General features: G+C 72.4%; 208 protein-coding genes, 1 pseudogene and 1 riboswitch (2 of these 210 only partly in view). Of the genes and pseudogenes, 127 read left to right on the forward strand and 82 right to left on the reverse strand.

What is annotated here, in order from left to right; all coding sequences use genetic code 11:
• Both ACZ3ZD_RS00825 and ACZ3ZD_RS00830 read right to left on the reverse strand, forming a co-directional pair.
• Positions 1 to 191: the beginning of a DUF2771 domain-containing protein gene (locus ACZ3ZD_RS00825; RefSeq protein ID WP_467392084.1), read on the reverse strand. 283 nt of this gene lie to the left of the window's left edge; the window shows 191 of its 474 coding nt (coding positions 1-191); it begins with the start codon at positions 189 to 191; its stop codon lies beyond the left edge, outside the window.
• 90 nt (positions 192 to 281) lie between these two features.
• Positions 282 to 1682: an MFS transporter gene (locus tag ACZ3ZD_RS00830; protein WP_467392086.1), complete on the reverse strand. Its 1401-nt coding sequence runs from the start codon at positions 1680 to 1682 to the stop codon at positions 282 to 284.
• 268 nt (positions 1683 to 1950) lie between these two features.
• On the opposite strand from ACZ3ZD_RS00830, the gene ACZ3ZD_RS00835 reads away from it, so the two are divergent.
• Positions 1951 to 2877: a DUF3027 domain-containing protein gene (locus tag ACZ3ZD_RS00835; protein ID WP_467392088.1), complete on the forward strand. Its 927-nt coding sequence runs from the start codon at positions 1951 to 1953 to the stop codon at positions 2875 to 2877.
• A gap of 10 nt (positions 2878 to 2887) precedes the next feature.
• Here the strand turns inward: ACZ3ZD_RS00835 and ACZ3ZD_RS00840 are convergent.
• Positions 2888 to 3293, reverse strand: a pseudogene (locus tag ACZ3ZD_RS00840) (ATP-binding protein); the annotation flags it as partial.
• A gap of 117 nt (positions 3294 to 3410) precedes the next feature.
• Between ACZ3ZD_RS00840 and ACZ3ZD_RS00845 the strand changes: the two are divergent.
• Both ACZ3ZD_RS00845 and ACZ3ZD_RS00850 read left to right on the forward strand, forming a co-directional pair.
• Positions 3411 to 4256 carry a helix-turn-helix domain-containing protein gene (locus tag ACZ3ZD_RS00845; RefSeq protein WP_467392090.1) on the forward strand — a complete coding sequence of 282 codons (846 nt, stop codon included), beginning with the start codon at positions 3411 to 3413 and terminating at the stop codon, positions 4254 to 4256.
• A complete protein-coding gene (locus ACZ3ZD_RS00850; RefSeq protein ID WP_467392092.1) occupies positions 4253 to 4555 on the forward strand; it encodes a DUF397 domain-containing protein in 303 nt (100 codons plus the stop codon). Before ACZ3ZD_RS00845 ends, ACZ3ZD_RS00850 begins: the two co-directional genes overlap by 4 nt.
• On the opposite strand, the gene ACZ3ZD_RS00855 is transcribed toward ACZ3ZD_RS00850, so the two are convergent.
• Positions 4552 to 6177 carry an alkaline phosphatase D family protein gene (locus ACZ3ZD_RS00855; protein WP_467392094.1) on the reverse strand — a complete coding sequence of 542 codons (1626 nt, stop codon included), beginning with the start codon at positions 6175 to 6177 and terminating at the stop codon, positions 4552 to 4554. The two genes, ACZ3ZD_RS00850 and ACZ3ZD_RS00855, sit on opposite strands and share 4 nt — an antisense overlap.
• A 141-nt stretch (positions 6178 to 6318) precedes the next feature.
• Here ACZ3ZD_RS00855 and ppk2 point away from each other — a divergent pair, with 141 nt between their 5' ends.
• Both ppk2 and ACZ3ZD_RS00865 read left to right on the forward strand, forming a co-directional pair.
• A complete protein-coding gene (gene ppk2 / locus ACZ3ZD_RS00860) occupies positions 6319 to 7338 on the forward strand; it encodes a polyphosphate kinase 2 (RefSeq protein ID WP_467392096.1) in 1020 nt (339 codons plus the stop codon).
• 15 nt (positions 7339 to 7353) lie between these two features.
• Positions 7354 to 8316, forward strand: coding sequence for a YihY/virulence factor BrkB family protein (locus tag ACZ3ZD_RS00865; RefSeq protein WP_467392098.1), 963 nt, complete (start codon positions 7354 to 7356; stop codon positions 8314 to 8316).
• Between the two features lie 43 nt (positions 8317 to 8359).
• On the opposite strand, the gene ACZ3ZD_RS00870 is transcribed toward ACZ3ZD_RS00865, so the two are convergent.
• Positions 8360 to 8851, reverse strand: a complete 492-nt coding sequence (locus tag ACZ3ZD_RS00870; RefSeq protein WP_467392100.1) for a hemerythrin domain-containing protein — start codon at positions 8849 to 8851, stop codon at positions 8360 to 8362.
• 135 nt (positions 8852 to 8986) lie between these two features.
• On the opposite strand from ACZ3ZD_RS00870, the gene ACZ3ZD_RS00875 reads away from it, so the two are divergent.
• The 4 genes from ACZ3ZD_RS00875 to ACZ3ZD_RS00890 all read left to right on the forward strand — a co-directional run bounded on the left by ACZ3ZD_RS00875 (position 8987) and on the right by ACZ3ZD_RS00890 (position 14937).
• Positions 8987 to 12148, forward strand: coding sequence for a sacsin N-terminal ATP-binding-like domain-containing protein (locus tag ACZ3ZD_RS00875; protein ID WP_467392102.1), 3162 nt, complete (start codon positions 8987 to 8989; stop codon positions 12146 to 12148).
• A 109-nt stretch (positions 12149 to 12257) separates the two neighbouring features.
• Positions 12258 to 13040 carry a calcium-binding protein gene (locus tag ACZ3ZD_RS00880; protein ID WP_467392104.1) on the forward strand — a complete coding sequence of 261 codons (783 nt, stop codon included), beginning with the start codon at positions 12258 to 12260 and terminating at the stop codon, positions 13038 to 13040.
• A gap of 28 nt (positions 13041 to 13068) precedes the next feature.
• The gene (locus ACZ3ZD_RS00885) at positions 13069 to 13956 is read left to right on the forward strand and encodes a hypothetical protein (RefSeq protein WP_467392106.1); all 888 of its coding nucleotides are present in this window, start codon (positions 13069 to 13071) and stop codon (positions 13954 to 13956) included.
• A 198-nt stretch (positions 13957 to 14154) separates the two neighbouring features.
• Positions 14155 to 14937 carry a hypothetical protein gene (locus tag ACZ3ZD_RS00890; protein WP_467392108.1) on the forward strand — a complete coding sequence of 261 codons (783 nt, stop codon included), beginning with the start codon at positions 14155 to 14157 and terminating at the stop codon, positions 14935 to 14937.
• 110 nt (positions 14938 to 15047) lie between these two features.
• Here the strand turns inward: ACZ3ZD_RS00890 and ACZ3ZD_RS00895 are convergent, their stop codons facing one another.
• Positions 15048 to 17444, reverse strand: a complete 2397-nt coding sequence (locus ACZ3ZD_RS00895) for an HAD-IC family P-type ATPase (protein ID WP_467392110.1) — start codon at positions 17442 to 17444, stop codon at positions 15048 to 15050.
• A 58-nt stretch (positions 17445 to 17502) separates the two neighbouring features.
• The gene (locus ACZ3ZD_RS00900; protein WP_467392112.1) at positions 17503 to 17760 is read right to left on the reverse strand and encodes a DUF2530 domain-containing protein; all 258 of its coding nucleotides are present in this window, start codon (positions 17758 to 17760) and stop codon (positions 17503 to 17505) included.
• Between the two features lie 151 nt (positions 17761 to 17911).
• Between ACZ3ZD_RS00900 and ACZ3ZD_RS00905 the strand changes: the two genes are divergently transcribed.
• Entirely contained in the window at positions 17912 to 19363 is a 1452-nt protein-coding gene (locus tag ACZ3ZD_RS00905) for an NCS2 family permease (RefSeq protein ID WP_467392114.1), read from the forward strand.
• A gap of 19 nt (positions 19364 to 19382) precedes the next feature.
• On the opposite strand, the gene ACZ3ZD_RS00910 is transcribed toward ACZ3ZD_RS00905, so the two are convergent.
• On the reverse strand, positions 19383 to 19565 hold the full coding sequence (locus ACZ3ZD_RS00910; RefSeq protein WP_467392116.1) for a ribbon-helix-helix protein, CopG family: 183 nt from the start codon (positions 19563 to 19565) through the stop codon (positions 19383 to 19385).
• 165 nt (positions 19566 to 19730) lie between these two features.
• On the opposite strand from ACZ3ZD_RS00910, the gene ACZ3ZD_RS00915 reads away from it, so the two are divergent.
• Both ACZ3ZD_RS00915 and ACZ3ZD_RS00920 read left to right on the forward strand, forming a co-directional pair.
• The gene (locus ACZ3ZD_RS00915) at positions 19731 to 20168 is read left to right on the forward strand and encodes a MarR family winged helix-turn-helix transcriptional regulator (RefSeq protein ID WP_467392118.1); all 438 of its coding nucleotides are present in this window, start codon (positions 19731 to 19733) and stop codon (positions 20166 to 20168) included.
• A 99-nt stretch (positions 20169 to 20267) separates the two neighbouring features.
• Positions 20268 to 21539, forward strand: coding sequence for an MFS transporter (locus ACZ3ZD_RS00920; protein WP_467392120.1), 1272 nt, complete (start codon positions 20268 to 20270; stop codon positions 21537 to 21539).
• Positions 21540 to 21717: 178 nt separating this feature from the next.
• Here ACZ3ZD_RS00920 and ACZ3ZD_RS00925 read toward each other — a convergent pair whose 3' ends face one another.
• Positions 21718 to 22254, reverse strand: a complete 537-nt coding sequence (locus ACZ3ZD_RS00925) for a GNAT family N-acetyltransferase (RefSeq protein ID WP_467392122.1) — start codon at positions 22252 to 22254, stop codon at positions 21718 to 21720.
• A gap of 38 nt (positions 22255 to 22292) precedes the next feature.
• Here ACZ3ZD_RS00925 and thpR point away from each other — a divergent pair, with 38 nt between their 5' ends.
• Positions 22293 to 22865, forward strand: coding sequence for an RNA 2',3'-cyclic phosphodiesterase (gene thpR / locus ACZ3ZD_RS00930; protein ID WP_467392124.1), 573 nt, complete (start codon positions 22293 to 22295; stop codon positions 22863 to 22865).
• Positions 22866 to 23179: 314 nt separating this feature from the next.
• On the opposite strand, the gene ACZ3ZD_RS00935 is transcribed toward thpR, so the two are convergent.
• From ACZ3ZD_RS00935 to ACZ3ZD_RS00945, 3 genes are all read right to left on the reverse strand, one after another.
• Entirely contained in the window at positions 23180 to 24172 is a 993-nt protein-coding gene (locus ACZ3ZD_RS00935; protein WP_467392126.1) for an aldo/keto reductase, read from the reverse strand.
• A gap of 57 nt (positions 24173 to 24229) precedes the next feature.
• Positions 24230 to 24814, reverse strand: coding sequence for a Uma2 family endonuclease (locus tag ACZ3ZD_RS00940; RefSeq protein ID WP_467392128.1), 585 nt, complete (start codon positions 24812 to 24814; stop codon positions 24230 to 24232).
• Between the two features lie 88 nt (positions 24815 to 24902).
• Positions 24903 to 25586 (reverse strand): GDSL-type esterase/lipase family protein, encoded by a 684-nt coding sequence (locus tag ACZ3ZD_RS00945; protein ID WP_467392130.1) that lies wholly within the window; start codon positions 25584 to 25586, stop codon positions 24903 to 24905.
• Positions 25587 to 25731: 145 nt separating this feature from the next.
• On the opposite strand from ACZ3ZD_RS00945, the gene ACZ3ZD_RS00950 reads away from it, so the two are divergent.
• Positions 25732 to 26730 carry a WD40 repeat domain-containing protein gene (locus ACZ3ZD_RS00950; RefSeq protein ID WP_467392132.1) on the forward strand — a complete coding sequence of 333 codons (999 nt, stop codon included), beginning with the start codon at positions 25732 to 25734 and terminating at the stop codon, positions 26728 to 26730.
• Between the two features lie 172 nt (positions 26731 to 26902).
• On the forward strand, positions 26903 to 28450 hold the full coding sequence (locus ACZ3ZD_RS00955) for an alpha/beta hydrolase (RefSeq protein ID WP_467392134.1): 1548 nt from the start codon (positions 26903 to 26905) through the stop codon (positions 28448 to 28450).
• Positions 28451 to 28520: 70 nt separating this feature from the next.
• Here the strand turns inward: ACZ3ZD_RS00955 and serC are convergent, their stop codons facing one another.
• Positions 28521 to 29639, reverse strand: coding sequence for a phosphoserine transaminase (serC, locus tag ACZ3ZD_RS00960; RefSeq protein WP_467392135.1), 1119 nt, complete (start codon positions 29637 to 29639; stop codon positions 28521 to 28523).
• A 198-nt stretch (positions 29640 to 29837) separates the two neighbouring features.
• Between serC and ACZ3ZD_RS00965 the strand changes: the two genes are divergently transcribed.
• The 15 genes from ACZ3ZD_RS00965 (at position 29838) to ACZ3ZD_RS01035 (ending at position 50463) form a co-directional block, all read left to right on the forward strand.
• Positions 29838 to 32843 carry an FAD-binding and (Fe-S)-binding domain-containing protein gene (locus ACZ3ZD_RS00965; RefSeq protein ID WP_467392137.1) on the forward strand — a complete coding sequence of 1002 codons (3006 nt, stop codon included), beginning with the start codon at positions 29838 to 29840 and terminating at the stop codon, positions 32841 to 32843.
• Positions 32840 to 33595: a metallophosphoesterase family protein gene (locus ACZ3ZD_RS00970; RefSeq protein ID WP_467392139.1), complete on the forward strand. Its 756-nt coding sequence runs from the start codon at positions 32840 to 32842 to the stop codon at positions 33593 to 33595. The genes ACZ3ZD_RS00965 and ACZ3ZD_RS00970 overlap by 4 nt, the downstream gene beginning before the upstream one ends.
• Positions 33596 to 33806: 211 nt before the next feature.
• Positions 33807 to 33938, forward strand: a complete 132-nt coding sequence (locus ACZ3ZD_RS00975; protein ID WP_467392141.1) for a hypothetical protein — start codon at positions 33807 to 33809, stop codon at positions 33936 to 33938.
• Positions 33939 to 34029: 91 nt separating this feature from the next.
• Positions 34030 to 35991: an ABC transporter ATP-binding protein gene (locus ACZ3ZD_RS00980; RefSeq protein WP_467392143.1), complete on the forward strand. Its 1962-nt coding sequence runs from the start codon at positions 34030 to 34032 to the stop codon at positions 35989 to 35991.
• A 125-nt stretch (positions 35992 to 36116) separates the two neighbouring features.
• Positions 36117 to 37064: an EamA family transporter gene (locus ACZ3ZD_RS00985; protein WP_467392145.1), complete on the forward strand. Its 948-nt coding sequence runs from the start codon at positions 36117 to 36119 to the stop codon at positions 37062 to 37064.
• A 318-nt stretch (positions 37065 to 37382) separates the two neighbouring features.
• A complete protein-coding gene (locus tag ACZ3ZD_RS00990; protein WP_467392147.1) occupies positions 37383 to 39095 on the forward strand; it encodes an NAD-dependent malic enzyme in 1713 nt (570 codons plus the stop codon).
• A 61-nt stretch (positions 39096 to 39156) separates the two neighbouring features.
• Positions 39157 to 39951 carry a TIGR03084 family metal-binding protein gene (locus tag ACZ3ZD_RS00995; RefSeq protein ID WP_467392149.1) on the forward strand — a complete coding sequence of 265 codons (795 nt, stop codon included), beginning with the start codon at positions 39157 to 39159 and terminating at the stop codon, positions 39949 to 39951.
• Positions 39948 to 41624 carry an acyclic terpene utilization AtuA family protein gene (locus ACZ3ZD_RS01000; RefSeq protein WP_467392151.1) on the forward strand — a complete coding sequence of 559 codons (1677 nt, stop codon included), beginning with the start codon at positions 39948 to 39950 and terminating at the stop codon, positions 41622 to 41624. Before ACZ3ZD_RS00995 ends, ACZ3ZD_RS01000 begins: the two co-directional genes overlap by 4 nt.
• Positions 41621 to 43219, forward strand: coding sequence for an acyl-CoA carboxylase subunit beta (locus ACZ3ZD_RS01005; RefSeq protein ID WP_467392153.1), 1599 nt, complete (start codon positions 41621 to 41623; stop codon positions 43217 to 43219). The genes ACZ3ZD_RS01000 and ACZ3ZD_RS01005 overlap by 4 nt, the downstream gene beginning before the upstream one ends.
• An 8-nt stretch (positions 43220 to 43227) precedes the next feature.
• Positions 43228 to 45093 carry an acetyl/propionyl/methylcrotonyl-CoA carboxylase subunit alpha gene (locus ACZ3ZD_RS01010; RefSeq protein ID WP_467392155.1) on the forward strand — a complete coding sequence of 622 codons (1866 nt, stop codon included), beginning with the start codon at positions 43228 to 43230 and terminating at the stop codon, positions 45091 to 45093.
• 7 nt (positions 45094 to 45100) lie between these two features.
• Complete coding sequence (locus tag ACZ3ZD_RS01015) at positions 45101 to 46261, forward strand: acyl-CoA dehydrogenase family protein (protein ID WP_467392157.1); 1161 nt, start codon at positions 45101 to 45103, stop codon at positions 46259 to 46261.
• A gap of 22 nt (positions 46262 to 46283) precedes the next feature.
• Entirely contained in the window at positions 46284 to 47852 is a 1569-nt protein-coding gene (locus tag ACZ3ZD_RS01020; protein WP_467392159.1) for a 4-coumarate--CoA ligase family protein, read from the forward strand.
• Complete coding sequence (locus tag ACZ3ZD_RS01025; RefSeq protein WP_467392161.1) at positions 47849 to 48595, forward strand: enoyl-CoA hydratase family protein; 747 nt, start codon at positions 47849 to 47851, stop codon at positions 48593 to 48595. Before ACZ3ZD_RS01020 ends, ACZ3ZD_RS01025 begins: the two co-directional genes overlap by 4 nt.
• Entirely contained in the window at positions 48583 to 49188 is a 606-nt protein-coding gene (locus tag ACZ3ZD_RS01030) for a TetR/AcrR family transcriptional regulator (protein WP_467392163.1), read from the forward strand. Before ACZ3ZD_RS01025 ends, ACZ3ZD_RS01030 begins: the two co-directional genes overlap by 13 nt.
• 246 nt (positions 49189 to 49434) lie before the next feature.
• A complete protein-coding gene (locus tag ACZ3ZD_RS01035; RefSeq protein ID WP_467392165.1) occupies positions 49435 to 50463 on the forward strand; it encodes an isopenicillin N synthase family dioxygenase in 1029 nt (342 codons plus the stop codon).
• A gap of 83 nt (positions 50464 to 50546) precedes the next feature.
• Here ACZ3ZD_RS01035 and ACZ3ZD_RS01040 read toward each other — a convergent pair whose 3' ends face one another.
• Positions 50547 to 51647: a citrate synthase 2 gene (locus tag ACZ3ZD_RS01040; RefSeq protein ID WP_467392167.1), complete on the reverse strand. Its 1101-nt coding sequence runs from the start codon at positions 51645 to 51647 to the stop codon at positions 50547 to 50549.
• Between the two features lie 176 nt (positions 51648 to 51823).
• Between ACZ3ZD_RS01040 and pdxH the strand changes: the two genes are divergently transcribed.
• A complete protein-coding gene (gene pdxH, locus ACZ3ZD_RS01045) occupies positions 51824 to 52510 on the forward strand; it encodes a pyridoxamine 5'-phosphate oxidase (RefSeq protein ID WP_467392169.1) in 687 nt (228 codons plus the stop codon).
• A 366-nt stretch (positions 52511 to 52876) separates the two neighbouring features.
• Positions 52877 to 54268, forward strand: a complete 1392-nt coding sequence (locus ACZ3ZD_RS01050; RefSeq protein WP_467392171.1) for a PAS domain-containing protein — start codon at positions 52877 to 52879, stop codon at positions 54266 to 54268.
• Between the two features lie 21 nt (positions 54269 to 54289).
• Here the strand turns inward: ACZ3ZD_RS01050 and ACZ3ZD_RS01055 are convergent, their stop codons facing one another.
• Complete coding sequence (locus ACZ3ZD_RS01055; protein ID WP_467392173.1) at positions 54290 to 55045, reverse strand: SIS domain-containing protein; 756 nt, start codon at positions 55043 to 55045, stop codon at positions 54290 to 54292.
• A gap of 248 nt (positions 55046 to 55293) precedes the next feature.
• Between ACZ3ZD_RS01055 and ACZ3ZD_RS01060 the strand changes: the two genes are divergently transcribed.
• Both ACZ3ZD_RS01060 and ACZ3ZD_RS01065 read left to right on the forward strand, forming a co-directional pair.
• On the forward strand, positions 55294 to 55986 hold the full coding sequence (locus ACZ3ZD_RS01060; protein ID WP_467392175.1) for a metal-dependent transcriptional regulator: 693 nt from the start codon (positions 55294 to 55296) through the stop codon (positions 55984 to 55986).
• 276 nt (positions 55987 to 56262) lie between these two features.
• Positions 56263 to 57141: an alpha/beta fold hydrolase gene (locus ACZ3ZD_RS01065; RefSeq protein ID WP_467392177.1), complete on the forward strand. Its 879-nt coding sequence runs from the start codon at positions 56263 to 56265 to the stop codon at positions 57139 to 57141.
• 87 nt (positions 57142 to 57228) lie between these two features.
• On the opposite strand, the gene ACZ3ZD_RS01070 is transcribed toward ACZ3ZD_RS01065, so the two are convergent.
• Positions 57229 to 57894: a bifunctional DNA primase/polymerase gene (locus ACZ3ZD_RS01070; RefSeq protein ID WP_467392178.1), complete on the reverse strand. Its 666-nt coding sequence runs from the start codon at positions 57892 to 57894 to the stop codon at positions 57229 to 57231.
• A gap of 294 nt (positions 57895 to 58188) precedes the next feature.
• On the opposite strand from ACZ3ZD_RS01070, the gene ACZ3ZD_RS01075 reads away from it, so the two are divergent.
• Entirely contained in the window at positions 58189 to 59574 is a 1386-nt protein-coding gene (locus tag ACZ3ZD_RS01075) for a tetratricopeptide repeat protein (RefSeq protein ID WP_467392180.1), read from the forward strand.
• A 131-nt stretch (positions 59575 to 59705) separates the two neighbouring features.
• Complete coding sequence (locus ACZ3ZD_RS01080; RefSeq protein WP_467392182.1) at positions 59706 to 61400, forward strand: hypothetical protein; 1695 nt, start codon at positions 59706 to 59708, stop codon at positions 61398 to 61400.
• Positions 61401 to 61437: 37 nt separating this feature from the next.
• Here the strand turns inward: ACZ3ZD_RS01080 and ACZ3ZD_RS01085 are convergent, their stop codons facing one another.
• A complete protein-coding gene (locus ACZ3ZD_RS01085; RefSeq protein WP_467392184.1) occupies positions 61438 to 62775 on the reverse strand; it encodes an ABC transporter substrate-binding protein in 1338 nt (445 codons plus the stop codon).
• A 117-nt stretch (positions 62776 to 62892) separates the two neighbouring features.
• On the opposite strand from ACZ3ZD_RS01085, the gene ACZ3ZD_RS01090 reads away from it, so the two are divergent.
• Together ACZ3ZD_RS01090 and purU are read left to right on the forward strand one after the other, a co-directional pair.
• Entirely contained in the window at positions 62893 to 63393 is a 501-nt protein-coding gene (locus ACZ3ZD_RS01090) for an SCO4402 family protein (RefSeq protein WP_467392186.1), read from the forward strand.
• A 46-nt stretch (positions 63394 to 63439) separates the two neighbouring features.
• Complete coding sequence (gene purU, locus ACZ3ZD_RS01095) at positions 63440 to 64324, forward strand: formyltetrahydrofolate deformylase (protein WP_467392188.1); 885 nt, start codon at positions 63440 to 63442, stop codon at positions 64322 to 64324.
• 45 nt (positions 64325 to 64369) lie between these two features.
• On the opposite strand, the gene ACZ3ZD_RS01100 is transcribed toward purU, so the two are convergent.
• The gene (locus ACZ3ZD_RS01100) at positions 64370 to 64753 is read right to left on the reverse strand and encodes an STAS domain-containing protein (protein WP_467392190.1); all 384 of its coding nucleotides are present in this window, start codon (positions 64751 to 64753) and stop codon (positions 64370 to 64372) included.
• A 333-nt stretch (positions 64754 to 65086) separates the two neighbouring features.
• Between ACZ3ZD_RS01100 and ACZ3ZD_RS01105 the strand changes: the two genes are divergently transcribed.
• Together ACZ3ZD_RS01105 and ACZ3ZD_RS01110 are read left to right on the forward strand one after the other, a co-directional pair.
• Entirely contained in the window at positions 65087 to 65644 is a 558-nt protein-coding gene (locus ACZ3ZD_RS01105) for an RNA polymerase sigma factor (protein WP_467392192.1), read from the forward strand.
• Positions 65641 to 67029 carry a zf-HC2 domain-containing protein gene (locus ACZ3ZD_RS01110; RefSeq protein WP_467392194.1) on the forward strand — a complete coding sequence of 463 codons (1389 nt, stop codon included), beginning with the start codon at positions 65641 to 65643 and terminating at the stop codon, positions 67027 to 67029. The genes ACZ3ZD_RS01105 and ACZ3ZD_RS01110 overlap by 4 nt, the downstream gene beginning before the upstream one ends.
• Before the next feature lie 19 nt (positions 67030 to 67048).
• Here ACZ3ZD_RS01110 and ACZ3ZD_RS01115 read toward each other — a convergent pair whose 3' ends face one another.
• Positions 67049 to 68557 (reverse strand): class I adenylate-forming enzyme family protein, encoded by a 1509-nt coding sequence (locus tag ACZ3ZD_RS01115; RefSeq protein ID WP_467392196.1) that lies wholly within the window; start codon positions 68555 to 68557, stop codon positions 67049 to 67051.
• Between the two features lie 86 nt (positions 68558 to 68643).
• Here ACZ3ZD_RS01115 and ACZ3ZD_RS01120 point away from each other — a divergent pair, with 86 nt between their 5' ends.
• The 4 genes from ACZ3ZD_RS01120 to ACZ3ZD_RS01135 all read left to right on the forward strand — a co-directional run bounded on the left by ACZ3ZD_RS01120 (position 68644) and on the right by ACZ3ZD_RS01135 (position 73076).
• A complete protein-coding gene (locus tag ACZ3ZD_RS01120; protein WP_467392198.1) occupies positions 68644 to 69840 on the forward strand; it encodes an amidohydrolase family protein in 1197 nt (398 codons plus the stop codon).
• Positions 69840 to 70973 (forward strand): acyl-CoA dehydrogenase family protein, encoded by a 1134-nt coding sequence (locus ACZ3ZD_RS01125; RefSeq protein WP_467392200.1) that lies wholly within the window; start codon positions 69840 to 69842, stop codon positions 70971 to 70973. Before ACZ3ZD_RS01120 ends, ACZ3ZD_RS01125 begins: the two co-directional genes overlap by 1 nt.
• Positions 70974 to 70975: 2 nt before the next feature.
• Complete coding sequence (locus ACZ3ZD_RS01130) at positions 70976 to 72076, forward strand: acyl-CoA dehydrogenase family protein (RefSeq protein ID WP_467393245.1); 1101 nt, start codon at positions 70976 to 70978, stop codon at positions 72074 to 72076.
• 526 nt (positions 72077 to 72602) lie between these two features.
• Complete coding sequence (locus ACZ3ZD_RS01135) at positions 72603 to 73076, forward strand: ATP-binding protein (protein ID WP_467393247.1); 474 nt, start codon at positions 72603 to 72605, stop codon at positions 73074 to 73076.
• Positions 73077 to 73344: 268 nt separating this feature from the next.
• Here ACZ3ZD_RS01135 and ACZ3ZD_RS01140 read toward each other — a convergent pair whose 3' ends face one another.
• On the reverse strand, positions 73345 to 74271 hold the full coding sequence (locus tag ACZ3ZD_RS01140) for a cyclase family protein (RefSeq protein WP_467392202.1): 927 nt from the start codon (positions 74269 to 74271) through the stop codon (positions 73345 to 73347).
• Between the two features lie 102 nt (positions 74272 to 74373).
• Between ACZ3ZD_RS01140 and ACZ3ZD_RS01145 the strand changes: the two genes are divergently transcribed.
• From ACZ3ZD_RS01145 to ACZ3ZD_RS01160, 4 genes are all read left to right on the forward strand, one after another.
• Positions 74374 to 75288 carry an SDR family NAD(P)-dependent oxidoreductase gene (locus ACZ3ZD_RS01145; protein WP_467392204.1) on the forward strand — a complete coding sequence of 305 codons (915 nt, stop codon included), beginning with the start codon at positions 74374 to 74376 and terminating at the stop codon, positions 75286 to 75288.
• A 24-nt stretch (positions 75289 to 75312) separates the two neighbouring features.
• Complete coding sequence (locus tag ACZ3ZD_RS01150; RefSeq protein ID WP_467392206.1) at positions 75313 to 76461, forward strand: acyl-CoA dehydrogenase family protein; 1149 nt, start codon at positions 75313 to 75315, stop codon at positions 76459 to 76461.
• On the forward strand, positions 76461 to 77510 hold the full coding sequence (locus ACZ3ZD_RS01155) for a Zn-dependent alcohol dehydrogenase (protein WP_467392208.1): 1050 nt from the start codon (positions 76461 to 76463) through the stop codon (positions 77508 to 77510). Before ACZ3ZD_RS01150 ends, ACZ3ZD_RS01155 begins: the two co-directional genes overlap by 1 nt.
• 118 nt (positions 77511 to 77628) lie before the next feature.
• Positions 77629 to 78918 carry an MFS transporter gene (locus ACZ3ZD_RS01160; RefSeq protein ID WP_467392210.1) on the forward strand — a complete coding sequence of 430 codons (1290 nt, stop codon included), beginning with the start codon at positions 77629 to 77631 and terminating at the stop codon, positions 78916 to 78918.
• Here the strand turns inward: ACZ3ZD_RS01160 and ACZ3ZD_RS01165 are convergent.
• The gene (locus ACZ3ZD_RS01165; RefSeq protein WP_467392212.1) at positions 78823 to 79842 is read right to left on the reverse strand and encodes a GlxA family transcriptional regulator; all 1020 of its coding nucleotides are present in this window, start codon (positions 79840 to 79842) and stop codon (positions 78823 to 78825) included. The genes ACZ3ZD_RS01160 and ACZ3ZD_RS01165 overlap by 96 nt on opposite strands.
• A gap of 85 nt (positions 79843 to 79927) precedes the next feature.
• Between ACZ3ZD_RS01165 and ACZ3ZD_RS01170 the strand changes: the two genes are divergently transcribed.
• Together ACZ3ZD_RS01170 and ACZ3ZD_RS01175 are read left to right on the forward strand one after the other, a co-directional pair.
• Positions 79928 to 81232 carry an MFS transporter gene (locus tag ACZ3ZD_RS01170; RefSeq protein WP_467392214.1) on the forward strand — a complete coding sequence of 435 codons (1305 nt, stop codon included), beginning with the start codon at positions 79928 to 79930 and terminating at the stop codon, positions 81230 to 81232.
• Positions 81220 to 81774, forward strand: coding sequence for a GNAT family N-acetyltransferase (locus ACZ3ZD_RS01175; RefSeq protein ID WP_467392216.1), 555 nt, complete (start codon positions 81220 to 81222; stop codon positions 81772 to 81774). Before ACZ3ZD_RS01170 ends, ACZ3ZD_RS01175 begins: the two co-directional genes overlap by 13 nt.
• Here the strand turns inward: ACZ3ZD_RS01175 and ACZ3ZD_RS01180 are convergent.
• The 4 genes from ACZ3ZD_RS01180 to ACZ3ZD_RS01195 all read right to left on the reverse strand — a co-directional run bounded on the left by ACZ3ZD_RS01180 (position 81752) and on the right by ACZ3ZD_RS01195 (position 86706).
• Positions 81752 to 82357 (reverse strand): flavin reductase family protein, encoded by a 606-nt coding sequence (locus tag ACZ3ZD_RS01180; protein ID WP_467393249.1) that lies wholly within the window; start codon positions 82355 to 82357, stop codon positions 81752 to 81754. The genes ACZ3ZD_RS01175 and ACZ3ZD_RS01180 overlap by 23 nt on opposite strands.
• Before the next feature lie 50 nt (positions 82358 to 82407).
• Positions 82408 to 83196 (reverse strand): enoyl-CoA hydratase/isomerase family protein, encoded by a 789-nt coding sequence (locus tag ACZ3ZD_RS01185; RefSeq protein WP_467392218.1) that lies wholly within the window; start codon positions 83194 to 83196, stop codon positions 82408 to 82410.
• On the reverse strand, positions 83193 to 85412 hold the full coding sequence (locus ACZ3ZD_RS01190; RefSeq protein WP_467392220.1) for an acetate--CoA ligase family protein: 2220 nt from the start codon (positions 85410 to 85412) through the stop codon (positions 83193 to 83195). Before ACZ3ZD_RS01190 ends, ACZ3ZD_RS01185 begins: the two co-directional genes overlap by 4 nt.
• 106 nt (positions 85413 to 85518) lie before the next feature.
• Entirely contained in the window at positions 85519 to 86706 is a 1188-nt protein-coding gene (locus ACZ3ZD_RS01195; protein ID WP_467392222.1) for a flavin-containing monooxygenase, read from the reverse strand.
• A 185-nt stretch (positions 86707 to 86891) separates the two neighbouring features.
• On the opposite strand from ACZ3ZD_RS01195, the gene ACZ3ZD_RS01200 reads away from it, so the two are divergent.
• Together ACZ3ZD_RS01200 and ACZ3ZD_RS01205 are read left to right on the forward strand one after the other, a co-directional pair.
• Positions 86892 to 87341, forward strand: a complete 450-nt coding sequence (locus ACZ3ZD_RS01200) for a DoxX family protein (protein WP_467392224.1) — start codon at positions 86892 to 86894, stop codon at positions 87339 to 87341.
• The gene (locus ACZ3ZD_RS01205; RefSeq protein ID WP_467392226.1) at positions 87341 to 87781 is read left to right on the forward strand and encodes a Zn-ribbon domain-containing OB-fold protein; all 441 of its coding nucleotides are present in this window, start codon (positions 87341 to 87343) and stop codon (positions 87779 to 87781) included. Before ACZ3ZD_RS01200 ends, ACZ3ZD_RS01205 begins: the two co-directional genes overlap by 1 nt.
• Before the next feature lie 10 nt (positions 87782 to 87791).
• Here the strand turns inward: ACZ3ZD_RS01205 and ACZ3ZD_RS01210 are convergent, their stop codons facing one another.
• Together ACZ3ZD_RS01210 and ACZ3ZD_RS01215 are read right to left on the reverse strand one after the other, a co-directional pair.
• Positions 87792 to 88460 (reverse strand): pyridoxine/pyridoxamine 5'-phosphate oxidase, encoded by a 669-nt coding sequence (locus ACZ3ZD_RS01210; RefSeq protein ID WP_467392228.1) that lies wholly within the window; start codon positions 88458 to 88460, stop codon positions 87792 to 87794.
• Positions 88461 to 88488: 28 nt separating this feature from the next.
• Positions 88489 to 89661: a thiolase C-terminal domain-containing protein gene (locus ACZ3ZD_RS01215; RefSeq protein WP_467392230.1), complete on the reverse strand. Its 1173-nt coding sequence runs from the start codon at positions 89659 to 89661 to the stop codon at positions 88489 to 88491.
• A 74-nt stretch (positions 89662 to 89735) separates the two neighbouring features.
• On the opposite strand from ACZ3ZD_RS01215, the gene ACZ3ZD_RS01220 reads away from it, so the two are divergent.
• The gene (locus tag ACZ3ZD_RS01220) at positions 89736 to 90920 is read left to right on the forward strand and encodes an acyl-CoA dehydrogenase family protein (protein WP_467392232.1); all 1185 of its coding nucleotides are present in this window, start codon (positions 89736 to 89738) and stop codon (positions 90918 to 90920) included.
• Positions 90920 to 91435 (forward strand): nitroreductase family deazaflavin-dependent oxidoreductase, encoded by a 516-nt coding sequence (locus tag ACZ3ZD_RS01225; RefSeq protein WP_467392234.1) that lies wholly within the window; start codon positions 90920 to 90922, stop codon positions 91433 to 91435. The genes ACZ3ZD_RS01220 and ACZ3ZD_RS01225 overlap by 1 nt, the downstream gene beginning before the upstream one ends.
• A 134-nt stretch (positions 91436 to 91569) precedes the next feature.
• Here ACZ3ZD_RS01225 and ACZ3ZD_RS01230 read toward each other — a convergent pair whose 3' ends face one another.
• Positions 91570 to 92187, reverse strand: a complete 618-nt coding sequence (locus tag ACZ3ZD_RS01230; protein ID WP_467392236.1) for a LysE family translocator — start codon at positions 92185 to 92187, stop codon at positions 91570 to 91572.
• 82 nt (positions 92188 to 92269) lie between these two features.
• On the opposite strand from ACZ3ZD_RS01230, the gene ACZ3ZD_RS01235 reads away from it, so the two are divergent.
• Positions 92270 to 92722: an Lrp/AsnC family transcriptional regulator gene (locus tag ACZ3ZD_RS01235; protein ID WP_030341781.1), complete on the forward strand. Its 453-nt coding sequence runs from the start codon at positions 92270 to 92272 to the stop codon at positions 92720 to 92722.
• A gap of 74 nt (positions 92723 to 92796) precedes the next feature.
• On the opposite strand, the gene ACZ3ZD_RS01240 is transcribed toward ACZ3ZD_RS01235, so the two are convergent.
• A complete protein-coding gene (locus ACZ3ZD_RS01240; protein WP_467393251.1) occupies positions 92797 to 93432 on the reverse strand; it encodes a TetR family transcriptional regulator in 636 nt (211 codons plus the stop codon).
• 134 nt (positions 93433 to 93566) lie between these two features.
• On the opposite strand from ACZ3ZD_RS01240, the gene kbpA reads away from it, so the two are divergent.
• From kbpA to ACZ3ZD_RS01255, 3 genes are all read left to right on the forward strand, one after another.
• Positions 93567 to 94301, forward strand: a complete 735-nt coding sequence (gene kbpA, locus ACZ3ZD_RS01245; protein WP_467392239.1) for an AfsK-binding protein KbpA — start codon at positions 93567 to 93569, stop codon at positions 94299 to 94301.
• A gap of 214 nt (positions 94302 to 94515) precedes the next feature.
• Positions 94516 to 96870, forward strand: a complete 2355-nt coding sequence (gene afsK / locus ACZ3ZD_RS01250) for a protein serine/threonine kinase AfsK (RefSeq protein ID WP_467392240.1) — start codon at positions 94516 to 94518, stop codon at positions 96868 to 96870.
• Positions 96871 to 96903: 33 nt separating this feature from the next.
• Positions 96904 to 97434 (forward strand): hypothetical protein, encoded by a 531-nt coding sequence (locus ACZ3ZD_RS01255; protein ID WP_467392242.1) that lies wholly within the window; start codon positions 96904 to 96906, stop codon positions 97432 to 97434.
• Between the two features lie 15 nt (positions 97435 to 97449).
• Here the strand turns inward: ACZ3ZD_RS01255 and ACZ3ZD_RS01260 are convergent, their stop codons facing one another.
• Genes ACZ3ZD_RS01260 through ACZ3ZD_RS01270 form a run of 3 tightly spaced genes read right to left on the reverse strand, consistent with a single transcriptional unit; the run spans position 97450 to position 99788 of the window.
• Entirely contained in the window at positions 97450 to 98223 is a 774-nt protein-coding gene (locus ACZ3ZD_RS01260; protein ID WP_467392244.1) for an enoyl-CoA hydratase/isomerase family protein, read from the reverse strand.
• Positions 98220 to 98627, reverse strand: a complete 408-nt coding sequence (locus tag ACZ3ZD_RS01265; RefSeq protein WP_467392245.1) for a Zn-ribbon domain-containing OB-fold protein — start codon at positions 98625 to 98627, stop codon at positions 98220 to 98222. Before ACZ3ZD_RS01265 ends, ACZ3ZD_RS01260 begins: the two co-directional genes overlap by 4 nt.
• Before the next feature lie 6 nt (positions 98628 to 98633).
• The gene (locus ACZ3ZD_RS01270) at positions 98634 to 99788 is read right to left on the reverse strand and encodes a lipid-transfer protein (RefSeq protein WP_467392247.1); all 1155 of its coding nucleotides are present in this window, start codon (positions 99786 to 99788) and stop codon (positions 98634 to 98636) included.
• A gap of 81 nt (positions 99789 to 99869) precedes the next feature.
• On the opposite strand from ACZ3ZD_RS01270, the gene ACZ3ZD_RS01275 reads away from it, so the two are divergent.
• Positions 99870 to 101459, forward strand: coding sequence for a FadD3 family acyl-CoA ligase (locus tag ACZ3ZD_RS01275; RefSeq protein ID WP_467392249.1), 1590 nt, complete (start codon positions 99870 to 99872; stop codon positions 101457 to 101459).
• Between the two features lie 28 nt (positions 101460 to 101487).
• Here the strand turns inward: ACZ3ZD_RS01275 and ACZ3ZD_RS01280 are convergent, their stop codons facing one another.
• A complete protein-coding gene (locus tag ACZ3ZD_RS01280; RefSeq protein ID WP_467392251.1) occupies positions 101488 to 102360 on the reverse strand; it encodes a helix-turn-helix transcriptional regulator in 873 nt (290 codons plus the stop codon).
• 195 nt (positions 102361 to 102555) lie between these two features.
• On the opposite strand from ACZ3ZD_RS01280, the gene ACZ3ZD_RS01285 reads away from it, so the two are divergent.
• Positions 102556 to 103953: an MFS transporter gene (locus ACZ3ZD_RS01285; RefSeq protein ID WP_467392253.1), complete on the forward strand. Its 1398-nt coding sequence runs from the start codon at positions 102556 to 102558 to the stop codon at positions 103951 to 103953.
• Positions 103954 to 104043: 90 nt separating this feature from the next.
• Here ACZ3ZD_RS01285 and afsS read toward each other — a convergent pair whose 3' ends face one another.
• Both afsS and afsR read right to left on the reverse strand, forming a co-directional pair.
• On the reverse strand, positions 104044 to 104235 hold the full coding sequence (gene afsS / locus ACZ3ZD_RS01290) for a regulatory protein AfsS (protein ID WP_467392255.1): 192 nt from the start codon (positions 104233 to 104235) through the stop codon (positions 104044 to 104046).
• A 195-nt stretch (positions 104236 to 104430) separates the two neighbouring features.
• Positions 104431 to 107373 (reverse strand): SARP-family global regulator AfsR, encoded by a 2943-nt coding sequence (gene afsR / locus ACZ3ZD_RS01295; RefSeq protein WP_467393253.1) that lies wholly within the window; start codon positions 107371 to 107373, stop codon positions 104431 to 104433.
• Between the two features lie 614 nt (positions 107374 to 107987).
• Between afsR and ACZ3ZD_RS01300 the strand changes: the two genes are divergently transcribed.
• The 6 genes from ACZ3ZD_RS01300 to ACZ3ZD_RS01325 all read left to right on the forward strand — a co-directional run bounded on the left by ACZ3ZD_RS01300 (position 107988) and on the right by ACZ3ZD_RS01325 (position 115326).
• Positions 107988 to 109214, forward strand: a complete 1227-nt coding sequence (locus tag ACZ3ZD_RS01300; protein WP_467392257.1) for an amidohydrolase family protein — start codon at positions 107988 to 107990, stop codon at positions 109212 to 109214.
• 5 nt (positions 109215 to 109219) lie between these two features.
• Entirely contained in the window at positions 109220 to 110134 is a 915-nt protein-coding gene (locus ACZ3ZD_RS01305; protein WP_467393255.1) for a TIGR03619 family F420-dependent LLM class oxidoreductase, read from the forward strand.
• A gap of 10 nt (positions 110135 to 110144) precedes the next feature.
• On the forward strand, positions 110145 to 110915 hold the full coding sequence (locus ACZ3ZD_RS01310) for an SDR family NAD(P)-dependent oxidoreductase (protein WP_467392259.1): 771 nt from the start codon (positions 110145 to 110147) through the stop codon (positions 110913 to 110915).
• Between the two features lie 99 nt (positions 110916 to 111014).
• Positions 111015 to 112133 (forward strand): LLM class flavin-dependent oxidoreductase, encoded by a 1119-nt coding sequence (locus ACZ3ZD_RS01315; RefSeq protein ID WP_467392261.1) that lies wholly within the window; start codon positions 111015 to 111017, stop codon positions 112131 to 112133.
• A 14-nt stretch (positions 112134 to 112147) separates the two neighbouring features.
• A complete protein-coding gene (locus ACZ3ZD_RS01320; protein WP_467392263.1) occupies positions 112148 to 113878 on the forward strand; it encodes an N-acyl-D-amino-acid deacylase family protein in 1731 nt (576 codons plus the stop codon).
• Positions 113875 to 115326 (forward strand): aldehyde dehydrogenase family protein, encoded by a 1452-nt coding sequence (locus tag ACZ3ZD_RS01325; RefSeq protein ID WP_467392264.1) that lies wholly within the window; start codon positions 113875 to 113877, stop codon positions 115324 to 115326. Before ACZ3ZD_RS01320 ends, ACZ3ZD_RS01325 begins: the two co-directional genes overlap by 4 nt.
• 4 nt (positions 115327 to 115330) lie before the next feature.
• Here ACZ3ZD_RS01325 and ACZ3ZD_RS01330 read toward each other — a convergent pair whose 3' ends face one another.
• Positions 115331 to 115726, reverse strand: a complete 396-nt coding sequence (locus ACZ3ZD_RS01330; RefSeq protein WP_467392266.1) for a nitroreductase/quinone reductase family protein — start codon at positions 115724 to 115726, stop codon at positions 115331 to 115333.
• Between the two features lie 25 nt (positions 115727 to 115751).
• Positions 115752 to 117221 (reverse strand): CehA/McbA family metallohydrolase, encoded by a 1470-nt coding sequence (locus ACZ3ZD_RS01335; RefSeq protein WP_467393257.1) that lies wholly within the window; start codon positions 117219 to 117221, stop codon positions 115752 to 115754.
• Between the two features lie 51 nt (positions 117222 to 117272).
• Between ACZ3ZD_RS01335 and ACZ3ZD_RS01340 the strand changes: the two genes are divergently transcribed.
• From ACZ3ZD_RS01340 to ACZ3ZD_RS01350, 3 genes are all read left to right on the forward strand, one after another.
• On the forward strand, positions 117273 to 118139 hold the full coding sequence (locus tag ACZ3ZD_RS01340) for a TIGR03619 family F420-dependent LLM class oxidoreductase (RefSeq protein ID WP_467392268.1): 867 nt from the start codon (positions 117273 to 117275) through the stop codon (positions 118137 to 118139).
• Positions 118140 to 118163: 24 nt separating this feature from the next.
• On the forward strand, positions 118164 to 120749 hold the full coding sequence (locus ACZ3ZD_RS01345) for a bifunctional FO biosynthesis protein CofGH (RefSeq protein ID WP_467392270.1): 2586 nt from the start codon (positions 118164 to 118166) through the stop codon (positions 120747 to 120749).
• Positions 120750 to 120843: 94 nt separating this feature from the next.
• A complete protein-coding gene (locus tag ACZ3ZD_RS01350; RefSeq protein ID WP_467392272.1) occupies positions 120844 to 121407 on the forward strand; it encodes a hypothetical protein in 564 nt (187 codons plus the stop codon).
• Here the strand turns inward: ACZ3ZD_RS01350 and ACZ3ZD_RS01355 are convergent.
• Entirely contained in the window at positions 121404 to 121931 is a 528-nt protein-coding gene (locus ACZ3ZD_RS01355; protein WP_467392274.1) for a DUF2165 domain-containing protein, read from the reverse strand. The two genes, ACZ3ZD_RS01350 and ACZ3ZD_RS01355, sit on opposite strands and share 4 nt — an antisense overlap.
• Before the next feature lie 140 nt (positions 121932 to 122071).
• Here ACZ3ZD_RS01355 and ACZ3ZD_RS01360 point away from each other — a divergent pair, with 140 nt between their 5' ends.
• Complete coding sequence (locus ACZ3ZD_RS01360; protein ID WP_467392276.1) at positions 122072 to 123187, forward strand: ADP-ribosylglycohydrolase family protein; 1116 nt, start codon at positions 122072 to 122074, stop codon at positions 123185 to 123187.
• Positions 123188 to 123195: 8 nt separating this feature from the next.
• Here ACZ3ZD_RS01360 and ACZ3ZD_RS01365 read toward each other — a convergent pair whose 3' ends face one another.
• Together ACZ3ZD_RS01365 and ACZ3ZD_RS01370 are read right to left on the reverse strand one after the other, a co-directional pair.
• Positions 123196 to 124758, reverse strand: a complete 1563-nt coding sequence (locus tag ACZ3ZD_RS01365; protein ID WP_467392278.1) for a sodium:solute symporter family protein — start codon at positions 124756 to 124758, stop codon at positions 123196 to 123198.
• A gap of 128 nt (positions 124759 to 124886) precedes the next feature.
• Positions 124887 to 125675 (reverse strand): SDR family oxidoreductase, encoded by a 789-nt coding sequence (locus ACZ3ZD_RS01370; protein WP_467392280.1) that lies wholly within the window; start codon positions 125673 to 125675, stop codon positions 124887 to 124889.
• Positions 125676 to 125764: 89 nt separating this feature from the next.
• Here ACZ3ZD_RS01370 and ACZ3ZD_RS01375 point away from each other — a divergent pair, with 89 nt between their 5' ends.
• On the forward strand, positions 125765 to 126604 hold the full coding sequence (locus ACZ3ZD_RS01375; protein ID WP_467392282.1) for a hypothetical protein: 840 nt from the start codon (positions 125765 to 125767) through the stop codon (positions 126602 to 126604).
• Between the two features lie 10 nt (positions 126605 to 126614).
• Here the strand turns inward: ACZ3ZD_RS01375 and ACZ3ZD_RS01380 are convergent, their stop codons facing one another.
• The gene (locus tag ACZ3ZD_RS01380) at positions 126615 to 128450 is read right to left on the reverse strand and encodes an MFS transporter (protein WP_467392284.1); all 1836 of its coding nucleotides are present in this window, start codon (positions 128448 to 128450) and stop codon (positions 126615 to 126617) included.
• Positions 128451 to 128662: 212 nt separating this feature from the next.
• Positions 128663 to 131089 carry a D-alanyl-D-alanine carboxypeptidase gene (locus ACZ3ZD_RS01385; RefSeq protein WP_467392286.1) on the reverse strand — a complete coding sequence of 809 codons (2427 nt, stop codon included), beginning with the start codon at positions 131087 to 131089 and terminating at the stop codon, positions 128663 to 128665.
• Positions 131090 to 131284: 195 nt separating this feature from the next.
• Between ACZ3ZD_RS01385 and ACZ3ZD_RS01390 the strand changes: the two genes are divergently transcribed.
• The 3 genes from ACZ3ZD_RS01390 (at position 131285) to ACZ3ZD_RS01400 (ending at position 133501) form a co-directional block, all read left to right on the forward strand.
• The gene (locus ACZ3ZD_RS01390) at positions 131285 to 132040 is read left to right on the forward strand and encodes a GOLPH3/VPS74 family protein (protein WP_467392288.1); all 756 of its coding nucleotides are present in this window, start codon (positions 131285 to 131287) and stop codon (positions 132038 to 132040) included.
• A 222-nt stretch (positions 132041 to 132262) separates the two neighbouring features.
• Positions 132263 to 133120, forward strand: a complete 858-nt coding sequence (locus ACZ3ZD_RS01395; RefSeq protein ID WP_467392290.1) for a helix-turn-helix domain-containing protein — start codon at positions 132263 to 132265, stop codon at positions 133118 to 133120.
• Between the two features lie 189 nt (positions 133121 to 133309).
• A complete protein-coding gene (locus tag ACZ3ZD_RS01400) occupies positions 133310 to 133501 on the forward strand; it encodes a DUF397 domain-containing protein (RefSeq protein WP_467392292.1) in 192 nt (63 codons plus the stop codon).
• Between the two features lie 134 nt (positions 133502 to 133635).
• On the opposite strand, the gene ACZ3ZD_RS01405 is transcribed toward ACZ3ZD_RS01400, so the two are convergent.
• Positions 133636 to 134136 carry a glutathione peroxidase gene (locus ACZ3ZD_RS01405; RefSeq protein ID WP_467392294.1) on the reverse strand — a complete coding sequence of 167 codons (501 nt, stop codon included), beginning with the start codon at positions 134134 to 134136 and terminating at the stop codon, positions 133636 to 133638.
• Positions 134123 to 135133: a helix-turn-helix domain-containing protein gene (locus tag ACZ3ZD_RS01410; protein ID WP_467392296.1), complete on the reverse strand. Its 1011-nt coding sequence runs from the start codon at positions 135131 to 135133 to the stop codon at positions 134123 to 134125. Before ACZ3ZD_RS01410 ends, ACZ3ZD_RS01405 begins: the two co-directional genes overlap by 14 nt.
• Positions 135134 to 135210: 77 nt before the next feature.
• Between ACZ3ZD_RS01410 and ACZ3ZD_RS01415 the strand changes: the two genes are divergently transcribed.
• Positions 135211 to 136413 (forward strand): MFS transporter, encoded by a 1203-nt coding sequence (locus tag ACZ3ZD_RS01415; protein WP_467392297.1) that lies wholly within the window; start codon positions 135211 to 135213, stop codon positions 136411 to 136413.
• Here the strand turns inward: ACZ3ZD_RS01415 and ACZ3ZD_RS01420 are convergent.
• The 3 genes from ACZ3ZD_RS01420 to ACZ3ZD_RS01430 form a co-directional block, all read right to left on the reverse strand.
• Complete coding sequence (locus ACZ3ZD_RS01420; RefSeq protein WP_467392299.1) at positions 136346 to 137185, reverse strand: slipin family protein; 840 nt, start codon at positions 137183 to 137185, stop codon at positions 136346 to 136348. The genes ACZ3ZD_RS01415 and ACZ3ZD_RS01420 overlap by 68 nt on opposite strands.
• 127 nt (positions 137186 to 137312) lie before the next feature.
• A complete protein-coding gene (locus ACZ3ZD_RS01425; RefSeq protein ID WP_467392300.1) occupies positions 137313 to 137693 on the reverse strand; it encodes a VOC family protein in 381 nt (126 codons plus the stop codon).
• A gap of 410 nt (positions 137694 to 138103) precedes the next feature.
• Positions 138104 to 138883, reverse strand: a complete 780-nt coding sequence (locus ACZ3ZD_RS01430; protein WP_467392302.1) for an NAD(P)H-dependent oxidoreductase — start codon at positions 138881 to 138883, stop codon at positions 138104 to 138106.
• Positions 138884 to 139022: 139 nt separating this feature from the next.
• Here ACZ3ZD_RS01430 and ACZ3ZD_RS01435 point away from each other — a divergent pair, with 139 nt between their 5' ends.
• Positions 139023 to 139874, forward strand: a complete 852-nt coding sequence (locus tag ACZ3ZD_RS01435) for a helix-turn-helix transcriptional regulator (RefSeq protein ID WP_467392304.1) — start codon at positions 139023 to 139025, stop codon at positions 139872 to 139874.
• 291 nt (positions 139875 to 140165) lie between these two features.
• Here the strand turns inward: ACZ3ZD_RS01435 and ACZ3ZD_RS01440 are convergent, their stop codons facing one another.
• The 5 genes from ACZ3ZD_RS01440 to ACZ3ZD_RS01460 form a co-directional block, all read right to left on the reverse strand.
• Positions 140166 to 141359: a PP2C family protein-serine/threonine phosphatase gene (locus tag ACZ3ZD_RS01440; protein WP_467392306.1), complete on the reverse strand. Its 1194-nt coding sequence runs from the start codon at positions 141357 to 141359 to the stop codon at positions 140166 to 140168.
• A gap of 125 nt (positions 141360 to 141484) precedes the next feature.
• Positions 141485 to 141997: a DUF5994 family protein gene (locus tag ACZ3ZD_RS01445; RefSeq protein ID WP_467392308.1), complete on the reverse strand. Its 513-nt coding sequence runs from the start codon at positions 141995 to 141997 to the stop codon at positions 141485 to 141487.
• 260 nt (positions 141998 to 142257) lie between these two features.
• A complete protein-coding gene (locus tag ACZ3ZD_RS01450) occupies positions 142258 to 143244 on the reverse strand; it encodes an STAS domain-containing protein (RefSeq protein WP_467392310.1) in 987 nt (328 codons plus the stop codon).
• Between the two features lie 499 nt (positions 143245 to 143743).
• Complete coding sequence (locus tag ACZ3ZD_RS01455) at positions 143744 to 144259, reverse strand: hypothetical protein (RefSeq protein WP_467392312.1); 516 nt, start codon at positions 144257 to 144259, stop codon at positions 143744 to 143746.
• Between the two features lie 64 nt (positions 144260 to 144323).
• Positions 144324 to 145817, reverse strand: coding sequence for a 5'-methylthioadenosine/S-adenosylhomocysteine nucleosidase family protein (locus tag ACZ3ZD_RS01460; RefSeq protein WP_467392314.1), 1494 nt, complete (start codon positions 145815 to 145817; stop codon positions 144324 to 144326).
• A 175-nt stretch (positions 145818 to 145992) separates the two neighbouring features.
• On the opposite strand from ACZ3ZD_RS01460, the gene ACZ3ZD_RS01465 reads away from it, so the two are divergent.
• Positions 145993 to 146526 (forward strand): hypothetical protein, encoded by a 534-nt coding sequence (locus ACZ3ZD_RS01465; protein WP_467392316.1) that lies wholly within the window; start codon positions 145993 to 145995, stop codon positions 146524 to 146526.
• Positions 146527 to 146594: 68 nt separating this feature from the next.
• Here the strand turns inward: ACZ3ZD_RS01465 and ACZ3ZD_RS01470 are convergent, their stop codons facing one another.
• The 7 genes from ACZ3ZD_RS01470 to ACZ3ZD_RS01500 all read right to left on the reverse strand — a co-directional run bounded on the left by ACZ3ZD_RS01470 (position 146595) and on the right by ACZ3ZD_RS01500 (position 150177).
• Positions 146595 to 147398 (reverse strand): phosphotransferase family protein, encoded by an 804-nt coding sequence (locus tag ACZ3ZD_RS01470; RefSeq protein ID WP_467393259.1) that lies wholly within the window; start codon positions 147396 to 147398, stop codon positions 146595 to 146597.
• Positions 147399 to 147519: 121 nt separating this feature from the next.
• Positions 147520 to 147732 (reverse strand): hypothetical protein, encoded by a 213-nt coding sequence (locus ACZ3ZD_RS01475; RefSeq protein WP_467392318.1) that lies wholly within the window; start codon positions 147730 to 147732, stop codon positions 147520 to 147522.
• On the reverse strand, positions 147729 to 148889 hold the full coding sequence (locus ACZ3ZD_RS01480) for a radical SAM protein (RefSeq protein WP_467392320.1): 1161 nt from the start codon (positions 148887 to 148889) through the stop codon (positions 147729 to 147731). Before ACZ3ZD_RS01480 ends, ACZ3ZD_RS01475 begins: the two co-directional genes overlap by 4 nt.
• A gap of 103 nt (positions 148890 to 148992) precedes the next feature.
• Positions 148993 to 149142 (reverse strand): hypothetical protein, encoded by a 150-nt coding sequence (locus ACZ3ZD_RS01485; RefSeq protein ID WP_467392322.1) that lies wholly within the window; start codon positions 149140 to 149142, stop codon positions 148993 to 148995.
• Positions 149130 to 149366 carry a DUF7848 domain-containing protein gene (locus ACZ3ZD_RS01490; protein ID WP_467392324.1) on the reverse strand — a complete coding sequence of 79 codons (237 nt, stop codon included), beginning with the start codon at positions 149364 to 149366 and terminating at the stop codon, positions 149130 to 149132. Before ACZ3ZD_RS01490 ends, ACZ3ZD_RS01485 begins: the two co-directional genes overlap by 13 nt.
• A complete protein-coding gene (locus tag ACZ3ZD_RS01495; protein WP_467392326.1) occupies positions 149363 to 149761 on the reverse strand; it encodes a hypothetical protein in 399 nt (132 codons plus the stop codon). The genes ACZ3ZD_RS01490 and ACZ3ZD_RS01495 overlap by 4 nt, the downstream gene beginning before the upstream one ends.
• Positions 149761 to 150177: a hypothetical protein gene (locus ACZ3ZD_RS01500; protein WP_467392328.1), complete on the reverse strand. Its 417-nt coding sequence runs from the start codon at positions 150175 to 150177 to the stop codon at positions 149761 to 149763. Before ACZ3ZD_RS01500 ends, ACZ3ZD_RS01495 begins: the two co-directional genes overlap by 1 nt.
• Positions 150178 to 150296: 119 nt before the next feature.
• Here ACZ3ZD_RS01500 and ACZ3ZD_RS01505 point away from each other — a divergent pair, with 119 nt between their 5' ends.
• From ACZ3ZD_RS01505 to ACZ3ZD_RS01515, 3 genes are read left to right on the forward strand one after another with little or no spacing between them, the layout of a single operon-like run.
• Positions 150297 to 151340 (forward strand): helix-turn-helix domain-containing protein, encoded by a 1044-nt coding sequence (locus tag ACZ3ZD_RS01505; RefSeq protein WP_467392330.1) that lies wholly within the window; start codon positions 150297 to 150299, stop codon positions 151338 to 151340.
• Positions 151337 to 152026, forward strand: a complete 690-nt coding sequence (locus ACZ3ZD_RS01510) for a YdcF family protein (protein ID WP_467392332.1) — start codon at positions 151337 to 151339, stop codon at positions 152024 to 152026. Before ACZ3ZD_RS01505 ends, ACZ3ZD_RS01510 begins: the two co-directional genes overlap by 4 nt.
• 28 nt (positions 152027 to 152054) lie before the next feature.
• Entirely contained in the window at positions 152055 to 152783 is a 729-nt protein-coding gene (locus ACZ3ZD_RS01515) for a WbqC family protein (protein WP_467392334.1), read from the forward strand.
• Positions 152784 to 153008: 225 nt separating this feature from the next.
• On the opposite strand, the gene ACZ3ZD_RS01520 is transcribed toward ACZ3ZD_RS01515, so the two are convergent.
• Entirely contained in the window at positions 153009 to 153446 is a 438-nt protein-coding gene (locus ACZ3ZD_RS01520; RefSeq protein WP_003974483.1) for a hypothetical protein, read from the reverse strand.
• A 544-nt stretch (positions 153447 to 153990) separates the two neighbouring features.
• Here ACZ3ZD_RS01520 and hemL point away from each other — a divergent pair.
• The 8 genes from hemL (at position 153991) to ACZ3ZD_RS01560 (ending at position 162234) form a co-directional block, all read left to right on the forward strand.
• On the forward strand, positions 153991 to 155319 hold the full coding sequence (hemL, locus tag ACZ3ZD_RS01525) for a glutamate-1-semialdehyde 2,1-aminomutase (RefSeq protein WP_467392336.1): 1329 nt from the start codon (positions 153991 to 153993) through the stop codon (positions 155317 to 155319).
• Positions 155320 to 155402: 83 nt separating this feature from the next.
• Entirely contained in the window at positions 155403 to 156062 is a 660-nt protein-coding gene (locus ACZ3ZD_RS01530) for a histidine phosphatase family protein (protein ID WP_467393261.1), read from the forward strand.
• A gap of 163 nt (positions 156063 to 156225) precedes the next feature.
• Positions 156226 to 157518, forward strand: coding sequence for a polysaccharide deacetylase family protein (locus tag ACZ3ZD_RS01535; protein WP_467392338.1), 1293 nt, complete (start codon positions 156226 to 156228; stop codon positions 157516 to 157518).
• 108 nt (positions 157519 to 157626) lie between these two features.
• Positions 157627 to 158217 carry a TlpA family protein disulfide reductase gene (locus tag ACZ3ZD_RS01540; RefSeq protein WP_467392340.1) on the forward strand — a complete coding sequence of 197 codons (591 nt, stop codon included), beginning with the start codon at positions 157627 to 157629 and terminating at the stop codon, positions 158215 to 158217.
• Position 158218: 1 nt separating this feature from the next.
• Positions 158219 to 158998: a cytochrome c biogenesis CcdA family protein gene (locus ACZ3ZD_RS01545; RefSeq protein ID WP_467392342.1), complete on the forward strand. Its 780-nt coding sequence runs from the start codon at positions 158219 to 158221 to the stop codon at positions 158996 to 158998.
• Positions 158999 to 159001: 3 nt separating this feature from the next.
• Entirely contained in the window at positions 159002 to 160708 is a 1707-nt protein-coding gene (gene resB / locus ACZ3ZD_RS01550; RefSeq protein ID WP_467392344.1) for a cytochrome c biogenesis protein ResB, read from the forward strand.
• Positions 160705 to 161787 carry a c-type cytochrome biogenesis protein CcsB gene (gene ccsB, locus ACZ3ZD_RS01555; protein ID WP_467392346.1) on the forward strand — a complete coding sequence of 361 codons (1083 nt, stop codon included), beginning with the start codon at positions 160705 to 160707 and terminating at the stop codon, positions 161785 to 161787. Before resB ends, ccsB begins: the two co-directional genes overlap by 4 nt.
• A 42-nt stretch (positions 161788 to 161829) precedes the next feature.
• Positions 161830 to 162234 carry an SRPBCC domain-containing protein gene (locus tag ACZ3ZD_RS01560; RefSeq protein WP_467392348.1) on the forward strand — a complete coding sequence of 135 codons (405 nt, stop codon included), beginning with the start codon at positions 161830 to 161832 and terminating at the stop codon, positions 162232 to 162234.
• Here ACZ3ZD_RS01560 and ACZ3ZD_RS01565 read toward each other — a convergent pair.
• Positions 162231 to 163637 carry a condensation domain-containing protein gene (locus ACZ3ZD_RS01565; protein WP_467392350.1) on the reverse strand — a complete coding sequence of 469 codons (1407 nt, stop codon included), beginning with the start codon at positions 163635 to 163637 and terminating at the stop codon, positions 162231 to 162233. The genes ACZ3ZD_RS01560 and ACZ3ZD_RS01565 overlap by 4 nt on opposite strands.
• A 169-nt stretch (positions 163638 to 163806) precedes the next feature.
• Complete coding sequence (locus ACZ3ZD_RS01570) at positions 163807 to 164031, reverse strand: hypothetical protein (protein ID WP_467392352.1); 225 nt, start codon at positions 164029 to 164031, stop codon at positions 163807 to 163809.
• A gap of 76 nt (positions 164032 to 164107) precedes the next feature.
• Between ACZ3ZD_RS01570 and ACZ3ZD_RS01575 the strand changes: the two genes are divergently transcribed.
• The 9 genes from ACZ3ZD_RS01575 to ACZ3ZD_RS01615 all read left to right on the forward strand — a co-directional run bounded on the left by ACZ3ZD_RS01575 (position 164108) and on the right by ACZ3ZD_RS01615 (position 171292).
• The gene (locus ACZ3ZD_RS01575) at positions 164108 to 165559 is read left to right on the forward strand and encodes a menaquinone biosynthesis decarboxylase (RefSeq protein ID WP_467392354.1); all 1452 of its coding nucleotides are present in this window, start codon (positions 164108 to 164110) and stop codon (positions 165557 to 165559) included.
• A complete protein-coding gene (gene mqnP / locus ACZ3ZD_RS01580) occupies positions 165556 to 166458 on the forward strand; it encodes a menaquinone biosynthesis prenyltransferase MqnP (protein WP_467392356.1) in 903 nt (300 codons plus the stop codon). Before ACZ3ZD_RS01575 ends, mqnP begins: the two co-directional genes overlap by 4 nt.
• Positions 166459 to 166552: 94 nt before the next feature.
• On the forward strand, positions 166553 to 167203 hold the full coding sequence (locus ACZ3ZD_RS01585; RefSeq protein ID WP_467392358.1) for a UbiX family flavin prenyltransferase: 651 nt from the start codon (positions 166553 to 166555) through the stop codon (positions 167201 to 167203).
• A 75-nt stretch (positions 167204 to 167278) separates the two neighbouring features.
• On the forward strand, positions 167279 to 167734 hold the full coding sequence (locus ACZ3ZD_RS01590; RefSeq protein ID WP_103812702.1) for an Lrp/AsnC family transcriptional regulator: 456 nt from the start codon (positions 167279 to 167281) through the stop codon (positions 167732 to 167734).
• Between the two features lie 38 nt (positions 167735 to 167772).
• Positions 167773 to 168936, forward strand: coding sequence for an aminofutalosine synthase MqnE (mqnE, locus tag ACZ3ZD_RS01595; protein ID WP_467392360.1), 1164 nt, complete (start codon positions 167773 to 167775; stop codon positions 168934 to 168936).
• A gap of 96 nt (positions 168937 to 169032) precedes the next feature.
• A complete protein-coding gene (locus ACZ3ZD_RS01600; RefSeq protein ID WP_467392362.1) occupies positions 169033 to 169689 on the forward strand; it encodes a UdgX family uracil-DNA binding protein in 657 nt (218 codons plus the stop codon).
• A gap of 16 nt (positions 169690 to 169705) precedes the next feature.
• Complete coding sequence (locus tag ACZ3ZD_RS01605; RefSeq protein ID WP_467392364.1) at positions 169706 to 170230, forward strand: GNAT family N-acetyltransferase; 525 nt, start codon at positions 169706 to 169708, stop codon at positions 170228 to 170230.
• Between the two features lie 80 nt (positions 170231 to 170310).
• Complete coding sequence (locus ACZ3ZD_RS01610) at positions 170311 to 170619, forward strand: DUF4229 domain-containing protein (RefSeq protein ID WP_467392365.1); 309 nt, start codon at positions 170311 to 170313, stop codon at positions 170617 to 170619.
• Between the two features lie 31 nt (positions 170620 to 170650).
• Positions 170651 to 171292 carry a TetR/AcrR family transcriptional regulator gene (locus ACZ3ZD_RS01615; protein ID WP_467392367.1) on the forward strand — a complete coding sequence of 214 codons (642 nt, stop codon included), beginning with the start codon at positions 170651 to 170653 and terminating at the stop codon, positions 171290 to 171292.
• Positions 171293 to 171390: 98 nt separating this feature from the next.
• On the opposite strand, the gene ACZ3ZD_RS01620 is transcribed toward ACZ3ZD_RS01615, so the two are convergent.
• Positions 171391 to 172257: a MaoC/PaaZ C-terminal domain-containing protein gene (locus ACZ3ZD_RS01620; RefSeq protein WP_467392369.1), complete on the reverse strand. Its 867-nt coding sequence runs from the start codon at positions 172255 to 172257 to the stop codon at positions 171391 to 171393.
• 286 nt (positions 172258 to 172543) lie between these two features.
• Here ACZ3ZD_RS01620 and ACZ3ZD_RS01625 point away from each other — a divergent pair, with 286 nt between their 5' ends.
• The gene (locus tag ACZ3ZD_RS01625) at positions 172544 to 174484 is read left to right on the forward strand and encodes an AMP-dependent synthetase/ligase (RefSeq protein ID WP_467392371.1); all 1941 of its coding nucleotides are present in this window, start codon (positions 172544 to 172546) and stop codon (positions 174482 to 174484) included.
• Positions 174485 to 174553: 69 nt separating this feature from the next.
• On the opposite strand, the gene ACZ3ZD_RS01630 is transcribed toward ACZ3ZD_RS01625, so the two are convergent.
• Positions 174554 to 175183, reverse strand: a complete 630-nt coding sequence (locus ACZ3ZD_RS01630; RefSeq protein ID WP_467392373.1) for a class I SAM-dependent methyltransferase — start codon at positions 175181 to 175183, stop codon at positions 174554 to 174556.
• Positions 175184 to 175268: 85 nt separating this feature from the next.
• On the opposite strand from ACZ3ZD_RS01630, the gene ACZ3ZD_RS01635 reads away from it, so the two are divergent.
• Entirely contained in the window at positions 175269 to 176918 is a 1650-nt protein-coding gene (locus ACZ3ZD_RS01635; protein WP_467392375.1) for a serine/threonine-protein kinase, read from the forward strand.
• Between the two features lie 98 nt (positions 176919 to 177016).
• Here ACZ3ZD_RS01635 and ACZ3ZD_RS01640 read toward each other — a convergent pair whose 3' ends face one another.
• The gene (locus ACZ3ZD_RS01640) at positions 177017 to 177220 is read right to left on the reverse strand and encodes a cold-shock protein (protein ID WP_004984723.1); all 204 of its coding nucleotides are present in this window, start codon (positions 177218 to 177220) and stop codon (positions 177017 to 177019) included.
• Between the two features lie 286 nt (positions 177221 to 177506).
• Between ACZ3ZD_RS01640 and ACZ3ZD_RS01645 the strand changes: the two genes are divergently transcribed.
• The 5 genes from ACZ3ZD_RS01645 (at position 177507) to ACZ3ZD_RS01665 (ending at position 182021) form a co-directional block, all read left to right on the forward strand.
• Positions 177507 to 178355: a menaquinone biosynthetic enzyme MqnA/MqnD family protein gene (locus ACZ3ZD_RS01645; RefSeq protein WP_467392377.1), complete on the forward strand. Its 849-nt coding sequence runs from the start codon at positions 177507 to 177509 to the stop codon at positions 178353 to 178355.
• Between the two features lie 53 nt (positions 178356 to 178408).
• Positions 178409 to 179254 (forward strand): prepilin peptidase, encoded by an 846-nt coding sequence (locus ACZ3ZD_RS01650; RefSeq protein ID WP_467393263.1) that lies wholly within the window; start codon positions 178409 to 178411, stop codon positions 179252 to 179254.
• Positions 179255 to 179324: 70 nt separating this feature from the next.
• Entirely contained in the window at positions 179325 to 180524 is a 1200-nt protein-coding gene (mqnC, locus tag ACZ3ZD_RS01655; protein ID WP_467392379.1) for a cyclic dehypoxanthinyl futalosine synthase, read from the forward strand.
• A 34-nt stretch (positions 180525 to 180558) separates the two neighbouring features.
• The gene (locus ACZ3ZD_RS01660; RefSeq protein WP_467392381.1) at positions 180559 to 181164 is read left to right on the forward strand and encodes an imidazolonepropionase-like domain-containing protein; all 606 of its coding nucleotides are present in this window, start codon (positions 180559 to 180561) and stop codon (positions 181162 to 181164) included.
• A gap of 161 nt (positions 181165 to 181325) precedes the next feature.
• Entirely contained in the window at positions 181326 to 182021 is a 696-nt protein-coding gene (locus ACZ3ZD_RS01665) for a demethylmenaquinone methyltransferase (RefSeq protein ID WP_467392383.1), read from the forward strand.
• Here ACZ3ZD_RS01665 and ACZ3ZD_RS01670 read toward each other — a convergent pair.
• Positions 182008 to 182325, reverse strand: a complete 318-nt coding sequence (locus tag ACZ3ZD_RS01670; protein WP_467393265.1) for a PASTA domain-containing protein — start codon at positions 182323 to 182325, stop codon at positions 182008 to 182010. The two genes, ACZ3ZD_RS01665 and ACZ3ZD_RS01670, sit on opposite strands and share 14 nt — an antisense overlap.
• 301 nt (positions 182326 to 182626) lie before the next feature.
• On the opposite strand from ACZ3ZD_RS01670, the gene ACZ3ZD_RS01675 reads away from it, so the two are divergent.
• Positions 182627 to 183919: a geranylgeranyl reductase family protein gene (locus ACZ3ZD_RS01675; RefSeq protein WP_467392385.1), complete on the forward strand. Its 1293-nt coding sequence runs from the start codon at positions 182627 to 182629 to the stop codon at positions 183917 to 183919.
• Positions 183920 to 183986: 67 nt separating this feature from the next.
• Here ACZ3ZD_RS01675 and def read toward each other — a convergent pair whose 3' ends face one another.
• A complete protein-coding gene (gene def, locus ACZ3ZD_RS01680) occupies positions 183987 to 184610 on the reverse strand; it encodes a peptide deformylase (RefSeq protein ID WP_467392387.1) in 624 nt (207 codons plus the stop codon).
• A gap of 127 nt (positions 184611 to 184737) precedes the next feature.
• Positions 184738 to 185556 carry a C40 family peptidase gene (locus ACZ3ZD_RS01685; protein ID WP_467392389.1) on the reverse strand — a complete coding sequence of 273 codons (819 nt, stop codon included), beginning with the start codon at positions 185554 to 185556 and terminating at the stop codon, positions 184738 to 184740.
• Positions 185557 to 186300: 744 nt separating this feature from the next.
• Between ACZ3ZD_RS01685 and ACZ3ZD_RS01690 the strand changes: the two genes are divergently transcribed.
• From ACZ3ZD_RS01690 to recQ, 15 genes are all read left to right on the forward strand, one after another.
• Positions 186301 to 186660 carry an NADH-quinone oxidoreductase subunit A gene (locus ACZ3ZD_RS01690; RefSeq protein ID WP_003992243.1) on the forward strand — a complete coding sequence of 120 codons (360 nt, stop codon included), beginning with the start codon at positions 186301 to 186303 and terminating at the stop codon, positions 186658 to 186660.
• 15 nt (positions 186661 to 186675) lie between these two features.
• Positions 186676 to 187230, forward strand: coding sequence for a NuoB/complex I 20 kDa subunit family protein (locus ACZ3ZD_RS01695; protein ID WP_007383964.1), 555 nt, complete (start codon positions 186676 to 186678; stop codon positions 187228 to 187230).
• Entirely contained in the window at positions 187227 to 188000 is a 774-nt protein-coding gene (locus tag ACZ3ZD_RS01700; protein ID WP_467392392.1) for an NADH-quinone oxidoreductase subunit C, read from the forward strand. Before ACZ3ZD_RS01695 ends, ACZ3ZD_RS01700 begins: the two co-directional genes overlap by 4 nt.
• On the forward strand, positions 187997 to 189319 hold the full coding sequence (locus ACZ3ZD_RS01705; RefSeq protein ID WP_467392394.1) for an NADH-quinone oxidoreductase subunit D: 1323 nt from the start codon (positions 187997 to 187999) through the stop codon (positions 189317 to 189319). Before ACZ3ZD_RS01700 ends, ACZ3ZD_RS01705 begins: the two co-directional genes overlap by 4 nt.
• Positions 189316 to 190182 carry an NADH-quinone oxidoreductase subunit NuoE gene (gene nuoE, locus ACZ3ZD_RS01710; RefSeq protein ID WP_467392396.1) on the forward strand — a complete coding sequence of 289 codons (867 nt, stop codon included), beginning with the start codon at positions 189316 to 189318 and terminating at the stop codon, positions 190180 to 190182. Before ACZ3ZD_RS01705 ends, nuoE begins: the two co-directional genes overlap by 4 nt.
• Positions 190179 to 191528, forward strand: coding sequence for an NADH-quinone oxidoreductase subunit NuoF (gene nuoF, locus ACZ3ZD_RS01715; protein WP_467392398.1), 1350 nt, complete (start codon positions 190179 to 190181; stop codon positions 191526 to 191528). Before nuoE ends, nuoF begins: the two co-directional genes overlap by 4 nt.
• Positions 191525 to 194029, forward strand: coding sequence for an NADH-quinone oxidoreductase subunit G (locus ACZ3ZD_RS01720; RefSeq protein ID WP_467392400.1), 2505 nt, complete (start codon positions 191525 to 191527; stop codon positions 194027 to 194029). Before nuoF ends, ACZ3ZD_RS01720 begins: the two co-directional genes overlap by 4 nt.
• A complete protein-coding gene (gene nuoH, locus ACZ3ZD_RS01725; RefSeq protein ID WP_467392402.1) occupies positions 194026 to 195390 on the forward strand; it encodes an NADH-quinone oxidoreductase subunit NuoH in 1365 nt (454 codons plus the stop codon). Before ACZ3ZD_RS01720 ends, nuoH begins: the two co-directional genes overlap by 4 nt.
• Positions 195383 to 196033, forward strand: coding sequence for an NADH-quinone oxidoreductase subunit NuoI (nuoI, locus tag ACZ3ZD_RS01730; RefSeq protein ID WP_467392404.1), 651 nt, complete (start codon positions 195383 to 195385; stop codon positions 196031 to 196033). The genes nuoH and nuoI overlap by 8 nt, the downstream gene beginning before the upstream one ends.
• On the forward strand, positions 196030 to 196875 hold the full coding sequence (locus ACZ3ZD_RS01735; RefSeq protein ID WP_467392406.1) for an NADH-quinone oxidoreductase subunit J: 846 nt from the start codon (positions 196030 to 196032) through the stop codon (positions 196873 to 196875). Before nuoI ends, ACZ3ZD_RS01735 begins: the two co-directional genes overlap by 4 nt.
• Positions 196872 to 197171 carry an NADH-quinone oxidoreductase subunit NuoK gene (nuoK, locus tag ACZ3ZD_RS01740; protein WP_365041201.1) on the forward strand — a complete coding sequence of 100 codons (300 nt, stop codon included), beginning with the start codon at positions 196872 to 196874 and terminating at the stop codon, positions 197169 to 197171. Before ACZ3ZD_RS01735 ends, nuoK begins: the two co-directional genes overlap by 4 nt.
• Positions 197172 to 197186: 15 nt before the next feature.
• Positions 197187 to 199133: an NADH-quinone oxidoreductase subunit L gene (gene nuoL, locus ACZ3ZD_RS01745; RefSeq protein ID WP_467392408.1), complete on the forward strand. Its 1947-nt coding sequence runs from the start codon at positions 197187 to 197189 to the stop codon at positions 199131 to 199133.
• A gap of 5 nt (positions 199134 to 199138) precedes the next feature.
• Complete coding sequence (locus tag ACZ3ZD_RS01750; protein ID WP_467392410.1) at positions 199139 to 200710, forward strand: NADH-quinone oxidoreductase subunit M; 1572 nt, start codon at positions 199139 to 199141, stop codon at positions 200708 to 200710.
• Positions 200707 to 202356, forward strand: a complete 1650-nt coding sequence (nuoN, locus tag ACZ3ZD_RS01755) for an NADH-quinone oxidoreductase subunit NuoN (protein ID WP_467392412.1) — start codon at positions 200707 to 200709, stop codon at positions 202354 to 202356. The genes ACZ3ZD_RS01750 and nuoN overlap by 4 nt, the downstream gene beginning before the upstream one ends.
• A 213-nt stretch (positions 202357 to 202569) precedes the next feature.
• A complete protein-coding gene (gene recQ, locus ACZ3ZD_RS01760) occupies positions 202570 to 204561 on the forward strand; it encodes a DNA helicase RecQ (protein WP_467392414.1) in 1992 nt (663 codons plus the stop codon).
• A gap of 28 nt (positions 204562 to 204589) precedes the next feature.
• Here the strand turns inward: recQ and ACZ3ZD_RS01765 are convergent, their stop codons facing one another.
• The 8 genes from ACZ3ZD_RS01765 to fahA all read right to left on the reverse strand — a co-directional run bounded on the left by ACZ3ZD_RS01765 (position 204590) and on the right by fahA (position 214053).
• The gene (locus tag ACZ3ZD_RS01765) at positions 204590 to 207361 is read right to left on the reverse strand and encodes a fumarate reductase/succinate dehydrogenase flavoprotein subunit (protein WP_467392416.1); all 2772 of its coding nucleotides are present in this window, start codon (positions 207359 to 207361) and stop codon (positions 204590 to 204592) included.
• An 11-nt stretch (positions 207362 to 207372) separates the two neighbouring features.
• Positions 207373 to 208161, reverse strand: a complete 789-nt coding sequence (locus ACZ3ZD_RS01770; RefSeq protein ID WP_467392418.1) for an ABC transporter ATP-binding protein — start codon at positions 208159 to 208161, stop codon at positions 207373 to 207375.
• A complete protein-coding gene (locus tag ACZ3ZD_RS01775) occupies positions 208145 to 209059 on the reverse strand; it encodes an ABC transporter permease (protein WP_467392420.1) in 915 nt (304 codons plus the stop codon). Before ACZ3ZD_RS01775 ends, ACZ3ZD_RS01770 begins: the two co-directional genes overlap by 17 nt.
• A complete protein-coding gene (locus ACZ3ZD_RS01780; RefSeq protein ID WP_467392422.1) occupies positions 209056 to 210399 on the reverse strand; it encodes an ABC transporter substrate-binding protein in 1344 nt (447 codons plus the stop codon). Before ACZ3ZD_RS01780 ends, ACZ3ZD_RS01775 begins: the two co-directional genes overlap by 4 nt.
• Positions 210400 to 210413: 14 nt before the next feature.
• On the reverse strand, positions 210414 to 210641 hold the full coding sequence (locus ACZ3ZD_RS01785; protein ID WP_010986276.1) for a 4Fe-4S dicluster domain-containing protein: 228 nt from the start codon (positions 210639 to 210641) through the stop codon (positions 210414 to 210416).
• Between the two features lie 32 nt (positions 210642 to 210673).
• A complete protein-coding gene (locus tag ACZ3ZD_RS01790; protein ID WP_467392424.1) occupies positions 210674 to 211462 on the reverse strand; it encodes a GntR family transcriptional regulator in 789 nt (262 codons plus the stop codon).
• Between the two features lie 133 nt (positions 211463 to 211595).
• Positions 211596 to 212534, reverse strand: coding sequence for a M56 family metallopeptidase (locus tag ACZ3ZD_RS01795; RefSeq protein ID WP_467392426.1), 939 nt, complete (start codon positions 212532 to 212534; stop codon positions 211596 to 211598).
• Between the two features lie 301 nt (positions 212535 to 212835).
• Complete coding sequence (gene fahA / locus ACZ3ZD_RS01800) at positions 212836 to 214053, reverse strand: fumarylacetoacetase (protein ID WP_467392428.1); 1218 nt, start codon at positions 214051 to 214053, stop codon at positions 212836 to 212838.
• A 350-nt stretch (positions 214054 to 214403) separates the two neighbouring features.
• Between fahA and ACZ3ZD_RS01805 the strand changes: the two genes are divergently transcribed.
• Positions 214404 to 215216 carry an HAD family hydrolase gene (locus ACZ3ZD_RS01805; protein ID WP_467392430.1) on the forward strand — a complete coding sequence of 271 codons (813 nt, stop codon included), beginning with the start codon at positions 214404 to 214406 and terminating at the stop codon, positions 215214 to 215216.
• 158 nt (positions 215217 to 215374) lie between these two features.
• On the opposite strand, the gene ACZ3ZD_RS01810 is transcribed toward ACZ3ZD_RS01805, so the two are convergent.
• Complete coding sequence (locus ACZ3ZD_RS01810) at positions 215375 to 215863, reverse strand: transglycosylase SLT domain-containing protein (protein ID WP_467392432.1); 489 nt, start codon at positions 215861 to 215863, stop codon at positions 215375 to 215377.
• A 5-nt stretch (positions 215864 to 215868) separates the two neighbouring features.
• Positions 215869 to 216048, reverse strand: a riboswitch (cyclic di-AMP (ydaO/yuaA leader).
• A gap of 522 nt (positions 216049 to 216570) precedes the next feature.
• Between ACZ3ZD_RS01810 and ACZ3ZD_RS01815 the strand changes: the two genes are divergently transcribed.
• From ACZ3ZD_RS01815 to ACZ3ZD_RS01830, 4 genes are all read left to right on the forward strand, one after another.
• Positions 216571 to 217581 carry a polyprenyl synthetase family protein gene (locus ACZ3ZD_RS01815; protein WP_467392434.1) on the forward strand — a complete coding sequence of 337 codons (1011 nt, stop codon included), beginning with the start codon at positions 216571 to 216573 and terminating at the stop codon, positions 217579 to 217581.
• Positions 217582 to 217834: 253 nt separating this feature from the next.
• Complete coding sequence (locus tag ACZ3ZD_RS01820) at positions 217835 to 219046, forward strand: LolA family protein (RefSeq protein WP_467392436.1); 1212 nt, start codon at positions 217835 to 217837, stop codon at positions 219044 to 219046.
• A 70-nt stretch (positions 219047 to 219116) separates the two neighbouring features.
• On the forward strand, positions 219117 to 220055 hold the full coding sequence (locus ACZ3ZD_RS01825) for an ABC transporter ATP-binding protein (protein WP_467392438.1): 939 nt from the start codon (positions 219117 to 219119) through the stop codon (positions 220053 to 220055).
• Positions 220042 to 220926 (forward strand): ABC transporter permease, encoded by an 885-nt coding sequence (locus ACZ3ZD_RS01830; protein WP_467392440.1) that lies wholly within the window; start codon positions 220042 to 220044, stop codon positions 220924 to 220926. The genes ACZ3ZD_RS01825 and ACZ3ZD_RS01830 overlap by 14 nt, the downstream gene beginning before the upstream one ends.
• A gap of 3 nt (positions 220927 to 220929) precedes the next feature.
• On the opposite strand, the gene ACZ3ZD_RS01835 is transcribed toward ACZ3ZD_RS01830, so the two are convergent.
• Entirely contained in the window at positions 220930 to 221517 is a 588-nt protein-coding gene (locus ACZ3ZD_RS01835; RefSeq protein WP_467392442.1) for a flavodoxin family protein, read from the reverse strand.
• 201 nt (positions 221518 to 221718) lie between these two features.
• Between ACZ3ZD_RS01835 and ACZ3ZD_RS01840 the strand changes: the two genes are divergently transcribed.
• Positions 221719 to 222801, forward strand: coding sequence for a hypothetical protein (locus tag ACZ3ZD_RS01840; RefSeq protein WP_467392444.1), 1083 nt, complete (start codon positions 221719 to 221721; stop codon positions 222799 to 222801).
• Positions 222802 to 222826: 25 nt separating this feature from the next.
• On the opposite strand, the gene ACZ3ZD_RS01845 is transcribed toward ACZ3ZD_RS01840, so the two are convergent.
• The 3 genes from ACZ3ZD_RS01845 to ACZ3ZD_RS01855 all read right to left on the reverse strand — a co-directional run bounded on the left by ACZ3ZD_RS01845 (position 222827) and on the right by ACZ3ZD_RS01855 (position 225308).
• Positions 222827 to 223294 carry a VOC family protein gene (locus ACZ3ZD_RS01845; protein ID WP_467392446.1) on the reverse strand — a complete coding sequence of 156 codons (468 nt, stop codon included), beginning with the start codon at positions 223292 to 223294 and terminating at the stop codon, positions 222827 to 222829.
• Between the two features lie 84 nt (positions 223295 to 223378).
• On the reverse strand, positions 223379 to 224335 hold the full coding sequence (gene rarD / locus ACZ3ZD_RS01850) for an EamA family transporter RarD (protein ID WP_467392448.1): 957 nt from the start codon (positions 224333 to 224335) through the stop codon (positions 223379 to 223381).
• 118 nt (positions 224336 to 224453) lie between these two features.
• Entirely contained in the window at positions 224454 to 225308 is an 855-nt protein-coding gene (locus ACZ3ZD_RS01855) for an SDR family oxidoreductase (protein ID WP_467392450.1), read from the reverse strand.
• A 90-nt stretch (positions 225309 to 225398) separates the two neighbouring features.
• Between ACZ3ZD_RS01855 and ACZ3ZD_RS01860 the strand changes: the two genes are divergently transcribed.
• Positions 225399 to 225866 carry a winged helix-turn-helix transcriptional regulator gene (locus ACZ3ZD_RS01860; RefSeq protein WP_467392452.1) on the forward strand — a complete coding sequence of 156 codons (468 nt, stop codon included), beginning with the start codon at positions 225399 to 225401 and terminating at the stop codon, positions 225864 to 225866.
• 23 nt (positions 225867 to 225889) lie between these two features.
• Here ACZ3ZD_RS01860 and ACZ3ZD_RS01865 read toward each other — a convergent pair whose 3' ends face one another.
• Positions 225890 to 226291, reverse strand: partial view of a 2-oxoacid:ferredoxin oxidoreductase subunit beta gene (locus ACZ3ZD_RS01865; RefSeq protein WP_467392454.1) — the 3' end only. 660 nt of this gene lie beyond the right edge of the window; 402 of the gene's 1062 nt are visible here — the last part of the coding sequence; its start codon lies beyond the right edge, outside the window; the stop codon is at positions 225890 to 225892.

The raw sequence follows: 226291 nt of genomic DNA on the forward strand, positions 1-226291 counted from the left end.
GTGAGCGACGCGGCGTCCAGCGCCTTGCCGTCGTTGTAGCAGAGGGCCTCGGCGTTGACCGAGTCCCGGCCGACGGTGATCGTCGCGACGGGCGTCGGCTTGTCGCAGGCAGACAGGACGAGCAGTCCGGCGGAAACGGCGCCGGCGACGGCGACGGCGCGGCGGCGTCGCACAGATTGCAGCGTGGTCATGGCCGAAGGCTATCGGGCCCCCGTGGCCGTCCGCCCACGTGGGGTGCGGCGTGCCCGGTTCGTTACGCCGGTCGACGGCCCTGGCCGGCCTCAGGCGGGCTGCGGCCGGGCCCGGCCGCCGTGCCGGGCGGAGGCGAGCAGCCCCCTCAGCGTGCCCAGCCAGCCGAGGGCCACGAACGCGGCGCCCACCAGCAGCCCGACCGTCCCGTTCAGCGGCATCACGATGCCGACCGCGCCGCCGAACACCCACGCCATCTGGAGCAGCGTCTCGGAGCGGGCGAACGCCGAGGTGCGCACCAGCTCCGGCACGTCCCGCTGGATCAGCGCGTCCAGCGCCAACTTGGCCAGCGCCTGCGCGAACCCGGCGACCGCGGCCAGACAGGCCACCAGGAACGCCCCGAAGAACACGGCGGCGACGACCGCGACCCCCAGCACGACGGCGACGACGGTCACGATGATGACCTCCGGGGCGCGGGAGCGCAGCCAGGCACCCACCGCCGTGCCCAGCGCGTTGCCCGCGCCCGCCGCGACCCCCACTATCCCCAGCGACACCGCCGCGCTCTCCCCGGTCAGCGGGTGCTCGCGCAGCAGGAAGGCGAGGAAGAAGATCAGGAAGCCGGACAGGCAGCGCAGGGCCGCGTTGGCGCCCAGCGCGTGCGTGACGGCCGGCCCGACCGTGCGCAGCCCGGGCCGCTTCACCTGCCCCCGGCACGGCCCGCGCAGATGCTGCTCGTCCGCCGCGAGCAGCGCGACGTCCTCGCCCTTCGCCGAGTCCACCCCGGGCGGCAGGGAGAACGACAGGAACGTACCGGCAGCGAAGATCACGAAGGCGCCGTACAGCGGCCACGGGTCGCCGAGCGCGTGCAGGGCCGCCCCGACCGGCGCGGCGGCACCGGTGGCCAGCAGCCCGGCGAGGGTGACCCTGGAGTTCGCCTTCACCAGCGAGAACCCCGGCGGCAGCAGCCGCGGTACGACGGCACTGCGCACCACGCCGTACGCCTTCGACGCCACCAGCACGCCCAGCGCGGCCGGATACAGCTCCAGGCTGCCGCTCGCCACCGCCCCGGAGATCACCAGCGCCAGCAGCGCCCGCGCCAGCATCGCCCCGGCCATCGCGGCCCGCCGCCCGTGCGGCAGCCGGTCCAGCAGCGGCCCGATGACGGGCGCGAGGACGGTGAAGGGGGCCATGGTGATGGCGAGGTACAGGGCGACCCGCCCGCGCGCCTCGTCCGTTGGCACCGAGAAGAACACCGTGGACGCCAGCGCCACGGTGACCATGACGTCCCCGGCGCCGTTCACCGCGTGCAGCTCGATCAGCTTGCCCAGGCCCGACTCGCCCGCGCCGTGCGCGTGCGTCGCCTTGCGGATGCCCCGCGCCGCACCGGTGACCGGGAGGTGCAGGGCACGGCCGACCGCGCGGACGGCGCCGCCCACCCGGCCCGCACCGCCGCCCCGACCACTCGCCCTGTCCGCGGCTGCCACGACGTTCATAGTGCCCCGAGATGCCGCCGGATAGTGCGGACACGGCGCGCGAGGCGGCGTACGGCCCCGGTACGGCCCAGGCGGGAGGGCGGGTGGGAAATTCCACGAATCCCGTCCGGTGTAGCGTGCCTATCTCAGCCATAACGCAGAATGGATGGCAGAGGTGCGCCCAGGCGCGCGGATGCAGACGTCGATGCGGTCCCCAGGTCCGCTCCGTCGGCGAAACCGCCTAAGGCAGCCGCACTCGACGAGACGGCGTAGGAGAGAAGCGATACCTGTGAGCGCAGCGACCACGCGAAGCCGCACCCCCGACCGCCTGTGCGCCGAGGCCGTCGACCTCGCCCGCGCCGCCGCCGAGGAGGCCGCCGCTCCCGGCGTGGTCGGCGAGCACGCCGGCCTGGTGTCCGAGGGCGACCGCGTGGTCACGCACTTCTTCGAGTGCGGGGAACCGGGCTACCGGGGCTGGCGCTGGGCCGTCACGGTCGCCCGCGCCTCCCGCGCCAAGATCGTCACCCTGGACGAGGTCGTCCTGCTGCCCGGCCCCGACGCCCTGCTCGCCCCCGAGTGGGTCCCCTGGAGCGAGCGCCTGCGCCCCGGCGACCTCGGCCCCGGCGACCTGCTCCCCACCGACCAGGACGACCTGCGCCTGGAACCCGGCTACACGGGCGAGGAGGAGCCGCCGCCGAGCGCGCTGGTCTCCGAGGGGATGCGCGAACTGGCGGAGGCCGAGGACGCCGACGTCACTCCCGGCACACCCGCCGTCCAGCCCACGATCCCCTCACGCGGCTCCATCGCCTCCGTCGCCGAGGAACTGGGCATGCGCCGCGCGCGCGTCCTGTCCCGCTACGGCCTGCACACCGCCGCCGACCGCTGGGAGGAGGCGTTCGGCCCGAAGACCCCGATGGCCCAGGCCGCCCCCGCCTCCTGCGTCAGCTGCGGCTTCCTCAGCCCCATCGGCGGCTCCCTCGGCCAGGCCTTCGGCGTCTGCGCCAACGAGTTCTCTCCGGCCGACGGCCGCGTGGTCTCGCTGGCCTACGGCTGCGGCGGCCACTCGGAGGCGGCGGTCATGCCCAAGCCCCCGCAGCCCGCCCCGCCGGTCATCGACGAGACCCGGGTCGACCCGTTCCCGCTCCGCCCGGCCCGCGACTCCGGCTCCGTCCCCGACACCGGCGACGACGAGACGGCGGAACTCGGCCACTCCTGACCCCGCACGCGCACCTCGGCCCACACCGTCTTGCGCGGCGACCGTCCGGGCGCCGTACCCCAGCGTTCCGCCAGCGCGTCCACGAGGAGCAGCCCCCGCCCGCCCTCGGCGTCCGGCGCGGGCTCCACGGCCCGCGGGAGGCGGTCACCTCGCGTGTCGGTCACCTCGACACGCAGCGTGTCCCCGACGGCGTAGATCGTCAGCCGGAAGTCCCGCCCGGCCACGCGGCCGTGCGTGGCGGCGTTCGCGGCCAGCTCGGCCACGATCAGCTCCGCCGGTTCCAGGGGGAGGCCCCACCGGCGGAGTTGCTCCCTCGCGAGCAGCCGGGCCAGCCGGGCGCCCCTGGGGGTCGAGGACAGGCGGACCGTGAAGTGCGGGACGGGGGTGGAGATGTGGGTGGAGATTTCCTGGTTCACATCACTCAGAGTGGCGGGGACTGCTACCTGTGAACAGTGACGGACGGGTTGCGTAGGGTCACTGTCCGTCGCTTGTCCTGTGGTGTCTGGACCTGTCGACAAGGGGGTGGTCCCGGGGTGAGTGAGGAAGAGGAGCCGGGGTGGGAGGTCGAACCCGATGACGAGTGGGGCGTAGCGGTCATCGCGACGGTCGGCCGCCAGTTGCGGCTGCGCCGCGAGGCGCTGGGCATGCGGGCGGCGGACTTCGCCCGGACGGTCGGCTACAGCGAGGACATGGTCTACAAGATCGAGTCCGGCAAGCGGATCCCGCGACCGGAGTACCTCGACAAGGCGGACAAGCTTCTGGACGCGGGTGGGTTGCTCGCCGCGATGAAGGAGGACGTGGAGAAGGTCCGCTATCCGAAGAAGGTTCGGGCGTTGGCGGAGCTGGAGGGCAAGGCGGTTGAGCTACAGCTCTACGATCCCCTGAACATCCACGGGCTCTTGCAGACGCCGGAGTACGCGCGGGCGTTGCTGCAGATGCGTCGGCCTTCTTACACCGACGACGTGGTGGAGCGAGGCGTTGCGGGCCGAGTCGCGCGGAAGTCCGTGTTCGACCGAGACCCCGCGCCGGAAATCAGCTTCATCCAGGATGAGTGGTCGCTGCGCCGCCCCCTCGGGGGTAGGAAGGTGCTGCGTCAACAACTGGAACACCTCTTGCAGCTCGGTCAGTTGCGCAACGTCGAGATCCAGGTGATGCCGATGGACCGTGAGGAGCACGCCGGAGTGGCGGGTGGGATCGAGGTGCTGAAGTTCGCTGACGGTTCGGCAGTCGGCAGGTCTCCTGCGGTGGCCAACGGCCGCCGGGTGGAGGACCCGAAGCACCTCCGTATCCTTGAGCTGCGCTATGGCATCATCCGGGCCCAGGCGCTCACTCCGCGCGAGTCGACGTCCTTTATCGAGCAACTGCTGGGGGCAACATGATCCGCTGGTTCAAGAGCAGCTACAGCAGCAGCAGCGAGGCCGACTCCTGCGTCGAAGTGGGCCTGGACTGGTACAAGAGCAGCTACAGCAGTGGCCCCGACGGTGACTCCTGCCTCGAAGTGGGCCTGGACTGGTACAAGAGCAGTTACAGCAGCAGCAGCGAAGGCGACTCCTGCGTCGAGGTCGCCCCCACCCCCGCCACCATCCACATCCGCGACTCCAAGCAGACCGGCGGAGCCACTCTCACCGTCGCCCCTTCCACCTGGACGGAGTTCGTCTCGTACGCCGCCCGGCGCTAGCCGGTGAGGCTCGTCTCGTGGACCGTGTCGAGGCGTGGCTCCTTGCCGGTGACCTCCAGGCGCAGGTGGGCCGAACGGCCCCGCAGCGTCAGCGTCATCAGCTGGTTGCCGAACCACGGTCCGCCCCGCTTGCGCCACCGCACCGGCAGCCGCGCACAGCGGCCGTGGCGGGCCAGCACGCGGCCGAGGAGGCGGGCCGGTGCGCTCCAGCCCGCGCGGAAGCCGACCCGCATCGCCGGCGGTACGGAGTTGTGGACCGGTGAGCAGGTGAGCTGGACGACGGGTATGCCGAGGTCGCCGGAGCGCCAGGTCGCCTCGGCGACGTACCCGTGGTGCACGTCCCCGGACAGCACGTACACGCCGGCCGGGGCGCCCGGCGCCGCGGCGACGTCGGCGATGAGGCCGGCGAGGTCGGCGAAGGAGCGCGGGAAGGCCGCCCAGTGCTCCAGGTCGGCCCGGCGGCGCAGCCACTCGCCGAAGCGGGCCCAGCGGTCGCCGCGTTCCCCGGCGCACAGGGCCGCGTCCCAGCTCTCGGTGTCGTGCACCAGGTGGGGCAGCAGCCAGGGCAGGGAGGTGCCGATGAGGAGGTGGTCGTAGGCCCCCTCGTCGGCCAGGACCTGTTCGCGCAGCCAGGCGTCCTCGCCCGCGTCCAGCATGGCGCGCCGGCCCTCCTCCAGGACCCGCGCGGCCCGGGAGTCGACCATCACCAGCCGGACCCGGCCGAAGTCGCGCCGGTAGCTGAACCGGACGGTGGCGGAGTCGGCGTCGGCCTGTTCGGCCAGGGCGCGCAGCGCCTTCGTACCGTCCGGGGTGGCGCGTACGGCGGCCCACGTGGGGTCGTCGGCCAGTTCGGCGGGGGAGAGGTTGCCCAGGTGCTGGTGGACCCAGTACGACATCAGGCCGCTCAGCAGGCGTTCCTGCCACCAGTCGGTGGTGCGCATGTCGGCGAGCCAGGAGGCGGAGGTGTTCCAGTCGTCCACGATGTCGTGGTCGTCGAAGATCATGAAGCTGGGCACGGTCGACAGCAGCCAGCGCACCTCCGGGTCGAGCCAGGACTCGTAGTAGAGGTGGCAGTACTCCTCGTAGTCGGTGACCTGGGCGCCGGGCGGCCGGTCGAGGTCGCGGCGGCCGGCCAGCCAGCGCCGGGTCTCCTCGGACGTCTCGTCGGCGTACACCTGGTCCCCGAGGAGCAGCAGGACGTCGGGGCGCTCGGCGCCGGGATCGGCCGCCAGGCGGGTGGCGAGGGTGTCGAGGGCGTCGGGGCCGACCGGGTCCGTGCCGTCCGCCGGGGGAGCGGCCCAGCGGCACGAGCCGAAGGTGACGCGGACGGCGTCGCCGGTGCCGGGCGTGCGGATGACGGAGGGCGGGAAACGGGAGTCGGGCAGGGGCCACACCGGGGTGTCGTCCAGGAACACCTCGTAGGAGGGCGAGGTGCCCGGTCGCAGTCCGGTCACCGTGACGAGCGCGTAGTGGTGCCCGGCCACCTGGAAGGTGGCCGCCGAGCCGGCCGCGCCGTCGGAACAGGACACCCGCACCGTGCAGGGCCGGCTCGCCTCGACCCACACGGTCGCGCGGGCGCCGTCGGTGTACCTCAGCAGCGGTCCCAGGCGTAGTTCGGGCATGTGAGCGCCTTCCTGTCTCGCACGGCACGGAGGAACGGACCCCAGCGACGGTACAGGCGTCTGGGACCGGGCTGGGCGGGCACGTGGGAGGAGACCGGGGTGGGCCCGGCCCCGGCGGGGCCGAGACGGAGAGGCGGTGGCGTGGCCGAGCACGAGCAGGCGACGGAGGCGGCGGGGACCCGCGGCCAGGTGCGCGAGGACGACCTGCTGCGCGGGTTCGAGGTGGACGACCGGCAGCCGGAGCGGCCGGTGCTGCTGGACGCCGGCGGCCGGCCCGTCGAGACCTGGCGGGAGAACCACCCCTACGACCACCGGGTCGGCCGGCGCGCCTACGAGCGGGACAAGCGGATCCTGCAGATCGAGCTGCTCAAGCTCCAGCGCTGGGTGAAGGAGACGGGGCAGCGGCTCGTCGTCGTGTGCGAGGGGCGGGACGCGGCCGGCAAGGGCGGCACCATCAAACGGTTCACCGAGCGGCTCAACCCCCGGGGGGCCCGCGTGGTCGCGCTGGACAAGCCGACCGAGCGGGAGGCCGGTCAGTGGTACTTCCAGCGGTACGTGACGCACCTGCCGGGCCGCGGCGAGATGGTCTTCTTCGACCGGTCCTGGTACAACCGGGCCGGTGTCGAGCGGGTCATGGGATTCTGCTCCGAAGACGAGTACCGGCAGTTCCTGCGGCAGGCCCCGCTGTTCGAGCGGCTGCTCACCGACGACGGCGTGCTGCTGGTGAAGTTCTGGTTCTCGGTGTCCCGCGCCGAGCAGCGCACCCGGTTCGCCATACGGCAGGTCGACCCGGTGCGCCGCTGGAAACTGTCCCCCACCGACCTGGACTCCCTCGACCGCTGGGACGACTACACGGCGGCCAAGGTCGACATGTTCCGGGCGACCGACACCGCGCACGCGCCCTGGACGGTCGTGAAGAACAACGACAAGCGGCGGGGCCGGCTGGAGGCGATGCGCAGCCTCCTGGACCGCTTCGACTACCCGGCCAAGGACCACCAGGCGGTCGGCACCCCCGACCCGCTGATCGTCGGCGCGGCGGACACCCTGCTCGAACCCGGTGAGGAACCCACCGCCCTGTCACCGACCCCGCTGGCCGGCCCCGGCGGCGGACCCGGCAACCACCCGGAGCCCGCGCCGCCCGCCGGCCACGGCACCCGGTGAGGAGGGGCACCGGCCATGGGCACGGTGGTGCACGTCCCGCAGACGCGGGACATGATCGGGGACGAGCTGTCCGGTGACGAGGCCTTCACCGCGCTGCGGCGCTACGGCGGCGTCCGGCTGCTGCTCGACGCCTTCTCCCGGTTCCGCTACGCCGACGGCTTCACCAACGCCCGCGCCCTCGGCTTCCAGATCGTGCTGGGCATGGTGCCCTTCACCATCGCGCTCGTCGGGCTGGCCACCGCCGCCCACACGGAGAGCATGGGCCGGATCATCGAGCTGACCCTCGGCAGGATCGTGCCCGGCGCCAGCGCCGACGTGATCCGGGACGCGCTGCGGGGCACCCGCCGCACCGCCGGCTCCGGCCCCTGGAGCACCGTGGCGCTCTGCCTGGGGCTGGCCTTCTCCGTGCTCAACCTGGCCTCGGCCATGGGCCAGGTGGAGCGCGGCGCCAACCGGATCTACGGCATCGAACGGGACCGGCCCTTCCCGCGCAAGTACGGCAGGGCCCTGCTGCTCGCCTTCGCCGCCGGTGTGCCCATGGTCCTGGGGTTCCTGGTGCTGGTCGCCGGCCACGCCGTGACCGCCGCGACGACCGAGGCGCTGGGCACGCCCCGGGCCCCGGCCTGGTTCGGCGCCCTGGAGGTGCCCGTCGGCACGGTCCTCGCCTGGATCGCCTCCGCCGTCGTCTTCCGCTGGTCGCCGCGCCGGAACCAGCCCGGGTACACCTGGCTGGCGTTCGGCTCCGCCGTCCACCTGGTGCTGTGGGTCACCGCGACCTGGCTGCTGACGCTCTACGTCTCCCGCAGCGGCTCCTTCGGCGCCGTGTACGGGCCGCTCACGGCCTTCGTCGCCCTGCTGCTGTGGGCCAACCTGACCGGGGTCGCCCTGTTCCTGGGCATCGCGTTCGCCGCGCAGCTGGAGGCGGCCCGGGCCGGCCTCGGCCGTGCCGTACGGCCGGATCCCGGGCCGGGCCCCTGAGGGCCCGGCACCGGCGCGGGGTCAGGACTCGACGATCGCGGGGTCAGGACTCGACGATGCGGCGCACGTTGTCGAGGGAGCCGCAGCCGTTCTTCAGCTGACGCTCACGCTCCTCCCAGAACTGCGCGCCCAGTTCCTCGCGCCGCTCCATGGCCACGTTCTCGCGGGCCCCGTTGAGGATGGTGCGCTCCTCCTCGTCGGCGTGGTGGGTGACGGCCTCCACCAGCGCCTCCAGCTTCTCGTCCCACTCCTCGGAGCCGACCTCCTCGACCTGGAGGAGGTCCAGGAGGGCCTGGTTGCCCTCGTCGTGCTCGTGCTCGCCGTGCTCGACCTCCTCGTCGTCGATGTTCTTGTACCGCTTGAGGGCGGGGTAGACCTTGGCCTCCTCGGCCAGCGCGTGCGCGACCAGCAGATCGGCGAACTCCTCCAGCGCGGCGGTCCGGTCGGCTTCCACGCTGCGCATCAGCCGGAACAGATCCTCCATACGCCGGTGGTCCCGGAGGATCAGCTCGACGACGTCCTGTGTCTCGGGCATGGCAGGGCACCACTTTCGTGCGACGGCACCTTCGTGCCAACGGATGGGTCACTACCGCATACCCTCCCCGTCCGCGTTGATTGCTTCACGGCAGCGCGCTGTACCTTCGGTCTCACGTCGTAGAGGAGAGTCAACGTGACCACCAAGTTCGTGCGGCCGGCGGCCGAGGGCGCCGACCCCTTCGGCACCGCCCGGCTGCGCCGTGGCGTGCTCGACGCCTGGGCGACCAGCCCCGCCCGGTTCCGGGAGGACGCCAACGCCGAGGAGGACCTGGTGCTCGGCGGGTACCGGGACCGGCTCGTCGTGGAGCTGGCGCAGAACGCCGCCGACGCCGCCGCCCGCGCGCACGTGCCGGGCCGGCTGCGGCTCACCCTCCGCGACGGCGTCCTCGTCGCCGCGAACACCGGCGCCCCGCTGGACGCGACCGGTGTCGAGTCGCTGTCCACGCTGCGGGCCTCCGCCAAGCGGGACGCCGAGGCGACACACAGCGCCGTCGGCCGGTTCGGCGTCGGCTTCGCCGCCGTCCTCGCCGTGACCGACGAACCGGCGATCGTGGGCCGGCACGGAGGCGTGCGCTGGTCGCTGGCCGAGGCCCGGGAGCTGGCCTCCGACGTGGCCCGGCACAGCCCGGGCCTCGGCGACGAGGTGCGGCGCCGGGACGGGCACGTGCCCCTGCTCCGGCTGCCGTTCCCCGCCGAGGGCACCGCCCCGGAGCCCTACGACACCGCCGTCATCCTGCCCCTGCGCGACACCGCCGCCGCCGACCTCGCCGAGCGGCTGCTCGCCGGCCTCGACGACGCCCTGCTCCTCGCCCTGCCGGGACTGACCGAGGTCGTCGTGGAGATCGGCGACGCGGCCCCCCGCACGCTCGTCCGGCGCACCGACGGCGCCTTCACCGTCGTGGAGGACTCCCGCGCCGGCATCACCCACTGGCGTACCGCGTCCGCCCACGGGCCGCTCACCCCCGACCTCCTCGCCGACCGGCCCGTCGAGGAACGGCTGCGCCCGCACTGGTCGGTCACCTGGGCCGTACCCGTCGACGCCTACGGCGCCCCGGCCCGCCCCCGCACCACCCCCGTGCTGCACGCCCCCACCCCGAGCGACGAACCCCTCGGCCTGCCAGCGCTGCTCATCGCGTCCTTCCCGCTGGACACCACCCGCCGGCACGCGGCCCCCGGCCCGCTCACCGACTTCCTGGTCCGGCGCGCGGCCGACGCCTACGCCGAGCTCCTCGCCACCTGGCGGCCGGTGAGCGAGGGGATCATCGACCTCGTGCCCGGGCCGCTGGGCAAGGCGGAGCTGGACGGGGCGCTGCGGCAGGCCGTGCTGGAGCGGCTGCCGCGCACCGCCTTCCTGCCCCCGGCCGCCGAGGCCGACGGCGACGACGGGCTGCCGGAGGCCCTGCGGCCCCGGGACGCCGAGGTCGTGGAGGGCGCCGGGGCCGACACCGTACGGGTGCTCGCCGAGGTGCTGCCCACCCTGCTCCCGGCCGGTCTCGAACGACGCGTGGAGCTGCGCACCCTCGGGGTCGCCCGGCTGCCCCTCGCCGACGCCGTCGACCGGCTCGCCGGGCTGGAGAAGGACCCGCAGTGGTGGTGGCGGCTGTACGACAGCCTCGCCGGGGTCGACCCCGAGCGGCTGTCCGGGCTGCCCGTGCCGCTGGCCGGGGCCCCCTCCCAGGGGTTCGGCTCCGGGGGCGGACGGACCACCATCGGACCCCGGCAGGTGCTGCTGCCCACCCCGGACGGCACCCGCATCGACCCGGACGTGCTGGGCCGGCTCGGGCTGAAGGTGGCCCACCCGGACGCCGCGCACCCGCTGCTGGAGAAGCTCGGCGCGCTGCCCGCGACCCCGCGCGCGGTGCTGACCACCCCGCAGGTGCGGGCCGCCGTGGCCGCCTCCCTGGAGGACGACGGCGGCCTCGCCTGGGAGGAGGACGCCCCGGACGCCGAGGAACTGGCCGACCTGGTGCTCGCCCTCGTGCGGGACGCCGGCCTGGAGCCGGGGGAGGAGCCCTGGCTGGGCGCGCTGGCCCTGCCCGACGAGGACGGGGAAGTCGCCCCCGCCGGTGAGCTGGTGTTCCCCGGCAGCCCCTTCGCCCGGGTCATCCGGGAGGGTGAACTCGCCGCCGTCGACGCCGAGCTGGCCGAGAAGTGGGGTGCGCAGCCGCTCGCCGCGTGCGGGGTCCTCACCGACTTCGCGCTGGTCCGCGCCACCGACGTGGTCCTCGACCCCGACGAACTGGAGCCCCGGGACGGCGACTACGCCGAACCCGACGACCCCGGCCTGCTGGACGCCGTCGACGTGTGGTGCGAGGACATCCTCGACCGGTTCCCGGACACCCCGGTGCCGCCGGTCGCCACCGAACTCGTCGCCGTGCGCGACCTGGACCTGGTGGACGACGACCACTGGCCCGAGGCGCTCGCCCTGCTGGCCCGGCCGCCGCTGCGGGACGCCCTCACCCAGCCCGTGCGGATCCTGCTCCCCGACGGCACCCACGAGGTCGTACGGCCGTACACCGCGTGGTGGCTGCGCGGGCACCCGGTGCTCGACGGGCGGCGCCCGGCCGGGCTGCTCGCGGCCGGCGGCGAGCAGCTGCTGCGCGGCCTGTACGACGAGGCCGACGCCACCGGGTTCGGGGACGAGCAGGTGCTGCGGGCCCTCGGCGTGCGCACCTCGGTCGGCGCGCTGCTGGACGAGCCCGGCGGGGCCGCCGAACTCCTGGACCGGCTCGCCGACCCGGACCGCCCGGTCACCCCGGCCCAACTGCACGGCCTGTACAGCGCGTTGGCGGAACTCGACCCCGGGCGGGTGACCCTCCCCGACGAACTGCGGGCCGTGGTGGACGGGCGGGTGGAGGTCGTGGACGCCCAGACGGCCGTCGTGGTCGACTCGCCGGACCTGCTGCCCTTCACCTCCGGTGTGCCGCTGCTGCCGGTCCGGCCCGCGCGGGCCGCCGAACTGGCCGAGCTGTTCCAGGTGCGGCGGCTGAGCGAGTCCGTCACCGGCGCGGTGGACTCCGAGGGCAGCGAGCACGACGTACCGGAAGCCGTGCGGGTGCTGCTCGGACCGCGCACCCCCGGGACGTACGTCGAGCACGAGGAACTCGTCGTGGACGGCGTCGGGATCGACTGGCGGCTGACCGGCGACGGCGTGCTGCACGCGGCCACCCTGGAGGGCGTCGCCGCGGGGCTGGCCTGGGCGGCCGGGCAGTGGCCGCGCCGGTTCGAGGTGGCCGCGCTGCTGGAGGACCCGTCCCGCACGGAGGAACTGGCCCGGGACCGCTGGTTCGACTGAGGTGGCGTCCCGCACAGCCGCGGAAAAAGTGAAGATCCCGTACAACCTCTGATGGGTGCCGTTGATCTGATCATGCGCAAACAGCTCATGATCACGGGGAGACACACCCATGCGTATGCGAGTCGCCGGTTCGGCCGTCCTCGGCGCCCTGGCGCTGTCCGTTCTGGCCGTTCCGGCCGCGCACGCGGCGGACGCCCACCGCGGTGACACCAAGATCTCGAACGTGGTGGTCAACGGCGGCAAGCCCGTCGTGGTCGGCGCGTCCGGGACCAAGACCTTCACGGTGTCCTTCACCGCCACCGACGACTCCGGCATCTCCTGGGCGCAGGCGATCCTGTACCACGGCAAGGACATCAAGCACGCCGACAGCGGTGCCGTCGCCAACACCGCCGACCAGCGCTCCGTCTGCACCAAGGTCAGCGCCACCAAGGCGAACTGCAAGGCGACGTACACGCTGGCGGCCCGCAAGAACCTCATCAACGAGGTGGCCGGCGGCTGGAAGGTCTGGGCGATCGCCCAGGGCAAGGACTCCGACTACGTCAAGAAGGAGAACGCCAAGACCTTCCAGGCGCAGCGGCTGGCCAAGCTGACGGTCGACGCCTCGCCCGAGCCCGTGAAGAAGGGCGGCACCCTCACCGTCACGGGCGCCCTCACCCGCGCCAACTGGAACGGCGGCACGTACTCCGGCTACGCCGGCCAGTCCGTGAAGCTCCAGTTCCGCAAGAGCGGATCGAACACGTACAGCACGCTGAAGACCGTCAGGACGGACTCCAAGGGCCGTCTGAAGGCCACGGCCAAGGCCACGGCCGACGGCTACTACCGCTTCTCCTTCGCGGGCACCTCGACCACCCCGGCCGTCCACGCCGCCGGTGACTTCGTCGACGCGAAGTAAGCGCACCACCCACACTCAGGGACAACACATGCGTATTCGCGCCACCGTGGCCGCCGTCTCCGGCGCCCTGGCCCTCTCCGCCCTCGCCCTCCCGGCCGCCCACGCGGCCGACGGCGGCCCGTCCTACCGCTCCGCCGCCCTCCAGGCCGCCGCGCACCACACCCCCGGCAAGGGACTCCGCGCCGCCACCGCCGCGCCGATCGGCGACCTGGACGTGTCGTTCTCCGACTTCCGGATCACCAAGTCGATCAAGGTCGGCACCACGAACAAGGTCACCACCACGGTCACCTACAAGCTGACCCACGGCGCCGACGTCGACATCGACCGCGACACGTTCCTCACCGGCCCGCTGATCTACCGCGGCCCCGCCGAGAACCCGGAGAACATCCAGGGCGGCGACGGGCCGGCCACCTGCGTCGCGACCTCGGCCACCACGGCCACCTGCAAGGGCCCGATCGACATCCGCCCGCGCACCAGCGACCAGGACCTGAAGCTGCGCAACACCCAGGCCGGCACCTGGCACGGCGCGGCCATCGCCTTGGACTTCGACAGCGAGAAGTCCTCCGTCCAGTTCGGCCTGGGCTCCACCCTGGTCCAGCGCAACTCCACGCTGACCGTCAACGCCGCCCCGGAGCCGGTGAGGAAGGGCGGGACCCTCACCGTCACCGGCAAGCTCTCCCGCGCCAACTGGGAGGACCACAAGTACCACGGCTACACCGGCCAGTCGGTGAAGCTCCAGTTCCGCAAGAAGGGCTCCAGCACCTACACCACGCTGAAGACCCTCAGGACGGACTCCACGGGCGCCCTGAAGACGACGGCCAAGGCCACGGCCGACGGCTACTACCGCTTCTCCTTCGCGGGCACCCCGACCACCCCGGCCGTCAGCGCCGCCGGTGACTTCGTCGACGTGAAGTAAGCGACACCGTTCCGGCCCCGGGCGCGCAGGCCGCACCCGGGGCCGGAACGTTTCTTCTCACTTGTGCCACGTACGGGTAATCGTCAGCCCAAATCCGGCCGGGAATCGATCTTGCGGTACAACCACCGGTGCGTCTCGCGGATCTGATCGCCTGAGTCGACCGACTCCACCATCACTTCTCCCACCAGGGAAACGCACATGCGCATACGTGCCACCGTGGCCGCCGTCTCCGGCGCCATGGCCCTCTCCGCCTTCGCCGTGCCCGCCGCCCACGCGGCCCCCGCGGCGCCGAACGTCACCTTCTCCGCCGTGAAGGTCAACAACGGTACGGCGATCAGCATCGGGGCCACCTCCACGGTCAAGGTCAAGGCGACCTACACCGTCACGCACCCCGCCAGCGTCTCCATGGCCACCATCGAGACCGGCCCGGTGCTCTACCGCGGCACCTCGGCCAAGGACGCCGACACCCAGGTCGTCAGCGACGACGCCGGCACCTGCACCACGGTGGACTCCACCACCCTGCACTGCACGGCCTCCCTCACCCTCCCCGCCGACGAGCTGTACAACTCGGACGCCGGCACCTGGAAGGAGGGCGGCGTCGCGATCGACACGAAGGCCAAGACCACGAACTGGCAGAGCGACCTCGGCACCCTCCCGGTCCGCCGCACGACCAAGCTCACCGCCGACGCCACCCCCGAGCCGGTCACGAAGGGCAAGACCCTCACCGTCACCGGCAAGCTGACCCGCGCCGACTGGGAGCACGGCACCTACACCGGCTTCAGCAGCCAGTCGGTCAAGCTCCAGTTCCGCAAGGCCGGCAGCACCACCTACACCACCGTCAAGACGATCACCTCGTCCTCCACGGGCGCGCTGAAGACGACGGTGACGGCCGGCTCCGACGGCTACTACCGCTACAGCTACGCCGGCTCGACCACCTCCTCGGCGGTCAGCGCCGCGGGCGACTACGTCGACGTGCGCTGAGGCAGGCCCACCCCACCGACGGCCGCGCCACCGGTCCCGCACCGGCGGCGCGGCCGTCGCGCTGTGCGGCTTCCACTGCGGTGCCGCCTGGGCAGGGAAGCGGCGGTCGACTAGTCGGGGCAGCGGCGGTCGACCCGTCGCCACAGGTACTCCAGGGCCGCCGACGCCACCACCGCCACGCCGACCGCCGTCCACGGCATCGCGAGTCCGACCAGCCGCAGGGCGAAGAAGCTCTGGAGGGCGGGGATCGCGAGGACGAGCAGGAAGGCCAGGGCCATCGCGGCCACCAGGGCCACCCGCCACCAGGTGTACGGGCGGGCGATGATCGCCAGCACCCACATGGAGATCAGGAACAGGGTCAGGGTGGCGGCGCTCGTCTCCGCCCCCAGGGCGCCGGGCCCGCTGTAGTGGTGGCGGGCCAGCAAATAGGTGACGAAGGTCGCGAGGGCCGCCAGCAGCCCGCCCGGGAGCGAGTACCGCAGCACCCGGCGGACGAAGTGCGGTCTGGCCCGCTCGGTGTTCGGCGCCAGGGCCAGGAAGAAGGCCGGGATGCCGATGGTCAGGGTGGACAGCATCGTCAGGTGCCGGGGCAGGAAGGGGTACTCCACCTGCCAGCACACCACCAGCACCGCCAGCAGCACCGAGTACACCGTCTTCACCAGGAACAGCGTCGCCACGCGCGTGATGTTGCCGATCACCCGGCGGCCCTCGGCGACCACCGACGGCAGGGCCGCGAAGCTGTTGTCCAGCAGCACGATCTGCGCCACCGCCCGGGTGGCCTCCGAACCGGAGCCCATGGCGACCCCGATGTCGGCGTCCTTCAGCGCCAGGACGTCGTTCACCCCGTCGCCGGTCATCGCGACCGTGTGCCCGCGCGCCTGGAGCGCGCCCACCATGTCCCGCTTCTGCTGCGGGGTGACCCGCCCGAAGACGGTGCCCGCGTCCAGGGCGCTCGCCAGCGCGGGCCCGTCGGCGGGCAGCCGCCGCGCGTCCACCGCCGTACCGTCCAGGCCCAGCTTCCCGGCGACCGCGCCGACCGACACCGCGTTGTCACCGGAGATGACCTTGGCCCGGACGTCCTGCTCGGCGAAGTAGCGCAGGGTGTCGGACGCGTCGGGCCGCAGCCGCTGCTCCAGGACGACCAGGGCGGTGGCGCGGGCGCCCCGGGCCGGCTCGGGGTCGTCCAGGTCGCGGCGCGCGCGGGCCAGCAGCAGTACCCGCAGCCCCTGCTCGTTCAGGTGCTCGGTCTCGGCCAGGGCCGGATCGCCGGGCGGGAGGAGGACGTCGGGGGCGCCCAGCAGCCAGGTGCTGGTCTCGCCGTCGCCCTCGCTGAAGGAGGCCCCGCTGTACTTGCGGGCGGAGGAGAAGGGCAGCGACTCCACGCACCGCCAGTCCTCGCTGTCCGGACAGGCGTCGATGATCGCCTGGAGGGAGGCGTTGGGCCGCGGGTCGGACTCGCCGAGCGCGCCGAGCACCTTGCGGACGTACGACTCGTCGGCCCCGTCCAGCGTCCGCAGCTCGCTGACGTCCATGCCGCCCTCGGTGAGCGTGCCGGTCTTGTCCAGGCAGACGGTGTCGACACGGGCCAGGCCCTCGATGGCCGGCAGCTCCTGCACCAGGCACTGCCGGCGGCCGAGCCGGATGACCCCGATCGCGAAGGCCACCGAGGTGAGCAGCACCAGCCCCTCGGGGACCATCGGCACGATCCCGCCGACCGTGCGGGCCACGGCGTCCTTCACGTCGTCGTTCTTGACGACGAGCTGGGTGATGACGAGTCCGACGGCCGCCGGGACCATCATCCAGGTGACGTACTTGAGGATGGTGGAGATGCCGCTGCGCAGCTCGGAGTGGACGAGCGTGAAGCGGGAGGCCTCCTCGGCGAGCCGGGCGGCGTAGGCCTCCCGGCCGACCTTGGTGGCCGCGAAGGCGCCCCCGCCCGCGACCACGAAGCTGCCGGACATCACCGGGTCGCCGGGGCGTTTGACCACGGGGTCGGCCTCGCCGGTCAGCAGCGACTCGTCGATCTCCAGCCCGTCTGCCTCCGCGCACACCCCGTCGACGACGATCCTGTCCCCGGGCCCGATCTCGACCAGGTCGTCCAGCACGATCTCGCTGGTGGCCACCTCGGCCGCGACCCCGTCGCGGCGGACCGTCGGCCGGGCCTCCCCGACCACCGCGAGCGCGTCCAGGGTCTGCTTGGCCCGCCACTCCTGGACGATGCCGATGCCGGTGTTGGCGAGGATCACGAAGCCGAAGAGGCCGTCCTGGATCGGCGCCACGACCAGCATGACCAGCCAGAGCACGCCGATGATCGCGTTGAACCGGGTGAGGACGTTGGCCCGGACGATCTGCCCCAGCGACCGGCTGCTGCGCACGGGGACGTCGTTGACCTGGCCACGCGAGCGCCGTTCCGCCACTTCCGCACCGGTCAGCCCCGACGGCCGGCTCACCGGCAGGGCCACGGGGTGGACGGGGTCCAGTTCGGCGCCCGCGTCTATATGGCTCATGCATTCGACGGTACGTGGGTCCGTGTCCGCCCGCCGCACGAACGCGCCGGGCCGGGTGTCAGGTCCCCGGCTCGGCCGCCGACCGCTTGATCGCCGCGTCCCGCCGGCGCACGTACCAGACCCCGATCAGCCCCAGTCCGCCCCCGGCCAGGCACGTCCACAGCCACCACAGGTGGCCGTGGTCCTCGAACCAGCCGTAGAAGGGGAGCTGGACCAGGAAGAGGACGAACCACACGATCGTGCCGCCGGTGATGGTGGCGACCACGGGCCCCTCAAGGGGCTCCGGCGCCTCGTGCTGAGGGGTCCACTTAGCCATGGGCCCAGCTTATGCGCCACCGTCGTCTACGCGCGGAGATAGCGATCTGTCCCTCATACCTTCATACTGATTTCGTTTGTCTCTGACCGCTTCTGATCGTAGGAAACTCCAACGGGGCTCGGGGGAACCCCCGCTGGGGATGAGGTCCTCCATGTCCACCTCGGCTCCCGCCAAGGTCCCCACCCCCGAGAAGCCGGGCGGCTCGCCCGCTTTCGGCGCCCTCGACCGCTACTTCAGGATCTCCGAGCGCGGCAGCAGCCTCGCCCGCGAGGTCCGCGGCGGTCTCGCCACCTTCTTCGCGATGGCGTACATCATCGTGCTGAACCCGATCATCCTCGGCAGCGCGAAGGACATGTACGGGCACCACCTGGACAACGGTCAGCTGGTGACGGCCACCGCGCTGACGGCCGCGTTCTCCACGCTGCTGATGGGCGTCATCGGCAACGTGCCGATCGCGCTCGCCGCCGGCCTCGGTGTGAACTCCGTCGTCGCGCTCCAGCTCGCGCCGCGCATGTCCTGGCCGGACGCCATGGGCATGGTCGTCCTCGCCGGTTTCGTGGTCATGCTGCTCGTCGCCACCGGCCTGCGCGAGCGCGTGATGAACGCCGTGCCGTTCGGCCTGCGCAAGGCGATCTCCATCGGCATCGGCCTGTTCATCATGCTGATCGGCCTCGTCGACTCCGGCTTCGTCACCCGGATGCCGGACGCCGCCCAGACCACCGTGCCGCTCCAGCTGGGCACCGGCGGTCACCTCACCGGCTGGCCGGTGCTGGTCTTCGTCCTCGGCGCGCTGCTCACCTTCGCGCTGATCGTCCGCAAGGTGCCGGGCGCGATCCTCATCTCCATCGTCGGCATGACGGTCCTCGCCGTGATCATCAACGCGGTCGCCACGATCCCCTCCTGGGGTCTGACCGTCCCGAAGTGGCCGGGCAATCCGGTCGCCAGCCCCGACTTCGGCCTGGTCGGCCAGGTCAGCCTGTTCGGCGGCTTCTCCAAGGTCGGCGTGCTGACCGGCATCCTGTTCGTCTTCACGGTCCTGCTGTCGTGCTTCTTCGACGCGATGGGCACGATCATGGGCATCAGCGACGAGGCCAGGCTCACCGACGCCGAGGGCTACATGCCCGGCATCAACAAGGTCCTCTTCGTGGACGGCCTCGCGGTCGCCGCGGGCGGCGCCGGCTCCTCCTCGGCCACCACCGCCTTCGTGGAGTCCACGGCCGGCGTCGGCGAGGGCGCCCGCACCGGCCTCGCGAACGTCGTCACCGGCGGCCTCTTCGCCGTGGCGCTGTTCCTCACCCCGGTCGCCACCATGGTCCCGTCCCAGGCGGCCACCCCGGCGCTGGTCGCGGTCGGCTTCCTGATCCTGTCGAACTCCGTCAAGGAGATCGACTGGGCGGACTACACCATCGCGGTCCCGGCCTTCGTGACGATGCTGATGATGCCGTTCACCTACTCGATCACGAACGGCATCGGCATGGGCTTCATCACCTTCGTCCTGCTGCGGCTGGCCGCCGGCCGGGGCCGGGAGGTCCCGGTGCCGATGTACGTCGTCTCGGCCGTGTTCGCCTTCTACTACCTGATGCCGGCCCTGGGCCTCACCTGATCCCCGGTGCCGGGAGCCCTCAGGTGACCCCGTAGAACCTCTCCGTCTCCTCGACGGCGGTCCGGAACCGCTGGTCGAAGTCATCCCGAATGAGCGTCCGGACGACATAGTCCTGGACGCTCATTCCTCTTTTCGCCGCGTGGTGCCGGAGCCGTTCGAGCAGCTCCCCGTCTATCCGCAGGCTGAGCACACTGGTCCCCATGCCTACGAGGGTCGCCACAGCAGGCCGCCCGGCGCGTCACTTTCCGGAACCGGCTCACTCATACGGGTGATCGGAGGGTGACGGGAGGGTTCAGTGGCGGGAGTCACGGCGACGCGGGCGCGCGCGACTGGTCTTTAGCGAGAGTAATGAGTTACGCTAAGGAACATGCCGGACCTTTCCCATGGCGACGACGCTGCCGCCGTGAACGCTCTCCGTTCCGCCGTGATGCGGCTGTCCCGTCGCCTCAAGCACCAGCGGGTCGACGAGTCGCTGAGCCCCACCGAGATGTCGGTGCTCGGCACCCTCTTCCGCTGCGGTAGCGCCACCCCGGGCGAACTCGCCCGCAAGGAGCACGTCCAGCCGCCGTCGATGACCCGCATCGTCGCACTGCTGGAGGCCAAGGGCCTGGTCCGGCTGGAGCCGCACCCCGAGGACCGCCGCCAGAAGGTCGTCACCCAGACCGAGCAGGCCGAGGCCATGCTGCTGGAGAGCCGCCGCAAGCGGAACGCCTTCCTGGCCGGCCTGATCGAGGGCCTCGACGAGGACGAGTGGGCCGCCCTGCGCGCCGCCGCCCCCGTGCTGGAGAAGCTCGCACACCTGTAAGCACCACCGAAGGAGGCGACCCGTTTGAGTACGGGACCCGGAGCACCTTCCGCCCCCGCACCGATACCTACCACCCCCGGCGTCACCCGTAGGTCCTCGATGTTCAGCTCGCTGAAGATCCGGAACTACCGCCTCTTCTTCCTCGGCCAGGTCGTCAGCAACACCGGCACCTGGATGCAGCGCATCGCGCAGGACTGGCTGGTCCTCAGCCTCACCGGATCCTCCGCGGCCGTCGGTATCACGACGGCCCTGCAGTTCCTGCCGATGCTGCTGTTCGGCTTGTACGGCGGTGTCCTCGTGGACCGGCTGCCCAAGCGGCCCACCCTGCTGGTCACCCAGTCCTCGATGGCCGTCACCGGTCTCGCGCTCGCCGCGCTGACCCTCACCGGCCAGGTCCAGGTGTGGCACGTGTACGTCGCCGCGTTCGCCGTCGGCCTCGCCACGGTGGTCGACAACCCCGCCCGGCAGTCCTTCGTCTCCGAGATGGTCGGCCCCGAGCAGCTGCAGAACGCGGTCAGCCTGAACTCGGCGAACTTCCAGTCCGCCCGGCTGGTCGGCCCCGCCGTCGCCGGCCTCATGATCACCGGAGTGGGCACCGGCTGGGCGTTCCTCGCCAACGGCCTGTCCTTCGCCGCGCCGATCACCGGCCTGCTGCTGATGCGCGCCCGCGAACTGCACGCGGTCCAGCGCGCGCCGCGCGGCAAGGGCCAGCTGCGCGAGGGCCTCAGGTACGTGGCCGGCCGGCCGGAGCTGATCTGGCCGATCGTCCTGGTCGGCTTCATCGGCACCTTCGGCTTCAACTTCCCGGTGTGGCTGTCCGCCTACGCCGACGACGTCTTCGACGCCGGCGCCGGCGCCTACAGCCTCTTCAACACCCTGATGGCCGTCGGCTCCCTGGTCGGCGCCCTGCTGGCCGCCCGGCGCGGCACGGCCCGGCTGCGCGTCCTGATCGCCGCCGCGCTGGCCTTCGGCACGCTGGAGACCGTGGCCGCGGTGGCACCGTCGTACTGGCTGTTCGCGCTGCTCATGGTGCCGATCGGGATGTTCGGCCTGACGGTGAACGTCACCGCGAACACCGCCGTCCAGATGGGCACCGACCCGGCCATGCGCGGCCGGGTGATGGCCCTGTTCATGATGGTGTTCATGGGCGGTACGCCCCTGGGCGCGCCGGTGGTCGGCTGGATCACCGACACCTACGGCGCCCGCGTCGGCTTCGCGGCCGGCGGCCTGGTCTCGGCCGCGGCGGCCGCCACGATCGGCCTGATCCTGGTCCGCATCGGCGGCCTGCGCCTGTCCCTGGCCTGGCACCGCGGCCACCCCCGCGTCCGCTTCGTACCGCGGGAGAGGGAACAGCTGGCCACGGCGGCCTGACGGCTGCCTGCGGCGCGCGGGCGGTCTCGGCGGTGCGGCGTATGCCTCCGGCGCGCGGGCGGTCTTCGCGGTGCGGTGTTCGTCTGCGGCGCGTGGACCGGGTCGGGGGTGGCCGACGGCCGTCGGCGGCCGTCGGCGTGACCGTCGGGTGCCGGGCCGGAGGGGCGACCGGGGTGGTTCAGGAGCCGGTCTGGTCGACCCTTCGGGCCAGTACCTGGCCGGGCCAGTCGTGGGGGCCGTGGGTGTAGGTGTGCGTCGGGGTGAAGCCGTTGGCCTCGTAGTACGCGACGAGCCTGCGGTCGCCGCCCGCGTAGCAGTCCACGCGCAGCAGTCCCACGCCGGCCCGCCGGGTCACCTCGGCGGCGTGCGCGAGCAGGGCGCTGCCCGCGCCGCGGCCCTTGAAGCGGCGGTCGGAGGCGAGCCAGTGGATGTACCGCTCGGGCTCGCCGGGCGGCGGCAGGTGGGACAGGTAGGAGCCGGGCGCGTCGGTGAGGGTGAGCGTGGCCGCCGGTACGCCGTCCACCTCGGCGATGTACGTGGTGCCCGCGTCCATGGCCCGCACGACCGCCTGCACCGTCTTCTCGTGCTGCGACAGCGGCTCGGTGCCCCACTGCACGGTCCGCCCCTGGGAGACCAGCCACTCCACACTGCTGTCGAGCATGCCGAGTATCGCCGGCAGGTCGTCCGGACCGCCCTCTCGAATGATGATCGTCACGGCCCCATCATGCCGCCGGGATCTGCCATGGTGCACCCATGAGACTCTTCGCCGCCGTACTGCCCCCCGAGGACGTCGTCGACGAACTCGCCACCGAGGTGGTCCGGTTGCGGCGGCTGCCGGACGCCGGCCGGCTGCGCTGGACCGACCGCCCCGGCTGGCACTTCACCCTCGCCTTCTACGGCGAGGTCCCCGACGACGTCGTACCCGCCCTCGCGGACCGGCTGGCCCGCGCGGCGCACCGGTCGGCGCCCTTCTCCCTCGCCGTGGCCGGCGGTGGCCAGTTCGGCCGGGGGCGCGCGCTGTGGACGGGAGCCCGGGGTGACGTGGAGGCGTTGCGGCTGCTGGCCGACCGGGCGGAGGCGGCGGGGCGCAGGGCCGGGGTGCCGATGGCGGAGCACCGGCGCTACCGGGCCCACCTGACGCTGGCCCGCAGCCGGGACGCGGTCGACGTACGGCCGTACGTGCGGTTGCTCGCCGAGTTCGCCGGCCGGAGCTGGACCGTGGCCGACGCGGCGCTGGTGCACAGCCGTCTGCCGACGTCCGGGGTGCCGGGGGAGCAGCCGCGGTACGAGGTGGTCGACCGCTGGGCGCTGGGCGGGGCCGGTTAGTCTCGCTACGTGGACCCGAAAACCCGGAACCGGATCATGGCCGGTGTGCTTGTTCTCCTCTTCGTCGTGGTGGCCCTGGCGTCGGCGCTCAGGTAGCGCCCGTTCCGCGTGCTCGCGCTCCCGCGCGGCGAGGCCGCACTCGCACGGCGGCCGCACTCGCACGGCGGCCGTACCCGCGCGGCGGGCCCGCGCCCGCAAGGCGGCCGCACCGACCTGGCGGGGCCGCACGCCGCGTGCGGCCCCGCCGGGTGCGGCTCACGGGCGGCGGGGTCCGCGGCCCCCGCGCGGGTCCGTCCCGGCCGTTGCCCGGTGAGCTACCAGGCGAAGGCCTCCGGGGACGGCCCCGGACCCGGGAAGATCTCGTCCAGGCTCTTCAGCAGCTCCTCGCCCAGCTCCAGCTCCACCGCCCGGAGCGCCGACTCCAGCTGTCCGGCGGTGCGCGGGCCGACGATCGGGCCGGTCACGCCGGGCCGGGTGAGCAGCCAGGCCAGGGCCACCTCGCCGGGCTCCAGACCGTGCTTGTCGAGCAGGTCCTCGTACGCCTGGATCTGCGCGCGGGCCGACGGGTCGCCCAGCGTGTCGGCGGCCCGGCCGGAGGCGCGGCGACCGCCCTGGACCTCCTTCCTGATGATCCCGCCCAGCAGCCCGCCGTGCAGCGGCGACCAGGGGATGACCCCAAGGCCGTACTCCTGCGCGGCCGGGATCACCTCCATCTCGGCACGGCGTTCGGCGAGGTTGTACAGGCACTGCTCGCTGACGAGCCCGATCGTGCCGCCGCGCCGGGCCGCGACCTCGTTGGCCTGGGCGATCTTGTAGCCGGGGAAGTTGCTGGAGCCGGCGTAGAGGATCTTGCCCTGCTGGACGAGGACGTCGATCGCCTGCCAGATCTCCTCGAAGGGGGTGTTCCGGTCGACGTGGTGGAACTGGTAGAGGTCGATGTAGTCGGTCTTCAGCCGCTTCAGACTGGCGTCCACCGCGCGTCGGATGTTCAGCGCGGAGAGCTTGTCGTGGTTGGGCCAGGAGTCGCCGTCGGGGGCCATGTTCCCGTACACCTTGGTGGCGAGGACGACCTTGTCACGCCGGTCGCCGCCCTTGGCGAACCAGTTCCCGATGATCGACTCGGTACGGCCCTTGTTCTCGCCCCACCCGTAGACGTTGGCCGTGTCGAAGAAGTTGATACCCGCGTTCAGCGCCGCGTCCATGATGGCGTGGCTGTCGTTTTCGTCGGTCTGCGGACCGAAGTTCATGGTCCCGAGAACGAGCCGACTGACCTTGAGTCCCGTGCGTCCGAGCTGCGTGTACTCCATGGTCCCCCAGCCAACGACTTCGAGTGCCCTCTATGCAAGGGCTTTCGGGCCGGGTGGTCAGTCCCGGGGGAAGTCGCCGGTCGTGAGGACGAGGCCGACCACGGTGCCGGTCAGGTCGACGTCGGTGCCGAAATCCACCCGGGTGCTCACGGCGTAGTCGCCGTCCTTGGGGTCGGTGTGAACGTGGCACCGCCGCTGGTAGGGGTCGGCGATGAGGTACACAGGGACCTCGGCGGCGGCGTAGGCCGTCCGCTTGGGGCCGTAGTCGTTGTGCGCCGTTCCCTTGGAGATGACCTCCGCGACGAACTCGACGTCGCCGCAGCGCCAGAGCCCTCCGGGCGTCTTCTCGGCACCCTCGGCCACGAGAGTGACGTCGGAGCAGAATCCGTTGAGGTGACCCGGGTAGTCGATGCGGACGTCCGACTTGACGCGCCTGCGCGGGTACTTGGTGCGGAGCCGCTCGCAGATGGCGGCGATGATCTCCCAGTGGGTGTCCCGCTGCGACGTCATGAAGATGGCCCCCTCGACGATCTCGACCTTGTATCCCTCGGGGGTGGTCTGCTCAAGCGACTCGAACAGGGCGTCCAGAATCGGCTCGTCGCTCTCCTCGGCCATCTCGATCCTGTCTTCGAGGACGGTCATCGTGGCGCTCCTCCCCGGCTGGCCCACGGGCAGAGGCGGCCGCGCGGTACAACGACAGGCATCCCGGCCGGGAGACGCCGGATTCCGGTCAGCTTGTTCCGGACGCGTACCTCCGTCCGACTCCCCACGCCTCCCGCATCGCCCCCGCGAACGCCTCGGCGATCCGGTGCTCCCCGCGGGTGTTGGGGTGCGTGCCGTCGTAGGTGTCGGTGTGGATGTCGTACGACGAGGGCGGCGAGGCCAGCAGCAGGGGCGAGCGTGGTTCGTCCAGGTCGGCGGCCGTCTTGGCGAGGAGCACGTTGAAGCGGTCCACCTGCTCGGCGAAGAGCGGGTCCGCCGCCGCGCGGATGTTCGGGACGACCGGCAGCAGCACCATCCGGATGCGCGGGTCCGCCTCGCGCGCGCCCGCGACGAACGCCCGTACGTTCTCCGCCGTCTGCTCGGCGTTCGTGTAGAAGCCCAGGTCGATCAGGCCGAGGGAGACCAGCAGGACGTCGGGGCGGTGGTCGCGGACCGCCTCGCCGATCAGCGGGGCCATGTGCAGCCAGCCCTCGCCCCAGCCCGCGAGGTGGGAGCGCGGGAAGTCGGGGTCGGCGTACGCGAGGGACGTCGGGGCGTCGGCCTGCTGGTCGTACAGCGTCTCGCGCGGCCCGACGAAGGTGAACGGGCCGTCGTACGCCACGCACAGGTGTTGCCACAGCCGGTAACGCCATGTGTGGTCGCCCGCGCTCCCGATCGTCATGGAGTCGCCCACGGGCATGAACCTAAGCATGCGCTCATCATGGACGATCCCGGTGACGGGTGGGATCGGCGGGGCTTGTGAGGCGGACCACGTCTCCCTGCCGCGGCCCCTGAGTCACCGGTGGCCGTGTCTCCCGCGTCCCCCGAACCCCCGGAGGGAATGGCAGGCTTGGGGCATGCGTCGATCGTTCGCCGTTCTCGCCGGGGTGCTGCTCGCCGGTGCCTGCGTGCTCCCCGCCTCCGCCGCCGACGGAACCGCCGGAACCGCCGGGGGGACCGCCGACGGGCCGGGGGACCGGGGTTTCACCCTCAAGGACCCGCGGATCACCGAGTCCAGCGGACTCGCCGCCTCCCGGCTGCACCCCGGCGTCTACTGGACGCACAACGACAGCGACGACGGGCCGTACGTCTACGCCGTGGACAGCGCGACGGGAAAGACCGTCGCCCGGATCACCCTGCGCGGCATCGGCTCCCCGCGGGACGTCGAGGCCATCTCCATCGGGCCGCGCAACGAGATCTACCTCGGCGACATCGGCGACAACCTCGGCGGCAAGTGGCCGTACGTGTGGATCTACCGGCTGCCCGAGCCGAAGAAGCTGACCGACCAGACCGTCACGGCCACGCAGTACGTCGTGAAGTACTCCGACGGGCCGCGCGACGCCGAGTCGCTGCTCGTCCACCCGAAGACCGGGCGCGTCTACATCATCGACAAGAAGGAGGACGGCGGCCACCTCTACGAAGGCCCGGCGGTCCTCTCCACCTCGAAGGCGAACGTCTTCGAACCCGTCGCGCCCGTCGACCTGTGGGCCACCGACGCCGCCTTCTCCCCGGACGGCCGGCAACTCGCCGTACGCGGCTACTTCGGCGGCATCTACTACGACTGGAACGGCGGCCGCATCAAGCGCGAGGGGGCCCTGGACGTCCCGTTGCAGGGGCAGGGCGAGTCCCTGTCGTACTCCGTCGACGGCAGCAGACTCATGTACGGCAGCGAGGGCGCGAACAGTGCCGTACAGGCCGTGGGCGCCCCGGACCGCCCGGACGCGAAGTCCTCCTCCGTGAGCGGCGGTTCCGGCGACCCGGCCGGGGCCGGCGGCACGAGCCTGAAGGTCGGCGCCGTGATCGTCGTGGCCGGCGCGGCGGCCCTGTTCGGCCTCCTGCGGCTGCGGCGCCGCTGAACCGGGGGCGGTGGGGGCGGACGGAGAACAGCCCCTTCGGGTTCTCCTCCGCAAGTCCCGTTCCGTGTCCACCGGGAGAGGGAGCAAGTCCGCCCCGCAGAAGGATTCGTACGACCCCCAGAACACGAAATCGTCGTTCCGTCCCGTAAGTTGACGGAAAGGAACGGCCATCGTGCGGACAGGACGCCTGGCGCCCTTGCTCGCCGCGGGGATCACGGCAACGCTGCTCCCCGCCCTCGCCCCGGCGCAGGCCTCCGCGGCGGAAAACCTGACGAAGTTCGAGAGCCAGCGGCCCGCGTGGCACAGATGCGACGCGTCGGAGCCCGCCGCGTTCCAGTGCGCCACGATCAAGGTCCCGCTCGACTACAGCCGGCCCGACGGCAAGACCATCAAGCTGGCCGTCTCCCGGTTCAGGACCAGCGTGCCCGGCAAGCGGCACGGCGTGCTCCTCTTCAACCCCGGCGGCCCGGGCGGCGAGGGCCTGGACATGCCCGCCGGGATGAAGGGCCTCCTGCCCGCGAAGGTCCGCGAGCAGTACGACCTCGTCGGGTTCGACCCGCGCGGCGTGGGCCGGAGCACCCCGGTCACCTGCGGTCTCACGACGGCGGAGCAGAACACCCAGCACCCCTACAAGGCGCAGACGTTCAGCCGGGACGTCAAGTGGGCGCGGACCGTCGCCGACAAGTGCCGTACCAGGAACGGCGACAAGCTGCCGTACATCACCACCCGCAACACCGCCAGGGACATGGACGTCATCCGTGCCGTCCTGGGCGAGAAGAAGCTCTCCTACCTGGGGTACTCCTACGGCACCTACCTCGGCGCCGTCTACGCGCAGCTGTTCCCCGGGCACACCGACCGCTTCGTGCTGGACAGCTCCGTCGACCCGGCCCGGGTCTGGCGCGGCATGATCCAGATATGGGCGCAGGGCAGCGAGCCGGCGTTCACCCGCTGGACGAAGTGGACCGCGCAGCACAACCGCACCTACAAACTCGGCACCACCGCGGCCCAGGTGAAGAAGACGTTCTGGAACCTGGTCGCCCGGGCCGAGCGCACCCCCATCGACTACGGCGGCGAGAAGTTCACCGGCGACGACATCCGCTCCGGCCTGCGTCCCGCCTTCTTCTCACCCAAGTTCGCGGCCGAGGCGGTGGTCGACCTCAAGAAGGCCGCGGCCGGCCATGGTTCCTCCCACCACAGCCTCCTGCCGGCCGGCCCCCGGCAGTCCCCGCGCTGGTCGCCGGCGGCCGCGCAGCCTCCGGCGGACAACGGCTCCGCCGCCTTCTGGTCGGTGCTCTGCGGCGACACCGCGGCCTGGCCGCGCGACCCGGAGCAGTACCGGCGCGACGCGGTCCGCGACAAGGCCAGGTACCCGCTCTACGGCGACTTCGCCTCCAACATCACGCCCTGCGCGTTCTGGGACCGGCCGGCCGAGCCCGTCACCAGGGTCGACAACAAGGTCCGCCTGCTGACCGTCCAGAACCAGTGGGACTCCCAGACCCCCCTGGCCAGCGGCCTCGGCATGCACCGCGCCCTGCACGGCTCCCGGATGGTGTACGTCAGGGGCGGCGAGGGCCACGGCGTCTACAGCGGCAACCCCCACGCCTGCGCCGACCGCACGGTCGACACCTACCTCAGCACGGGCAAACTCCCGCCCCGGGACGTGACCTGCACACCACCGGCCGACCAGAACGTGAAGCGCCCTCTGCTGCCCCGCTTCTGACGCCCAAGTGAGCCAAGGGCGCCCGGTGTTCGTCACCGGGCGCCCTTCGTCGTCGTATCGCCGGGGACGGCTACAGCTTCTCGATCACGTAGTCGACGCACTTCGTGAGCGCCTCGACGTCCGCCGGGTCGATCGCCGGGAACATGGCGACGCGCAGCTGGTTGCGGCCCAGCTTGCGGTACGGCTCGGTGTCCACGATGCCGTTGGCGCGCAGCACCTTGGCGACGGCGGCGGCGTCGATCTCGTCGGAGAAGTCGATCGTGCCGATGACCTGGGAGCGCTTGGCCGGGTCGGAGACGAACGGGGTGGCGTACTTGGCCTCGTCCGCCCAGCTGTACAGGCGGGTCGAGGAGTCCTTCGTACGGGCCGTGGACCAGGCGAGGCCGCCCTGGCCGTTGAGCCACTCCAGCTGCTCGTTCAGCAGGAAGAGGGTGGCGAGGGCCGGGGTGTTGTACGTCTGGTTCTTGCGGGAGTTGTCGATCGCCGTGGGCAGCGAGAAGAACTCCGGGACGTGCCGGCCGGAGGCGTGGACCCGCTCGGCGCGCTCGATCGCGGCCGGGGAGAAGACGCCGATCCACAGGCCGCCGTCGGAGGCGAAGGACTTCTGCGGGGCGAAGTAGTAGACGTCGGTCTCGGCGATGTCGACCGGCAGGCCGCCCGCGCCGGAGGTGGCGTCCACTAGGACGAGCGCGCCCTCGTCGGCGCCGGCCACGCGCTTGATCGGCATGGCGACACCCGTGGAGGTCTCGTTGTGGGTGAAGGCGTAGACGTCGACGCCTGCCTCGGCCCGCGCCTCCGGGTGGGTACCGGGGTCGGAGGCGATGACGGTGGGCTCGGCCAGCCAGGGCGCGAGCTTGGCCGCCTTGGCGAACTTGGAGGAGAACTCGCCGAAGTTCAGGTGCTGCGACCTGTTCTCGATCAGACCGTGCGTGGCGATGTCCCAGAAGGCGGTGGAGCCGCCGTTGCCGAGGACGACCTCGTAGCCCTCCGGGAGGGAGAACAGCTCGGAGATGCCCTCGCGGACCTTGCCGACCAGGTTCTTCACCGGCGCCTGCCGGTGGGAGGTGCCCAGCAGGGACGTGCCGGTGGCGGCGAGGGCGTCCAGCGCCTCGGTCCGTACCTTGGAGGGGCCCGCGCCGAAACGTCCGTCGGCGGGCTTGATGTCAGCGGGAATCTGGATGTCGGCCACGGGACGAGGTTAGCCGGTGGGGTAGAGCGGGGTGGAGACGTGTCCGTTCGATGAGACGAGATCACCGCGACGCGGGCTTGTGGGGTTGTACGACGATAAGGGCGGGGTTGTGGAAAACTTTCGGTGACTGTCGGTGATCGGATGCATGCTGGTCGCATGACGGATCACGGGGGGACGGATCACGTGGGGACGGATCACATGGGTACGGATGACGTGGGTCGCGAAGCGGAGACGGACCACGCGGGTCACGGCCACGCGGGGTTCGATCGCGTGGGTCTCGAGGCGGAGCTGCGCGGCGCCGTGCGGGGCGAGGTCGGCTTCGACGCCACCGCCCGGGCCCTGGTCACCATGGACGCCTCCAACTACCGGCGCGTCCCGCTGGGCGTCGTCGCCCCCCGTGACACCGACGACGTGGCCACCGTGCTGGAGGTGTGCCGGGCGCGCGGAGTGCCGGTGGTGGCGCGCGGCGGCGGCACGTCGATCGCCGGACAGGCGACCGGCACCGGCGTGGTGCTCGACTTCACCCGGCACATGACCGGCCTGCTGGAGCTGGATCCGGGCAGCCGGACGGCCGTCGTCCAGCCGGGGCTCGTCCTCGACCGCCTCCAGGAGGCCGCCGCCCCGCACGGCCTCCGCTTCGGCCCCGACCCCGCCACCCACGGCAGATGCACGCTCGGCGGCATGATCGGCAACAACTCCTGCGGATCCCACTCGGTCGCCTGGGGGACCACCGCGGACAGCGTGCGCGAGCTGTCGGTCGTCACCGCGCGCGGGCAGCGGCTGCGGCTCGGACCGGACTGGGCGGGCGCCCCCGACGGGCTGCGTGAACTGGCCGAGGGCGAACTGGCCCGGCTGCGCACCGGCTTCCCCGACCTGCCCCGCCGCATCTCCGGGTACGCCCTGGACGCACTGCTGCCCGAGAAGGGCGCCGACGTCGCCCGCTCCTTCTGCGGCTCCGAGGGCACCCTCGGCATCCTCACCGAGGCCGTGGTCCGCCTGGTCGAGACACCCCGCGCGCGTGCCCTGGCCGTCCTGGCGTACGCCGACGAGAGCGCCGCCGCCGAGGCCGCCGCCGGCCTGCTGCCCCTGCGGCCGCTCACGGTGGAGGGCATGGCCGCCGACCTGGTGCCGCCCGGGTCCGGGCTGCCCGAGGGAGGTGCCTGGCTGTTCGTGGAGACCGGCGGGGACACGGCGGCGCAGGCCCGTGCGCGGGCCGAGGAGATCGTGCGCGCCGCAGACGTCGTGGCCGCCCTGGTCGTCACCGGACCGGCGGAGCAGCGGGCCCTGTGGCACCTCCGCGAGGACGCGGCCGGCACGGCCACCCGGATGCCGGACGGCACGGAGGCCTGGCCCGGCTGGGAGGACTGCGCGGTACCGCCCGCCCGGCTCGGCGCCTACCTGCGCGACTTCCGCGCCCTGCTGTCGGCCCACGGCCTGCGCGGCGCGCCGTACGGCCACTTCGGCGACGGCTGCATCCACGTCCGCATCGACTTCGACCTGCTCACCGGGGCCGGCGTCGGCCGCTTCCGGCGCTTCTCCGAGGAACTGGCCGACCTCGTCGTGGCACACGGCGGCTCCCTGTCCGGGGAGCACGGCGACGGCCAGGCCCGTGCCGAGCTGCTGCCGCGGATGTTCGGCACGGAGACGGTGGCGCTGTTCGAGCGGGCCAAGGCCGTCTGGGACCCGGACGACCTGCTCAACCCCGGCATGCTGGTCCGCCCGGCGCGGCTGGACGAGAACCTCCGCTTCTCCGTCCTGCCGAGCCGCCCGGTCGACGTGGCCTTCGGCTACCCGGCCGACGGCGGCGACTTCACCGCGGCCGTCCGCCGCTGCGTCGGCGTCGCCAAGTGCCGTACGACCACGGTGGCCGGCCCCGCCGTCATGTGCCCCTCCTTCCGCGCCACCGGCGACGAGCGGCACTCCACCCGCGGCCGGGCCCGGCTGCTGCACGAGATGCTCGCGGGCGAGGTGATCACCGACGGCTGGCGGTCCACGGAGGTCCGGGACGCGCTCGACCTCTGCCTGTCCTGCAAGGGCTGCCGCTCGGACTGCCCGGTCGGCGTCGACATGGCCACGTACAAGGCGGAGTTCCTCCACCACCACTACGCCGACCGCCCCCGCCCCGCCGCCCACCACAGCATGGGCCGCCTCCCGGAGTGGCTCCACCGGACCACCCGCACCCACACGGCCGCACTGTTCAACACCCTGGCGTCCGTGCCCCCGTTGGCCCACCTCGCCAAACGCCTGGCGGGAATCACTCCGGAACGCCGGCTCCCCCGCCTGGCGACCCGGACGTTCACGCGGTGGTGGCGGGGGCGGGGAGCCGCGCAAGCCCCGTCGACCGGCTCCGCGTATGGCCAGGCGACCGCCGACGCGGGGGAGCCGGCCGTCCAGGACGCCGGGAAGCTGGTCGTCCTCTGGCCGGACACCTTCACCGAGCACCTGGCGCCGTCCGTCGGACAGGCCGCCGTCCGCGTGCTGGAGGCGGCCGGGTTGCGGGTGGCTCTTCCGCCCGGCCGGGTGCCCGGCCGCGGGGCGATCGGGGACGGCAGGACGAGGGCGGTGACCGCGCTGCTCACGGCACGGCGGGCCCGGGTCTGCTGTGGACTGACGTACGTCTCCACCGGCCAGCTGGACCGTGCCCGCACGGTCCTGCGCCGCACCCTGGACCTGATGGAACCGGTACTGCGGGCCGGGGTCCCGGTCGTCGTCCTGGAACCGAGCTGCGCCGCGGCCCTCCGCAGCGACCTGCCGGAACTCCTGCCCGACGACCCGCGAGCCGCCCGGCTGTCCGCCGCGGTGCTCACCTTCGCCGAGACGCTGGAGCGCCACGCCCCGCACTGGACCCCGCCCACCGTCGACCGCCCGGTGGCCGGCCAGACCCACTGCCACCAGCACGCGGTGCTCGGCGACACCCCGGACCGCCGGCTGCGCGCCGCCGCCGGCCTCACCGGCGAACTGAGCGGAGGCTGCTGCGGTCTGGCGGGAAACTTCGGCTTCGAGAAAGGCCACTTCGAGGTCTCCCGCGCCTGCGCGGAAGAACAACTCCTGCCCGCGGTCCGCCAGGCACCCCCCGGCACGGTCATCCTGGCCGACGGCTTCTCCTGCCGCACCCAGCTCGACCAGCTCGCCGGGGTGAGGGGCCACCATCTGGCCGAGGTGCTGGCGCAGGCACTGGACGCGTCCGCGGGGGGCGGCGAGTGACCGACGAATACAGCCGTCTGGCGGTCCTCTCCGACATCCACGGCGTGCTGCCCGCCCTGGAGGCCGTCCTGGCGGAGCCCGACGTGGCCGCCGCCGACCGGATCGTCCTCACCGGGGACATCACGGCGGGCCCGCAGCCGGCCGAGGTGCTGGACCTGCTGCGGCAGCAGGGTGACCGGGTGCTGTGGATCAGCGGGAACGCCGACCGGGAACTGGTGGAGTACCGGCGCGGCGAGCGCACGGAGATCCCCGACCCCATCGGCCCCTACGCCGCCCAGGCGCTGCGCACCGACCAGGTCGACTTCATGGCCGCCCTCCCCAGAACCCGCACCCTGCGCGTCCGCGGCCTCGGCACGGTCCTCTTCTGCCACGCCACCCCACGCGACGACGAGGAGATCGTCCTGGTCGACTCGCGCCCGGCCCGCTGGGCCGAGGTCTTCGCCGGCCTGCCACCCGGTGTCGGCACGGTCGTCTGCGGCCACACCCACATGCCCTACGTGCGCCTGGCCCACGGCCGCCTGGTGGTCAACCCGGGCAGCGTCGGCATGCCGTACGGCCGTCCCGGCGCCCACTGGTGCCTCCTCGGTCCCGGCACCGACCTGCGCGTGACGCCGTACGACATACCCGCGGCGGTGGCCCGTCTGACGCGGGAGTGCGCCTACCCGGACATCGCCGAGTGGGCCGACTACTTCCCGCACGCCCGGGCGACGGACACGGAGGTACTGGAGGCATGGGGACCGGCCGAGTCCTAAGGGCACGCTCAGCTCTGGGTGGCTTCATAAGAGAACTCTCAGGTTCGGGCGGGTCTCTCAGGAAGCCCAAAGGTATTCACAGCAGGCCCTTGCCGAATTCGCCGTCGCGGCTCCCGGCCGGCGTGTAGGTTCTTCGATGTCGGGTTCCGGACGCGGAATTCCGCACCACAAGAACAGCACCGCAAGAACAGTGCGACCCAAGGAGTCGGAAATGAGTTTCAAGAAGCTGGCCCCGCTGCCCCCCAAGCCCAGGACGAAGCAGCTCCCCCCGCCGCCGCACCCGAAGCCGAAGAAGCACGGCCCGAAGCCGCTGCCCAAGCCGCTGCCCGGTCAGGACCGCTGATCCGACGCTGAGCTGAAAGGGGTCGATGGTGCACCGTCGGCCCCTTTTTTATTTCCCCTTCCGTAGGTAGGTGATTCAGAAAGGATCCCTGATGGCCGACGGTGGTGAAGAATTCGAGTACGAAACACCCACCATTCCCGCCCGGGTAGCGTTCCGTCGTTTCTTGCCGCTGACAAAAGGGCTCAGGAAATGGCTGCTGATCGTCTGGCTGTGCACGGTGCTCGCCGCGCTCGCCGAGACCGAGGCCATCCTGTTGTTCGCCGAACTCACCGACCACGCCCTGCAGAAGGGATCACTGGCCGCGTTCTGGAGCCCGGCCGTGCAGTGGCTGGGCATCGCGGTGGCCGGCGCGCTCGTCGCGTACGCGGGCAACTCGCTGGCCGCGTGGGCCACCGAGCGGTTCGTGATGCGGCTGCGCGAGCACGTCTTCGACCACGTCCAGCGACTCCCCCCGCACTTCTTCCAGCGCCACCGCCAGGGCGACCTGCTGTCCCGGCTGACCAGCGACGTCGAGGCGATCGAGACGATGGTCGTGTCCGGGCTGGTCGGCGCCGCCTCGGCGGCCTTCTCCGCCCTCTTCTACGCCGTCGCCGCGTTCTGGCTGCGCTGGGACCTCGCCGCCGCCACCTTCGTCCTCGCCCCCCTGTTCTGGCTGGCCGCCCGCCGTTTCTCCGGCTCCATCAAGGACGTCTCCCGCGAGGGCCGGGTCGCCGACGGCGCGATCACCTCCGTGGTGGAGGAGTCCCTCGGCAACATCGTGCTCACCCAGGCCTACGACCGCCGGGACGCCGAACGCCGCCGGCTGCACGAGGAGGCGAACGCCTGGTTCCGCGCCTCCGTCCGCTCCACCCGGCTGAACGAGGCCTACGAGCAGCTCGTCCAGGTCATCGAGACGGTCTGCGTGCTCGCCGTCATCGGCATCGGCGCCTGGGAGATCTCCACCGGCCGGATGACCCTCGGTCAGCTCCTCGCCTTCGCCGCCTTCCTCGGCTACCTCTACCCGCCCGTCCGCGGCCTCGCCCAGCTCGGCCTCACCGTCACCGCGGCCACGGCCGGCGCGGAACGGCTCATCGAGATCCTGGACGTACGGCCGTCGGTCACCGACCCCGTGCGGGGCGCGCAGGTGGGCCGCCCGGACGGCGCCGTCGAGGTGCGGGACGTCTGCTTCCGCTACCCCGGCGCCGACCGGACCGCCCTGGAGGGCCTCTCCTTCGCCGTCCGCCCCGGCGAGCTGGTGATCGTCACGGGCCCCAGCGGCGCGGGCAAGTCCACGGTGTCCAAGCTGCTGCTGCGCTTCTACGACCCGGACGCCGGCGACGTCCTCCTGGACGGCGTACCCCTGCGGGACTTCCCCCTGGCCCGACTGCGCGAGTACGTCACGCTGCTCCCGCAGGAAACCCTGGTGCTGCACGACACCGTGCGCGCCAACATAGCCTGCGGCCGGCCCGGCGCCAGCGACCAGGCGATCGAGGAGGCGGCCAGGGCGGCCGACGCCCACGACTTCATCAGCAGGCTCCCCGACGGCTACGACACCCGGGTCGACCCCCACTCGGCCCGGCTGTCCGGCGGCCAGCTCCAGCGCCTCGCCATCGCCCGCGCCCTGCTGCGCGACGCACCCGTCCTGGTCCTGGACGAACCGACGACGGGCCTGGACGCGATGGCCGCCCGCCGCGTGGTCAAACCGCTGCGCCGGCTGATGGCCGGGCGTACGACGATCATGATCACGCACGATCTGAACCTCGCCCCCGACGCCGACCGCATCATCGTCGTGGACCGGGGTCACATCGTGGAGACCGGCCGCCACGAGGAACTGCTCGCCCGGGGCGGGGCCTACGCCCGGCTGCACCGCTCGCAGAACAACGCGGTCCTGGACACCGGGGAGCTGCGCATGCCGCTGTGGGAGGAACGGCAGCCACCGGCACCGGCACCCGTACCCGCGGCGGCACCCGCACCCGCGCCGGCGTACGAGTACGGACAGTGGCAGGGGTACGGCGACGGACCCGCCTACGGGCAGGGGCAGGGGCACGGGTACGGCTACTGGACGGGCGGTTGATCCCAGCATCCGGGACAGTCGCATAAAGGGTTCACGCACCTGTCGAGGTCCACTACCCTGGACCTGGTAGTACATCGCGATGCACGCATCGATCAAGCGCACTCGATCAAGCACCAGGACCGCCCGTGACCGCCGCACCCCGCACCTCATCGCCGTCCCGAGCCACCCCCGCCCCCGCCCCGGCCGGAGGCAACCGCGGCGCCGGCTCGCTCGGACCGGTCGGGCTGGTGCTGGCCGGCGGTATCTCGGTGCAGTTCGGCGGCGCGCTGGCGGTGACCCTGATGCCCCGGGCCGGCGCGCTGGGCGTGGTGACCCTGCGCCTCGTCGCGGCGGCGGTCGTCCTCCTGCTGGTCTGCCGGCCCCGGCTGCGGGGCCACTCCCGCACGGACTGGGGCACGGTGATCGTCTTCGGTATCACCATGGGCGCGATGAACGGCCTGTTCTACGAGGCGGTGGCCCGTATCCCGCTGGGCGCGGCGGTCACCCTGGAGGTCCTGGGCCCGCTGGCCCTCTCGGTCCTGACCTCCCGCCGCGCGATCAACGCGCTCTGGGCCTGTCTGGCCCTCGGGGGCGTGTTCCTGCTCGGCGGCGGAGGCTTCGGCAATCTGGACCCCCTGGGGGTCGCCTTCGCCCTGGGGGCCGGAGCCATGTGGGCGACCTACATCATCTTCAGCGCCCGTACGGGTCGCCGCTTTCCGCAGGCCGACGGTCTGGCGCTGGCCATGGCCGTCGCGGCCCTGCTCTTCCTGCCCATCGGCATCGCCGACGCGGGCAGCCGGCTGCTGAACCCCACCACCGTCGCCCTCGGCTCGGCGGTGGCCCTGCTGTCCTCGGTCCTGCCGTACACCCTCGAACTCCTGGCCCTGCGCCGCCTGCCGGCCCCCACCTTCGCCATCCTGATGAGCCTGGAACCCGCCCTCGCGGCCACGGCCGGCTTCCTCGTCCTCGGCCAGGCCCTCTCCGCGACCGAGGCCGCCGCGATCGCCCTGGTCATCGCGGCCAGCATCGGCGCGGTACGCACCCAGGTAGGCCGAGGCAGGACCACCACGCCCTCCGCCCCCGTCAGCCCCTGACCGCCTCCCCACCCGAGAAGCCGTAACCGCCCGGCCCCCGGGCGCCCGCCTCTCCCGGGGACCGCTTTCGCCCGCCGCCCCCACGCCCAGCGCCTTACCTCCGCCCCCGGCCCCCCGCACCCGGCCCCCGGCACGCCTCACCCGGCCTCCGGCCCCCGGCACCCCGGAGTCGACCCCCGGCAAGCGGCACCCAGCCCCCGGCCCGGCACGTGGCTCCCGGCCCCCCCCGCCGTCCCGTCCACCCCCCTCCCCGCGGGCCGGCATGCACGCGAACCCCGCTTTGGGGAAACCCGGGATGTCGACGGAAAGGCGGATCCCATGACCGATGCTCATGTCACCACCCCCAAGCCGCTGAAGATCACCGCGCGCGGGCGGGCCGTGCTCGCCGACCACCGGATCAACCGGGGTACGGCGTTCACCGAGGAGGAGCGGCGGGCGCTCGACCTCGTCGGGCTCGTCCCGCCGCACGTGCTCACCCAGGACGAGCAGGCCGAACGGGCCTACGCCCAGTACCGGGAGCAGCCGAACGACCTGGCCAAGAGCGTCAACCTCACCAACCTGCACGACCGCAACGAGACGCTGTTCTACCGGCTCGTCGGCGACCACCTCGAGGAGATGCTGCCCATCGTCTACACCCCGACCGTGGGCACGGCCATCCAGCGCTACAGCTACGAGTACCGCCGCCCGCGCGGGGTCTACCTCTCCGTGGACGCCCCCGACGACATCGAGCGCTCCCTGCGCGCGAGCGGCCTGGGCGCCGACGACGTCGACCTGATCGTGGCCACCGACGGCGAGGGCATCCTCGGCATCGGCGACTGGGGCGTGGGCGGTATCGACATCGCGGTCGGCAAGCTGGCCGTCTACACGGCCGCCGCCGGCATCGACCCGCGCCGCACCCTGCCCGTCATGCTCGACGTCGGCACCAACCGCAAGGAACTCCTCGACAACCCCCTCTACCTCGGCAACCGGCACCCGCGCGCCGACCGCGACACCTACGACGCCTTCATCGACGCCTACGTCACCGCCGCCACCCGGCTGTTCCCGAACGCCCTGCTGCACTGGGAGGACTTCGGCACCGCCAACGCCCGCCGCATCCTCGACCGCTACCGCGACCGGGTGTGCACCTTCAACGACGACATCCAGGGCACCGGCGCCGTCAACCTCGCCGCCGTGCTGTCCGGCGTCCGCGCCACCGGCACGCCCCTGACCGAGCACCGGATCGTGGTCTTCGGCGCGGGCACCGCCGGGATCGGCGTGGCCGACCAGCTGCGCGACGCGCTGATCGCCGAGGGGCTGTCCGAGAGCGAGGCGCTCGCCCGGTTCTGGTGCGTCGACCGGTACGGCCTGCTCACCACCGACCAGGGCGACAAGCTCCGCGACTTCCAGCAGCCCTACGCCCGCCCGGCCGACGAGGTCGACGGCTGGCGCCGGGACGAGAGCCTGCCCGGCATCCCGCTGGACGAGGTGGTCCGGCAGGCCCGGCCCACCATCCTCATCGGCACCTCCGGCCAGGGCGGCGCGTTCACCGAGGACCTCGTCCGCGCGATGGCCGAGCACACCGAGCGCCCGATCATCCTGCCCATGTCCAACCCGACCGACCTGGCCGAGGCCACGCCCGCCGACCTGCTCGACTGGACCGACGGCAAGGCGCTGGTGGCGACCGGCAGCCCGTTCGCGCCGGTCGAGCGGGACGGCAGGACGTACGAGATCGGGCAGGCCAACAACGCGCTGGTCTTCCCCGGGCTCGGCCTCGGCGCGATCGTCGCCCGCGCCTCCCGGGTCACCGACCGCATGCTGCGCGCGGCGGCCGACGCGGTGGCCCGCCGTACCGGTGACACCGAGGTCGCGCACGCCGACGCGCCGGTCCTGCCGCCGATCGGGGACCTGCGCGCCACCTCGGAGGCGGTGGCCGTGGCCGTGGCTCGCGCGGCGGTGGACGAGGGGGTCGCCCGGGCCGGTCTGGACGACGTCGAGGCGGCAGTACGGGAGGCCCGGTGGGAGCCGGTCTACCCGCCCGTGGAAGCGGTGTGACCGTCCAGCAATTCATGCAAGCACGCTTGATTGTTTCCGGCGCCGCTGCCATGCTCCCCCCATGGCCGACCCGACGCCCGTCATCGACGACCTGCGTGCCGAGAGCGGTGAACTCGACCTGCTCGTAGCCGAGTTGACGCCGGACCGGTGGGCCCTGCCCACCCCGGCGCCCGGCTGGACCGTCGCGCACCAGATCGCCCACCTCGCCTGGACCGACCACTCGGCCCTGCTCGCCGTCACCGACGCCGGCGCCTTCCAGGCGCGGGTGGAGAAGGCGCTCGCCGCCCCCGACGCGTTCGTGGACGAGGGGGCGGAGGAGGGCGCCGCGCTCCCGCCCGCCGACCTGCTGGCCGCCTGGCGCACCGGCCGCACCGCCCTGGACGCGGCCCTGCGCGGCGCACCGCCCGGCGCCCGCTTCCCCTGGTACGGCCCGCCCATGTCCGCCGCCTCTATGGCCACGGCCAGACTCATGGAGACCTGGGCCCACGGGCTGGATGTCGCCGACGCGCTGGGTGTGGTGCGCCCACCCACCGACCGCCTCCGGCATGTGGCCCGGATCGGGGTGCGGACCCGGGACTTCGCCTTCGGGGTGCACGGACTCACCCCGCCGGCCGGGGAGTTCCGGGTGGAGCTCACCGCTCCGTCCGGCGAGGTGTGGGCGTACGGCCCGGAGGGCGCCCCGGGGCGCGTCACCGGCCCCGCCCTCGACTTCTGCCTGCTGGTCACCCAGCGCGCCCACCGCACCGACCTCGCCCTGACGGCCGTAGGCCCGGACGCCGACCGCTGGCTGGACATCGCCCAGGCCTTCGCGGGCCCGCCCGGCACCGGCCGCCCGCCGCGGGGAGCCGGCCGGTGAGGCCGCTGCGCATCGGCAACTTCTCCGGCTTCTACGGCGACCGCGCCGACGCCCTGCGCGAGATGCTCACCGGCGGCCAGCTGGACGTCCTCACCGGTGACTACCTCGCCGAACTCACCCTGCTCATCCTCGGCCGCGACCGGCTGAAGGACCCGTCCGCCGGGTACGCCCGCACCTTCCCGCGCCAACTGGAGGACTGCCTCGGCCTCGCCCGGGAGCGCGGGGTGCGGATCGTCACCAACGCGGGCGGCCTCAACCCGGCCGGACTCGCTGCTCGCATCCGGGAGTTGGCGGACCGGCTCGGGGTCCCGGCGCGGGTCGCGCACGTCGAGGGCGACGACCTGGCCACCGCCCACCCCGGCGCCCTCGCCGCGCACGCCTACCTCGGCGGGTTCGGCATCGCCGCGTGCCTGCGGGCCGGCGCCGACGTCGTGGTCACCGGCCGGGTGACCGACGCGGCCCTGGTCACCGGCCCCGCCGCGGCGCACTTCGGCTGGGCGGCCACGGACTACGACCACCTCGCCGGTGCCGTCGTGGCCGGCCATGTGCTGGAGTGCGGGACCCAGGCGACCGGCGGGAACTACGCGTTCTTCGGCGAGGGGGACGTACGCCGTCCCGGCTTCCCGCTCGCCGAGATCCACGCCGACGGCAGCAGCGTGATCACCAAACACCCCGGCACCGGCGGCTTCGTGGACACGGGCACGATCACCGCCCAGCTGCTCTACGAGACCGGCGGCGCCCGGTACGCCGGACCCGACGTCACCGCCCGGCTGGACACCGTCCGGCTGCGCCAGGACGGGCCGGACCGGGTGCGGATCGAGGGGGTGCGCGGGGAGGCGCCGCCGCCCACGCTCAAGGTCGGGCTCAACCGGCTCGGCGGCTTCCGCAACGAGGTCGTCTTCGTGCTCACCGGACTCGACATCGAGGCCAAGGCGGCCCTGGTGCGCGAGCAGCTCGCCGGTGCCCTCGCCAAGTCGCCGCCGCGGGAGGTGCGGTGGGAGCTGGTGCGGACCGACCGGGCCGACGCGGACACCGAGGAGACGGCCAGCGCGCTGCTGCGGCTCGTCGTCCGCGACCCGGACCAGCAGGTCGTGGGGCGCGCGCTGAGCGGGGCGGCCGTGGAACTCGCCCTCGCCAGCTACCCCGGCTTCCATGTGCTGTCCCCACCGGGAAAGGGCGCCCCGTATGGGGTGTTCGAGGATGTGTACGTGCCCCATGGGGAGGTGGACCACAGGGCCGTCCTCCATGACGGGCGCCGTATCCCTGTGCCGGCGCCCCAGGAGACGCGGTCCCTGGACGCCGTACCGCCCCCGCCGCTGCCGGAACCCCTGCCGCCGGGGCCGACCCGGCGGGCGCCCCTCGGGCTGGTCGCCGGGGCGCGCAGCGGGGACAAGGGCGGGAACGCCAACGTCGGGGTGTGGGCGCGGACGGACGAGGCCTGGCGGTGGCTCGCCCATACCCTGACCACCGACAGGTTCCGGCAGCTGCTGCCCGAGACCCGCGCCCTGCCCGTCACCCGCCACCCGCTGCCGCACCTGCGCGCCCTCAACTTCGTCGTCGAGGGCATCCTCGGCGCCGGTGTCGCCGCGCAGGCCCGTTTCGACCCGCAGGCCAAGGCCCTCGGCGAATGGCTGCGCTCCCGCCACCTGGACATCCCGGAGACCCTGCTGTGACGGTTCTGCAGACAGCTCTCGACCCCACCGGACCCGACTACCGGGCCCACCGCGAGGCCATGCTCGCCAAGCTCGCCGCACTGGACGCCGAACACGCCAAGGCGCTCGCGGGCGGCGGCGAGAAGTACGTCCAACGGCACCGGGGGCGCGGGAAACTGCTCGCCCGCGAGCGCGTCGAGCTGCTGCTGGACCCCGACACCCCGTTCCTGGAGCTGTCCCCGCTGGCCGCCTGGGGCAGCGACTACCCCGTCGGCGCGTCCCTCGTCACCGGTATCGGCGTGGTCGAGGGCGTGGAGTGCCTGATCACCGCCAACGACCCGACCGTACGCGGCGGCGCCAGCAACCCCTGGAGCCTGAAGAAGGCCCTGCGCGCCAACGACATCGCGCTCGCCAACCGGCTGCCCTGCATCAGCCTGGTCGAGTCCGGCGGTGCCGACCTGCCCTCCCAGAAGGAGATCTTCATCCCCGGCGGCGCGATCTTCCGCGACCTGACCCGGCTCTCCGCCGCCGGCATCCCGACCATCGCCGTCGTCTTCGGCAACTCCACCGCCGGCGGCGCCTACGTCCCCGGCATGTCCGACCACGTGATCATGGTCAAGGAGCGGGCGAAGGTGTTCCTCGGCGGGCCGCCGCTGGTGAAGATGGCCACCGGCGAGGAGAGCGACGACGAGTCCCTGGGCGGCGCCGAGATGCACGCCCGCGTGTCCGGCCTCGCCGACCACTTCGCCGTGGACGAGCCCGACGCGCTGCGCCAGGCCCGCCGCGTCGTGGCCCGCCTGGGCCACCGCAAGGCCCATCCGGACCCCGGCCCCGCCGAACCGCCCGAGTACGACCCCGAGGAGCTGCTGGGCATCGTCCCGGGCGACCTGAAGATCCCGTTCGACCCGCGCGAGGTCATCGCCCGGATCGTGGACGGCTCCGACTTCGACGAGTTCAAACCGCTGTACGGCACCAGCCTGGTGACCGGCTGGGCCGCCCTGCACGGCTATCCCGTCGGCATCCTGGCCAACGCGCAGGGGGTCCTGTTCAGCGCGGAGTCGCAGAAGGCCGCCCAGTTCGTCCAGCTCGCCAACCAGCGCGACATCCCGCTGCTGTTCCTGCACAACACCACCGGCTACATGGTCGGCAAGGAGTACGAGCAGGGCGGCATCATCAAGCACGGCGCGATGATGATCAACGCGGTGAGCAACAGCCGCGTGCCGCACCTGTCGGTCCTCATGGGCGCGTCCTACGGCGCCGGGCACTACGGCATGTGCGGCCGCGCCTACGACCCCCGCTTCCTGTTCGCCTGGCCCAGCGCCAAGTCCGCCGTCATGGGCCCGCAGCAGCTCGCCGGCGTGCTCTCCATCGTCGCCCGGCAGTCGGCGGCGGCGAAGGGACAGCCCTACGACGAGGAAGCGGACGCCGCCCTGCGCGCCCTGGTGGAGGAGCAGATCGAGGCCGAGTCGCTGCCCCTGTTCCTGTCCGGGCGGCTGTACGACGACGGCGTCATCGACCCGCGCGACACCCGCACCGTCCTCGGCCTGTGCCTGTCCGCCCTGCACACCGCGCCCTACGAGGGTGTGCGCGGCGGCTTCGGCGTCTTCCGGATGTGAGGGACCACATGATCTCCCGAGTGCTCGTGGCCAACCGGGGCGAGATCGCCTGCCGGGTCTTCCGCACCTGCGCCGGACTCGGCATCCGCACGGTCGCCGTGCACTCCGACGCCGACGAGAACGGGCTCCACGCGCGCGTGGCCGACACGGCGGTACGGCTGCCGGGCGCCACACCCGCGGAGACCTATCTGCGCGGCGACCTCGTCGTGAAGGCGGCCCTCGCGGCCGGCGCCGACGCCGTGCACCCCGGGTACGGCTTCCTCTCCGAGAACCCCGGCTTCGCCCGCGCGGTCCGCGACGCCGGCCTGGTCTGGATCGGCCCGCCCCCGGAGGCCATCGAGGCCATGGCGTCCAAGACCCGCGCCAAACGGCTGCTGGGCATCGAGCCGCTGCACGAGGTGACCGAGGCCGACCTGCCCGTGCTGGTGAAGGCGGCGGCGGGCGGCGGCGGGCGCGGGATGCGGATCGTACGCCGCCTCGAAGAGCTGCCGGCCGCGCTGGAGGGCGCGCGCGCCGAGGCCGCGAGCGCCTTCGGCGACGGGGAGGTGTTCGTGGAGCCGTACCTCGCCCACGGCCGCCATGTGGAGGTGCAGATCCTCGCCGACACCCACGGCACCGTCTGGCCGCTCGGCACCCGCGACTGCTCCCTCCAGCGCCGCCACCAGAAGGTGATCGAGGAGGCACCGGCGCCCGGGCTCACCTCGCAGCTCACGGACGAGCTGCGCACGCTGGCCGTACGCGCCGCCCGCGCCGTCTCCTACACCGGTGCCGGCACCGTCGAGTTCCTGGTCGCCGACGGCCGCGCCCACTTCCTGGAGATGAACACCCGCCTCCAGGTGGAACACCCCGTCACCGAGGCCGTGTTCGGCATCGACCTGGTCGCGGAGCAGATCCGGATCGCCGAGGGCCACGCGCTCGGCACCGAGCCCCCGCGCGCGCGGGGCCACGCGGTCGAGGCCCGCCTCTACGCCGAGGACCCCGCCCGCGACTGGGCCCCCCAGACCGGCACCCTGCACCGCCTCGCCGTACCGGACGGCGTCCGCCTGGACACCGGCTACACCGACGGCGACACCATCGGCGTGCACTACGACCCGATGCTCGCCAAGGTCGTCGCGCACGCCCCCAAGCGCGCGGAGGCGATCCGCAGGCTCGCCGGAGCACTGGAGTCCGCCGCGGTCCACGGCCCCGTCACCAACCGGGACCTGCTGGTGCACTCCCTGCGCCACGCGGAGTTCACGGCCGGCCGCATGGACACCGGCTTCTACGACCGCCACCTCGGCGAGCTCACCGAGCCGGCCGCCGACCCGTACGCGCCGCTGGCCGCCGCCCTCGCCGACGCCCACGGCCGCTCCCGGTTCGGCGGCTGGCGCAACGTCCCCTCGCAGCCGCAGGTGAAGCGGTACGAGCGGGACGGCGAGGAGCACGAGGTCCGCTACCGGCACACCCGGGACGGCCTCGCGGCGGACGGCGTCCGGGTCGTCCACGCCGACGCGTCTCTCGTCGTCCTCGAAGTCGACGGCGTGCGGCGCAGGTTCGAGGTGGCCCGCTACGGCGACCAGGTCCACGTGGGCGCCACCCGCCTCACCGCCCTGCCCCGCTTCCCCGACCCCGCCGCCCAGCTCGCCCCCGGCTCCCTGCTCGCGCCGATGCCCGGCACGGTCGTACGGGTCGCCGAGGGGCTGGCCGAAGGGGCGCGGGTCGAGGCCGGGCAGGCCCTGATCTGGCTGGAGGCGATGAAAATGCAGCATCTGGTCTCGGCGCCGACGGCGGGAACGCTCACCGCCCTGCACGCCGAGCCGGGCCGGCAGGTGGAGCCGGGCGCGTTGCTGGCAGTAGTGCAGGAAACCTCCTCATCGCAGGAAACCTCTTCCTAGGAGCCCCATGACCGCCGTCATCGAATCCGAAGAGCACCAGGCCCTGCGGTCCGCGGTGGCCGCCCTCGGCGGCCGCTACGGCCGCGCCTACCTCACCCGCACCGTCGCCGACGGCAAGCCGCCCACCGAACTCTGGTCCGAGGCGGGCAGACTCGGCTACCTCGGCGTCAGCCTCCCGGAGGAGCACGGAGGCGGCGGCGCGGGCATAGCCGAACTCGCCATCGTCCTCGAGGAACTGGGCGCCGCCGGCTCACCCCTGCTCATGCTCGTCGTCTCCCCGGCGATCTGTGGCACCGTGATCGCCCGCTTCGGCACCGAGGAGCAGAAGCGCGCCTGGCTGCCCGGCATCGCCGACGGCACCCGGCTGATGGCCTTCGGCATCACCGAACCCGACGCCGGCTCCAACAGCCACCGCATCACCACCACCGCCCGCCGGGACGGCACCGACTGGCTGCTCACCGGCCGCAAGGTGTTCATCTCAGGCGTCGACCTCGCCGACGCCGTCCTCGTCGTCGGCCGTACCGAGGACGCCCGCACCGGCAGGCTCAAGCCGTGCCTGTTCATCGTCCCGACGGACGCCGAAGGCTTCCACAAGCGGCCCATCGACATGGAACTGAACGCCGCGGAGAAGCAGTTCGAGCTGGTCCTGGACGACGTACGGCTCCCCGCCGACGCGCTCGTCGGCGACGAGGACGCCGGCCTCCTCCAGCTCTTCGCCGGACTCAACCCCGAACGGATCATGACGGCCGCGTTCGCGATCGGCATGGGCCGCTACGCCCTGTCCCAGGCCGTCGAGTACGCCCGCGACCGCACCGTGTGGAAGGTCCCCATCGGCGCCCACCAGGCCGTCGCACACCCCCTCGCACAGGCCCACATCGACCTCGAACTGGCCCGGCTGATGACACGGAAAGCCGCGTACCTCCACGACAGCGGCGACGACACCGGCGCGGGCGAGGCCGCCAACATGGCCAAGTACGCGGCCGGGGAGGCCTGTGTGAAGGCCGTCGACCAGGCCGTGCACACCCTCGGCGGCAACGGGCTCACCCGCGAGTTCGGGCTCGCCTCGCTGATCACGGCCGCGCGCGTGGCCCGTATCGCCCCGGTGAGCCGGGAGATGATCCTCAACTACGTCTCCCACCAGACCCTGGGCCTGCCCAAGTCCTACTGAGCGGCCCCCGCGAGGAGGAACCGTGTTCCGCAGCGCGTACGCAGACGTCCCGCCCGTGGAACTGCCCATCCACGAGGCCGTCCTGGGCCACGCCGCCGCCTTCGGCGACCTGCCCGCCCTCATCGACGGCACGGACGGCACCACCCTCACCTACGAACAGGTGGACCGGTTCCACCGGCGCCTGGCCGCCGCCCTCGCCGAGACCGGCGTCCGCAAGGGCGACGTCCTCGCCCTGCACAGCCCCAACACGATCGCCTTCCCGACCGCCTTCTACGCCGCCACGCGCGCGGGCGCCGCCGTCACCACCGTGCACCCGCTCGCCACCGCCGAGGAGTTCGCGCGGCAGCTCACCGACAGCGGCGCCCGCTGGATCGTCACCGTCTCCCCGCTGCTGGAAACCGCCCGCAGGGCCGCCGAGATCGCCGGCGGCGTACGGGAGATCCTCGTGTGCGACAGCGCGCCCGGCCACCGCTCACTGATCGACCTGCTCGCCACCACCGCCCCCGAACCGCGGCCCCGCATCGACCCGGCCGAGGACATCGCCGCGCTGCCGTACTCCTCCGGCACCACCGGCACCCCCAAGGGCGTCATGCTCACCCACCGGCAGATCGCCACCAACCTCGCCCAGCTGGAACCCGCCGTCCCCGCCGGACCCGGCGACCGTATCCTCGCCGTCCTGCCGTTCTTCCACATCTACGGCCTCACCGCCCTGCTGAACGCCCCCCTGCGCAAGGGCGCCACCGTCGTCGTCCTGCCCCGCTTCGACCCGGAGACCTTCCTCGCCGCGATCGAACGGCACCGCGTCACCGGCCTGTACGTCGCCCCGCCGATCGTCCTCGCCCTCGCCAGGCACCCGGCGGTCGGCCGCTACGACCTCTCCTGCCTGCGGTACGCCATCAGCGCCGCCGCCCCCCTGGACGCCCGGCTCGCCCACGCCTGCGCCGAACGCCTCGGCCTGCCCGCGATCGGCCAGGCCTACGGCATGACGGAACTGTCCCCCGGCACCCACGTCGTCCCCCTGGACCGGCTCCGCGAGGCCCCCGCCGGCACGGTCGGCCGGCTCGTCGCCGGCACCGAGATGCGGATCGTCTCCCTGGACGACCCCGGCAAGGACCTCGGCACCGGCGAACCCGGCGAGATCCTCATCCGCGGCCCCCAGGTGATGAAGGGCTACCTGGGCCGACCCGACGCCACCGCCGCCCTGATCGACGCCGACGGCTGGCTGCACACCGGGGACGTCGGCCGCGTCGACGCCGACGGCTGGCTATTCGTCGTGGACCGCGTGAAGGAACTCATCAAGTACAAGGGCTTCCAGGTGGCCCCCGCCGAACTGGAGGCCCTCCTGCTCACCCACCCCGGCATCGCCGACGCCGCCGTCGTCGGCGCCCGCGACGACAACGGCAACGAGATCCCGCACGCCTTCGTCGTCCGCCGGCCCACCGCCGGCGACCTCACCGAGAACGACGTCCTGCTGTACGTGGCCGAACGCGTCGCCCCCTACAAACGCGTCCGCCGGATCACCTTCACCAGCGCCGTCCCGCGCGCCGCCACCGGCAAGATCCTGCGCCGACAGCTCAGGGAGCACACATGACCGAGCAGGCCCCGCCGATCGGCCGCACACGCGCGCGCGGCGTCGAGACCCTCAGCCTCGACGCCACCGGCAGCCGCAACGCCCTGTCCGCGGCACTCGTCACCGCACTCGCCGACGCCCTCACCGACTGCGCCGCGGACCCGGACGTACGCGCGGTCGTCCTCACCCACACCGGTACGACGTTCTGCGCCGGCGCCGACCTGCGCGACCCTCCCGAACCCGGCGCCCTGGTCGCCCTGCTCCGGCAGATCGTGGAACTGCCCAAGCCGGTCCTCGCCCGGGTCACCGGCCACGTCCGCGCCGGCGGTCTCGGCCTGCTCGCCGCCTGCGACATCGCCGCCGCCTCCGCCGCCGCCACCTTCGCCTTCACCGAGGTACGCGTCGGCGTCGCCCCCGCCGTGATCTCCCTGCCGGTGATCCCGCGCACCGACCCCCGCGCGCTCGCCCGCTACTACCTCACCGGAGAACGCTTCGGTCCCGCCGAGGCCGTACACCTGGGCCTGCTGACGACGACGGCCGACGAGGTCGACACCGCCCTCGCCCCCGTCCTCGACGGCCTGCGCCGCTCCGCCCCGGAAGCCCTGGCCGAGACGAAACGGCTGCTCACGGCTAGGGTGCTGGAGACATTCGACCGGGACGCGGCCGAACTGACCGCGCTCACGGCCCGGCTGTTCGCCTCCCCGCGGGCCCGGGAGGGAATGACCGCCTTCCTGGAAAGACGTGATGCGGCATGGGTGGTGTGAGTACGACCGAACGCGAACGCGTTCCCAAGCAGGACCGCAGCCGGGCCACCCGGCAGCGGCTCCTGGAGGCCGCCGTGGCCTGCCTCGCCGAGCACGGCTGGGCGGGCTCCACGGTCGCCGTCGTCGCCGAACGCGCCGGCGTCTCCCGGGGTGCCGCCCAGCACCACTTCCCGACCCGCGAGGACCTCTTCACCGCCGCCGTCGAGTACGTCTCCGAGGAACGCTCCCGCGCCCTGCGCGCCCTCTTCCCCGACGGCCCCGCCGACCGCCGGGCCGTCGTCGCGGCCCTGGTCGACCTCTACACCGGCCCGCTCTTCCGTGCCGCCCTGCACCTGTGGGTCGCCGCCGGCGACGAGGACCAGCTGCGCCCGCGGGTGACCGAGCTGGAGGCCCGCGTCGGCCGCGAGACCCACCGCATCGCCGTCGAACTCCTCGGCGCCGACGAGTCCCGCCCCGGCGTCCGCGAAACCGTCCAGGGCCTCCTCGACATGGCCCGCGGCCTGGGCCTCGCCAACCTGCTCACCGACGACACCGCCCGCCGCGCCCGCGTCGTGGCCCAGTGGGCGGACCTGCTGGACGGGGCCCTGGGCTGAGGGAGCGGGCACGGCCGGGGCACGGCCAAGGGAGGCGGGCGCGGGGGCGCGTTACCCTTGGCCCATGCTGTTGATGCTCGTTCGCCGACGCCACGTGGACTACGTGCGCGTCACGAGCATGGGCTGTCGTCACCTCTGCGTCTGACCAGCCCCCCCAGCACCCTTCTCTTCCTCACTTTTCCGGCACCCGGGGGCCCGCCCCACCCCGGCGGGCCACCCGTGCCCCGTACACCCCGCGGACGCACCATGACCACGCATACAGCGACGCCGTACGCCCAGCTCCCGATCATCGACCTGTCGGCCGCCGACCGCGGCCCCCAGGCCCGGACCCTGCTCCACGCCCAACTGCACAGCGCCGCCCACGACGTGGGCTTCTTCCAGCTCGTCGGACACGGTGTCACCCGGGCCGAGACCGACGCGCTGGTCACCGCCATGCGCGCCTTCTTCGCCCTTCCCGAGGCAGACCGGCTCGCCCTGGACAACACCGGCTCCCCGCACTTCCGCGGCTACACCCGCACCGGGGACGAGCGCACCGGCGGCAGCCGCGACTGGCGCGACCAGCTCGACATCGGCGCCGAACGCCCCGCCCGTGTCCCCGGCCCCGGCGAGCCCCCGTACTGGTGGCTGCAGGGCCCCAACCAGTGGCCGGCCGCCCTGCCCGGACTGCGCACGGCCGCCCTCGCCTGGATCGACCGGCTGAGCGGGGTCGCCCACCGCCTGCTGCGCGAACTCCTGACCGCCATCGGCGCACCGGCCGACTTCTACGACCCCGTCTTCGGCCCGGACGCCCACCCGCACCTCAAGCTCGTCCGCTACCCCGGCAGCCCGGACGACGGCACCGGCCAGGGCGTCGGCGCACACAAGGACTACGGCTTCCTCACCCTGCTCCTCCAGGACACGGTCGGCGGCCTCCAGGTCCAGCGCGAGGACGGCCGCTTCCACGACGTGCCGCCCCTGGAGGGCGCGTTCGTCGTCAACCTCGGCGAACTGCTGGAGGTGGCGACCGACGGCTACCTGCTCGCCACCAACCACCGCGTGGTCAGCCCGCCCGGCGCGACGGAACGCTTCTCGGTGCCGTTCTTCTACAACCCCCGCCTGGACGCGCGGATAGCCCCGCTCCCGTTCCCGCACGCGTCGACCGCCCCCGGCGTCACGACCGACCCGGCGAACCCCCTGTACGCCGAGTACGGCTACAACGAACTCAAGGGCAAGCTCAGGGCCCATCCGCTGGTCGCCGAGCGGCACCACGGGAACCTGCTGACACCGGCGGCGTGACGCCCCGGGGGGGCGCGGGAGCGTCCGCGGGCGGCCACGGTCGCCCCGCAGCCGCCCCGGCGCCCCGCTCGACGGGCGATCCCTCAGTGGGCGATGTCCCCGTGCCCGGGGATGTCCTCGGGCCGCCGCGGACCCGGCCCCACATAGCGGGCGGACGGCCGCACCAGCCGCCCCGTCCGCTTCTGCTCCAGGATGTGCGCCGACCACCCGGCGGTCCTCGCACACGTGAACATCGACGTGAACATGTGCGCCGGCACCTCGGCGAAGTCCAGCATGATCGCCGCCCAGAACTCCACGTTCGTCGCCAGCACCCGGTCCGGCCGCCGGTTGTGCAGCTCCTCCAGCGCGGCCTTCTCCAGCGCCTCGGCCACCTCGAACCGCGGAGCACCCAGCTCCCGCGCCGTACGCCGCAGGACCCGCGCCCGCGGGTCCTCCGCCCGGTACACCCGGTGCCCGAAGCCCATCAGCCGCTCACCGCGGTCCAGGGCCCGCCTGACGTACGCCTCCGCGTCGCCCGTGCGCTCGATCTCCTCGATCATCCCGAGCACCCGCGACGGCGCACCGCCGTGCAGCGGCCCGGACATCGCGCCCACCGCACCCGACAGCGCGGCGGCGACGTCCGCACCCGTGGAGGCGATGACCCGCGCCGTGAACGTGGACGCGTTCATGCCGTGCTCGGCGGCCGACGTCCAGTAGGCGTCCACGGCCGCGACATGCCGGGGGTCCGGCTCCCCGCGCCAGCGGATCATGAACCGCTCCACCACCGAGTGCGCCTTGTCGATCTCCCGCTGCGGCACCATCGGCAGCCCCTGCCCGCGCGCGGACTGGGCGACGTACGACAGGGCCATGACGGCGGCGCGCGCCAGGTCCTCGCGGGCCTGCCGCTCGTCGATGTCCAGCAGCGGGCGCAGCCCCCAGACGGGCGCGAGCATGGCGAGCGCCGACTGCACGTCCACCCGGATGTCACCGGAGTGCACGGGGATCGGGAACGGCTCGGCGGGCGGCAGCCCGGGGTTGAAGGCGCCGTCGACCAGCAGCCCCCACACGTTCCCGAACGAGACGTGCCCGACCAGGTCCTCGATGTCGACGCCCCGGTAGCGCAGGGCACCGCCCTCCTTGTCCGGTTCGGCGATCTCCGTCTCGAACGCGACGACTCCCTCGAGCCCGGGTACGAAATCGGACATCAGGCGGCTCCTCGTGATCAGTGGGCGGCGGTCACCCCGGTGATGCCCCGATCTGCCGGTGGTCACCCGTGGTCAACCCAACCGCAAAGGGACCAGCACGATAACCCCCGGTGCCACGGTTGGGGAGACCACACGACACCGGGTGCCATAGCCGTTCGATACGGCAAGATGACCGCGTGACCGACCGCGAACCGCTTCCGGATCCCGTCCTCGACCCCGCCGCCATGCGCAAGCAGTACCGGGCCGAAGGCCTCGCCGAAGAGGACCTCGCCGGCCATCCCATGGACCAGTTCGCCCGCTGGTTCGAGGATGCCGCCCGGGCCGCCCTGCACGGCACGCTCTACGAACCCAACGCGATGGTCGTCTCCACCGCGGACGCCACGGGCCGCCCCAGCTCCCGCACGGTGCTCATGAAGCAGTACGACACCGAGGGCTTCGTCTTCTACACCAACTACGCGTCCCGCAAGGGCCGCGACCTCGCCGAGAACCCGCACGTCGCGCTGCTCTTCCCCTGGCACCCGCTCGCCCGCCAGGTCATCGTCACCGGCACCGCCCGGCGCACCGGCCGCGACGAGACCGCCGCCTACTTCCGCACCCGCCCGCACGGCTCCCAGCTGGGCGCCTGGGCCAGCGCCCAGTCCGCCGTGATCGCCTCCCGCGGCGAACTCGACACCGCCTACGCCGAACTCGCCGCCCGCTACCCCGAGGACGAACAGGTCCCCGTCCCCCCGCACTGGGGCGGCTTCCGCGTCAGCCCCGAGGCGGTCGAGTTCTGGCAGGGCCGCGAGAACCGCCTCCACGACCGCCTGCGCTACGCCGCCCGGGCCGACGGCACCTGGCACGTCGAACGCCTCAGCCCCTGACCGCGGACGCAGACGACCCGCGGGCTGGGTTCCTCCGAGGAGGAGCCGGCCGGACGTACCGGCAGCCCGCGGGTCGGGTGACTGCTTGGGATTGGGCCGGCTGCGTGCTTCTCACACGCTGGTCCGGCACCGCACATGGTGTGGGGACGGGCCGCTAGCCCGCAGCCACCTCACGCGTCCGGTATCCATACATCTGCCGAACCACCTCCCTTCTCGTGTAACCGACACCTTAGGAAGCCGGCGGGGAGGGCTCAACCGGTTTTCTTGCGGGAACAGTATGTGGGGTGGGTCACGTTCCAGTTGAATAAGGGCCAGTGAGCGGACCGAGCGCCGGGTGGGCGCCGACGTGGCTTCCAGGGGGTCGAGGTGAGTGCTTCGCGGCGGAGTGGGACCACGGACGAGCTGGGGCCGGACGAGCCCGGTGAGTCCGGGGGATCCGATCTGCTCGCCGCGCTGCTGGACGGCATGGACGCGGCCCTGTGCGCCTTCGACGCCGACGGGGTCGTCACCCACTGGAACCGGGAGGCGGAGCGGATCCTCGGGTGGACGGCCGCCGAGGCCGTCGGGCGGCGCGGGTTCGCCGGCTGGGCGGTGCGCAGCGCCGACGCCGAGGAGGTGCAGGCCCGGCTGCTGTCGGCGATGCGGGCGCCGGGTCGGCAGGTGCACGAGTTCGCGCTGGTCACCAAGGCCGGCGGGCGGGTGCTCGTACGCACCCAGTCGGCCGCCGTGCGCGGGCCCGACGGGAAGCCCGCCGGGGTGTACTGCGCGTTCAGCGAGGTGCACGCGCAGATCGATCTGGAGCGGTCGATCGCGCTGAGCGAGGCGCTGTTCGAGGACGCCTCCTGGGGTGTCGTCCTCGTCGACGCCGATCTGCGGCCCGCGGTGGTGAACCGGCACGCGGCCCGGGCGCTGGAGGTGGGGCGCACGTCCGTGCTGGGGCGTCCGCTGGGCGAGCTGCTCGCCCAGGGGGTGGAGGAGCTGGAGGCCGCGCTGACCCATGTCCTGGCCGAGGGCGCGCCGCCCGCGCCCGCCGAGATGTGGGTGAGCGTCCGTACCCCGGAGGGCGAGCGGCGGCGCTGCTGGCGCAGCGGGTTCCTGCGGCTGGCCTCGCCGCTCGCGGAGGAGCCGGTGCCGCTGGGCGTGGCCTGGCTGTTCGAGGACGTCACCGAGGCCAAGCAGGGCGAGCAGGAGGCGGCCCTGCTGCGGTTCCGGACGAACCAGTTGCACCGCGCGGCCAGGGCCGCCGCCGAGTGCGAGGACCCGGCGGAGGCGGCCACCGTCCACCTGGACTTCGCCCTCGCCGGCTTCGCCGACCACGCCCTCGTCGACCGGGTGGCGGGCGGCCCGCGCGCGGAGGGCGAGGGCGCGGGGCCGGTCCGGCTGGTACGGCTCGCCGCCACGCCCGCCGGGACTCCGGGGCCGAGTCTGCTCACGGGCGCGGCCGGGCTGCCCGTGCGCTATCCGGAGGGGCATCCGGCGCTGCGGTGCGTGGAACGGGCCGGGACCGTGCGCGCGGACGCCGGGCCGGTGCCGGCCGAGCGGGCGCGGGAGTGGGCGCTGGAGCGGCAGTGGCCCGGTGACGCGGTGCACGCGCTGTGCGCGGTGCTGCGCAGCCGGGGGCGCACGCTGGGCGTGGTGACCTTCCTGCGCGCCGCCGGCCGCAGCCGCTTCGAGCGCCTGGACACGGCCTACGCCGAGGACGTGGCCGTACGGATCGCGACGAGCCTGGACCTGGCGGAAGCGGTGCGGGACCGGTAGCGCCCCGGTGCCGGGGAGGCGTCAGCGGCGGTAGAAGATCCGGTCGCCGTACTCGGTCAGCACCCGGTCGTTCCACTCGTGGCCGCCGTCGACGTTGCCGGAGCGCAGCAGCGGGGGTTCGATGCCGCGGTCGGCGAGGACGGCGGCGGTGGTCGCCAGGACGGCCTGCATCAGGGCGCTGGTGACGACCGTGGAGGCGGGGGCGAACGGGGCCGGGATGGTGTCGAGGGCGAGTTCCGCGTCGCCGACGGCGATCTTCGAGTCGAGGACGATGTCGCAGTGGTCCTTGAGGAAGGTGCCGGAGACGTGCCGGGGCGTGGTCTCGGCGGCGTAGGCCACCGAGGTGACGCCGATGACCTTCACGCCGAGGTCGCGGGCGCGCAGGGCCATCTCGACGGGCAGGGCGTTGCGGCCGGAGAGCGAGATGATCACGAGGGCGTCGCCGGCGCGGACCGGGGAGGTGTCCAGGACGGCGCTCGCGAGGCCGTCGACGCGTTCGAGGGCGGAGCCGAGGGTGGCGGGGGTGACGTCGACGCCGACGACGCCGGGTACGGAGAGCAGGTTCATCAGTGCGAGGCCGCCCGCGCGGTAGACGACGTCCTGGGCGGCCAGCGAGGAGTGTCCGGCGCCGAAGGCGAACAGGCGGCCGCCGGCCGCGACGGTGTCGGCGAGCAGGGTGCCGGCCGCGGTGATCGCCCCGGCCTCCTCCGCGCGGACCCGGCGCAGCAGGCCGATGGCGGCGTCGAGGAACAGGTCGGCAGGCGTGCCGTCGCTCATGCGGTGCCCCTTCGCGGCGTCGGTGTCGCGGATCACCGTGCGGTCCGGACCATCGCGGTGTCAATACGGCGGCGGCACGACGGGCGCTCCGGGAGTACCCCCGCGCCCCCGGGGCCGGCGGCCGTCCCGTCCTTCCCGCCGGGTGCCCCTTTCCCCGCTACCGCCCGCTTGTCAGTGGGATCCGGCAGAATTGGTGCCAGGGCCGGCGCACGTGGCCGTCGGCCGGCAGAGGTAATCGAGGGGCACGTATGTCCGGACTGATCGACACCACGGAGATGTATCTCCGCACCATCCTCGAACTCGAAGAGGAAGGCGTCGTCCCCATGCGCGCCCGCATCGCGGAGCGGCTCGACCAGAGCGGGCCGACGGTCAGTCAGACCGTGGCGCGGATGGAGCGCGACGGTCTGGTCTCGGTGGCCAGCGACCGGCATCTGGAGCTGACCGACGAGGGCCGCCGGCTGGCGACGCGGGTGATGCGCAAGCACCGTCTGGCCGAGTGTCTGCTCGTGGACGTGATCGGACTGGAGTGGGAGCAGGTGCACGCGGAGGCGTGCCGCTGGGAGCACGTGATGAGCGAGGCCGTCGAGCGCCGCGTGCTGGAGCTGCTGCGGCACCCCACCGAGTCGCCGTACGGCAACCCGATCCCGGGCCTGGAGGAGCTGGGCGAGAAGGACGGGGCGGACCCGTTCCTGGACGAGAGCATGGTGTCGCTGGCCGACCTGGACCCGGGCGCGGACGGCAAGACGGTCGTCGTGCGCCGCATCGGCGAGCCGATCCAGACGGACGCGCAGCTGATGTACACGCTGCGGCGGGCGGGCGTGCAGCCGGGTTCCGTGGTGAGCGTGACGCAGTCGCCCGGTGGTGTGCTGGTGGGCAGCGGCGGCGAGGCGGCCGAGCTGGAGGCGGACATCGCCTCCCACGTGTTCGTGGCCAAGCGCTGACAAGGAGAGGGCCCCGGCGCTGAGCGGCGCCGGGGCCTGTCCTCCCCTGTGCTGACCCGGAGCCCCGAGCTCTCAGGGTCATCCCCTCGGACCGGCTCTTCCCCGAGCGGTCCGCCTCCTGCCAGAAAGATCCCCTCGGCTGCGGCGATCATTCCTGGTGAGGTGTCACTCGAATGAGGGGTGTTGTCCGCGCAGACGCAATTCTCGAATGGATTTTCGATAGCCTGAAGCAGCTGGGACGACGAGGCAGGCGGAGCACTGGGGGGTGCCAGGCCGATGGCACGGCGTATCGATGTGACGGGAGCGGGCGGGCTGCGCCTGGCCGCCTGGGAGTTCGCCGACCCTCCGAAACCGGAGGCGGGGCCGGGCGGCGCGGCGGGGCCCGGCGCGCCGGGGGTGCTGTTACTGCACGGGCTGATGGGCCGCGCCTCCCACTGGGCGTCCACCGCCCGCTGGCTCGCCGGCCGTCACCGGGCCGTGGCGCTGGACCAGCGCGGCCACGGCCGGAGCGACAAGCCCCCCGAGGCCGCCTACACCCGCGAGGCCTACGTCGAGGACGCCGAGGCCGCCGTGGAACAGCTCGGTCTCGCCCCCGTCGTCCTCGTCGGCCACGCCATGGGTGCGCTGACCGCCTGGCAGCTCGCCGCCAAGCGCCCCGAGCTGGTGCGGGGTCTGGTCATCTGCGACATGCGGGCCTCGGCGCTGGGCGGCGCCTCGCAGCGCGAGTGGGCCGACTGGTTCCGGTCCTGGCCCGTCCCGTTCGCCAGCCTCGCCGACGTCCGCAAGTGGTTCGGCGAGGACGATCCCTGGGTGGAGCGGCCCAGCCCCGCGCGCGGCGCGTTCTACGCCGAGGTGATGCACGAGTGCGAGGACGGCTGGCGGCCGGTCTTCGAGCCCCGGCACATGCTCGGCTCCCGCGAGACATGGGTCTACGACGCCCACTGGGAGGAACTGGCCCAGGTGCGCTGCCCGGCCCTGGTGGTGCGGGGTGTGGACGGCGAACTGGGCCGGGCGGAGGCCCAGGAGATGGTGCGGGTGCTGCCGCGCGGGCAGTACGCGGAGGTGCCGGACGCGGGGCACCTCGCCCACTACGACCGGCCGGAGGCCTGGCGGGCGGCCGTGTCGCCGTTTCTCGACGGCCTGCTCGCGGACTGAGGGCCTACTCGTCCGCCGGGGCCCGTCTCATCGGCCGGTGGGGTTGCGCCGTGGCCGGTCGCGCGGTTCCCCGCGCCCCTGCGCGGGTCAGCGGTCCCGGCCGCAGGCGTAGGACAGGGGGGAGATCAGTTCCTCCGCGTCCGGCAGCCAGCGGTTCGCGGGGGTGGGGCGGCGGGCCCACTGCACGGCACCCCGCGAGCCGAACCGGGTGGGCGGCGCGGCCACGTACGCGCCCTCGCCCTGGGGCACCAGGTCCAGTGAGGCCGGCGACCACCCGATCTTGCGCACCAGGTCCGGCACCTTCGCGCAGGCGCCGGGCAGGACGAAGAAGTGCATCCGCCGGTCCGGGGTCAGCGTGACCGGGCCGAGCGTCAGCCGCATCCGCTCCATCCGGGCGAGCGCCAGGAAGCCCGCGCTCTCCGGGACGGACAGCGCGTCGAAGGTCCGCCCGGTCGGGAGCAGGATCGACGCCGCCGGCTGCTTCTGCCACATCCGGCGGGCGACGGTCGCACTGCCGGTCGCCTGCGTCGCCCAGTCGGGGCGCGCGGGGTGCGCACCCGGCGCAGGGCAGGAGGCGTCGCCGCACGAGCAGCGCTGCGTCCCGTCGACGGCTTCCAGCCAGGTGCCCGGGAAGACGTCCCAGTGCCGTTCCTCGGCGTACCGTACGGCGGTCTCCAGCAGCGATTCCCCGCGCTGCTGCGGAATGTGACCGGCCATCTGACTGTCCTGGGCGCCCGCGATCGTCTCTTCCACGCTCACTCAACTCCCGCACCCACCTGGAGTTACGGCTGTACCGCGCGCGGGGGAGGAGCATCGATTCGCCAGTCGGGGCGCACGGGTGCACGGCCGGGGGCGCGCGGGAGGAGGCAGGGCGTGCGATGGGTAGCCAGGGAGGGGGTGGCATCCGCTGGTACCCCGGCAAACCGCACATGTCGTGCATTGACGGTATGTCAGCGGGGCAGTGATCTTCCCGAACGGACCGTCTCGGCCGGATCCTCCCGACCGGAAATCCACGCTCCAGGGGATCGCAACGCAGGGGGTAAGCACATGGCCGCAAGGCCTCTCGTGGCGAGGCAGCCGAACGAACGGCTGCAGGCACTCATCCAGGAAGCGGGGTGTTCGAACGCCGGGCTGGCCCGGCGGGTCAACATGTGCGGCGCCGAGCACGGTCTCGACCTGCGCTACGACAAGACGTCCGTGGCCCGCTGGCTGCGCGGCCAGCAGCCACGGGGCCGGGCCCCGGCGATCATCGCCGAGGCGCTCGGGCGCAAGCTCGGCCGGACGGTCACGATCGACGAGATCGGCATGGCCAACGGCAAGAACCTCGCCTCGGGCGTGGGTCTCCAGTTCTCGCCGACGGTACTGGGGGCCATCGAGCAGGTCTGCGAGCTGTGGCGCAGCGACGTGGGGCGCCGGGACTTCCTGTCCGGCTCCTCCGTCGCCGCCTCCGCGCTGGTCGAGCCCAGCCGCGACTGGCTGATCTCGGTCCCGGACGCCCAGGTGGCCCGGCAGGCGGGCCCGCGGGTGGGCCAGTCCGACGTGGCCGCCGTACGGTCCATGACCCAGGCGCTGGTGGACCTCGACCACGAGTACGGCAGCGGGCACGTGCGCCCGGTCGTCGTGCACTACCTCAACAGCGTCGTCTCCGGGCTGCTCGCGGGATCGTACCGGGAGGCGGTGGGCCGCGAACTGTTCGCCGCCGTCGCCCGGTTGACGGAGCTGGCCGGGTACATGGCCATCGACACCGGCCAACCGGGCCTCGCCCAGCGGTACTACATCCAGGCGCTGCGGCTCGCCCAGGCCGCCGGGGACCGCGGGTACGGCGGCTATGTCCTCGCCGCCTCCATGAGCCACCTGGCCGCGCAGCTCGGCAACCCGCGGGAGATCTCCCAGCTGGCCCGGGCGGCGCAGGAGGGGGCGCGCGGGCATGTGACCCCGCGCGCGGAGGCGATGTTCCACGCGGCCGAGGCGCGCGGACACGCCCTGGTCGGCGATGTCCGCGCCGCGCAGGCGGCGGCCGGGCGGGCGGTCGAGGCGATGGAGCGGGCGGACGGCGCCGCCGGGAGCGACCCGGTGTGGATCAGGCACTTCGACGAGGCCTACCTGGCCGACGAGCTGGCCCACTGCCACCGCGACCTCGGGCAGGCCGAGCAGGCGGCGCGGTACGCCGAGCAGGCGCTGGCCGGGCACCCCGGGTCCCGGGCCCGCCGGCGCGCCATCGGTTATGTGCTGCTCGCCACGGCCCAGGTGCAGCAGCGGGAGATCGAGCAGGCCTGCAACACCGGTATGAGAGCGGTGGAGTTGCTGCAGACGCTCCGCTCCAACCGGGGCGCCGAGTACCTGGACGACCTGCAACAGCGCCTGGAGCCCTACCGGGAGGAGGCGGTGGTGCGGGAGTTCGGCGCACGCCTCGACCTCCAGCAGGCCGCCTGAACACCGGCTCCCGGTGCTGTTACCGCTGTCACAGGGAAGGAGGTCGCGTTCCGAGCGGCGTGGCACGCGGCTCGGGGGACCCGGTAGCGTGAGCCGACGATTCACAAGGTCCCCCATTAGTAGGAGTCCCGGTGACGCAGAGTGGACAGGGCGAGGAGCCCTCGGCGCGGACCGCGCGCGAAGGCATCGTGCTGCCTTCCGACGGAGGCGAGCCCCTGCTGCCGGGCATGACCGCCACGCCCGCCCCCGCCCCTCCGGCCGGCGGGCAGGCCTGGCACGGCTCCTGGGGCCCCGGGCAGCAGCCGCCCCAGCAGGACCAGCACCAGCACCACGGTCAGGACCAGCACCAGGGCCGGCACTACGGTCAGGACCAGCACCAGGGCTGGGCCCCGGAGCCGCAGTGGGGTGGCCAGGAGCAGGCCCCGCCCGCCGCGAACCCGGGCCCGCTGCCCCCGGAGGGCGCCCCGTCCTACGGCGGCCAGGCACCGTCCTACGGCGGCCAGGAGGGCCCCTACGGCGGCTACGGCGCCCCGCAGCAGCCGGGCTTCGGGCCGCCCGACGCCTACCAGCAGCACCCGCAGGCGCCCCAGCACCAGCAGCCGTACCCCGGAGCGCAGCCCCAGTCGGCCTACCCGGGCGCCGGGGCCCCGCTGCCCCCGACCGCGGACGGCGCGACCCAGTACCTGCCGCCGGTGCCGGCCGGTCCCGCGGACGAGGGCGCCACCCAGTACCTGCCGCCCGTGCAGGCCGCACCGGCCGACGGCGCCACCCAGTACCTGCCGCCCGTCCCGGGCGGCCCCGGCGGCGAGGCGGCCACCCCGTACATACCGCCCGTCGCGGCCGGCGCGCTGCCGCCGGAGTCGGGCGGCGAGGAGACCCGGTACCTCGGCCAGGTGCCCCGGCAGACCGCGCCCGCGCCCTCCGACGCGGAGGCCACGCAGTACATCCCGCCCTACGCCGCCCCGACCCAGGCACAGCCCCGGGTCCAGGCGCAGGGGGGCGACCGGCAGCCGCCCGCCGAGTTCGACAACCTCTTCCGCGGCGGCCCGGGGGGCGACGGCCCGGCCGGGGCCACCCAGCAGCTCCCGCGCGTCCCGCAGCCGGACGCCTACCCCGGCCCGGCGCAGACGTCGTACCGCCCGCCGCAGCCGTCGTACGACGCGGGGCCCGACGACGACGGTGGCCGGCGCGGGGGCCGGTCGCGGGTGCCGCTGCTCGCGGCGGCCGGTGTGGGCATCGTCGTGCTCGGCGTGGGCGCGGGCGCCCTGCTGAGCGGGGGCGGCAAGGACAAGGACAAGGCCGGTGCCGACCAGACGGTCGCCGCCGCGTCCCCGGCCCCCAGCGAGGGTTCCGCCTCGCCCGGCGCCGACCCGGCCCGGCAGCAGGCGGTCGAGTTGGACAAGCTGCTAGCGGACAGTGGCAGCAGCCGCTCCTCGGTGATCCAGGCCGTCGCCGACGTCAAGCGGTGCGACAACCTGGACCAGGCCGCCTCGAACCTGCGGGACGCGGCCGGGCAGCGGGGCGGGCTGGTCACCCGGCTGGGGAAGCTGTCCGTGGACAAGCTGCCGGGCAACGCGGATCTCACGGCCGCGCTGTCCAAGGCCTGGCAGGCGTCGGCCGCGGCCGACAACCACTACGCGGCCTGGGCCGAGCAGGCCAAGAACCGCAAGATCTGCCGCAAGGGGCACGCCCGCACGACCGGGGAGACCCAGGCCGGCAACCGGGAGAGCGGCACCGCCACCGCGCAGAAGTCGAAGGCGGCGGCGCTGTGGAACGCGATCGCGCGCAAGTACGGCCTGACCGAGCGCCAGCCCACCCAGCTCTGACCGGCCGCCCGTCGGCGGACCCCGCCCGCGGGGTCCGTCACGGCACGTCAGCGCGCTCCAGGGTCGAGGTCATGTCGGCGATCCCGTCGGCGCCGCCGATGACCCCCGGGGCCGCGACCAGCCTGCCGCCGCGCACGACCTGGAGCGTGACGTCGGCGTTGACCAGCCGCGGGAAGCCGACGCCGGCGAGCCTGCCCTCGTAGGGCCAGTGCAGGGCCGGGGTGAGCCCGCCGGTGGAGACCCGCAGGCCGCCGTCGAGGGTGTGGCGCACGGTGTCGGCGCTCACCTCCCCGTCGCCGATCCGCTCCAGGACGGCTCGCAGGACGGTGTAGGCGATCCACGTGGTCTGCACGCCGGCGTCCGCGGGGTCGATGCGGTTGTCGCCGAACGCCTCCTCGTTGATCACCTTCTTCATCGGGTCCCAGCGCGGGTCGGAGGCGACCGGGTACCAGCCGGTGATGTACGACCCCTCGTACGGCCCCGTCGCCCCGCCGGTGGCGTTGATCACGGTCTGGTCGACGCTGCCGAGCACGGTCGCGGTCCGCACGTCCGGGAAGCTCGCGCGGGTCCGCCGGAAGGAGTCCATGAAGGTGTCCGTGCGGTCCCCGAGCGCCGGCACCACGCAGCCCTTGTGGGTCACGGCCCCGGTGCCGCCCCTGGTGGCGTACCGCAGCGCCCGCTCGGCCTGGCCGCCGTACTCGGTGGCGTCCTCCGCGGCGAGCTGGTCGCCGGCGTCCGGGTGGCCGCCCGACTTCAGCCCCGAGTCGAGCATCGCGGGCAGCTCGTCGCCGGCGATGCTGTCGGGGCGGACCAGGGCGACGTGGCCGCACTCGGCGGCGAGGGCCTTGCCGAGACCGGCCAGCAGGGCGGGCTGGCCGCCGTTGACCGGGTAGGACATGGCGCCGGTGAACTCGTCGTTCGTGACGCCGTAGCCGCCGATGTAGGGGATGCCGGCGCCTTCCAGCGGGGCGAGGTAGGAGTCCGCGAACTGGCTGTAGGAGCCGACGACCGCGACCACGTTCTCGGCCGCCGCGCGCCGGGCGCACCTGGCGGCGCCCACGCTGTCGTTGTGGTCGTTGCAGGTCATCACCTGGAGCCTGCGGCCGTCGATGCCGCCGTGGGAGTTGACCCACTTCGCGTAGGCGCGGGCCATCGCGGGCATGCCCGGCTTGTTGGTCGCGTCGGTGTCCTGCGGCGCCCAGGTCATCACCTTGACCGGGTCGTCCCCGGAGCCCCCCGTGGTGCCGGGGACGACCCCGCACGCGGTGGTGAGCGACGCGCACAGGGCCACGGCGGCCGCGGCGAGGGCGGCGGCTCCGACGGGCCGGGGAAGGGCGGGGAAGGGGGGACTGCACGTGCGTCGCCTGCCGGTCATGCGCACACACGATTCCCTCACAGCACCAACCCGGGAGTGACCCTCGGTCAACGGAACGTGACGCGTGGGTGAATTACAGGGTCCGGTGGGGTTCGGGGGACGGGGAACGTACGATCGATGACCGTGCAAGGTTCGGAGAACACTTCCCGTCGCGGCCGTCGCTCCTCCACCATGGGCGGCATGCCCTTGAACGACATGCCGTGGTGGCGGTGGCGCGGCAACGTGCGCTCGGCGCTGCACATGCTCTCCGACCCGGTGTTCCAGCGGGACGTCTGGCTGGCCGGCGCGGACGGCTACGGCGACGTGACGGACGCCGTGTACCGGCTGGTGGAGGACACCTGGCTGGACAACTGGTCGGCCGAGAAGTACGTCGGCACCATATTCAGGGACTCGCAGGAGGCGGCGCTCGTCGACACCGCCGTGCTGCGGGTGCTGCGGATCATGCACCAGGTCGGCCCGGACGCGCCGGTCGCCGTGTACATGGAGCACCCCGGCTGGCCGGACGCGGTGCGGGCGGCGCGGGACGCGCACGTGCGGATGTCGGTGAGCGACGGGGAGGACCCGGACGCGCCGCCGAAGAGCCTGGAGGTGCTGCGGATCCTGACCAGGTCCGCGTAGCGGACGGCGGCCCGCGCAGGTGGGCCGGTGTGGGACCCTGTGGTGCATGACCGACCAGTCCGTCTCCCCCGCCGCCGCCCCGGCCGACCAGTACGTCCTCACGCTGTCCTGCCCGGACAAACAGGGCATCGTGCACGCCGTGTCCAGCTACCTGTTCATGACCGGCTGCAACATCGAGGACAGCCAGCAGTTCGGCGACCACGACACGGGACTGTTCTTCATGCGGGTCCACTTCTCGGCCGAGCCGCCGGTGACGGTGGACAAGCTGCGGGCGAGCTTCGCCGCGGTCGGTGACTCCTTCCACATGGACTGGCAGATCCACCGGGCCGACCAGAAGATGCGCATCCTGCTCATGGTCAGCAAGTTCGGGCACTGCCTGAACGACCTGCTGTTCCGGGCGCGGACCGGCGCGCTGCCGGTGGAGATCGTGGGCGTGGTCTCGAACCACACCGACTTCGAGGAGCTGGTGGGCTCCTACAACATCCCCTTCCACCACATTCCGGTGACGAAGGACACCAAGGCGCAGTCCGAGGCCCGGCTGTTGGAGATCGTGCGCGAGGAGCAGGTCGAACTGGTCGTCCTCGCCCGTTACATGCAGGTGCTCTCGGACGACCTGTGCAAGCAGCTGAGCGGCCGGATCATCAACATCCACCACTCGTTCCTGCCGAGCTTCAAGGGCGCGAAGCCGTACCACCAGGCGCATGCGCGGGGCGTGAAGCTGATCGGCGCGACGGCGCACTACGTCACCGCGGACCTCGACGAGGGGCCGATCATCGAGCAGGAGGTCGAGCGGGTCGGGCACGGCGTGACGCCGGACCAGCTGGTGGCCATCGGGCGCGATGTGGAGTGCCAGGCGCTGGCGCGGGCGGTGAAGTGGCACGCGGAGCGCCGCATCCTGCTCAACGGCCGCCGCACGGTGGTGTTCGCCTGAGCGGTACGTCTCCCCGGGCGCGGTGGACCGGCCCGGGACCGGTGTTCAGGCCGACAGGGGGTCCGCGTCGTCTTCGGTGACGGCGGACTCCACGTCGGGGCGGACGTCGAAGAGGCGGCGGACGCCGAGCGCGCCGAGGACGCGGTTGACGTGCGAGCCGTCCTCGGCGCCCCGGTCCGGCAGGATCAGCCGCAGCCGGCCCTGACAGGAGCGGATCAGCCGGCGGGCGGCGATGAGGACGCCGACCCCGCTGGAGTCGCAGAAGAACACGTCGGAGAGGTCCACGACGAGGCTGTGGTGCCCCTCCGCGACGACGTCGTGCACGCGGTGGCGCAGCACCGGAGAGGTCATCAGGTCGAGTTCCCCGGACACCCGGAGCACGGCCCACTCGCCCCGTTCCACGCCGGTCACGTTGAATGTCACGGCCATGCCCCTCCGCTCGCCGGTTCCCGGAACCGCCCGGATGCGGAAGCAGTTCCTACGTTTCTTTCCGCGCGGCTGCCCAGCGGCCGTTCCCTGAAACTTGATGCGGCAAACGGTCGGCGATCGTCAAGGGACTTGTTTCGGTCACTAGTGATCCTGTTCGATCAGAGATACGCACCCCCGGTGTGAAGGTTGTGTGAAGGGGGCACTATCACCTGCGGCCCTTCCAGGGGCGCACATTGACACAAAGGGGCGTGCGCTGTCAGAGGTGCCGACTACATTCGAGAGGACAGGACCGACAGGCTGGACGCGCCGGACAGGGGGAGGGGAGGGGACCGCATGGCCGGAAAGGACGTACCGCCCCGCTGGGACCGCAAGATGCAGCAGCGGCTCGCCCGCGGTGAGGCGGCCGCCCTCGGCGAGCTGTACGACCGCTTCGCCTCCCTGGTGCACAGCCTCGCCCACCGCGTCCTCGGCGAGGAGCCGGCCGCCGACGCCGTCACCCGCGAGGTCTTCACCCACGTCTGGGAACACCCCGAGACCTACGACCCCCGGCAGGGCACCCTGCGCTCCTGGGTCGCCGCCGTCACCCACCGGGTCGCCGTGCAGCGGCTGCGGGACCGGGAGGAGCGGGACGAGCCGCGGCACGAGGAGCGGGAGAGCACGGTCCGCCGCGCCTCCGTCGCCGCCCGCGCCGACTACATCGTGCACTCCATGCCGGCCCCGCTGCGCGCCGCCCTGGACCTGGCCTACGTCCAGCGCCGTGACTACCGCCAGACCGCGGCCGACCTCGGCGTCACCGAGGACGAGGCCCGCCGCCGGCTCCGCCTCGGCCTCCAACTCCTGTCCAGCGCCCACGACACCGGCACACCGCCGGGATACCGGGGTGCGGTGTGAAGGGGGCGGACCGGTTCGACTCGGATGACGGGCCCGACGGGTACGACGGGCCGGACGGACGCGAGAGGTACGACGCCCCCGGCGGGGGAGACGGCCACGGGGCGGGCGGCCACGGCGGAGGCTCCGGGGACGTCCCGCGCGGTGCAGGCGGCCCCGGCCCGGGACCGGCCCCGCGGATACCCACGCCCCGCGCCTCCGTGGAGGACAGCGGGCGCGCGCTGCCCGACCTCGCCGACCTGGGGGACCTCGCACCCGTGCCGCTAGACCTGTCGCACGACGTCCTGAAGTCGCTGCTCGGCGCCTGGGCGCTGGCCGCCTGCTCGGCCGCGGAGGCGACGGCCGTCGAACACCACCTGGGCGGCTGCGGTGACTGCGCCGACGAGGCACGCCGGCTGCGCGAGGCGGTCGGCCTGCTCCAGCAGCCGGAGAGCCTGGACCTGAACCCCGGGCTGCGCACCCGCGTCCTGGAGAGCTGCCTGAACCGCCGGCCGCCGCGCATCCCGGTGCCCGACTGGGCCGCGCCCTACGACGCCGAGACCGCGCGGCTGGACGCGCTGCTCCAGGACTTCGGGGACGCGGAGTGGCACGCGCCGGTGCGGCTGCGGTGGTTCGAGGCGGACGCGCCGACGAGCCGTCGTACGACCGTCGCCGGGGTGATCGCGCACCTGCTGTCGGTGGACGGCCTGATCGCCGGCGCGCTCGGCCTGGCGGACCCGCTGGCCGGGGTCGCCGGAGCGGCGGAGGACGCCACCGGCCCGGCCGGGCGGACGGAGGCGTACTGGCGGGCCTCGCACTTCCCGCCGACGCGCTCGGTGCGCGGCCCCTGGCGGGAGCAGAGCCACGGCCTGGTGCGGACGGTGTCCTTCACCGGCGGCCACGCCGGCGGACTGGAGGTGTCCTACGGCGACTTCGCGCTGCCGCTGCACGACGCCATGCTGGACCGCGCCTTCGAGTGCTGGGTGCACGCCGAGGACATCGCGGAGGCGGTGGACTACCCGTACGAGCCGCCGGCCCCGCGCCACCTGAACCGGATGATCGACCTCGCGGCCCGGCTGCTGCCGACGGTGCTGGCCGCGCGCCGCCGGGCGGGCCTGTCCGTGCCGGGCCGCCGCACCCCGCACCTGGTGCCGGCCGGCGCGCCGGGCCGCAGCCTGCGCCTGGAGATCGAGGGCGCGGGCGGCGGCGAGTGGCTGATCCCCCTGGACTCGCCGGCGGCACGCGGCTCCGCGGACCTGGAGGTGGCCCATGTCGCCCTGGACGGCGTGGAGTTCTGCCGGCTGGCGGCGGGCCATGTGCCGCCCGCGGAGGCGGCGGCCGGGCAGCTCGGCGACCGGGAGGCGATCAGCGACGTGCTGCTCGCGGTGGCGTCCCTCAGCCGCATGTGACCGCAGAGGTGGAGGAGTTCTAGGGCGCCGGGCGCGAGAACCGCTCCCGCAGCCGGTACTTCAGTACCTTGCGCAGGGTGTCGTTGCGTGGGAGGGCGTCCACCACCTCCAGCCGTTCCGGCAGTTTGTGCACGGACAGGCCCTTCGCGCGGAGGAAGGACACCACCTCGGGCAGGGTCAGGCGGGCCGCGCCGGGCGGCTGTTCGAGGACCGCGCAGAGCAGTTCCCCGCGGTCGGGGTCCGGCAGGCCGATGACGGCCGCGTCGGCGACCCCGGGATGGGCGGCGAGCAGGTCCTCGATCTCCCGTGCGGAGATGTTCTCCCCCTTGCGGATGATCACGTCCTTGAGGCGTCCGGTGAGCACCAGGTGCCCGGACGGGGTGAGGTGCCCGAGGTCCCCGGTGCGCAGGAAGCCGTCGGCGTCGAAGGCCGCGGCGGTCTGGGCGGGGTCCAGGTAGCCCTGGCAGACGGCCGCGCCGCGCAGCCGCACCTCGCCGTCGACGATCCGGATCTCCATGCCCTCGGGGGGCCGCCCCTCGGTCGTCGCCAGGTTCTCCGGGCTGTCCTCGGGGTCCCCCATGGTGATCATCGGGACCTCGGTCATGCCGTAGCCGTGGGTGAGCTGGACGCCCAGCTCGCGGACCACGGCGTGGTACAGCTCGGGCGGCTTGGGGGCGCCGCCGCCCGCGAGGAGCCGCAGGGAGGGGATCAGCCTCTCGCCCGGCCGCTCGCGCTGCGCGGCCAGGAACAGGGAGTAGAACGCCGTGGAGCCGCCGGCCACCGTCACCCCGTGCCGCCGGTACTCCGCCAGCGCCTCCGGCAGCGCGAAGTGCTCGGACATCACCGCCGGGAAGCCGTACAGCAGGAGCATCACCGTGTAGTCGGGGCCCGCTATGTGGGCGTACGGGAAGGCCATCGAGCCGACGTCGGCCGGGGTCAGGCGCAGCGCGTGGGCGAGGCAGGAGCCGCCCGCGAGCAGTGAGCGGTCGGTGTGCAGGACGCCCTTGGGGTCGGAGGTGGTGCCCGAGGTCCAGTAGATCCAGCGGACCGAGGTGCCCTCCGCGGGCGGCGGCGGCAGGACGGACGGGTCGCCGTCGGGGAGGGTGTCGTAGGCCTCGAAGACGCCCCTGGCGCCGAGGCGGTGCGCCATCCGCGTGTGGTCGTGGCCCCGCCAGACACCCGGTACGGCGAAGAACTCCGCCTTCGACTCGCGCAGCGCGAAGCCGACCTCCCGGTCCCGGTAGAAGGGGATCACCGGGGACTGCACGGCGCCCAGGCGGGCCAGCGCGAAGGACAGCAGCGCGGTCTCGATGCGGGTGGGCAGCTGCCAGGCGACCACCGTGCCGGGGCGCACCCCCATGCCGTACAGGCCCGCCGCGACCCGTTCGGCGCCCTCCCGCAGGCCCCCGAAGGTGAGCGTCCGGTCGCCCTGGAGCAGTACCGGGCGGTCGGGGGTGAGGGCGGCGCGCCGGTCGACCAGCTCCCACAGCGTGCGGGCGGAACTCAGGGCGTGCGGGGTCTGGTCCACGGGTGCCCCCCTGCTTGGCTGACGACTCGTCAGCTGTCATGCTATCTGACGGACCATCAGATAAGTACCGTCCGGCGGAGGGGACCATGGCGACCGAACTGCCCCGCATCATCAGCGTCGACGACCACGTGATCGAGCCCGCCCACCTCTTCGAGACGTGGCTGCCCGCCAGGTACCGGGACCGGGGACCGAGGCCGCTGACCGCCGGCATCGGGGAACTGGCCTACGTCGGCGGGAAGTACCAGATCACCATGGACCCGCAGGGCCAGCCCACCGACTGGTGGATCTACGAGGACCTGAAGTTCCCCTACAAACGGAACATCGCCGCCGTCGGCTTCGACCGGGACGAGATGACCCTGGAGGGCATCACCCGGGAGCAGATGCGGCCGGGCTGCTGGGACCCGGTCGAGCGGCTGAAGGACATGGACCTCAACCACGTCGAGGCCTCCCTGTGCTTCCCGACCTTCCCGCGTTTCTGCGGGCAGACCTTCGCCGAGGCCCACGACAAGGAGGTCGCCCTCGCCTGCGTCCGTGCCTACAACGACTGGATGGTGCAGGAGTGGTGCGGGGACAGCGGCGGCCGGCTGATCCCGCTGTGCCTGATCCCGCTGTGGGACGTGGAGCTGGCGGTCGCCGAGATCCGGCGCAACGCCGCGCGCGGGGTGCGGGCCGTCACCTTCTCCGAGATCCCCACCCACCTGGGGCTGCCCTCCATCCACTCCGGCTACTGGGACCCGTTCTTCGCCGCCTGCCAGGAGACCGGCACGGTCGTCAACATGCACATCGGCAGCAGCTCCCAGATGCCCGCCGCCTCCCCCGACGCACCGCCCGCCGTCCAGGCGTCGTTGAGCTTCAACAACGCCATGGCCTCGATGATGGACTACCTCTTCAGCGGGGTCCTGGTGCGGTTCCCCCGGCTCAAACTGGCCTATTCCGAGGGCCAGATGGGCTGGATCCCGTACGCCCTGGAACGCGCCGACGACGTGTGGGAGGAGCACCGCGCCTGGGGCGGGGTCAGGGACCTGATCCCCGAACCGCCCTCCGCGTACTACTACCGGCAGATCTACTGCTGCTTCTTCCGCGACAAGCACGGCGTCGCCTCGCTGGACGTCGTCGGCCGCGACAACGCCACCTTCGAGACCGACTACCCGCACGTCGACTCGACCTTCCCGCACACCAAGGAGGTCGCCCTCGACCATGTGAAGGGCCTCGACGAAGAGACCGTGTACAAGCTGATGCGGGGCAACGCCATCCGGATGCTCGGCCTGGACCTGGACCGCTAGTGGACCTCTCCTGCACGCCCGAGGAGGAGGAGTTCCGGGCCCGGCTGCGGGACTGGCTCGGCACGGTGCTGCCCACCCTGCCGCCCGCGCCGGCCCCGGACGACTGGCCCGGCCGCCGCGCCTACGACCTCGGCTGGCAGCGGATGCTGTACGACGCCGGGTACGCCCACGTGCACTGGGACGCCTCCCCGACCCTCCGGCTGATCTTCCTGGAGGAGACCGAGAAGGCGGGCGCGCCCTACGTGGGCGCCGGCTTCGTCGGGCTGCTGCACGCCGGGCCGACGATCGCCGCCGAGGGCACGCCCGGGCAGCGGGCGCGCTGGCTGCCGCCGATCCTGCGCGGTGAGGAGGTCTGGTGCCAGGGGTTCAGCGAACCGGACGCCGGCTCCGACCTCGCGTCGCTGCGCACCCGCGCGCGCAGGGACGGCGACGCCTACGTGGTCACCGGCTCCAAGATCTGGACCTCGCACGCCGAAGTCGCCGACTGGTGCGAGTTGCTGGTCCGCACCGACCCGGACGCGCCCCGGCACCGGGGTATCACCTGGCTGGCCCTGCCGATGGACGCCGAGGGCGTCACCGTGCGGCCGCTGCGCACGCTCGCCGGGTCGGCGGAGTTCGCCGAGGTGTTCCTGGACGAGGTGCGGGTGCCGGTCGCCAACCGGGTGGGGGAGGAGAACGACGGCTGGCGCGTCACCATGGTCACCCTCTCCTTCGAACGCGGCACCGCGTTCGTCGGCGAGGTCGTCGCCTGCCGCCGGGTCCTCGGCGAACTGGCGCGCACGGCACGGGAGAACGGCCGCTGGGACGATCCCGGGCTGCGCCGGCGACTGGGCCGGCTCGACGCGGAGTTCCGCGCGCTGTGGCGGCTGACCCAGTGGAACGTGAGCGCGGCGGAGGCGAGCGGCGGGGTGCCGGGCGTGGGCGGCTCGGTGTTCAAGCTCCGCTACTCGCACGCCCGGCAGGAGCTGTACGACGCCGCCGCCGAGGTCCTCGGCCCGGACTGCCTGGACCTGGACCGGCCCTGGGTGCTCGACCGGCTGTCCTCGCTGTCGTACACGATCGCCGCCGGCACCTCGCAGATCCAGCGCACCATCGTGGCCGAGCGGATCCTCGGCCTGCCCCGGGGGAGGTGACCGTGCGGTTCCGGCTCACCGACGACCAGGCGGCCCTGCGGGCGGGCACGCGCGAACTGCTGGGGCGGTGCTTCGGGCGGGAGGCGCTGCGCGCGGCCGTCGACGCGCCCGGCCGGCTCGACCGGGCCCTGTGGCGGACCCTCGGCGAGGCCGGGTTCTTCGCGCTGCGGCTGCCCGAGGCGGACGGCGGGGTCGAACTGGGCCTGCCCGAGGCGGTCCTGGTCTTCGAGGAGGCGGGCCGGGCGCTGCTGCCGGGGCCGCTGGTGGCCACGCACCTCGCGGCCGGGGACGTACCCGGCGCGGCGCGCGGGGAGACCGTCGTGGCCGCCGTCGACGGGGAGCTGGCGGAGTGGCTGGACGCGGCCGACGTGGTCCAGGGGGACCCCTCCGGCGCCGTACCGCTGCGCTCGGTGGACCCGCTCACCCCACTGCACCGGGTACCGTCCGCCGGGCCGTCCGGCTTGGCTACGGGGCCGTCGGAGTTCGCTGCCGGCTCGCCGAACCTCCCCGCCCAACGTCTTGGCCCCGCTGACGGCTCGCCGAACCTCGCTGCCGGTCCGCCTGGCCCCGCTGCCGGGCCGCCGCACCTCGCTGCCGGGCCGCCGAACTTTGCCGCCGGGCCGCCGCACCTCGCCGGAGCGCTCGGTCCCGCCGCCGCAACGCCGGACCCCGTCGCCGTCCTGCTCACCGCCGCCGAACAGCTGGGCACGGCCGGGCGCGTGTGCGAGCTGGCCGTGGAACACGCCCGGCGGCGCACGCAGTTCGGGCGGCCGATCGGCGCCTTCCAGGCCGTCCAGCACCTGTGCGCCGACCTGCTGGTGCGCGCCGAGACCGCCCGGGCCGCCGTCTACGCGGCCGCCGTCACCGCCGACCCCGCCGACATCGCCGCCGCCCGGCTGCTCGCCGACGAGGCTGCCGTGCAGGGGGCCCGCGACTGCCTCCAGGTGCACGGCGGCATGGGCTTCACCTGGGAGGCGGACGTGCACCTGCACCTGAAACGGGCCTGGGTGCGGGCCCGGCGCGGCGGCGGGAGCGCACAGGGCGCGGAACTGCTCGCCGCAACGCTGGCGGACTGGACCGGCGGCGGTGTCCCGGGCCCCTGAACCCGACAAGCTTTGGCCTACGATGTCGCGGATCGTGGCGTACCGGAATCACTGAGCGTTGATACCGGGTTGTGTCCTGGTCGAGACTCGTCACGGCCCGGAGTCGGGCGGGTGCTCGGGTACCTTGTGTGGGATGCGAGTGGCTGCGCGTACGAGCCGGGCCGGCGGTCCCCCTGGGACGGTGCCGGGCCGCGGGGTGTGCGCCGCTGCTCGCGGGGCGGTCGCGGCCGCGACCGCCGTTTGTTCGACTCCCCGGCACGAGCGTCGCACAGTATGCCTCACGCGTACTCCTTCGCGCGGGAATATGCCCGAAGCGCTTGTTGGGGTGACTGTACGTCAACCATGCTGTCTCGCAAGGGAGTCACAGACCGTGACCCCTGCTCTGGCCGTTGTTCTGGCCATGCAGAAAATGGCTACGATCGTGGCCCTCGTCGTGATCGTCGCCACGGCAGACGCCGTGGCGCGCGGTCGGCGTGGGGTCATGTGTCCGCCGGTTCGGATGGTGTGAGCGGTGCAGGTGCTTCAAGTGCAGCTGGAGATCCGGCCCGACCCCGCGGAGGTGGGGAGAGCCAGGAGGTGGGCCCGCTCGCGGCTCGCCGGATCGGGGATAACGGCCGACGAGCCACTGGCCGAGACCCTGATCCTGCTCGTCTCGGAGCTGGTGACCAACGCCGTGGTGCACACCGGCCGGCCGGCCGTGCTACGGCTGTGTCTGCCGGCCCCGGCCGCCGGGGAGTGTGCGTCGGCCACGGTCCGGGTCGAGGTCGCGGACGGCAGCTCACGCGCCCCCGTGCCCCGCTGCGCCGACGACGACGCCACCGGCGGCCGGGGCCTGGCCCTCGTGGACTGCCTGGCCGACCGCTGGGGCTGGAGCCCCGACGGCACCGGCAAGAGCATCTGGTGTGAGCTGGACCGCTGTTCACCGCCCCGACAGAGCGCGGCGGTGGCGTACGGGGGCGGACTGTCCGCGTACGAGGGTCTCGCCTTCGAAGCCGTGTAGCCACCGGGAGCGGTGATGCGCCGGGGCGTGCAACCGTGCGCGGGTGCCGCGAGCAAGGTGTCGCAACACGACCCCGTACCGGCGTTGACGTCCTCTGGACGGCTGATCAGGCTGGGGTGCGTCGATTCGCCGCGAGGGGACGGCGAGGGCCGCCCGGGGGTTCGGTGGTCCTCGTCGAGGGTGGGTCGCAGCGGAGGGCGGCGCGTGACCGTGGGGGGAGGCGCGCCGCCCACCGCGACCGCACCCTCGCCGCTGCCGCCGTCGTACCTCAGAGGATCGCCACCGGAGCCACCGGCGTGCCCGTCGCGCCCACGAACGGCTCGGGCATCGCCGACAGCAGGAACGTGTACCGGCCCGTTTCTCCACAGGCTGTGGACAACTCTTCCAGATTCCAGTTCTGGCCCTGCAGCATCCCCATCTCCACCAGGTGCAGGGCGTGCACGGGCAGCCACAGATTCTCGATCTCGGGCGGAAAGATCTCGAACGTGAGCGTGTCGTTCGCGACGGCCGCCGCATCGCGCGCGTGGAACCACTCCGGGCAGCGCACCGACAGCCCCGGCGACGGATGGCCGTACCCGTGCCTGTCCCCGGCCAGCAGAACCCGCACCTGCCCGGTCCGTACGAGCACCACGTCACCGGCGCGCACCCGCGCACCCGCGAACTCCTCGGCCGCCTCTAGGTCCTCCGGCGTCACCGCGTGGCCGCCCGCCAGCCGGTCCACCCCCCGCGCGCGGGCCACGTCCAGCAGCACCCCGCGCGAGACGAGGTGGCGCACCTTGTCGATGCCGCTGAACTCGGCACCGCCGTGCGCGGTGACCGTGTGCGCCGGGCGCCCGTTGTAGAGCCGCCCGGAGTGCGAGACATGCGTCAGCGCGTCCCAGTGGGTGCCGGCCTGCAGGCCCATGGTCACCACGTCGTCGCTGCACGCCACCGTGCCCGGCCCGAACAGCTCCTGGTTGAGCTGCACCATCGCGTGCAGCGGATCGACCCGGCCCGGGATCACCCCCGTCTGCACCCCGTCCTGCCGCAGTGGGAGCGCCAGCGGCACACGGCGGCCGGTGCACACCTCGGCGGCGGCCGCGCGCACCACCTCGTCCGTGATCAGGTTCAGGGTGCCGATCTCGTCGTCGGCACCCCAGCGCCCCCAGTTGTTCACGCGCCCCGCGATCTCGTGGAACTCCTGCGCCAGCGGCATCCGGTGCCTCCCCGGGGCTTGTGCCCGCACGTGCGGCGGGCCATAAAATCTAACGGACCGTCAATCTAACGAACCGTCAGAAACAGCGGGAAGGGGCCGGGCATGGGGAACTTCCTGGCAGGCAAGGTCGTCGCCGTGACGGGCGCCGGACGCGGCATCGGGCGGGCGGTGGCCCTGGCGGCGGCGGCCGAAGGGGCCCGGGTCGTCGTCAACGACCACGGTGTGGCGGTGGACGGTGCCTCGCCGAGCAGCGAGGTCGCCGAGGCCGTCGTCAAGGAGATCGAGGCGGCGGGCGGGGAGGCCGTCGCGGTCGCCGACGACATCTCCACCATGGCGGGCGGGCAGCGGGTCGTGGACACGGCGGTGCGGTCCTACGGCCGCGTCGACGGGGTCGTGTGCGTGGCGGGCATCCTGCGCGAACGCATGCTGTTCAACATGACCGAGGAGGAGTGGGACCCGGTCGTCGCCACCCACCTGAAGGGCACGTTCACCGTGTTCCGGGCCGCGTCGGCCGTCATGCGCGGGCAGCGGTCCGGCACCCTCGTCGGCTTCACCAGCGGCAACCACCAGGGGTCCGTCTCACAGGCCAACTACAGTGCGGCCAAGGGCGGGATCATCTCCCTGGTCCGCAGCGCCGCACTGGGTCTGCACAAGTACGGGGTGACCGCGAACGCGGTGGCGCCCGTGGCCCGTACCCGGATGTCGGCGAACGTGCCGACGGAACTGGCGGAGATCGGCGAGCCGGAGGACGTGGCCGCGCTGGTGGTGTACCTGCTGTCCGAGAAGGCCGCCGCGCAGGGCGTCACCGGGCAGGTGTACACGGTCGCCGGGCCGAAGATCGCGGTGTGGGCGCAGCCGAGGGAACTCCGTTCCGTCTACGCCGAGGGCGCCTGGACGCCGGAGCGGATCGCCGGGGTGCTGCCGAGGTCGGTGGGGGTGGATCCGATGCCGATGCTCTCCGGGCTGGGGGCGATGGAGGAGGCGGCGCGGCGCCGGTCCCGGCCGAACGCCGGATGACCCGGGACGCGGGAGGAGGACGCCGTGGACTTCGGGTTCACCGCCGAGGACGAGGAGTTCCGTGCCGAGGTCCGGGACTGGCTGGGGGAGCACGTCGACGCCTCGGTGGGGAAGCGGGCCTGGGAGCGGACGCTCGGTGCCGCCGGCTGGATCGGGCTCGGGTGGCCGGAGCGGGGGTACGGCAACCGCACCGCACCCCTGACCCGACAGGTCGTCTGGGCCGAGGAGTACGCCCGGTCGGGGGCGCCGCCGCGCTCCGGGCACATCGGGGAGAACCTGCTCGCGCCCACCCTCCTCGCCCACGGCGACGAAGGGCAGAAGCGGCGCTTCCTGCCGCCCGTCGCGGCCGGCGAGGAGCTGTGGTGCCAGGGCTACAGCGAACCCGGCGCCGGATCCGACCTCGCCGGGGTGCGGACGGCGGCCGTGCGGGAGGGGGCGTCCTACCGGATCAGCGGGCAGAAGATCTGGACCTCGCTCGCCCACGAGGCCGACTGGTGCTTCGTCCTGGCCCGGACCGACCCGGACGCGCGACGGCACCACGGGCTGAGCTTCCTGCTCGTGCCGATGGACCAGCCCGGCCGGATCGAGGTCCGGCCCATCCGGCAGCTGACCGGCACGAGCGACTTCAACGAGGTCTTCTTCGACGGGGCGTACGCGCGCGTGGAGCACGTCGTCGGCGGGGAGGGCAACGGCTGGCGGGTGGCGATGAGCCTGCTGGGCTTCGAGCGCGGGGTGTCGACGCTGGCCCAGCAGATCGGCTTCGCCCGGGAGCTGGCGGAGGTCCTCGACACCGCCGTGGCGACCGGGGCCGTACACGACCCGGTGCTCCGTGCCCGGCTGGTGCGGCAGTGGGCGGGGCTGCGGGTCATGCGCTGGCACGCCCTGCGCACCCTCGGCGGCCCGGCCGGACCGGGCGCGCCCAGCGTCGCCAAGCTGCTGTGGGCCGACTGGCACCAGCGGCTCGGCGAACTGGCGGTGGAGGTCCGGGGCGCGGCGGCGGCCGTGGGGCCCGCGGACTGGTCACCGGCGTCGCCGTACCCGCTGGACGCGGCCCAGCACCTGTTCCTGTTCTCCCGGGCCGACACGATCTACGGCGGCTCGGACCAGATCCAGCGCACGATCATCGCCGAGCGCGTGCTCGGTCTGCCGGCCGAGCCGAAGGGGGCCGTGTGATGCGCGGTGTGGTGTTCGACGGGAGACGGGTCCGGGTGGTCGACGACCTGGCGGTACGGGAGCCCGGGCCCGGCGAGGTGCTGGTCGCCATCGCGGCGGCCGGGCTGTGCCACAGCGACCTGTCGGTGGTGGACGGCACCATCCCGTTTCCGGTACCGGTGGTGCTCGGCCATGAGGGTGCCGGGATCGTGGAGGCCGTGGGTGTGGGCGTCACCCATGTCGCGCCCGGTGACCATGTCGCCCTGTCCACGCTCGCCAACTGCGGTACCTGCGCGGAGTGCGACCGGGGCCGGCCGACCATGTGCCGGCAGGCGATCGGGCGCCCGGGGAGGCCGTTCACGCGGGGCGCGGAGCCGGTGTACCAGTTCGCCGCGAACTCGGCCTTCGCGGAACGTACCGTCGTCAAGGCCGTGCAGGCGGTGCGGATCCCCGAGGACGTCCCCCCGGCGTCGGCCGCGCTGATCGGGTGCGGGGTGCTCACCGGGGTCGGCGCGGTGCTGAACCGGGCGCGGGTGGACCGCGGGGACAGCGTGGTCGTCATCGGCACGGGCGGGATCGGGCTCAACGTCCTCCAGGGCGCGCGGCTCGCGGGCGCCCTCCGGATCGTGGCCGTGGACGCCAACCCGGCCAAGGAGGAGGCGGCCCGGCGGTTCGGCGCCACCGACTTCCTGACGTCGGCGGAAGGGGTGCGGGAGCTGCTGCCGACGGGGGCCGACCACGTCTTCGAGTGCGTGGGCCGGGTCGAGCTGGTCCGGCAGGCCGTCGACCTGCTCGACCGGCGCGGCCAGGCGGTCCTGCTCGGGGTGCCCCCGGCCACGGCCGAGGCGTCCTTCCTGGTCTCCTCCCTCTACCTGGACAAGTCGATCCTCGGCTGCCGCTACGGCTCCTCCCGGCCCCAGCGGGACATCGCCCTGTACGCCGAGCTGTACCGGCAAGGGCACCTGCTGCTGGACGAGTTGGCGACCGCCGCCTATCCGGTGGAGGACTTCGAGAAGGCCCGGGCGGACGCGGAGGCGGGGCGGGTGGCGCGGGCGGTGCTGACGTTCTGAGCCATCGCCGGAAACCGGCCCTTGTCCTGGCGGCCTGGCAGGCGCGGTGGCCGGAAGTTGTCCACAGGCCCGGGATATCGGGTCGGTGATTGTCGGTGCCGCCCCCTACCGTCGAGGCATGAGCTACCGCGATGTCGTCTCCCCGCGGGTCCTGACCTGGGCCCTGGTGGCCGTCGGCGCCCGGATGCCGGTGGCCATGGCCCCGCTGGCCCTGGTCTTCCTGGTCCGCGAGCGCCCGGGCGGCTACTCCCTGGGCGCGGCCCTGGCCGCCGCCTACGTCATCGGTGAGATCCTCGGCGCCCCCGTGCTCGGCATGCGCCTGGACTCCCGGCGGGCCCGTCCGCATCTGGCCGCCGGACTCGCCGCGGGCGCCGCCGGTTTCGCGGGCCTCGGCGTGTTCCCGGGCGCGCCCGGCGCGATACTCGCCGCTTTCGCGTTCCTCGCCGGGGCGGGTCCCGCCGCGGCGCCCGGCGGGCTGCGCGCACTGCTCACCTCGTTGGTTCCGGGGCAGGCGGCGCCCCAGGCGCTGTCCCTGGAGTCGATGCTCACGTTCGCCGTGTGGGCCGTCTCCCCGGCCACCGTCACCGGCCTCGCCCTCGGTGTCGGCCCCCGCTTCCCGCTGCTGCTCGAAGCCGCCCTGATGGCCGCGTCGGTGGCGGGCCTGTGGCTCCTGCCGGCCGGCTGGGCGACGGACGGACAGGACGAGCAGGGCGCACACGGGGAGTCGGCGGGGAAGGCCGGGAAGGGTGCGTCGCGGCTGCGTCTGCTGGCCGGGGCCTGGCCGGTGTACGTCACGGGCGCGGCCAGCCTGTCGCTGCTGGCCCTCGCCGAACTCGTGCTGCCCGCCCTGCTCGAACAGCGCGGCATCGGTGTCGGCTGGGCGGGCCCGCTGCTGACGGTGATGTCGGTGGCCTCCGCCGCCGGCGCCTTCCTGTACGGCCTGCGGTCCTGGCCCGGGCTGCTCAGGACCCGCAGCGCGGTCCTGATGGCGGGGATGTCCGCCGCGGTGGCCGCGGTCGCCCTGATACCCGGCGCGCCGGGCATCGCGGCCGCGCTGGGCGTGGCGGGGCTGCTCCAGTCCGGCGCGATGCTCACCCGCAACCTGTCCCTGCGCGAGGTCCTCCCGCCGGGAGCGCTGGCCGCCGGCTACTCGGTCATGTACGCGGCCGTGGGCGCCGGTTACGCGGCCACCGGCTCCCTCGCCGGCGCCCTGCTGCCGCTCGCCGCGCCCTCGACGGCGATCCTCGCCGGGGTGTCCCTGACCCTGCTGCTGACGGCGGTCGGCTGGTGGGGTGAGACACGCGCGGCCCGGTCAGCGCGGGCCGGCGCCACCGTGCCCGCCGACGGCGCCGACGGCGCGGAAGGTGCGCCGGTAGGCGGTGGGCGTAACGCCGAGCGCCGTCTGTAGGTGCTGGCGCATCGACTGGGCCGTGCCGAAGCCCGCCTCCCGGGCCACCTGGTCCATCGGCAGGTCGCTGGTCTCCAGCAGCTGCCGGGCGCGCTCCACGCGCTGCTGGGTGAGCCACTGGCCGGGGCTGACGCCGACCTCCTCGCGGAAGCGGCGGGTGAAGGTCCGTACCGACATGGCCTCCCGCTCGGCCAGGTCGCGCAGCTGGATCGGCTCGTGCAGCCGGGCGAGCGCCCAGGCGCGGGCGGCGGTCGTCGTGGCCAGCTGGGGGTCGGGGACCGGGCGGTGGATGTACTGGGCCTGGCCGCCGTCGCGGTGGGGCGGTACGACCGTGCGGCGGGCCACGTCGTTGGCGACGGCCGTGCCGAAGTCGCGGCGGACCATGTGCAGGCACAGGTCGATCCCGGCGGCCACGCCGGCCGAGGTCAGCACGTCACCGTCGTCGATGAACAGCACGTCCGGGTCCACTCTGATCCTCGGGAACATCCGCTGGAAGCGCTCGGCGTCGGCCCAGTGCGTGGTGGCCGGGCGGCCGTCCAGGCGGCCGGCGGCGGCGAGGACGTAGACGCCGGTGCAGATGGAGGCGAGCCGGGTGCCGGGACGGATACGGGCGAGGGCGGCGGCCAGGTCGTCGGTGAGCCGGCCCTCGTCGTAGAGCGGGCCGAGTTCGTACGACGCCGGGACGATCACCGTGTCCGCGGTGGCCAGCGTCTCGGGGCCGTGGGCGACGTGCACGGCGAAGTCGGCGTCCGTCTCGACCGGGCCCGGCGGCCGTACCGAGCAGGTCACGACCTCGTACAGCCGCCGGCCCCGGGGGTCCCGGGGGCGGCCGAAGATCCGGTGCGGGATGCCCAGTTCGAAGGGCAGCAGACCGTCCAGGGCGAGGACGGCGACGCGGTGCGGCCGGAATTCCCGTGGAGTCATGTCCCGATCGTAGTGGCCCGATCGTAGCGAAGGCTGTCCTTCGGGCCACTCGATGCGCGGGCCCCTGGACCGGAGGCTGGGTGACGTGACCCAGACCCGTCCCGCTCCCGCTCCCGTCCAGGGCCCGCCCGGCCGGCGCCACCGTGTGCACCGCGCCTGGTTCGTCGCCGCCGTCACGTTCGTCACGATCACCGGCGCGGCGGCCTTCCGCTCCCTGCCCGGCCTGCTCATCGACCCGCTGCACCAGGAGTTCGGCTGGTCGCGCGGCACGATCGGCGCGGCCGTCTCCGTCAACCTGGCGCTGTACGGCGTCACCGCGCCGTTCGCCGCCGCGCTGATGGACCGCTTCGGCATCCGCCGGGTGGTCGCCGCCGCGCTCACCGTGATCGCGGTCGGCTCGGGCCTGACCGTGTGGATGACGGCGGCCTGGCAGCTGCTGCTGTGCTGGGGCCTGCTGGTGGGACTCGGCACCGGTTCCATGGCGCTGGCCTTCGCCGCGACGGTCACCAACCGCTGGTTCACCGAGCGGCGCGGCCTGGTCAGCGGCATCCTCACCGCGGCCTCGGCCTCCGGCCAGCTGGTCTTCCTGCCGCTGCTGTCCTGGATCGTCGAGCGCCACGACTGGCGGCCCGCTGCGGTCACGGTCGCCCTGGCCGCGTTCGCCGTGGTCCCCTTCGTCTGGCTGCTGCTGCGCGACCACCCGGCCGACGTGGGCGTGGCGCCCTACGGCGCGCGTGCGTTCGTACCCAAGCCGCCCCCGGTCACCGGGGCCGCCCGGCGCACGCTCGGGGTGCTGTCCACCTCCGTCCGCACCGGCACCTTCTGGCTGCTCGCCGGCACCTTCGCGATCTGCGGCGCGTCCACCAACGGCCTCATACAGACCCACTTCGTGCCCGCCGAGCACGACCACGGGATGCCCGTGACGACGGCGGCCTCGCTGCTGGCGGTGATCGGCGTGTTCGACGTCGTCGGCACGATCGCCTCCGGCTGGTTCACCGACCGCTTCGAACCGCGCCGTCTGCTCGCCGTCTACTACGCCCTGCGCGGGCTGTCCCTGCTCTTCCTGCCGATGCTGCTGGGCCCCGCCGTCCACCCGCCGATGCTCTTCTTCATCGTCTTCTACGGCCTGGACTGGGTCGCCACCGTCCCGCCCACGCTGGCGCTGTGCCGGGAGCAGTTCGGTGAGGACAGCGCCATCGTCTTCGGCTGGGTCCTCGCCTCCCACCAGATCGGCGCGGCCCTCGTCGCCTACCTCGGCGGCGCCGCCCGGGACGTCTTCGGCTCCTACGACGTCGTCTGGTACGCCTCCGGCACCCTGTGCGCGGCGGCGGCCCTGATGTCCCTGGTCATCCGGCGGTCGACAACCGGGATGGTTCCGTGCCCGAGCTGAACTCCTGGCCGGCCGCCGTCCCGCTCCAGGGGGAGCGCCTGCGGCTGGAACCCCTGACCGTCGCCCACGCCGAGGAGGCGGTGGCCGTACTCGGCGACCAGCGGCTGCACGAGTGGACCGGAGGGACCGCGCCCACCCGCGAGGAACTGCGGCGGCGCTACGAAAGGCAGGTCGCCGGCCGGTCGCCCGACGGGCGGCAGGGCTGGCTGAACTGGATGCTCCGGGAGAAGGCCGGCGGCCGGCTGGTCGGAACGGTCCAGGCGACGCTCTACCGGCCCCGCGCCGGCCGCGTCGAAGCCGAGCTGGCATGGGTCGTCGGGCATGCCTTCCAGGGGGCCGGCTACGGCAGGGAGGGCGCGTCCGTCATGGCCGGATGGCTGTACACCCAGGGGGTTTCCGGGTGTGTGGCCCATGTGCACCCCGGCCATGGGGCATCGGCCGCCATCGCGAGGGCCCTGGGCATGGAGCCGACCGGGGAGGTCCACGACGGCGAGGTGCTGTGGGCCGGCTCCGCCCCGGTCAGTCGGTGCGGAGCCGGGTGAACCGACCCCGGTGGAAGAGCAGCGGGTCCGGCGTGTCGCTCGCGCCGAGTGCGGTCACCCGGCCCACGACGATGAGGTGGTCACCGCCGGTGTGTACGGCGTGGACGGCGCAGTCGATCCAGGCGGCGGCGCCGGTGAGCCGCGGTGAGCCGGAGACGGGTGCGGGGTCGTACGCCACCCCCGCGAACTTGTCCGCGCCGCTCACCGCGAAGGCCCGGCACAGGTCGTCCTGCCCGGCGCTCAGCACGTTGACGCAGAAGACGCCGGCGCGGGCGATGCGCGGCCAGGTGGCGGAGGTGCGGCTCACCATGAAGCAGACCAGGGGCGGTTGCAGGGAGAGGGACGAGAAGGACTGGCAGGCGAACCCGGCGGGGCCGCCCGTCCCGTCCGTGCCCTCCGTGCCGGGCGCGGTGATCACGGTGACCCCGCTGGCGAAGCCGCCCAGCACCCGCCGGAACTCCGCCGGCTCCACGGGCGGCGGCTCGTCGTCGCGGACGCACCGCAACTCCGGCCGTGGCAGCGCCTCGACGGGCCGTGGCCCCAGATACCGGACGGCGGCGGCCGCCGCCCCTGCGTGTCCCATCACGAGCCCATTGAAACTGACGGTATGTCAGATGGGAAGGGGCGTGGTCCTCAGCGTCCGCGGAACTCGGCGTCCCGGCGTTCCGCGAACGCCCGCAGGCCCTCCTGGGCGTCCGCCGTCGTCATGTTGATCTCCTGGGCCCAGGCCTCGGCTGCGAGGGCGGAGGCGCGGTCGGTGTCCAGCGAGCCGTTCAGGAGGTGCTTGGCCAGTGCCAGGGCCCTCGTCGGGCCGGCCGCGAGGCGGGCCGCCCACGCGTGGGCCGTCTCGGGCAGGTCGGCGTCCGGGACGACCCGGTTGACCAGGCCCAGGCGGTACGCCTCCGACGCCGGTACCGCGTCGCCGAGGAACACCAGCTCCTTCGCCCGCTGCGGCCCGACCAGCCGGGGCAGCAGGTAGGCGCCGGCCGCGTCGGGGACCAGGCCGCGGCGGACGAACACCTCGATGAAACGGGCCGATTCGGCGGCCAGCACCAGGTCGCAGGCGAGGGCCAGATGCGCGCCGAGACCGGCCGCCGTGCCGTTCACCGCGGCCAGGACCGGCTTCTCGCAGTCCAGTACGGCGCAGACCAGCCGCTGCGCGCCCAGCCGCAGCACCCGCGCCACATCGCCCGGGACCCGGTCACCCGGACCGGCCCCGCCCCGCAGGTCCGCCCCCGCACAGAAGCCCCGGCCGGTGCCCGTGAGGACCACCGCCCGGACGACCGGGTCCGCGGAGGCCTCCGCCAGCAGGTCGACGAGCCGGTCGCGCATGCCCGGGGTGAGGGCGTTCAGGGACTCCGGCCGGTTCAGGGTGAGGTACGCGACCCGGTCGCGGATCTCGTGCCGTACGGCCTCGCTCATCGGCACACCACCAGCGCGTCCAGCGCCACCGCGCCCTGCCCCCGGGGCAGCACCATCAGCGGGTTGATGTCCAACTCGGAGATCGAGTCGCCGAGTTCCAGCGCCATCCGCTGGACCCGCAGAATCACCTCCACCAGCGCGTCCGCGTCGGCCGGCGGACGGCCGCGGACACCCGAGAGCAGGGCCCGGCCGCGCAGTTCGCCCAGCATCGCGCGGGCCTGGTCCTCGCCGAAGGGCGGCACCCGGACCGCCGCGTCGTGCAGCACCTCCACCAGGATCCCGCCGAGCCCGACCGTCACCGTCGGCCCGAACAGGTCGTCGTGGGTGACGCCGGCCATCATCTCCACGCCCTGCTCGACCATCTGGCACACCAGGACCCCGTCCAGCCCGACACCCTCGTAGCGGGCGATGTCGGTCAGTTCCCGGTACGCGTCGCGGACCTGGCTCGCCGAGGTCAGGCCGATCTTCACCAGGCCCAGCTCGGTCTTGTGGGCGATCTGCGCGCCCGACGCCTTCATCACCACCGGGTAGCCCACCTGCCCGGCCGCCCGTACGGCCGCCGCCGCGCTGGTCACCAGCTGCTCGCGCGGCACCCGGATGCCGTAGGCCCGCAGCAGCTGCTTGGCCGCGTGCTCGCTCAGCTGCCGGCCGGGCTGCATCAGCGCCTCGGCCTTGCGGAAGGAGGGCGACGGGGTGCGCGGGGCCTCGTCGAAGGGGGAGCGGTAGCCGCTCACGAAGCGGTGGTGGTCCAGCCAGGCGCGGACCGCGGTGAGGCAGTTGCCCACCGTGCGGAAGGTGGCCACGCGCGACGAGCCGAGCAGCACCTCCCGGTACGCCGCCTCCGTGCCCACCGGCGAGCCCCAGACCACGCACACCAGCTTGTCCGTCTCCTCGGCGGCGGCCACCAGGTCCGCCACGAGCCGGTCGCTCAGCGGCGGGAAGGGGCCGGTCACCGGGCAGACCAGCACACCGACGGAGGGGTCGGCGAGGATCGCGTCGATGATCTTCCGGCCGCGCGCGTCGCCGACCGGATGGCCGCCGTTGTCCACCGGGTTGGCCACGTGCAGGTACTCCGGTATCCACTGGTGCAGCTCGGCCTGCTTGCGCGCCGACAGCCTCGGCAGCCGCAGCCCCGCCCCGGTGGCCAGGTCGGCGACGTGCGCGCCGGTGCCGCCCGAGATGGAGTAGACGGCCACGCCGTCCGCCAGGGGCGCCCGCGCCCGCGCCAGCAGGGCCGCGGTGTCCTGGAGTTCGTCCAGGGTGTCGACGCGGATCACGCCGTACTGCCGCATCGCCGCGTCCACCACGTCGTCCGCGCCGGTGAGCTTGCCGGTGTGCGAGGCGGCCGTACGGGCGCCGGTCTCGGTGCGGCCCACCTTCACGGCGACCACCGGGACCCCCCGGCGGGCGGCCCGGTCGGCGGCCAGCAGGAAGGCCCGGCCGTCCTTGAGGCCCTCCACGTAGCAGGCGATCGCGCCGACCTCGGGCTGCTCGGCGAACCAGGAGACGAAGTCGGCGCTCTCCAGGTCGGCCTCGTTGCCGGTGGGCGCCCAGTGCGAGAGCCGGACGCCGAGTTCCTGCAGGGCGAAGACGGGCCGGCCCTGGTGCCCGGACTGGGTGATCAGCGCGATGGCCGGCCCGGACAGGTCCTCCCGGAACCGTTCGAAGGCGTTGAGGTTGGTGTTGGGGCCGAGCAGCCGCAGCCCCGAGCGCCGGGCGGCCTCGGCGAGCCGCTCCTGCGCCTCGGCGCCCGCCGGCCCGGTCTCCGCGAACCCCGAGGCGAAGGCGACCGCGAACCGCACCTTCGCCTCGGCGAGTTCCTCGATCAGCGGGAGCGGGTCGGCCACCAGCAGGACGGCCAGGTCGACCGCCTCGGGCAGCTCGGCGACGCGGGACACGCAGGGCAGGCCGAAGACCGAGGGCCGGGCCGGGTGCACCGGATGCACCCGCGCCCCGACGCGCGCGGCCCAGTCCAGCAGCTGCCGGGTGATCCCGGTGTTCGGCCGGCCCTCGGCGTCCGAGGCACCGATCACGGCGACCGACTCCGGCCGGAACAGACGGGTCAGGTCGGGGACGTCCGCGTGCAGCGGGCGCCCGCTGACATCGAGGTCCGCCACCCGGTCGTGGACGGCGGGGCCGGGCCGCTCAACGCCGCAGGCGATGACCCGGGCCCGGCGGGCGTCGGTGGTGAGGGTGCCGTGGGTCGATCCGAGCATCGTTCCGCCCGCCTCCTCATGAGACAGCCATGACAGCCAGCTCCAGCTGACGCTCTGTCAGATTACTGAACTGACAGAGCGTCAGGAACCGGTCGGAACGGCAAAGTTACCGACGGGTGGGAAATCCTCTGGCGACCGCCCGCGCGATCTTCCCCGCGTCGATCGCCAGCTCCCGCAGCATCCCGCTGATGGGATTGGTGAACCCGGTGAAGTACAGGCCGGGCGCCTGCGCGGGCGTCCGGCCGCCGTGCACCACCGGCCGGCCGCGCCCGTCCAGCACCCCGAGGTGCCCGACGAGTCCCTCCAGCGCCCGCACGTACCCGGTCGCCGCGATCACCGCGTCCGGCGCGATCCGGCTGCCGTCGGCGAGGACCACCTTGCCGTCCTCGAACGCCTCCACGGCGGCCACGATCTCCACCTTCCCCGTGCGCACGGCGTCGACGAGACCGACGTCCTGCACCGGGATCGCGCCCTGCCGCACCCTGCTGTACAGGCCGGTGTCCGGGCGCGGCAGTCCGTGCGCGGACAGGTCCGGGGTGCTCAGCCGCCCCACCGGCCCGGCGAGCCGGTCCACCAGCCGCACCGGCAGCCGCCGGACCAGTACGCCCGTGTACTGGGAGGCCCAGCCGAGGGTCGACCGGCGCAGGATGTGCGGCGGGGTGCGCATGGCAAGCCGTACCCGCGCGGCCCCGCCCTCCACCAGGTCCACGGCGATCTCCGCGCCCGTGTTGCCCGTCCCGACGACGAGCACGTCACGGCCCCGGTAGGGCGCGGCGTCGCGGTAGCCGCCGGCGTGCAGCAGCTCGCCGGCGTACTCCTCGCGGCCGGGCCAGTCGGGCAGCCGGGGGGTGTGGTTGAAGCCGGTGGCGACGACCACCGCGCTGCCGGTCAGCTCCCGGCCGCCGGAGGCGTGCAGCAGCCAGCCGGTGCCGTCCCCGGTCCGCTCGACGCGGTGTACCTCCACCCCGGTGACGATCTCCAGCGCGTGGTGCTCGGCGTACTTCTCCAGGTAGCGCACGACGTCGTCCCGGGACACCCAGCGGCCGAACCTCCGGGGTATGCCGAGGCCGGGCAGCGCCGACAGCCGCCGGGTGGTGTGCAGGTGCAGCCGGTCGTAGTGGCCCCGCCAGGAGGCGCCGACCCGGTCGGACTTCTCCAGGACCACGGCCCGCACGCCCCGCGCCCGCAGCGCGTACGCGACGGCGAGACCGCCCGGACCGGCGCCGATGACGTAGACCGGGCGGTCGGCGGGGGTGGGCGAGAGGTGGACGGGGGTGGGACGGGAGGCGGCCATGAGCGGGAGCGTAATCACCCACCCGGTTGATGGGTCTCGGTCAAGACCGGAATTGGTTGCGGATTGATCACGGGTGCACGGAAACGGTGTTCCGGCCGTGAAGAACGCGACCCCGGGGGGAGCGCGTCCCCCGGCGGCGGACGCACCGGTGGGCATCCGACGCGATCTGACGTACCGTCAGATCCATGGACTCGATATGGCTCGACGGCGCGCAGTGGCTGGCGGTGCTGCGGATCGGTCTTGGCCTGTGGTGGCTGGAGAGCTGGCGGCACAAGGACAAGAAGGCCTGGTTCGGGCGGAACAGCGGCATCGCCTGGGCGGCACAGGTGGCGGCGGAACACCGGTGGGCCCCGGTCCGGGCGGGCTTCGAGACGGTGGTCGCACCCCGCCCGAGGCTGATGGCGTACGTGGTCGCCTACGCCGAACTGGCCCTGGGGCTCGGCTTGGTCGCCGGCTTCCTGACCCCGGTCGCGCTGGTCGGCGGCCTGCTCCTCAACGCGGTCTACTTCGTCCTCATGATCCACGACTGGGCGGAGCAGGGCCAGAACTCGATGATGGCCCTGATCTCCCTGACCGGCCTCTTCGGCATGTCCTGGCAGACGTGGTCGCTGGACGCGGCGCTGGGGTGGTTCTGATGGACGGCCCCCGCCACGACGTCCCCGAGACCGACGCCCTCAGCCGCCCCTACTGGGAGGCCGCGGCCCGGGGCCGGCTGCTGATCCGCCGCTGCGGCGCCTGCGGCCGGACCCACCACTATCCCCGGGAGTTCTGCCCGCACTGCTGGAGCGAGGAGGTGACCTGGGAGGAGGCGAGCGGCCGGGCCGTGCTCTACACGTGGTCCGCGGTCCACCACAACGACCTGCCCCCGTTCACCTCCCGCGTCCCCTACCTGGCCGCGGTCGTCGACCTGGCCGAGGGCCCCAGGATGATGACGGAACTGGTGGACTGCCCGGCGGACACCGTGCGGGCCGCGATGCCGCTGGAGGTGGCCTTCCGGGACGGCGTCCCGGTGTTCCGGGCGGCCCCGGCCGGCGGCGGTCCGGACCCGGACGCCCCGGGCCCCACGGCCCGCTGAACCCCTGGAGTCACGGCCACAGCAGCGTCCGGCTCCAGCCGAACCCGGTGCTGCGGTACTCCAGGCGTACGTGCCGCCGCTGCGGGTCGCCCTGGAAGAACTCCACGGTCTCGGGGCGCAGCCGGTACAGCGTCCAGGTCGGCGACGGCTCCTCGGGGTGGGCCCGGGCCCGCTCCCAGGCCGCCTCCGAGGCCCGGCGCAGCTCCGCCACCGATTCCAACTCCTCGCTCTGCCGGCCGGTCAGCGCGGCGGCCAGCGCGCCGGTGGACCGCGCGTGCAGGTCGGCCTGGCTCTCCTCGGACGGCGCCGAGGTCACCGGGCCCCGGACCCGCACCTGGCGGCCCAGCACCGGCCAGTAGAAGGCGAGGGCCGCGTGCGGCCGGGCACTCAGCGCGCGGCCCTTGCGGCTCGTGGCGTGCGTGGCGAAGGACCAGCCGTCCGGGTCGGCGCCGTGCAGCATCACGATCCGGACGTCCGGCCTGCCCTCCTCGTCCGCGGTCGCCAGTGACATGGTGTGCGGCTCCGGCTGGCCCGCGGCCGCCGCGTCCGCGAACCAGTTCGTGAACAGGGCGAGCGGGGTGGGCGGGGCCGTGTCGGGGTCGAAGGGCGGCAGCCGGGTCACCTCGGGGTCCCAGACCCGCAGCGAGCGGAGCAGTGCGTGAAGGTCGTGCTGTTCCATGGGGCGAGTATCACCGCCCGCGCCCCGCTCAGTCCTGCCCCAGCACCACCGTTCCCGAGGAACAGAACCAGCCCCCGGTCCCGGACGCCACCGCCAGCCGGGGCAGACCGCCGTCCCGGCGCCGGACCTGGCGCTCACCGGCCTCCCCGCGCAGCTGCCGGACCGCCTCCACGAGCAGGAACAGCCCCCGCATCCCCGGGTGCTGCGCACTGAGGCCTCCCCCGTCCGTGTTCACCGGCAGCTCCCCGCCCCGCACCAGCAGCCGGCCCTTCCCGACGAAGGCCCCGCCCTCGCCCTTGGCGCAGAAACCCAGGTCCTCCAGGGTCACCAGGGTCATGTAGGTGAAAGCGTCGTAGATCTCCGCGAAGTCGATGTCCGCCGGGCGCACCCCGGCCCGCTCGAAGGCCAGCCGGCCGCTCACCGCCGCCGGGGACACGGTGAAGTCCGGCCACTCGGACAGGGTGGCGTGGGAGACGTACTCGCCGGTGCCGAGGATCCAGACGGGGGCCGTACGGCAGTCCCGGACGTACTCCTCGGCCGCCAGCAGGAGAGCCGCTCCGCCGTCCGAGCGCAGACAGCAGTGCAGCCGGGTGAACGGGTCCGCGATCACCGGCGCGGACAGCACGTCGTCGACCGTGACGGGGTCGCGGAACATCGCCTCCGGGTTCAGGGCCGCGTTCGCCCGTGTCTGGACCGCCACCTCGGCCAGCTGCTCGATGGTCGTGCCGTGCTCGATCATGTGCCGGCGGGCCGCCATCGCGTACTTCGCGATCAGCGTGTGGCCGTACGGCGCCTCGAACTGGAGGGGGCCGCGGGCGCCGAAGGACAGGGTGCCCGTGCGGCGGCCCGCCCTGACGTCCGCCCGGGCCGTGGAGCCGTACACGAGCAGCACGGCGTTCGCGTGGCCCGCAGCGATCGCGTCCGCCGCGTGCGCCGCCATGACCTCCCAGGTCGCTCCGCCGACCGAGGTGGAGTCGACCCAGGTGGGGCGCAGGCCCAGGTACTCGGCGACCTCCACCGGGGCCAGCGTGCCGAGGCCCGCCGAGGCGAAGCCGTCGACCACCGCGCGGTCCAGGCCCGCGTCGGCGAGCGCCCTGCGGGCGGCCTGGGCGTGCAGGGCGTACGCCGTCGCGTCGGCCACCCGCCCGCAGTCGGACAGCGCCGCGCCGACCACGGCGACCTTCCTGGTCCCGCGCTTCATGAGCGGGCTCCTCCCTCTGGGCATCTGGTTCGGGCCTCCCTAATATGACGCTCCGTCAGAAAAGGAGGAAGGCCATGGACACGCGCCTCACCGCCGAGCAGGACGAGATCCGCCGGACCCTGCGCGAGGTGCTGCGCGCCCGCTGCGGCCCCGCCGAACTCCGGTCCGCCGCCGGCACCCCCGCCGGGTACGACACCCCGCTGTGGTCCGCCCTCGCCGAGCGGCTCGGCCTGCCCGGACTCGCCCTCCCCGAGCGGTACGGCGGCGTCGGCTGCTCCGCCACCGAACTGGCCCTCGCCTGCGAGGAGACCGGACGCGTCCTGGCCCCCTCCCCGCTGCTCGCCACCTCCGTGCTCACCGCCCCGCTGGTCCTCGCCCTCGGCACCGAGGCCCAGCGCGCCGCGCTGCTGCCGCGCATCGCCGCCGGGTCGCTCACCGCCGCCCTCGCCGTCGCCGGGCCCGCGCTCGCCACCGCCCTCGCCCTGACCGGCCCGAACACCGGGTACGGCGCCGGCGGCGGGCGGGCCGGCGGGGTGCAGGCCCGGCGCGCGGACGGCGGCTGGCGGCTGTACGGGGAGGTCGCGCAGGTGCTGGACGGGCACAGCGCGGGGATGCTGCTCGTCGCCGCGCACACCGGGGGGTTCGCCCGGTCGCGGACCCTGCTGTTCCTCGTGGCGGGGGACGAGCCCGGGCTGGTCCGCACCCGGCAGTCCGCGCTGGACGCCACCCGGCCGCAGGGGCGCGTGCAACTGCGAGAGGTGCCCGCCGAGTTGCTGGGCACGCAGGACGCCGACGTCCTGGCCGCCCTCGCCGCCACCGGGGACACCGCGGCCGCCGTGCTCGCCGCCGAGGCCGTGGGAGCGGCCGGCCGGGTGCTGGAACGGACCGTGGAGTACGCCGGGCAGCGCAGGCAGTTCGGCCGCCCCATCGGCTCCTTCCAGGCCGTCAAGCACCGGCTGGCCGACGTGTACGTGGCCGTCCAGGCGGCACGGTCGGCCGCCTACTACGCCGCCTGGGCGGCCGGACGCGGCGAAGGCGCCGGCGCGCTGGCCCTGGCCCAGGCGCTGGAGGCGCTGCGGTGCGCCGCCGCCGAGGGTGTCCAGCTGCACGGCGGGATCGGCTTCACCTGGGAGCACGACGCCCACCTGTACTTCAAACGGGCGGCCGGCGACGAGCTGCTGTTCGGCCCGGTGCACCGGCTGCGCGACCGGGCCGCCGAGACGGCGGGACTGTTCACGGGCGGGGAGGTGGCCGTCTGATGGGCGGTACCCGAGCGGCGCGCCCCCGGGGTGCCGGGATGCTGCGGTTCGTGCAGAAGGTGTCCTCGACCCGGACGTTCGCCAGGGTGGCCCCGCGGGTGATTCCGGCCCTCGACCGGGCCGTGCACCGGCTCACCCGGGGCCGGGTGCTGCCGAGCGCCCGGCTGCTGCCCGGCGTGATCCTCACCTCCACCGGCGCCCGCAGCGGCCGGCCCCGCCGGACCCCGCTGGCCTGCATGCCCGAGCGGGACGGCGACGGCTGGATCCTGGTCGGCTCCAACTTCGGGCGCCCCGGCCACCCCGCCTGGACCCACAACCTCCTCGCCCACCCGGACGCCACCGTCAGCCGGCAGGGCCGGGACGTCCCCGTCACCGCCCGCCTCCTCACCGGCGACGAACGGGCCGCCGCCTGGCAGGCACTGCTGGTGTTCTGGCCGCCGTACGCCGTGTACCAGGAGCGGGTGGAGCGCGAGATCAGGCTGTTCCGGCTGACCCGGAGGCCGGGGGGCGCGTAGGCGGCGGGCGCCGGCTCGGAGGGGCTGCGGCCGGCTGTGATGGCTGACGCTGACGTCCACCGGGTGGGGCACCGCCCAGGACCAACCGGCCGCCGCCCGGGGGGTGTTGGCTCCCCGCCCCCGCCCCCGCCTCCTCAGAGCGTGACCAGCCGTTCCGCCAGCAGCAGCGCGCCGATGCCGAGCATGGCCGCGCCCGAGGTGCGGGTCACCGCGCGGGCCGCCGCCGGGCGGGCGGTGAGGAGGACGCGGGCGAGGGCGCCGACGGTGAGGTAGACGGCCGCGCAGCACGCCATGTGGAGCAGACCGAGGGCCGCCGTCTGGACCGGTACGGGCAGGTGGGCGCCGGTGAGGCTGAGGAACTGCGGGAGCACCGAGAGGTAGAGCAGCAGGCCCTTGGGGTTCAGGCCGCTGATCGTGGCGCCGCGCAGGAAGAGCCGGCCGTCGGGCGGCGCCGCCCCGTCCGCGCCCGGGACTGCCGGGCGGCGCAGCACGCCCCAGCCCAGCCACAGCAGATAGCCCGCGCCCGCCACCGTCAGCGCCGTCAGCAGCCGGGGCGAGCCGGCCACCAGCACCGCGAGGCCCGCCGTCGCCAGAACCGTGTGCAGGGCGTAGCCGCAGACCAGGCCCGCCACCGCGCGCGCCGTCGAGCCGCCGCGCAGGGCGGTCGCGATGGCGTACGCCCAGTCGGCGCCCGGCACGCACACCAGCAGCAGGTCCACGGCGAGGAAGGAGAGGAGCAGTTCCGAGTCCATGCCGGGGACATTAGGCGCGAATGACCCGAAAGTGTTCCCGAAGTTTGCCCATGATCGCGAGTTCTGGGCAAATATCTTCTTCATGGACGACGTGGACCGGAAAATCCTTGCCGAGCTGCAACAGGACGGGCGGCTGACCGTGACCGAGCTGGCCGCCCGGGTGCGCCTGAGCGTCTCGCCCTGCCACCGGCGACTGCGCGAGCTGGAGCGCTCCGGCGCCGTCCAGGGCTACCGCGCGGTGGTGGACCCGGCCGCGCTCGGCCTGAACTTCGAGGCACTGGTCTTCGTGTCGATGCGCCAGGAGGACCGGGACACGGTCGCGGAGTTCGAGCGGGCGGTCGGCGAGCTGGAGCATGTGCTGGACGCCCAGCGGCTGTTCGGCGAGCCGGACTACCTGCTCCGGGTGGCCACCGCCGACCTGGCCGCCTTCCAGCGGCTCTACGACGAGCGGCTGGCGACCCTCCCGGGGGTGCAGCGGCTGACGTCGACCCTGGTGATGAAGCACGTGGTACGGGACCGCCCGCTGCCCGCGTAGCACGACAGGCGGCGGCTCACTCTGGTGAACCACCGCCTGCCAGACAGGACTTGGGTGCAGCGCGGACGTGCGGCCTACTTGCTCGGTTTCTTGCCGGTCACGCCCAGGTGCACCAACAGCGCCAGGTTCGGCTTGAGTTCGGCCTGCTTCACACCCCAGGAGGTGAAGCCCTTCTGGTGGGCCGCCACCGCCGCGAGCATCGCGACCAGCGAACCGGCCACCGCCGCCGGGTTCACGTCCTTGTCCACCCGGCCCTTCTCCTGGAGCTGCGCGATGGAGTCCGCGAGGGAGTTGTTGACCGAGTTCAGGATCTTCATGCGGATCTTGTAGAACCGTTTGTCACCCTCGGCCGCGCCGAGGTCCACCACCCGCAGGATCGCGTCGTTCCGGCGCCAGAACTCCAGAAAGCCGTCCACGAGTTCCTGTGCCGTGGCCCAGCCGGACTTGCCGGCCCAGCTGCGCCCCTCCAGCAGCTCGGTCAACCCGGCGCCCTCGGCCGCCATCCGCTCGGCGATCTCCAGGACGGCGCCCTCGACGTCGGGGAAGTACTGGTAGAAGGTCGCGGGCGACGTCCCGGCCTTGCGGGCGACATCGATGACCTTGACGTCCCGGTAGGGGGAGGAGCTGAGCATCTCGCTGAGGCAGTCGAGCAGCTTCTGCCGGGTCGCCTGCCCACGCCGGCCGGCCACGCGGCCGTCGACGGTACGCACTTGTCCTGTCATGTCGTCAGCTTACCGAGGGGTGATCGGAGCGCGATTCGGCCGACTGCAAATGGGGTGCGCGGGGCTCCCGGGGATGGTGTGCCTGGTCTGCGGGGTGCGCGCGACCCGGTTACCTTGACGGCATGGCCGAAAACAGGGCATCCGCGAACGAAGAGACATACGGGGAGGGCGTTCCCTGCTGGGTGGACGCCGAGCTGCCCGACGTGGAGGCGGGCAAGCGGTTCTACGGTGAGCTTTTCGGGTGGACCTTCGAGGCGGCGTACGGCTCCTCCGTGTGGGCCTTGCTGGACGGCGACCCCGTCGCCTCGCTGGCCCCCAAGACGGACGGCCGTATGCCCACCGTCTGGACGGTGTCCTTCGCGACCTCGGACGCCGAGGCCCTCGGCCGGCGGATCACGGCGGCCGGCGGCCAGGTGGTCATGGCCCCCTTCCCGGTCGGCGAACTCGGCACCGCCGCCCTGGCCGCCGACCCCGAGGGCGCCGTCTTCGGCCTGTGGCAGCCCGGCACCCACACCGGGTTCGGGCGGCGCCGCGAACCGGGCACCTTCGTCTGGGCCGAGCTGTACACCCGGGACACCGCCGCCGCCAACGCCTTCTACGGCGGCCTCTTCCACACCGCCCTGTTCGGCTCCGGCGCCGAGCCCGACTTCGGCCGCGCGGACGTCACCGACGTCTTCCCGGCCGAGATGCCCCCGCACTTCCTCGTCCACTTCCGGGTCGGGGACCTGACGGACGCGCTGGGTGCCGTACAGCGGCTCGGCGGGCGCGTCCAGGCGCCGCCCTTCAAGACGTCGTACGGACGAGTGGCCGTCGTCACCGACAATCAGGGGGCGTCGTTCGCCCTGCTCCAGCGCTGACCGGCCCGCTCCGGGCCACTGCGGGCCGCCGCGGTGGTCCGTTTCGTGGTGTTACGGCATGAGACACCCCGAATGTCACCGGGTTCGCAACCAGCCGCCCGGCCAGGAAGAATCGGGGTGCGTGCCGCCAGGGCGGTGCGGTGGTGAGACGCTGCACTCCGGTCGCGTACATATATGGAGAGTGGCGCGGCTCGTACGGGGAGGTGGCAGGCAAGTGGTGGATCAGCTGACGCAGCACGATCCGCGGCGGATCGGGCCGTTCGAGGTGCTGGGCCGGCTGGGCGCCGGCGGCATGGGGCTGGTCTATCTCGCGCGCTCGGCGTCCGGCCGGCGCGTGGCGATCAAGACGGTGCGCACCGAGCTGGCCGAGGACCAGCTGTTCCGCGTCCGCTTCACCCGCGAGGTGGAGGCGGCCCGCGCGGTCTCCGGCTTCTACACCGCGGCCGTGGTCGACGCCGACCCGCGCGCCGCCGTGCCCTGGCTGGCCACCGCCTACGTCCCCGCGCCCTCGCTGGAAGAGATAGTGAACGACTGCGGGCCGCTCCCGGCCCAGGCCGTACGCTGGCTCGCCGCGGGCGTCGCGGAGGCCCTCCAGTCCATCCACGGCGCCGGGCTGGTCCACCGCGACCTCAAGCCCTCCAACGTGCTCGTGGTCGAGGACGGCCCCCGGGTGATCGACTTCGGTATCGCCTCCGGCGTCTCGAACACCCGCCTGACGATGACGAACGTCGCCGTCGGCACCCCCGCCTACATGTCCCCGGAGCAGGCCAAGGACTCCCGCAGCGTCACCGGCGCCAGCGATGTCTTCTCCCTCGGCTCCACCCTCGTCTTCGCGGCCACCGGCCACCCGCCCTTCCACGGCGCCAACCCGGTCGAGACCGTCTTCATGCTGCTGCGCGAGGGCCCGGACCTCACCGGGCTGCCCGACGAGCTGCGCCCGCTGATCGAGGCGTGCATGCAGATGGAGGCGACCGGCCGCCCCAGCCCCGCCGACCTCCAGGCCCAGCTCGCCCCGCACCTGTTCGGCTCCGGCTCCGACGACAGCGGCACCGCCTCCGCCTGGCTGCCCGAGAAGGCGGTCGCCCTCATCGAGGGCCGCCGCGGCGGACGCCCCGCCGCCAAGCCCGCACCGGCCCCGACCGGCGGCCCGCGCAGCGGCGACCGGCAGGCCGCCGTCCCCCCGCCGCCGCCGTACGACCCCCCGGTCCCGGCCCGTGCGCCCGTCCCGGTCGGCGCCCCCGACACCGGCCCGGTCCGGCTGGCCGGCGCGGCGGTGCCCATCGGCCCCGGCCCCCGGGTCGCCGACGCCCGCGCCGCCGCCGTCAAGGCGCCCCCGCCCGAGGCCGGCCTGGTGGCCGGCTGGTCCCGGCCCCGCCCCGGCGTGGCCGGCGCGGACCCCGCCGTACCGCCCGTACCGCCCACGCCCCCCGAGACGGCGGGCGGCTGGCGCCCCTGGCGGTTCCGCATGTCGAACGACGTGTGGGGCACCCCGTCCGTCGACGGCGACCTGGTCTACGTCACCTCCTTCGAGGTGCACGCCCTGGACGTGGGCACCGGCCGCCGCCGCTTCAAGACCCGGGACGTCGCCTGGTCGATGGCGGTCGCGGACGGCCGTATCCATGCCTCCGACGGCCCCACCCTGTTCGCCCTCGACGCCCGCGAGGGCACCGACCTGTGGCGGCTGTCCACGGACGCCTGGGTGTACTCCCTCAAGGCCGACCGCGGCACGGTCGTCACCGGCACCCGCGGCGGCGGCGTCCAGGCCTGGGAGGCCGCGGGCGGGCAGAAGCTGTGGGAGATCACCGGCTGCCAGACCGACTTCGAGTCCCCGGAGGCCGGTCCGGTCGTCCACGACGGCACCGTGTACGTCTGGCAGGACGCCCGGCTGCGCGCCCTGGAGGCCCGCACCGGCGAGGAGCGCTGGTCGTACCCCATCGGCGACGCGGCCTCCTGCGGCGGCGTCCCGGTGCGGCTCGCCCCGGCGCCCGACGGGTACGTCTACGTCTCCGCCGGCACCCGTGTGCTCGCCGTCGAGGCGGTCAGCGGCCGGGTCCGCTGGCACTTCGAGGCCCCGGCGGTCTTCCTGAGCCCGCCCGCCTTCGCCCCGGGCCCGGCCGTCACCGGCGGTGGTGTCTACCTCGCCGACTACCTCGGCACGGTCTACGCCCTCGACGCCACCGACGGCCGCGACCGCTGGCGCATCGCTACCGAGGCCCGCGCCTCCATCGACCCGGTCCTGGTGGCCGCCGGGCACGTGCACGTCGGCAGCGGCAAGGGCCTCTACACCCTGGACGCGGTCACCGGCACCCCCAAGTGGCGCTTCCAGGCGGGCGGCGACGTCGTGGGCGCGCCGGCGGTGGCGGAGGGCCGTATCCACTTCGGCTCCACCGACCACCTCCTGTACACGCTGAAGGCCGACGACGGCCGGCTGCGGTGGAAGCTCGCCACGGGTGGCGAGATCACCGGCTCCCCGGTGGTCAAGGACGGCGTGGTGTACGCGTGCAGCAAGGACCGGTGCGTGTACGCGCTGGACGCGGAGAAGGGCACGGGGACCGCGCGGACCGCGTGAGCGGGTGCCCGGCGGTCCCCTAAAGTGCTGGGCATGCATCGACGGGGACACATACTCAGGCTCACGGCGGTCTCGGCTCTCGTGGTCCTGGCGCTGACCGGGTTCAAGAGCCACGGCCACGGCCACGGCCATGGCGGCGGCGGATGCAGCAGCTCCAGCCAGGACCACGACGGCTCCACGTCCACGTCGTCGGGCGGACGCTACGGCTCCGTGACGCACCACGACTACGACGATGACGACGGCCACGGCGGGAGCTCCTCCGGCGGCTCGTCCGGCGAGCCCTCCGGCCACCAGGACGGCACGGCCCGGCTGGTGAGCTGCGCGACGGTGAAGAAGCCCTACGCGACCATCGAGGTCACCAACCCGAACGCCGCCCGGAGCGGCTTCGACGTCGGCATCACCTTTGAGGACGCGGACGACCAGACGGTCAGCGGCACCATCAAGGAGGTCACCGTCCCCGCGCACGGCACGAAGACCGTCCGGGTGCCGTTGGACAACGCCGAGGAGAGCGCCCCGCAGGTCGACCACTGCGACCTGGACAAGGTGGCCTCCTACCACTGGTGACCCGGGCCGCGGGCCTCACCGCGTCCGGAACCCCGCGCTGCGGGCGGCGAACAGCTCCGCCTGCCGCGCGGCCGGCAGACCGCCCAGCGCGATCAGATGCGGTGCCTGCGCGAACGCCGGCGCCAGAGAGGCCTCCCGGGCCGCCCACAACGCCCGCACGGTCCCCTGCACGGCCTCGGCCGGATGCCCGGCGATCACGGCGGCGCGGTCGGTGGCGGCCGCCAACGCCGCACCGCTTCCGGTGAGTTCCGAGACCAGGCCGACGTCGTACGCCCGCCGGGCCGACAGCCGCTCGGCGCTCCCCATCAGCACCATCCTCGCGACCTCCCCGTACGGCATGCGCTGGGCCATCAGCATCGACTCGTAGGCGCTGACCATGCCATAGGTGGTGTGCGGGTCGAAGAAGGTGGCGTCGGCCCCGGCGACGACGAACTCGCACTCCCCGAGCAGATAGAAGGCACCCCCGCAGGCCATCCCCTCCACGGCGGCGACGACCGGCTTCCACAGGTCGTTCGCCTTCGGCCCGACGCCCAGCAGCGGATCGTCCTGCATGTACGGCGACGAGGGCTGCGGTACGACGGCGTCCCGGTCGATCCCCGTACAGAACGCCCGCTCCCCACTCCCGGTGAGCACGACGGCCCGTACCGCGTCGTCGAACCGTAACTCCCGCCAGACCTCGGCGAGTTCCCGGACCATGGTGAGGTCGATGGCGTTGAGCCGCGCAGGCCGGTCAAGGGTGACGACGGCGACCCCCGTCCCCCGGTCGACGTCCAGGCGCACGGTGTTCACGCGAGGACCCACTGCGGCAGCCCGCCGGAGAAGACCACCCGCACCCGGGCGCCGATCCGCAGCCGCGCCGGGTCGACGGAGTCCAGCGGCGCCCCGGCGGACGCGACCACGTTCCCCACCAGCCGGATCCGGGGCGCCTCCTCCAGCTCCACGACGACCACGTTGTACGGCGCCTGCGCCGCGTAGTCGGGCAGCAGCGGCGGATGCGGCACGACGTACGACCACACCCGCCCGCGCCCCGACACCGCCCGCCACTCGGACGCGAACGACTGGCAGTGCGGGCAGCAGGGCCGGGGCGGGAAACGGGGTTCACCGCAGTCGCCGCACGCCTGGACGCGCAGCTCACCGCGGGCCGCGTACTCCCAGAAGGGCGCGCCGTCGGTGTCCGTGACCGGACTGAGCATGCCGGATCAACTCCTCAGCAGCAGGGCGGAGGTGGGCACACCCTCGCCGGCCGTGACCAGACAGGTGGCGGCGCCGGGCACCTGGGCGGTACTGGTGCCGCGCAGCTGCTTCACCCCTTCGTTGATCAGGTTGAAGCCGTGCACGTAGGCCTCGCTCAGCCCGCCCCCGCCGGTGTTCAACGGCAGCCGCCCGCCGATCTCCAGGGCGCCCTGCTCGGTGAACGCCCCGCCCTCACCGCGGTCGCAGAAGCCGTAGCCCTCCAGGGACAGCGGGACGAGGGCGGTGAACGCGTCGTAGATCTGCGCCACGTCGACGTCCTGCGGCGTGAGGTCGGCGTGCTTCCACAGGTGCCGGGCGGCGGTCCAGGCGGGGCCGGTGAGCGGGTCGTCGTTCCAGTAGTTGACCATCCCGTGGTGCTGCGCGGGCAGGCCCTGCGCGGCGGCGTGGACGTACACGGGCTTCCTGGCGCAGTCCCGGGCGCGCTCCCTGCCGACGACCACGCACGCGAGCGCGCCGTCCGTCTCCAGGCAGTTGTCGTAGAGGCACAGCGGCTCACTGATCCAGCGGGAGGTCATGTACATCTCGCGGGTCAGCGGCCGTTCGTACATCACGGCGGCCGGGTTCTGGTTGGCCCGGTTGCGGCAGGCCAGCGCCACGTGGAACAGGTGGTCCCGGGTGACGCCGTACTCGTGCATGTACCGCCGGGCCAGCATGGCGATCTCGTCGGCGGGCCGGAGCAGCCCGAAGGGCCGGGTCCACTGTCCCGGCGTGGGCAGCTGGGCGACCGTGTCCGTCCACGGCCGGGGCCCGCTGCCCCGCTTCCTCGACCGCCACGCCACCCCCACCGTGGCCTGCCCGGAGGCGATGGCGGCGGCGAGGTGCGCGACGGTCGCGCAGGAGCCGCCACCGCCGTACCCCACCTTGCCGAAGAAGGTCAGATCCCCGAAGCCGACGGCTTTCGCCAGCTCCACCTCGTCGGTCGCCTCCATCGTGTAGGAGGCGAGCGCGTCGACCTCGCCGGGCGCGATCCCCGCGTCGTCGAGCGCGGCCAGCACGGCCCGGCAGGCGAGCGTCCGCTCGTCCTCGGCCAACCGCCGGGCGAACGCGGTCTGTCCGATCCCCACGATGGCGGTGGCGTCCTTGATCCCTGCTCCTGCCATGTACGGCCCCCTCTCCTGACAGTCCGTCAGATTACCGCTAACCTGACGGTCAGTCAGCTGCTCGTGCGGAGGAGGCCGGCCGTGACGGCGTCGTGGGAGACCATCCCGGAACTGGTGCGGTGGGCGGCCGCGCGGTACGCGGACACCGAGGCCGTGGTCGACGGCCGTACCCGGATCGACTACGCCGAACTGGGCGCCCGGATCGAACGGGCGGCCGCGGCCTGCCTGGCCCGCGGGGTGCGGGTGGGCGACCGGGTGGCCGTCTGGGCCCCCAACACCCTGGACTGGATCGTCGCCTCCCTCGGCGCGGTGTCGGCGGGCGCGGTCCTGGTGCCGCTGAACACCCGCTTCAAGGGCGCGGAGGCGGCGGACGTGCTGCGCCGCAGCGGGGCCAGGCTGCTGTTCGTGACGGGCGCGTTCCTGGGCACCTCGTACGTGGCCTCGCTACGGCGGGCGGCCGGCGCCGGGTCCCCGGCCGACGGGCTGCCGCTGCCCGCCCTGCCGGCCCTGGACCGGGTGGTGGTCCTCTCGGACGACGCCCCGCCCGACTTCGACACCTGGAAGGACTTCCTGGCGGCGGGCGACGGCGTGCCGGCCCCGGCCGTGCGGGCCCGCTCGGGGGCGCTGACCGGCTCGTCCCTCTCGGACATCGTCTTCACCTCCGGTACGACGGGCCGCCCCAAGGGCGCGATGACCACCCACGGCCAGACCCTGCGCGCCTACGAGACCTGGGCGGACCTGGCCGGGCTGCGCCGCTCCGACCGCTACCTGATCATCAACCCCTTCTTCCACACCTTCGGCTACAAGGCCGGGGTGCTCGCCTGCCTGATGCGCGGGGCGACGATGATCCCGCAGCCGGTGTTCGACGCCGGTACGGCCCTGGCGAACATCGCGGCGGAACGCGTCTCCGTCCTCCCCGGTCCGCCGACCCTGCACCAGCAGCTCCTGGACCACCCGGCGCGGCACACCCACGACCTCTCCTCCCTCCGCCTGGTGGTGACGGGCGCCGCGGTGGTCCCCCTCCGCCTGGTGGAACGCCTGCGCGAGGAACTCGGCGTAGGTACGGTCCTGACGGCCTACGGCCTCTCGGAGGCGTCCGGAATCGTCACGATGTGCCGCCGCGGCGACGACCCGGCCCTGATTGCCTCCACGTCCGGCCGCGCGATCCCCGGCACGGCGGTCAGAGTGGCCGCGCCCCCCGGCACGCCCGGGGAGGTGCTGGTCCGCGGCTTCAACGTCATGCGGGGCTACTACCAGGACCCCCGGGCCACCGCCGAGGCGATCACCCCGGACGGCTGGCTGCACACGGGCGATGTGGGCGTCCTGGACGAGACGGGCAACCTGCGCATCACGGACCGCCTGAAGGACATGTTCGTCGTCGGCGGCTTCAACGCCTACCCGGCGGAGATAGAGCAACTGCTCGCCGCCCACCCGGACGTCACCGAGGCGGCCGTGATCGGCGTCCCCGACCCCCGCCTCGGCGAGGTGGCCAAGGCCTACGTCGTCCGCCGCCCCGGCTCCCCCCTGACCTCCGACGACCTGATCGCCTGGTCCCGCCGGGAGATGGCCAACTACAAGGTCCCGAGAACGGTGGAGTTCGTACCGTCCCTGCCCCGCAACGCCAGCGGCAAGGTGGTCAAGGGGGAGTTGAGGGCGGACCGGACGTCCTGACCCGGCGCCGAGACGGTCCCGGCCGGCGTCACCGGCCGGGCCGCTCGGAGTACGCCGCTTCCCTGGGGCTGGCCATGTCCAGCAGCAGCATGGCGTCGTGGTCCGGGGTGCCGGGCACCGCCTGGTAGGTGACGAGACGCTGGCCGTCCGTACGGAAGATCGCCATCACCTCGAAGTGCAGGCACATCGCCCCGACCTCCGGATGCTGGAAGTGCTTCTCGCCGCCGCCTCGCGCCTGGACGTCGTACCGCTCCCACAGGCGGGCGAACTCCGGGCTCCTGACCACCAGTTCGCCCACCAGCTGGGCCAGCTCCGGCATGTCCGGGTCGGCGCCCGCCATCGCCCGCAGGTGGGCGGCGCTGTGCGCCGCCATCCGCTCCCAGTCGCGGTACAGCTCGCGGCCCATGGGATGCAGGAACATGTAACGGGTGATGTTGCGGTGCTCCGGCGGCCAGTCCGTGATGCCGGGGAACAAACGCAGCCCCGGCCGGTTCGCGGCCAGCAGACCGTTGACCCGGCTCACGACGTACGCCGGTGCCGGGCGCAGCGTCTCCAGCAGGAGCCAGACCGACTCCCGTACGGTGTGCGCTGGGTCGGGGGACGGTGCCGGAGCCTGCCCCGCCGCGAGCGCCGTCAGCTCGTGCAGCCGTTGCAGGGCGTCACCGGACAGCCGCAGCGCCTCACCGAGCGCGGTGACGACGGCGGGCGACGGCCGTGTCTCACGGCCGCGCTCCAGTCGGGTGTAGTAGTCGACGCTGACCCCGGCCAGGGTCGCCAGCTCCTCGCGGCGCAGTCCCGGAGTGCGGCGGATGCCGGTGCCCGCCGGCAGCCCCACGTCCTCCGGCCGGACCTGGCCCCGCCGAGCGCGCAGGAAGCGTCCCAACTCCGTACCTTCACTCATCCCCCCATTGTCCCGAAAGGTTCCGCCGCGAGGGGGGCCCTGTCACAGCCAGGAACACCGTTCCCCCGCATGGCGCGGTCTGCCGCGGGCCGCGCGTACCGGGAAAGCTGTGGCCCACCTGGATGTTCCGTCCGCCCGTCGTACGGCGTCGACCCCCTGCTCCGGCAGGGGCGGCGCAGTGAGGAGCAGTGCACGATGAGCTTGACGCGATCCGGGGAAGGCGCCGGACCGGCCGGCGGTGAGCGGGTCCGGAGCGGCCCGGACGCGACCGGTTCCACCACCGCGGCCCTCGCCGCCGCCGTCCTCGGCTTCTTCGTGATCACACTCGACGTCTCCGGCGTCAACGTGGCGCTGCCCGCCCTGGGAGACGATCTCGGCGGGTCCCTGTCGGGCCTGCAATGGGTCGCCGACGGCTACACCCTCGTGTTCGCGGCGCTGATGCTCTCCGCGGGCGCGCTGTCGGACGCGGTCGGCGCGCGCCGCGCGTACGGCTGGGGGCTCGCCGTCTTCACCCTCGCCTCGCTGGCCTGCGGCGCGGCGCCCACGCTCGGGGCGCTGACGGCGGCACGCGTGGTGCAGGGGAGCGCGGCCGCCGTCATGGTGCCCGCCTCGCTGGCCCTGATCCGCCAGGCGTTCCCCGACCCCCGGGCGCGGGCGCGCGGGATCGCCCTGTGGACGGTGGGCGGCGCGGTCGCCGTCGCCGCGGGACCCCTCCTGGGCGGACTGCTCACCACGGAGTGGAGCTGGCGTGCGGTGTTCTTCCTGAACGTGCCCGCCGGGCTCGCCGGGTTCCTGGTCCTGCTGCGGGCGGCGCCCTCCCCGCGGCACCGCGCCGTGTTCGACCCGCCGGGGCAGCTCACGGCGGTGGTGACGCTGGCCGCGCTGACCTTCGCCGTGATCGAGGGCGGCCACGACGGGCTCACCGGCAGCGTCCTGGCCGCGGCCGGAACCGCGGTGCTGGCAGCGGCGGGCTTCGTGGCCGTGGAGGCACGGCGGCGCACCCCCGTGCTGCCGCTGGAGCTGTTCCGGCAGCGCGGCGTCAGCGTGCCCGTCGTCGCCGGTTTCGCCTGCAACGCCGCCTTCTACGGCGGGGTGTTCGTGCTGAGCCTGTTCTTCCAGGAGCAGCGGGGGCAGTCGGCGTTCTCGGCCGGGCTGATGTTCGTCCCGATGGCCGTGATCACCGCCCACTTCAACTACTTCTCCCCGCGGGCCGTCGCCCGCTACGGCCCGCGGGCGGTGATCGTCGCGGGGCTGCTGGTCGGCATGGCCGGCTGCTGCGGTCTGGCCGCCGTCGGCGCCGGCACACCGTGGTGGCTGATCGTCCTGCCCATGGTGCCGCTGGGCATCGGTGGCTCTCTCGCCATGCCGGCGCTGACCTCCCTGATGCTCGACAGCGTCGCCGCCGAACGGGCCGGCACGGCGGCGGCGCTGCTGGGCACCAGTCGCCAGACGGGCGGCGCGCTCAGCATCGCCGTCTTCGGTGCGCTCCTCGCCGGGGACTTCATGCCGGGCATGCGGGAGAGCCTGCTGCTGGCCGCCGCCCTGCTGGCGGCCAACGCGCTCGGCGCCGCCATGCTGCTACCGCGTCGATGAGCGAACGACCTCGGTGACCTCCGGACATGCCTCGGCCGCGGCGGCTCCCCCTCCGCGCCGCCGCGGCCGATCCCCCGTCGGGGTGGTGGCTTACCTACCGTCCAGGTCCAGGGCGGGCGGGGCCGGCATGTGGCTGTCCATCGTGGTGATGGTGTCGTCCTTCGGCGGGACCGGCATGTGGCTGTCCATCGTGGTGACGGTCTCGTCCTTCGGCGGGGCCGGCATGTGGCTGTCGAGGGTGGTGACCTCGTCCGCGTCCTTGGCCTTTTCGGTGTTGCTCATCAGTACTCCCCTGTGGCTGAGCTGAGGGGAACGCCCGCTCGGAGACTCCCCCGCAGGTTGTCGAACGGGCGTTCCGGGGCGCTTACCCTATCGGGGCGCCCATGGCGATCCGAGCGCTTCCCCCCGCACGACGGATCGTTGAGTCGAGGATGGCAGCCACCCATAAACGTTCGATGAACGCGGTGACGGGTGCGGTCAGAGCAGGGCGACGGACGAAAGACGGCGGCGTAGTTCCTCGGCTTCGATCGAGCCCGCGGACGCGTGGATGGTGAGCGCCTCACGCCAGCACGCCTTCGCCCGGTCCGTCTGCCCCAGGCTCTCCAGCGAGTCCCCCAGCAGGGTGAGGATGTTCGCCTGCATCCACTCACCGCCGATGTAACCGGTCGTCAGTGCCTGCTCCGCGTGCTGAGCGGCCCGGGCCGGGCGCTGGGCGGACAAGTGGACCTGGGCGATGCGGAAGTGGGTGGTGCCCTCCCAGAGGCGCTGCCTGTTCACCGTGAACGTCGACAACGCCGCGTCGAGTTCTCCCAGGGCCTCGTCGTGGTGCCCTCCGTGGCCGAGAGCGATGCCCAGGGCATAGCGGGCGTTGGCCAGGCGGAAGGTGAGGCCGAGTTCGTCGTAGATGGCGATTCCCTCGCGCACCAGGTCGATCGCGGTCGGGACGCGCTCCAGGGAGACCAGGACACGGGAGAGGTTGCACAGGGCGCTCGCCTCTCCCGGGCGGTTGCGGTCGGCCCTGAACGCGTTGATCGCCTCGAGGAGGTGTGTCTCGCTCAGCGCGCGCTGGTTGAGGCAGTTGGCGACGATGCCCTGTTCGTTGTGGGCGTTGCCGTAGGTCCACGGGTCGCCCGTGCTGCGGCCGAGCTCTATGGCGCGCTCCGCCTCGACGCCGGCCTCCTCGAACCGGCCGGCGTGGCTGAGCACTTGCGCCAGTGTCGTCCGCGCCCTGCCCTCGGCGTGGGCGTCACCCAGCGCTGCCGCGGCGTCACGGGCGGCCCGGGTGGCAGCGCCGTAGCGGAGTGCGCTCGCCCCGGATTCGGCCAGGTCCTTCGAGGCGAGCAGCAGATCGACGGCCTTGCGCAGGGTGGCAGCGGCAAGCGACTGCTGCACGCAGGCAAGGATGCTGGCGGCCTCCGCGTGCAGCCAGTCCAGGGCCTTGGTGTCGTCCTCGAACTCCCGGCCGGGACGCTCCGTCTGCTCGAGGTGGTCCACGGTCCGGTCACCCGGACGTTCTATGGCGTACACCCGTGACGCCGTGGCCAGATAGAAGTCCAGCAGCCGGGACAGGGCCGCCCCCCTCTCCGCGCCCGGCTGCTCGTCCCTTTCCGCGCAGGCCCGGGCGTAGAGGCGGACCAGGTCGTGGAAGCGGTAGCGGCCGGGGGCCGCCGACTCCAGGAGCGACGTGTCCACCAGGGATTCCAGGAGGTCCTCGGTGTCCTCCGCGGGGAGGTCCAGGACCGCGGCCGCGGCGGACAGGGAGATGTCCGGGCCGTCGGCCAGGCCCAGCAGCCTGAAGGCCCGGGCCTGGGCGGGCTCCAGTTGGCCGTAGCCCAGTTCGAAGGTGGCCTTCACCGCCAGGTCGCCGGCCTGCAGTTCGTCCAGGCGGCGGCGTTCGTCCGCGAGCTTGGCCGCCAGGACGGAGACCGTCCAGGTGCGGCGGGCCGCCAGGCGGGAGGCGGCGATGCGGATGGCCAGGGGGAGGAAGCCGCAGGCCGCCACGACGTCCAGGGCGGCTTCCCGTTCCGCGGCGACCCGTTCCTCGCCCACGACCTTCGTGAAGAGGGCGAGGGCCTCCTCGGGGGACATGACGTCCAGGTCGACCAGGTGGGCCCCGGCCAGGTCCAGCATCCGGACGCGGGACGTGACCAGGGCGGCGCAGCCCTCCGTGCCGGGCAGCAGCGGTCGTACCTGCGCCGCGTCCTTCGCGTTGTCCAGCAGGACCAGGACCCGGCGGCCGTCGAGGACGGAGCGGTACAGGGCCGAGCGTTCCTCCAGGGAGTCGGGGATGGAGGCGTCCGCCGTGCCCAGGGCGCGCAGGAAGGAGCCGAGGACCGTCTCCGGTTCCGCGGGGCGGGGGCCGGCGCCCTGGAGGTCGACGTACAGCTGGCCGTCCGGGAAGGCCGCCCTCGCCCGGTGGGCCACGTGCACCGCCAGGGTCGTCTTGCCCACGCCGCCGATGCCGGCCAGGGCGGAGACCGCCATGACCCTGCCCTCCGCCTCGGACGCCGAGGACAGGACCTCCGTCAGTTCCGAGACGAAACCGGAGCGGCCCGTGAAGTCGGGCACCGAGGCGGGGAGCTGGGCCGGGCGGACCGGGGTCGCGGTGGGCTCCGCCGTGGGTGAGGAGGGTTCCGCCAGGGACGGGTCCGCCTGGAGGATGCGCTGCTGGAGTTCGCTCAGGCCGGGGCGCGGGTCCACGCCCAGTTCCTCCGCGAGCAGGCGGCGGGTGTCGGCGTAGACGGCCAGGGCCTCCGCCTGGCGGCCGCTGCGGTACAGGGCCAGCATCAGCAGTTCGCGGAGGCGTTCCCGCAGGGGGTGCGCCGCGGTCAGGGCGGTCAGTTCCGAGACCGCCTCCGCGTGGCCGCCCTGTTCCAGGTCCAGGTCGAGCCGGGTCTCCAGCAGGCCGAGGCGCCATTCCTCAAGGCGCGCCCGCTGGGCCTCGGCGTAGGGGCCGGGGACCCCGGCCAGGGGTTCGCCGTCCCAGAGGGCGAGGGCCTGGTTCAGTACCGTACGGGCCCGGCCCAGGTCGCCGGCGCCGCGCGCCTTCTCCGCCTCGGCCGCCAGGTCCTGCGCGACCGCCAGGTCCAGGGCGCCCTCGCCCAGGCCGCGGACGGCGTAGCCGCCGGACTCGCTGACCAGGACGCCGGTGTCGAGGACCTTGCGGAGCCGGGAGGCGTAGGTGCGCACCGCCGCCAGGGCCTGGGAGGGCGGCTCGGATCCCCACAGCGCGTCGATCAGCTCGGCGGCCGTGGCCGTACGGCCCTCCCGCAGCAGCAGCGCGGCCAGCAGGGCCCGCTGCTGCGGGGAGCCCGTGGGAAGCGCTTCGTCACCGCGCCAGGCCCGCACCGGCCCGAGCACACCGAAGCGCAGCGGCCCTGGCACGCCGGAGCGCGGTGAACCGGGCACGCCGGCCCCCACCGGCCCGGTCTCGCCGGCCAACACCGGCCCGGTCTCGCCGGCCCGCACCGGATCGGGTTCGTCCGAGCGCGCCGAACCAGGCTCGTCGGAACGCGCCGGCCCGGCCGCGCCGGTCCGCCCCTTCCCGGCCTCGCCGGCCCGCACCGGATCGGGCTCGTGGCGCACCAGACAGGGCTCGTCGGAGCCCACCGGCCCGGGCAGGCCACCCCGCACCTGCCCAGCCTCGTCGGAGTGCCCCTGCCCCGCCACGCCAGCCCGCCTCGGCCCGGCCTCACCGGCCCGTACCGGATCGGCCTCCTCGGAGCCCACCGCCCCGGCCACGTCACCCTCCACCGGCCCAGCCGCGTCAGCGCTCGCCGGGGCCGGGGCCGCGACGGGCCCGGACCCGGCACGCCGCTGCTCGGGTACTCGCGGCCCACCGTCCATGCGTTCGCCCCCTCGGCATCACGAACAACCCCGTCAGTTTGCCTTGTAAAGGGCGGTTGCGTCAGCCGTGGGAGACGCCGGTCACAAGGCAACGGTTGCGGTGCACAGAGTCCTCACATCCTCTTCGCACGCCGGTCGTCCGACGCCGACAGCTGACGGGCCGTCAGATCGGCGCTACCGTGCACGATATGGAGACCACACAGTTCCCGCTGATCATCTCCGTCGACGACCACACCGTCGAGCCCGCCGGCGTGTGGCAGGACCGGCTGCCGAGGAAGTACCGGGACGTCGGGCCCCGGATCGTGCGCGCCCCGCTGAAGGAGATGACCTTCCTGGGCGGGCGGTTCAAGCCCGTCATGGGCACACCGGGCGGTGACGAGGGCCCGCTCGGCGACTGGTGGGCGTACGAGGACCTGCGCCGGCCGCTCACCCGCCTGGACACCGCCGTCGGGTACGCCAGGGACGAGGTCAGGCTGGAGGTGATCACGTACGAGCAGATGCGGCCGGGGTCGTACGACGTGTCCGCCCGGCTCGCCGACATGGACGTCAACCACGTCCAGTCGGCCGTCTGCTTCCCCACCTTCCCCCGCTTCTGCGGGCAGACCTTCACCGAGGCCGCCGACAGGGAGCTGGCCCTGCTGTGCGTGCGCGCCTACAACGACTGGATGGTGGAGGAGTGGTGCGGTCCCCAGGCGGGGGGCCGGCTGATACCGCTCACGCTGATCCCGCTGTGGGACGCGGAGTCGGCGGCGCGGGAGGTGCGGCGCAACGCCGCGCGCGGTGTCCGGGCCGTCGCCTTCTCGGAGATACCCCCGCACCTGGGCCTGCCGTCCGTGCACACCGACGACTGGGATCCCTTCCTCGCCGCCTGCGACGAGACCGGAACCGTCGTCGCCATGCACATCGGCTCGTCGAGCCGGATGCCGTCCACCTCCGCCGACGCGCCGCCCGCCGTCGGCTCCACGATCACCTTCGCGAACTGCTGCTTCTCGATGGTCGACTGGCTGATGAGCGGCAAGTTCGAGCGCTTCCCGAACCTCAGGGTGATGTACGCGGAGGGGCAGATCGGCTGGATCCCGTACATCCTCGAACGCGCGGACGTGGTGTGGGAGGAGAACCGCGGGTGGGGCGGGGTCGCCGACAAGGTCACCCGGCCGCCGTCCGAGCTGTTCGCCGAGCACGTGTACGGCTGCTTCTTCGACGACGCCTTCGGGCTGCGGAACCTGGACGCCATCGGGGTCGGCAACGTCCTGTACGAGACGGACTACCCGCACTCCGACTCCACCTGGCCCAAGTCCCGCGAGGTCGGCGAGGCCCAGATGGGGCACCTGCCGGCCGACGTGGTCGAGCGGATCGTCCGGGGCAACGCCATCGAGCTGCTGGGGCTCACCCCGGAGGGGCTGTGGCGGGCGTGAGCGCCCTGGCGTACGGCATCCAGCTGCCCGTGCAGTCGCAGAGCACCCTCTACACCGAGCCGTGGGAGGCCGGGGGCGGGCCGCGGGACCTGGTCGCCGTGGCGCGCGCGGCCGATGCGGCGGGATTCGCGTACGTCGCCTGCTGCGACCACGTCGCCGTGCCGCGCCGCCTCGCCCCGGCCATGAGCACCGTCTGGTACGACCCGGTGGCCACCCTCGCCCACCTCGCCGCCGTCACCGAACGGGTACGGCTGCTCAGCCATGTGGCCGTGGTCGGGCTCCGGCACCCGCTGGTGAGTGCGAAGCAGTACGCCACCCTCGACCACCTCTCCGGCGGGCGGCTGGTCCTCGGGGTCGGCGCCGGGCACGTGCGCGAGGAGTTCGAGGCGCTCGGCGTCGACTTCGAGCGGCGCGGGGATGTGCTGGACGAGGCGATGGACGCGCTGCGGGCCGCCCTCGGGCCCGAGGAGTTCCCCGAACACCACGGCAAGCGCTACGACTTCGCCGGCCTGGGCCAGCGGCCGCGCCCCGCCCAGCCGAACGTCCCGCTGTGGGTCGGCGGTTCCTCGCCGGCCGCACTCCGCCGGGCCGCGCTGAAGGGGGACGGCTGGCTGCCGCAGGGGGATCCGCGCGAGCGGCTGCCGGCCGCGATCGCCCGCCTGCGGGCGCTGCGGGTGCAGGCGGGCGTCGAGGCGCCCTGCACCATCGGCGCGATCACCGAGCCCCTGTACGTGGGCACGCCCGCCTGGGAGGTCGGGCGGCGCACGCTCAGCGGCTCCCCGCGCTCGCTCGCCGAGTCCCTGCGCGCGTACCGCGTGATGGGCGTGGACCAGATCCAGGTGCGGTTCCGCAGTCGTGGTCGCGGCGAACTCGTCGACCAGATCGCTGCGTTCGGCGCCGAAGTGGCCCCTGAGCTGTGAGGAGTACGGCATGGGAAAGCTCGACGGGCGGGTCGTCCTCGTCACCGGGGCGGCACGCGGGCAGGGCGAGCAGGAGGCGCGGCTGTTCCGGGAGGAGGGCGCCCGGGTGGTCGTCGCCGATGTGCTGGACGACCGGGGGGAGGCGCTCGCCGAGGAGATAGGGGCGCTCTACGTCCACCTGGACGTGGGCACGGAGGACGGCTGGCGGGAGGCCGTCGGGGTGGTCAAGGAGGCGTACGGGCGGATCGACGGGCTGGTCAACAACGCGGGCATCCTGCGCTTCAACGCCCTCGTGGACACCCCGCTGGACGAGTTCATGCAGGTCGTGCAGGTCAACCAGGTGGGCTGTTTCCTGGGGATGAAGGCGGTGGCGCCGGAGATGGCCGACGGGGGCACGATCGTGAACACCGCCTCCTACACGGCCCTCACCGGTATGGCGGCGGTGGGCACGTACGCCGCCACCAAGCACGCGGTGCTCGGGCTGACCCGGGTGGCCGCGCTGGAGCTGGCGGCCCGGCGGATCCGGGTGAACGCCATCTGCCCGGGCGCCATCGACACCGCGATGTCGAACCCGGCCCGGCTGGACCCGGACGCCGACCCGGAGGAGATGAGCCGGGCCCTGGACGAGCTGTACCGCAAGCTCGTGCCCCTCGGGCGGGTGGGGCAGCCGGAGGAGGTGGCCCGGCTGGCGCTGTTCCTGACCTCGCAGGACTCCTCGTACATCACCGGGCAGCCGTTCGTGATCGATGGCGGCTGGCTGGCGGGCGTCAGCCTCATCTGACGAGCCGTCAGCTATTGACGGTGGTCGCGGCCGGTGCGACAGTCGGCCGACAGGCAGGAACTGACGGATCGTCAGAAATCTTGAGGACGGTGAACCGCCGTGGAATTCGGGCTCTTCGTACAGGGATACGTGGGCAAGCGCGCCGAGACCGACCCGCTGGCCGAGCACAAGGCGCTGATGGAGGAGACCGAGTACGTCATCCAGGCGGACAAGTCCGGCTTCAAGTACGCCTGGGCCTCCGAACACCACTTCCTGGAGGAGTACTCGCACCTGTCCGCGAACGACGTGTTCCTGGGCTATCTGGCGCACGCCACCGAGCGCATCCACCTCGGCTCCGGGATCTTCAACCCGCTCGCCCAGGTCAATCACCCGGTGAAGGTCGCCGAGAAGGTCGCCATGCTGGACCACCTCAGCGAGGGCCGCTTCGAGTTCGGCAGCGGGCGCGGGGCCGGGTCCCACGAGATCCTCGGGTTCATCCCGGGTGTGACCGACATGAACCACACCAAGGAGATCTGGGAGGAGACCATCGCCGAGTTCCCCAAGATGTGGCTCCAGGACGAGTACCCCGGCTTCCGGGGCAAGCACTGGCAACTGCCGCCGCGCAAGGTCCTGCCCAAGCCGTACGGGAAGTCGCACCCGGCGATGTGGTACGCGGCCGGGTCCCCGCCGTCGTACGCCATGGCCGCGAGGAAGGGGCTCGGGGTGCTCGGCTTCAGCGTCCAGAAGGTGTCCGACATGGAGTGGGTGCTGGAGCAGTACAAGACGGCGATCGTGGACGCGGAGCCGGTGGGGGACTTCGTCAACGACAACGTGATGGTGACGACGACCGCGATCTGCGCGCCCACGCACGCGGAGGCCATCGAGATCGCCGTCAGCGGCGGCCTGCACTACCTGCCGTCGCTGGTGTTCCGGTACCACGACACCTTCCCCCGGCCGGAGGGCTTCCCGGTGTGGCCCGAGACGCTGCCCCCCTACACGCCGGAGTTCGTGGAGCTGCTGATCGAGGAGGAGCTGCTGATCTGCGGCGACCCGGACGAGGTGCTGCGCCAGTGCGAGCGGTGGGAGCGGGCCGGGGCCGACCAGCTGAGCTTCGGGCTGCCGGTGGGGGTGCCGAAGGAGGAGACGCTGCAGACGATCCGGCTCATCGGTGAACGGGTGATCCCGAAGATCGACACGGATCCCGTGCACCGCACGTCCCGGTTCCGGCAGGCCGGGTGAAGGGGGGCTCCGGCATGTTGGACCACCTCGTCAAGGGCGCCACCGTCGTGGACGGCACCGGCGCGCCCGCCCGCACCGCCGACGTCGGCATCCGCGACGGCCGCATCGCCGCCGTCGGCAGGATCACCGAGGCCGCCCGCACCACCGAGGACGCCGCGGGCCTGGTCCTCACCCCCGGCTTCGTCGACCCGCACACCCACTACGACGCCCAGCTCTTCTGGGACCCGTACGCCACGCCCTCCCTCAGCCACGGGGTGACCACCGTGGCCGCCGGGAACTGCGGTTTCACCCTCGCCCCGCTGCACCCGGACCGCCCCGAGGACGCCGACTACACCCGGCGGATGATGTCCAAGGTGGAGGGGATGTCCCTGGTGGCGCTGGAGGAGGGGGCGCCCTGGAACTGGCACTCCTTCGGGGAGTACCTGGACGCCCTGGAGGGGCGGATCGCCGTGAACGCCGGGTTCATGGTGGGGCACTGCGCACTGCGGCGGTACGTGATGGGCCCGCGGGCGATCGGGGGGCAGCCGACGGCCGGGCAACTCGACGCCATGACCCGGCTGCTGCACGAGGCCATGGACGCCGGCGCCTGGGGGCTGTCCACCACCCAGTCCGGTACGCACTCCGACGGGGACGGCCGGCCGGTCGCCTCCCGGCACGCCGGGCCGGCCGAGCTGCTGGCCCTGTCCCGGGCCGTCGGCGAGCACGAGGGCACGCAGATCGAGGCGATCGTCGCCGGCTGCCTGGACCAGTTCGGCGACGACGAGATCGACCTGCTGGTGGAGATGAGCACGGCGGCCGGGCGGCCGCTGAACTGGAACGTGCTCACCATCGACGCGGCCGTACCCGAACGCGTCCCACGCCAGCTGAGCGCGAGCGAGCGGGCCCGCAAGGCCGGCGGCCGGATCGTCGCGCTCACCATGCCCATCCTGACCCCGATGAACATGTCGCTGGGCACGTTCTGCGCGCTCAACCTCATCCCCGGGTGGGGGCCGGTCCTGGGCCTGCCCGTGCCCGAGCGCATCGCCCGGCTGCGCGACCCGGCCGTCCGGGAGGAACTGCTGCGCCGGGCCCGGTCGAAGGAGGCCGGCGTCTTCCGGCGGCTCACCGACTTCGGCCGGTACGTCATCGGGGACACCTACAGCGACGCCAACCGGGGCCTGACCGGCCGGGTCGTGCGGGACATCGCCGCGGAGCGCGGGCAGGACCCGTTCGCCTGCCTGGTGGAGATCTGCGCCCAGGACGGGCTGCGGACCGTGCTGTGGCCCATGCCCACCGACAACGACCCGGCGTCCTGGGCGCTGCGCGCCGAGACCTGGGGGCACGAGGACGTCCTGCTCGGCGGGTCGGACGCGGGCGCCCACCTGGACCGGATGTGCGGGGCGCCGTACACCACCCGGTTCCTCGGGGACTGCCTGCGCGGCCGGAAGCTGGTCGGCCTGGAGCGGGCGGTGAGGATGCTGACCGACGACCCGGCCCGGCTGTTCGGGCTGCGGGAGCGCGGGCGGGTGCAGGAGGGCTGGCACGCCGACCTGGTGCTGTTCGACCCGGAGCGGATCGACGCCGGCCGGGCCCGGCTGGTGCACGACCTGCCGGGGGACAGCCCCCGGCTCCACTCGCGGGCGCTCGGGGTGCGGGCCGTGTGGGTCAACGGGGTCGAGGCGATCCGGGACGACGTGGTGACCGGGGCCGTACCGGGCAGGGTGCTGCGGTCCGGGCGGGACACCCGGACGGTGGGCACCCGGTGAGCGAGGGGCAGCCGCTCTTGGTCGGAGGACGGTGGGTGGCGCCGGACGGCGGGCACTACCCGGTGACCGACCCGGCCACCGAGGAGACCGTCGGCTGGGCGCCCGAGTCCTCCCCGGAGCAGGCCCGGGCGGCCTGCGCGGCGGCCCGGGAGGCGTTCGGGGCGTGGTCGCGGACCCGGCCGGAGCGGCGGGCGGCGCTGCTCGGGCGGGCCGCGGAGCTCATCCGGGAGCGGCTGGTGCCGTTCGCCGACCTGGCCCGGGCCGAGACCGGCGCGACCACCGGGACGGCCCGCGCGATGCAGGTCGGGGTGGCCGCGGCCCGCTTCCGCCGGTACGCGAGCGTGGAGCCCGCCGAGTGGCCGATCGCCCCGCAGATCAACGAGGCCGGGCCGATGGGCGGGGCCGCCGTGCTGGGGGCGCTGGCGGTACGGCAGCCCGTCGGCGTCGTCGCCTGCGTCACCTCGTACAACAACCCGTGGGCCAACCCGGCCGGCAAGATCGCCCCGGCGCTGGCCATGGGCAACACGGTCGTGGTCAAGCCCGCCCCGCAGGACCCGCTGTCCGTGTACCGGATGGCCTGGGCGCTGGAGGCGGCCGGGGTGCCGCCGGGCGTGGTGAACGTCGTCTCCGGGCGGGACGTGTCGGTGGGCGAGGCCGTCGTGGCCTCGGGGGACGTCGACATGGTGAGCTTCACCGGGTCCACGGCCGTCGGGCGGCGCATCGCCGAGGTGTGCGGGCGGGACATGCGGCGCCAGCTGATGGAACTGGGCGGCAAGGGGGCCGCACTCGTCTTCGACGACGCCGACCTGGCCTCCGCCGTCGCCGGCATCGGCACCACCTTCTCCTTCTACAGCGGGCAGATCTGCACGGCACCCACCCGGGTGCTGGCCCAGCACGGGGTGTACGACCGGCTGGTCGAGCAACTCGCCGGGTACGCCAACCGGTTGAGGGTCGGCGATCCGCGGGAGCCGGACACGGTGGTGGGGCCGGTGATATCCGCCGCGCACCGGGCGCGGGTGGAGTCGTACGTCGAACTCGGCCGGAAGGAGGGAGCCGTGGTCGTGGCGGGCGGTGAACGGCCGCCGCTGGAGCGGGGGTTCTACGTCGCACCCACCGTGCTCGCCGACGCCGCGAACGACATGCGGGTGGCCCGGGAGGAGATCTTCGGGCCCGTGGTGACGGTGATCCCGTTCGGGGACGAGGACGAGGGGGTGGCCCTCGCCAACGACTCCGAGTACGGGCTCATCGACTACGTCTGGTCCGGTGACGTGGCCCGGGCCTTCCGGGTGGCACGGCGGCTGCGGGCCGGCGGCGTCGGCGTGAACACGGTCGGCCGCAACATGGAGGCCCCGTTCGGCGGGTTCAAGCGCAGCGGGGTCGGCCGGGACGTCGGCGTGTACGCCCTGCACGCCTACAGCGAGGTGCAGTCGATCGTGTGGCCGGGGTGAACCGTCACCCCTCCAGGTCGACGCGCACCGTCAGCAGGTCCGTGCCGAACGCCCGTACCGCCATGCTGTTGAACCGGGACAGGCCGCGCAGGCGGGCCACCGGGTCGTCGTCGGGCAGCAGGTGGGCGGTGCCGTGGTGCCAGCGGCCCGCGACGCGGACGCGCACCCGCGGGTCGGCCTGGATGTTGCGGACGTACTGCGAGCGGTAGCCGAACTCCGAGACCAGCCAGAAGGAGTCGCCGACCCGGCGCCCGCCGACCGGGGTCCGCCGGGGCAGGCCGGAGGTGCGGCCGGTCGTCTCCAGCAGCGTCTGGAACGGCAGACGCCGGTTCAGCGGGTTGGCGACATACCGCTGGAGGCGGGTCATGACGCGTTGCTTACGGCCGGTGCTGCCCGACATCTCGTCCCTCCCGGTGCCGAGGCCATCATGCCCCTTCCGCGGGCCACCCGTCGCCGGGGCGCCCGAGGAAGACCGGGTTGGTGAACGCGGCCATCGCCCCCGGCACCGGCCCCAGCGCCGTCTCGTGCCGCACCTCGGCCCGGACGTAGGCGGCGCGGGCCGGGGTGGTCCGCCACTCGACGCTCCCCGTACCGGACACCGGCAGCGGACCGTCGGTGAACAGCACGCCCTGGTCGGTGACGAACCGGACCGAGCAGCGCGGCACACCGGACGCCTCCAGCCGGACCGTCACCGGGGTGTCCGGTCCGACCGCCAGCCGCTCCCCGATCCCGGCCCGTTCACCGCCCTCGGCCGTCACGGTGAACGCCAGCGACACCTGCCGGGACTCGGCCACGTACGACCGCCCGGCCCGCAGCCCCTCCTGGATCGCCTCCCTGGTCAGCGCGTCGGCGAGGACGACCGTCTGGGGCAGCCCGACCACGTCCGGATCGCGGTGGGCGTCGCTGTCGCCCATCGCCGGCAGCCACCCCCGCCCGCCCCGCGCCGCCGCCAGCGTGGCGTCCCAGGCGGCCAGGGTCACCTCGTCGTCCGGCGTCCAGGGCCCGTTCCACACCTCCACGGCGTCCGCCTCGGCGAACCCGAACCGCCAGCCGCAGCCCACGCAGTCGGCGTGCGGATGGGCCGGCACGACCAGGCCGCCGGCCCGGTGGACCTCCCGCGCGAAGTGGGCCCAGCGGCCGTCGCGGGCCCGGTAGCGCCAGTCGACGAAGGTGCCCGGCTCGGTGCCGAGCGCCAGGACGTGCCCGTTGCGGGTGGTGATCTCCTCGCCGAGCAGCACCAGCAGGTCGTCGCCGGCCGCGTCGGCCCAGTGGGCGTGCGAGGCGTTCGTGTTGTGGTCGGAACTGTTGACGAAGTCCAGCCCGGCCGCACGGGCCAGCGCCGCGATCTCCTGCGGGGTGCGGCGCCCGTCGGAGTGCCAGGAGTGCAGATGGCAGTCGCCCCGGTACCAGTCCCGGCCCCGCCCCCGGGCCCGGTCCGGCGGATACACCGCCTCGGGCGTCTGCCCGGCCGGCCCCTGGGTCAGCGTGACCGTCACCTCGTACGACAGCCCCTGCGGCGCCACGGTGTAGGGGCCGAGCGCGATGTGCCAGGTGCCGGGCGTCAGCGGCCCCGGGAGGTAGCCCGGCGTGGCCTCGTCGGCCCGCACGGAGAACTCGCTCCGCGCACCCCCCGACCACCCCCGGAACCCCCGGCCGCCCAGGCCGGTCCCGCGCGGGTCGAAGAGCCCGATGTCGAGGGCGTTGCCGGGGGTGCCGGGCGGGACGGAGGGTTTGCCGTAGGAGTACGAGACCTTCAGTTCGGCGATTCCGGGCGGGACTTCGAAGGGGAGGTACACGAAGTCGGGCGCGCCGGGTCCGATGGTGCCGCGCAGAGTCGTCACAGCAGCCACGGTAGGCGCCCCGAAGGGCCCTGGGAACGACGTGACAAGCCACAGCGGACCCGCCGCGCCCCCTGACAGGCGACCGACCAGTCGGTACGATGCCTCATGCGCATCTCCGTCACGATCTTCCTCACCGACGAGACCATCACCCCCGTCCGGCTGGCGCAGGAGCTGGAAGCCCGCCGCTTCTGCGGTCTCTACCTCCCGGAACACACCCACATCCCCGTGGAGCGCACCACCCCCTACCCGGCCGGCGGCGACCTGCCCCCCGAGTACGGCCGCACCCTCGACCCCTTCGTGGCCCTCGCCCAGGCCGCCGCCGTGACCGGGCGGCTGGCGCTCGGCACCGGCATCACCCTGGTCGCCCAGCACGACCCCATCGACCTGGCCAAGCAGGTCGCCACGCTGGACCACCTGTCCGGCGGCCGGTTCACCCTCGGTCTCGGCTACGGCTGGAACGTGGAGGAGGCCGCCGACCACGGCGTGACCTGGCGGACCCGGCGGGAACTGGTCCGGGACCGGATGGCGCTGATGCGCGCGCTGTGGAGCGAGGAGCCGACGGAGTACGCGGGGGAGTTCGGCGGTGTGCGGGCCAGCCTCGCCCACCCCAAGCCCGTACAGAAGCCGCGCGGCCGGGTCGTCGGCCCCCGCACGCTCGTCGGCGGGGCCGCGGGCCCCAAGCTGTTCGCGCACATCGCCGAGTTCGCCGACGGCTGGCTGCCGATCGGCGGCCGCGGGCTCACCGAGGCGCTGCCCGCGCTGCGCTCGGTGTGGGCGGACGCGGGCCGCGACCCGGCCGCCCTCCAGGTCGTCCCGTACGCCGTCCAGCCCACCCCCGGCAAGCTCGCCCACTACGCCGAACTGGGCGTCGAGGAGGTCGTGGTGCAGCTGCCGCCGGCCGGCGAGACGGAGGTGCTGCGCGCCCTCGACGGCTACGCGGCCCTGCTGCCGGGCGGGACCGCACAAGGCTGATCAAGGCAAACGTATGCTCAAGGAATGACGACTTCCGCGACCTCCGGAACCGGCCCGACCGAGAACTCCATGCGTCGCGCCCTCAAACGCGCCCGGGACGGCGTCGCCCTCGACGCCGGTGAGGCGGCGGTGCTCCTCCAGGCACGCGGTGCGGATCTGACCGCCCTCGCCGCCTCCGCCGCCCGGGTGCGGGACGCGGGCCTGGAGGCGGCGGGCAGGCCCGGCGTCATCACGTACTCGAAGAGCGTCTTCATCCCCCTGACCCGGCTGTGCCGGGACAAGTGCCACTACTGCACGTTCGTCACCGTCCCCGGCAAGCTGCGGCGCGCCGGGCACGGGATGTTCATGTCGCCCGACGAGGTGCTGGACATCGCCCGCAAGGGTGCCGCCCTCGGCTGCAAGGAAGCCCTGATCACCCTCGGCGACAAGCCGGAGGACCGCTGGCCCGAGGCGCGCGAGTGGCTCGACGCGCACGGCTACGACGACACCATCGCCTACGTCCGCGCGATCTCCATCCGCATCCTGGAGGAGACGGGCCTGCTGCCCCACCTCAACCCGGGCGTCATGACGTGGACGGACTTCCAGCGGCTGAAGCCGGTCGCGCCCTCCATGGGCATGATGCTGGAGACGACCGCGGAGCGGCTGTGGTCCGAGCCCGGCGGCCCGCACCACGGCTCCCCGGACAAGGAGCCGGCCGTACGGCTGCGGGTGCTGGAGGACGCCGGCCGCTCCTCCGTGCCGTTCACCTCCGGCCTGCTCATCGGCATCGGCGAGAGCTACGAGGAGCGCGCGGAGTCGCTGTTCGCGCTGCGGAAGGTCTCCCGGGCCTACCACGGCATCCAGGAGCTGATCATCCAGAACTTCCGCGCCAAGCCGGACACGGCGATGCGCGGCATGCCGGACGCCGAACTGGACGACCTGGTCGCCACGGTGGCCGTCGCCCGGCACATCATGGGGCCCTCGGCCTGCCTCCAGGCCCCGCCGAACCTGGTCGACGCCGAGTACGAGCGGCTGATCGGCGCCGGCATCGACGACTGGGGCGGGGTCTCCCCGCTGACCATCGACCACGTCAACCCCGAGCGCCCCTGGCCGCAGATCGAGGAACTCACCGAACGGTCCCGCGCGGCCGGCTTCGAGCTGCGTGAACGCCTGTGCGTGTACCCGGAGTTCGTCCGCCGCGGCGAGCCCTGGCTGGACCCGCGGCTGCGCCCGCACGTGGCGGCCCTGGCCGACCCGGAGACGGGCCTCGCCCGTGCGGACGCGGTCGTGGCGGGCCTGCCCTGGCAGGAACCGGAGGAGGTGTTCACCGCCACCGGCCGCACCGACCTGCACACCGCCGTCGACACCGAGGGCCGTACCGGCGACCGGCGCGCCGACTTCGACGAGGTGTACGGCGACTGGGAGGCGCTGCGCGAGGCGGCGGCCCCCGGGATGGCCCCGGAGCGCATCGACGCCGACGTCCGCGAGGCGCTGCGCACGGCCGCCGACGACCCGACCCGGCTGACCGACGCCGAGGCCCTCGCCCTGCTGCACGCGGACGGGCCGGCGCTGGACGCGCTGTGCCGGGTCGCGGACGACGTGCGCCGGTCGGCGGTCGGTGACGACGTGACGTACATCGTCACCCGGAACATCAACTTCACCAACGTCTGCTACACCGGCTGCCGGTTCTGCGCCTTCGCGCAGCGCCGCACGGACGCCGACGCGTACACGCTCTCCCTGGAGCAGGTGGCCGACCGCGCGCAGCAGGCGTGGGACGTGGGCGCGGTCGAGGTGTGCATGCAGGGCGGCATCCACCCGGACCTGCCGGGGACGGCGTACTTCGACATCGCCAAGGCGGTGAAGGAGCGCGTCCCGGGCATGCACGTGCACGCCTTCTCCCCGATGGAGGTCGTCAACGGCGCGAGCCGGACCGGGATGTCGATCCGGGAGTGGCTGACCGCCGCCAGGGAGGCGGGCCTGGACTCCATCCCCGGTACGGCGGCGGAGATCCTGGACGACGAGGTCCGCTGGGTGCTGACCAAGGGCAAGCTGCCCACGGCCACCTGGATCGAGGTGGTCAGGACCGCGCACGAGCTGGGCGTCCGCTCGTCGTCCACGATGATGTACGGACACGTGGACCAGCCCCGGCACTGGCTCGGCCACCTGCGCACGCTGGCCCGCATCCAGCGGGAGACGGGCGGCTTCACCGAGTTCGTGACGCTGCCGTTCATCCACACGAACGCGCCGGTGTACCTGGCCGGGATCGCCCGCCCGGGCCCGTCCCTGCGGGACAACCGGGCGGTGACGGCGATGGCCCGCCTGCTCCTGCACCCCTGGATCCCCAACATCCAGACGAGCTGGGTCAAACTGGGCACCGAGGGGGCGGCGGAGATGCTCCGCTCCGGCGCGAACGACCTGGGTGGGACGCTCATGGAGGAGACGATCTCCCGCATGGCGGGCTCCTCCTACGGCTCGTACAAGTCGGTCCGCGACCTGGTCGCGGTGGCGGAGGCGGCCGGCCGCCCCGCGAAGCCGCGCACCACGCTGTACGGCGAGGTCCCCGAGGAGCGGCAGCGGGCGGCCGAGGCGTCCGACGGCCACCTGCCGGACCTGCTGCCGGTCCTGGACTGAGCCGTCTCCCCGGACCGAACCGTCTCCGCGAACTGAGTACGATGATCCGACCCCCCTGCCGAGGAGGGGACCCGTACCGGAGGAGATGCGTCCCGTGGCTGCCCGACTGCCCTCGTGGGCCTGGGTCACCGGTCTGACGGCGGGGGCGACCGCGGTCGTCGTCGCCCTCGCCGTACAGGCGAACCACGGGCCGCAACCCACGGCCGCCGTCGCCCGGACCGGCGCCTCGGCGTCCGCGAGCCCGCACGCGACGCCGAGCCCGAGGACCCCGTCCGCGCCCGCCCTGCCGGACGGTTCCGGCGAGGGCCGGCGGATCGTGTACTCGCTGGCCGAGAAGCGCGTCTGGCTGGTCGACGCGACCGGCAGGGCGACCCGCACGTTCACGGTGTGGCCGGGCACGGTCAGCCCGCAGCCCGGCCGCTACTCGATCACTCTGCGCACCCAGTCCCTCAAGGGCTCGGACGGCGTGGAGATCGAGCACGTCATGTACTTCACCAAGGTGGACGGCGTGAACGTGGCCTTCTCCAACGCCCTCGACGGCGCCTCGCCCCCGCCCGCGGGCGGCCAGAAGCTCGGCGGCATCCGCCTCCACAAGGCGGACGGGACCGCCCTGTGGTCCTTCGGCGACCAGGGCACCCGGGTCGCCGTCGTCAACTAGGCGGACGGCTCCGGCCGATTCGGCGTCTCCCGGGAGCCGCCCGGCAGCAGGTTGACGATCAGCGCGACGCCGCTCAGCAGGAGCACCCGGGTCGCCGCGTCCAGGCCGTTCCAGGACTTCGACTGCCACATCGCGAACCACTCACCGCCGATCGCGATGAACCCGGCGCCGAAGAGCAGCAGCATCATCAGCAGCCCGTACGTCGACCAGCGCCGGGCCGTCTCGTCCCGGCGCCGCGCCCACAGGACCGTCCCGCCGACCAGCACCGCGGCCGTCACGCTCTCCCAGACGATGATCAGGACGTACGCGGTGTCCTCCAGGGCCGTGCTGGTCACGGCCCGCCACATCAGATGGTCGTCCTTGAACGTCGTGTCCATCGCCAGCACATGCCGGACGAACTGCTGGTTGGTCCCGAAGTCGGTGATGTTGCCGAGCGCGACCAGGGCGATGTAGAGCGCGAGTATGCCGGTGAGCACACCGGCGGCAAGCCTGAGCCCCGTGGGGCGTGTGGGGGTGGTGGTCATGGCTGGGATTCTCCCCGACGCGCACCGGCTCTTCCCAGGGGCCTCCCTCCGGAATCCGGCCGGGCTCCGGCGAACGGACCGTTCCCGGTCGATTACAGTGCTGGGCGTCGTACAGGCGGACGGTGCCGCGGGGAGGTCTGGTGGGCAGGACATCCGGTGCCGTCTGGGGCCGTGCCGAACAGCAGGACTTCCGCAGCCGGGTGCGCGGCACCCTCCTCGGGGCCGCGGTCGGCGACGCCCTCGGGGGGCCGGCCGATCCGCTGTCCCTGACGGAGATCCGGGCCGCGTACGGCGGTGAGGGGCTGCTCGACCTGGCCTTCGGACACGGGCGGCGCGGCACGGTCACCCACCACACCCAGCTGGCCCTGTTCACCGTGGACGGGCTGATACGCGCCCAGGTGCGCCGCGACACCGGCGCCTGGCACCCGCCGACCGACCTGCACCGGGCCTATCTGCGCTGGGCGGCCACCCAGCGGGACTGGGGCCCCGACGAACGCCGAAAGGAGGACGGCTGGCTGGCCCGCGAGGAGTGGCTGTACGCCCGCCGGGACCCGACCCGCGCACTGCTCATCGGGTTCGGCGACCAGACCATGGGCACGCTGGAGTCCCCGAAGAACCCCGGGGAGCTGGGCCCGGAGGCGGTCGCCCGCTCGGCGCCCTTCGGTCTGCTCGTCGGCTGGGAGCCCCAACTGGTCGTCCAGCTGGCCGTGGAGTGCGCGGCCCAGAGCCACGGCCACCCCCTCGCCTACCTGTCGGCGGGCGCGTACGCCGTGATCGTGCACGGGCTGGCCCGCGGCGACAGCCTGGACGGCGCCGTGCAGCAGGCCCTCGCCCTGATCGCCGCCCGCCCCGGCCACCAGCCGGTCTCCGACGCCCTCCAGCACGCCCTGGGCGCCGTACGGCAGGGCATGCCCACCCCGGCCCGGGTGGAGGAACTCGCCGGCGACGGCACGGCGGACGGGCTGCTGGCCGCGTCCGTGTACTGCGCCCTGGTCGGGGAGGACGTACGGCACGGGCTGTGCCTGGCGGTGAACCAGAGCGGGCCGTCGGCGGCGGCGGGGACGCTGACGGGCGGCCTCCTCGGCGCCCTGCACGGCGAGACGGCCCTCCCGCCGGCCTGGCTGGCCGAACTGGAGGGCCGCCCCACGATCCTGGAACTCGCCGACGACTTCGCCATGGAGATGACCCAGGGCCCCGCACTGCACGGCCCGGCGGGCGCGTCCCCGGGGTGGCTGGCACGGTATCCACGGGCCTGAGCGAGCGGCTACGGAGCTTCCCGGGCCACGCCGTCCCCTGCCCCCGCGGGAACCGGAACGGCAGGCGCGGCATCCTCGTCCGTGTTGACCCGCTCGATGACCGCCAGCCGTTCGGGCGTGTCCTCCGGCTTCAGGTAGCCGATGGCGATGTAGAGCACCAGGGAGACCGCGAGCGGCACCGAGACCTGGTACTGGAGCGGGACACCGCCGTCGATCTCCCAGCTGATCGGGTAGTTGACCAGCCAGAAGGCGAGCAGGCCCAGCCCCCAGCTGACGAGCGCGGCCGTCGGACCGGAGCGGCGGAACGGGCGGAGCAGACCGAGCATCATCGGGATCGCCATCGGACCCATCAGACCGGCGACCCACTTGATGACGACCGTGATGATGTCCTTGAACGCGGGGGAGTCGACCTGCGTCGCGGCCGCCATCGACAGACCGAGGAAGACCACCGTGGTGACGCGCGCCGCGATCAGCCCGGTACGCGTGCTCCACGCCCGCGCCCGCGCCGAGAGCACCGGCGCGCAGTCCCGGGTGAAGACGGCCGCGATGGCGTTCGCGTCGGAGGAGCACATGGCCATGGTGTGTGAGAAGAAGCCGACGATGACCAGGCCCAACAGGCCGTGCGGCAGCAGCTGTTCGGTCATCAGGGCGTAGGAGTCGGAGCCGTCCGGCTTCTGCGCACGGACCAGCAGCGGGGACATCCACATCGGGAAGAACAGCACCACCGGCCAGACCAGCCAGAGGATCGCGGACAGCCGGGCGGAGCGCTCGGCCTGGCGGGCGCTGCCGGTGGCCATGTAGCGCTGGGCCTGGTTGAGCATGCCGCCGTTGTACTCGAAGAGCTTGATGAACAGGAACGCCAGCAGGAACACCGTGCCGTACGGGCCGACGAGGGGCTTGCCGTGGCCGTGCAGCGCCGGCTCGTCCCAGGCGCCGAGGAAGCCGATGCCCTTGTCGTTCAGCTTCATCACGACCGCGACGAACATCGACACGCCGGCCAGCAACTGGATGACGAACTGGCCGAGTTCGGTCAGCGCGTCCGCCCACAGTCCGCCGATCGTGCAGTACACGGCGGTGATCGCGCCGGTGATGAGGATCCCCTGGTTCAGCGACATCCCGGTGAACACCGACAACAGGGTGGCGATCGCCGCCCACTTGGCGCCCACGTCCACGATCTTCAGCAGCATGCCCGACCAGGCGAGGGCCTGCTGGGTCGGCAGGTTGTAACGGTTCTTCAGGTACTCCAGCGGGGAGGCCACGTGGAGCCGGGAGCGCAGTCGGTTGATGCGGGGCGCGAACAGCTTCGAGCCGATGGCGATGCCGAGCGCGATGGGGAAGGACCAGGTGATGAAGGAGGTGACGCCGTAGGTGTAGGCGATGCCCGCGTACCCGGTGAACATCACGGCGCTGTAGCCCGACATGTGGTGCGAGATGCCGGAGAGCCACCAGGGCATCCTGCCGCCGGCCGTGAAGAAGTCCGAGACGTTGTCCACGCGTTTGTGCGACCAGACGCCGATCGCGACCATCACACCGAAGTAGCCGATGAGCACGGCCCAGTCGAGACTGTTCATGTGCCCGATCGTGAGTGCGAGCACATGAACACGACAAGCAAGAGTAAGGTCAAGTGAGGGTAAAATAGTTCTGCTTGATGACTCACGTTCACTTACCTGAACGGAAGAAGAGGTGCCCCACTCCTCCGTCAGCGCATCAGCTCGCCCGCGTTGACCAGCAGCGACTGACCGGTGATCGCCCGAGCCCGGTCCGACGAGAGGAACACCGCCGCGTCCGCCACATCCCCGTCGGTGGCCAACTCGGGCAGTGCCATCCGCTCGGTCAGCCGCGCCAGCACCTCGCCCTCCGGCACCCCCTCCGCGTCCGCGGCGAACCGGATGTACGCCTGCACCGGCGGCCCCCACATCCAGCCCGGCAGCACCGAGTTGACCCGGATCCGGTCCGGGCCCAGCTCCCGCGCCAGCGAGTACATCGCACTGGTCAGCGCCCCCTTCGACGCGGCGTACGCGGCCTGCCTCACCTGTGAGGGCGCGGCCACCGCCGACTGCGTCCCGATGAACACCACCGACCCGCCCCCGCCCGCCCGCAGCGCCGGCAGACAGGCCCGGGTCATCCGCAGCGTCCCCAGCAGGTTCACATCGAGGACCGACCGCCAGGTCGTGAAGTCCGCGTCCTGCAGCCCGCCGAAGTACGAGTCCCAGGCGGCCACATGGACCACCGCGTCGATCCCGCCGAACCGCTCCCGCGCCAGCGCCGCCAGCGCCTCGCACCGCCCCTCGTCCGTGACGTCGGTCGCCCGGTACGCCGTGTGCGTGCCGTCCGGATCGATCACGGCCGCACTCCGGGCCAGGTTCGCCTCGGTGCGCGCCCCCAGCACCGCGTTCCCGCCGTCCCGTACGACGGCCGCCGCGACCTGGTGGCCGAGCCCGGCCCCGACACCCGAGACGACGACGGTCTTGCCCGCGAGCAGGGCCACGGCCCCTCCTTCGGTCCGGTGCTTCATCGGTATGGCGCTCCACCTGACGGAGCGTCAGAGTATGGGCGAGCGCAGGAAAGGGGAACCGCGTGAGCGACGACACCCGCAGTGAGACGTACGCCGAACTGGCCGCCGTCGGCCCGTACGGCGTCCGCCCCGGCCACGCCCTGATCACCCTGGTCGAGCCGCACCCCGGCCACGAGTACGCCTACAACCGCTGGTACGAGGACGACCACTACTACGCCGGCGCGATGGCCATGCCCTGGATGTACGCGGGCCGCCGCTGGGTGGCGACCCGGGACCTGCAACTCCTGCGCTACCCGGCGGAGTCGGCGGTCGCCCGGCCGGTCACCGCCGGCTGCTACCTCTCCACCTACTGGATCACCGCCGGCCGCTACGACGACCACATGAAGTGGACGGTCGCCATCAACAAGCGCCTCAACCGGGACGCCCGCGTCCACCACGAGCGCACCCACGTCCTCACCGCCTTCCAGGACCACGAGGCGACGGTGTACCGCGACGGCGCCGCCGGGCCCCGGGACGTCCACGCCCTCGACCACCCCTACGCCGGCCTGGTCCTGGAGGTCCTCGACACCGACTCGCCCGGGCAGCGCGCCGCACTCCTGCGGTGGCTGCGCGACCGCCACCTCCCGCGCCGCCTCGCCGGCTCCCCGGCCGCCCTGGTCACCGTCTTCCGGCCGACCCCGCTGCCGGGCGACCGCATGACCTACGTCAAGCAGGTCGAGGGCGTGGACACCCGGCTGACCCTGCTGTGGTTCCTGGAACGGGACCCGCGGGAGTGCTGGGAGGAGCATTTCCGGGGGCTGGACGAACAGGTGGCCGCATCCGGCCTGGGCCGGGTGGAGCTGGTCGCGCCGTTCGTCCCGACGGTGCCGGGCACCGACCGGTACGTGGCCGAACTGCGGTGAGCGCGGACCCTCACCGCAGCCCGTCGGGACACGGCGTACCGCGCGGCAGCTGGTAGGGGGACGCCAGCCGGTACGTCCCGGCCTTCGGCGCCAGCAGCACCGTCCACCGGTCCCCGTTGGAGTCCTCCGGGGTCTGCGTCAGGCACCCGTAAACGTTCCGGTACGTCTTCGGGGTGCCGGACGACGGCTGCGGCGGCTTCACACTCCTGCCCTGCTCGTCCACGACGCTCAGCCAGGGCGAGTACGGGACCCGGATCAGGATCCGTCCCGCCTTGCTCACCCGCAGGGTCATCTCGCCCTGCTCGGCCCGGTCCACCACCGCGTTCGGCTCCGCCAGCTGCGTCGGATCGGTCACCTTGAACAGCTGCCAGTTGGCGTCGCCCCAGACCTGCGTCAGATACGGCATCCCGCGCTGCAACAGCGCCCGCTCGCGCTGACCGCCGTCCCCGTCCGGGTTGTCCTTGGGCAGCACGACGTAGTGCACGGCCCACCGCTGGAGCCACTCGTGGTAGTTCGCCGAGTTGAGGGTGTCGTCGTAGAAGAGCGGATTGCGCTCCATGTCGGCCTGCCGGTTCCAGCCGCGGGCCAGGTTGAAGTCCGGCGCCAGCGCGGAGGCCTCCCGGTGCGAGCGGGCCGGGACCACCTCGACCCTGCCCTTCTCCGCGCCCTGCTTCTGCAGCTGGTTGATCAGCGGCGCCAGCTCCCGCGCCCAGGACGCGGCCGGGGTGGTGTGGATGATGTCGTCCACCGACTTGTAGCCGATCCAGCCGGCGAAGCCGAGCAGGGCCAGCACGGCCACGTACCGGTCACGGGTCTTCGGCTCGGTGTACGGCAGGATCGCGACCAGCGTCGCACCCGCGAACAGCATCGGCAGCCGCGAGATGTTCGACCCGATCTGCGAGCTGATCAGCCACACCAGGACGACGGCGAGGCTGTAGACGGCGGCCGTCAGCCGCACCGTCACCCACTGCCTCGGCGCCAGGAACAGGCAGAACAGCCCGTACAGCAGCGGCATGACCACCGAGCCGAATCCCATGGGCTGGGTGCCGGAGAACGGGAACAGCCAGGCCGACACCGCGACCACCGCCGACGGCGCCAGACCCAGCGCCCACGCGCCCGGCCGCCGCTTCTGCAGGAACAGCGCCACCGCGACCAGGCCCACGAACAGCCCCGCCACCGGCGAGGCCATCGTGGCGAGCGCGGCCAGCGGGGCGGCGGTCAGCGCCTTGGCCCAGCGCTTGTACCGCCACCGGTACGGCCAGCAGAACACCGCCGCGACCGCGCCCAGCGCGAACATCGTGCCGAGCCCGAAGGTCACCCGGCCGGAGATCGCGTTGGCCAGCAGCGCGGCGACCCCGCCGAGCGCGGCCCACAGCGGGTTGCGCACCGACCGGCTGCGGATCAGGACCAGCGTCAGCAGGCCCGCCGACACCGTCCCGGCGATCATCATCGTCGTACGGACGCCGAGGACCGACATCAGATACGGCGACACCACGCTGTACGACACCGGGTGCATGCCCCCGTACCAGGCGAGGTTGTACGCCGAGTCCGGGTGCCGGCCGACGAACTCCGCCCACGCGTCCTGCGCCGCGAGATCGCCGCCGCTGTTCGCGAACGTGAAGAACCAGATGATGTGCAGCACACCGGCGAGCACCGTGACCGACAGCACGGGGTGCCGGAGCATCCGCTGCCGGAGGGGTTCGAGCGCGGCGAGGGCACGCGCGCGGGCGCCGGGGCGCACCTCCGGGGTACGACTGTCCGCGTCAGCCGCGGACGGCCGTATTCGCGGGTCCACTCCCGGGCCCGGATCTGCGTTGTCGGCGCGTGTCGGCTCCGCTGTGGCCACCTGAAGGCACTCCCCGTGATCCCGTCTTCTGTTCTCGGCCGCGTCCCCCGGTGGTCCCGGCCGCTTCCCGTCCCGGTCCGCGGTCCTGTCCCCGGACCGGCGACCTGCCCCGATTCGTGACGCTAGCACGCACCCCGCCACGGGGCTCCCGGGCGGGGGTCCTGAGGCGGGGTGCGCGGTCGTACGGGGCGGGCCGGGCCGCGGCGGGGCGGTCAGCCCAGCCGGGTGAGCCTGGCGCCGAAACCGGGCTCGGCCAGATCCTTCTGCAGGGCCACCGGAACCTTCACCGCGCCGGACGTCCCGTCACCCACGGTGAGCGTCCCGACCCGGGTGCCGGCCTTCGCGGTGTGCGGCACGGTCCCCGGCGCGAAGGACAGCCGCACCTTCAGACCGGACCAGCCGGCCGCCGTCACGTCCTGCGTGACCACGACCGGGGTGTGGCCGCCGAGCCGGTCGTCCACATAGCCGACCACCTGGCCCTTCTTCAGGACCTTCGCCGAGGTCAGCGCGTCCTGCGCGGCGAGCAGCGCGGTCTTGCTGACCGTGTTGACCGTCTCCAGGATCTTCGGCTTGTGCTGGCCGAGGATCGCGCCGACCAGGGTGACCGTGCGGCCGTCGACCTGCTTGCGCGAGGCGAAGAGCAGATTGCCGCCGGCCGCCGTGGTGCTGCCGGTCTTGATGCCGATCGCGCCCATGCGGTACGGCAGCTCGTTGTAGTTGGTCCAGTACTGGCCGGAGGGGTCCGTCCAGCTGGCCGCGCTGCTGATGGCCACGAGGGCCGGCACCTTCACGAACGCGCGGCCGAGCTTCACCTGGTCCTCGGCCGTGGAGACGGTGCTCTCCATCAGGCCCGAGGGGTCGGTGTACTTCGTGTCCCTCATCCCCAGCTGCCTGGCGGTGGCGTTCATCTCCTTCACGAACGCCGCCTCCGAGCCCGCGTCCCAGCGCGCGAGCAGCCGGGCGATGTTGTTGGCGGACGGGATCAGGACGGCGGACAGCGCCTGCTTCTCGGTGAGGTGGTCGCCGGCCTTGACGGTGTTCAGGGTGGACTCGCCCGCCTTGTCGTAGCCGCCCTCCTTCTCCGCCTTCGCGTCCACCTTGATCTTCGGGCCCTCCTGCCCCGGCTTCAGCGGGTGGTGCCTGAGGATGATGTACGCGGTCATGGTCTTGGCGACCGAGCCGATCGCCACGGGGGTCTGCTTGCCGAAGTGGCCCATCGTGCCGACGCCGTCCGCGTCGATCCAGCCCTGGCCCTCCCCGGGCCACGGCAGGGTGGTACGGCCGCCCTCGAACGTGTAGGTCTCCGCGCCGGTGAGCGCGAGGGTGGTGGAGGGCAGGGGGCGCACGGCCTGTACGACCGCGAAGACGACCACCAGGAGCAGGACCAGGGGGGTCCAGATCTTCACCCTGCGCACCAGCGTGCGGACCGGGGTCTCCGGGGGCGGCGGCGTGTTCGTCAGCTCCGCCAGCAGGTCCAGCGGCGGCTTCGGCGGCAACGGCTGCTGCGTGGTCCGCTCGGGGCCGACCTGGGGGACGGGGGTGGTGGCGTCGGCCGGCTGCGGCTTGTGCAGGTCGTCCTTCAGCGCGACGAACTTGCTGGTGCGCTCGGCGTCGGACTCCGGTGCCTTCGGCTTGCCGCCGAGCTTCAGCATGGTCGTCGGCTGGTCCACGTCGGTCTTCTTGGGCCGGGGGGCCTTGAAGACGGCGGTGGGCTGATCGACGGGCGCGGGGTCGGCGTCGGCGTCAGCGGCCTCCGCGTCCGCCTCGGCTTCGCGGGTCGCCTGCGGTGCCTCGGTGGTCGCGGCCTCCGCCTCGGCTTCGCCGTCGGCGTCCGTGTTCCCACCCGCACCACCCGTGCGGCTCTCGTCGTCGTCCTCGGGTGGCCCCTGCGGGACGCCGTCGGCGGCCTCGGGCTCGTCCCCGGTCTCCTCCGCCTCCCCCGCGTCCTCGCCACCGGCGCTGTCCTCGTCGTCCGCGACAGCCTCGGCGTCCTTGCCGGCCTTTGCGTCCGTGTCGGTCCCGGTCTTCGCGGTGGCGTCGCCCTTCGCCTCGCCCTCGGAGTCCTCGCCGGCGGCCGGCTCGACGTCCGCGTCGGCCTCACCGTCGGTGTCCGCCTCCGCGTCGGACGACTCCTCGGACTCCGCCTCCGCGTCGGAAGTCTTCTCCGGCTCGGCCTTCGCGTCGGAAGCCTTCTTCGGCTTCGGCTCCGCCTCCGCGTCGGAAGTCTCCTCGGGCTCCGCCTCCGCGTCGGACGAGTCCTCGGACTTCGCCTCCGCCTCCGCGTCGGAATTCTTCTCCGGCTCCGGCTCCGCCTCCGACGAACTCCCCGTCTCCGGCGAACCCTTCGGCTGGCCCTTCCCCTCCGGCGGAACCTCCGTCCCGCCGTCCGTGTCGGACGGTTCCGTGCCGGAGGTGTCCGTGTTCGCGGTGCGTACCCACGTGGAGGCCGCCTCGTGCAGGGCGGTGTCGGGGCGTACCGTCAGGATCTTCGTCGCCGTGTCCCCACCGCCCGCGGAATCCTTTTCGCGGGACACCACGAGACGCGGATCGCGCGCCTCGGGAACCGAACCCCCGCTCCCCGACGTCGGTTCCGCCGACGACTCGCGCTGCTTCGACCTGTCGGGGGACTCGCCCGCCACCGATGCCTCCTCATGCGCCGCGCGCTCACCCGCGCGCCCTGTCCGAACCATGTACCAGTGTCCTGTGTGCGGACCCGGCCCCTGCGCTAGACGAGAACGACATACCTGCCGGTTCCCTCACGAACCGGTCACGCGCCCTCGACAGACCAATGTGAGAGGGGTCACCCTGTCATTCATCCACGCGGGGAGGCATGGATGGGCAGGAGCCGCAGAACACTTCCGGAGGAGCTTCTGTTGCTGGCGCTGGACCCGACCACGGGTACCACCGCACAGCCGCAGTCGCTCGACCTCGGTCTGGCCGGTGCACAGCTAGTGGAGCTGGCACTGGCCGGACGGATAGCCCCAGACGGGGATCGTATCGCCGTGGTGGTACCACGGCCGACAGGAGATCCGACCCTGGACTGCGCGTTGGAGTTGCTGCGAAGGCGTGGCGCTCCTGTGCGTGCCGTCCACTGGATCGGCGGGCCCCGACTCGGGCTCCGCCAGACCTACCTCTCGCATCTGGAGCGGTGCGGCATGGTCGCCGCCGTACCGGGCCAGATGTGCGGGGTGTTGCCGACGACGCGCTACCAGTCGACGGACAACGACATCAGCCGGGAGATCCGTGCCCGGCTGGACTCCGCGATCCGCACCGGCGTACCGCCGGACCCGCGGACCGCGGCGCTCGCCGCGCTGGCGCACGCCGTCGGGCTCGGCAAGCACCTGTATCCGGGGAACGAGGGACGCTCGTCCCGGTCCCGGCTGCGGGACCTGATCCGGCACGACCCCATGGGCGGGCTGGTCGCCCACGCCGTGATGGACGTGCAGAACGGTGCGGCCGCCCAGCCGCGCCGGGGCCCGGCCACGGGCGGCCGCCCGGCCGCGCCCGGCGCCAGGCCCGCGCCGGAGCCCGCGCACGGGGTTCCGATGCAGCCGCGCCGCGGGTCCATGGCACGCGCCGTGGCCCACTGAACCGTCGCCCCCGTCCCCACAGACCCGGTTCGGGAGCCGCTGGTCCGAGCGGGGCGGTGAGACCCCCGTAGTCTCACCGCCCCGCTCGACTGCGTCCAGGAGTTCGAGCCGGCGCCGCATATCCCTCGTTTTCCAGCGGTAGAAAGCACCTTGGTGGCAGTCTGCTCAACAGCAGATACGCAAAGTGCCAGGTACAGGCAGGCAGCCGGAGGTGCACGTCCCGTGGCGTCCAATGTCAATCCCACCGTCAGGCGGCGCCGGCTCGGCCAGGAGCTGCGCAGGCTCCGCGAGCTCAAGGGCATGACGGCCGAAGAGGTGGCGGAGCGGCTGCTCGTGTCGCAGTCGAAGATCAGCAGACTGGAGAACGGCCGCAGGAGCATCAGCCAGCGCGACGTGCGCGACCTGTGCGGGGTGTACGAGGTCGAGGACCAGCGGATCGTCGACTCGCTGATGGAGATGGCCCGCGACTCCCGGCAGCAGGGCTGGTGGCACACCTTCGGGGACATCCCGTACAGCGTGTACATCGGGCTGGAGACGGACGCGGAGTCGCTGCGGGTGTACGAACCCCAGCTGGTGACCGGCCTGTTGCAGACCCACGCCTACGCGGAGGCCCTGGTGCAGGGTGCGTTGCCGGAGACGTCGACGGCCGAGATCGAGAAACGCGTCCAGGTGCGGATGCGCCGACAGGAACGTATCACCGCCGAGAACAACCCGCTGCGGCTGTGGGTGGTGCTGGACGAGGCGGCCCTGCGCCGGCTCGTGGGCAGCAGGCTGGTGATGCGGGAGCAACTGGAGCACCTGATCGAGATGTCCCAACTGCCGCACGTGACCGTGCAGGTGCTGCCGTTCGAGGTGGGCGCGCACCCCGGGCTCAACGGCCAGTACGCGATCCTGGAGTTCGCCGACGCGGCCGACTCCAGCGTGGTCTACCTGGAGGGCGTCACCAGCGACCTGTACCTGGAGAAGGCGCAGGACGTGCAGAAGTACGCCGTGATGTACGAGCATCTGCGGGCACAGTCCCTCAATGTGGAGGCTTCCCGGCAGTTCATCGCGAACATGGCGAAACAGTACGCGGAATGAGCCCGAGTCGCATGGGGCGCGGGATCGTACACCGCCGGTCGGCTCCAGTGGAAGGCTCGCCTGGAATATGCCATCCGGTCGAGTGAACGGCTCCTCCGGCCGAGGCAGTTGCCCGGTAGCGTCGATCACGCCAGTCAGACGACATGGTTGGCGTGAACCGCACTATCGCAACTCGCAACAGGAGTGGACATGGCACTGATTCAGGGCGCTTCCGGGACGTGGATGAAGTCCTCCTATTCCGCGGGCAACGGCGCCTGCGTCGAGGTCAAGTCGCCCACCGCCGCCGAACTCGCCGTCCGCGACTCCAAGACCCCCGAGGGTCCGGTCCTGGCCTTCCCCGCCGACGCGTGGAACGCCTTCGTGTCCTCGGTCAAGGCGTGAGGGGTTCTCCCTGACCCTGACCCGGACGACAACTGCACAAGCACCACCCCGGAGAGCCCTCTCGACCAGTCGCCGTCCTTGCCGAGAGGGCTCACCGCCCGGTCCGGGACCGGGCGGTGAGCGGTGGTCGGGGCTCAGCCCAGCTGGGCCTCGATCGCGGAGACCACCTCGGCCGACTCCGGCTCGGTCTGCGGCGAGAACCGCGCGGCCACCCGGCCGTCCCGGCCGATCAGGAACTTCTCGAAGTTCCAGCGGATGTCCCCGCTGTGCCCCTCGGCGTCCGCGAACCCGACGAGCCGCTCGTACAGCGGATGCCGGCCCTCCCCGTTCACCTCCACCTTCTCGGTCAGCGGGAACGTCACGCCGTACGTCGCCGAGCAGAACTCCGCGATCTCCTCGGCGGTGCCGGGCTCCTGCCCGAGGAACTGGTTGCAGGGCACGCCCAGCACGGTGAAGCCCCGCTCGGCGTACCGCTCCTGCAGCTTCTCCAGCCCGGAGTACTGCGGGGTCAGGCCGCACTTGGAGGCCACGTTCACGAGGAGCACGGCCTTGCCCGCGTACTGCGGCAGGTTCGCGGAGCCCCCGGTGAGCGCCCCGATCTCGACATCCAGCACGTTCTGGTCAGTAGTCGTCATGCCCGGATGCTAGCCCCGCCGGGTCACGCTCTCCTCGCCCGGCCTCGACCAGCACGTCACCGGCCGGCGTCCGCACGTACAGCACCGACCGTCCGGCCCGCCGCCGCTCCACCAGCCCCGCCTCCCGCAGCACCCGCAGATGCCGGCCGACCGAGCCGAGTCCCTGCCCGGTGACGGCGGTCAGCTGGCTGGTGCTCATCGGGGAGCCGAGCAGCACCAGCACCCCGGCCCGGGCCGCCCCGAGCAGCGCGCCCAGCCCCGCGGGCACCGGCCGCCCGCCGTCCCCGGCCAGGACACCGGTGCAGGGGTACACCACGGCGTACCGCTGCCCCTCATCCCAGGACACCCAGCCGGTGCGCTGTGCGGTCACCGGCACGAACAGCAGCGCGGCGCCGGAGATCGCACGCGGCGGGTAGGCGTGCAGATTGACCTGGAACCGGTCGCCCCCGAGCCAGCGGGTGCCGCCCGGCCGCAGCGAGTCCAGCACGCTCGCCCAGCCGTCCCGGCTCGCCCGCGCGGTCCGCGCGACCACGTCCGCCTCCAGCACCCGCCGGCGCCGCTCCCAGTACGGCCGTACGGTCTCCCGCCACACCCACTCCAGCAGTCCGGCCGCCCGCTCCGGCAGGTCGTCCCGGTCCAGCTCGGCCGGGAGCGGCCCGGCGAGGGAGAGCCGCAGATGGGCGCGGGCGGCGCCGGGGGCGGCCGCGCGCACCCGGGCCACCTCCTCGGCGAAGCCCTCCCCGGCGCGGGGCGCGGGCGTGAGGAAGTCGGCGATCCAGTCGTGGCCCAGCCCCGCCCGCACCAGCCGGGCCGTCACCGGGTCGGCCGCGAGCCGGGCCCGGTAGCCGGGCAGATGGGCGCCCAGCCAGGCGTACTCACCGGGGTGCGTGCCCTGCCCGGCGTGCAGCAGCTTCAGACAGGCGAAGGTCTCGGCGAGCGGCGAGATGACGAACCGGCTGTGCGCGAGGGTGTCCGCGTCGACCTGCCACCACCCCATGCGCCCCCCCTGTACGACCTTTCGCGTGAGGGCGAAACAATAACGAGCCGTCCGCGGCCCCGCCGAGACTCCGGGACATGCCCGGTTACCGATCCCTGCTCCGCACCCCGGAGTTCACCCCGCTCCTCCTCGGCGCGGCCGCGCAGACCGCGGCCCAGACCGTCGGCGGACTCGCCCTCGGCGTCCTCGTGTTCCGGGCGACCGGCTCCCCGCTGCTGTCGGCGCTGAGCATGTTCGGCTCGTCGCTCGCCCAGGTGCTGGGCGCCACCTTCCTGCTGTCCGGCGCCGACCGGCTGCCCCCGCGTACGGCCCTGTCGGCGATCGCGCTGGTCTTCGCGGCCGGGACGGCGGTGCAGGCACTGCCCGGCCTGCCCGCCGGCGCCCTCCTCACCGTCGTCCTCCTGCTGGGCCTGGTCGCCTCGCTCGGCGGCGGGGTCCGCTGGGGGCTGCTCAACGAGATCCTCGCCGAGGACGGCTACCTGCCGGGGCGTTCGCTGTTCAACATGATGAGCGGGCTGATGCAGATCACCGGGTTCGCCACCGGCGGCGCCCTGCTCGCCGCGCTCTCGCCGCGCGCCTGTCTGCTGGCGGCGGCGTTCCTGTACCTGGCGGCCGCGCTCGTCCTGCGGTGCGGCCTGACCGCCCGGCCGCCCCGCGCCACCGGCAGGCCCTCGCCGTCGGCGACCTGGCGCACCAACGCCGCACTGTGGTCGTCCCGGCCGCGCCGCCTGACCTACCTGGGCCTGTGGCTGCCCAACGGCATGGTCGTCGGCTGCGAGTCGCTGTACGTGTCGTACGCCCCGCACGCGGCCGGCACCCTGTTCGCCTGCGCGGCGCTCGGCATGTTCGCCGGGGACGTGACGGTCGGCCGGCTGCTGCCCGCCGCCGTCCGCACCCGGCTGGCCACCCCGCTGCTGCTCCTGCTGGCCACGCCGTACCTGCTGTTCGCCGCGCACCCGCCGGTGCCGGTGGCCGCGGTCTGTGTGACCGTGGCCTCCGTCGGCTTCGGGGCGGGCCTGGTGCAGCAGGAGCGGCTGATGCGCCTGACCCCCGCCGCCATGGCCGGTCAGGCCCTCGGCCTGCACTCGGCGGGCATGCTGACCCTCCAGGGCGTCAGCGCGACGGCGGCGGGCACGCTGGCCCAGTTCACCTCGCCCGCCGCGGCGATGGCCGTGATGGCGGCGGGCTCGGCCGCCGTGACCCTGGCGCTGGTCACGGCTGCTCGACGGGGCCCGGCTCTGCCGTCGGCCGAGCCGGCGCCGCAGCGGTCTCCGTCGTGACCTCGGCGTCGATCTTCTTCACGGCCCGGTCGAAGTAGCGCAGCAGCTCCACCGGGAACGGCATGACCAGCGTGGAGTTCTTCTCGGCGGCCACCTCGACGACGGTCTGCAGCAGGCGCAGCTGCATGGCCTCCGGGGTGTCCGACATGATCCGGGAGGCGTTGGCGAGCTGCTGCGCTGCCTGGAACTCACCGTCCGCGGTGATGACCCGGGCCCGCCGCTCCCGCTCGGCCTCGGCCTGCCGCGACATGGACCGCTTCAGCGACTCCGGGAGCTGTACGTCCTTGATCTCCACCCGGTCGATGTGGACGCCCCACCCGGCGGCCGGGCTGTCGATCATCAGCGCGAGCCCCTCGTGCAGCCGCTCCCGGTCGCTCAGCAGGTCGTCCAGGTCGCTCTTGCCGATGATGGACCGCAGGGAGGACTGGGCGACCTGCCCGACGGCGAAGACGTAGTCCTGCACCTCGATGGCCGCGCGCACCGGGTCGGTGACCCGGAAGTAGACGACGGCGTCCACCTTCACCGACACGTTGTCCCGGGTGATGCCCTCCTGGGTGGGCACCGGCATCGTCGCCACCTGCACGTTCACCTTGCGCATGCGGTCGGCGAACGGGATGAGGAAGGTGACGCCCGGCTGCCGGTAGCTGGGCAGCGCCTTGCCCCACCGGAACACCACCCCGCGCTCCACCTGGTTGACGACCCGCATCCCGCTCTTCAGCACGAGCAGCAGGAGGGCGGCGACGGCCACCACTGCGACGACGGTGCCTTCCATGGCACTCCCCTTCTCCGACACGATCCGCACGACCGGACAACGAGGAGGACACGGGAAGCGGGGCCCGCGGATCCGGCCCCGGCGTCAGGGAAACGTAAAGAAGTGGCGCCGCGCCGGGGCGGGACCGTCAGAGCGGGTTGAGGCGGGCCTTGAGGAGGCAGAACTCGTTGCCCTCGGGGTCGGCGAGGACGTGCCACTGCTCGTCGCCGGTCTGCCCGATGTCGGCGGGGCGCGCGCCGAGCTCCAACAGGCGTCGGAGTTCGGCGTCCTGGTCGCGGTCGGTGGGGTTCACGTCGATGTGCAGCCGGGACTTCCCGGGCTCCGGCTCGTCCCGGCGGCTGAGGAAGAGCGTCGGCTGCGCGCCGCCGAACCCTTCGCGGGGGCCGATCTCGATGCTGCCGTCGTCCTCGCGGCCGAGCACCACGAAGTCCAGCACCTCGCACCAGAACCGCGCCAGCACCTCGGGTTCGCGGCAACCGAGCACGAGTTCACCGATACGACACGCCATGGACGGAACCTTCTCTCAGCGGGGTGACTGCGGGGGCCGCGCGGAGCGGTGGGGCTCGGCGCGGCGGGAACACGGGGGAGACCGTACCGGGCGGGGCGGGCCGGGGCGACGGGGTTTCCGGGACCTGCGGCGACGTCACGGCCCGGCCGGGGCCCGCGGCGACGTCACGGCCCGGCCGGGGCCCGCGGCGACGTCACGGGCCGGTCGGTGTCACGGGCCGGTCGGTGTCGCGGGCCGGTCGGTGTCGCGGGCCGGTCGGTGTCGCGGCCCGGTCGGCGTCACGGCCTGGCCGGTCGCGGGTGATCGGTCGCCTGGGCCCACTCCTCTCCTTCGGGTCCTGCCGGCGCACCGGGCCGGCCCCTGTCACGCACCTCGGTACGCGCCCGGCTCGTCCTGTCCGTCTCCCGCGGTCAGCCCCGCACGTGCAGCCCGAAACCCGTGCGGCCCGCGGGCTCCAGTCCCTCCCTCAGGTGCAGCGAGGGAATCTCATAGTCACCGAAGTTCTGCCGCCGGAAAGGGATCGGCTCGGTCGACTCCAGGGTGAGCAGGCGCTGCTTCCACGCCTTGGCGACATCCGGGTAGTCCTCGTCGGTCATCCGGTCGGTGCCGTACAGCACGAACGGCGGCAGCACGTCGATGCCCGGGTAGTAGAGGATGCCGTGCTGAATCGGGAACAGCAGGTCGTCGATGGGGCCGTTGATCCCGCGGGCGGCGTAATGCGGCTCCGGGCCGCCGGTGGTCACCGACAGCAGGGCCCTGCGGCCCGCGAGGACCCCTTCGCCGAAGCGCTCGCCGTACTTGCTGTCGCTGTGCTCGCCGACGCCGTACGCGAAGTGGAAGGTGAACACCCGGTCCACCCAGCCCTTGAGGATCGCGGGCATCGTGTACCACCACAGCGGGAACTGGAAGATGATCGTGTCGGCCCACAGCAGCTTCTCCTGCTCGGTGCGGACGTCCGGGGTGAGCGCCCCGGCGTCGAAGGCCCGGCCCGAGTCCCGCGCGACTTTCAGCGGACTCGAGGCATGGGGGCCGTAGTCCGCGGCGTCCACGACCGCCTTCCAGTTCATCGCGTACAGATCACTCACCTGCACCTCGTGCCCGGCGTTCTCCAGTGTGTCCACCGCGAGGTTCTTCAGCGAGCCGTTGAGCGACTCCGGCTCCGGGTGGGCGTAAACGATCAGCGTCTTCATCGGAACTCCTTCGGATCGGATGCCGTCGATTCTGGGCGCCGCGGCGCCCGGCGTTCAGGGACGGCCCTTCCCTCCGACTGGACTTCCTGGTAACGGCAGTACCACCTCCACGGGCCACGGCGAGGCCATACTGGGAGGCATGGACGATCTTGCGAGCTTCCTGCGGACCCGGCGCTCCCGGGTCGACCCGGCAGCCGTCGGCATCCCCACCGACAGTCGCCGCCGGGTCGCAGGGTTGCGCCGCGAAGAGGTCGCGCACCTGTCCGGAGTCAGCGTCGACTACTACGTACGCCTGGAGCAGGGCCGCGCGACCCAGCCCTCCGAGCAGGTCCTCGACGCGCTCGCCCGCGTCCTCGGCCTCGACGAGACCGAACGCGGACACCTCTCCCGGCTCGCGCGGCAGCGCCGGCGTCGCGCGAAGGTACCGGGCGGGCGAGTGCGGCCCGAACTGCTGCGCGTCCTCGACCTGGTCGCCGACGCACCCGCGCTGATCATGGACCCCCGCCTGAACGTGCTCGCCGGGAACCGCCTCGCCGGGCTCCTCTACGGCCGGCCTGTGCCGGGCCTGAACACTGCCCGGCACATCTTCCTCGAGGAGACCGAGCGGGGCCTTTACGCGGACTGGGAGAACTGCACCCTCGACGTGGTCGGGCATCTGCGCCTGGCCGCCGGCAAGTACCCCGAGGACCGCCACCTGGCCTCGCTCATCGGCGAGCTGGCGATGGGCAGCGAGCGCTTCCGACGCCTCTGGGCCCGCGCGGACGTGCGCGCCCGCACCCATGGGCGCAAGGCGTACCGGCACCCGCTGGTCGGACTGCTGGAGCTGCACCAGGAGAACTTCGCACTGCCGGACGCGTCCGGCATGGAGCTGCTGGTGCTGTCCGCGGCCCCCGGCAGCCCCTCCGAGGACGGCCTGCGCCTGCTCGCGGCCCTGGGCGCGGACCGCGGCGACACGCACCCCAGAGTGAACGCTCAGTCCCCCGGCGAGTAACACCGACGGCTCCCGGTCCCGGGCCCGGCTGAACCCCGGAGCGACTTCAGGGGCTTCGGCCTGACGCGGCTCAAGGGCGCAGTCCCGCTCACCACCCTCGGCGCCGGGGCCTGAACCCTGGGCGGCGCGATCGCCCGGGAGAGCAGCAGCTTGTGCGGGTCGATCTCGGACGTGACAGCCGACCTTGACGGTGTGGCAGGGTGGGGTACAAGGTCGCCGGCATGGTGCGGACCCGTCTGCGGGCCACCTGTGCGACGGCCCGGATGCCGTCCTTTCACCGGGAACGAGAGGTCAGCCGCGCCACTCCACCATGAGCAGTGTCGCGTCGTCGCTGGTCTGTCCGCCCCGCGCCCGTTCGAGTGTGTGGGACAGGGTGCGCGTCACCGCCCGGATGCCGCGGCCGGTCCTCTCCAGCTGGTTCACACAGTCGATCAGCTGGTCCTCGCCGAACTCCTCCCCGCCGCTCCTGTGTTCCTCGACCACTCCGTCGGTGAAGCAGAGGACCCGGTCCCCGGGCACCAGCCCCAGTTCGCTCACCCGAGGCTCCGAACCGCCCATGCCGACGGGAAGGGTCGTCGGGGCGTCCAGACGCTGTGCGACGCGGTGGTCGCGGACGAGGATCGGCGGTGGGTGCCCGGCGTTGACCCACTGCACCCGCCCCGTCGTCGTGTCCAGCTGCAGCATCTGCGCGGTGGCGAAGTGCTCGGGACCGAACTGCTCGGCCACGGCGCGGTCCATGAACTCGTAGATCTCCGACAGTCCGATGCCGGCGCGGCGGGCATGGCGGTAGGCGCCGATGGCCACGGTGGCCATCGTGGCCGCGTCCAGTCCGTGGCCCATCGCGTCGATCATGACCACGTGGAGGACATCGCCGTTCAGCGCGTAGTCGAAGCTGTCGCCGCCCACGTCGTAGGCGGGTTCCAGGATTCCGGCCACGGCGACCCGGGGCATGATCATGGCCAGCGGTGGCAGCAGGGACCACTGGATCTCCGCGGCGACGCTCATGGCCTCATCGCGTCGGACGTCGAAGAACAGGTCGGAGTAGCCGTGCTTGGTCACCAGCAGGTCGGCCACCAGGCCGGAGATCCTGAGCAGCAGGCGGCGGTCGTCGTCATCGACGCTGTCCAGCGTCACCGCCATGACTCCCACCTGGTCACCGCCGTCCAGCAGAGGCAGATGGACCCGGACGCCGTCCTCCTGGGGCACCTCGACAGGGACGGCGTCGAGAAAGCAGCGGCCCGCCTCGGAGTCGTCGATCACCTGGGGTTCCCCGCCGGTGAGGCCCTCACCGGGCAGCGGTACGAGCACCAACTGGCCGTAGTCCTGCAACAGCACCTGCGGACGGCGGCCACCGAGCCGGTCCACCACGTCGGCGACCACGGGCCCGATGAGATGGGGCGGGAGTTCGTGCGCGCTGTCGAGGATCTTTCCGAGGAGCGCCTCCCCGAAGCTCTCGGACCGGTCCGGGCGCCGTCCTGCCGTCATCCGCTCACCTTCCGCGGTCAGGCGTCGGGCAGGCGCGGACCGGGATGACAACGGATCCGTCGGTGCCATGGCTCCATCATGCGGTCGTGGATGCCCAGCCCGCCGGTCGGGCGGAGCCGGGCTGCTCACCTGGGTCCGGCTCCGCCTTCCGACTCCCCTGCGTCCTGTCCGTCGGGCCCGCTCCCGGCGAGTGCCGGCAGGCGCGGAGCCGACAGGAGGTTCGCGGGATCGGCGGCGGCGGTCAGCAGCCGGGTGGCCACTCGGGCCGGCTCGTCCGCGGGGATCACCAGCAGTTCCCAGCTCCCCACGGTGCCGCAGTCCACGGTGATGGCATGCGCCTCGGCGGCGGAACCGGTCAGCACCACCTCGATCACGTGGCCGGGCGCCATCACCTGCTGCGGGGCATCGGGCCAGACGGCCGTCCCCACGGTCACGCGGATGACGGTGCCGATGCCCGGATCCAAGGAGCCGACCAGTACGGGCAGCTCCAGTTCCAGTGCGTCGCAGCGTGGCCACCACGCGCCGTCCAGGGGGCCGTGACTGGCGTCCGGCGTGAGGCGCAACCGGGGCAGGGGCATCCGGTAGGAGTGTCCGTCACCCGGGGCCGTACCTTCGGCGGGCTTCGTGGTGGCGTTCATCGTGCGATCCCGTTCCGGGCCGTGCGGTTCCCGGCTGCCCGCGTCTATCACTCGCCGGGAACGGCGCCGTCGTCATCGTGCGCCCGGAAGTTCTCGGTATGCCCAGATTACTCCCGGCTGTGACGGGCGGCGTGGCGGCCGGCCGTCGCGCTGCCACATCACCGGCATCATCGGCGTGCCAAGGGCTGCCCTCCGGCGGACAAGGTCAGCACGCAGGGGGCGACGGGGCCGGGCAGCCCGACGACCTCACCCATGTTCTGTCAGCCCCAGGACGCGAAGGCGGCTCGTGCTCCCCGGTCGGCAGGATGAAGCAGGGTGACCCCGAGGGAGGAGTGCAGGTCTGCGAGGAGACGCTGTTGCAGGCGGTGGGCGATGTCACGGTGCTGAACGTGCGGACGGGCCACGATCTGGGTCAGGACGACGAACCGCGCGCAGGAGGTGAGCCGCAGGATGATCTCCTGGAACGTCCCGTCGCCCTGCCGGCCGTCGGAGCCGTCGGAGCCGTAGGAGCCCACCGGAAAACCGAAGGCGCACCCGACCAGCACCGTCGTCTCGGCGACCAACAGGGCGAAGCCGGGGCGGTGGGCGGTGACCGCCAGGCGGTGCAGGAGGTCTCCGCGGTCGTGGTACGCCTCTCCGACGGTGCCCGCGACGGACTCCGCAGCCAGGTCGGCGATGTCCTCGCGCATGTCTTCTGCCTGCCGGCGGGTCAGCCGGCGCAGGCGGATACCGTCCCTGAGGACCGGCTGGTCCGGCCGACGAGCGGGGTCCTCGGGCGCCCGCGTCGCGGTACTCGTGAGGTCGCTGGATGCGGTGGGCGGCACGGGACACACGGGGGCCGTGAGGAGCAGCGAAGCCGATCCGGTGGCATCGAGGAGCCGGGCGATCTGAGCGCACGGATGATGCAGCCGCAGGCGAGCGTGGACCCGGCCGGCGCGCCGCGCTGCCGACAGGAGGACGGCCAAGCCCCTGGCGTCGCAGGAGCCGACCGTGGTCAGGTCGATGTCGATCTCGGTGACGCCGTCCAGCAGACACTGCTCCACCGCGGCCCGCAGCAGCGGGGTGGTGGCCGGCCCGATGTCGCCGGCGAGCGTGACGAGCGTTCGCTCTCCTCGGTTCCGCCGATGGATGTCCAGCCGGGAGAGGGCCGACCTGCGCGGGCGCCCCGTCAGCTGCTCTGCCGTGCCCGGCTCGGCGCGGCTCCTGCCGTGATCGGCTCGCTGAGTCGCTTCGACCGCGGCGGACATGGTGCCGACCCGTCTCCGCGCCGACCACGGGGGGGGGGGGGGGGCGGCCCGGATCCACTCGTCTCTCGCCGAGGACGACCCGGCGTGGTGGCCGGAGTGCGTGATGCCCTCGGTACTTCCACCGTACGTCGGCCGCAACCGGAAGCGGCCGCGCCGGCGGACGCGCACCTCACAGCCGAGGACCGGCGGGGCAAGGGCAGGGGCGCCACCCGGCCTCTGCCCTGTCGCGGCTGATGCCCCCAGGACGCGCACCGGCTCTGGACCGGCACTGGCCGCCGCGCAGCCCCCTGAACGCAGCGCTGCCGCCCGCGATCGAAGCCGGACGGCAGTGCGGGTGGACGAATTGAATGCCAGCTCACTTCCGAACCCGCACGCGACGCGACCTCCGCTCACCGGGTCTCCGAACCCGCCCGAGCGAAACGTCCCACGCAGGAGGATCCGGTCGGCGTCACCGCTGTGTTGTGCTGGACAGCGGCGAGTGCCGGCGGTGCATCTGCGGTCAGTACTGGGTGTTGAGATCCGTTCCCTTGGGGGCACGCCAGCAACCGGAGACGATGGTGATCGCGAGAAGCGGGTCCTTCTCGTGCGGATTGGTCGGGGTGGACACCATGAGTACGGCGTTCACCGAGAAGCGGTCCGTCTCCGAATCGGCTGTGAGAGAGAGGGACTTGGCCTCGCTGTTGTCGGGGCCGTAGTCGACGATCTTCCAGCCCCTCTTCGGCAGCTCCGCCCGTAGCCGCTGGAAGCCCGCCTTCAGCTCGTCCTCGGAGACGTCGTAGACCGACCAGGGATGCCGCGTCATGTAGAAGTGCTGGGGGCCCTCTCCATCGCAGGTCGAGACGGCGGGACCGCGCTCGGTGACCTTGTCCTTGCGGATCCCGATCATCTTGTAGATCGCGCTGGAAGCGGCCTTCGCCTTGTCGCGGGCTTTCCCCACGTCCAGCGTGGGATGCCCGGAACCTGCCTGCGAGCCGGATGCCTGCGGCGTCGAGGGGGAGTGTCCGTTGTTGTCCACGGTCTTCGAACGTCCTGCTGGCACCCTGGCCTATAACTGCCGTACGTCATTCAGGAGGCACGAGTCAAAATTGTCGGAGACCGTGCGGGCTTCGGAAGTGGTGCATGAGCCTCAGAGTGAGTTCTTCGGCGATCGTCGGCACCGCGGTGCCGATAGTCGCGGCGTCCCAGACCTCATCGGGCATGATCTGCACCGGGCCGCCGCGTCCGCTGCGTGCCAGGACCGCACTGGTAGACATTCTGGCGGCATCCAAGCTCATTACGGTCAGGATCTCGGCGGGATCGATAGCCAATGCTGGGGCGAATCGGGTTCGCGGGGCGTCGTGGAGGCGCAGCAAGAACCGGAGCAGGTCAGCAACGCGTTCTTGGGTGTGCTCTGAGTCCAGCACGGGCATGTGCAGGCTAGGGGATAGGGGCAGTGACTCCCAGCAGGTTCGCTGGCCTGACTGAGTAATCACCAGACCGACGCTGCGACCGTGCCTCGGATCGCGGACATACGCAGCGGCGAAGTCGGCTTCGAGGATGCTGGACACCTCTTCGGTGGCTGTGAAGAACGCCTCCGACCGCCCCCGGGACACGAGGTCGTCCTTCAGCTGATTCATCTGGCGCATGGGCAGCCGAGGGCTGTCCTCCGGGATCAGGTGTACTTCCATCGTGGCGCTCTCGCTGTAGCCCAGCGGTAGCAGCTTTTTGCGCCAGGAGACCGGCAGCGGTTCCTTGAGCTGCTGCCCGATGAGTGCGCTGGCGATGACAGGGGTGTCGACGATGTCGGGGTGTGGAGACGACGGCTCGGCGTCGACTGCTCCGGGGGAGGCCAGGGCCTTGATGACGGCGATGGTGAGGGCTGCGGCGTTGTCGGCGGCGATGAGCTGGAAGCCGCCGATATCTGTGTGCTGCTTGCTGCCGTCAGCCCGGTCACTGATTCCACGGATGACCAGAGCCGGAACCTGGTCGGCCATGGACGCGGCGCCTGCGAAGCCTGCTCCTTCCGTCTCGATCGCGGCGACGCCGTTGTAGTGCTCGTCTAGAAGCTCCTGCAATGCAGACGCCCGGGCGTTCACCACCACCTCGCCGGCGGCGATCGGTTTGAAGTGGACTTCGGGGGCCTCCCTGCCCGCTGGCAGTAGGGCCTGTGCCCAGTGCGGGTCCAACACGGCAAAGCGAGCTGCCTGTTCAAGGCGGTGCGATGCTGGCCACGTCTCGGGCCGGGTCTTGAATGTGCCTTCCTGCTTTCCCCCGTGGTAGGCGAAGACCCGGGTCGCGACGACGACGTCGCCCAGCGCAATGTCGTGCTTCATGCCGCCAGCGATGCCCGTGAAGAAAACGGCATCTGGTCCGATCATGCGGATGGCACGCTCAGTGAGAATGGCTGCGCCCTGGTTCCCTTGGCCGACCTGAGCGAGGTAGACCTCCCAGCTGGTTCCCGGGATCCGGCCACACTCGAAAATCGTCCCCGCCTCGTGGTCGACCCGCTGTGGGTTTGGTACCCGCGTCCGCACGGCTCGGTACTCCAGCGGCAGCGCGGTGAAGACAACGATCTTTCCGCTGGATGGACGCACGTAGCACCTCACGAAGACTGGCTTTCCTGCCCGAGCCCGAGCGACCGTGCAGTCCTGCACTGATACGCATGGGGCGTTCATCAACAGCGTAACTCTTGGTCGGACAACTCTGGTCAGGGGCAAGGCGATTGAATGTAGATTCGATCCCTGCTCGGTCTTTCGAAAGGTGGATGGTGTGGCCGCCCCCGAGGACGTCACCGAGAGTAAACTGCTGCTGGCTGAGTACGACCGTATCAAGGAGGAGCAGAAGGCTCGGATTGGATTCCGCGACAACCTGCTCTACTTCACGCTCGCCGCTTCAACCGCGGTCCTGGCGATCACCGTCCAGAACAGACGCGCCCAACTGTTGCTCGCCGTTCCCGTGATCTGCCTGGTCCTGGGCTGGACCTACGTGGTCAACGACGAGAAGATCTCGGCGATCGGCCGCTACATCCGCGACCAACTCGGGCCTCGGTTGGCCGAGCTCAGTGGGGCCCGTGGCGCTGTGTTCGGCTGGGAGATCTACCACCGTGAGGACACGAGCCGCACCACGCGCAAGCGCCTGCAAACCGCTGTCGATCAATTCACCTACTTGGCATTGCCGATGACCTGCCTGGTCGCATTCTGGAGCTCTCGCGCCGTCGACCCTCTGCTCCTGATTGTCTCCATCGTGCAGACGCTTGCTTTAGGCATGCTGGGCTGGCAGTTCCTGCATTACGCCGAGCGCTAGAGCAGCGTTCCGGACTGGTGACTTCTCCTGCTATAAGCCATCTGGGTGCCGAACGGGAACGAGGAGACCTACAGCCCCTCGCCGAGGATATGCCCGAGCGTCGCCGCCTGTTTCGCCATCCTCCGCTTCCACGGCGTCCCGTCCTCCGCGGCGATTTCCCGCCACAGTGCCGCGGTGGCCGCGCCGAACGCCGCGAGGGCTTCCGGTTCGGCGTCCCGCCATGACGGGAAGCGGCCCGCGAAGGCGACCGCCTCCGCCACCGGGTGGCCGGCGCCCATGAGTCGCAGTGTCAGGGTTCCAGGGTCGATCCATGCTGCACCTCGCGTCGGCCACGCCCAGTCGACAAGCCGGGCCTGTTTGCCGACGATCAGTACGTTATCCGTGGCGAAGTCGGTGTGCAGGAGGGTGTCGCCGCTGAAGTACTGCAACGTCCCCGGCGGGGCGTAGTCCGCCCACCGGTCGACAGCGTCCTTGATTTCGATGCCGGCCGGGGCCGTGACGGCTTGTAGTTCGGTGAGGGCGGCTTCCACGAGCGGCAGGTCGGGTGAGCCGGGCGCGTAGTCGGCATGGCGGCCGTCGACCACCTCGTAGCCAAGAAGGCTCCAGCCATCGAGCTCCAGGTGCCAGTACAGGCGTGGGCAGGACGCCGGAAGATGCGGGGAGATCGCCGCCTCGCGGCGCTGCGCGCCGACCTGGGGGTGGTCGGTCGGGATGCCCTTCACGAAGACCCTGCCGCTTTCGGTCTCCAGGACGGAGGCGATGCCGGAGTTCATGCCGGCCGGCGCGGTGGCCGCCTGATGGACGGCGCCGGTTTTGTCGGCGATGGCCCGTCGGATGCCGGCGGGAAGCTGCTCGAACGGGATACGGGACATGGACACGCGCGGTTCCTCAAGGGTGCTCGGGCACGGGGAATGCCGCCCCGGCCAGGGTACGGCCGGGGCGGCACTGAGGGGGTGGAACGAGCGGGCGGCACGGGTGCCGCCCGTGGCCGATCTAGTACGGCTGGTCGTCGCCGGCCGAGCAACTGCACTCGGCGCCCTCGGCAGCCTCGTCCAGGTCGGCGATGATCTGGAACTCGTCGTCCTTGATCGATGCGGCGGTCAGCGGCACCGGCAGGGCGCTGGCCTGGTTGTCCGCCGGGTGTCGGCCGATGGTGAGCAGCACCGGTTCGCGCGGCGTGGTGAGGGTTGCGGTGGGCGGAGTCATGTCCCGTAGCCTCCATGCTGACAGTAGAGCTCTCGTCGGTCCCCCGCCTCCTGGTAGAGCTTGGCCAGTGGTCGGCATGTGCGGCACGTGCCGACCTTCGTGCAGCCGGAGCATCCACCGGTGCGGAGCTGTAGGGACTCGGCGATCACGCCGAGTCGGGGGAGGGCTTCGACGCCCTCGGTGATGAGGTTCACGCTCGGGTCACGGCCGACCTTGCAGATTGACGCGATGCCATGCGGGTTGACGTGGAAGAACGTGTGGCCGGCGTTGCAGCCAGTGAAGATGCTCCGGGCCTTGAGGTGGCCCAGTGCCTGCGTCGCCAGCGGGTTAGCCTCGCCGTCGATCGTGGGCGACATGTTCGTGAAGACCTGGTGCGGGAAGCCGTACGACTTCGCGAGGCGCACCATGGCGTCTGTCTCATGCGCGTTGTCGTCCGAGACGATCACGTTCAGCCGGACCGGCAATCGGTCCTCGCGGGCGGCGTCCAGGCCCATCAGGAACCGGCTGAACGCACCGCGGTTCCGCGTGACCTTGTCATACGTCTCGGCGGTCGCGCCGTACACGCTCAGGGTCAGCCGGTACGGCCGGTGGCGGGCGAACAGGTCCCGGATCGGTTCCTTCCGCAAGCTGGAGCCGTTGGACGAGACCTGAACCATCATCCCGAGCTGGTGGGCGTACTCGTACGCCGCGTCGAACTCGCGGTCGATCAGCGCCTCACCGCCTGTGATCTGCAACCACAGGACACCGGCGTCCCTCAGTGTCTGGAGCAGCGTCTGCTTGCCTGCCCAGTCAAGGCCCTCGAACCGCTTCTCGCCGAGGTAGCAGAACTCGCAGTCGTAGTCGCAGCCGAGGTTGATCTCCCACGACGCCTTGCTGTACCCATACCTGGACCGCTCGCGGACGAGGACGATGTCGCCGACTGGCGACGAGGGCAGTTCGGTCCCCCACGCCTCCCTCGCCGCGTCGGCCAGCCAGTCCGGGACGGGTCGTCCTTCCGCCCCCGAAGCCCGCAGCTCCTCGTAGCGGACCTCCGGGATGCGCACGCCTGCCGCCAGGCCGGGCTGGACAAGGAGGTACTGGGCGAGAAACGGGCTGGCCACGAGCCGAGGAGCTGTTTTCGTCCTCAGCCTCTCGGCGCTGGTGTTCGTCTCGGTCATGGGACCTCCACGGGTTGGGTAGGAGGGGTTGGTCGGACCTGGTGGTGGGTGGTGATCAGGCTGGCCGCCCGCTCGGCCAGTGGATCCCTTCGCCAAGCGCGGGTCAGGGCGCGATCCGTGCGTTCGAGGCGACCACGCCGATCACGAAGCCGCACGCGGCGGACACGAGCACGATCAGCAGTGGTCCGGTGTCGCGGGCGGCCCAGGCGTCCCGGCCGGCCCGGGCGGCGACACGGCCGTTCACGGCTTCCACCAGGCCCTCCACGGGCGGGTGATGATCTCCCGGTACGTATGGTGCGAGGGATTGTGGCCACCGTGCGTAAACACCCAGCTCTGCGGATCGGCGAAGTCGGTGCCGGGCGGCGAGGTCTCGCCACAGACCGCGCACTGCATGGCGTACGTGGTGGGCTCGGCGTCGGGTTCTCGGTCGGGCTGGAGGGTCCACTCCTGGTGGCACATGATCGTGCGGCTGGTCATCGAACCGCGACGTAGGGGTGCTGGAGAGCAGCGCGGAGGGCGTCCGTATCGGTGAGGGTGTCGTCGTCGGGTAGCTCGCACCATCCGCCGAACCAGTCGTCGAGCAGCTCCAGGCCGGGGGCGACGAGCCAGCAGTTGGTGGAGAGGTGCCGTACCGGCAGATCGACCCAACTGGCTGCGGAGCCGGTCGGGACGGCGTAGTAGAGACGCCCGTTGGGCCTGTCGTAGAGCACAGGGCCCACGGACGTACCGATGCAGCGCAGGTAGGCCAGGGCCAGGAGGCCGATCTCGGCGGAGGTGCGCACGACGTCCCAGCCGTCGCCGACCTTCAGCAGCCGCAGCCCCGGCACGTCGTTCACCATGGGGGCGCTTCGCAACGCGTCACGCACGGACATCACGCATCTCCCTGCGGCCGGAAGCTGTGGCTCGCGCCGAGCCAAGAGGGGGATCCCGTGGTCGGCGTGAGGGGGCGGACCACGATCAGACGAGCGCCAATTGCTGTTATCTGCCGCTTGCGCTCGGTGCCGAGGTCCTTCGGGCCGAGGTGGCTGAGAGCCGGAACCACGGCACCGTAGGAATCGGGGAGTTCGAGCACGTCGAGCAGACCGACGAAGGCGGGGGAGCGGATGATCACCGTGGAGTCGCGTTCAGTGAAGACGCCGCACAGGGCCAGTTCGTGCCGGTCGCAGTACTCGGTGAGGCAGTCGACAAGCGCCGCGTGGCGGGGCAGCCCGCCGGTGACGTGGCGTAGGTAGCCGAAGACCTGAGGGAAGGCGACGGGGCGGCGTTCGGTGATGAGGTCGTCGTCCATGCCCACAGCGTCGGCCGTCGTGAACGGCCTCGAAATGACCTGCTGTTGTACTTCCGTTGCACTTCCCACCCCACGTCGTCACCGACAGTGCTTCCATACGTGACGGAGGGAGGCCATCCGTGGTCAGCGTGCAGCAGTGGACAGGTCGGGAGGCGAGCGCCCTGCGCGCCGCGTTGCGTATGAGCACGCGCGCTTTCGCCGAGCACCTCGGTGTCGCGCTGCGCACGGTTGCGAAGTGGGAGAGCCTCGGCGCGGAGACGCAGCCCCGACCGGACACCCAGGCCATCCTCGATACCGCACTCGCACGGGCGGATTCGGCCGCCCAAGCCCGTTTCGAGGCAGTGCTGTTCCCTGAGCGGAAGAGCGCGCGGCCGGCGGACTACGAGACCTGGACCGAGGACATCGAGCGCGCTGTTGTCTGCATCAGCCGCCAGGACTTCCCGTTCGCCTCGACCTTGTTGAACCGCTGGTTGGGCAGCCGTGCACCGCATCAGCTTGACGCCAAGGGCCTCTATTTGTACGGCCGTTCCCTCGTGCTCCTTGGCGACCTCCAGCGTGATCAGGGCGCGATCCTCGGCCCACTCTCAGCCCGGCACTCCTACTCAACCGCTCGCGGTATGTTCACCGAGCTAGACATCCCGCGCCGGGTGGCTCAGATCGAGCTGTCTCTGGCCGTCATCCAGGAGATGTCGGGCCAGTTGGAATCCTCCGCTCGCCACTACGAACTCCTCGCCGGAGATCAGCGCCTTAGCCCGCGTGACCGTGCCAGGGCGCGGCTGTGGGTGGGTACGGCGCTGAGCAAGGAGGGCGACAACGAGTACGCGACCGGCGTCATGGTCGAGGCCACTCGCTCCTTCGAGGATCTGGGCGAGCCGGAGGACTGGTCGGTCGCCCACCAGAAGCTGGCCCTGGCCCACCGGGGCGCCGGCGACCTGAAGCAGGCCCTGCATTACATCGACATCGCGCGGACCACCGGCACGGTCGACTCCCCGATGCAGCGGGTGCGGTTGGACACCGCGTACGGGCACATCCTTCTGTCGGATGCGGCGACCCGGAATGATGGGCTGTCCGTCCTCGATCAGGCGGCACAGGTGGCTCGCCAGTACGGGCTGAGCCACCAGCTGCGCAGCATCGAGGGCATCCGAAGAGGCCAGCAGGGATGAGCCAGGGAGTGCCAGTGCCGCAGCATGAGCAGCGCCAGATCACCGACGAGCAGTTCCACGACGCGACGTTGATCTGGAACTACCACCAGATGGGCCACGAGGAGCGGCCCTGCTCGGCGGCGATCGGCCTCGGCAGCCACGACCTGGGCGTGGCCACCACAGCCGCCGATCTCTACCGTGCCGGCCTCTTCCCGGTCGTGGTCTTCAGCGGCGGCAACAGCCCCACCACCCGCGCCCGCTTCCCACGCGGCGAGGCCGTCCACTATCGCGAGCATGCCCTGAGCCTGGGCGTTCCGGACGAAGCAATCCTGGTCGAGCCGAAGGCAGCCAACACCGGCCAGAACATCACCTTCTCCCGTGAGCTGCTGGCCGAGGCCGGCATCGCTGTCGAGTCGCTGCTGCTGATCTCCAAGCCGTACATGGAGCGCCGTTCGTACGCGACCTGCCGCAAGCTGTGGCCCGAGGCAGAGGTTGTCTGTGCCTCAGAGCCGCTGGAACTGGACGACTACATCAAGTCCATCGGCGACGAGAAGCTCGTCGTCGACATGCTTGTCGGCGACCTGCAACGGGTGATCGAGTACCCGAAGCTCGGCTTCGCCGTCGAGCAGCACGTACCGGGGGATGTATATGACGCGTACGAGCGCCTCCTGGGTGCCGGCTTCGACAGCCGCCTCATCAGCACCTGAGCTACCCCATGTCAGCTCGTCGGGCGGGGTGTGCGCGATCCACCAGCCGAACCTGTTCCCACGGCTGTCCACGTTGGCGAAGCTCTTCGCTGCCGACCGGTGGATCGTCCTGACCGACGTGCAGTTCGCCCGGCGCGATTTCCAGCACCGAGCCCGATTGGCCGCCTTGGACGATCCTGGTCGGCAGCAGTGGCTCACGCTCCCGACGCATCTGCCACATGGACGCCTGACGCTGATCAGCCAGGCGCGGCTTGTTGATCCCTGCCGTTCACGCCGGACGGTCGAACTGCTCGTGCGCCAGTATTACGGCCGTAGCCGCCACTGGGGTGCCGTGCGTGAAGTCCTGGAGGCGGTCCTGGACACACTCGACACCTCAGAATGCGTGGCAGGCGTCGCGAAAACATCGACGATTGCCCTGCTCACGGCTCTTGGCTGGTCGGGGGAAGTGCTGGACAGCAGTGAGATCCCGAGCCGCCAACACCGGTCCGAGCGCCTTGCCGACCTCGCCGCTGCCACCGGCAGCACCCACTATCTGTGCGGCTCCGGTGGCTTGCGTTACCTCGATGTGGGTCCCTTCGATGCCAACGGCATCCCCGTGCTGCCTTTCCACACCCCTGTGGATGCGGATGACCCGCTCTGGCAGTGGAGCCGATGGACCAGCAGCCTCTGGGCCCTGAGCAAGATCGGGCCTGGGGCGCTGGCGAACCGACTGGTTGTCCGACCAGGGGCCGCGTTCCTTGAAGCCTGGCGTGACTGAGCTGCTACTGCAGTCCGCTGTGTCGGTGCGGGGGTGCTTCCGGTCGTGGCGGAGTTACGAGTTCGCGCACTGGGTGTTCCACTTGCGCTGAGGCGCTGCACCAGCGCCCCCGGCAAAACCCATGTGCCCTCAATGTGCCCTGGCAGCCTGAAGGCCCCTCCGGGCACATGACGAGGACGGAGGCGAAGCCCGAAAAGCCCCGCCCACTACCCGAGAAACCCCAGCTCAGGGCCAAACCAAGCAATACGGCTGATGCCCCGCCTCATGCAGCCGGTGGCTGAAGTCCTGCCACTCGTGCAGCAACTGGTACACGTTGAACGCGTCCCGCGGACCTCCGCGGTCCGGGACCGTGGACCAGATGAACGCCGCCGCGCCCACCGCTTCCTCGCCGATGCCGCGGAGGGGGTCGACCACCGTCATGGGGAGTTTGACGACCGCGTAGTCGGGGTGCAGGACGACCAGTTCCAGGGGCGGGACCTTGTGCAGGGGCACGCCCTCGATGCCGGTGAGGACCATCGCGGCCATCGTCTCCGGCTTGATCTTGGTGAACATGCCGTTCATGCCCAGCTCGTCGCCGCCGAGTTCCTCGGGGCGCATCGAGATGGGGACGCGGGCCGCGGTCGCGCCGTCCGGCGCGCCGAAGTATTTGTACGTCACCCCCACCCGACCACCATTCCTGCTCCCCGCCCGGAGACGGTCGGCCCGCTGGTCGAGCCGGCCGTCGCTCTGCCGGTCGTACCGCTCGGGCTCGCTCGGTACATCCTGTGTCTGACGTGCCTCGGCCTGACGTGCCTCGGTCTGACGTGCCTCGGTCGCTTCCTCCGCGTCGCGCCGGTGCCTTCCCCGCCGGGCACGTCGAGGACCCAGGTCATCAGTCCCCTCGCCCAGTCCGCCACCGCGATGCATATCTCCACCCGACTGCTTTTCTAGGACGCGTGGCCCCCGCCGCGCAACCCGATCATCGTGTCAGTGACCTCCCCCACGGCCGTCCGCCGAAACGTACGGTGGAACAGCAGTCCGCGCGGGCAGATCCCGGCCTCTGATCATTACGTGCGTATGAGCTGTGTGTATCAGGTCTCAGTCTCGCAGATGAGGGATGGCGCCGCTCTGATCTTCGAGGCCGACCGCGTCCGTCACCCGGCCCGCGGCCTACCCTGAGGAGGTCACCCCGCAACCGGAGTCCGAGAAGCCGGAGAAGCCGCACGTCATGAGTGCCACGAGCGAAATGCCCTATCCCTACGACGCGCCCGCCTCACAGGCGCTCTTCGACCGCGCCTCCGTCGTCACCCCGGGCGGCGTGAACTCCCCGGTGCGCGCCTTCCGCGCCGTCGGTGGCACCCCCCGGTTCATGGTGTCGGGCAAGGGGGCCTACCTCACCGACGCCGACGGCCGCGAGTACGTCGACCTGGTCTGCTCCTGGGGGCCCATGATCCTCGGGCACTCCCACCCGGAGGTCATCGCCGCCGTCCAGGAGGCCGTCTCCCGCGGTACGTCCTTCGGCACGCCCGGCGAGGGCGAGGTCGCGCTCGCCGAGGAGATCGTCGCCCGGGTCGAGCCCGTCGAGCAGGTGCGGCTGGTCAGCAGCGGCACCGAGGCGACCATGTCCGCGATCCGGCTCGCCCGGGGGTTCACCCGTCGGTCCAAGGTGATCAAGTTCGCCGGCTGCTACCACGGGCACGTGGACTCGCTGCTCGCCGCGGCCGGCAGTGGTGTCGCCACCTTCGCGCTGCCGGACACCCCGGGTGTCACCGGGGCCCAGGCCGGCGACACGATCGTGCTGCCGTACAACGACCTGGAGGCCGTGCAGGAGGCCTTCCACCGGCACCCGGGCGAGATCGCCTGCGTGATCACCGAGGCGTCGCCGGGGAACATGGGTGTCGTGCCGCCCGACCCCGGGTTCAACCAGGGACTGAGGGACGCCTGCCGGAAGAACGGTGCCCTGTTCATCTCCGACGAGGTGATGACCGGCTTCCGCACCAGTCGCGCCGGGTGGTACGGCGTGGAGGGCGTGAAGCCGGACCTGATGACCTTCGGGAAGGTGATGGGGGGCGGGTTCCCCGCCGCGGCCTTCGGCGGCCGTGCCGACGTCATGGCGCACCTGGCGCCCGCCGGGCCCGTGTACCAGGCCGGCACTCTCTCCGGTAACCCCGTCGCGACCGCCGCCGGTCTCGCCCAGCTGCGGCTGCTCGACGACGCGGCGTACGCCAAGGTCGACGCCGTGGCCGAGCAGATCCGCACCCTGGTCGGCGAGGCGCTGTCGAAGGAGGGCGTCGCGCACCGGGTGCAGAGCGCGTCCAACATGTTCTCGGTGTTCTTCACGGACCGGCAGGTGCGCACCTACGAGGACGCCAAGCGGCAGGAGTCGTACCGCTTCACCGCGTTCTTCCACTCGCTGCTGGCGAACGGCGTGTACCTGCCGCCGTCGTCCTTCGAGTCCTGGTTCGTGTCCACGGCCCATGACGAGCGGGCCGTGCAGAAGATCGCCGACGCCCTTCCGGCGGCGGCCCGGGCGGCTGCGGAGGCCACGGCGGAATGAGCACCATCCCTGAGATCCCCGAGCTCCCCGAGACCTCCGAGCACCCGGACCCCAAGGACAAGGACGTCACCGTCGTCCACGTCATGCGGCACGGCGAGGTCGAGAACCCGGACGGGATCCTGTACGGCCGGCTGCCCGGCTACCACCTGTCCGAGCTGGGCCGGAAGATGGCCGAGCGGGTCGCCGAGCACCTCGCCGCGCGGGACGTCACCTACGTCTGCGCGTCCCCGCTGGAGCGGGCGCAGGAGACGGCCACCCCGATCGCCAAGGCGCACGGGCTGGATCTGGACACCGACGAGCGGCTGATCGAGGCCGAGAACGTGTTCCAGGGCAAGACGTTCGGCGTCGGCGACGGCGCGCTGCGCAAGCCGGACAACTGGAAGTACCTCGTCAACCCGTTCCAGCCGTCCTGGGGCGAGCCGTACGTGGACCAGGTCGTGCGGATGACGGGCGCGCTGAACGCGGCCAAGGACCGCGCGCGCGGGCACGAGGCGGTGCTGGTCAGCCACCAGCTGCCGATCTGGATCGTGCGGTCGTACGTCGAGCGGCGGCGCCTGTGGCACGACCCGCGCAAGCGGCAGTGCACCCTCGCCTCCCTGACGTCCTTCACCTATCTGGGTGACAAGATCGTGTCCGTGGGTTACAGCGAGCCCGCCATCGACCTGGTCCCGGCGCACCTGCGGGCCGGCGCCAAGCCGCAGAAGGGCAAGGGCACCGCGCAGGGCAAGGCGTTCGGCGCCTGACCGGACGGACCCGTGAACTCCGGTGCACTGACCGTCCGTTTGGCGTGACTTAGGGTGTTGTTGCCGGAAGCGTTGCGAAAAACATAAGAATGATCGGAACCTCCTCGATCGTCGCGCCCTCTGACTGGGTGAACACCAGCAGGCGCGACGATCGGGGTTTTCCATGCGCACGTTCTCCCGGACCCTCTCCCGGCGGGGGGCACTCGGCCTCGGTGCCGGGGCGGCGGCCGCCGCCTCGCTCGCCGGCTGCGGAAGCCCCACGTCCTCGGACGGCGGCGGGCACCCGAACGGTTCCGGTGAGGGCGGCCACGGGGATGGCAAGGACGGCGGGACGCGTCCGGCGCGGCCCATCGGCGACGGCTCGACGTCCTTCACCGGCAGGCAGCCGCACCAGCCGGGCAAGCCCGAGCCGCTGGAGCCGGGGCAGACCCCGCCGCAGTTCGTGATCTTCTCCTGGGACGGCGCCGGCGAGGTCGGCAACGGCCTGTTCCCGCGCTTCCTGGACCTGGCCAAGGAGCACGGCGCGTCCATGACCTTCTTCCTCTCGGGGCTGTACCTGCTGCCCGAGGCGAAGAAGCGGATGTACGAGCCCCCGAACAACCCGCGCGGCGCCTCCGACATCGGCTACCTCACCGACGAGCACATCAAGGCCACCCTGACGAACGTGCGCCGGGCCTGGCTGGAGGGCCACGAGATCGGCACCCACTTCAACGGGCACTTCTGCGCCGGTAGGGGCACGGTCGGCAACTGGACCCCGCAGCAGTGGGCCAGCGAGATCCGGCAGGCCAAGGCCTTCGTGAAGGAGTGGCGGACCAACACCGGCTGGACGCAGCTGCCGTCGCTGCCGTTCGACTACGACAAGGAGCTGGTCGGCGGCCGTACGCCCTGTCTGCTCGGCCAGAACAACCTGCTGCCCACCGCGCGCGAGCTGGGCTGGCGCTACGACGCCTCCTCGCCGGGCGGCCGGCAGACGTGGCCGGAGAAGAAGCTGGGGATCTGGGACCTGCCGTTGCAGCAGATACCTTTCCCCGGCCGTTCCTTTGAGGTCCTGTCCATGGACTACAACATGCTCGCCAACCAGTCCGTGAACTCCACGAAGGCGCCCGCCTACAACTACCCGGGCTGGCGCAAGCAGTCCGCGCAGGCGTACATCCAGGGCTTCCAGCGGGCATACGAGACAAACCGGGCGCCGTTCTTCATCGGCAACCACTTCGAGCAGTGGAACGGCGGCATCTACATGGACTCCGTCGAGGAGGCCTTCAAGCACATCGCGCGCGAGAAGGAGAAGGGCGCCGACGTGCGGCTGGTCTCCTTCCGGCAGTTCGTGGACTGGATGGACGTACAGAAGCCCGAGGTGCTCGCCAAGCTGCGCACGCTGGGTGTCGGACAGCGGCCGGCGGGCGGCTGGAAGCAGTTCCTGCGGGCCACCGGGTCCGCATCCTCCAACGCGGCCTGATCCGGCCTGATGTCCCGAATGTCCCGTGTAAATACGCCCTGAAATGGGCTTTTCCGCCCGGCAGGGGGGCGCGCGAGATCCCCGGAACAGGCATGCGAAACTTTTCACATGAGTAACCGCAGCCGCGCCGTCCTGCTCACCGCTGTGGCCGCCGTCGCGGCCCTGTCCCTGTCCGCGTGCGGAAAGGGCGGCACCTCCGGAGGCGGTGGCGACACCCACTTCGTCACCGGCAACAACGGCATCGACACCGTGCCCGCCGGCAAGCGTGCCGCGGTACCGGACCTGTCCGGCAAGACCATCGACGGCAGGACCCTCGACGTCGCCGACTACAAGGGCAAGGTCGTCGTCCTCAACGTCTGGGGCTCGTGGTGCGGACCGTGCCGCGAGGAGGCCGGGTACTTCGCCAAGGTCTCCAAGGAGTACCAGGACAAGGGCGTGCAGTTCGTCGGCATCAACACCCGGGACTCCAGCACCACCCCGGCCGTGAACTTCGAGAAGGAGCACGGCGTCGGATACCCGAGCCTGTACGACCCGACGGGCAAGCTGATGCTCCGCTTCAAGAAGGGCACGCTCAACCCGCAGCTCATCCCCTCCACGCTCGTCATCGACCGCAACGGCAGGGTCGCCGCGCGGGCCCTGGAGGCGCTCGACGACACCGGCCTGCTGAAGATGCTCAAGCCGGTCCTCGCGGAGAAGTGACGTGAGCGCACTGCTGACGCTGGCCGCGGAGGGAGGGCCCGGGCGGAACCAGACGGTCCTGCACGGAGCCCTGCTGGTCTCCCTGCCGGTCGCGCTGCTCGCCGGGCTCGTCTCGTTCTTCTCGCCCTGCGTGCTGCCGCTGGTCCCCGGCTACCTCTCCTATGTGACGGGCGTCGCGGGCACCGACCTCGCCGAGGCCCGCCGGGGACGGATGGTGGCCGGCGCCTCCCTGTTCGTGCTGGGCTTCAGCGCCGTGTTCGTCTCCACCGGCGCGCTGTTCGGCTACTTCGGTTCCAACCTGCTGGAGTACCAGGAGACGCTGTCCCGGGTGCTCGGCCTGCTCATGATCGCCATGGGCGTGTTCTTCATGGGGCTGCTGCCCTGGTTCACCATGCGCGAGTTCCGCTTCCACAAGCGGCCGACGGGCGGCCTGCTGGGCGCGCCCGTCCTCGGCGCCCTGTTCGGCGTCGGCTGGACGCCCTGCATGGGCCCGACGCTCTCCGCGGTGAACTTCCTCTCCTTCCAGGAGTCGAGCGCCGTGCGCGGCTCGCTGCTGATGGTCGTCTACTGCCTCGGTCTCGGTGTTCCCTTCGTCCTCACCGCGATCGCCTTCCGCAAGGCGCTCGGTGCCTTCGCCTGGGTCAAGCGCCACTATGTGTGGGTGATGCGCATCGGCGGCTCGATGATGATCGTGACCGGTGTGCTGCTGCTGACGGGCGCCTGGAGCGGTCTGATCCAGCAGATGCAGACCTGGTCCGACGGTTTCAATGTGGGGATCTGACCGATGAGCAAGACCGACACCGACAACAGCCAGGACCAGGAGGACCTCGGGGCCGCCGGCTCCCGGCTGTCCACCGCCCCGCAGGAGGAGACCTCCACCCCGCCGTCCCTCGGCGTCATCGGCTGGGCCCGCTGGTTCTGGCGGCAGCTGACCTCCATGCGGGTCGCGCTGCTGCTGCTCCTGCTGCTCTCGCTGGCCGCCATCCCAGGCTCGCTGATCCCGCAGACCAGCGCGGACGCGGGCAAGGTCGAGGACTTCCGCGCCGCGCACCGGACGCTGGCGCCGGTCTACGACAAGCTCGGCCTGTTCCACGTGTACAGCTCGGTGTGGTTCTCCGCGATCTACATCCTGCTGTTCGTCTCCCTGATCGGCTGCATCGTCCCGCGCACCTGGCAGTTCGTCGGCCAGCTGCGCGGCCGTCCGCCGGGCGCGCCCAGGCGGCTGACCCGGCTGCCCGCGTACACGACGTGGCGGACCGAGGCCGACCCCGAGCAGGTCCGCGAGGCCGCGCTCGCCCTGCTGAAGAGGCGCCGCTTCCGCGCGCACCTCGCCGGTGACGCCGTGGCCGCCGAGAAGGGCTATCTGCGCGAGGTGGGGAACCTGGTCTTCCACATCGCCCTGATCGTGCTGCTCGTCGCCTTCGCCTCGGGCCAGCTGTACAAGTCCGACGGCACCAAGCTGATGGTCGAGGGCGACGGCTTCTCCAACGCGCTGCCGATGTACGACGACTTCAAGTCCGGCAGCCTGTTCCAGAACGACGACCTGGTCCCGTTCAGCTTCGACCTGAAGGACTTCCGGGCCACCTACGAGGTCAGCGGCCCCAACAAGGGCACCCCGCGCACCTTCGAGGCGCGGATCCGCTACAGCGAGGGCGCGTACGGCAAGGAGCGGCCGGCCACCGTCAAGGTCAACGAGCCGCTGAAGATCGACGACGCCAAGGTCTACCTGGTCAGCCACGGCTACGCGCCCGTCGTCACCGTCCGCGACGGCAAGGGCAGGATCGTCTACCAGGACGCCGTACCGCTGCTGCCGCTCGACGGCAACGTCACCTCCAACGGCGTGGTCAAGGTGATGGACGGCTACCGCGACGCCAAGGGCAGGAAGGACCAGCTCGGCTTCCAGGCGTTCTTCGTGCCGAGCTTCAACCCGAAGAGCGGCACGATGCTCTCCCAGTTCCCGGCGCTGCTGAACCCGCTGCTCGCGGTGAACGCCTACCACGGCGACCTGGGCGTGAACTCGGGCATCCCGCAGAGCGTGTACCAGCTCGACAAGACGCACATGAAGGCGTTCAAGGACGGCAGGGGCCAGCTGCTGAAGAAGCTGCTGAAGCCGGGCGACACGCTCACCCTGCCGAACGGCGCCGGGTCCCTCACCTTCGAGAAGGACATCAAGGAGTGGGCCGGCTTCGAGATCGTCCAGGAGCCCGGCAGCGGCTGGGCGCTCGGCGGTGCCCTCGCCGCGATCCTCGGCCTGGCCGGCTCCCTGTTCATCCAGCGCCGGCGCGTGTGGGTGCGCGCGGTGCGCGGTGCCGACGGCGTCACGGTGGTCGAGATGGCCGGGCTCGGCCGCAGCGAGTCCGCCAAGGTGCCCGAGGAGCTGGGCGACCTCGCCGGAATCCTCTACGACCGGGCGCCGGGAGCCCCTGACCCCGACGACGCCACCGAACCCCCCGCATCCCCAGCCGTACCTGCCGAAGGGGCTGAGAAGTGATCCTCGCCGCCGCAACCAACGAACACCTCGCGAGCGTCAGCAACACGCTGATCTACTCGTCGATGGCCGTCTACACCCTGGCCTTCTTCGCCTACATCGCCGAGTGGCTGTTCGGCAGCCGCAGCAAGGTGGCCCGTACGGCCGCCGCGCTCACCGCCGGCCGTGAGGACACGGCGGGCGCCCCCGCCGTCACCGTGCGGCAGGCCGGCGGCACCGCCGTGCTGGAGCGGCCCAAGGTCGTCGTCCGCTCGACGTCCGGCGCCCGGGACGTGCCCGACGGCCCCGGCGCGCACGGCGGCGACGAGCAGGGCGACCTGTACGGCCGGATCGCCATCTCCCTCACCGTGCTCGCGTTCCTCGTGGAGCTGGGCGGTGTCGTCACCCGCGCGGCCTCCGTGGAGCGGGCGCCGTGGGGCAACATGTACGAGTTCAACATCACCTTCTCCACGGTCGCCGTCGGCGTGTACCTGGCGCTGCTGGCCCTGCGCAAGAACGTGCGCTGGCTCGGCCTGTTCCTCGTCACGACCGTCCTGCTGGACCTCGGCCTCGCGGTCACCGTCCTGTACACGGCCAGCGATCAGCTGGTGCCGGCCCTGCACTCGTACTGGCTGTACATCCACGTCTCCACCGCGATCTTCTGCGGCGCGGTGTTCTACGTCGGCGCGGTCGCCACGATCCTGTACCTGTTCAAGGACTCGTACGAGACCAAGCTGGAGACCGGCGGCAAGCCCGGCAAGTTCGCGTCCTCCGTGCTGGAGCGGCTGCCCGCCTCGGCGTCCCTGGACAAGTTCGCCTACCGCGTCAACGCGGCGGTCTTCCCGCTGTGGACGTTCACGATCATCGCGGGCGCGATCTGGGCGGGCGACGCCTGGGGCCGGTACTGGAACTGGGACCCGAAGGAGACCTGGTCCTTCATCACCTGGATCGGCTACGCCTGCTACCTGCACGCCCGGGCCACGGCCGGCTGGAAGGGCCGCAAGGCCGCCTACCTGGCGATGATCGCCTTCGGCTGCTGGCTGTTCAACTACTACGGCGTCAACATCTTCGTGTCCGGCAAGCACTCCTACGCCGGCGTGTGACCGCCGCGTGCGGGTGCCCCGGCGCGGGGGCAGGCTGGTGTCATGAGCGGTTCCATCGCACAGGGCACCAGCCAGACGCACGGGAACATGCACATCCTGCACTTCGTGGTGCAGCTCTCGCGCCCGATGGAGGACGTCTGGGCCGCGGTGGCCACGGCCGAGGGGCTGGCGTCCTGGTTCACCCCCGCCGAGGTGCTCGAACACCGGCTCGGCGGCGCGGTCACCCTGCGCGACCTGGGCAGCGGGCAGGTGACCGCGTGGGACGTGGACCGGGTCGCGGAGTACACGCTGGAGGGCGCCGGCCGGCTCCGGTTCCACCTGGAACGGGAGGGCGAGGACGCCAGCGTGCTCCGCTTCACGCACGAGTCCCAGGGCGAGGAGGAGTCCGAGCAGCGCTGGCGCGACCGGTTCGGACGCCTCATCGAGGCACTGGGCGAAGACGCCTAGGACACCGCGGAGAGGCTGCCGTCGGCCACCGAGGCGATCCGGTCCCGCAGCCGCTCCACGTACAGCCGCATGGTCTTCACGGCGATGTCCGTGTCCGGGTACCGGCTCGCCAGCCACAGCCCCTCGGGAAGCCGGTTCACCCACACGCACACCTGGTCGCCGTACGACACCCGCATCAGCCCGTACGCCTTCAGCCCGGTCCAGCGCTCGGCGCCCGGGATACCGCGGGCGTCGACGTACGACACGATCGAGTGCAGGTCCGGTGAGGTCGGCCGGAAGTCGGTGCCGAGCAGGCGCAGCACCCGGGCCAGCGGCATCCGGGCCAGCGCCCGGTTCGCCTGGAGTTCGGCGCGCACCGCCCGCAGCACCTCCGGGAAGCCGCGGGTACGGCCCACCGGCACCTCGATCGGGGCGCCGCCCACGTACCAGCCCACCGAGTCGCTCCACCGGGACTTCACCCGGGTGTGGAACGGCACCACCGTCCGGTACACCGGCTGCCCGCCGAGTTCGTGCACGATGAGCCCGGTCGCGGCCAGCAGCCCGACCATGCTGCCGCCGTACGGCCGGCAGTACGCCTCGAACGCCGCCGCCGTGTCCGCGTCCGCCAGCGGCTCGCACAGCATCTGCTGCGTGGGCAGCGGGCCGCCGGGCGTCAGGCCGAGGTCGACCGGGAAGGCGGGCAGGGTGCCGTCGCAGCGGCGGATGAACTCCCGCCAGCGCTCCACGATCGCGTGCCGGCTGTCCAGGCCGTCCGCGCCGGCCCGCTCGATCCCGCAGAAGTCGACGTAACTGGCCGCCGGAGCGAGATCGTCCGGCTCGGTGCCGGCCAGGCCCGCCGCGTACAGCTCGTGGATCTCGGCGGCGATCCGCTGCACCGAGTAGGCGTCGACGTTGCTGTGGTCGAACGCCATGTACACGCTCGCGCCGTCGTCGCGTACCACCGCCGTGTAGATCAGGTTCGGCCAGCGCAGCGCGTCCGCGACCGTGTCGAAGCGGTGCTGGAGGTGGCGTACCAGGTCGTCGGCGTCGGGGAAGTCGCCCGCGTCCGCGCGGTGCAGGGACACCTCGGCCGCGTCGAGCGTGAACCGGCGCAGTTCGTCACCGGCCCAGCGGAAGCCGCTGCGCAGCGTCTCGTGCCGCAGGGTCCAGGTGTGCAGGGCCCGCTCCAGCACCGTGAGGTCGAGCGGGCCGGGCAGGTCGAAGGCGGTGCCGAGCCAGGTCGGCACGAACAGCCCGTCCTCGCGGACGCTCCTGGCCGTCCTGATGTGCGACTCCTGGATGTAGGCGGGCGGCCGGGAGTCCTGCGGCCGCGCCGTCGCCGCCGCGACGGTCGCCGGGCTCAGCGTCCACTCGACGAGCCGACCCGGCCGGACCTCGCAGCGCTGGATGTCAGTGATTCGCACGCGTCTCCCATCGCCGAAGGGGCCCGGTCTTCGGGCCCCCCTGCAAGGCAATGCCGTCAGACGCGGCCGGGACATGCCCGTCCGGGCCATTTCAACGGAACGGGTGGCAGACCGAACGCAGAAGTGATTAACCCTGGGTGACGGCGAGGGCAGGATTCGGGCGACGGGCCTACCGGTCCCGCCGGGGGTCGTCCCCGTCCCGGGGGCGGTCGTCCAGGGACTTCAGGAACTCCGGGTTGTCGTCCGGGGCGACCCAGGTCTCGGCGGTGCGCCGGTGCCGCTCGGCCGGGGTGGGGCCGCTCGCCGGACCGCGCCCGGTCCGGCCGGTGAACAGCCAGGCGACGGAGTACACCAACAGCGCCAGGACCAGCAGGAACGGCAGATACCTGAGCATGGCCGCGCGTACCCCCCACGCCGTGAACGGACCCTGGTGACCGGGCCAGGGTAGCGGGTGGCAGATACTGGGGGGCATGGCTTACGACGATCTTCGCTCCCTGCTGCGGGCGCTGGAGCGCGAGGGAGACCTCAAGCGCATCAAGGCCGAGGTGGACCCGTACCTGGAGGTCGGGGAGATCGTCGACCGGGTGCAGAAGTCCGGCGGGCCGGCGCTGCTCTTCGAGAACGTGCGCGGCTCGGACATGCCCCTCGCCATGAACGTGTACGGCACCGACCGCCGCCTGCTGAAGGCGCTGGGCCTGAAGTCGTACGGCGAGATCTCCGAGAAGATCGGCGGCCTGCTGCGGCCCGAGCTGCCGCACGGCTTCGTCGGTGTGCGCGAGGCCTTCGGCAAGCTGGGCGCGATGGCCCACGTCCCCCCGCGCAAGGTCAAGGAGGCGCCGGTACAGGAGGTCGTCCTGCGCGGCGACGACGTCGACCTCGACCGGCTCCCGGCGCTGTTCACCTGGCCGAAGGACGGCGGCTCCTTCTTCAACCTGGGCCTGACCCACACCAAGGACCCCGAGAGCGGCGTCCGGAACCTGGGCCTGTACCGGCTGCAGCGCCACGACCGGCGCACGATCGGCATGCACTGGCAGATCCACAAGGACAGCCGGAACCACTACCAGGTGGCCGCACGCCGGGGCGAACGCCTGCCGGTCGCCATCGCCTTCGGCTGCCCGCCCGCCGTGACGTACGCCTCCACCGCCCCCCTCCCCGGCGACATCGACGAGTACCTGTTCGCCGGTTTCCTCGCGGGCAAGCGCATCGAGATGGTCGACTGCAAGACGGTCCCGCTCCAGGTGCCGGCCAACGCCGAGGTGGTCCTGGAGGGCTGGCTGGAGCCGGGCGAGATGCTCCCCGAGGGCCCCTTCGGCGACCACACCGGCTTCTACACCCCGCAGGAGCCCTTCCCGGCGCTGACGATCGACTGCGTGACGATGCGCAGGCGCCCGCTGCTCCAGTCGATCGTGGTCGGCCGCCCGCCGACGGAGGACGGCCCCCTCGGCCGCGCCACGGAACGCTTCTTCCTGCCCCTGCTCAAGATCATCGTCCCGGACATCGTGGACTACCACCTGCCCGAGGCCGGCGGCTTCCACAACTGCGCGATCGTCTCGATCGACAAGAAGTACCCGAAGCACGCGCAGAAGGTGATGCACGCGATCTGGGGCGCCCACATGATGTCCCTGACCAAGCTGATCGTGGTCGTGGACGCCGACTGCGACGTGCACGACCTGCACGAGGTCGCCTGGCGGGCCCTCGGCAACACCGACTACGCCCGCGACCTCACGGTCGCCGAAGGCCCCGTCGACCACCTCGACCACGCCTCCTACCAGCAGTTCTGGGGCGGCAAGGCGGGCATCGACGCCACGAGGAAGTGGCCGGAGGAGGGCTACACCCGGGACGGGGGCTGGCCGGACATGGTCCTGCCGGACCCGGATACGGCGGCCCTGGTGGACCGCCGCTGGAAGGAGTACGGACTGTGACGTCGGCATCCGCCGCCATCCCCCGGCCGGGCCGCACCAAGGCCTTCCTGCGCCTGGTGATGATCGAGCACTCGGTCTTCGCGCTGCCCTTCGCCTACATCGCCTCCCTGACGGCGATGTACGAGTGGGACCGCAACGTCCACTGGGTCCGCCTGCTGCTGGTCACCGTCTGCATGGTCGGCCTGCGCACCTTCGCCATGGCCGTCAACCGGATCATCGACCGCGAGATCGACGCCCGCAACCCGCGCACCGCCCACCGCGAGCTGGTGACCGGCGCGATGTCGGTCCGGCACGCCTGGACGGGCGCCCTGATCGCCCTGGTGGTCTTCCTGGGCGCGGCGGCCCTGCTCAACCCGCTCTGCCTGGCCCTGGCCCCGGTCGCGGTGATCCCGATGGTGGTCTACCCCTACGGGAAACGGTTCACCAACTTCCCGCAGGCCATCCTCGGTCTCGCCCAGTCCATGGGCCCCATCGGCGGCTGGCTGGCGATCAGCGGCGAGTGGTCCTGGACGGCGGTCGTGCTGGGCCTGGCCGTCGGCATCTGGATCGGCGGCTTCGACCTGATCTACGCCTGCCAGGACGTCGAGACCGACCGGGAGATCGGCGTCATGTCGGTCCCGGCGCGCTTCGGCATCCCGGCCGCGATCCATGGCGCGCGGGTCTGCCACGCCCTGACGACGGCCCTGTTCGTCTGGTACGGCCTGGCCACCCACGCCGGCGCCTTCTTCTGGCTGGGCCTGCTGATCGTCGCCGCCGCCTTCGTCTACGAGCACCGCATCGTCCGTCCCCACGACCTGTCCCGCCTGAACCGCGCGTTCTTCTCGGTCAACGGCTTCATCGGCATCGCCCTGTTCGTGTGCGCCCTCCTCGACCTGTTGGTCCGAGGCCTGACCGTCTGAGTACGGCCCGTTGATTCCGGGGCGGCCCACCCGGCCTGAGCCATGCCCGACCCACCGGTACGCTCAAGATGTGAACGCAGGAGAAACGCAGCGCGTGCCTTGGATCGTGGGGGTGTCCGGAGCCTCCGGTACGCCGTACGCCGCCGCGGTGCTGCGGGCGCTGCTGGCGGCGGGGGAAGCGGTGGACCTGGTGGTCAGCCGGGCCTCGCGGCTGACGCTGCTGGACGAGACGGGGATCTCGTTCCGGGACGCCCACTGGCAGGACGACCTGCGGGAATGGCTCGCCCGTGGCGCCGACGGCAAGCCGGGCACCTTCGACGTGGACACCAGCGGCGTGCGGTACTGGAACGCGGGCGACCTCGCCGCCGGCCCGTCCTCGGGGTCGTACCCGGTGAAGGGCATGCTCATCGTGCCCGCCTCCACCGCCTGCGTGGCCGGCGTGGCGCTCGGCCTGTCGAAGGACCTGCTCCAGCGTGCGGCGAGCGTCACACTCAAGGAACGCCGGACGCTGGTCGTGGCCGTACGGGAGACCCCCCTCAACGGGCAGACGCTGCGCCACCTCGTCGCCCTGGACGACGCCGGCGCCACCGTCGTCCCGGCCTCGCCCGCCTTCTACGCGGGCGCCACCCACATCCAGGACCTGGTGGACTTCGTCGCCGGCCGGGTGCTGGACGCCGCCGGCGTCCGGCACGGCCTGTACCGGCGCTGGAAGGGCGAACTCGGCGGCGGCACAGCGGGCGCGTAAGGCAAGCAGCAGTACCCCTCAGCACTTCAGGAACTTTCACCACTTCAGGAACTTTCACCGGAAGGCTTCGATCGCATGGACGCGGTGGACAGGCAGCTCATCCAGGCCCTGAGGGAGAACGGCCGGGCCTCCTACGCGGAACTGGGGCGCCTCGTCGGCCTGTCGGGACCCAGCGTCACCGACCGCATCAACCGGCTGGAGGCGGCCGGTGTCATCACCGGCTACCGCGCCACGGTGGACGCGGCCTCCCTCGGCCTCGGCGTCACCGCGCTGATCGGCATCTCCCTGTCCGACGCCGCCGACCACGAGGACGTCGCCCAGCGGCTGCGGGACCTGCCGGAGATCGAGGACTGCTGGTTCATCGCCGGCGACGACTCCTTCATGCTCAAGGTGCGCTCGACGGACGTCGACGGCCTGGAGAAGACCATCCGCCGGCTCAGCGGCACCAAGGGCGTCTCCCGCACCCGCACCACCATCGTGCTGTCCACGAAGTGGGAGAACCGGGTCGGGGAGCTGCCCGAAGAGGTCTAGGGATACCGTTGGTCGGGCTGTCGTAGAAAGGTGTTGGCATGGACGTCGGACTCAAGCGCGAGCTGGAGCAGAAGGTCCGCTCCGGTGAGCGGCTGACCCGCGAGGACGGCATCGCGCTGTACGAGTCGGACGACCTGGCCTGGCTCGGCGGCCTCGCCCACGAGGTCCGCACCCGCAAGAACGGTGACGTCGTCCACTTCAACGTCAACCGGCACCTCAACATGACCAACGTGTGCACGGCCTCCTGCGCCTACTGCTCCTTCCAGCGCAAGCCGGGCGAGAAGGACGCGTACACGATGCGCATCGAGGAGGCCGTCAAGCTCGCCAAGGCGATGGAGTCGGACAACCTCACCGAGCTGCACATCGTCAACGGCCTGCACCCGAACCTGCCGTGGCGCTACTACCCGCGCTCCCTGCGCGAGCTGAAGGCCGCTCTGCCGGACGTGTCGCTGAAGGCCTTCACGGCGACGGAGATCCACCACTTCGAGACGATCTCCGGACTGTCGGCCTCGGAGATCCTGGACGAGCTGATCGACGCCGGCCTGGAGTCCCTCACCGGCGGTGGCGCGGAGATCTTCGACTGGGAGGTCCGGCAGCACATCGTGGACCACCGCACCCACTGGGAGGACTGGTCCCGCATCCACCGCCTGGCGCACGAGAAGGGTCTGAAGACCCCGTGCACCATGCTGTACGGCCACATCGAGGAGCCCCGCCACCGCGTCGACCACGTCCTGCGGCTGCGTGAACTCCAGGACGAGACCGGCGGCTTCCAGGTCTTCATCCCGCTGCGCTACCAGCACGACTTCGTGGACATGAAGGACGGCAAGATCCGCAACCGCCTCCAGGCGCGGACGCAGATGGCCACCGGTGCCGAGGCCCTGAAGACCTTCGCCGTCTCCCGTCTCCTCTTCGACAACGTCCCGCACGTCAAGGTCTTCTGGGTCATGCACGGCGTCCAGACCGCCCAGCTCGCCCTCCAGCACGGCGCCGACGACATGGACGGCTCGGTCGTCGAGTACAAGATCACCCATGACGCGGACAACTACGGCACGCCGAACAAGCTGACCCGTGAGGACCTCCTCGAACTGATCCGCGACGCCGGCTTCCGCCCGGTGGAGCGGAACACCCGCTACGAGATCATCCGCGAGTACGACGGCCCCGACCCCGCCCGCCGGGAGTCGCCGCAGCCGATGCGGGTCTGAGGCGCTCCGCCGGTACGAGCAGGCGCTCGTGCGGGCGCCGGAGCGCGGGGGCCGGTCGTGCCGTTCCCCGCGCCCCCGGGCGGGTACCCGGGGCGCATGCCCACCACGGCACCCGAAGACCGGTACGACGCCGCTCCCTTCGTTCCCGAGAGCGCCGGCCTGGACGCCCTCCGCCGGGCCGCCGCACACTGCCACGGCTGCCCCCTGCACCGCGCCGCCGGCCGGACGGTCTTCGGTGCCGGACGGGCCGACGCCCGCCTGATGCTCGTGGGGGAGCAGCCCGGCGACCAGGAGGACCGGCAGGGCAGGCCGTTCGTCGGCCCCGCCGGCAAGCTCCTCGACCGGGCCCTGGCGGACGCCGGCCTCGACCCCGCCGAGGCCTATGTCACCAACGCGGTGAAGCACTTCAAGTTCACCCGGGCCGAGCCCGGCAAGCGCCGCATCCACAAGGCGCCCAGCCTGCGGGAGATGACGGCCTGCGGCCCCTGGCTGGCCGCGGAGCTGGCGCTGGTGGAGCCGGAGCTGATCGTGGTCCTGGGCGCGACGGCCGGCAAGGCCCTGCTGGGGTCGTCGTTCCGGGTCGGCGAGGTACGCGGGACCGTGCTCGAACGGGAGATCCACGGCTGGCCGGAGCGGCTGGTGCCGACCGTGCACCCGTCCTCGGTGCTGCGCGCCCGGGACGGCGAGGACCGCACCGCGGCCTACCAGGGCCTGGTGGCCGACCTGAAGGTGGCCGCACACACCCTCGGGTAATAAGTAAACTTCCCCTGTGCCTCTTACCTTCACCTTGGATCCGGCGATCACCCCCGCCCTCCGCGACGGCATCCTCGACCTGTGGACGGACGTCTCCAACGCCGGCGGCGCCGTCGGCTTCGTCCCGCCGGTGACCCGTGCCGAGGTGCGGCCGGAGCTGGTGCGCCACTTCGTCCAGATGGCCGAGGGGCGCACCCGGCTGCTGGTCGGCCACGACGAGGCCGGCGAGGTCGCGGCGACCGCCTTCCTCACGCTCAACACGCACCGGTTGATGACGCACTGGGTGTGGCTGTACACCGTCATGGTCCACCCCCGCCACCAGGGCCGGGGCTACGGCCGCGACCTGCTGGCCGCCGCAGCTGACGCGGCCCGGGGGATCGAGGGCGTCCGGGCGATCCGGCTGACCTGCCGGGGCGGACACGGCCTGGAGCGGTTCTACGCCTCCTGCGGCTACAAGGAGGTCGGCCGCGTCCCCGACGCCATCCGGGCCGCGCCCGGTGACGACCGCGACGAGGTGTTCATGCTGCTGCCGCTCGGCTGAACCCACCCCCCTGCGTGATCGCCCCCGGTCCGTGCTTCACTGGACGATGACCCCTTTTGGAATCGGACGAGTGGATTGAGATGCTCCGCTACACGCTGATGCGCCTCGGAATCTTCGCGGGCTGCCTCGTGATCGTCTGGGGTGCCGTCTACTCGGGCATCTTCCCGCGCGGCTTCGGCGCCTCCAACGGCCTGTGGGTGCTGCTGCTCGCCCTGGTCCTGTCGGCGCCGATCAGCTGGGTGGCGCTGCGCAGGGAGCGGGACCGGGCGTCCGTGCAGATCGTGGGCAGGGTCGACCGGATGAAGGCCAACCTGGACGCCAACCGCAGCCAGGAGGACGGCGTCGACGACGCCTCGCGGACGCAGGGCGAGGCCGCCGCACCCCACTAGCGCGGTTCCCGGCCCAACTAGTCTTGCCCTCATGGGTGCCGTCAAGACCAAACGGATGCCGAGGGCGGTACGCGAGCAGCAGATGCTCGACGCTGCCGTACGGATCTTCGGGCAGCGCGGGTACATGGCCGCCTCGATGGACGAGATCGCCGAACTTGCGGGCGTGTCCAAGCCGTTGGTCTACCTGTACCTGAACTCCAAGGAAGACCTCTTCACCGCCTGCATCCGCCGCGAGGCCGCCGCGCTCACCGAGGCCGTCCGGGCGGGGGTCCGGCCGGAGCTGCCCGCCGACCGGCAACTGTGGGACGGCCTCCAGGCGTTCTTCGCGCACACCGCCGAGCACCCCGACGGCTGGTCGGTGCTGCACCTCCAGGCCCGTACGCACGGGGAGCCCTTCGCGACCGAGGTCGCCGTGATGCGCACGGAGATCGTCGCGTTCGTGACCCGGCTGGTCGCGGAGGCGGCCCGCGCGGCCCACCAGGACCCCGGCCTGCCGGAACACGAGGTCGCCGGGCTGGCCGAGGCCCTGGTCGGCGCCGCCGAGGCCCTCGCCGCGTGGGCCAACACCACCCCCGGAGTCACGGCTCGCCAGGCGGCGGCCACCCTGATGAACTTCGCCTGGTCGGGCCTGGGCAACCTGATGCGGGGGCGCCGGTGGGAGCCGCCGCCGTAGGGAATCCGCCGCTACGGCGCGTCCACGGGGGCCGCCGGTACGACGCGTTGCCGGGAGCCGCTGCCGCTACGGCGTATTGCCGGGGCCGCCGGCGGTACCTAGCTCACCGCCCCCCACAGATGCAGGCGTCCTGCGCCGCCCCGGAGTTCGAAGCGGCCGTTGCCGTCGGCTCCGTAGGTCACCGTGCCCGGCAGCAGTACCGGCGCCCGGAAGCCGGCCCGCACCACGGCGGAGCCCTCCGTGCCGTGCGCGGCCAGGCAGCGGGCGAGGGTCCACATGCCGTGCGCGACGGCCCGCGGGAAGCCGAAGAGGCGGGCGGTGAGCGGGTGCAGGTGGATCGGGTTGCGGTCGCCGGACGCGGCCGCGTACCGCCGCCCCACGTCCCCGGCGAGGCCCCACTCGGCGACGACGGGCAGCCGCACGCCGGTGTCCTCCCGTGGCCCGGGCGACCCGGCCGGGCCGGTGCGGTGCCGGGCCAGATACGTGCTCCGGGACTGCCACACCGCCTTCCCGCCCGAGTGGAGCTCCGTCACCACCGCGGCCTCGGTCCCGCGCCGGTGCGGGGCCAACCCGTCCACGTGGACGGACAGTTCGTACTCCCCGTCGGCGGCCAGGGGCGCGCCCCGCACGATCTCGACCGACGTGTGGACCAGGCCGAGCAGCGGCAGCGGGAAGTCCCGGCCGCTCATCAGCCGCATGGCCAGCGGGAATCCGAGCACGTGCGGATAGGTGACCGGCAGATCGGGCTCGCCGGTCGGGAAGCCGCAGACCCGCTCGTACGCGGCCAGCTTCGCCAGGTCCACGCGCACCCCGGGCAGCACCAGGCGGCCGCGCGGGAAGGCCGCGTCGGGGGCGGGGCGCTTGAAGGGCGAGCGCAGGGCGCCCCTGGCCAGCAGCGGGGCCAACGCGGGCGGCGCGGTGAGGGTGAACGCCGTACCGGTGAGGCTGAGGTGGCGGTCGGCCATGTGCGACTCCCGCACGTCGGGGTTCCGGTGGACTGGTTCTTACTCCAAAGTAAGGTTACCGGAGGTAAGTCGACATGGGCCACGGCCGCGCCTCCCGGCCCGTCCCCTCCCGGCCAAAGGTGAACACCCGTCACATAACCCGCGAGGTTGCACATCCCCGGCCCCGGACCATCCCCGAACCCGCACAACCCCCTCACAGTGAAGTCGTACGATCACCTGCCTAACCAGCGGTAACCCCGTCCGCGCGGGGCCGACCGCAGGCGCACGCACGCCAGAGGAGCCGCCCGTGTCCACGCCGTACCCCCACCCGCCCGCCTCCTCCGGCATCCACGTCCCCGCCACCGACTACGACGGCCGCCCGGTCCTCGTCGAACCCGGGATACGCCGGCTGGACGGCGCCGTACGCGAGGTGTCCGTCCCGCCGTTCGCGGCCCCCGTCACCCACGGCTCCCTCGCCGACCTGCCGTACGACAACGCGGAGGCGGCACCCGACAAGGTCGTCCTCGGCCGGAGAAGAGCCGACGGCGGCTGGACGGACGTCACGGCGGCCGAGTTCGCCGCCCAGGTGCAGGCGGTGGCCACGGGCCTGATCGCCGAGGGCCTGATGCCCGGCGACCGGATCGCCGTCATGGCCCGTACGACCTACGACTGGACCCTCCTGGACTTCGCGGCCTGGGCCGCCGGCCTGGTCACCGTCCCCGTCTACCCGACCTCCTCCGTCTTCCAGACCCGCTGGATCCTGCACGACTCCGGCGCGGTCGCCCTGGTCACCGAGACCGCCGCCCAGGCCGCCGCCATCGGCCCCGAACTGCCCCACCTGCCCGACCTGCGCCATGTGTGGGTGATGGAGAAGGACCACGTGGCCCGGCTCGCCGAGACCGGCGCGCCGGTACCGGAGGGAGAGGTCGGCGTACGCCGGGGCATGCTCGGCCCCGACACGCTCGCCACCCTGATCTACACCTCCGGCACCACCGGCCGCCCCAAGGGCTGCGCCCTCTCCCACCGCAACTTCTTCGCCGAGGTCGACAACGCGATCGAACTCCTCTACCCCGTCTTCAAGGCGAAGGACGAGGATCCCTCGGTCCTGCTCTTCCTCCCCATGTCCCATGTCTTCGGCCGGATGGTGGCCATCGCCTGCGTCCGCGCCCGCGTCCGCCTCGGCCACGCGCCCAGCCTGGCGCCCCAGGACCTGCTGCCGGACCTGGCCGCCTTCCGGCCGACCGCGCTGCTGACCATCCCCTACATGCTGGAGAAGATCTACAACTCCGCGCGCGCCAAGGCGGAGGCGGGCGGCCGGGCGCCGGTCTTCGACCGCGCGGCGGCCGTGGCCCGGCGCTACGGCGAGGCGCTGGAGGCCCACCAGACCGGCACCGGCAGCGGCCCGAGCCGCGCCCTGAAGACCCAGCGCACCTTCTACGACCCCCTCGTCTACCGCCGTATCCGCACCGCCATGGGCGGCCGCGTCCGGTACGCCATCTGCGGCGGCTCCCCGCTCGGCCGACGCCTCGCCGCGTTCTACGCCGGCGCCGGCATCCAGATCTTCGAGGGCTACGGCCTCACGGAGACCACCGGCGCCTCCACGGTCACCCCGCCCCTCAAACCCCGCCTGGGCACGGTCGGCTGGCCGCTGCCGGGCACGCGGGTGCGGATCGCGGCGGACGGCGAGATCCTGCTCGCCGGGGACCATGTGCTGCGCGGCTACTGGGACCCGCAGGCCGGCGGAGTCGTCCCCGCGACCCGTGACGGCTGGCTGCCCACCGGCGACCTCGGCGAACTGGACGACGAGGGCTACCTCACCATCACCGGCCGCAAGAAGGAACTCCTGATCACGGCGGGCGGCAAGTCGGTCGCCCCGGCCCCGCTGGAGAACTGGCTGCGCCAGCACCCGCTGATCTCCCAGGTGATGCTGGTGGGCGACGCCCGCCCGTACGTGGCGGCCCTCATCACCCTCGACCCCGACGGCATCACGCACTGGCGCCAGATGATCGGCAAACACCCGGTACCGCCGGAACTCCTCGTCGGCGACGAGGAACTGACGGCCGTCCTCCAACGCGCGATCGACGAGGCCAACCGCATGGTCTCCCGCCCCGAATCCATCCGCCGCTTCACCGTCCTCCCCGTGGACTTCACGGAGACAGCGGGCCACCTCACCCCCTCGATGAAACTCCGCCGAGCCCGGATCCTGAAGGACTTCGCCGCGCAGGTGGAGGAGTTGTACGGAGGGTGAGGGGGGCCACCGGACCCGGCCCGCACTCGTCCTCCGACCGGGTTAGGCACCCCACCGCCCTCCGCCTGGTCAGTGTTTCCTCCGGGCGAGAAGGAACGCCTGGGGGGCCGAGTCCCCGAGCTTTTCGTCGCGTTCGCGCACCGTGGTGGAGTGGACGGTGAAACCGGCGTCGCACAGCAGCCCGGCCATGTGCTCGGGTCGACGCCGGAGGAAGTCGAGGGTGACCGGCAGACCGAACGGGTGCTCCAGCCGAAGCGGCGTGTCGCCGGCCTGGAAGGCGAGCAGCAGGTGGCCGCCCGGAGCCAGGACGCGGTGGAACTCGGCGGCGAGCGCGGGGAGTTCGTCCACAGGTGTGTGGATGCTGGAGTACCAGGAGACGACCCCGCCCAGCGAACCGTCGGCCACCGGCAGCTCACGCATGGAGCCGTGCTCGAACCGGAGCCCGGGGAACTCGCGGCGGGCGACGGCGATCATGGACTCGGAGAGGTCGACGCCGTGGACGGACAGCCCCAGGCCGGCGAGGTGGGCGGTGACCGCGCCGGGGCCGCAGCCGAGGTCGGCCACCGGGCGGCCGGGGCCGACCAGTTCGGCGTACGCGGCGAGCAGGGCCCGCTCCAGGGGCCGGTCGGCGAGCGGGTGGGGGAAGTACGCGGCGTACTCCTCGGCGATGGTGTCGTAGAAGGTGCGGGTGTCGGTCATGGGGAGGGAACGTAGCGGACCCCACCGACAGCCCCCTTAGGCTGCTGCTCTTGGCCAACGCATCACACCGGGGGGTACTGGGGCCGTGAACAATGCGACGGAGGTCTTCCAGCCGCTTCAGGCGGACGATCCACCCGTGGTGGCCGGTTACCGGCTCGCCGCCCGGCTGGGCGCCGGCGGTATGGGCCGGGTCTACCTGTCCCACACACAGGGCGGCCGGCCCGTCGCGCTGAAGGTCGTACGGCCGGAGCTGGCGGACGATCCGGACTTCCGGCGGCGGTTCCGGCGGGAGATCACGGCGGCCCGGCGGGTCCGGGGGGCGTACACCGCCGAGCTGATCGACGCGGACGCGGACGGCGTGCCGCCGTGGCTGGCCACGCTGTACGTGCCGGGGCCGTCGCTGACGGAGGCGGTGGCCCGGCGGGGGCCGCTGCCGGTGCCGGCGGTGCTGTGGCTGATGGCGGGGGTGGCCGAGGCGTTGCAGGCGATCCACGCCGAGGGGATCGTGCACCGGGACCTCAAGCCGTCGAACGTGCTGCTGGCCGCCGACGGGCCCCGGGTGATCGACTTCGGTATCGCACTGGCCGCCGACGGCACGTCGTACACGGCCACCGGCGGCACGATCGGCACGCCGTCGTTCATGGCGCCCGAGCAGGCGGTCGGCGACGAGGTGACGGCGGCCACGGACGTCTTCGCGCTCGGGCAGACCGCCGCGTTCGCCGCGCTGGGCAGGCCGCTGTACGGCGACGGGGCGGCCTTGAACGTGCTGTACCGGATCGTGCACTCCGCGCCCGACCTGGACCTGCTGCCCGAGCCGCTGCGTCCGCTGCTGGCCCGGTGCCTGGCCGCCGATCCGGCACGGCGGGCGACTCCGGCGGAGGTCGTGGAATGGTGCCGGCAGCGGCTGGAGGCGCAGGCCGACACGGGCGGGGGACCGGCCGTGTGGCGGGAGATCACCGGACCGGAGGCCGTGGCCCCGGCACCGGTACCCGAGCCCACCCGCGCGTACCCGCACCCCCACGCCCCGGCCCCGCAGCAGCCCGTCACCTACCCGCAGTCGCCGACCGGATGGCCCCGGTGGACGCCGGAGGAGCGCGGGGCCCGGCGGCGGCGTGCCGCGCTGGTCTCGGTGGCCGGTGTGCTGGGCGGTGCGCTGCTGGCGGTGCTGCTGGCGTGGGCGGTGATGAACACGGGGGACGAGTCGAGCGGGCGGAGCGTGACGACCGGTTCCTCACCGGACGACGGGGTGGCGTCGGCCTCCTCCCGTGTGCCGGGCTCTCCCCGTGCGTCGGGCTCCTCCCGTGCGTCGGGTTCGGGGGCCGGTGACAGCGCGCCCTCGGCCTCGGCCCGGGACCCGCGGCCGGAGGATCACGCCCCGGTGTGGCTGGACGCGAAGACCTCGCTGAGCCTCAGGGACAAGGACCCGGCGCGCAAGGACCGCAAGGGGGACATCCGGTTCGACTGCCGGGCGACCGGCTGCGAGCTGAAGAGCGACAGCGCCGTGTTCGTGCAGATGTACGGCGCCCACGGCACCACCCTGGACGAGTGCCGTCTGATGCTCGGGAGCGCCCACGCGCACAGCTGGACGCTGGCCGGGGCGGCACCCGGGAGCGAGTTCTGCGTGAAGGACACCGAGGGGAACATCGGGCTGTACGTGATCCAGACGAAGTCCACCGCGGTGCCGGACATCGCCTTCCTGACCGCCGACCTGACCATCTGGCGGAAGGCCGTCTGAACCATCCCGCAGGGCCCCTGGGGAAAGGCAGGAGCCCCGTCGCCGGATGGCGCGGGGCTCCTTGGGTACTGCACTCAGGTTCTGCGATCAGGCAGTGATCAGACGGGAGTGACGTTCTCCGCCTGCGGGCCCTTCGGGCCCTGCGTCACGTCGAAGCTCACCTGCTGGTTCTCCTCGAGGGAGCGGAAGCCGGTGGCGTTGATCGCGGAGTAGTGAACGAAGACGTCGGGGCCGCCGCCCTCCTGGGCGATGAAGCCAAAGCCCTTTTCGGCGTTGAACCACTTAACGGTTCCGGTAGCCATAAGCCCTCCTTGGGCTCAAAAGGGTTGCCCTGCTCCAGAACCTGCAAGTGCGAAACGGTGCTGCACGACTGCATTCGTCTGAAAACGACGAGAGCCTGCGGTTACATGCTCCGCAGGCTCTGTACTGCAAGGGAAACCAAACTGCAACTTGCGGCAAGCCTAGCATCCGGGCAGCCGAAAGCAAGAGAGGTCAAGATCACTTCACTCGGAGGTTTGAACGTCCGCTAGCCCGTTTGGGGGCGGGGTCGATCCCGGCCCCGTGGCGCACGGGGTCTAGTCTCGCGATGTGGACAATTCTCGCACCCGGCCGCGCGTCGGCCACATCCAGTTCCTGAACTGCCTGCCCCTCTACTGGGGGCTCGCGAGAACCGGCACGCTCCTCGACTTCGAGCTGACCAAGGACACCCCGGAGAAGCTCAGCGAGCAGATCGTGCGCGGGGACCTGGACATCGGCCCCGTCACCCTGGTCGAGTTCCTGCGCAACGCGGACGATCTCGTCGCCTTCCCCGACATCGCCGTCGGCTGCGACGGTCCGGTGATGTCCTGCGTGATCGTCTCGCAGGTCCCGCTGGACCGGCTGGACGGCTCCCGGGTCGCCCTCGGCTCGACCTCGCGCACCTCGGTCCGGCTCGCCCAGCTCCTGCTCGCCGACCGCTACGGCGTACAGCCCGACTACTACACCTGCCCGCCCGACCTCAGCCTGATGATGCAGGAGGCGGAGGCCGCCGTCCTCATCGGCGACGCGGCCCTGCGCGCGAACCTGCTCGACGGGCCCCGCTACGGCCTCCAGGTGCACGACCTCGGCGCGCTCTGGAAGGAGTGGACCGGTCTGCCGTTCGTCTTCGCGGTGTGGGCGGCCCGGCGTGACTACCTCGAACGCGAGCCGTCGATCACCCGCAAGGTGCACGAGGCCTTCCTGGAGTCCCGCAACCTCTCCCTGGAAGAGGTCCACAAGGTCGCCGAACAGGCCGCCCGCTGGGAGGCGTTCGACGAGACCGTCCTGGAGCAGTACTTCACCACCCTCGACTTCAGCTTCGGCGGCCCGCAGCTGGAGGCCGTCGCCGAGTTCGCCCGCCGGGTCGGGCCGACCACCGGTTTCCCGGCCGACGTACGGGTGGAACTGCTCCAGGCCTGAACGGGGTAGGAACCCGGGGCAGGCCGGCCGTGGGGGAGGGGAGCGTGGGCGGGGTGACCACCGGGGTGCTCGTGCTCGGCGCCCTCCTGTGGGGCGCGCTGGCGGGGGCGCTGCTGCCCCGCGCCGCCTACCGCTTCGCCGTACCGTCCGGTGAGCCCTGGCGCACCCACTGCCCGGCCGGCCGCCATCCCCTCCGGGGGTGGCTGGGCGGGGCGCGGTGCGGCCCGTGCGCGCGCCTGCACTCCGGCGCGGACGACGGCACGGGCGAGGACGCCGCAAGCGACCCCCGCGAAGGTGAACGCGCGGGCGCCCAGGGGCCTTCGCCCGTGCCCGCGCCCGTCGCGCCGTACCCGCCGTACGCCCCCTCCGCACTTCTCCTCGCCACCGTCGGCGCCCTCGTCTGCGGCGCCCTCGCCGCCGCCACCGGCACCCGGCCCGAGCTGGCGGTCTGGCTGCTGCTCGCCCCTGTCGGTGTGCTGCTCGCCGCCGTCGACTTCCGTGTGCAGCGGCTGCCCGACCCGCTGACCCTCCCGCTCGCCGCCACCGCCCTCGCCCTGCTCGGCCTCGCCGCCCTGCTCCCCGAACACGCCGGCCACTGGCGCACCGCCCTCTACGGCGCCCTCGCGCTCGGCGCCGGCTACTACGCGCTGTACCGCGTCAACCCGGGCGGCATGGGCTTCGGCGACGTGAAGCTGGCCGTCGGCGCGGGTGCCGTACTCGGCTGGTACGGCTGGCCCACCGTGCTGCTCGGCACCTTCGCCGGGTTCCTGCTGGGCGCGCTCTACGGCGGCGTGCTCGTCCTGGCCCGGCGCGCGGGACGCAGGACGGCCGTACCGTTCGGCCCGTTCCTGCTGGCCGGTGCCCTCGCCGGGCTGCTGGCCGCCGCGTACGCGGCCTGAGGTCCTTCGCCCGAAACGGCTGGCGTAGGCTGGATCGGTCTGCCCCACTGCTTGACGAAAGGGACGCCCGGTGACCGAGAAGGCCGACCTCCAGTCCGTGCTCGACCGAGCCGCAGCGGGCGGACGCATCACGCCCGAGGAGGCGCTCGACCTCTATCGCGACGCCCCCCTGCACGCCCTGGGCGCCGCCGCCGACGCCGTACGCCGCCGTCTGTACGCGGGCACCGAGCACATCGCCACGTACATCATCGAGCGGAACATCAACTACACGAACGTGTGCGTCACGGCGTGCAAGTTCTGCGCCTTCTACGCGGCCCCCAAGGACACGGCGAAGGGCTGGACCCGCGACCTCGACGACATCCTGCGCCGCTGCGCGGAGACCGTCGAACTGGGCGGCACCCAGATCATGTTCCAGGGCGGCCACCACCCGGACTACGGCGTCGAGTACTACGAGAAGCACTTCCGCGCCATCAAGGAAGCCTTCCCGCAGCTGGTCATCCACTCCCTGGGCGCGTCCGAGGTCGAGCACATGGCCCGGATCAGCGGGGTATCGGTCGAGGAGGCCATCACCCGCATCCACGAGGCCGGCCTGGACTCCTTCGCGGGCGCCGGCGCGGAGCTGCTCCCCGAGCGCCCCCGCAAGGCCATCGCGCCCCTCAAGGAGAGCGGCGAGCGCTGGCTGGAGATCATGGAGACCGCGCACCGGCTGGGCGTCGAGTCCACCTCCACCATGCTGATGGGCACCGGCGAGACCAACGCCGAGCGGATCGAGCACCTGCGGATGATCCGGGACGTACAGGACCGTACGGGCGGCTTCCGCGCCTTCATCCCGTACACCTACCAGCCCGAGAACAACCACCTGAAGGGCCGCACCCAGGCGACCCTCTTCGAGTACCTGCGGATGATCGCGATCGCCCGCCTCTTCCTGGACAACGTCCGCCACATCCAGGGCTCCTGGCTCACCACCGGCAAGGAGGTCGGCCAGCTGTCGCTGCACTACGGCGCCGACGACCTCGGCTCGATCATGCTGGAGGAGAACGTGGTCTCCTCGGCCGGTGCCCGGCACCGCTCCAACCGCCTGGAGATCATCGACCTCATCCGCAAGGCCGGCCGGGTTCCGGCGCAGCGCGCCACGACCTACGAGCACCTCGTCGTGCACGACGACCCGGCGAACGACCCCGCCGACGACCGCGTGGTCTCGCACATCTCCTCCACGGCCATCGAGGGCGGCACCGCCCACCCCGAGCTGAAGCTGCTCGCGTCGAACTAGGCCCTCTCTTTCGGAGAAAGGACCCAGGCGCGCCGTGCTGACGATCCACGCGGACTCCCGGGGCCACGCCGTCCTCGTCAGGGGCGAGCGCGTCGAGGCCGTCGGGCCCCTGGCGGAGCTGGCCGTCGCGCACCCGCACGCGCGCGTGCGCGACTGGCCCGGCATCCTCACGCCCGGGTTCGTCAACCCCCATGGCACCGAGCTGCTGGAGGAGTCGTACCACCCCGACCCCCGGGAGGCCGACGCCCTCGGCACCGAGCCGCTGACCGGGGACGCGCTGACCGCCCTCGGCCTCGACGACGCCCGCTGGGGGGCGAGCGCCCGGCGCGGGGTGCAGCGCATGTTCGCCCACGGCACGGTCGCGGCGGCCTGCGCCCCGCTGCGCAACCGCGCGGTACGGGACGCCGTGCGGCGCACCGGGCTCCACCTCCTGCCCCGCCCGCCCCATCGCGCCGGCGTCCCCTCCCTGGACCCGCTCGCCTCCGCCGTCCCGCCCACGACCCCGCCCGTCCCGGCCCCGGGGTCCCCGGCCGCCTTCGCCGTCTTCGACGTCCGCGACGAGGCGGAGCTGACCGCGCGGGGGGCGGGGACGTGCGTGGCCACGGTGATCGCGGGGAGGCTGGTGTTCCGGCGGCGCTGAGGGGTGCCCCACCGGACGGCCGGTGCTGAACGGTGGGTGGTGGACGGCCGGTGCCGGACGGCCGGTGCTGAACGGCCGGTGGTGGACGGCCGGTGCTGAACGACGGGTGCTGAACGGCCGGTGCTGAACGAAGGCGGCGGGCGGGCTGCAAGAATGGGCGGGTGACCCGCGCCTCCCTGAACAAGCAGCCGCACGAAGTCGCCTCGATGTTCGACGACGTGGCGGAACGGTACGACCTGACGAACGACGTGCTGTCGCTCGGCCAGGACCGGCGCTGGCGCAGGGAGGTGGCGAAGGCGGTCGACGCGCGCCCCGCGCAGAAGGTCCTCGACCTGGCCGCCGGTACGGCCACCTCCTCGCTGCCCTTCGCGCGGACGGGCGCGTACGTCGTCCCCTGCGACTTCTCCCTCGGGATGCTCCAGGTCGGCAAGAAGAAGCACACCTGGCTGCCGTTCACCGCGGGCGACGCGACGAGGCTGCCCTTCAAGGACGACACCTTCGACGCGGTGACGATCTCCTTCGGGCTGCGCAACGTGCAGGACACGGACGCGGCCCTGCGGGAGATGTACCGGGTCACCCGGCCCGGCGGGCGCGTGGTGATCTGCGAGTTCTCCCACCCGACATGGGCGCCCTTCCGGACCGTCTACACCGAGTACCTGATGCGGGCGCTGCCGTCGGTCGCGCGCGCGGTGTCCTCCAACCCGGACGCGTACGTCTACCTCGCCGAGTCCATCCGTGCCTGGCCCGACCAGCCCGCCCTCGGCGAGCGGCTGCGCAAGGCGGGCTGGTCGAAGGTGGCCTGGCGCAACCTCACCGGCGGTGTGGTCGCCCTGCACCGGGGCTTCAAGGAGAGCTGAAACCGGCCACCGGGCACGGCGTGCCGGGCTGGTCCAGCTCCCGTGGCAGTCCACCCGCCGGGGGCCGCGGCACGCGCGGTTCCCGCACGCCTCCGCCGCCCTCGCCGTCACCGAAGTCGAACCACACGTACACCATCGAGTCCGCCGGCACCTCGGCGCCGGGCTGCGGGTACTGGCGTACGACGTAGTCCACGACGGCGCGGTGGAACTCGGGGCGGTCCGGCGCGGTCAGGGACAGACCCCGCGCCCGGGCCGTTTCGCGCGCGTCCACGGCCATGAGGCCGACCAGACGCGGGACGCGCACTTCGGGTGTCTTGGGTGGTATGCGCACAGATCGTCACCCCCAGCGGTACTGGCAGGGTAACTCCCGCCCGGGCCGCCCGGAAGGCGTCGGTGGCATTCTGTGACAGATAACTACCGTGCGTGTTCGCGGGGAGGGTGGCCGATGACCTCCCCGGACTCGTCCAGCCGGGTCCACCGGCGGAAACCGGGCCCCGCGTCGGTGCACAGGGCAGCCCTTCAGCCGGGCGGTTCGTCCTGCTGAATAGACTGCCCATGTCCCGTGCCGGTCGGCACACTCGTTTCGAACTTGGGGAGATCCCGCCGTGACCGTCGTGACCGAGCCGCTCTCCGAGAACTCCGCCGATGTGATCGTCGTGGGAGCGGGGCCGGCCGGCTCCACGACCGCCTACCACCTCGCCAAGGCCGGTCTCGACGTGCTGCTCCTGGAGAAGACCGCGTTCCCGCGCGAGAAGGTCTGCGGTGACGGTCTCACCCCGCGCGCGGTGAAACAGCTCGTCGCCATGGGGATCGACATCTCCGAGGAGGCCGGCTGGCTGCGCAACAAGGGCCTGCGCATCATCGGCGGCGGCTCCCGGCTCCAGCTGGACTGGCCGGAACTCGCCGCCTACCCGAACTACGGACTGGTCCGCAAGCGCGACGACTTCGACGAGCAGCTCGCCCGCAACGCCCAGAAGGCGGGAGCGCGGCTGTACGAGCGCTGCAACGTGGGCGGCCCGGTCGTCGACGACCGCACCGGCCGCATCACCGGCGTCACCGCCAGGCTCGGCGAGGAGAAGCGCGAGGTCACCTTCCACGCGCCCCTGGTGGTGGCCGCCGACGGCAACTCCACCCGGCTGTCGCTCGCCATGGGCCTGCACCGCCGTGAGGACCGCCCGATGGGCGTCGCGGTCCGCACGTACTTCACCTCGCCCCGCCACGACGACGACTACCTGGAGTCCTGGCTGGAGCTGTGGGATCGGCGCGGCCCCCAGGACCGGCTGCTGCCCGGCTACGGCTGGATCTTCGGCATGGGCGACGGCACCTCGAACGTGGGCCTGGGCGTGCTCAACACCTCCGCCGCCTTCAAGGAGCTGGACTGGCGCGAGATCCTCAAGGCGTGGTGCGCCTCCATGCCGGAGGACTGGGGCTACACCCCGGAGAACATGACCGGCCCGATCCGCGGCGCCGCCCTGCCCATGGCCTTCAACCGCCAGCCGCACTACACGCGCGGGCTGCTGCTCGTCGGTGACGCCGGCGGCCTGGTGAACCCCTTCAACGGCGAGGGCATCGCCTACGCCATGGAGTCCGGCCAGATCGCCGCCGACGTCATCGTGCAGGCCCACGCGCGCGCGACGCCCGCCCAGCGGGAGATCGCCCTCCAGCGCTACCCGCGCGTCCTCAAGGACACCTACGGCGGCTACTACACGCTCGGCCGCGCCTTCGTGAAGCTCATCGGCAACCCGAAGGTCATGCAGATCGCCGCCCAGCGCGGCCTCACGCACCCGCTGCTGATGAAGTTCACCCTCAAGCTCCTCGCGAACCTCACCGACCCCACGGGCGGCGACGCGATGGACCGCATCATCAACGGGCTGAGCAAGGTCGCGCCGAAGGCGTGACTAGGTCCTTTCTTTCGGATCGGGTCGGCTTGGGTTGGCGACGCCGGCAAGATCCGAAAGAGAGGGCCTAGGAGCTGAACGCCGCCGCGTTGGCGGCCCGGCGGGCGTGCACCGCGTCCCGCCGGGCCGCCATCTGCCGTAGCGCGTCCTTCTTGTCCCGTTTCGAGAGCCGGTCCAGATAGACGTACCCGTGGGTGTGGTCGGTCTCGTGCACCAGGCACCGCGCGAAGTACCCCGTGCCCTCCAGGACGACCGGCCTGCCGTCCCTGTCCTGCCCGCGTACGACGGCCCGGTCCGGCCGCGGTACGGCCATCACGGCGCCGGGCACCGACAGACAGCCCTCGCCCTCGTCCAGCAGCCGCCGCCCGCTCGTGGGCGTGTCCAGCACGGGGTTGACGACGTGTCCGACATGCCGGACTCCATCGTCATCGGGGCAGTCGTACACGAACACCCCCAGATCGACCCCCACCTGATTGGCCGCCAGTCCCGCGCCCTCGGCGACGTACATGGTGCGGAACATGTCATCGATGAGCGCGGCGAGGTCGGGCCCGAACTCCGTGACGTCCCGGCACGGCTTGTGCAGCACCCGCTCGCCGACCTCGGCGATACGGCGCACCGCACCCCGCCGGGCCTCGGGGGCGTGGCGAGGGTGGTGGTCGGCGGCGATTCCCTGAACGAACACGCGTGGCATCGCGTGGCTCCTTCACTCGGCGTCGGACCGCCGGACGGCGGCCCGAGCCCAGCATGCCCGCAACGACGCGAGGGCCGCTGCCCCCGAGCGGCAGCGGCCCTGCGTGCGTGAGAGGTGCGGGGTGCGCTCAGAGCACCCGCACGGCGCCGGTGGGCTGGTCGTAGGACAGCGGGCGCTCCACGACGCCGCTGGAGGGGTTCTGGGCGCCCACGAACATCCCGTCGCCGACGTACACCGCGACGTGGTACGCGCTGCCCGCGCCGCCCCAGTACAGGATGTCGCCCGGCTGCAGGTTGTCGAGCGAGACCTGGGTGCCGGCGGTCGACTGGTCCTGGGAGACGCGCGGCAGGCTGATGCCGACCTGCTTGAAGGCCGTCTGCACCAGGCCGGAGCAGTCGTAGGCGGACGGGCCGGTGGCGCCGGAGACGTACGCCTTGCCGACCTGCGCCTTGACGAAGCTGATGACGGCCGCGGCGGAACCGGTGGCCGTGGAGGTGCTGGTGGACGTCGAGATGGAGCCGGTGTCCGCCGTGGTGGAGAGCGTGGTCCGCTCCGCGCTGCGCGAGGCGCGGGCTGCGGCCTCCCTGCGGGCGTCCTCCTGGGCCTTCTTCCTGGCCTCGGCCGCCTTGTGCTTGGCCTCGGCGAGGTCCGCCCTGGCCTCCTTCGCGGCCTTGGCGGCAGCCGCGTCACGCTCGGCCTGCAGCTGGTAGTTCGCGGCGGCCTGTTCGGTGGCGTCCGCGGACTGGGCCGCCTGAGCGGCCAGGTCGGCCGTCAGGGTGGGCAGTTCAAGGGTCTGCGTCACCGGCTCGGCCGCGTTCGCCGAGCCGGACGCCCCGGCGACTGCCAGGGTGCCGAGAACGCCACCGGCAACTCCGGCCCGCATCGCGAGGGTCGACGCGCTGCGGCGGGGCTTCCGGTGGCTGCGTATGTGAGCGGTGTGGGACATGGGAACAACCGGTACCAGGGGCTCCTTCATATCTTCAAGAAACGTGTGGTGCGCCACAGTTACTCAATCGAGCCCCCAAATGCCCGGCGCATGGCTCTTTATTGACGCCGTAACGGACATTGTGGACGCCCGTGATCAAGCCCTTGATCACGGTCTTTGATCATTACGTCCGAATTGCCCTCGGCCTACCATCGGTTGGGGTCGTTGGCCAAGCCCGGTTCTCAGGGACCTCTCATCGATGTGGCGGAGGTCACGCAACGGCCACCGCCGCGACCGCGTCCCGCGCGCGCCCGGCTCGTGAACGCGCGCACGTGCCCCGACCCCCGTCCACACCCCGCCCCTCATCTCCCCCTGATGTGTGAACGGGGCCTCTACCAGTCCGCCGCGTCCAGCGCCAATTTGCATGCACCGGAACTCTCTTGATATTGAGACGCCGCCTCCGGCCTGCGATGACAGGCGAGATTGTCACCTCTGGTGATCAACTGAACGCTTCGGGTGTGAAGATCACCCATCATCCGACTTCATGATCCTTCGTCAGGTGGTGGAGATCACAAAGCTTGTGCAATACCCCGTGTCGCAGATCACAGAGCGGCGGGCATAAGATGCGAGGCAGTTGGGCTTGTGACCTGCTTCACATGTTCTCGATCTTCGCCCGGGACGAGCGGGGCTCGTGGGACCGGTGAGGCGGACGTGAGCCCCGTGCAACCGCCAGCAGTCAGCGCCGACTGAGAGGAGCGAGGAGCGGTGAACGCGTATGCGCCCATCCTCGTACTGGGAGCCCTCGGGGCAGGCTTTGCGATCTTCTCCGTGGTCATGGCCACGCTGATCGGTCCGAAGCGGTACAACCGCGCCAAGCTCGAGGCCTACGAGTGCGGCATCGAGCCGACCCCCACGCCGGCCGGCGGCGGGCGCTTCCCCATCAAGTACTACCTGACGGCGATGCTCTTCATCGTCTTCGACATCGAGATCGTCTTCCTCTACCCCTGGGCCGTCACCTTCGACGCCCTGGGGATCTTCGGGCTCGTGGAGATGCTGCTCTTCGTGCTCACCGTCTTCGTCGCGTACGCGTACGTATGGCGGCGCGGCGGCCTGGAATGGGACTGAGGGGCCTTTAACGACATGGGACTCGAAGAAAAGCTGCCGAGCGGCTTCCTGCTGACCACCGTCGAGCAGGCCGCGGGCTGGGTGCGCAAGGCGTCCGTCTTCCCGGCCACCTTCGGCCTGGCCTGCTGTGCCATCGAGATGATGACCACCGGCGCCGGCCGCTACGACCTCGCCCGCTTCGGCATGGAGGTCTTCCGCGGCTCGCCGCGCCAGGCCGACCTGATGATCGTCGCCGGCCGGGTCAGCCAGAAGATGGCGCCCGTCCTGAGGCAGGTCTACGACCAGATGCCCAACCCCAAGTGGGTGATCTCCATGGGCGTGTGCGCCTCCTCCGGCGGCATGTTCAACAACTACGCCATCGTCCAGGGCGTCGACCACATCGTCCCGGTCGACATCTACCTGCCCGGCTGCCCGCCCCGCCCCGAGATGCTGATGGACGCGATCCTCAAGCTCCACCAGAAGATCCAGTCCTCCAAGCTCGGCGTGAACGCCGAGGAAGCGGCCCGCGAGGCGGAGGAGGCGGCGCTCAAGGCCCTGCCCACGATCGAGATGAAGGGGCTGCTGCGGTGAGCGACGCGAACGGCACCCACGGAGCGGGTGAGGTGAACGGGTCCGCGAACGGGGTGAACCCCGAAAAGGACCTCTCCGCCTCCAACCTCCCCGGCCGCCGCGGCCAGGGCGGCGAGGAGATCCGCGTCCAGCGCGGCATGTTCGGCGCCGAGAACGGCGGCGACACCTCCGGCTACGGCGGTCTCGTCCGCTCCGTCCGGCTCCCCGGCCCGGCGACCCGGCCCTACGGCGGCTGGTTCGACGAGGTCGCCGACGAACTGGAGGGCGCCCTGGACGAACAGGGCCTCCTGCCCGACAACGCCATCGAGAAGACGGTCGTCGACCGCGGCGAGCTGACCTTCCACATCGAACGTGAACACCTGGCCCTCGTCGCCCGCACCCTGCGCGACGACCCGGCCCTGCGCTTCGAGCTGTGCACCGGCGTCAGCGGCGTCCACTACCCGCACGACAAGGGCCGCGAGCTGCACGCCGTCTACCACCTGCGCTCGATCACCCACAACCGGCTGATCCGCCTCGAGGTCAGCGCCCCCGACAGCGACCCGCACATCCCGTCGCTGGTCTCCGTCTACCCGACCAACGACTGGCACGAGCGCGAGACCTACGACTTCTTCGGGATCGTCTTCGACGGTCACCCGGCCCTGACGCGGATCATGATGCCCGACGACTGGCAGGGCCACCCGCAGCGCAAGGACTACCCCCTCGGCGGCATCCCCGTCGAGTACAAGGGCGCCCAGATCCCGGCTCCGGACCAGCGGAGGTCGTACTCGTGAGCACTTCCCAGGCTTCCCCTCGCGAGACCACCGAGGGCACCGTGTACACGGTCACCGGCGGCGACTGGGACGAGGTCGTCCAGTCCGCGGCCCGCGCCGACGACGAACGCATCGTCGTCAACATGGGTCCCCAGCACCCGTCCACCCACGGAGTGCTCCGCCTGATCCTGGAGATCGAGGGAGAGACGGTCACCGAGGCCCGCTGCGGCATCGGCTACCTCCACACCGGCATCGAGAAGAACCTCGAGTACCGCACGTGGACGCAGGGCACCACCTTCGTCACGCGCATGGACTACCTGACGTCCTTCTTCAACGAGACCGCCTACTGCCTCGCCGTCGAGAAGCTCCTCGGCATCGAGGACCAGATCACCGAACGCGCCAAGATCATCCGGGTGCTCCTGATGGAGCTGAACCGGCTCTCCTCGCACCTGGTCTGCATCGCCACCGGCGGCATGGAACTCGGCGCCACCACGATCATGATCTACGGATTCCGTGATCGTGAAATGATTCTCGACATCTACGAGCTCATCACGGGCCTGCGCATGAACCACGCGTACATCCGGCCCGGCGGACTCGCCCAGGACCTGCCGCCCGGCGCGGTGGACCAGATCCGCGAGTTCGTGAAGAAGATGCAGAAGAACCTCCCGGAGTACGACAAGCTCGCCACCGGGAACCCCATCTTCAAGGCCCGCATGCAGGACATCGGCTACCTCGACCTGGCCGGCTGCATGGCCCTCGGTGCGACCGGCCCGATCCTGCGCGCCACCGGCCTCCCGCACGACCTGCGCAAGGCGCAGCCGTACTGCGACTACGAGACGTACGACTTCGACGTCCCGACCGCCGACTCCTGCGACGCCTACGGCCGCTTCCTCATCCGCCTGGAGGAGATGCGCCAGTCGCTCGGGATCATCGAGCAGTGCCTGGACCGGCTCCAGCCCGGCCCGGTCATGGTCGCCGACAAGAAGATCGCCTGGCCCGCCCAGCTCGCCCTGGGACCGGACGGACTCGGCAACTCCCTCGACCACATCAAGAAGATCATGGGCACCTCCATGGAGGCCCTGATCCACCACTTCAAGCTGGTCACCGAGGGCTTCCGCGTGCCGCCGGGACAGGCGTACGCGGCCGTCGAGTCGCCCAAGGGCGAACTCGGGGTGCACGCCGTCTCCGACGGCGGCACCCGCCCCTACCGGGTCCACTTCCGTGACCCGTCCTTCACCAACCTGCAGGCCATGGCGGCGATGTGCGAGGGCGGCCAGGTCGCCGACGTCATCGTCGCCGTCGCGTCCATCGACCCCGTGATGGGAGGCGTCGACCGGTGACCACCTCTTCTTCCGAGCGGGGCGTCAGCCTGGGCATGCCCGAACTGCCCGCGCCGGCCTACCCGGACGACGTCCGGGCCCGGCTGGAGGCGGACGCGCGCGAACTCATCGCGCGCTACCCGGACTCCCGGTCCGCCCTGCTCCCGCTGCTCCACCTCGTGCAGTCGGAGGAGGGCCATGTCACGCGCACCGGCATGCGGTTCTGCGCGGACATGCTGGACCTGACCACCGCCGAGGTCACCGCCGTCGCCACCTTCTACACCATGTACCGGCGCCGGCCCTCCGGCGACTACCAGGTCGGCGTGTGCACCAACACGCTGTGCGCGGTGATGGGCGGCGACGCGATCTTCGAAACCCTCCAGGAACACCTGGGTCTCGGCAACGGCGAGACCACCGACGACGGCAAGGTCACCCTGGAGCACATCGAGTGCAACGCGGCCTGCGACTACGCGCCGGTGGTGATGGTCAACTGGGAGTTCTTCGACAACCAGACCCCGGCGAGCGCCAAGCGCCTGGTCGACGACCTGCGCGCCGACCGGCCCGTACAGCCCACGCGCGGGGCGCGGCTGTGCACGTTCAAGGAGACCGCGCGGATCCTGGCCGGCTTCCCCGACGAGCGGCCCGGGGCCGTCGAGGAGGGCGGCAGTGCGGGACCCGCGTCGCTGGTGGGCCTCCGCCTGGCAAGGGGAGAGGCCGCACCCGCACGCGTGGTCCATCCGCGCGGAGGTCCGCATGAGGAACCCCAGGACAGGGTGCACGAGCCGTCGCCGGCCGAGCACCTCAGTTCCCATGACGCGCCGCAGGAGACATCGGCCTCCGACCCGGCTCACCCCGCGGGGCCTACCGCAGAGGAGGGGGAGTGATGACCGTGGCACCCGAACTCAAGGACTCCAGCCCCGAGAAGCTGCTCGCACCCGTGCTGTCGGCCTTCTGGGACGAGGACCGGTCCTGGACCATGGACGTCTACCGGAGGCACGAAGGGTACGAGGGGCTCCGCAAGGCCCTCGCCATGTCCCCGGACGACCTGATCGCGTACGTCAAGGAGTCCGGGCTGCGAGGCCGCGGCGGCGCGGGATTCCCGACCGGAATGAAGTGGCAGTTCATTCCCCAGGGTGATGGGAAACCGCACTATCTAGTTGTCAACGCCGACGAGTCGGAGCCGGGCACCTGCAAGGACATCCCGCTCCTCTTCGCGAACCCGCACAGCCTCATCGAGGGCATTGTGATCGCGTGCTATGCCATCAGGTCGTCGCATGCCTTCATCTATCTGCGTGGTGAAGTCGTCCCGGTTCTGCGGCGGCTGCACGAGGCCGTGCGCGAGGCCTACGCGGCGGGCTACCTCGGCGAGAACATCCTCGGCAGCGGACTCGACCTCCAGCTCACCGTGCACGCGGGTGCTGGCGCGTACATCTGCGGTGAGGAGACCGCACTGCTCGACTCGCTCGAAGGCCGCCGTGGTCAACCGCGGCTCCGTCCCCCCTTCCCTGCGGTGGAAGGCCTCTACGCCTGTCCGACTGTGGTGAACAACGTCGAGTCGATCGCGTCGGTTCCCGCCATCCTGAAAAACGGCAAGGAATGGTTCAGGTCGATGGGCAGCGAGAAGTCCCCGGGCTTCACGCTCTACTCGCTCAGCGGCCACGTCGCGAGCCCCGGCCAGTACGAGGCCCCGCTCGGCATCACCCTGCGCCAGCTCCTCGACATGAGCGGCGGCATGCGGCCGGGCCACCGCCTGAAGTTCTGGACGCCGGGCGGCTCCTCGACGCCGATGTTCACCGACGAACACCTCGACGTCCCCCTCGACTACGAGGGCGTCGGCGCCGCCGGATCCATGCTCGGCACCAAGGCGCTGCAGTGCTTCGACGAGACGACCTGCGTCGTGCGGGCCGTGACCCGCTGGACCGAGTTCTACGCCCACGAGTCCTGCGGCAAGTGCACCCCCTGCCGCGAGGGGACGTACTGGCTGGTGCAGCTGCTGCGGGACATCGAGGCCGGCAAGGGCGTCATGTCCGACCTCGACAAGCTCGCCGACATCGCCGACAACATCAACGGCAAGTCCTTCTGCGCCCTCGGTGACGGTGCCGCCTCACCGATCTTCTCCTCGCTGAAGTACTTCCGCGAGGAGTACGAGCAGCACATCACGGGCCGGGGCTGCCCCTTCGACCCGGCCAAGTCGACGGCCTGGGCGGACCGCCCGGAGGTGAACGCATGACCGTGACCACCAACGCTCCCGCCGGTGGCGGAGAGGCGGCGGTCCCGCCGGAGGACCTCGTCACGCTGACGATCGACGGCATCGAGACCAGCGTGCCCAAGGGCACCCTGGTCATCCGGGCCGCCGAGCAGCTCGGCATCGAGATCCCGCGGTTCTGCGACCACCCCCTCCTGGACCCGGCCGGCGCCTGCCGCCAGTGCATCGTCGAGGTCGAGGGCCAGCGCAAGCCGATGGCGTCCTGCACGATCACGTGCACGGACGGCATGGTCGTGAAGACGCAGCTCACCTCGCCGGTCGCCGAGAAGGCCCAGCACGGCGTGATGGAGCTGCTGCTCATCAACCACCCGCTGGACTGCCCGGTCTGCGACAAGGGCGGCGAGTGCCCGCTGCAGAACCAGGCCATGTCGCACGGCAACGCCGAGTCCCGCTTCGACGGCAAGAAGCGGACCTACGAGAAGCCCGTACCGATCTCCACCCAGGTACTCCTCGACCGCGAGCGCTGCGTGCTGTGCGCCCGCTGTACCCGCTTCTCCAACCAGATCGCCGGCGACCCCATGATCGAGCTGCTCGAGCGGGGCGCGCTCCAGCAGGTCGGCACCGGCGAGGGCGACCCCTTCGAGTCGTACTTCTCCGGCAACACCATCCAGATCTGCCCCGTCGGCGCGCTCACCTCGGCCGCCTACCGGTTCCGCTCCCGCCCCTTCGACCTCGTCTCCTCGCCGTCGGTCTGCGAGCACTGCGCCGGCGGCTGCGCCACCCGCACCGACCACCGGCGCGGCAAGGTCATGCGGCGGCTCGCCGCCAACGACCCCGAGGTCAACGAGGAGTGGCTCTGCGACAAGGGACGCTTCGCGTTCCGTTACGCGCAGCAGAAGGACCGCCTCGACACCCCGCTCGTCCGGGGCGCCGACGGAGTTCTCGCGCCGGCCTCCTGGCCCGAGGCCCTGGAGGCGGCGGCGCGCGGCCTGAGTGCCGCCCGCTCCCGGGCCGCCGTCCTCACCGGCGGCCGGCTGACCGTTGAGGACGCCTACGCCTACAGCAAGTTCGCGCGCGTGGCGCTCGACACCAACGACATCGACTTCCGCGCGCGCGTGCACAGCGGCGAGGAGGCCGACTTCCTGGCCGCACAGATCGCCGGCCGCGGCCGTGACCTCGACGGTACGGGCGTCACGTACACCTCCCTGGAGAAGGCGCCCGCCGTCCTGCTGGTCGGCTTCGAGTCGGAGGAGGAGGCCCCCGGGGTCTTCCTGCGGCTGCGCAAGGCCTGGCGCACACGCAAGCAGCGGGTGTTCGCGCTGGCCACGCACGCCACCCGGGGCCTGGAGAAGGCCGGCGGCACACTGCTGCCGGCCGCACCGGGCACCGAGACGGAGTGGCTGGACGCCCTCGCGAGCGGCGTCGGCCTGGAGGAGCCTGGCACGCTCGCCGCCGAGGCCCTTCGCGCCGAGGGCGCCGTCATCGTCGTAGGAGAGCGGCTGGCCGGGGTCGCGGGCGGCCTCACCGCCGCCCTGCGCGCCGCCACCGCGACCGGCGCCCACCTGGTGTGGATCCCGCGCCGGGCCGGCGAGCGCGGCGCCGTCGAGGCGGGCGCGCTGCCCTCGCTGCTGCCGGGCGGCCGCCCGGCGACCGACCCGCGCGCGCGGGAGGAGGTCGCCGCCGTCTGGGGGCTCGCCGAACTCCCGCTCCGCTACGGCCGCGACACCCAGCAGATCATCGAGGCCGCCGCGAGCGGCGAACTGGCCGCGCTGATGGTCGCCGGCGTGGAGGTCGCCGACCTTCCCGACCCGGCACGCGCGCGTGAGGCACTGCACGGCGTCGGCTTCCTGGTCTCGCTGGAACTGCGGCCCAGCGAGGTCACCGAGCACGCCGACGTCGTCCTGCCCGTCGCCGCGGTCGCCGAGAAGGCCGGCACCTTCCTCAACTGGGAAGGCCGCGTGCGCTTCTTCGAGGCCGCGCTCAAGCCCGACCAGATGACCCGCCGGCTCGCGCCGACCGACGCGCGCGTCCTGCAGATGCTCGCCGACGCCATGGACGTCCACCTGGGCCTGCCCGATCTGCGCACCACGCGCGCGGAGATCGACCGGCTCGGCCCCTGGGACGGCCCCCGCGCCGGCGCACCCACGCAGACCGCGGACGTGCTGCCCCGCCCGGCCGTCGGCGAGGCCGTCCTCGCCGGCCACCGGCTGCTGCTCGACCAGGGCGTCCTCCAGGAGGGCGACGAGGCGCTCGCCGGCACCCGGCACGCCGCACGCGCGCGCGTGTCGGCCGCGACCGCCGCCGAGGCGGGCCTCGCGGACGGCGCGTCCCTGGCCGTCACCGGCCCCGCCGGCACGGTCGAACTGCCCCTGCAGATCACCGACATGCCCGACCGGGTGGTCTGGCTCCCGCTCAACTCCGTCGGCTCCGGCGTCGCCTCCGACACCGGGGCACGGCCCGGCTCCCTCGTCCGTATCGGCCCGGCGGCAGTCGCCGGAGAGGCACCCAAGGAGGTGGAGGCATGAGCCCGTACCTCGCCGCTGAAGACCTCTCGATGTTCGGCCGCGATCCCTGGTGGCTGGTCGTCGTCAAGGCGGTGTTCTGCTTCGCCTTCCTGATGGTGACCGTGCTGTTCTCCATCGTCTGGGAGCGCAAGGTCGTCGCCTGGATGCAGCTGCGCATCGGCCCCAACCGGCACGGCCCCTGGGGCATGCTCCAGTCGCTCGCCGACGGCATCAAGCTGATGCTGAAGGAAGACGTCATCGTCAAACGCGCGGACAAGGTCGTCTACGTCCTCGCGCCGATCGTCGCGGCCATCCCGGCGTTCATGGCGATCGCGGTGATCCCCTTCGGGCCGGCCGGCAACGAGATCTCGATCTTCGGCCACCGCACCACCATGCAGCTCACCGACCTGCCGATCGCGATGCTCTACATCCTCGCGGTCGCCTCGGTCGGCATCTACGGCATCGTGCTCGCCGGCTGGAGCTCCGGATCCACCTATCCGCTCCTCGGCGGCCTGCGCTCCTGCGCGCAGATGATCTCGTACGAGATCGCCATGGGCGCCGCGTTCGCCTCCGTGTTCCTGTACTCGGGGTCGATGTCGACGTCCACGATCGTCGAGCAGCAGCACGACCGCTGGTACATCCTGCTGCTGCCGGTCTCCTTCATCCTGTACATCGTCACGATGGTCGGCGAGACCAACCGCGCCCCCTTCGACATGCCGGAGTCCGAGGGCGACCTGGTCGGCGGCTTCAACACCGAGTACTCCTCCATCAAGTTCGCGATGTTCATGCTCGCCGAGTACGTCAACATGGTGACCGTCTCGGCCGTCTCCGCCACCCTGTTCCTCGGCGGCTGGCGCGCCCCCTGGCCGATCAGCGGCTTCTGGGCGGGCGCGAACCACGGCTGGTGGCCGCTGCTCTGGTTCGTCATCAAGGTGCAGCTGCTGCTGTTCTTCTTCATCTGGCTGCGCGGCACGCTCCCGCGGGTCCGCTACGACCAGCTGATGAAGCTCGGCTGGAAGGTCCTCATCCCGGTCTCGGTGACCTGGCTGATGCTCGTCGCGACCGTCCGCGCGCTGCGCAACGAGAACTACGACTTCGCCGACATCGCCCTCTACGTCGGTGGCGGCGTCCTCGCCCTGCTGCTGATCTCCTTCGTCGCCGACATGTTCCGCGCGAAGGGCAAGCCGGCCGAGCAGGTCGCCGACCAGCAGCCGGCCTTCGACCCGATGGGGGGCGGATTCCCCGTACCGCCGCTGCCCGGACAGCAGCTGCCGCCGGTGCCCAGGCGCCGCTCGCGCCAGGAGCGGGAGCTGATTGTCAGTGGTGGGTCGGACACTGTCAGTGACGGATCTTCGGATGGAAAGGAGGCGTCCGATGGCTGAGGAGCCTCAGGAGACCGGGCAGCCCAAGCCCGGCTTCCAGAACCCCGTGGCCGGCTTCGGCGTGACCTTCAAGGCCATGTTCAAGAAGCGGCTGACCGAGCAGTACCCGGAGCAGAAGAAGACCACGGCTCCGCGGTTCCACGGACGGCACCAGCTCAACCGCCATCCGGACGGCCTGGAGAAGTGCGTCGGCTGCGAGCTGTGCGCCTGGGCCTGCCCCGCCGACGCCATCTACGTGGAGGGCGCCGACAACACCGACGAGGAGCGCTACTCGCCCGGCGAGCGGTACGGCCGCGTCTACCAGATCAACTACGCCCGCTGCATCCTGTGCGGCCTGTGCATCGAAGCGTGCCCCACGCGCGCGTTGACGATGACCAATGAGTTCGAACTGGCCGACTCCAGCCGCGCCAACCTCATCTACACCAAGGAGCAGCTGCTCGCCGGCCTCGAGGAGGGCATGGTCGACACGCCGCACGCGATCTTCCCGGGGACGGACGAGCAGGACTACTACCGGGGCCTGGTCACGCAGGCCGCGCCCGGCACCGTCCGCCAGGTCGCCGTCTCCAAGGGCGAGGTCCCGCAGGAGGCCGCGTCCACGTTCGGCGAGGACGAGCCGGCCTCGGAGAAGGTGATCGGCCGATGAGCGCGCACCAGCTCGCCGCCTACACCACCTCCACCGGTGAGGCCTTCCAGTTCTGGGTCCTCGGCACGATCGCGGTGCTCGGCGCCCTGTGTACCGTCTTCATGAAGAAGGCCGTGCACAGCGCGCTCAGCCTCGCCGGCACCATGATCGTCCTGGCGGTGTTCTACCTCGCCAACGGCGCCTACTTCCTCGGGATCGTGCAGATCGTCGTCTACACCGGCGCGATCATGATGCTCTTCCTGTTCGTGGTGATGCTCGTCGGCGTCACCGCCGCGGACTCCCTGAAGGAGACCATCAAGGGCCAGCGATGGCTGGCCCTTCTGTGTGGCGTCGGCTTCGGTGTCCTGCTGTTCGCCGGCATCGGCAACGCCTCCCTGAAGGAGTTCGACGGCACCGGCCAGGCGAACGCGAACGGCAACGTGGAGGGCCTCGCCACCCTCATCTTCACCAAGTACGTCTTCGCCTTCGAAATCACCGGCGCGCTGCTCATCACGGCCGCCGTCGGCGCCATGGTGCTCACCCACCGTGAGCGCACCGAGCGCGCCCGGACCCAGCGCGAGCTGTCCGAACAGCGCATCCGCGAGGGCGCGCACATCCCGCCGCTGCCCGCCCCCGGGGTCTACGCCCGGCACAACGCCGTGGACATCGCGGGTCTGCTGCCCGACGGCACCCCGTCCGAGCTGACCGTCAGCAAGACGCTGCGCGAACGCGGCCAGATCCGAGACGTGTCCGCGGAGGCGCTCAACGACCTGCGGGCGCTGGAGCGGCGCGCGGAGGAGCGCCTGGAGCGCAGGGCGATCGAGCCGGAGACGTTCAAGCGGCCCGAGGAGGCGTCGAAGTGAACCCGGTCAACTACCTCTACCTCGCCGCCCTGTTGTTCACGATCGGCGCGACCGGCGTCCTGATCCGGCGCAACGCCATCGTGGTCTTCATGTGCGTCGAGCTGATGTTGAACGCCTGCAACCTCGCGTTCGTCACCTTCTCCCGGATGCACGGCAACCTCGACGGCCAGATCATCGCCTTCTTCACGATGGTCGTCGCCGCCGCGGAGGTCGTGGTGGGCCTCGCGATCATCGTGTCGCTGTTCCGTGCCCGCCACTCGGCCTCGGTCGACGACGCCAGCCTGATGAAGCTGTAAGGGGTCGGAAGAATCGTGGAGAAACTGATCGCGCTGCTCATCGCGGCGCCCCTGCTCGGAGCGGCCGTCCTGCTGACCGGCGGCCGACGCCTGGACCGCGTCGGCCACTGGATCGGCACGCTCCTGTCGGCCGCCTCCTTCGTGTTCGGCCTCGTCCTCTTCGCCGACCTCCTCGGCAAGGGCGCGGAGCACCGCACCCTCACGCAGCACCTGTTCAGCTGGGTCCCGGTGGCCGGCTTCCAGGCGGACGTCACCTTCCGCCTCGACCAGCTGTCCATGACGTTCGTGCTGCTCATCACGGGCGTCGGCTCGCTGATCCACCTGTACTCGGTCGGCTACATGGAGCACGACGACCGGCGCCGCCGCTTCTTCGGCTACCTGAACCTGTTCCTCGCGGCGATGCTGCTGCTCGTCCTCGCCGACAACTACCTGCTGCTGTACGTCGGCTGGGAGGGCGTCGGCCTCGCCTCGTACCTGCTGATCGGCTTCTGGCAGCACAAGCCCAGCGCCGCCACGGCCGCGAAGAAGGCCTTCCTGGTCAACCGGGTCGGCGACATGGGCCTGTCGATCGCGATCATGCTGATGTTCACCACCTTCGGCAGCTTCGCCTTCGGCCCGGTCCTCGGCCACACCGGTGACACGTCCGAGGGCAGGCTCACCGCGATCGGCCTGATGCTGCTGCTCGCCGCCTGCGGCAAGTCCGCCCAGGTACCGCTGCAGTCCTGGCTCGGGGACGCCATGGAGGGCCCCACCCCGGTCTCCGCCCTCATCCACGCGGCGACGATGGTGACCGCGGGCGTCTACCTGATCGTCCGCTCCGGCGCCATCTTCAACGCCGCCCCCGACGCCCAGCTGGCCGTCACCGTCGTCGGCGCGGTCACGCTGCTGTTCGGTGCGATCGTCGGTTGCGCCAAGGACGACATCAAGAAGGCCCTGGCAGGCTCCACCATGTCGCAGATCGGCTACATGGTCCTCGCCGCCGGCCTCGGCCCCGTCGGCTACGTCTTCGCGATCATGCACCTGGTGACGCACGGCTTCTTCAAGGCCGGCCTGTTCCTCGGCGCCGGATCCGTGATGCACGGCATGAACGACGAGGTCGACATGCGCCGCTACGGCGGCCTGCGCAAGTACATGCCGGTCACCTTCATCACCTTCGGCCTCGGCTACCTCGCCATCATCGGCTTCCCGGGCCTGTCCGGCTTCTTCTCCAAGGACAAGATCATCGAGGCGGCCTTCGCCAAGGGCGGCACCGAGGGCTGGATCCTCGGCGGCGCGGCCCTGCTCGGCGCGGCCATCACCGCCTTCTACATGACGCGCGTGATGCTGATGACGTTCTTCGGAGAAGAACGGTGGCGCAACGCCCCCACCCCGTCCCCGGCCGAACCCAGCGTGGAGCCCGCCGCCGAGACCCGCGGCGAACACGCCGAACCGCACCCGCACGAGTCCCCGAAGGTCATGACGATCCCGATGATCGTCCTGGCCGTCGGCTCGGTCTTCGGCGGTGCCTTCTTCAGCATCGGCGACCGCTTCCTGCACTGGCTGGAGCCCGTCACGGGCCACAGCGAGGGCAACTCCCCGCTCAGCGCGGCCACGGTCACCGGCGCGACCATGGTGTGCCTGGTCATCGGCGTCGCCATCGCCTGGGCCCAGTACGGCCGCAAGCCCGTCCCGGCCGTCGCCCCGCGCGGCTCGCTGCTCACCCGCGCGGCCCGCCGCGACCTCCTCCAGGACGACTTCAACCACGTGGTCCTGGTGCGTGGCGGCGAGCACCTGACGCGCTCCCTGGTGTACGTCGACCACACCCTGGTCGACGGCGTCGTCAACGGCACGGCGGCCGGCTTCGGCGGCCTGTCCGGACGCCTGCGCCGGCTCCAGAACGGCTTCGCCCGCTCCTACGCGGTCTCGATGTTCGGCGGTGCGGCACTCCTCGTCGCCGCGACCCTGCTGATGAGGGCGGTCTGATACCGATGTCCTTTCCCCTGCTGACAGCGACGGCGGCGCTCCCGGCCCTCGGGGCCGTCGCCACGGCCGCCGTACCGGCCGCCCGGCGCACCGCCGCGAAATGGCTGGCGCTGGTCGTCTCGCTCGCCACACTCGCCCTGGCGATCACCGTCCTGGTCCGCTTCGACCCGGGCGGCGACCGCTACCAGCTCACCGAGTCCCACGCCTGGATCAAGGACTTCGGGGTCAGGTACGAGCTGGGCGTCGACGGCATCGCGGTCGCACTGATCGCGCTGACCGCCCTGCTCATCCCGTTCATCATCCTGGCGGGCTGGCACGACGCCGACCCGCTGGAGACCGGCAGCCGCCGCTGGCGGCCCACCCAGGGCTTCTTCGCGCTGATCCTGGCGGTCGAGGCGATGGTGGTCATCTCGTTCGAGGCCACCGACGTCTTCGTCTTCTACATCTTCTTCGAAGCCATGCTCATCCCGATGTACTTCCTCATCGGCGGCTTCGGGGACCGCGCGCACGAGCACGGCGAGGAGACGGCCGCCACCCAGCGGTCGTACGCCGCGGTGAAGTTCCTGCTGTACAACCTGGTCGGCGGCCTCATCATGCTGGCCGCGGTGATCGGCCTCTACGTGGTCGCCGGGAACTTCTCCCTCACCCAGATCGCCGAGGCCCGCGCCAACGGCTCGCTGCACATGGCGACCAGCACCGAACGCTGGCTGTTCCTCGGCTTCTTCTTCGCCTTCGCGGTGAAGGCGCCGCTGTGGCCGCTGCACACCTGGCTGCCCAACGCCATGCAGGAGGCCACCGCCCCGGTCGCCGTGCTCATCACCGCGGTCGTCGACAAGGTGGGCACCTTCGCGATGCTCCGCTTCTGCCTCCAGCTGTTCCCGGAGGCCAGCAAGTGGGCGACGCCCGTGATCCTCGTCCTGGCCCTCGTCAGCATCGTCTACGGCGCGCTGCTCGCCGTGGGCCAGCGGGACATCAAGCGGCTGATCGCCTACGCGTCGATCTCGCACTTCGGCTTCATCATCATGGGCGTCTTCGCGATGACCAGCCAGGGCCAGTCCGGAGCCACGCTCTACATGGTCAACCACGGCATCTCCACCGCCGCGCTGATGCTGGTCGCCGGCTTCCTCATCTCCCGGCGCGGCTCGCGGCTCATCGCCGACTACGGAGGCGTGCAGAAGGTCGCCCCGGTGCTCGCCGGCACCTTCCTGATCGGCGGCCTGGCCACCCTGTCGCTGCCCGGACTGGCGCCGTTCGTCAGCGAGTTCCTGGTCCTGGTCGGCACGTTCACGCGCTACCCGGTGATCGGCGTCATCGCCACCCTCGGCATCGTCCTCGCCGCGCTGTACACCCTCGTGCTGTACCAGCGGACGATGACGGGACCGGTGAAACCGGCGGTCTCCGCGATGCCCGACCTCCGCGCGCGCGAGCTGGTCGTCGTCGCCCCGCTGATCGTGCTGCTGATCTTCCTGGGCGTCTACCCGAAGCCCGTCACGGACATCGTCAACCCGGCGGTCAAGCAGACCATGTCCGACGTCCACAAGAAGGACCCCAAGCCCGCAGTGGAGGCGGCCAAGTGAGCACACCAGCCGTCCACAGCCTGTGGACAACCGCGGCCGACCCGATCTCGAAGATCGACGCGCCGAAGATCGAATACGCACAGTTGTCGCCGACTCTGATCGTCATCGGTGCGGCGCTGGTCGGAGTGCTCATCGAGGCCTTCGTACCGCGCAAGTCGCGCTACTACGCCCAGGTGTTCGTGTCCGCCGTAGCCCTGTGCGCCGGGTTCGCCGCGGTCGTCGCGCTGGCCGCCGACGGGTACGGCACCACCAAGGCGCACATCGCGGCCATGGGCGCCATCGCGGTCGACGGCCCGGCCCTCTTCCTGCAGGGCACCATCCTGCTGGCCGGCCTGGTCGGACTGTTCACCTTCGCCGAGCGGCGCCTGGACCCGGCGGCGCACGGCAACCGCGTCGACTCCTTCGCCGCGCAGGCTGCCTCCGTACCCGGCAGCGACAGCGAGAAGGCCGCCGTGAAGGCCGGCTTCACCACCACAGAGGTCTTCCCGCTGCTCCTCTTCGCCGTCGGCGGCATGCTGATCTTCCCCGCGGCGAACGACCTGCTGACCCTGTTCGTCGCCCTGGAGGTCTTCTCCCTCCCGCTGTACCTGCTGTGCGCGCTGGCCCGCCGCAAGCGCCTGATGTCACAGGAGGCCGCGGTCAAGTACTTCCTGCTCGGCGCGTTCGCCTCCGCGTTCACCCTGTTCGGCATCGCGCTGCTGTACGGCTACGCGGGCTCGGTGTCGTACGCCCGCATCGCCCAGGTCGTCGACGGCACGGCCACCGACGTCGACCCGGCACTCGCCAACACCATGGGCAACGACGCGCTGCTGCTGATCGGCGGCGCCATGCTCGTGATGGGCCTGCTGTTCAAGGTCGGCGCCGTGCCCTTCCACATGTGGACGCCCGACGTCTACCAGGGCGCGCCCACCCCGGTGACCGGCTTCATGGCGTCGGCGACCAAGGTGGCCGCGTTCGGCGCGCTGCTGCGCCTGCTCTACGTCGTCCTGCCCGGGCTGCGCTGGGACTGGCGGCCGGTCATGTGGGCCGTCGCGATCATCACCATGCTGGGCGGTGCGGTCGTCGCCATCACCCAGACCGACATCAAGCGGCTCCTGGCGTACTCGTCCATCGCGCACGCCGGCTTCATCCTCGCGGGTGTCATCGCCACGTCGAAGGACGGCGTGTCGTCCGTCCTCTTCTACCTGGCGGGCTACTCCTTCGTCACGATCGGCGCCTTCGCCGTGGTCACCCTGGTCCGCGACGCGGGCGGCGAGGCCACCCACCTGTCCAAGTGGGCGGGCCTCGGCCGCCGCTCGCCGCTCGTGGCGGCCGTGTTCGCGGTGTTCCTGCTGGCCTTCGCCGGCATCCCGCTGACCTCCGGCTTCGCCGGGAAGTTCGCCGTGTTCAAGGCGGCGGCGGACGGCGGCGCGGCACCGCTGGTCGTGATCGGTGTGATCTCGTCGGCCATCGCCGCGTTCTTCTACATCAGGGTGATCGTCCTGATGTTCTTCAGCGAGCCGAGGCCGGAAGGCCCGACCGTCGCCGTCCCCTCCCCGCTGACCACGGTCGCGATCGGCCTGGGCGTGGCGGTGACCCTGGTCCTCGGCGTGGCCCCGCAGTACTTCCTGAACCTGGCAAGCCAGGCGGGAGTATTCGTCCGCTGACGACCCGGTCACACCCGCCGCTGCCCGGCACCCGCGTTCAGGGGGTGCCGGGCAGCAGTCCGTCTGACCCTCGAACCTGTGAACGACATTCGCGTCCCTGACGTGCTGTTCCTCGGCGGCCCTGTGGATAACTCCGGGGCTGTCGGTCCGGACCCCTATGGTGGAGGCAGCGGTCGAGAGACGACACACGGGGGACCGACGGGGGACAGGACGATGGGCGTGACGGGCGGTATCGGCGAGATGACACAGGCGACCGAGGGGCCGGACGCGGTCGACAGCGAGGCGTTGGCCACGCTCCACCGGGTCTTCGGATACGACGCCTTCCGGGGCGAGCAGCAGGCGGTCATCGAACACGTGGTGGCGGGCGGCGACGCCGTCGTCCTCATGCCGACCGGCGGCGGAAAGTCGCTCTGCTACCAGATCCCGGCCCTGGTCAGACCCGGTACGGGCATCGTGATCTCCCCGCTGATCGCGCTCATGCAGGACCAGGTGGACGCCCTGCGGGCCCTCGGCGTCCGGGCCGGCTTCATGAACTCCACGCAGGACTTCGACGAGCGCCGCGTGGTCGAGGCCGAGTTCCTGGCCGGCGAACTGGACCTGCTCTACCTCGCGCCGGAGCGGCTGCGCCTGGACGCCACACTGGACCTGCTCTCCCGCGGCAAGATCTCCGTCTTCGCGATCGACGAGGCCCACTGTGTGTCCCAGTGGGGCCACGACTTCCGCCCCGACTATCTCGCCCTGTCCCTGCTCGGCGAGCGCTGGCCGGACGTCCCGCGGATCGCCCTCACCGCCACCGCCACCCACGCCACCCACCAGGAGATCACCCAGCGGCTGAACCTGCCGACGGCCCGGCACTTCGTCGCCAGCTTCGACCGGCCCAACATCCAGTACCGGATCGTGCCCAAGGCCGACCCCAGGAAGCAGCTGCTCGCCTTCCTCCGGGAGGAGCACCCCGGCGACGCCGGCATCGTGTACTGCCTCTCCCGGAACTCGGTGGAGCGTACGGCGGAGTTCCTGACCGCCAACGGCATCCAGGCGGTGCCGTACCACGCGGGCCTGGACGCGGCCACGCGCGCGGCACACCAGTCCCGGTTCCTGCGCGAGGACGGCCTCGTCGTGGTGGCGACCATCGCGTTCGGCATGGGCATCGACAAGCCGGACGTACGTTTCGTCGCCCACCTGGACCTGCCCAAGTCGATCGAGGGCTACTACCAGGAGACCGGCCGGGCGGGCCGCGACGGCCTGCCGTCCACGGCCTGGATGGCGTACGGCCTGAACGACGTCATCCAGCAGCGCAAGCTGATCCAGTCCGGCGAGGGCGACGAGGCGTTCCGCCGACGGGCAGCCGCCCACCTCGACGCCATGCTCGCGCTGTGCGAGACCGCCCAGTGCCGCCGCGGCCAGCTGCTCGCCTACTTCGGCCAGGACCCCGACGCCGCCGGCTGCGGCAACTGCGACACGTGCCTCACCCCGCCCGAGACCTGGGACGGAACGGTCGCCGCGCAGAAGGTGCTGTCCACGGTCGTACGGCTGCAGCGGGAGCGCGGGCAGAAGTTCGGCGCGATGCAGATCGTCGACATCCTGCTCGGCAAGCGCACCGGCAAGGTGATCCAGTTCGACCACGACCAGCTGTCCGTCTTCGGCATCGGCCAGGACCTCACCGAGGGCGAGTGGCGCGGCGTCGTCCGGCAGCTGCTGGCCCAGGGGCTCCTCGCGGTCGAGGGGGAGTACGGCACGTTGGTCCTCACCGAGGCGAGCGGCTCGGTGCTGCGGCGGGAGCGCGAGGTGCCGCTGCGCAAGGAGCCGAAGAAGCCGGCCGCCTCCCGGTCCCGGTCCGCCGGCGGCGACCGCAAGGGAAAGGCCGCCGCGGCCGAGCTGCCCGCCGCGCTACTCCCCGCCTTCGAGGCCCTGCGCGCCTGGCGCGCCGAGCAGGCCCGGGAACAGGGCGTCCCGGCGTACGTCATCTTCCACGACGCCACCCTCCGGGAGATCGTGACCCGGTGGCCCGGTTCGGTGCGGGAACTGGGCACGGTGGGAGGTGTCGGCGAGAAGAAGCTGGCGACGTACGGCGAAGGCGTGATCGAGGTGCTGGCCTCCCTGAACGGGGCGGCCGAGCCCGCCGGCGACACCCCGGCCGCCGCCGACGGGCCGGACGACCACTGGCCCGAGCCGGCGGACGAGCCGGAGCCCGACGACTGGATATAGCCCGCTGCGGCCCCGCGCGGGGCGCGGCTCACAGCGCCCGCGCCGCGTAGGCCCGGACGTCCGCGTCCGAGTCGGCCGTGGCCGTGGCGAGGGCCGCGCGTGCCTCCGCCGAGGCCCGGTGCCCGCTCAGGGCCAGGACCGCCGCCTTACGGACGTCGGCGTTCGGATCGGCGAGCGCCTTGGCGAGGGCGGGGACGGCCGGGTCGGCGGGCGCGGCCGTCAGCGCGGTCGCGGCACCGGACCGTACCTGCCAGGCCGGATCCGACAGGGCGGCCACGGCACGCGCGGCCAGCGGCGGCGGGCAGCCGGTGGCGGCCAGCGCGCCGAGCGCGGCGCCGCGCACCAGCGGATCGCCGTCCACGGTGAGCCGGTCCAGCGCCGCGGTGATCAGGTCCCGGCCGGCCGGGGCGACGGCAGCGGAGCCGACCGTTGCCAGGGCCTTCGCCACGGTGACCCGGACCTCCCGGGAGGGATCGTCCGCCGCGCCCGCCAGCGGCCCGACCGCGTCCACCGAGACGAGCGCCCGCACGGCCTCCGTCCGGACGGCGATGTCGGGGTCGTCGAGCGCCGCCGCGAACACCCCGGCCTCGCCGAGCCGCAGCGCCCGCAGCACATCGAGGGCAGCGGCCCGGACCACGGGGTCGGCCTGGGCGAGCGCACCGGCGAGCGCGGCACCCAGAGCGGGCTCGGGCGGCAGCGTCTCGACGAGCTCCCGCAGCGAGGCCGCGGCGGCCGCACGGACCCCGGAGTCCGGGTCGGCGAGCGCACCGGCGAGAGCCTCACCGGTGCCGGGCGGCACGGTCTCCGTGAGCACCGCGACGGCCGTACGGCGCACAGCGGGATCGGTGTCCGCCAAGTACGGCTCGACCGAGGCGAGTTCGGGCTCCGCCTCGGCCAGGCCCAGCAGCTCCAGCAGCCGGGGAGAGGCCGCGTCCCGCGGGTTCGCCCCGCCCACGGAACCGGCATCGGCGGCAGGCGCGGACGCGGGCCGCACGGTCACCGGTGCCACCTCGCGGGACCCGGCCGTGGCCACGTGCTCGGGACGGACCTCGCCCAGATGCCGGGGGGGACCGCCGACAGGCGTGAACTCCTCCACCGGCACCAGATAGGGAGCCACGGGACGGGCCGTGAACTCCATCGCACCAGAGGGGGACTTGTGCAGATCGAGATGGTGGAACCAGGAGACGTCGTCGCGCCCGGGATGGTCGAGACGATCATGGTAGAGGCCCCAGCGGGACTCGGTACGGGCCAGGGAAGCGCGGGCGGCCATCTCCGCGCAGTCGCGTATGAAGGAGACCTCGGCACAGCGCATCAGCTCGTGCGGGGTGCGGGCACCCATCGCGGCGATGTCGGCGCGCATCCGCTCGAACGCCTCCAGCGCGAGGGAGAGCCGCGCGCCGGACTTCGGCGGTGCCACGTAGTCGTTCACGAAGCGGCGCAGCTTGTACTCGACCTGGGGCTGCGGCGGGCCGTCCGGGTTGCGCAGCGGGCGGTAGACCAACTCGTGGGCCTCGCGTACCTGGTCCGCGGGAAGCTCACCGTCGTACGCCCGGTACCGGGCGGCATCCGCGCCCGCGAGGTCACCGAAGACGAAGGCGCCGATCATGTAGTTGTGCGGGACGCAGGCGAGGTCCCCGGCGGCGTACAGGCGGGGGACGGTCGTCCGCGCGTGGTCGTCGACGCGGACACCCGAGGCGGAGTGGCCACCGCACAGGCCGATCTCGGAGATGTGCATCTCGACGTCGTGGGTGCGGTAGTCGTGCCCGCGGCCGGCGTGGAAGGTGCCGCGGGTGGGCCGCTCGGTGGAGTGCAGGATCGACTCCAGGGCGGAGATCGACTCCTCGGGCAGATGACTGAGCTTGAGGTAGACCGGGCCCCGGTCGCCGGCGACCTCGGCGGCGAACTCGGCCATCATCTGCCCCGACCAGTAGTCGGAGTCGACGAAACGCTCGCCGTGCCGGTTGACCTGGTAGCCACCGAACGGGTTGGCGACGTAGGCGCAGGCCGGACCGTTGTAGTCCTTGATCAACGGGTTGATCTGGAAGCACTCGATACCGGTCAGCTCGGCGCCCGCGTGGTAGGCCATGGCGTACCCGTCACCGGCGTTGGTGGGGTTCTCGTAGGTGCCGTAGAGGTAACCGGAGGCGGGCAGGCCGAGCCGGCCGCAGGCACCGGTCGCGAGGATCACCGCGCCCGCGCGGATGGTGACGAACGCGCCGGTACGGGTGTGGAACCCGACCGCACCCACGGCCCGCCCGTCCGCCGTGAGGACCCGCACCGGCATCACCCGGTTCTCGATCCGGATCCGCTCCCGCATCTCGCGCCGCCGCAACTGCCGGTACAGGACCTTTTTGACGTCCTTGCCCTCTGGCATCGGCAGTACGTACGAGCCGGAGCGATGGACCTGGCGGACCGCGTACTCGCCGTGCTCGTCCTTCTCGAACTTGACCCCGTACGACTCCAGCCGCTGCACCATCGCGAAACCGCGCGTGGCGGTCTGGCGGACGGTGGACTGGTCGACGATGCCGTCGTTGGCGCGGGTGATCTCGGCGACGTAGTCGTCGGGTTCGGCACGGCCGGGGATGACCGCGTTGTTGACGCCGTCCATGCCCATGGCGAGCGCGCCGGAGTGCCGGACGTGGGCCTTCTCCAGCAGCAGGACGTTCGCGCCGTGCTCGGCGGCGGTCAGGGCGGCCATGGTGCCGGCGGTGCCGCCACCGACGACGAGGACGTCGCAGGTCAGCTCCTCGGCATCCGTGACGGCGGGAATCTGCAGGGGAGTGGGCGCGAGGGTGGTCACCGGGATGCCTTTCAGGAGCCGAGCGAGCTGAGGACGGCGCGGCGCAGCGCCACACGGGCCGGATCGTCGAAGGCCCCACGGTCACGGGGGCGCGGCACCTCGCGTACGGCGGACACCCGCCCCGCACCGAGCAGGGCCACCCGGTCACCGAGGAAAAGGGCCTCGTCCACGTCGTGCGTGACGAACACGACGGTCGCGCCCGTGCCCCGCAACACCTCCACCAGCAGGTCCTGCATGCCGGACCGGGTCTGCGCGTCGAGGGCGCCGAAGGGCTCGTCCATGAGGACCACCCGCGGGCTGTCGGCCAGCGCCCGGGCCAACTGGGCGCGCTGGCGCTGTCCGCCGGACACCCGGTGCGGCAACTGCCCGGCCTGCTCGCTCAGTCCGACCCGCGCCAGCCACGACTCGGCGCGGGAACGCCGCTCCGCGCGCGGGACGCCCCTGATGGCCAGCGGGAGTTCGACGTTTCCGCGCAAGGTGCGCCAGGGCAGCAGCGCGTCCTCCTGGAAGACCAGGGCCCGGTCGGCCGACGGCCCGGTCAGCGCGCTGCCGTCGGCCTCGGCGGTGCCGCCCAGCGGCGCCAGCAGCCCGGCGAGTGTCCGCAGCAGCGTGGACTTGCCGCAGCCGGAGGGGCCGACGACGGTGAGGATTTCACCGGGGCCGACCTCCAGGTCGACGCCCGAGAGGACCGGCGCGTCCGGGCGGCCGAGGACGGCGGAGCGGAAGGCGAGCCGGGAGCCGCGCACGCCCTCCGTCACCGGTGCGGCGGGAGCGGCAACGGTCTCAGACGAGGTGCTCATCACGGGCCTCCTCGGTGTGGTTCTGGCCCTGCTGCTCGGACTGGGCCTGCTGCTCGGGTTCGCCGTCGGTGCGGGCTGGGGCGGCGAGCCGCCGGGGCGCCCGGGGACGGCCTGCGGGGACGTACGAGGTGCGGGGCAGCCAGCGGGTCAGCCGGCGGCCGAGGAGTTCCACGGCCGTGGAGGTGATCCAGCCGAGCACGCCGATCGTGACCATGCCGACGAAGACGCCGGGGTAGTTCACCACCGTGTAGTCCTGCCAGGTGCGGTAGCCGACCCCGTACTGGCCGGAGATCATCTCGGCGGAGATCACGCAGATCCACGCCACGCCGATGCCCACCGACAGCCCGCCGAAGATGCCGGGCAGGGCTCCCGGCAGCACGACAGAACCGAGGATCCGGAGCCGGCCCGCGCCCATGGTGCGCACCGCCTCCTCCCAGAGGGGGGTCAGCGCGCGGACCGCGTGCCGGGTGGAGACCAGCACGGGGAAGAAGGCGGCGGTGCAGGTGATGAAGACGATGCCCTGCTCGTTCGAGGGGAACAGAAGGATCGCGACCGGGACGAGGGCGATCGCCGGGATCGGCCGGATGACCTCCAGCACCGGGCCGAGCAGGTCCTCGGCCAGGCGGGAGCGGGCCACGAGCACGCCGGTCGCCACACCGAGGACGGCCGCCAGCGCGAAGCCGGTCAGGATGCGGGTGAGGCTGTCGGCCAGGTCGGTCCAGTAGCCGTCGCCGGAGAGCCGGTCGGCGAAGGCGCGGGCCACGTCGGTGACCGTCGGGAACTGCGAGAACCGCAGCCACAGGTCGACGTGCAGGCTGGTCAGCAGCTGCCACACGCCGAGCGCGACGGCCAGGGACACCACCCGCAGGGCGTACCGGGTCAGGGGCCGCCGGTTCATGAGGCCCGCTCCAGAGCCTCGCGGTACGACACCGTGCGGGCGCCGCCGTGACGGGAGAGGTAGTCCTGCGCGGTGGCCGGGGCGACGAAGGGCAGCAGCCGGTCACCGTCGGCCACCCAGACCGCCTTGTCGGCGAACCAGCGGGTGCCGGTGGTGGCGTCGGGCACGTAGGCGGCGCGGATGCCGTCCTGGTGCGCGGCCAGGTAGGCCAGCAGTTGCTTCGGGGACGCGTAGGAGAGGGTCTTCTCGCTGCCCGTGGGCCACACCTCGCTCGCGGCCGGCGGGGGCGACGCGGTGAGCCGCTTGGCGTACGACGTGCCCAGGGCCCTCTTCACGTACTGGTCGTCGACGAAGGAGTCCACGTCGATGTCGCCGGTCAGCTTGGCGGACTTCAGCACGGACACGTCCTGCTTCAGGGCGGAGACGAGCCGAGGGGCGAGCGCCGGGTTGAACGTGGCGATGCCGTGGGCACCGTTGTACAGGTAGACGACCTCGGCGGGCAGGCCGGTGGCCTCGGCGACCTTCTCGGCCGCGGTGACGGGATGACCGTTGAGGTAGTCCGTCGCCTGGGCCTGCGCCTTGAGGAAGGCCTCCAGGACGGCCGGGCGCCGGCGGGTGAAGTCCTCGCGGGCGGTGACGCCGTGGAACGTGGGCAGATTCAGCTGGGCGCCGTCGTACAGGGCCTTGGCCTTGCCCTGGAAAGCGAGCAGGCCCGGCCAGGCGACGAACTGGGACAGCGCGTCCACGCTGCCGGCCGACAGCGCCGAAGCACCCACCGCGGGCTGCTGGTTGAGCTTGGAGATCCCCTTGTCCGGGTCGATGCCGGCTCGCTGGAGGGCGCGTACGAGCGTGCCGTCGGCGGCCGATCCGACGCTCGTGGAAACCTTTTTGCCCTTCAGGTCTTTCAGGGACGTGAACGCGGAGCCGGGTGCGGTGACGATGGTGTTGAGGCCGCCGCGGAGGTTGTAGCCGGTGACGGAGACCAGGTGAGCCGGCCGGCCGAGCTGCTTGCCGCGGGCAGCGTTGAGCAGCAGCGGGAAGTCACCCATCGAGCCGATGTCGATCTTCCCTGCGGTCATCTGGGCGGTGATCGGGGCGCCGGTGGCGTAGTCCTGCCAGTCGACCTTGTACGTGTGGCCGTCGTGCAGGGAGTTGAGCTGCTTCTCGAAGTACCCGAGGGAGCGCAGCAGGGTTCCGGCGGTGACGGTGTTGATGGTCTTGGACTGGTAGCCGACGGTGACGGTGACCGTGGAGCCGCTGCCCGCCTCGGCGCTGCCGCCGCAGGCGGACAGGGGCAACAGGAGCGCGGCGGTGGACAGGGCGACTGTCGTGCGTTTCATGGCGGGGGTACCTCTCACCGCAGCAGGTAGGGCATGTTGACCGTGACGGCTCCGGTGGGGCAGCGGGCCGCGCAGGGGCCGCAGTACCAGCACTCGTCGACGTGCATGTACGCCTTGCCGTTGCTCTCGTCGATGGCGAGGGAGTCCAGCGGGCACATGTCCACGCAGAGGGTGCAGCCGTCGATGCACTTCGACTCGTCGATGGTCACGGGCACGTCGGCCCGCTGGGGCGCCAAGGGCATGGCTGTCTCCAGGAAATGTGCAGGCGGGGCGGTTAGGACCGGTGCAGCAGGCCGCCCATCGCGATGCGGTCGCCGCGGAAGCGGATGAACTCCAGGTCGACGGGGCGGCCGTCGGCGAGGTGGGTGAGGCGCTCCAGCATCAGTACGGCGGCGCCGCGCGGGGCCTGGAGTACGGCTGCGGAGTGGGCGTCCGCGTTCACGGCCTCCAGGGTGATCTCGGCGTGGCCGAGACGGTGGCCGGTGATGGCTTCCAGGAGGCGGAAGACATCGCTGTTCTCCAGGTCGGCGCCGAGCAGGGCGGTGCCGATGTCGAGCGGGATGTAGGTGAGGTCGAGGGAGAGCGGGAGGCCATTCAGGCGGCGCAGGCGTTCGATGTACAGGACGTCGGTGCCGGCCGGGACGCGGAGTCGTTCGGCCACGGGGGCGGGCGCGGGGGCGGGGCCCATGGTGCGGACCTCGTTGGTGACGCGGCCGTGTTCGCGGAGGGTTTCCGCGAGGCCCATCAGGCGGTCGAGCCCGTGTGGGTACTTGCGGGCGACGACGACGGTGCCGACTCCCGGCAGCCGGTCCACCAGGCCCTCGGCCCGGAGCAGGTCCAGGGCCTGGCGGACGGTGTTGCGGGAGGCGCGGTAGTCGGTGGCGAGGATGGATTCGTGGGGGAGGGTGCCGTCCTGGAAGGCGCCGGTGAGGATCTGGCGGCGCAGCAGGTCGGCGAGCTGCCGGGCCCGGTCCGCACGCAGCCGGCGCCGTGCGCGGTGGGCGGCGACGGTGCTCGCGGCGCCCTGCCCGGCATGGTCTCGGGGGCGGTCGGTGGGTGGCATGGCTGGAACCATACCCACGCGGTAGGAAATGGCGTGTTGCTGGAGTGTTGCGCCAGTTCCGGCCGCCCGGCGGAAGCCGCTGAGCTGGGTGTTTTCGATCGGTGCGGCAAGATCTGCCACCGCGCGGGGCCGGTCAGGACAGTGCCGTCAGCCCCGGCGCGAAGGTGATCAGCAGGGGCAGCAACGGCACCAGCGCGGCCACTGTCGACGTCAGGGCCCGGTGCCGGCGCAGCAACCGTGGCGGCGGCTCCAGCAGGCGGTCGACGCGCTCGCCCAGGAGGCGGCGACTGGAGTCGCAGGACAGGACGCCCCGATGCTGGTTCAGCTCGATCAGAGCGAGGGCCGTGGTGAGGTGCCCGCAGCGCCGGGACGCCGTGTCGTCGGCGGCCAGCTCGACCAGGCGGTGCGTCTGGTCGCAGAAGTGGGCGAAGAGCGGTACGCGCGGGAAGCCTGTGGCGAGCGCGGTGGACAGGTGCAGCAGCCAGTCGTGGTGGGCGCGGGCGTGTCCGCGCTCGTGGGTGAGGACGGCGTCCAGCTGGAGGTCGGTGAGGCGGTGCAGTGCGCCGGTGGTGACGACCAGTTGCGGCGGGTGGCCCGGCATCCACCAGGCGTCCGGGTACTCATCCTCGAGTACCAGCATCGGTCCGCGTGCCGCGGGCAGCCCGGCCGGCAGTTCGGGGGCGCGTTCGCGCAGGTGCGCCCGGGCCTGACCACGGCTGCGACGGGCCTCGACGAGTTCCCGGGCCAGCATCGCCGTCGTCCAGGCGGCCCCGCAGGCCAGCAACATGGTGAGGACCGCGGCCCACACCGGCGCGGTGGACAGGTCGTACGCGGCGGTCACGGAGGGCGGCGCGGGCGCGAACACGCGGTCGCGGACGGTGTGGAAGACGGCCGCCGCGCCCAGCACCAGTGCGGTCAGGCAGCACAGCAGGACGGTGGCGACCAGGCACTGCCACACCCACAGCGCCACCACGGGGTCCCGCTCGGGCCAGGCGGCACGGGTCAGCGCGCGCGGCGCCGGTACGGCGGCCGTCAGGGCGACGACGCTCAGCAGGAGCAGGCAGACGGTCATGCCGGGGCTCCGGTTCCTGGTCGGAGAGGTGTGCGGATATCGGTGGTGCCGGGCACGCGTCACGCGGTGGCGGCTCTCGCGTGGTGCGTGTCCCCGTCAGTATGACGAAGACCGGCGCCCCGAGTCAGGTATCGGAGCCGATCCGCCGGACCGGGGCGAACGTTTGGCCGCGGGCCGCACAGCGGCGCGGACGTCGGCCCCCTAACGGGCGGTCGCCCGGAACCGGCCGGGGCGTCCGCACGGCCTGGCCCGTTCGGCGGCGCGGCGGGCCTGGGAGGCTTCGCACCCCCCGGGCCGCGGGTCACCCTGCCACGACCCGTCCGTTCACCTCGCCCAGCCCCACGCGGCGCCCGTCCGGGCCGGGGGCCCATGCCGACAGCGTGACCACGTCCCCGTCCTCCAGGAACGTGCGCTTGCCGTCGGGGAGTTCGAGGGGGTCGCGGCCGTTCCAGGTCAGTTCCAGCAGCGAGCCGCGCTGTCCTTCGGCCGGGCCGCTGACCGTGCCCGAGCCGTACAGGTCGCCCGTGCGCAGCGAGGCGCCGTTCACCGTCATGTGGGCGAGTTGCTGGGCGGCGGTCCAGTACATGGTGGAGAACGGCGGCTCGGAGACAACGTGGCCGTTGATCGCGACGGAGATGTGCAGGTCGTAGCCGCCGGGCTGCACGTCGGGAGCCTCGTCGTCCAGGTAGGGCAGCAGCGGGTGGGTGCGCTCGGGGGGCGCCACGCGCGCGTGCTCCAGCGCTTCCAGCGGGGTGATCCACGCCGACACGGAGGTCGCGAAGGACTTGCCGAGGAACGGGCCGAGAGGGACGTACTCCCAGGCCTGGATGTCCCGCGCGGACCAGTCGTTCAGCAGGCAGAGCCCGAAGACGTGCTCCCGGAAGTCGCCGAGCGCGACCGGGCCGCCCAGCCGGGACGGCACGCCCACGACGAAGCCGACTTCTGCCTCGATGTCCAGCCGGACCGACGGGCCGAAGACGGGCGCGGGGTCACCCGGGCCCTTGCGCTGCCCGGAGGGTCGTACGACGTCCGTGCCGGAGACGACGACGGTGCCGGAGCGGCCGTGGTAACCGATCGGCAGGTGCTTCCAGTTGGGGGTGAGGGAGTCCTCGGCGTCCGGGCGGAAGATCTGGCCGACGTTGCGGGCGTGGTTCTCCGAGGCGTAGAAGTCGACGTAGTCGGCGACCTCGAAGGGCAGGTGCAGGTTCACCTCGGACAGCGGGTGGAACAGCGGCTCGACGGCCTCGCGGCGCGCCGGGTCCGTGACCCAGGAGGTGACGGCACGCCGTACGTCCGACCAGGTGGCGCGGCCGGCGGCCAGCAGCGGGTTGAGGGTGGGCCGGGCGAGCAGCGCCTGGTGGGGCGAGCCGAGCGCGGCGGCCGCGGCGCCCGCGTCGAGGACGTGGTCCCCGAGCCGGACGCCGATCCTCCGCTCCGTGCTGCCGGAGGGCGAGAACACGCCATAGGGGAGGTTGTGCGGGCCGAAGGGGTCGCCCTCGGGGACGTCGAAGGGGGGCATGGGGTGCTGCCTCACTCTCATCCGGGCCATGCATGGCACTGCGTTCCATGTGGTCGGGCCACACGTTACGGCCCACCCGCATGTCTTGGGCAGTGCCTCACGCGGTGCCCACGGCTGCCACAGGTGAGCCGGGGCGCCACGGTGGGGCCGCCGTCCCCGCACGCACGCGCGTGACGGATGAGGCAAGGGGACGGCGGGCAGGAGCGGCCCGCCGACCGCGCACGCGGGGGTGGCCTGCCATCCATCCACGCGCGCGCGTGACATGGGGCGCGTGACGAGGGGCGTGGCAGCACGCAAGTGCGTGGAACGGAGGATGAGTCGGCGGGGCGCGGTGTCCGTATTCTCTGATCATGGCACCCACCCCGGCATACGGACTGATCGCCACCGACCTGGACGGGACGTTGCTGCGCGGCGACGACACCGTCTCCGACCGGTCGCTGGCCGCGCTCGCGCGGGTGGCGCGGGCCGGTGCCCGGCACCTGGTGGTGACGGGCCGCCCAGCGCCGCGGGTACGGCCGCTGCTCGCGGACCTCGGCTGCACGGGGCTCGCGGTGTGCGGGCAGGGAGCGCAGGTCTACGACGCCGGGAGCGACCGCCTGCTGTGGTCGGTGAGGCTGGACCGGGAGCTGGCCGAGACCGCGCTCGGCAAGATCGAGGCGGAGGTGGGGCCGGTCTGCGCGGCGGTCGACCAGGACGGCGTCGACGGGCTCACGCTGATCGAGCCCGGCTACCGGATGCCCCACCCGACGCTGCCCGCGGTGCGCGTCGGCCGGCGCGACGACCTGTGGGCGGAGCCCATCAGCAAGGTGCTGCTGCGGCACGCCATCCTGTCCGACGACGAGTTGGCGGCGGTGGCGCGCGCGGCGGTGGGCTCGCTGGCGACGGTCACCATGTCGGGCCCGGGCACCGTGGAGCTCCAGCCGAGCGGGGTGACGAAGGCGACCGGTCTGGCGCTGGCCGCCGGGCGGCTGGGGGTCGGCGCCGACCGTGCCCTCGCCTTCGGTGACATGCCCAACGACATCCCCATGTTCCACTGGGCCGCGCGCGGTGTCGCCATGGCCGGCGCGCACCCCGAACTGAAGGCGGTGGCCGACGAGATCACCTTGTCGAACGAGGACGACGGCATCGCCGTCGTCCTCGAACGACTCTTCCCGCCCGACTGACCGGGAAGTCGACCCGGCCGGGGGGCCGACCGACTGACCGGCATATCAGTAGCGCCGGCCGCGGCTCCGGCCCCGAGTCGGCCCGGCTCCGGCCTCGAGTCGGCCCGACTGCGACCCTGAGCTGGCCCGGCTGCGGCCCTGAGCCGGCCCTGAGCCGGTCAGTACGCGCTGAACACGTTGTCGATCGACCCGTACCGCGCGGCCGCGTAGTTGCAGGCGGCGGTGATGTTCGCGACCGGGTCGTAGATGTTGAACGAGGTTCCGGCCACGTGGTACGCGTTGAACGTGGGGTCGATGACCTGGAGCAGGCCCTTGGACGGGATGCCCTTGGCGGCGTTGGAGTCCCAGAGGTTGATGGCGTTCGGGTTGCCCGAGGACTCGCGGATGATGTTGCGGTAGATGCCGTTGTAGGTGCCCGGGATGCCCTTCTGGGCCATGATCGCGAGCGACTCGCGGATCCAGCCGTCCAGGGTGTTCGGGTAGCCGGCGGTGGTGGTGGCGGCCGTCGCGGTGGTGCTGGGGGCCGCGGCGGCGCTGGTCGCGCCGATGAGCGGCAGGGCGAGTACGGCGGCACCGGCGCCGGCGGCGGTGACGGCGCGGACGAGACGGCCGGTGCGGGTGCGGCGGGGCTGAGCGGCAGCAGGCATGGCGGTGTTCCTCTCCGGCGCCTGCGAGGTGAGCTGTCGGGTTCGGGCTGGGAGGTGCCCGGCCGTGCCCTGGAAGAGGCACGGCTTCACCCCGAGCCGTTCCGGTGCGGCGTGTGCCGTCCGGTCCGGCGACTTACCTGGGTCCCCCGCTCCTGCCGTACGAATGAGTTCGTCGATGGGTTACGCGGGCGGCGGCAGGATTCGGCGTCCGCCCGACGGCCCGGAACGTATGCGAGAGCACATGTCGGAAACAAGGGCCGGATTCATACAACGTGCGATTTGACCTTGATCGATGTCGTATGAGGCGCTTGATCCTTTGCGGTTGCCAATCCTCAACTCGCCGACAGGACAAGGGCTCGCAGGGGCTTTTGAGGGTGGGTCGGGCAGGTGGCCGGAGTGAGCCATTTCACGAACTGGCAAACTACTTCAAATCAGACATGAGGGATTAGGGGGATTGGGGCGGGAAGTCGGAGTGGTGGGGTATGGAGAGGTTGCGCCATAGCGCCCGAATTACTGGGAAAGCTGTAAATTTCCGTTCTTATTGTGTGATCGTCGTCATGCCGATCATGATCCGGTACCGCCCGGGCTGGACCGGTGGGCGCTATCGGTGATCGAACAGGGACCGGATACGCTGACTTGAGTGATGGCAGCGACCTATCGACAAACCGTGTAATCGCCAGCAGACACCAGCAGACAGGAGACCCCTCGTGACCGTCGTCGGGCCGTTCGGGCTGAGCGTGCGGGACCAGGCTCTGGAAGCCGATGTCCAGGCCGGATTGGCGGCTGTCGAGGAAGGCTTGCTCGAAGCCACCAAGAGCGAGGTCCCGTTCATCACGGAGGCCGCGCAGCACCTCGTGCGGGCCGGGGGGAAGCGTTTCCGGCCACTTCTGGTGATGCTCGCGGCCCAGTTCGGCGATCCGTACGCGCCCGGTGTCGTGCCCTCGGCCGTGGTCGTGGAGCTGACCCATCTGGCCACGCTGTACCACGACGACGTCATGGACGAGGCGGCCGTGCGGCGGGGTGTGGACAGCGCCAACACCCGCTGGGGCAACTCCGTCGCGGTCCTCACCGGCGACTTCCTGTTCGCCCGCGCCTCCCAGATCCTCGCCGACCTCGGCCCCGAGGCGGTCCGGGTGCAGGCGCTGGCGTTCGAGCGGCTGGTCACCGGCCAGATCCTGGAGACCGCGGGCCCCTCCGACGGGCGCGACCCGGTCGATCACTACCTGGACGTGCTCGGCGGCAAGACGGGCTCCCTGGTGGCCGTCTCGTGCCGGTTCGGCGCGATGATGTCCGGCGCCGACGAGACGGTCGTCGACACGCTCACCCAGTACGGCGAACGGCTCGGGGTCGCCTTCCAGCTCGCCGACGACGTCCTGGACATCGCCTCCGACTCCCACGAGTCCGGCAAGACCCCGGGCACCGACCTGCGCGAGGGCATCCCCACCCTGCCGGTGCTCCGGCTGCGCGAGCGCGCCGCCCGGCTGGGCCGGCCCGAGGACGTCGCGCTGTGCGAGCTGCTCGACTCCGACCTGAGCGACGATGCCCGGCACGCCGAGGCGCTGGCCGCGCTGCGCGCGCACCCCGCGCTGGAGCAGGCCCGCCGGGACACCGTGCGGTACGCGGAGGAGGCGCGGGCCGCACTCGCACCGCTGCGCGCGTGCGACGCCAAGGCGGCCCTGATGGAGCTGTGCGACGCGGTCGTGCACCGCGCCGGCTGACCCGGCCGGCCCCGTACGGGCCGCCGCGCCCGGCGTGACCCCTACGGGTCGGGTGGAGATACCACCGTCGCGTGTCATACCGGAGGCGTACACGGAGTTGCCTCCGTGGGCTGACGATTCCTCACGGCCGATTTGGTCAGATGGTCATCACGGAAATCACCACTCCTCACCGATTCGGGTGAGAATGGCGGCTCAGGTGGACCAGCGGACCAACGTGAGGACAGCCGCCGCCGACGACGGAGGTAAGGCACACATGGCACCGTACGAATCCGACGACGCAATGGACGCCGCGCGGGACGACAAGCCGCGCTCCGGCCGGCGCAAGGCCGCGCGGTACGCCGTCCCGGTCGCGGTGGTGGGGGTGGCGGCGGCCACGATCGGGCTGGTCCCGGCGCTCGCCAACTCCGGCGACCCCGACCTGCCGAAAATCAGCGCACAGCAGCTCATCAACAAGATCGCCAAGTCGGACGTGCAGCAGCTGTCCGGCACCGTGAAGGTCAGCACCGACCTCGGCCTGCCCAACCTCGGCGGCCTGGAGAACAACCTGCTCTCCGGCGCGGGCCGCGGCGGCAATCACGACGGCTCCGCCGCCGACCCGCGGGCCAAGCTCACCGAACTGGTCTCCGGCACGCACACCCTGCGCGTCGCCGCCGACGGCCCCAACCGGCAGAAACTGTCCCTTCTGGAGAGCGGCGCCGAGTACAGCCTGATCCACGACGGCAAGGACGTCTGGGGCTACGACAGCAAGAGCAACCAGGTCCACCACTCCACCGCGGCCCGCTCCGGCGAGGACCGCCGGGCCGAACCCCCGGCCACCCCCAAGGACTTCGCCGACCAGGCCCTGAAGGCGGTGGACGACACCACGTCCGTCACCGTCGACGGCACCGAGCACGTCGCCGGGCGCGACGCCTACAAGCTGCTCATCCAGCCCCGGCAGTCCGGCACCACGGTCGGCGCGATCAGCATCGCCGTCGACGCGAAGACGGGCCTGCCGCTGAAGTTCACGCTGACCCCGAAGAGCGGCGGCGCCGCCGTCCTCGACGCCGGCTTCACCCAGGTCTCCTTCGCCAAGCCGGCCGCCTCCACGTTCGACTTCACCCCGCCCAAGGGCGCGAAGGTCACCGAGGACAAGGACGGGGCGAAGACGCACGGGCACGCCCCCAGGCACGGCGACGGCCTCGCCGGGGGCCTGGCGGGCAAGGGCGGTCCGAAGGTCCTCGGCAAGGGCTGGACGTCCGTCGCCACCTTCGGCACCGGCGCCAAGGGCGGCCTGCCCACCGGCTCGCGGAACGGGGACATGGGCGGCTTCCTCGGCTCGCTGGGCGAGAAGGTCACCGGAAAGTTCGGCAAGGGCACGGTCTTCTCCACCCGCCTGGTCAACGCCCTGATCACCGACGACGGCACGGTGTACGCCGGCGCGGTGACCAAGGACGCCCTGGTGAAGGCGGCCGACGCGGAAAAGTGACCCGTCCCGGGCACTACGGACGGTGACCGTGCGTTGACCCTTCACGGGAGCACGAATCGAGGGGGAGCCGATGGACGAACCGTCCGTGATCGACACACGCGGTCTCACCAAGCGCTACCGGGGCGGGCAGCTCGCCGTGGACGGTCTCGACCTGACCGTCCCGGCGGGCAGCGTCTTCGGCTTCCTCGGCCCGAACGGCTCGGGCAAGACCACCACGATCCGCATGCTCATGGGCCTGATCGAGCCGACCGCGGGGACGGCCCGGGTGCTGGGCCGCCCCGTGCCCCGGGCGGCCCGTACGGTCCTCCCGCAGGTCGGCGCGCTCATCGAGGGCCCCGCCCTGTACGGCTTCCTCTCCGGCCGGGACAACCTGCTGCGCTACGACGCCGCCGACCCGACCGCCGATCCCCGCACCCGGCGTGCCCGCGTCGCCGCGGCACTGGACCGGGTGGGCCTCACGGCCGCCGCGGGCAAGAAGGCGAAGGCGTACTCGCTCGGCATGAAGCAGCGCCTGGGGCTGGCCGCCGCGCTGCTCCAGCCGCGCGCACTGCTCGTCCTGGACGAGCCCACCAACGGCCTCGACCCGCAGGGCATGCGGGAGATCCGCAGCCTGATCAGGGAGCTGGCCGCGGACGGTACGACCGTCTTCCTCTCCTCCCACCTCCTGGACGAGATCGAGCAGGTGTGCACCCACGCGGCGGTCATGGCACAGGGCCGCCTCGTCATCCAGGGCGCGGTGGCCGAGCTGGCGGCCGGGGCGCGCGGCCGGCTGGTGGTGACCACCCCGGACGGCGCCGGGGCGGCCCGCGTGCTGAAGGAACTGGGGGTCGGGGACGTGACCGCCGACGGCGACCGGGTCACCGGCGAACCACCCGGGCGTGACCTCGCCGAGGTGACCGCGGCCCTGGTCACCGCGGGTGTCCGCGTCCGGGGGCTGACGCTCGAACGGGCCTCCCTGGAGGACGCGTTCGTGGCACTGACGGGGGAGGGCTTCGATGTCGCGGGCTGACGTGCTCCAGGCGGACGCCGCGCGCCGGCCGAACCCCCTGTGGACCCTCGGACTGCTGCGCAGCGAGCTGGTCACCACGGTCCGCCGCTGGCGCACCCTCGCCCTGCTCGGGGTGCTGGCCGCCGTGCCGGTGCTGGTCGGGATCGCGGTGCGGATCGAGTCGCGGGGCGGCGGGACGGTGGGCGGCGCGAACGGCGAGGGACCTGCGTTCCTCACGCAGATCACGAACAACGGGCTGTTCCTGGTGTTCACCGCGCTCGCCGCGACCCTGCCGTTCTTCCTGCCGATGGCGGTCGGTGTCGTCGCGGGCGACGCGATCGCCGGGGAGGCGGGCGCGGGTACCCTGCGCTATCTGCTGGTCGCCCCGGCCGGCCGCACCCGGCTGCTGCTCACCAAGTACGCGACCGTGCTGGCCTTCTGTCTGCTGGCCACCCTCGTCGTCACGGTCTCGGCGCTGCTCGTCGGGGCGCTGCTCTTCCCCATGGGCGAGCTGACGACGATCTCCGGCACCAGGATCGGTCTCACCGAGGGCCTCGGCCGCGCCCTGCTGATCGCCCTGGTCGTCGCGGCCTCACTGGTCGGTGTGGCGGCCCTCGGCCTGTTCGTGTCGACCCTCACCAGCAGCGGCATCGCGGCGATGGCGACCACGGTCGGGCTGCTCATCACGGTGCAGATCGTCGACCAGATACCCCAGCTGCACGCGGTGCAGCCCTACTTGTTCCCGCACTACTGGCTGTCCTTCGCCGACCTGATGCGCGACCCCGTCTACTGGGACGACCTGCGGCGCAACCTCGGCCTCCAGGCGCTGTACGCGGCCGTGTTCGGCTCGGCTGCCTGGGCGCGCTTCACGGCGAAGGACATCAGCGCCTAGCGACTACGCGGTCTCGTACGGGAAGCGGGCGAGCGGCGCCTCCTGGGCGAAGAACGTCTTCGCGCGGGTCAGCGCCTCGGCGTCGGCGAGTACGTCGCCGGGCCCGGTGCCGTTGCCCAGCAGGACCCCGCCGAAGCGCATCTTCAGGTAGGCGGCCGAGTTGTTGAGGGTGCCCACGTACGGGGCGGCGACGGACGGCTCGGGGTGCGCCAGCGCGGCGACGCCCCACAGGGTGCGGCCGGCCATCGTCGCCTGGAAGTCAACGCCCGGGGTGCGCAGCCAGGCCGACCAGTGGTCCAGGTAGCGCTTGGTGAGGCCGGAGAGCGAGTACCAGTACAGCGGCGAGGCGATGACGATGTCCGTCGCCGCGAGTGTGGCGTCCAGCAGGAGGGCGGTGGCGGTGTTCGACGGCGGCCGTATGTGGCCGCTGTCGTGGCGCAGGTCCACGAAGTCGGGCAGCGGGTGGTCGGCGAGGCGGATCCACTGCTGCTCGGTGTCCGCGGGCAGCTGTTCGGCGGCCGCACGGGCCAGCTGTTCGGTGTTGCCGTCCCGGCGGGCGCTGCCCAGGACGAAGAGGAAGCGGCGGTTCATGGGGTCCCCCCGGTGCGGTTGTCGGACCACAAAAGGCACGTGCATTTTATGCACATGCAAGCAAGTCGCGCCAGGGGGTTCAGGGTACGGCTGGTGCGAGGCTGTGACGTCGCGGTGACGCGGGAGCCGTGGGGAAGGCGACACACTGGTGGGCAGGACGCGTACGACCGGATCGCGACGCCGGGGGAGTGAGGGACACCGATGGCTGGACTCAGCTTCGAGAAGAAGCGGGCACCGCGGCCCGTGGAGCACCCGGCGGCGGTGCCCGTCCGGGTGTTCGGCGCGGGCTCCGCGTCGGTGGGCGGGGCGCCGGTCGTGGCGGCGCCGGGCGAGGAGATCCAGCAGGCCGTGCTGAACCACCTCCAGCGCCTGGCCATCAGCCTCGGTACCCCCATACGAGCGACCATCCACGACGACCGCGCGGGCTGGGTCGTCCCCCTGGAGGTCGCGGCGGACGGCTCCAGCCGGATGACGGGGGAGCCGGTGCGGTCCGCCGTACCGGACCAGCGGCCGGGGGTGGCGCCGCAGGGCGCCACCCAGGACCCGGCCGGGCGGTTCGGCCCGGCGCCGGTGATGACCGAGTCCACCGCGAACACGCCGGCCCCCGCCCCGCACGCCCCCCTCACGCCGGCCCCCTCTGCCCAACCCCCCGCCCCGGCCGTACCGCCCGCGTCGGTGCCACCGGCGGGGCCGCTCGCTGCCGTGCCGCCGGACATGGTCGCCGCCGTCACGACCGCCGCCCCGACCCCGGCCCGCGGGTTCGACGCGGTCGCCGAGGAGGTGCTCGGCGATGGGCCGCTGACCGAGACCGCCGAGGGGGCGGAGCTGCTGGGCGAGCCGATGGGCCGTATCAACGAGGCCGTGCGGGCGGGCCGTATCGACGAGGCGGCGGAACTGGCCGACCGGACCCTCGCCGAGGCGTCCGCCGTGTTCGGCCCGGACCACGCCGAGGTGCTGCACCTGCGCGAACTGTCCGCCTACATCGCCTACCTGGCCGGTGACCCGGTTCACGCCTTCCGGCTGTCCCTGGACCTCGCCCGGCTGCGCCGCCAGGCCCGGGACGGGGAGGCCGCCTACGGCAACGTGCAGAGCGCGGCCACCGCGTGGCGTGCGGTGCGCGACCCCGAGGAGGGCCTGCGGCTCGGCCGCGACCTGATCGACCTGTGGACGGACCTGAGCGCCGAGCCGGGCCCCGCCGCGGACGACCCGCGCCCGCTGGAGTCCGCCCGCGCCCGCATGGTCCGGCTGACCGACCGCGCGGCCAAGGCGGCGGCGCGGGCCTGACCGGCCCCGCGCGCGGGAGACGGGCCTACTGCACGCAGAACTCGTTGTCCTCCGGGTCGGCCATCAGCACCCACTGACCAGCGGGTTCCTTCACCTCCCGCAGCACCCGCGCGCCCAGCGCCCGAAGGCGTGCCACCTCCTCCGCGCGCCGCTCCGGGCCGGCGTGGAGGTCGAGGTGGAGCCGGTTCTTCCCCGCCTTGGGTTCCGGCACCCGCTGGAACAGCAGCCGCCGTCCGAGCCCGGTGCCGGTCTCCGGGTCGTACGGGTCGTCGGGGTGCCGTACGGCGATCAGGTCACGGAAGGCGGGCCGCCCGTGGTACTCGACGGTGGCCTCCCCGGACAGCGCACCGACGGACAGCAGTCGTTCGACGAGGGCACTGTTGTCCTCGGCCGTGTAGTGCAGCGCGGCGGCCCAGAAGTCGGCCTGTGTGTGCGGGTCGGCGGCGTCGATGACGAGTTTCCAGTGCAGCGGGGCGGGTGCCTGTGTGGTCATGCGTCCCACTTATAACCGGAGTCACCGGCGGAAGGGCCGGCTCCGGCCTCTCCGCCCGAAACGTCCGCCGAGCGGGCGCAGCCCTCAGGCGTCCGCCCGGGCCGACGCGGGTGCATCGACGGTGCGGGACGCCGGTACGGCGAGTCGGGCCGGGCGGCGTGCGGCGCGCAGCGCGTCGCCCGTGAGCAGGATCAGGGCCAGCCAGACCAGCGCGAACCCGGCCCACCGCTCGGGCGGCATGGCCTCGTGGAAGTAGAGGATGCCGAGCAGGAACTGGAAGAGCGGGGCCAGGTACTGCAGGAGACCCAGCGTGGACAGCGGTACGCGGATCGCCGCCGCGCCGAAGCAGACCAGCGGCAGGGCGGTGACGATGCCGGTGGAGGCGAGCAGGGCGGCGTGCCCGGTGCCGCCGTTCACGAAACTGGCCTCGCCGTGCGCGGCCAGCCACAGCAGATAGCCGAGCGCCGGCAGGAACTGGATCGCGGTCTCGGCCGCCAGCGACTCGACACCGCCGAGGCCGACCTTCTTCTTGACCAGCCCGTACACGGCGAACGAGAAGGCGAGGCAGAGGGAGATCCACGGTGGGCGGCCGTAGCCGATGGTCAGCACGACGACGGCGGTGAGGCCGGTCCCGACCGCCGCCCACTGCACGGGCCGCAGCCGCTCCTTCAGCAGCAGCACGCCCATCGCGATGGTGACCAGCGGGTTGATGAAGTAGCCGAGCGAGGCCTCGACGACGTGTCCGGCGTTCACCGCCCAGATGTAGATGCCCCAGTTCACGGTGATGACGGCGGCCGCCACGGCGACGAGGCCGAGCCGCCGGGGCTGGCGCAGCAGCTCTCCGGCCCACGCCCAGCGCCGTACGCAGAGCAGCGCGACGGCGACGAACACCAGGGACCACGCCATGCGGTGGGCCAGGATCTCCAGGGCGCCGGCGGGCTTGAGCAGCGGCCAGAACAAGGGGACCAGCCCCCACATCCCGTAGGCGGCGAAGCCGTTCAGCAGGCCTGTGCGGTGCTCACCATCGGACGTCCCGGCCACGGCCCCTCCTTCTCGCGCGCGTCCTCCCTGGACGCACGAGAACGAAGGTAGCGCCGCGGGCCACCGGCTGTCATGCCCGTATCGCCATACGGTCATGACAGCCGGGGTGCGGCGGGTGTCAGCCCTTCAGCGCGGCCGTGACGGCCTCCGCCAGCGGCGTGGTGGGGCGGCCGATCAGCCGGGACAGGTCGCCGGAGGTGACGACCAGCTCGCCCCGGGCGATCGAGGTGTCCACGCCGGCCAGCACCGCGGCCAGCGGGGCGGGCAGCCCGGCGCCGGTCAGGATGGCGGTGAGGGTCTCCTCCGGGACCGCGTTGTAGACGATCTCCCGGCCGGTCTGGCGGCTCAGCTCGGCCGCGTACTCGGCGAAGCTCCACGCCTCGTCGCCGCCCAGCTCGTACGTGGTGTTCTCGTGGCCCTCGCCGGTCAGGACCGCCACCGCGGCGGCGGCGTAGTCGGCGCGGGAGGCCGAGGAGACCCGGCCCTCGCCGGCGGCCTGGACGACCGCGTCGTGCTCCAGCACCGGCGCCAGGTTCTCCGTGTAGTTCTCGTGGTACCAGCCGTTGCGCAGCAGGCTGTAGGGCAGGCCGGAGGCGAGCAGCACCTTCTCCGTCGCCCGGTGGTCGTCCGCCAGCGCGGCCGTCAGGCTGCCCGGGGCGCTGGTGTAGGCGAGCAGGGCCACGCCGGCCGCCTTGGCCGCCTCGATGACGACGGTGTGCTGGCCCACCCGGCCCTTGTCGAACTCGTTGCCGGAGATCAGCAGCACCTTGTCGCCGGCGGCGAACACGCCGTCGAAGGTCTCGGGCGCGTTGTAGTCGGCGACGGCCAGCTTCACGCCGCGGGCGGCGAGGTCCGCGGCCTTCGCCTGGTCGCGTACGACGGCGGTGATCTGCTCCGCCGGGACCTTCTCCAGCAACTGCTCCACGACGTGGCGGCCGAGGTGTCCGGTGGCTCCGGTGACGACGATGCTCATGGTGGGGGACTCCTTCTCGGTGGGTACGCCACTCACCATAAGGAGTGCGCTAACCAAGTGAAAGTACCCACTTTGAAGTAAGGTACTGTCATGCCGGTAAGCAACAAGGGGGCGGACGTCGAGGCCCTGTGCCCCTATCGCCTCGTCCTGGAACACGTCACCAGCCGCTGGGGCGTCCTCGTCCTCATCGAGCTGCTGGAGCGGTCGTACCGGTTCGGCGAGCTGCGCCGGGCGATCGGTTACGGCGGCCGGAGCGTCAGCGAGAAGATGCTCACCCAGACCCTCCAGACCCTGGAGCGCGACGGCCTGGTCCACCGGGACGCCAAGCCGGTCATCCCGCCCCGCGTCGACTACTCGCTCACCGGACTCGGCCGTGAGGCGGCGCAGCAGGTGAGGTCCCTCGCCCGGTGGACCCACGACCGCATGGGCGAGGTGGAGAAGGCCCGCCGGGCCTACGACGAGAGCCGCCACACGTACGACGAGAGCCGCCGCGCCCGGCACGGCGGGACCCGGACGGACGGCGAGGCCCGGGACGGTGTCCGGTCCCGGGCCTCGTGATCACGAACAGACGGTAGGACGGGCTAGCCGACGACCGTCCACGTGTCCCCGCCGGCCAGCAGCGCGGCGAGGTCGCCCTTGCCCTTCTGCTCGACCGCGGTGTCGAGCTGCTCGGCCATCTGCACGTCGTACACCGGCCGTTCGACCGAGCGGAACACGCCGATCGGGGTGTGGTGCAGGGTGTCCGGGTCGGCCAGCCGGGACAGGGCGAAGGCCGTGGTCGGGGACGCGGAGTGGGCGTCGTGGACCAGGACGTCCGCCTCGTTCTCCGGGGTCACGGACACCACCTTCAGGTCGCCGGTGTGCCGGTCGCGGACCACGCCCCGCGTCCCGTCCGCCCCGAAGCGGATCGGCTGCCCGTGCTCCAGCCGGATCAGCGCCTCCTCGGCCCGCTGCTTGTCCTTCAGGGCGTCGAAGGCGCCGTC

Source organism: Streptomyces sp. NPDC023481 (genome assembly GCF_055560195.1).

Coding starts and splice junctions, on each gene's coding strand:
- ACZ3ZD_RS00830 (WP_467392086.1), bottom strand. CDS start 1,682: ATGAACGTCGTGGCAGCCGCGGACAGGGCGAGTGGTCGGGGCGGCGGT.
- ACZ3ZD_RS00850 (WP_467392092.1), top strand. CDS start 4,253: ATGATCCGCTGGTTCAAGAGCAGCTACAGCAGCAGCAGCGAGGCCGAC.
- ACZ3ZD_RS00855 (WP_467392094.1), bottom strand. CDS start 6,177: ATGCCCGAACTACGCCTGGGACCGCTGCTGAGGTACACCGACGGCGCC.
- ACZ3ZD_RS00865 (WP_467392098.1), top strand. CDS start 7,354: ATGGGCACGGTGGTGCACGTCCCGCAGACGCGGGACATGATCGGGGAC.
- ACZ3ZD_RS00870 (WP_467392100.1), bottom strand. CDS start 8,851: ATGCCCGAGACACAGGACGTCGTCGAGCTGATCCTCCGGGACCACCGG.
- ACZ3ZD_RS00880 (WP_467392104.1), top strand. CDS start 12,258: ATGCGTATGCGAGTCGCCGGTTCGGCCGTCCTCGGCGCCCTGGCGCTG.
- ACZ3ZD_RS00885 (WP_467392106.1), top strand. CDS start 13,069: ATGCGTATTCGCGCCACCGTGGCCGCCGTCTCCGGCGCCCTGGCCCTC.
- ACZ3ZD_RS00890 (WP_467392108.1), top strand. CDS start 14,155: ATGCGCATACGTGCCACCGTGGCCGCCGTCTCCGGCGCCATGGCCCTC.
- ACZ3ZD_RS00895 (WP_467392110.1), bottom strand. CDS start 17,444: ATGAGCCATATAGACGCGGGCGCCGAACTGGACCCCGTCCACCCCGTG.
- ACZ3ZD_RS00900 (WP_467392112.1), bottom strand. CDS start 17,760: ATGGCTAAGTGGACCCCTCAGCACGAGGCGCCGGAGCCCCTTGAGGGG.
- ACZ3ZD_RS00905 (WP_467392114.1), top strand. CDS start 17,912: ATGTCCACCTCGGCTCCCGCCAAGGTCCCCACCCCCGAGAAGCCGGGC.
- ACZ3ZD_RS00910 (WP_467392116.1), bottom strand. CDS start 19,565: ATGGGGACCAGTGTGCTCAGCCTGCGGATAGACGGGGAGCTGCTCGAA.
- ACZ3ZD_RS00915 (WP_467392118.1), top strand. CDS start 19,731: ATGCCGGACCTTTCCCATGGCGACGACGCTGCCGCCGTGAACGCTCTC.
- ACZ3ZD_RS00920 (WP_467392120.1), top strand. CDS start 20,268: ATGTTCAGCTCGCTGAAGATCCGGAACTACCGCCTCTTCTTCCTCGGC.
- thpR (WP_467392124.1), top strand. CDS start 22,293: ATGAGACTCTTCGCCGCCGTACTGCCCCCCGAGGACGTCGTCGACGAA.
- ACZ3ZD_RS00935 (WP_467392126.1), bottom strand. CDS start 24,172: ATGGAGTACACGCAGCTCGGACGCACGGGACTCAAGGTCAGTCGGCTC.
- ACZ3ZD_RS00940 (WP_467392128.1), bottom strand. CDS start 24,814: ATGACCGTCCTCGAAGACAGGATCGAGATGGCCGAGGAGAGCGACGAG.
- ACZ3ZD_RS00945 (WP_467392130.1), bottom strand. CDS start 25,586: ATGCTTAGGTTCATGCCCGTGGGCGACTCCATGACGATCGGGAGCGCG.
- ACZ3ZD_RS00950 (WP_467392132.1), top strand. CDS start 25,732: ATGCGTCGATCGTTCGCCGTTCTCGCCGGGGTGCTGCTCGCCGGTGCC.
- ACZ3ZD_RS00965 (WP_467392137.1), top strand. CDS start 29,838: ATGGGTACGGATGACGTGGGTCGCGAAGCGGAGACGGACCACGCGGGT.
- ACZ3ZD_RS00975 (WP_467392141.1), top strand. CDS start 33,807: ATGAGTTTCAAGAAGCTGGCCCCGCTGCCCCCCAAGCCCAGGACGAAG.
- ACZ3ZD_RS00980 (WP_467392143.1), top strand. CDS start 34,030: ATGGCCGACGGTGGTGAAGAATTCGAGTACGAAACACCCACCATTCCC.
- ACZ3ZD_RS00990 (WP_467392147.1), top strand. CDS start 37,383: ATGACCGATGCTCATGTCACCACCCCCAAGCCGCTGAAGATCACCGCG.
- ACZ3ZD_RS00995 (WP_467392149.1), top strand. CDS start 39,157: ATGGCCGACCCGACGCCCGTCATCGACGACCTGCGTGCCGAGAGCGGT.
- ACZ3ZD_RS01010 (WP_467392155.1), top strand. CDS start 43,228: ATGATCTCCCGAGTGCTCGTGGCCAACCGGGGCGAGATCGCCTGCCGG.
- ACZ3ZD_RS01015 (WP_467392157.1), top strand. CDS start 45,101: ATGACCGCCGTCATCGAATCCGAAGAGCACCAGGCCCTGCGGTCCGCG.
- ACZ3ZD_RS01025 (WP_467392161.1), top strand. CDS start 47,849: ATGACCGAGCAGGCCCCGCCGATCGGCCGCACACGCGCGCGCGGCGTC.
- ACZ3ZD_RS01030 (WP_467392163.1), top strand. CDS start 48,583: ATGGGTGGTGTGAGTACGACCGAACGCGAACGCGTTCCCAAGCAGGAC.
- ACZ3ZD_RS01035 (WP_467392165.1), top strand. CDS start 49,435: ATGACCACGCATACAGCGACGCCGTACGCCCAGCTCCCGATCATCGAC.
- ACZ3ZD_RS01040 (WP_467392167.1), bottom strand. CDS start 51,647: ATGTCCGATTTCGTACCCGGGCTCGAGGGAGTCGTCGCGTTCGAGACG.
- ACZ3ZD_RS01055 (WP_467392173.1), bottom strand. CDS start 55,045: ATGAGCGACGGCACGCCTGCCGACCTGTTCCTCGACGCCGCCATCGGC.
- ACZ3ZD_RS01060 (WP_467392175.1), top strand. CDS start 55,294: ATGTCCGGACTGATCGACACCACGGAGATGTATCTCCGCACCATCCTC.
- ACZ3ZD_RS01065 (WP_467392177.1), top strand. CDS start 56,263: ATGGCACGGCGTATCGATGTGACGGGAGCGGGCGGGCTGCGCCTGGCC.
- ACZ3ZD_RS01075 (WP_467392180.1), top strand. CDS start 58,189: ATGGCCGCAAGGCCTCTCGTGGCGAGGCAGCCGAACGAACGGCTGCAG.
- ACZ3ZD_RS01085 (WP_467392184.1), bottom strand. CDS start 62,775: ATGACCGGCAGGCGACGCACGTGCAGTCCCCCCTTCCCCGCCCTTCCC.
- ACZ3ZD_RS01090 (WP_467392186.1), top strand. CDS start 62,893: ATGACCGTGCAAGGTTCGGAGAACACTTCCCGTCGCGGCCGTCGCTCC.
- purU (WP_467392188.1), top strand. CDS start 63,440: ATGACCGACCAGTCCGTCTCCCCCGCCGCCGCCCCGGCCGACCAGTAC.
- ACZ3ZD_RS01100 (WP_467392190.1), bottom strand. CDS start 64,753: ATGGCCGTGACATTCAACGTGACCGGCGTGGAACGGGGCGAGTGGGCC.
- ACZ3ZD_RS01105 (WP_467392192.1), top strand. CDS start 65,087: ATGGCCGGAAAGGACGTACCGCCCCGCTGGGACCGCAAGATGCAGCAG.
- ACZ3ZD_RS01120 (WP_467392198.1), top strand. CDS start 68,644: ATGGCGACCGAACTGCCCCGCATCATCAGCGTCGACGACCACGTGATC.
- ACZ3ZD_RS01140 (WP_467392202.1), bottom strand. CDS start 74,271: ATGCCGCTGGCGCAGGAGTTCCACGAGATCGCGGGGCGCGTGAACAAC.
- ACZ3ZD_RS01145 (WP_467392204.1), top strand. CDS start 74,374: ATGGGGAACTTCCTGGCAGGCAAGGTCGTCGCCGTGACGGGCGCCGGA.
- ACZ3ZD_RS01155 (WP_467392208.1), top strand. CDS start 76,461: ATGCGCGGTGTGGTGTTCGACGGGAGACGGGTCCGGGTGGTCGACGAC.
- ACZ3ZD_RS01160 (WP_467392210.1), top strand. CDS start 77,629: ATGAGCTACCGCGATGTCGTCTCCCCGCGGGTCCTGACCTGGGCCCTG.
- ACZ3ZD_RS01165 (WP_467392212.1), bottom strand. CDS start 79,842: ATGACTCCACGGGAATTCCGGCCGCACCGCGTCGCCGTCCTCGCCCTG.
- ACZ3ZD_RS01180 (WP_467393249.1), bottom strand. CDS start 82,357: ATGGGACACGCAGGGGCGGCGGCCGCCGCCGTCCGGTATCTGGGGCCA.
- ACZ3ZD_RS01185 (WP_467392218.1), bottom strand. CDS start 83,196: ATGAGCGAGGCCGTACGGCACGAGATCCGCGACCGGGTCGCGTACCTC.
- ACZ3ZD_RS01190 (WP_467392220.1), bottom strand. CDS start 85,412: ATGCTCGGATCGACCCACGGCACCCTCACCACCGACGCCCGCCGGGCC.
- ACZ3ZD_RS01195 (WP_467392222.1), bottom strand. CDS start 86,706: ATGGCCGCCTCCCGTCCCACCCCCGTCCACCTCTCGCCCACCCCCGCC.
- ACZ3ZD_RS01200 (WP_467392224.1), top strand. CDS start 86,892: ATGGACTCGATATGGCTCGACGGCGCGCAGTGGCTGGCGGTGCTGCGG.
- ACZ3ZD_RS01205 (WP_467392226.1), top strand. CDS start 87,341: ATGGACGGCCCCCGCCACGACGTCCCCGAGACCGACGCCCTCAGCCGC.
- ACZ3ZD_RS01210 (WP_467392228.1), bottom strand. CDS start 88,460: ATGGAACAGCACGACCTTCACGCACTGCTCCGCTCGCTGCGGGTCTGG.
- ACZ3ZD_RS01215 (WP_467392230.1), bottom strand. CDS start 89,661: ATGAAGCGCGGGACCAGGAAGGTCGCCGTGGTCGGCGCGGCGCTGTCC.
- ACZ3ZD_RS01220 (WP_467392232.1), top strand. CDS start 89,736: ATGGACACGCGCCTCACCGCCGAGCAGGACGAGATCCGCCGGACCCTG.
- ACZ3ZD_RS01225 (WP_467392234.1), top strand. CDS start 90,920: ATGGGCGGTACCCGAGCGGCGCGCCCCCGGGGTGCCGGGATGCTGCGG.
- ACZ3ZD_RS01230 (WP_467392236.1), bottom strand. CDS start 92,187: ATGGACTCGGAACTGCTCCTCTCCTTCCTCGCCGTGGACCTGCTGCTG.
- ACZ3ZD_RS01235 (WP_030341781.1), top strand. CDS start 92,270: ATGGACGACGTGGACCGGAAAATCCTTGCCGAGCTGCAACAGGACGGG.
- kbpA (WP_467392239.1), top strand. CDS start 93,567: ATGGCCGAAAACAGGGCATCCGCGAACGAAGAGACATACGGGGAGGGC.
- ACZ3ZD_RS01255 (WP_467392242.1), top strand. CDS start 96,904: ATGCATCGACGGGGACACATACTCAGGCTCACGGCGGTCTCGGCTCTC.
- ACZ3ZD_RS01265 (WP_467392245.1), bottom strand. CDS start 98,627: ATGCTCAGTCCGGTCACGGACACCGACGGCGCGCCCTTCTGGGAGTAC.
- ACZ3ZD_RS01270 (WP_467392247.1), bottom strand. CDS start 99,788: ATGGCAGGAGCAGGGATCAAGGACGCCACCGCCATCGTGGGGATCGGA.
- ACZ3ZD_RS01280 (WP_467392251.1), bottom strand. CDS start 102,360: ATGAGTGAAGGTACGGAGTTGGGACGCTTCCTGCGCGCTCGGCGGGGC.
- ACZ3ZD_RS01285 (WP_467392253.1), top strand. CDS start 102,556: ATGAGCTTGACGCGATCCGGGGAAGGCGCCGGACCGGCCGGCGGTGAG.
- afsS (WP_467392255.1), bottom strand. CDS start 104,235: ATGAGCAACACCGAAAAGGCCAAGGACGCGGACGAGGTCACCACCCTC.
- ACZ3ZD_RS01300 (WP_467392257.1), top strand. CDS start 107,988: ATGGAGACCACACAGTTCCCGCTGATCATCTCCGTCGACGACCACACC.
- ACZ3ZD_RS01310 (WP_467392259.1), top strand. CDS start 110,145: ATGGGAAAGCTCGACGGGCGGGTCGTCCTCGTCACCGGGGCGGCACGC.
- ACZ3ZD_RS01320 (WP_467392263.1), top strand. CDS start 112,148: ATGTTGGACCACCTCGTCAAGGGCGCCACCGTCGTGGACGGCACCGGC.
- ACZ3ZD_RS01330 (WP_467392266.1), bottom strand. CDS start 115,726: ATGTCGGGCAGCACCGGCCGTAAGCAACGCGTCATGACCCGCCTCCAG.
- ACZ3ZD_RS01340 (WP_467392268.1), top strand. CDS start 117,273: ATGCGCATCTCCGTCACGATCTTCCTCACCGACGAGACCATCACCCCC.
- ACZ3ZD_RS01345 (WP_467392270.1), top strand. CDS start 118,164: ATGACGACTTCCGCGACCTCCGGAACCGGCCCGACCGAGAACTCCATG.
- ACZ3ZD_RS01355 (WP_467392274.1), bottom strand. CDS start 121,931: ATGACCACCACCCCCACACGCCCCACGGGGCTCAGGCTTGCCGCCGGT.
- ACZ3ZD_RS01365 (WP_467392278.1), bottom strand. CDS start 124,758: ATGAACAGTCTCGACTGGGCCGTGCTCATCGGCTACTTCGGTGTGATG.
- ACZ3ZD_RS01390 (WP_467392288.1), top strand. CDS start 131,285: ATGGGCAGGAGCCGCAGAACACTTCCGGAGGAGCTTCTGTTGCTGGCG.
- ACZ3ZD_RS01400 (WP_467392292.1), top strand. CDS start 133,310: ATGGCACTGATTCAGGGCGCTTCCGGGACGTGGATGAAGTCCTCCTAT.
- ACZ3ZD_RS01405 (WP_467392294.1), bottom strand. CDS start 134,136: ATGACGACTACTGACCAGAACGTGCTGGATGTCGAGATCGGGGCGCTC.
- ACZ3ZD_RS01410 (WP_467392296.1), bottom strand. CDS start 135,133: ATGGGGTGGTGGCAGGTCGACGCGGACACCCTCGCGCACAGCCGGTTC.
- ACZ3ZD_RS01415 (WP_467392297.1), top strand. CDS start 135,211: ATGCCCGGTTACCGATCCCTGCTCCGCACCCCGGAGTTCACCCCGCTC.
- ACZ3ZD_RS01420 (WP_467392299.1), bottom strand. CDS start 137,185: ATGGAAGGCACCGTCGTCGCAGTGGTGGCCGTCGCCGCCCTCCTGCTG.
- ACZ3ZD_RS01425 (WP_467392300.1), bottom strand. CDS start 137,693: ATGGCGTGTCGTATCGGTGAACTCGTGCTCGGTTGCCGCGAACCCGAG.
- ACZ3ZD_RS01430 (WP_467392302.1), bottom strand. CDS start 138,883: ATGAAGACGCTGATCGTTTACGCCCACCCGGAGCCGGAGTCGCTCAAC.
- ACZ3ZD_RS01435 (WP_467392304.1), top strand. CDS start 139,023: ATGGACGATCTTGCGAGCTTCCTGCGGACCCGGCGCTCCCGGGTCGAC.
- ACZ3ZD_RS01440 (WP_467392306.1), bottom strand. CDS start 141,359: ATGACGGCAGGACGGCGCCCGGACCGGTCCGAGAGCTTCGGGGAGGCG.
- ACZ3ZD_RS01445 (WP_467392308.1), bottom strand. CDS start 141,997: ATGAACGCCACCACGAAGCCCGCCGAAGGTACGGCCCCGGGTGACGGA.
- ACZ3ZD_RS01450 (WP_467392310.1), bottom strand. CDS start 143,244: ATGTCCGCCGCGGTCGAAGCGACTCAGCGAGCCGATCACGGCAGGAGC.
- ACZ3ZD_RS01470 (WP_467393259.1), bottom strand. CDS start 147,398: ATGTCCCGTATCCCGTTCGAGCAGCTTCCCGCCGGCATCCGACGGGCC.
- ACZ3ZD_RS01475 (WP_467392318.1), bottom strand. CDS start 147,732: ATGACTCCGCCCACCGCAACCCTCACCACGCCGCGCGAACCGGTGCTG.
- ACZ3ZD_RS01480 (WP_467392320.1), bottom strand. CDS start 148,889: ATGACCGAGACGAACACCAGCGCCGAGAGGCTGAGGACGAAAACAGCT.
- ACZ3ZD_RS01490 (WP_467392324.1), bottom strand. CDS start 149,366: ATGACCAGCCGCACGATCATGTGCCACCAGGAGTGGACCCTCCAGCCC.
- ACZ3ZD_RS01495 (WP_467392326.1), bottom strand. CDS start 149,761: ATGTCCGTGCGTGACGCGTTGCGAAGCGCCCCCATGGTGAACGACGTG.
- ACZ3ZD_RS01500 (WP_467392328.1), bottom strand. CDS start 150,177: ATGGACGACGACCTCATCACCGAACGCCGCCCCGTCGCCTTCCCTCAG.
- ACZ3ZD_RS01510 (WP_467392332.1), top strand. CDS start 151,337: ATGAGCCAGGGAGTGCCAGTGCCGCAGCATGAGCAGCGCCAGATCACC.
- hemL (WP_467392336.1), top strand. CDS start 153,991: ATGAGTGCCACGAGCGAAATGCCCTATCCCTACGACGCGCCCGCCTCA.
- ACZ3ZD_RS01530 (WP_467393261.1), top strand. CDS start 155,403: ATGCGGCACGGCGAGGTCGAGAACCCGGACGGGATCCTGTACGGCCGG.
- ACZ3ZD_RS01535 (WP_467392338.1), top strand. CDS start 156,226: ATGCGCACGTTCTCCCGGACCCTCTCCCGGCGGGGGGCACTCGGCCTC.
- ACZ3ZD_RS01540 (WP_467392340.1), top strand. CDS start 157,627: ATGAGTAACCGCAGCCGCGCCGTCCTGCTCACCGCTGTGGCCGCCGTC.
- resB (WP_467392344.1), top strand. CDS start 159,002: ATGAGCAAGACCGACACCGACAACAGCCAGGACCAGGAGGACCTCGGG.
- ACZ3ZD_RS01560 (WP_467392348.1), top strand. CDS start 161,830: ATGAGCGGTTCCATCGCACAGGGCACCAGCCAGACGCACGGGAACATG.
- ACZ3ZD_RS01570 (WP_467392352.1), bottom strand. CDS start 164,031: ATGCTCAGGTATCTGCCGTTCCTGCTGGTCCTGGCGCTGTTGGTGTAC.
- ACZ3ZD_RS01575 (WP_467392354.1), top strand. CDS start 164,108: ATGGCTTACGACGATCTTCGCTCCCTGCTGCGGGCGCTGGAGCGCGAG.
- ACZ3ZD_RS01590 (WP_103812702.1), top strand. CDS start 167,279: ATGGACGCGGTGGACAGGCAGCTCATCCAGGCCCTGAGGGAGAACGGC.
- mqnE (WP_467392360.1), top strand. CDS start 167,773: ATGGACGTCGGACTCAAGCGCGAGCTGGAGCAGAAGGTCCGCTCCGGT.
- ACZ3ZD_RS01600 (WP_467392362.1), top strand. CDS start 169,033: ATGCCCACCACGGCACCCGAAGACCGGTACGACGCCGCTCCCTTCGTT.
- ACZ3ZD_RS01610 (WP_467392365.1), top strand. CDS start 170,311: ATGCTCCGCTACACGCTGATGCGCCTCGGAATCTTCGCGGGCTGCCTC.
- ACZ3ZD_RS01615 (WP_467392367.1), top strand. CDS start 170,651: ATGGGTGCCGTCAAGACCAAACGGATGCCGAGGGCGGTACGCGAGCAG.
- ACZ3ZD_RS01620 (WP_467392369.1), bottom strand. CDS start 172,257: ATGGCCGACCGCCACCTCAGCCTCACCGGTACGGCGTTCACCCTCACC.
- ACZ3ZD_RS01630 (WP_467392373.1), bottom strand. CDS start 175,183: ATGACCGACACCCGCACCTTCTACGACACCATCGCCGAGGAGTACGCC.
- ACZ3ZD_RS01640 (WP_004984723.1), bottom strand. CDS start 177,220: ATGGCTACCGGAACCGTTAAGTGGTTCAACGCCGAAAAGGGCTTTGGC.
- def (WP_467392387.1), bottom strand. CDS start 184,610: ATGCCACGCGTGTTCGTTCAGGGAATCGCCGCCGACCACCACCCTCGC.
- ACZ3ZD_RS01685 (WP_467392389.1), bottom strand. CDS start 185,556: ATGTCCCACACCGCTCACATACGCAGCCACCGGAAGCCCCGCCGCAGC.
- ACZ3ZD_RS01695 (WP_007383964.1), top strand. CDS start 186,676: ATGGGACTCGAAGAAAAGCTGCCGAGCGGCTTCCTGCTGACCACCGTC.
- ACZ3ZD_RS01720 (WP_467392400.1), top strand. CDS start 191,525: ATGACCGTGACCACCAACGCTCCCGCCGGTGGCGGAGAGGCGGCGGTC.
- nuoH (WP_467392402.1), top strand. CDS start 194,026: ATGAGCCCGTACCTCGCCGCTGAAGACCTCTCGATGTTCGGCCGCGAT.
- nuoI (WP_467392404.1), top strand. CDS start 195,383: ATGGCTGAGGAGCCTCAGGAGACCGGGCAGCCCAAGCCCGGCTTCCAG.
- ACZ3ZD_RS01735 (WP_467392406.1), top strand. CDS start 196,030: ATGAGCGCGCACCAGCTCGCCGCCTACACCACCTCCACCGGTGAGGCC.
- ACZ3ZD_RS01750 (WP_467392410.1), top strand. CDS start 199,139: ATGTCCTTTCCCCTGCTGACAGCGACGGCGGCGCTCCCGGCCCTCGGG.
- recQ (WP_467392414.1), top strand. CDS start 202,570: ATGGGCGTGACGGGCGGTATCGGCGAGATGACACAGGCGACCGAGGGG.
- ACZ3ZD_RS01770 (WP_467392418.1), bottom strand. CDS start 208,161: ATGAGCACCTCGTCTGAGACCGTTGCCGCTCCCGCCGCACCGGTGACG.
- ACZ3ZD_RS01775 (WP_467392420.1), bottom strand. CDS start 209,059: ATGAACCGGCGGCCCCTGACCCGGTACGCCCTGCGGGTGGTGTCCCTG.
- ACZ3ZD_RS01780 (WP_467392422.1), bottom strand. CDS start 210,399: ATGAAACGCACGACAGTCGCCCTGTCCACCGCCGCGCTCCTGTTGCCC.
- ACZ3ZD_RS01785 (WP_010986276.1), bottom strand. CDS start 210,641: ATGCCCTTGGCGCCCCAGCGGGCCGACGTGCCCGTGACCATCGACGAG.
- ACZ3ZD_RS01790 (WP_467392424.1), bottom strand. CDS start 211,462: ATGCCACCCACCGACCGCCCCCGAGACCATGCCGGGCAGGGCGCCGCG.
- ACZ3ZD_RS01795 (WP_467392426.1), bottom strand. CDS start 212,534: ATGACCGTCTGCCTGCTCCTGCTGAGCGTCGTCGCCCTGACGGCCGCC.
- fahA (WP_467392428.1), bottom strand. CDS start 214,053: ATGCCCCCCTTCGACGTCCCCGAGGGCGACCCCTTCGGCCCGCACAAC.
- ACZ3ZD_RS01805 (WP_467392430.1), top strand. CDS start 214,404: ATGGCACCCACCCCGGCATACGGACTGATCGCCACCGACCTGGACGGG.
- ACZ3ZD_RS01810 (WP_467392432.1), bottom strand. CDS start 215,863: ATGCCTGCTGCCGCTCAGCCCCGCCGCACCCGCACCGGCCGTCTCGTC.
- ACZ3ZD_RS01820 (WP_467392436.1), top strand. CDS start 217,835: ATGGCACCGTACGAATCCGACGACGCAATGGACGCCGCGCGGGACGAC.
- ACZ3ZD_RS01825 (WP_467392438.1), top strand. CDS start 219,117: ATGGACGAACCGTCCGTGATCGACACACGCGGTCTCACCAAGCGCTAC.
- ACZ3ZD_RS01830 (WP_467392440.1), top strand. CDS start 220,042: ATGTCGCGGGCTGACGTGCTCCAGGCGGACGCCGCGCGCCGGCCGAAC.
- ACZ3ZD_RS01835 (WP_467392442.1), bottom strand. CDS start 221,517: ATGAACCGCCGCTTCCTCTTCGTCCTGGGCAGCGCCCGCCGGGACGGC.
- ACZ3ZD_RS01840 (WP_467392444.1), top strand. CDS start 221,719: ATGGCTGGACTCAGCTTCGAGAAGAAGCGGGCACCGCGGCCCGTGGAG.
- ACZ3ZD_RS01845 (WP_467392446.1), bottom strand. CDS start 223,294: ATGACCACACAGGCACCCGCCCCGCTGCACTGGAAACTCGTCATCGAC.
- ACZ3ZD_RS01855 (WP_467392450.1), bottom strand. CDS start 225,308: ATGAGCATCGTCGTCACCGGAGCCACCGGACACCTCGGCCGCCACGTC.
- ACZ3ZD_RS01860 (WP_467392452.1), top strand. CDS start 225,399: ATGCCGGTAAGCAACAAGGGGGCGGACGTCGAGGCCCTGTGCCCCTAT.